At 68.5% G+C, this 223,975-nt stretch carries 211 protein-coding genes, 1 tRNA gene, 1 other RNA gene and 4 pseudogenes (2 of these 217 running past the window's edge); 102 read left to right on the top strand and 115 right to left on the bottom strand.

Annotated features, from left to right (window positions below; translation table 11 throughout):
- From AC07NI_RS12915 to rdgB, 6 genes are all read right to left on the bottom strand, one after another.
- Positions 1–176, bottom strand: the beginning of a protein-coding gene (locus AC07NI_RS12915) for a methyl-accepting chemotaxis protein (RefSeq protein ID WP_494619520.1). Its footprint begins 1,642 nt before the window's first position; the window shows 176 of its 1,818 coding nt (coding positions 1–176); it begins with the start codon at positions 174–176; its stop codon lies beyond the left edge, outside the window.
- A 465-nt stretch (positions 177–641) separates the two neighbouring features.
- Entirely contained in the window at positions 642–1,457 is an 816-nt protein-coding gene (locus AC07NI_RS12910; RefSeq protein WP_494619517.1) for a SirB1 family protein, read from the bottom strand.
- A gap of 1 nt (position 1,458) precedes the next feature.
- The gene (locus AC07NI_RS12905) at positions 1,459–1,836 is read right to left on the bottom strand and encodes a YraN family protein (protein WP_494619514.1); all 378 of its coding nucleotides are present in this window, start codon (positions 1,834–1,836) and stop codon (positions 1,459–1,461) included.
- On the bottom strand, positions 1,836–2,708 hold the full coding sequence (gene rsmI, locus AC07NI_RS12900) for a 16S rRNA (cytidine(1402)-2'-O)-methyltransferase (RefSeq protein WP_494619512.1): 873 nt from the start codon (positions 2,706–2,708) through the stop codon (positions 1,836–1,838). Before rsmI ends, AC07NI_RS12905 begins: the two co-directional genes overlap by 1 nt.
- 37 nt (positions 2,709–2,745) lie before the next feature.
- On the bottom strand, positions 2,746–3,888 hold the full coding sequence (gene hemW / locus AC07NI_RS12895; RefSeq protein WP_494619510.1) for a radical SAM family heme chaperone HemW: 1,143 nt from the start codon (positions 3,886–3,888) through the stop codon (positions 2,746–2,748).
- Positions 3,881–4,483 carry an RdgB/HAM1 family non-canonical purine NTP pyrophosphatase gene (rdgB, locus tag AC07NI_RS12890; protein WP_494619508.1) on the bottom strand — a complete coding sequence of 201 codons (603 nt, stop codon included), beginning with the start codon at positions 4,481–4,483 and terminating at the stop codon, positions 3,881–3,883. Before rdgB ends, hemW begins: the two co-directional genes overlap by 8 nt.
- Positions 4,484–4,509: 26 nt before the next feature.
- Here rdgB and AC07NI_RS12885 point away from each other — a divergent pair, with 26 nt between their 5' ends.
- The 5 genes from AC07NI_RS12885 to AC07NI_RS12865 all read left to right on the top strand — a co-directional run bounded on the left by AC07NI_RS12885 (position 4,510) and on the right by AC07NI_RS12865 (position 6,684).
- On the top strand, positions 4,510–5,115 hold the full coding sequence (locus AC07NI_RS12885; RefSeq protein WP_494619506.1) for a glutathione S-transferase N-terminal domain-containing protein: 606 nt from the start codon (positions 4,510–4,512) through the stop codon (positions 5,113–5,115).
- A 158-nt stretch (positions 5,116–5,273) separates the two neighbouring features.
- Positions 5,274–5,390 (top strand): hypothetical protein, encoded by a 117-nt coding sequence (locus AC07NI_RS12880; protein ID WP_492859241.1) that lies wholly within the window; start codon positions 5,274–5,276, stop codon positions 5,388–5,390.
- 95 nt (positions 5,391–5,485) lie between these two features.
- On the top strand, positions 5,486–6,019 hold the full coding sequence (locus AC07NI_RS12875; protein ID WP_494619504.1) for a DUF2975 domain-containing protein: 534 nt from the start codon (positions 5,486–5,488) through the stop codon (positions 6,017–6,019).
- A 17-nt stretch (positions 6,020–6,036) separates the two neighbouring features.
- On the top strand, positions 6,037–6,276 hold the full coding sequence (locus AC07NI_RS12870) for a helix-turn-helix domain-containing protein (RefSeq protein ID WP_494619502.1): 240 nt from the start codon (positions 6,037–6,039) through the stop codon (positions 6,274–6,276).
- An 84-nt stretch (positions 6,277–6,360) separates the two neighbouring features.
- A complete protein-coding gene (locus tag AC07NI_RS12865; RefSeq protein ID WP_494619500.1) occupies positions 6,361–6,684 on the top strand; it encodes a hypothetical protein in 324 nt (107 codons plus the stop codon).
- Between the two features lie 19 nt (positions 6,685–6,703).
- On the opposite strand, the gene AC07NI_RS12860 is transcribed toward AC07NI_RS12865, so the two are convergent.
- The 3 genes from AC07NI_RS12860 to rph form a co-directional block, all read right to left on the bottom strand.
- Positions 6,704–7,486: a retropepsin-like aspartic protease family protein gene (locus AC07NI_RS12860; protein WP_494619498.1), complete on the bottom strand. Its 783-nt coding sequence runs from the start codon at positions 7,484–7,486 to the stop codon at positions 6,704–6,706.
- Positions 7,486–8,463 (bottom strand): S1C family serine protease, encoded by a 978-nt coding sequence (locus AC07NI_RS12855; RefSeq protein WP_494619496.1) that lies wholly within the window; start codon positions 8,461–8,463, stop codon positions 7,486–7,488. Before AC07NI_RS12855 ends, AC07NI_RS12860 begins: the two co-directional genes overlap by 1 nt.
- Positions 8,464–8,530: 67 nt before the next feature.
- Positions 8,531–9,247 carry a ribonuclease PH gene (gene rph / locus AC07NI_RS12850; RefSeq protein WP_494619494.1) on the bottom strand — a complete coding sequence of 239 codons (717 nt, stop codon included), beginning with the start codon at positions 9,245–9,247 and terminating at the stop codon, positions 8,531–8,533.
- Between the two features lie 135 nt (positions 9,248–9,382).
- On the opposite strand from rph, the gene hrcA reads away from it, so the two are divergent.
- The 12 genes and pseudogenes from hrcA to AC07NI_RS12790 all read left to right on the top strand — a co-directional run bounded on the left by hrcA (position 9,383) and on the right by AC07NI_RS12790 (position 26,108).
- Positions 9,383–10,459, top strand: a complete 1,077-nt coding sequence (hrcA, locus tag AC07NI_RS12845) for a heat-inducible transcriptional repressor HrcA (protein ID WP_494619492.1) — start codon at positions 9,383–9,385, stop codon at positions 10,457–10,459.
- A gap of 12 nt (positions 10,460–10,471) precedes the next feature.
- Positions 10,472–11,095 (top strand): nucleotide exchange factor GrpE, encoded by a 624-nt coding sequence (gene grpE / locus AC07NI_RS12840; RefSeq protein ID WP_494619490.1) that lies wholly within the window; start codon positions 10,472–10,474, stop codon positions 11,093–11,095.
- A gap of 153 nt (positions 11,096–11,248) precedes the next feature.
- Complete coding sequence (gene dnaN, locus AC07NI_RS12835; protein WP_494619488.1) at positions 11,249–12,367, top strand: DNA polymerase III subunit beta; 1,119 nt, start codon at positions 11,249–11,251, stop codon at positions 12,365–12,367.
- Between the two features lie 148 nt (positions 12,368–12,515).
- Complete coding sequence (gene ggt / locus AC07NI_RS12830) at positions 12,516–14,288, top strand: gamma-glutamyltransferase (RefSeq protein ID WP_494619486.1); 1,773 nt, start codon at positions 12,516–12,518, stop codon at positions 14,286–14,288.
- 42 nt (positions 14,289–14,330) lie between these two features.
- Positions 14,331–14,702, top strand: coding sequence for a VOC family protein (locus tag AC07NI_RS12825; protein ID WP_494619484.1), 372 nt, complete (start codon positions 14,331–14,333; stop codon positions 14,700–14,702).
- A 36-nt stretch (positions 14,703–14,738) separates the two neighbouring features.
- Entirely contained in the window at positions 14,739–15,902 is a 1,164-nt protein-coding gene (recF, locus tag AC07NI_RS12820) for a DNA replication/repair protein RecF (protein ID WP_494619481.1), read from the top strand.
- Positions 15,899–18,361: a DNA topoisomerase (ATP-hydrolyzing) subunit B gene (gene gyrB / locus AC07NI_RS12815; protein ID WP_494619479.1), complete on the top strand. Its 2,463-nt coding sequence runs from the start codon at positions 15,899–15,901 to the stop codon at positions 18,359–18,361. The genes recF and gyrB overlap by 4 nt, the downstream gene beginning before the upstream one ends.
- Positions 18,362–18,496: 135 nt before the next feature.
- Positions 18,497–19,619: pseudogene (locus AC07NI_RS12810) on the top strand (methyl-accepting chemotaxis protein).
- Positions 19,620–19,977: 358 nt separating this feature from the next.
- Positions 19,978–20,553, top strand: coding sequence for a hypothetical protein (locus tag AC07NI_RS12805; RefSeq protein WP_494619475.1), 576 nt, complete (start codon positions 19,978–19,980; stop codon positions 20,551–20,553).
- A 67-nt stretch (positions 20,554–20,620) separates the two neighbouring features.
- Positions 20,621–21,886, top strand: coding sequence for an outer membrane beta-barrel protein (locus tag AC07NI_RS12800; protein ID WP_494619473.1), 1,266 nt, complete (start codon positions 20,621–20,623; stop codon positions 21,884–21,886).
- Between the two features lie 45 nt (positions 21,887–21,931).
- The gene (locus AC07NI_RS12795; RefSeq protein ID WP_494619470.1) at positions 21,932–24,157 is read left to right on the top strand and encodes a GumC family protein; all 2,226 of its coding nucleotides are present in this window, start codon (positions 21,932–21,934) and stop codon (positions 24,155–24,157) included.
- Entirely contained in the window at positions 24,147–26,108 is a 1,962-nt protein-coding gene (locus tag AC07NI_RS12790; RefSeq protein WP_494619468.1) for an O-antigen ligase family protein, read from the top strand. Before AC07NI_RS12795 ends, AC07NI_RS12790 begins: the two co-directional genes overlap by 11 nt.
- Here AC07NI_RS12790 and AC07NI_RS12785 read toward each other — a convergent pair.
- Positions 26,102–26,755, bottom strand: coding sequence for an exopolysaccharide biosynthesis polyprenyl glycosylphosphotransferase (locus AC07NI_RS12785; RefSeq protein WP_494619466.1), 654 nt, complete (start codon positions 26,753–26,755; stop codon positions 26,102–26,104). The genes AC07NI_RS12790 and AC07NI_RS12785 overlap by 7 nt on opposite strands.
- 198 nt (positions 26,756–26,953) lie before the next feature.
- Here AC07NI_RS12785 and AC07NI_RS12780 point away from each other — a divergent pair, with 198 nt between their 5' ends.
- Positions 26,954–27,106, top strand: coding sequence for a hypothetical protein (locus tag AC07NI_RS12780; RefSeq protein ID WP_494619463.1), 153 nt, complete (start codon positions 26,954–26,956; stop codon positions 27,104–27,106).
- Between the two features lie 137 nt (positions 27,107–27,243).
- Here the strand turns inward: AC07NI_RS12780 and AC07NI_RS12775 are convergent, their stop codons facing one another.
- Positions 27,244–28,032, bottom strand: coding sequence for a transglutaminase-like cysteine peptidase (locus AC07NI_RS12775; protein ID WP_494619459.1), 789 nt, complete (start codon positions 28,030–28,032; stop codon positions 27,244–27,246).
- Between the two features lie 308 nt (positions 28,033–28,340).
- On the opposite strand from AC07NI_RS12775, the gene AC07NI_RS12770 reads away from it, so the two are divergent.
- Together AC07NI_RS12770 and AC07NI_RS12765 are read left to right on the top strand one after the other, a co-directional pair.
- Positions 28,341–29,129 carry a metallophosphoesterase family protein gene (locus tag AC07NI_RS12770; RefSeq protein ID WP_494619456.1) on the top strand — a complete coding sequence of 263 codons (789 nt, stop codon included), beginning with the start codon at positions 28,341–28,343 and terminating at the stop codon, positions 29,127–29,129.
- A gap of 103 nt (positions 29,130–29,232) precedes the next feature.
- Complete coding sequence (locus AC07NI_RS12765; protein ID WP_494619451.1) at positions 29,233–29,829, top strand: polysaccharide biosynthesis/export family protein; 597 nt, start codon at positions 29,233–29,235, stop codon at positions 29,827–29,829.
- 79 nt (positions 29,830–29,908) lie between these two features.
- Here the strand turns inward: AC07NI_RS12765 and AC07NI_RS12760 are convergent, their stop codons facing one another.
- Positions 29,909–30,559: a response regulator transcription factor gene (locus AC07NI_RS12760; protein WP_494619445.1), complete on the bottom strand. Its 651-nt coding sequence runs from the start codon at positions 30,557–30,559 to the stop codon at positions 29,909–29,911.
- Positions 30,560–30,957: 398 nt separating this feature from the next.
- Here AC07NI_RS12760 and AC07NI_RS12755 point away from each other — a divergent pair, with 398 nt between their 5' ends.
- The 5 genes from AC07NI_RS12755 (at position 30,958) to AC07NI_RS12735 (ending at position 39,298) form a co-directional block, all read left to right on the top strand.
- Positions 30,958–32,067 (top strand): hypothetical protein, encoded by a 1,110-nt coding sequence (locus tag AC07NI_RS12755; protein WP_494619440.1) that lies wholly within the window; start codon positions 30,958–30,960, stop codon positions 32,065–32,067.
- Entirely contained in the window at positions 32,064–32,555 is a 492-nt protein-coding gene (locus tag AC07NI_RS12750) for a hypothetical protein (RefSeq protein WP_494619434.1), read from the top strand. Before AC07NI_RS12755 ends, AC07NI_RS12750 begins: the two co-directional genes overlap by 4 nt.
- A 38-nt stretch (positions 32,556–32,593) precedes the next feature.
- Positions 32,594–33,661 (top strand): hypothetical protein, encoded by a 1,068-nt coding sequence (locus AC07NI_RS12745; RefSeq protein WP_494619429.1) that lies wholly within the window; start codon positions 32,594–32,596, stop codon positions 33,659–33,661.
- 92 nt (positions 33,662–33,753) lie between these two features.
- On the top strand, positions 33,754–38,775 hold the full coding sequence (locus tag AC07NI_RS12740; RefSeq protein ID WP_494620528.1) for a hypothetical protein: 5,022 nt from the start codon (positions 33,754–33,756) through the stop codon (positions 38,773–38,775).
- A 28-nt stretch (positions 38,776–38,803) separates the two neighbouring features.
- Positions 38,804–39,298 carry a GAF domain-containing protein gene (locus tag AC07NI_RS12735; protein WP_494619424.1) on the top strand — a complete coding sequence of 165 codons (495 nt, stop codon included), beginning with the start codon at positions 38,804–38,806 and terminating at the stop codon, positions 39,296–39,298.
- A gap of 1 nt (position 39,299) precedes the next feature.
- Here the strand turns inward: AC07NI_RS12735 and AC07NI_RS12730 are convergent, their stop codons facing one another.
- The 5 genes from AC07NI_RS12730 to AC07NI_RS12710 all read right to left on the bottom strand — a co-directional run bounded on the left by AC07NI_RS12730 (position 39,300) and on the right by AC07NI_RS12710 (position 42,648).
- Positions 39,300–39,536 carry a hypothetical protein gene (locus AC07NI_RS12730; RefSeq protein WP_494619419.1) on the bottom strand — a complete coding sequence of 79 codons (237 nt, stop codon included), beginning with the start codon at positions 39,534–39,536 and terminating at the stop codon, positions 39,300–39,302.
- 178 nt (positions 39,537–39,714) lie between these two features.
- Positions 39,715–39,791, bottom strand: a tRNA-Arg gene (locus AC07NI_RS12725).
- Positions 39,792–39,856: 65 nt separating this feature from the next.
- Entirely contained in the window at positions 39,857–41,179 is a 1,323-nt protein-coding gene (locus tag AC07NI_RS12720; RefSeq protein WP_494619417.1) for an NCS2 family permease, read from the bottom strand.
- A 70-nt stretch (positions 41,180–41,249) separates the two neighbouring features.
- Entirely contained in the window at positions 41,250–41,681 is a 432-nt protein-coding gene (locus AC07NI_RS12715; protein WP_494619414.1) for a hypothetical protein, read from the bottom strand.
- 4 nt (positions 41,682–41,685) lie between these two features.
- Positions 41,686–42,648, bottom strand: coding sequence for an ABC transporter ATP-binding protein (locus tag AC07NI_RS12710; RefSeq protein ID WP_494619411.1), 963 nt, complete (start codon positions 42,646–42,648; stop codon positions 41,686–41,688).
- A 141-nt stretch (positions 42,649–42,789) separates the two neighbouring features.
- Here AC07NI_RS12710 and AC07NI_RS12705 point away from each other — a divergent pair, with 141 nt between their 5' ends.
- Positions 42,790–43,056 (top strand): zinc-finger domain-containing protein, encoded by a 267-nt coding sequence (locus tag AC07NI_RS12705; protein ID WP_494619408.1) that lies wholly within the window; start codon positions 42,790–42,792, stop codon positions 43,054–43,056.
- 9 nt (positions 43,057–43,065) lie between these two features.
- Entirely contained in the window at positions 43,066–43,500 is a 435-nt protein-coding gene (locus AC07NI_RS12700; RefSeq protein WP_494619405.1) for an acyl-CoA thioesterase, read from the top strand.
- A gap of 107 nt (positions 43,501–43,607) precedes the next feature.
- Here AC07NI_RS12700 and AC07NI_RS12695 read toward each other — a convergent pair whose 3' ends face one another.
- Positions 43,608–43,790, bottom strand: a complete 183-nt coding sequence (locus AC07NI_RS12695; RefSeq protein ID WP_494619403.1) for a DUF5808 domain-containing protein — start codon at positions 43,788–43,790, stop codon at positions 43,608–43,610.
- 72 nt (positions 43,791–43,862) lie between these two features.
- Positions 43,863–44,756 (bottom strand): LysR family transcriptional regulator, encoded by an 894-nt coding sequence (locus tag AC07NI_RS12690; RefSeq protein ID WP_494619400.1) that lies wholly within the window; start codon positions 44,754–44,756, stop codon positions 43,863–43,865.
- A gap of 95 nt (positions 44,757–44,851) precedes the next feature.
- Here AC07NI_RS12690 and AC07NI_RS12685 point away from each other — a divergent pair, with 95 nt between their 5' ends.
- From AC07NI_RS12685 to AC07NI_RS12670, 4 genes are read left to right on the top strand one after another with little or no spacing between them, the layout of a single operon-like run.
- Complete coding sequence (locus AC07NI_RS12685; protein WP_494619395.1) at positions 44,852–45,850, top strand: aldo/keto reductase; 999 nt, start codon at positions 44,852–44,854, stop codon at positions 45,848–45,850.
- Between the two features lie 40 nt (positions 45,851–45,890).
- Entirely contained in the window at positions 45,891–46,286 is a 396-nt protein-coding gene (locus AC07NI_RS12680) for a PaaI family thioesterase (RefSeq protein ID WP_494619393.1), read from the top strand.
- 4 nt (positions 46,287–46,290) lie between these two features.
- Positions 46,291–46,686: an SRPBCC family protein gene (locus AC07NI_RS12675; protein ID WP_494619390.1), complete on the top strand. Its 396-nt coding sequence runs from the start codon at positions 46,291–46,293 to the stop codon at positions 46,684–46,686.
- Between the two features lie 2 nt (positions 46,687–46,688).
- Positions 46,689–47,162 carry a GNAT family N-acetyltransferase gene (locus tag AC07NI_RS12670; RefSeq protein WP_494619387.1) on the top strand — a complete coding sequence of 158 codons (474 nt, stop codon included), beginning with the start codon at positions 46,689–46,691 and terminating at the stop codon, positions 47,160–47,162.
- 3 nt (positions 47,163–47,165) lie between these two features.
- Here the strand turns inward: AC07NI_RS12670 and AC07NI_RS12665 are convergent, their stop codons facing one another.
- The 9 genes from AC07NI_RS12665 to AC07NI_RS12625 form a co-directional block, all read right to left on the bottom strand.
- Complete coding sequence (locus AC07NI_RS12665) at positions 47,166–48,752, bottom strand: long-chain fatty acid--CoA ligase (protein WP_494619385.1); 1,587 nt, start codon at positions 48,750–48,752, stop codon at positions 47,166–47,168.
- A 65-nt stretch (positions 48,753–48,817) separates the two neighbouring features.
- The gene (locus AC07NI_RS12660) at positions 48,818–50,623 is read right to left on the bottom strand and encodes a methyl-accepting chemotaxis protein (protein ID WP_494619383.1); all 1,806 of its coding nucleotides are present in this window, start codon (positions 50,621–50,623) and stop codon (positions 48,818–48,820) included.
- Positions 50,624–50,717: 94 nt separating this feature from the next.
- A complete protein-coding gene (gene leuB, locus AC07NI_RS12655) occupies positions 50,718–51,776 on the bottom strand; it encodes a 3-isopropylmalate dehydrogenase (protein WP_494619381.1) in 1,059 nt (352 codons plus the stop codon).
- Positions 51,777–51,788: 12 nt separating this feature from the next.
- Positions 51,789–52,091, bottom strand: a complete 303-nt coding sequence (locus tag AC07NI_RS12650) for a putative quinol monooxygenase (protein ID WP_494619379.1) — start codon at positions 52,089–52,091, stop codon at positions 51,789–51,791.
- Between the two features lie 13 nt (positions 52,092–52,104).
- The gene (leuD, locus tag AC07NI_RS12645; protein ID WP_494619377.1) at positions 52,105–52,713 is read right to left on the bottom strand and encodes a 3-isopropylmalate dehydratase small subunit; all 609 of its coding nucleotides are present in this window, start codon (positions 52,711–52,713) and stop codon (positions 52,105–52,107) included.
- Positions 52,713–54,155, bottom strand: a complete 1,443-nt coding sequence (gene leuC / locus AC07NI_RS12640) for a 3-isopropylmalate dehydratase large subunit (RefSeq protein ID WP_494619375.1) — start codon at positions 54,153–54,155, stop codon at positions 52,713–52,715. The genes leuD and leuC overlap by 1 nt, the downstream gene beginning before the upstream one ends.
- A 157-nt stretch (positions 54,156–54,312) precedes the next feature.
- The gene (locus AC07NI_RS12635; RefSeq protein ID WP_494619373.1) at positions 54,313–54,780 is read right to left on the bottom strand and encodes a hypothetical protein; all 468 of its coding nucleotides are present in this window, start codon (positions 54,778–54,780) and stop codon (positions 54,313–54,315) included.
- A 284-nt stretch (positions 54,781–55,064) separates the two neighbouring features.
- Positions 55,065–56,024: a LysR substrate-binding domain-containing protein gene (locus AC07NI_RS12630; RefSeq protein ID WP_494619370.1), complete on the bottom strand. Its 960-nt coding sequence runs from the start codon at positions 56,022–56,024 to the stop codon at positions 55,065–55,067.
- A gap of 231 nt (positions 56,025–56,255) precedes the next feature.
- A complete protein-coding gene (locus AC07NI_RS12625) occupies positions 56,256–57,158 on the bottom strand; it encodes an AraC family transcriptional regulator (protein ID WP_494619368.1) in 903 nt (300 codons plus the stop codon).
- A gap of 137 nt (positions 57,159–57,295) precedes the next feature.
- Here AC07NI_RS12625 and AC07NI_RS12620 point away from each other — a divergent pair, with 137 nt between their 5' ends.
- Positions 57,296–58,063, top strand: coding sequence for an SDR family NAD(P)-dependent oxidoreductase (locus AC07NI_RS12620; RefSeq protein WP_494619366.1), 768 nt, complete (start codon positions 57,296–57,298; stop codon positions 58,061–58,063).
- Between the two features lie 79 nt (positions 58,064–58,142).
- On the opposite strand, the gene rplS is transcribed toward AC07NI_RS12620, so the two are convergent.
- Positions 58,143–58,538 (bottom strand): 50S ribosomal protein L19, encoded by a 396-nt coding sequence (rplS, locus tag AC07NI_RS12615; RefSeq protein WP_454761749.1) that lies wholly within the window; start codon positions 58,536–58,538, stop codon positions 58,143–58,145.
- Between the two features lie 3 nt (positions 58,539–58,541).
- The gene (gene trmD / locus AC07NI_RS12610) at positions 58,542–59,279 is read right to left on the bottom strand and encodes a tRNA (guanosine(37)-N1)-methyltransferase TrmD (RefSeq protein ID WP_494619362.1); all 738 of its coding nucleotides are present in this window, start codon (positions 59,277–59,279) and stop codon (positions 58,542–58,544) included.
- Between the two features lie 132 nt (positions 59,280–59,411).
- Here trmD and AC07NI_RS12605 point away from each other — a divergent pair, with 132 nt between their 5' ends.
- Positions 59,412–61,016 (top strand): ubiquitin-activating E1 FCCH domain-containing protein, encoded by a 1,605-nt coding sequence (locus AC07NI_RS12605; protein WP_494619360.1) that lies wholly within the window; start codon positions 59,412–59,414, stop codon positions 61,014–61,016.
- Positions 61,017–61,152: 136 nt separating this feature from the next.
- Here AC07NI_RS12605 and AC07NI_RS12600 read toward each other — a convergent pair whose 3' ends face one another.
- Entirely contained in the window at positions 61,153–62,088 is a 936-nt protein-coding gene (locus tag AC07NI_RS12600; RefSeq protein WP_494619358.1) for an isopenicillin N synthase family dioxygenase, read from the bottom strand.
- 163 nt (positions 62,089–62,251) lie between these two features.
- Between AC07NI_RS12600 and AC07NI_RS12595 the strand changes: the two genes are divergently transcribed.
- The 3 genes from AC07NI_RS12595 to AC07NI_RS12585 all read left to right on the top strand — a co-directional run bounded on the left by AC07NI_RS12595 (position 62,252) and on the right by AC07NI_RS12585 (position 65,140).
- Positions 62,252–62,923 (top strand): YiaD family glycine zipper/OmpA-like lipoprotein, encoded by a 672-nt coding sequence (locus AC07NI_RS12595; protein ID WP_494619356.1) that lies wholly within the window; start codon positions 62,252–62,254, stop codon positions 62,921–62,923.
- A 111-nt stretch (positions 62,924–63,034) separates the two neighbouring features.
- Positions 63,035–64,078 (top strand): ceramide hydroxylase CerH, encoded by a 1,044-nt coding sequence (gene cerH / locus AC07NI_RS12590; RefSeq protein ID WP_494620526.1) that lies wholly within the window; start codon positions 63,035–63,037, stop codon positions 64,076–64,078.
- 54 nt (positions 64,079–64,132) lie between these two features.
- Entirely contained in the window at positions 64,133–65,140 is a 1,008-nt protein-coding gene (locus tag AC07NI_RS12585) for a sterol desaturase family protein (RefSeq protein WP_494619354.1), read from the top strand.
- A 4-nt stretch (positions 65,141–65,144) separates the two neighbouring features.
- Here AC07NI_RS12585 and AC07NI_RS12580 read toward each other — a convergent pair whose 3' ends face one another.
- The 3 genes and pseudogenes from AC07NI_RS12580 to AC07NI_RS12570 all read right to left on the bottom strand — a co-directional run bounded on the left by AC07NI_RS12580 (position 65,145) and on the right by AC07NI_RS12570 (position 67,850).
- Positions 65,145–67,046, bottom strand: a complete 1,902-nt coding sequence (locus AC07NI_RS12580) for a monovalent cation:proton antiporter-2 (CPA2) family protein (RefSeq protein WP_494619352.1) — start codon at positions 67,044–67,046, stop codon at positions 65,145–65,147.
- Between the two features lie 5 nt (positions 67,047–67,051).
- A complete protein-coding gene (gene kefF, locus AC07NI_RS12575; RefSeq protein WP_494619350.1) occupies positions 67,052–67,645 on the bottom strand; it encodes a glutathione-regulated potassium-efflux system oxidoreductase KefF in 594 nt (197 codons plus the stop codon).
- A pseudogene (locus AC07NI_RS12570) lies at positions 67,645–67,850 on the bottom strand (hypothetical protein). Before AC07NI_RS12570 ends, kefF begins: the two are co-directional and overlap by 1 nt.
- On the opposite strand from AC07NI_RS12570, the gene AC07NI_RS12565 reads away from it, so the two are divergent.
- A complete protein-coding gene (locus AC07NI_RS12565; protein WP_494619348.1) occupies positions 67,753–68,463 on the top strand; it encodes a CoA transferase subunit A in 711 nt (236 codons plus the stop codon). The pseudogene AC07NI_RS12570 and the gene AC07NI_RS12565 sit on opposite strands and share 98 nt — an antisense overlap.
- Positions 68,463–69,104: a 3-oxoacid CoA-transferase subunit B gene (locus tag AC07NI_RS12560; RefSeq protein ID WP_494619346.1), complete on the top strand. Its 642-nt coding sequence runs from the start codon at positions 68,463–68,465 to the stop codon at positions 69,102–69,104. Before AC07NI_RS12565 ends, AC07NI_RS12560 begins: the two co-directional genes overlap by 1 nt.
- On the opposite strand, the gene AC07NI_RS12555 is transcribed toward AC07NI_RS12560, so the two are convergent.
- Positions 69,101–70,090 (bottom strand): DJ-1/PfpI family protein, encoded by a 990-nt coding sequence (locus AC07NI_RS12555; RefSeq protein WP_494619344.1) that lies wholly within the window; start codon positions 70,088–70,090, stop codon positions 69,101–69,103. The genes AC07NI_RS12560 and AC07NI_RS12555 overlap by 4 nt on opposite strands.
- 77 nt (positions 70,091–70,167) lie before the next feature.
- Complete coding sequence (locus AC07NI_RS12550) at positions 70,168–71,739, bottom strand: ArnT family glycosyltransferase (protein WP_494619342.1); 1,572 nt, start codon at positions 71,737–71,739, stop codon at positions 70,168–70,170.
- A 187-nt stretch (positions 71,740–71,926) separates the two neighbouring features.
- Here AC07NI_RS12550 and AC07NI_RS12545 point away from each other — a divergent pair, with 187 nt between their 5' ends.
- The 4 genes from AC07NI_RS12545 (at position 71,927) to AC07NI_RS12530 (ending at position 76,906) form a co-directional block, all read left to right on the top strand.
- Positions 71,927–74,341, top strand: a complete 2,415-nt coding sequence (locus tag AC07NI_RS12545; protein ID WP_494619340.1) for a TonB-dependent receptor — start codon at positions 71,927–71,929, stop codon at positions 74,339–74,341.
- Between the two features lie 161 nt (positions 74,342–74,502).
- Positions 74,503–75,504, top strand: a complete 1,002-nt coding sequence (locus AC07NI_RS12540) for an agmatine deiminase family protein (protein WP_494619335.1) — start codon at positions 74,503–74,505, stop codon at positions 75,502–75,504.
- Entirely contained in the window at positions 75,504–76,382 is an 879-nt protein-coding gene (gene aguB, locus AC07NI_RS12535) for an N-carbamoylputrescine amidase (protein ID WP_494619333.1), read from the top strand. The genes AC07NI_RS12540 and aguB overlap by 1 nt, the downstream gene beginning before the upstream one ends.
- The gene (locus AC07NI_RS12530) at positions 76,379–76,906 is read left to right on the top strand and encodes a GNAT family N-acetyltransferase (protein WP_494619331.1); all 528 of its coding nucleotides are present in this window, start codon (positions 76,379–76,381) and stop codon (positions 76,904–76,906) included. Before aguB ends, AC07NI_RS12530 begins: the two co-directional genes overlap by 4 nt.
- Here AC07NI_RS12530 and AC07NI_RS12525 read toward each other — a convergent pair.
- Positions 76,903–77,727 carry an acid phosphatase gene (locus tag AC07NI_RS12525; protein WP_494619327.1) on the bottom strand — a complete coding sequence of 275 codons (825 nt, stop codon included), beginning with the start codon at positions 77,725–77,727 and terminating at the stop codon, positions 76,903–76,905. The two genes, AC07NI_RS12530 and AC07NI_RS12525, sit on opposite strands and share 4 nt — an antisense overlap.
- Positions 77,728–77,871: 144 nt before the next feature.
- On the opposite strand from AC07NI_RS12525, the gene AC07NI_RS12520 reads away from it, so the two are divergent.
- Together AC07NI_RS12520 and AC07NI_RS12515 are read left to right on the top strand one after the other, a co-directional pair.
- The gene (locus AC07NI_RS12520) at positions 77,872–79,911 is read left to right on the top strand and encodes a TonB-dependent receptor (protein WP_494619325.1); all 2,040 of its coding nucleotides are present in this window, start codon (positions 77,872–77,874) and stop codon (positions 79,909–79,911) included.
- Between the two features lie 275 nt (positions 79,912–80,186).
- Positions 80,187–80,987, top strand: a complete 801-nt coding sequence (locus tag AC07NI_RS12515) for a SapC family protein (protein ID WP_494619322.1) — start codon at positions 80,187–80,189, stop codon at positions 80,985–80,987.
- Between the two features lie 68 nt (positions 80,988–81,055).
- Here the strand turns inward: AC07NI_RS12515 and AC07NI_RS12510 are convergent, their stop codons facing one another.
- Positions 81,056–81,448 (bottom strand): hotdog family protein, encoded by a 393-nt coding sequence (locus tag AC07NI_RS12510; RefSeq protein WP_494619320.1) that lies wholly within the window; start codon positions 81,446–81,448, stop codon positions 81,056–81,058.
- Positions 81,449–81,561: 113 nt separating this feature from the next.
- On the opposite strand from AC07NI_RS12510, the gene AC07NI_RS12505 reads away from it, so the two are divergent.
- Positions 81,562–83,709: a protein-disulfide reductase DsbD family protein gene (locus tag AC07NI_RS12505; protein WP_494619314.1), complete on the top strand. Its 2,148-nt coding sequence runs from the start codon at positions 81,562–81,564 to the stop codon at positions 83,707–83,709.
- An 8-nt stretch (positions 83,710–83,717) separates the two neighbouring features.
- On the opposite strand, the gene AC07NI_RS12500 is transcribed toward AC07NI_RS12505, so the two are convergent.
- Complete coding sequence (locus AC07NI_RS12500; RefSeq protein WP_494619312.1) at positions 83,718–84,449, bottom strand: DUF1353 domain-containing protein; 732 nt, start codon at positions 84,447–84,449, stop codon at positions 83,718–83,720.
- 172 nt (positions 84,450–84,621) lie between these two features.
- On the opposite strand from AC07NI_RS12500, the gene AC07NI_RS12495 reads away from it, so the two are divergent.
- Complete coding sequence (locus AC07NI_RS12495; RefSeq protein ID WP_494619309.1) at positions 84,622–85,236, top strand: thioredoxin family protein; 615 nt, start codon at positions 84,622–84,624, stop codon at positions 85,234–85,236.
- On the opposite strand, the gene AC07NI_RS12490 is transcribed toward AC07NI_RS12495, so the two are convergent.
- Positions 85,233–85,727, bottom strand: coding sequence for a hypothetical protein (locus AC07NI_RS12490; RefSeq protein WP_494619304.1), 495 nt, complete (start codon positions 85,725–85,727; stop codon positions 85,233–85,235). The genes AC07NI_RS12495 and AC07NI_RS12490 overlap by 4 nt on opposite strands.
- Before the next feature lie 106 nt (positions 85,728–85,833).
- Between AC07NI_RS12490 and pgi the strand changes: the two genes are divergently transcribed.
- The gene (pgi, locus tag AC07NI_RS12485; protein ID WP_494619302.1) at positions 85,834–87,453 is read left to right on the top strand and encodes a glucose-6-phosphate isomerase; all 1,620 of its coding nucleotides are present in this window, start codon (positions 85,834–85,836) and stop codon (positions 87,451–87,453) included.
- Between the two features lie 16 nt (positions 87,454–87,469).
- Here pgi and AC07NI_RS12480 read toward each other — a convergent pair whose 3' ends face one another.
- The 3 genes from AC07NI_RS12480 to AC07NI_RS12470 form a co-directional block, all read right to left on the bottom strand.
- A complete protein-coding gene (locus AC07NI_RS12480) occupies positions 87,470–89,575 on the bottom strand; it encodes a TonB-dependent receptor plug domain-containing protein (protein ID WP_494619298.1) in 2,106 nt (701 codons plus the stop codon).
- A gap of 204 nt (positions 89,576–89,779) precedes the next feature.
- The gene (locus tag AC07NI_RS12475; RefSeq protein WP_494619294.1) at positions 89,780–90,064 is read right to left on the bottom strand and encodes a hypothetical protein; all 285 of its coding nucleotides are present in this window, start codon (positions 90,062–90,064) and stop codon (positions 89,780–89,782) included.
- 1,259 nt (positions 90,065–91,323) lie between these two features.
- Positions 91,324–93,138, bottom strand: a complete 1,815-nt coding sequence (locus AC07NI_RS12470) for an ATP-dependent nuclease (RefSeq protein ID WP_494619289.1) — start codon at positions 93,136–93,138, stop codon at positions 91,324–91,326.
- A 372-nt stretch (positions 93,139–93,510) separates the two neighbouring features.
- Between AC07NI_RS12470 and hisS the strand changes: the two genes are divergently transcribed.
- The 4 genes from hisS (at position 93,511) to AC07NI_RS12450 (ending at position 98,033) form a co-directional block, all read left to right on the top strand.
- Entirely contained in the window at positions 93,511–94,998 is a 1,488-nt protein-coding gene (gene hisS, locus AC07NI_RS12465) for a histidine--tRNA ligase (RefSeq protein WP_494619286.1), read from the top strand.
- Positions 94,999–95,001: 3 nt separating this feature from the next.
- Complete coding sequence (locus tag AC07NI_RS12460) at positions 95,002–96,132, top strand: ATP phosphoribosyltransferase regulatory subunit (RefSeq protein ID WP_494619282.1); 1,131 nt, start codon at positions 95,002–95,004, stop codon at positions 96,130–96,132.
- Positions 96,129–97,091 (top strand): ATP phosphoribosyltransferase, encoded by a 963-nt coding sequence (gene hisG, locus AC07NI_RS12455; RefSeq protein WP_494619279.1) that lies wholly within the window; start codon positions 96,129–96,131, stop codon positions 97,089–97,091. Before AC07NI_RS12460 ends, hisG begins: the two co-directional genes overlap by 4 nt.
- Positions 97,092–97,667: 576 nt before the next feature.
- A complete protein-coding gene (locus tag AC07NI_RS12450) occupies positions 97,668–98,033 on the top strand; it encodes a hypothetical protein (RefSeq protein WP_494619277.1) in 366 nt (121 codons plus the stop codon).
- A 27-nt stretch (positions 98,034–98,060) separates the two neighbouring features.
- Here AC07NI_RS12450 and AC07NI_RS12445 read toward each other — a convergent pair whose 3' ends face one another.
- Complete coding sequence (locus tag AC07NI_RS12445) at positions 98,061–98,456, bottom strand: MerC domain-containing protein (protein WP_494619275.1); 396 nt, start codon at positions 98,454–98,456, stop codon at positions 98,061–98,063.
- Between the two features lie 216 nt (positions 98,457–98,672).
- On the opposite strand from AC07NI_RS12445, the gene AC07NI_RS12440 reads away from it, so the two are divergent.
- Genes AC07NI_RS12440 through AC07NI_RS12430 form a run of 3 tightly spaced genes read left to right on the top strand, consistent with a single transcriptional unit; the run spans position 98,673 to position 100,443 of the window.
- On the top strand, positions 98,673–99,278 hold the full coding sequence (locus AC07NI_RS12440; RefSeq protein ID WP_494619272.1) for a DUF2975 domain-containing protein: 606 nt from the start codon (positions 98,673–98,675) through the stop codon (positions 99,276–99,278).
- Complete coding sequence (locus tag AC07NI_RS12435; RefSeq protein WP_494619268.1) at positions 99,278–99,526, top strand: helix-turn-helix domain-containing protein; 249 nt, start codon at positions 99,278–99,280, stop codon at positions 99,524–99,526. Before AC07NI_RS12440 ends, AC07NI_RS12435 begins: the two co-directional genes overlap by 1 nt.
- Positions 99,527–99,552: 26 nt before the next feature.
- On the top strand, positions 99,553–100,443 hold the full coding sequence (locus AC07NI_RS12430; protein WP_494619266.1) for an alpha/beta fold hydrolase: 891 nt from the start codon (positions 99,553–99,555) through the stop codon (positions 100,441–100,443).
- Positions 100,444–100,567: 124 nt separating this feature from the next.
- Here the strand turns inward: AC07NI_RS12430 and AC07NI_RS12425 are convergent, their stop codons facing one another.
- Positions 100,568–101,065: an SRPBCC domain-containing protein gene (locus AC07NI_RS12425; protein ID WP_494619264.1), complete on the bottom strand. Its 498-nt coding sequence runs from the start codon at positions 101,063–101,065 to the stop codon at positions 100,568–100,570.
- Positions 101,058–101,408 carry an ArsR/SmtB family transcription factor gene (locus tag AC07NI_RS12420; RefSeq protein ID WP_494619262.1) on the bottom strand — a complete coding sequence of 117 codons (351 nt, stop codon included), beginning with the start codon at positions 101,406–101,408 and terminating at the stop codon, positions 101,058–101,060. The genes AC07NI_RS12425 and AC07NI_RS12420 overlap by 8 nt, the downstream gene beginning before the upstream one ends.
- A 104-nt stretch (positions 101,409–101,512) precedes the next feature.
- Between AC07NI_RS12420 and map the strand changes: the two genes are divergently transcribed.
- Positions 101,513–102,259: a type I methionyl aminopeptidase gene (gene map, locus AC07NI_RS12415; RefSeq protein WP_494619259.1), complete on the top strand. Its 747-nt coding sequence runs from the start codon at positions 101,513–101,515 to the stop codon at positions 102,257–102,259.
- A 1-nt stretch (position 102,260) separates the two neighbouring features.
- Here map and AC07NI_RS12410 read toward each other — a convergent pair whose 3' ends face one another.
- The 9 genes from AC07NI_RS12410 to AC07NI_RS12370 all read right to left on the bottom strand — a co-directional run bounded on the left by AC07NI_RS12410 (position 102,261) and on the right by AC07NI_RS12370 (position 110,590).
- Positions 102,261–103,712: a glycosyltransferase family protein gene (locus AC07NI_RS12410; protein ID WP_494619254.1), complete on the bottom strand. Its 1,452-nt coding sequence runs from the start codon at positions 103,710–103,712 to the stop codon at positions 102,261–102,263.
- Positions 103,712–104,728, bottom strand: coding sequence for an aromatic ring-hydroxylating oxygenase subunit alpha (locus tag AC07NI_RS12405; RefSeq protein ID WP_494619252.1), 1,017 nt, complete (start codon positions 104,726–104,728; stop codon positions 103,712–103,714). Before AC07NI_RS12405 ends, AC07NI_RS12410 begins: the two co-directional genes overlap by 1 nt.
- Positions 104,725–105,345, bottom strand: a complete 621-nt coding sequence (locus AC07NI_RS12400; protein WP_494619248.1) for an LbetaH domain-containing protein — start codon at positions 105,343–105,345, stop codon at positions 104,725–104,727. Before AC07NI_RS12400 ends, AC07NI_RS12405 begins: the two co-directional genes overlap by 4 nt.
- 11 nt (positions 105,346–105,356) lie before the next feature.
- Positions 105,357–106,118 carry an SDR family NAD(P)-dependent oxidoreductase gene (locus AC07NI_RS12395; RefSeq protein WP_494619246.1) on the bottom strand — a complete coding sequence of 254 codons (762 nt, stop codon included), beginning with the start codon at positions 106,116–106,118 and terminating at the stop codon, positions 105,357–105,359.
- The gene (locus tag AC07NI_RS12390; protein ID WP_494619244.1) at positions 106,115–107,188 is read right to left on the bottom strand and encodes a 3-oxoacyl-ACP synthase III family protein; all 1,074 of its coding nucleotides are present in this window, start codon (positions 107,186–107,188) and stop codon (positions 106,115–106,117) included. Before AC07NI_RS12390 ends, AC07NI_RS12395 begins: the two co-directional genes overlap by 4 nt.
- Positions 107,189–107,190: 2 nt before the next feature.
- Positions 107,191–107,415 carry a phosphopantetheine-binding protein gene (locus AC07NI_RS12385; RefSeq protein WP_494619242.1) on the bottom strand — a complete coding sequence of 75 codons (225 nt, stop codon included), beginning with the start codon at positions 107,413–107,415 and terminating at the stop codon, positions 107,191–107,193.
- A 10-nt stretch (positions 107,416–107,425) separates the two neighbouring features.
- On the bottom strand, positions 107,426–108,436 hold the full coding sequence (locus tag AC07NI_RS12380) for a ketoacyl-ACP synthase III (RefSeq protein ID WP_494619239.1): 1,011 nt from the start codon (positions 108,434–108,436) through the stop codon (positions 107,426–107,428).
- Between the two features lie 105 nt (positions 108,437–108,541).
- A complete protein-coding gene (locus AC07NI_RS12375; RefSeq protein ID WP_494619236.1) occupies positions 108,542–109,675 on the bottom strand; it encodes a DegT/DnrJ/EryC1/StrS family aminotransferase in 1,134 nt (377 codons plus the stop codon).
- A 258-nt stretch (positions 109,676–109,933) separates the two neighbouring features.
- Complete coding sequence (locus AC07NI_RS12370) at positions 109,934–110,590, bottom strand: phytanoyl-CoA dioxygenase family protein (protein ID WP_494619232.1); 657 nt, start codon at positions 110,588–110,590, stop codon at positions 109,934–109,936.
- A 114-nt stretch (positions 110,591–110,704) separates the two neighbouring features.
- Between AC07NI_RS12370 and AC07NI_RS12365 the strand changes: the two genes are divergently transcribed.
- Positions 110,705–112,012, top strand: a complete 1,308-nt coding sequence (locus tag AC07NI_RS12365; RefSeq protein ID WP_494619230.1) for a glycoside hydrolase family 1 protein — start codon at positions 110,705–110,707, stop codon at positions 112,010–112,012.
- A gap of 3 nt (positions 112,013–112,015) precedes the next feature.
- Here AC07NI_RS12365 and AC07NI_RS12360 read toward each other — a convergent pair whose 3' ends face one another.
- Positions 112,016–113,026 carry an AraC-like ligand-binding domain-containing protein gene (locus AC07NI_RS12360; protein WP_494619228.1) on the bottom strand — a complete coding sequence of 337 codons (1,011 nt, stop codon included), beginning with the start codon at positions 113,024–113,026 and terminating at the stop codon, positions 112,016–112,018.
- Positions 113,027–113,613: 587 nt separating this feature from the next.
- Here AC07NI_RS12360 and AC07NI_RS12355 point away from each other — a divergent pair.
- Both AC07NI_RS12355 and AC07NI_RS12350 read left to right on the top strand, forming a co-directional pair.
- On the top strand, positions 113,614–122,274 hold the full coding sequence (locus AC07NI_RS12355; RefSeq protein WP_494619226.1) for a hemolysin-type calcium-binding protein: 8,661 nt from the start codon (positions 113,614–113,616) through the stop codon (positions 122,272–122,274).
- Positions 122,275–122,583: 309 nt separating this feature from the next.
- A complete protein-coding gene (locus AC07NI_RS12350) occupies positions 122,584–123,687 on the top strand; it encodes an alpha/beta hydrolase (protein ID WP_494619224.1) in 1,104 nt (367 codons plus the stop codon).
- Between the two features lie 114 nt (positions 123,688–123,801).
- Here the strand turns inward: AC07NI_RS12350 and AC07NI_RS12345 are convergent, their stop codons facing one another.
- From AC07NI_RS12345 to AC07NI_RS12320, 6 genes are all read right to left on the bottom strand, one after another.
- A complete protein-coding gene (locus tag AC07NI_RS12345) occupies positions 123,802–125,922 on the bottom strand; it encodes a M13 family metallopeptidase (RefSeq protein WP_494619222.1) in 2,121 nt (706 codons plus the stop codon).
- A gap of 97 nt (positions 125,923–126,019) precedes the next feature.
- The gene (locus AC07NI_RS12340; RefSeq protein WP_494619220.1) at positions 126,020–126,505 is read right to left on the bottom strand and encodes a copper chaperone PCu(A)C; all 486 of its coding nucleotides are present in this window, start codon (positions 126,503–126,505) and stop codon (positions 126,020–126,022) included.
- A 12-nt stretch (positions 126,506–126,517) separates the two neighbouring features.
- The gene (locus AC07NI_RS12335; protein ID WP_494619218.1) at positions 126,518–127,015 is read right to left on the bottom strand and encodes a YcnI family protein; all 498 of its coding nucleotides are present in this window, start codon (positions 127,013–127,015) and stop codon (positions 126,518–126,520) included.
- An 11-nt stretch (positions 127,016–127,026) separates the two neighbouring features.
- Positions 127,027–129,072, bottom strand: coding sequence for a TonB-dependent receptor family protein (locus AC07NI_RS12330; RefSeq protein WP_494619216.1), 2,046 nt, complete (start codon positions 129,070–129,072; stop codon positions 127,027–127,029).
- 67 nt (positions 129,073–129,139) lie between these two features.
- Positions 129,140–129,514 (bottom strand): DUF2946 family protein, encoded by a 375-nt coding sequence (locus AC07NI_RS12325; protein ID WP_494619214.1) that lies wholly within the window; start codon positions 129,512–129,514, stop codon positions 129,140–129,142.
- A gap of 112 nt (positions 129,515–129,626) precedes the next feature.
- Positions 129,627–130,526 (bottom strand): LysR family transcriptional regulator, encoded by a 900-nt coding sequence (locus tag AC07NI_RS12320; RefSeq protein WP_494619212.1) that lies wholly within the window; start codon positions 130,524–130,526, stop codon positions 129,627–129,629.
- 105 nt (positions 130,527–130,631) lie between these two features.
- On the opposite strand from AC07NI_RS12320, the gene AC07NI_RS12315 reads away from it, so the two are divergent.
- Positions 130,632–131,354, top strand: coding sequence for an SDR family oxidoreductase (locus AC07NI_RS12315; RefSeq protein WP_494619210.1), 723 nt, complete (start codon positions 130,632–130,634; stop codon positions 131,352–131,354).
- Here the strand turns inward: AC07NI_RS12315 and AC07NI_RS12310 are convergent, their stop codons facing one another.
- Positions 131,355–131,645 carry a putative quinol monooxygenase gene (locus tag AC07NI_RS12310; protein WP_494619208.1) on the bottom strand — a complete coding sequence of 97 codons (291 nt, stop codon included), beginning with the start codon at positions 131,643–131,645 and terminating at the stop codon, positions 131,355–131,357. It abuts the gene before it with no gap.
- 77 nt (positions 131,646–131,722) lie between these two features.
- Positions 131,723–132,517 (bottom strand): type 1 glutamine amidotransferase domain-containing protein, encoded by a 795-nt coding sequence (locus AC07NI_RS12305; protein WP_494619206.1) that lies wholly within the window; start codon positions 132,515–132,517, stop codon positions 131,723–131,725.
- A gap of 117 nt (positions 132,518–132,634) precedes the next feature.
- Here AC07NI_RS12305 and AC07NI_RS12300 point away from each other — a divergent pair, with 117 nt between their 5' ends.
- From AC07NI_RS12300 to AC07NI_RS12285, 4 genes are all read left to right on the top strand, one after another.
- On the top strand, positions 132,635–133,534 hold the full coding sequence (locus AC07NI_RS12300; RefSeq protein ID WP_494619204.1) for a LysR family transcriptional regulator: 900 nt from the start codon (positions 132,635–132,637) through the stop codon (positions 133,532–133,534).
- 117 nt (positions 133,535–133,651) lie between these two features.
- Entirely contained in the window at positions 133,652–133,900 is a 249-nt protein-coding gene (locus AC07NI_RS12295; protein WP_494619202.1) for a helix-turn-helix transcriptional regulator, read from the top strand.
- A gap of 24 nt (positions 133,901–133,924) precedes the next feature.
- A complete protein-coding gene (locus tag AC07NI_RS12290; protein WP_494619200.1) occupies positions 133,925–135,712 on the top strand; it encodes a cation:proton antiporter domain-containing protein in 1,788 nt (595 codons plus the stop codon).
- A 10-nt stretch (positions 135,713–135,722) separates the two neighbouring features.
- Entirely contained in the window at positions 135,723–136,073 is a 351-nt protein-coding gene (locus tag AC07NI_RS12285) for a RidA family protein (RefSeq protein ID WP_494619198.1), read from the top strand.
- On the opposite strand, the gene AC07NI_RS12280 is transcribed toward AC07NI_RS12285, so the two are convergent.
- Positions 136,070–136,504: a MarR family winged helix-turn-helix transcriptional regulator gene (locus AC07NI_RS12280; protein ID WP_494619196.1), complete on the bottom strand. Its 435-nt coding sequence runs from the start codon at positions 136,502–136,504 to the stop codon at positions 136,070–136,072. The two genes, AC07NI_RS12285 and AC07NI_RS12280, sit on opposite strands and share 4 nt — an antisense overlap.
- 72 nt (positions 136,505–136,576) lie before the next feature.
- Here AC07NI_RS12280 and AC07NI_RS12275 point away from each other — a divergent pair, with 72 nt between their 5' ends.
- On the top strand, positions 136,577–136,948 hold the full coding sequence (locus tag AC07NI_RS12275; RefSeq protein ID WP_494619194.1) for a nuclear transport factor 2 family protein: 372 nt from the start codon (positions 136,577–136,579) through the stop codon (positions 136,946–136,948).
- A 6-nt stretch (positions 136,949–136,954) separates the two neighbouring features.
- Here the strand turns inward: AC07NI_RS12275 and AC07NI_RS12270 are convergent, their stop codons facing one another.
- Positions 136,955–137,362, bottom strand: a complete 408-nt coding sequence (locus AC07NI_RS12270; protein ID WP_494619192.1) for a helix-turn-helix domain-containing protein — start codon at positions 137,360–137,362, stop codon at positions 136,955–136,957.
- Between the two features lie 73 nt (positions 137,363–137,435).
- On the opposite strand from AC07NI_RS12270, the gene AC07NI_RS12265 reads away from it, so the two are divergent.
- The 9 genes from AC07NI_RS12265 to AC07NI_RS12225 all read left to right on the top strand — a co-directional run bounded on the left by AC07NI_RS12265 (position 137,436) and on the right by AC07NI_RS12225 (position 147,545).
- A complete protein-coding gene (locus tag AC07NI_RS12265) occupies positions 137,436–138,260 on the top strand; it encodes a class I SAM-dependent methyltransferase (RefSeq protein WP_494619189.1) in 825 nt (274 codons plus the stop codon).
- A gap of 70 nt (positions 138,261–138,330) precedes the next feature.
- Positions 138,331–138,972 carry a TetR/AcrR family transcriptional regulator gene (locus AC07NI_RS12260; protein WP_494619187.1) on the top strand — a complete coding sequence of 214 codons (642 nt, stop codon included), beginning with the start codon at positions 138,331–138,333 and terminating at the stop codon, positions 138,970–138,972.
- Positions 138,969–139,952 carry an HlyD family secretion protein gene (locus AC07NI_RS12255; RefSeq protein WP_494619185.1) on the top strand — a complete coding sequence of 328 codons (984 nt, stop codon included), beginning with the start codon at positions 138,969–138,971 and terminating at the stop codon, positions 139,950–139,952. The genes AC07NI_RS12260 and AC07NI_RS12255 overlap by 4 nt, the downstream gene beginning before the upstream one ends.
- The gene (locus AC07NI_RS12250) at positions 139,949–140,869 is read left to right on the top strand and encodes an ABC transporter ATP-binding protein (protein WP_494619183.1); all 921 of its coding nucleotides are present in this window, start codon (positions 139,949–139,951) and stop codon (positions 140,867–140,869) included. Before AC07NI_RS12255 ends, AC07NI_RS12250 begins: the two co-directional genes overlap by 4 nt.
- Positions 140,866–141,999 (top strand): ABC transporter permease, encoded by a 1,134-nt coding sequence (locus tag AC07NI_RS12245; RefSeq protein WP_494619181.1) that lies wholly within the window; start codon positions 140,866–140,868, stop codon positions 141,997–141,999. Before AC07NI_RS12250 ends, AC07NI_RS12245 begins: the two co-directional genes overlap by 4 nt.
- A 336-nt stretch (positions 142,000–142,335) precedes the next feature.
- Positions 142,336–143,541 (top strand): OmpA family protein, encoded by a 1,206-nt coding sequence (locus tag AC07NI_RS12240; RefSeq protein WP_494619179.1) that lies wholly within the window; start codon positions 142,336–142,338, stop codon positions 143,539–143,541.
- A gap of 499 nt (positions 143,542–144,040) precedes the next feature.
- Entirely contained in the window at positions 144,041–145,924 is a 1,884-nt protein-coding gene (locus AC07NI_RS12235; protein WP_494620524.1) for a ribonucleoside-diphosphate reductase subunit alpha, read from the top strand.
- 315 nt (positions 145,925–146,239) lie between these two features.
- A complete protein-coding gene (locus AC07NI_RS12230; RefSeq protein ID WP_494619177.1) occupies positions 146,240–147,094 on the top strand; it encodes a lipid A-modifier LpxR family protein in 855 nt (284 codons plus the stop codon).
- Positions 147,095–147,191: 97 nt separating this feature from the next.
- On the top strand, positions 147,192–147,545 hold the full coding sequence (locus AC07NI_RS12225) for a hypothetical protein (protein ID WP_494619175.1): 354 nt from the start codon (positions 147,192–147,194) through the stop codon (positions 147,543–147,545).
- Here AC07NI_RS12225 and AC07NI_RS12220 read toward each other — a convergent pair.
- From AC07NI_RS12220 to AC07NI_RS12185, 8 genes are all read right to left on the bottom strand, one after another.
- Entirely contained in the window at positions 147,542–148,177 is a 636-nt protein-coding gene (locus AC07NI_RS12220) for a glutathione S-transferase family protein (RefSeq protein ID WP_494619173.1), read from the bottom strand. The two genes, AC07NI_RS12225 and AC07NI_RS12220, sit on opposite strands and share 4 nt — an antisense overlap.
- An 8-nt stretch (positions 148,178–148,185) precedes the next feature.
- Positions 148,186–149,757, bottom strand: a complete 1,572-nt coding sequence (locus AC07NI_RS12215) for a tryptophan halogenase family protein (protein WP_494619171.1) — start codon at positions 149,755–149,757, stop codon at positions 148,186–148,188.
- A 33-nt stretch (positions 149,758–149,790) separates the two neighbouring features.
- Positions 149,791–150,288 (bottom strand): flavin reductase family protein, encoded by a 498-nt coding sequence (locus AC07NI_RS12210; RefSeq protein WP_494619169.1) that lies wholly within the window; start codon positions 150,286–150,288, stop codon positions 149,791–149,793.
- Positions 150,285–151,571 (bottom strand): cation:proton antiporter, encoded by a 1,287-nt coding sequence (locus tag AC07NI_RS12205; RefSeq protein ID WP_494619167.1) that lies wholly within the window; start codon positions 151,569–151,571, stop codon positions 150,285–150,287. Before AC07NI_RS12205 ends, AC07NI_RS12210 begins: the two co-directional genes overlap by 4 nt.
- 208 nt (positions 151,572–151,779) lie before the next feature.
- Positions 151,780–152,190, bottom strand: coding sequence for an NAD(+)--rifampin ADP-ribosyltransferase (arr, locus tag AC07NI_RS12200; RefSeq protein WP_494619165.1), 411 nt, complete (start codon positions 152,188–152,190; stop codon positions 151,780–151,782).
- A gap of 113 nt (positions 152,191–152,303) precedes the next feature.
- Positions 152,304–153,575, bottom strand: a complete 1,272-nt coding sequence (locus AC07NI_RS12195) for a patatin-like phospholipase family protein (protein ID WP_494619162.1) — start codon at positions 153,573–153,575, stop codon at positions 152,304–152,306.
- 12 nt (positions 153,576–153,587) lie between these two features.
- The gene (gene trhA, locus AC07NI_RS12190) at positions 153,588–154,271 is read right to left on the bottom strand and encodes a PAQR family membrane homeostasis protein TrhA (protein ID WP_494619158.1); all 684 of its coding nucleotides are present in this window, start codon (positions 154,269–154,271) and stop codon (positions 153,588–153,590) included.
- A gap of 119 nt (positions 154,272–154,390) precedes the next feature.
- Positions 154,391–155,161 carry a sulfite exporter TauE/SafE family protein gene (locus AC07NI_RS12185; RefSeq protein ID WP_494619152.1) on the bottom strand — a complete coding sequence of 257 codons (771 nt, stop codon included), beginning with the start codon at positions 155,159–155,161 and terminating at the stop codon, positions 154,391–154,393.
- Between the two features lie 132 nt (positions 155,162–155,293).
- Here AC07NI_RS12185 and AC07NI_RS12180 point away from each other — a divergent pair, with 132 nt between their 5' ends.
- Positions 155,294–156,310, top strand: coding sequence for a cupin-like domain-containing protein (locus AC07NI_RS12180; protein WP_494619147.1), 1,017 nt, complete (start codon positions 155,294–155,296; stop codon positions 156,308–156,310).
- On the opposite strand, the gene AC07NI_RS12175 is transcribed toward AC07NI_RS12180, so the two are convergent.
- Positions 156,307–157,473 carry an MFS transporter gene (locus tag AC07NI_RS12175; protein ID WP_494619141.1) on the bottom strand — a complete coding sequence of 389 codons (1,167 nt, stop codon included), beginning with the start codon at positions 157,471–157,473 and terminating at the stop codon, positions 156,307–156,309. The two genes, AC07NI_RS12180 and AC07NI_RS12175, sit on opposite strands and share 4 nt — an antisense overlap.
- 94 nt (positions 157,474–157,567) lie before the next feature.
- On the opposite strand from AC07NI_RS12175, the gene AC07NI_RS12170 reads away from it, so the two are divergent.
- The gene (locus tag AC07NI_RS12170) at positions 157,568–158,500 is read left to right on the top strand and encodes a LysR family transcriptional regulator (RefSeq protein WP_494619136.1); all 933 of its coding nucleotides are present in this window, start codon (positions 157,568–157,570) and stop codon (positions 158,498–158,500) included.
- A pseudogene (locus AC07NI_RS12165) lies at positions 158,497–158,604 on the top strand (hypothetical protein); the annotation flags it as partial. The gene AC07NI_RS12170 and the pseudogene AC07NI_RS12165, both read left to right, overlap by 4 nt.
- A gap of 14 nt (positions 158,605–158,618) precedes the next feature.
- Here AC07NI_RS12165 and AC07NI_RS12160 read toward each other — a convergent pair.
- The 3 genes from AC07NI_RS12160 to AC07NI_RS12150 form a co-directional block, all read right to left on the bottom strand.
- Complete coding sequence (locus AC07NI_RS12160) at positions 158,619–159,665, bottom strand: aspartate-semialdehyde dehydrogenase (RefSeq protein WP_494619132.1); 1,047 nt, start codon at positions 159,663–159,665, stop codon at positions 158,619–158,621.
- A 98-nt stretch (positions 159,666–159,763) separates the two neighbouring features.
- Positions 159,764–159,841, bottom strand: coding sequence for a hypothetical protein (locus tag AC07NI_RS12155; protein WP_487292010.1), 78 nt, complete (start codon positions 159,839–159,841; stop codon positions 159,764–159,766).
- Between the two features lie 44 nt (positions 159,842–159,885).
- Positions 159,886–160,527 carry a TetR/AcrR family transcriptional regulator gene (locus AC07NI_RS12150; protein WP_494619129.1) on the bottom strand — a complete coding sequence of 214 codons (642 nt, stop codon included), beginning with the start codon at positions 160,525–160,527 and terminating at the stop codon, positions 159,886–159,888.
- A gap of 80 nt (positions 160,528–160,607) precedes the next feature.
- Here AC07NI_RS12150 and AC07NI_RS12145 point away from each other — a divergent pair, with 80 nt between their 5' ends.
- Complete coding sequence (locus tag AC07NI_RS12145; protein WP_494619127.1) at positions 160,608–161,348, top strand: SDR family NAD(P)-dependent oxidoreductase; 741 nt, start codon at positions 160,608–160,610, stop codon at positions 161,346–161,348.
- 18 nt (positions 161,349–161,366) lie between these two features.
- Here the strand turns inward: AC07NI_RS12145 and AC07NI_RS12140 are convergent, their stop codons facing one another.
- Both AC07NI_RS12140 and AC07NI_RS12135 read right to left on the bottom strand, forming a co-directional pair.
- On the bottom strand, positions 161,367–162,071 hold the full coding sequence (locus AC07NI_RS12140) for a CPBP family intramembrane glutamic endopeptidase, BDIM_20840 family (protein ID WP_494619125.1): 705 nt from the start codon (positions 162,069–162,071) through the stop codon (positions 161,367–161,369).
- A 43-nt stretch (positions 162,072–162,114) separates the two neighbouring features.
- The gene (locus AC07NI_RS12135) at positions 162,115–163,167 is read right to left on the bottom strand and encodes an AraC family transcriptional regulator (RefSeq protein ID WP_494619121.1); all 1,053 of its coding nucleotides are present in this window, start codon (positions 163,165–163,167) and stop codon (positions 162,115–162,117) included.
- Between the two features lie 201 nt (positions 163,168–163,368).
- Here AC07NI_RS12135 and AC07NI_RS12130 point away from each other — a divergent pair, with 201 nt between their 5' ends.
- Positions 163,369–164,118: a hypothetical protein gene (locus AC07NI_RS12130; protein WP_494619114.1), complete on the top strand. Its 750-nt coding sequence runs from the start codon at positions 163,369–163,371 to the stop codon at positions 164,116–164,118.
- A gap of 17 nt (positions 164,119–164,135) precedes the next feature.
- Here the strand turns inward: AC07NI_RS12130 and AC07NI_RS12125 are convergent, their stop codons facing one another.
- Complete coding sequence (locus AC07NI_RS12125; protein WP_494619112.1) at positions 164,136–164,807, bottom strand: glutathione S-transferase family protein; 672 nt, start codon at positions 164,805–164,807, stop codon at positions 164,136–164,138.
- Positions 164,808–164,950: 143 nt separating this feature from the next.
- Between AC07NI_RS12125 and AC07NI_RS12120 the strand changes: the two genes are divergently transcribed.
- Both AC07NI_RS12120 and AC07NI_RS12115 read left to right on the top strand, forming a co-directional pair.
- On the top strand, positions 164,951–165,988 hold the full coding sequence (locus AC07NI_RS12120) for a ribonucleotide-diphosphate reductase subunit beta (protein WP_494619108.1): 1,038 nt from the start codon (positions 164,951–164,953) through the stop codon (positions 165,986–165,988).
- 144 nt (positions 165,989–166,132) lie between these two features.
- Positions 166,133–167,005, top strand: a complete 873-nt coding sequence (locus AC07NI_RS12115) for a 2-dehydropantoate 2-reductase (RefSeq protein WP_494619106.1) — start codon at positions 166,133–166,135, stop codon at positions 167,003–167,005.
- Here AC07NI_RS12115 and AC07NI_RS12110 read toward each other — a convergent pair whose 3' ends face one another.
- Entirely contained in the window at positions 167,006–167,428 is a 423-nt protein-coding gene (locus AC07NI_RS12110) for a DUF6491 family protein (RefSeq protein WP_494619103.1), read from the bottom strand.
- A 151-nt stretch (positions 167,429–167,579) separates the two neighbouring features.
- Positions 167,580–168,833 carry a dicarboxylate/amino acid:cation symporter gene (locus AC07NI_RS12105; RefSeq protein WP_494619099.1) on the bottom strand — a complete coding sequence of 418 codons (1,254 nt, stop codon included), beginning with the start codon at positions 168,831–168,833 and terminating at the stop codon, positions 167,580–167,582.
- Between the two features lie 333 nt (positions 168,834–169,166).
- Here AC07NI_RS12105 and AC07NI_RS12100 point away from each other — a divergent pair, with 333 nt between their 5' ends.
- Entirely contained in the window at positions 169,167–170,621 is a 1,455-nt protein-coding gene (locus AC07NI_RS12100) for an AMP nucleosidase (RefSeq protein ID WP_494619094.1), read from the top strand.
- A gap of 136 nt (positions 170,622–170,757) precedes the next feature.
- Here AC07NI_RS12100 and AC07NI_RS12095 read toward each other — a convergent pair whose 3' ends face one another.
- Both AC07NI_RS12095 and nudC read right to left on the bottom strand, forming a co-directional pair.
- Positions 170,758–171,996 carry an acetyl-CoA C-acetyltransferase gene (locus AC07NI_RS12095; RefSeq protein WP_494619091.1) on the bottom strand — a complete coding sequence of 413 codons (1,239 nt, stop codon included), beginning with the start codon at positions 171,994–171,996 and terminating at the stop codon, positions 170,758–170,760.
- 65 nt (positions 171,997–172,061) lie between these two features.
- Positions 172,062–173,003 (bottom strand): NAD(+) diphosphatase, encoded by a 942-nt coding sequence (nudC, locus tag AC07NI_RS12090; RefSeq protein WP_494619088.1) that lies wholly within the window; start codon positions 173,001–173,003, stop codon positions 172,062–172,064.
- Between the two features lie 94 nt (positions 173,004–173,097).
- Here nudC and ffs point away from each other — a divergent pair.
- The 4 genes from ffs (at position 173,098) to recR (ending at position 176,089) form a co-directional block, all read left to right on the top strand.
- Positions 173,098–173,195, top strand: an RNA gene (ffs, locus tag AC07NI_RS12085) — signal recognition particle sRNA small type.
- 88 nt (positions 173,196–173,283) lie between these two features.
- Positions 173,284–175,122 carry a DNA polymerase III subunit gamma/tau gene (locus AC07NI_RS12080; RefSeq protein WP_494619086.1) on the top strand — a complete coding sequence of 613 codons (1,839 nt, stop codon included), beginning with the start codon at positions 173,284–173,286 and terminating at the stop codon, positions 175,120–175,122.
- Between the two features lie 30 nt (positions 175,123–175,152).
- The gene (locus tag AC07NI_RS12075) at positions 175,153–175,482 is read left to right on the top strand and encodes a YbaB/EbfC family nucleoid-associated protein (RefSeq protein ID WP_494619084.1); all 330 of its coding nucleotides are present in this window, start codon (positions 175,153–175,155) and stop codon (positions 175,480–175,482) included.
- Between the two features lie 4 nt (positions 175,483–175,486).
- Entirely contained in the window at positions 175,487–176,089 is a 603-nt protein-coding gene (gene recR / locus AC07NI_RS12070; RefSeq protein ID WP_494619080.1) for a recombination mediator RecR, read from the top strand.
- Here recR and AC07NI_RS12065 read toward each other — a convergent pair.
- Positions 176,066–176,968 carry a Rossmann-like and DUF2520 domain-containing protein gene (locus AC07NI_RS12065; protein WP_494619078.1) on the bottom strand — a complete coding sequence of 301 codons (903 nt, stop codon included), beginning with the start codon at positions 176,966–176,968 and terminating at the stop codon, positions 176,066–176,068. The two genes, recR and AC07NI_RS12065, sit on opposite strands and share 24 nt — an antisense overlap.
- 119 nt (positions 176,969–177,087) lie before the next feature.
- Here AC07NI_RS12065 and AC07NI_RS12060 point away from each other — a divergent pair, with 119 nt between their 5' ends.
- The 4 genes from AC07NI_RS12060 to AC07NI_RS12045 all read left to right on the top strand — a co-directional run bounded on the left by AC07NI_RS12060 (position 177,088) and on the right by AC07NI_RS12045 (position 180,286).
- A complete protein-coding gene (locus AC07NI_RS12060; protein ID WP_454718194.1) occupies positions 177,088–177,240 on the top strand; it encodes a hypothetical protein in 153 nt (50 codons plus the stop codon).
- Positions 177,241–177,309: 69 nt separating this feature from the next.
- Positions 177,310–178,596, top strand: coding sequence for a DNA recombination protein RmuC (locus AC07NI_RS12055; RefSeq protein ID WP_494619075.1), 1,287 nt, complete (start codon positions 177,310–177,312; stop codon positions 178,594–178,596).
- A gap of 8 nt (positions 178,597–178,604) precedes the next feature.
- Positions 178,605–179,126, top strand: a complete 522-nt coding sequence (def, locus tag AC07NI_RS12050; RefSeq protein WP_494619073.1) for a peptide deformylase — start codon at positions 178,605–178,607, stop codon at positions 179,124–179,126.
- Positions 179,126–180,286, top strand: a complete 1,161-nt coding sequence (locus tag AC07NI_RS12045) for a sialidase family protein (RefSeq protein ID WP_494619070.1) — start codon at positions 179,126–179,128, stop codon at positions 180,284–180,286. Before def ends, AC07NI_RS12045 begins: the two co-directional genes overlap by 1 nt.
- Here the strand turns inward: AC07NI_RS12045 and AC07NI_RS12040 are convergent.
- Together AC07NI_RS12040 and AC07NI_RS12035 are read right to left on the bottom strand one after the other, a co-directional pair.
- Positions 180,283–180,894: a hypothetical protein gene (locus tag AC07NI_RS12040; protein WP_494619068.1), complete on the bottom strand. Its 612-nt coding sequence runs from the start codon at positions 180,892–180,894 to the stop codon at positions 180,283–180,285. The genes AC07NI_RS12045 and AC07NI_RS12040 overlap by 4 nt on opposite strands.
- A 48-nt stretch (positions 180,895–180,942) precedes the next feature.
- Positions 180,943–181,422, bottom strand: coding sequence for a cupin domain-containing protein (locus AC07NI_RS12035; protein ID WP_494619066.1), 480 nt, complete (start codon positions 181,420–181,422; stop codon positions 180,943–180,945).
- A gap of 52 nt (positions 181,423–181,474) precedes the next feature.
- Between AC07NI_RS12035 and dapE the strand changes: the two genes are divergently transcribed.
- Both dapE and AC07NI_RS12025 read left to right on the top strand, forming a co-directional pair.
- Positions 181,475–182,635, top strand: a complete 1,161-nt coding sequence (gene dapE / locus AC07NI_RS12030) for a succinyl-diaminopimelate desuccinylase (RefSeq protein WP_494619063.1) — start codon at positions 181,475–181,477, stop codon at positions 182,633–182,635.
- Positions 182,636–182,652: 17 nt separating this feature from the next.
- Positions 182,653–183,573, top strand: a complete 921-nt coding sequence (locus AC07NI_RS12025) for a glutaminase (protein ID WP_494619061.1) — start codon at positions 182,653–182,655, stop codon at positions 183,571–183,573.
- On the opposite strand, the gene truA is transcribed toward AC07NI_RS12025, so the two are convergent.
- Both truA and fmt read right to left on the bottom strand, forming a co-directional pair.
- Positions 183,570–184,313, bottom strand: coding sequence for a tRNA pseudouridine(38-40) synthase TruA (truA, locus tag AC07NI_RS12020; protein ID WP_494619058.1), 744 nt, complete (start codon positions 184,311–184,313; stop codon positions 183,570–183,572). The two genes, AC07NI_RS12025 and truA, sit on opposite strands and share 4 nt — an antisense overlap.
- Positions 184,313–185,239, bottom strand: coding sequence for a methionyl-tRNA formyltransferase (fmt, locus tag AC07NI_RS12015; protein ID WP_494619055.1), 927 nt, complete (start codon positions 185,237–185,239; stop codon positions 184,313–184,315). The genes truA and fmt overlap by 1 nt, the downstream gene beginning before the upstream one ends.
- 97 nt (positions 185,240–185,336) lie before the next feature.
- On the opposite strand from fmt, the gene AC07NI_RS12010 reads away from it, so the two are divergent.
- On the top strand, positions 185,337–185,696 hold the full coding sequence (locus AC07NI_RS12010; protein WP_494619053.1) for a cell surface protein: 360 nt from the start codon (positions 185,337–185,339) through the stop codon (positions 185,694–185,696).
- 39 nt (positions 185,697–185,735) lie between these two features.
- On the opposite strand, the gene dapD is transcribed toward AC07NI_RS12010, so the two are convergent.
- The 9 genes and pseudogenes from dapD to AC07NI_RS11965 all read right to left on the bottom strand — a co-directional run bounded on the left by dapD (position 185,736) and on the right by AC07NI_RS11965 (position 196,021).
- Entirely contained in the window at positions 185,736–186,584 is an 849-nt protein-coding gene (gene dapD, locus AC07NI_RS12005) for a 2,3,4,5-tetrahydropyridine-2,6-dicarboxylate N-succinyltransferase (protein WP_494619051.1), read from the bottom strand.
- Positions 186,581–187,246 (bottom strand): pyrimidine 5'-nucleotidase, encoded by a 666-nt coding sequence (locus AC07NI_RS12000; protein WP_494619048.1) that lies wholly within the window; start codon positions 187,244–187,246, stop codon positions 186,581–186,583. Before AC07NI_RS12000 ends, dapD begins: the two co-directional genes overlap by 4 nt.
- Entirely contained in the window at positions 187,243–188,157 is a 915-nt protein-coding gene (argB, locus tag AC07NI_RS11995) for an acetylglutamate kinase (RefSeq protein ID WP_494619045.1), read from the bottom strand. Before argB ends, AC07NI_RS12000 begins: the two co-directional genes overlap by 4 nt.
- Before the next feature lie 75 nt (positions 188,158–188,232).
- Entirely contained in the window at positions 188,233–188,502 is a 270-nt protein-coding gene (locus AC07NI_RS11990; protein WP_494619040.1) for a SemiSWEET family sugar transporter, read from the bottom strand.
- Positions 188,502–188,969, bottom strand: coding sequence for a response regulator (locus AC07NI_RS11985; protein WP_494619039.1), 468 nt, complete (start codon positions 188,967–188,969; stop codon positions 188,502–188,504). Before AC07NI_RS11985 ends, AC07NI_RS11990 begins: the two co-directional genes overlap by 1 nt.
- A gap of 16 nt (positions 188,970–188,985) precedes the next feature.
- A pseudogene (gene lovK, locus AC07NI_RS11980) lies at positions 188,986–189,627 on the bottom strand (photosensory histidine protein kinase LovK); the annotation flags it as partial.
- A gap of 283 nt (positions 189,628–189,910) precedes the next feature.
- The gene (locus tag AC07NI_RS11975; RefSeq protein ID WP_494619036.1) at positions 189,911–190,948 is read right to left on the bottom strand and encodes a sulfate ABC transporter substrate-binding protein; all 1,038 of its coding nucleotides are present in this window, start codon (positions 190,946–190,948) and stop codon (positions 189,911–189,913) included.
- An 86-nt stretch (positions 190,949–191,034) separates the two neighbouring features.
- Entirely contained in the window at positions 191,035–192,498 is a 1,464-nt protein-coding gene (locus tag AC07NI_RS11970; protein ID WP_494619034.1) for an OprO/OprP family phosphate-selective porin, read from the bottom strand.
- Positions 192,499–192,763: 265 nt separating this feature from the next.
- The gene (locus tag AC07NI_RS11965) at positions 192,764–196,021 is read right to left on the bottom strand and encodes an autotransporter outer membrane beta-barrel domain-containing protein (protein WP_494619032.1); all 3,258 of its coding nucleotides are present in this window, start codon (positions 196,019–196,021) and stop codon (positions 192,764–192,766) included.
- Positions 196,022–196,182: 161 nt separating this feature from the next.
- Here AC07NI_RS11965 and AC07NI_RS11960 point away from each other — a divergent pair, with 161 nt between their 5' ends.
- Positions 196,183–197,595: a sensor histidine kinase gene (locus AC07NI_RS11960; RefSeq protein ID WP_494619030.1), complete on the top strand. Its 1,413-nt coding sequence runs from the start codon at positions 196,183–196,185 to the stop codon at positions 197,593–197,595.
- Here the strand turns inward: AC07NI_RS11960 and AC07NI_RS11955 are convergent.
- On the bottom strand, positions 197,592–199,283 hold the full coding sequence (locus AC07NI_RS11955; RefSeq protein WP_494619026.1) for a methyl-accepting chemotaxis protein: 1,692 nt from the start codon (positions 199,281–199,283) through the stop codon (positions 197,592–197,594). The genes AC07NI_RS11960 and AC07NI_RS11955 overlap by 4 nt on opposite strands.
- A 388-nt stretch (positions 199,284–199,671) precedes the next feature.
- Between AC07NI_RS11955 and pstC the strand changes: the two genes are divergently transcribed.
- The 5 genes from pstC to phoB are packed head-to-tail and all read left to right on the top strand — an operon-like array spanning position 199,672 to position 204,722.
- On the top strand, positions 199,672–201,105 hold the full coding sequence (pstC, locus tag AC07NI_RS11950) for a phosphate ABC transporter permease subunit PstC (RefSeq protein WP_494619024.1): 1,434 nt from the start codon (positions 199,672–199,674) through the stop codon (positions 201,103–201,105).
- A complete protein-coding gene (gene pstA / locus AC07NI_RS11945; RefSeq protein ID WP_494619023.1) occupies positions 201,098–202,396 on the top strand; it encodes a phosphate ABC transporter permease PstA in 1,299 nt (432 codons plus the stop codon). The genes pstC and pstA overlap by 8 nt, the downstream gene beginning before the upstream one ends.
- A 58-nt stretch (positions 202,397–202,454) precedes the next feature.
- Complete coding sequence (gene pstB / locus AC07NI_RS11940; RefSeq protein ID WP_494619021.1) at positions 202,455–203,300, top strand: phosphate ABC transporter ATP-binding protein PstB; 846 nt, start codon at positions 202,455–202,457, stop codon at positions 203,298–203,300.
- A gap of 16 nt (positions 203,301–203,316) precedes the next feature.
- Positions 203,317–204,009, top strand: coding sequence for a phosphate signaling complex protein PhoU (gene phoU, locus AC07NI_RS11935; protein ID WP_494619019.1), 693 nt, complete (start codon positions 203,317–203,319; stop codon positions 204,007–204,009).
- A gap of 20 nt (positions 204,010–204,029) precedes the next feature.
- A complete protein-coding gene (gene phoB / locus AC07NI_RS11930; RefSeq protein WP_492102126.1) occupies positions 204,030–204,722 on the top strand; it encodes a phosphate regulon transcriptional regulator PhoB in 693 nt (230 codons plus the stop codon).
- On the opposite strand, the gene AC07NI_RS11925 is transcribed toward phoB, so the two are convergent.
- The 3 genes from AC07NI_RS11925 to AC07NI_RS11915 all read right to left on the bottom strand — a co-directional run bounded on the left by AC07NI_RS11925 (position 204,719) and on the right by AC07NI_RS11915 (position 207,973).
- A complete protein-coding gene (locus AC07NI_RS11925) occupies positions 204,719–206,353 on the bottom strand; it encodes an ATP-binding protein (protein ID WP_494619016.1) in 1,635 nt (544 codons plus the stop codon). The genes phoB and AC07NI_RS11925 overlap by 4 nt on opposite strands.
- 112 nt (positions 206,354–206,465) lie before the next feature.
- A complete protein-coding gene (locus AC07NI_RS11920) occupies positions 206,466–207,266 on the bottom strand; it encodes a LytTR family DNA-binding domain-containing protein (RefSeq protein WP_494619013.1) in 801 nt (266 codons plus the stop codon).
- Positions 207,267–207,289: 23 nt separating this feature from the next.
- Positions 207,290–207,973 (bottom strand): DUF2306 domain-containing protein, encoded by a 684-nt coding sequence (locus AC07NI_RS11915; protein ID WP_494619011.1) that lies wholly within the window; start codon positions 207,971–207,973, stop codon positions 207,290–207,292.
- Between the two features lie 112 nt (positions 207,974–208,085).
- Between AC07NI_RS11915 and purD the strand changes: the two genes are divergently transcribed.
- The 3 genes from purD to AC07NI_RS11900 all read left to right on the top strand — a co-directional run bounded on the left by purD (position 208,086) and on the right by AC07NI_RS11900 (position 211,806).
- Positions 208,086–209,369 (top strand): phosphoribosylamine--glycine ligase, encoded by a 1,284-nt coding sequence (purD, locus tag AC07NI_RS11910; protein WP_494619010.1) that lies wholly within the window; start codon positions 208,086–208,088, stop codon positions 209,367–209,369.
- 62 nt (positions 209,370–209,431) lie between these two features.
- Positions 209,432–210,514, top strand: a complete 1,083-nt coding sequence (locus tag AC07NI_RS11905) for a phosphotransferase (protein ID WP_494619009.1) — start codon at positions 209,432–209,434, stop codon at positions 210,512–210,514.
- A gap of 5 nt (positions 210,515–210,519) precedes the next feature.
- Complete coding sequence (locus AC07NI_RS11900; protein WP_494619008.1) at positions 210,520–211,806, top strand: metal-dependent hydrolase family protein; 1,287 nt, start codon at positions 210,520–210,522, stop codon at positions 211,804–211,806.
- 1 nt (position 211,807) lies between these two features.
- On the opposite strand, the gene lpxK is transcribed toward AC07NI_RS11900, so the two are convergent.
- From lpxK to AC07NI_RS11875, 5 genes are read right to left on the bottom strand one after another with little or no spacing between them, the layout of a single operon-like run.
- The gene (gene lpxK / locus AC07NI_RS11895; protein ID WP_494619007.1) at positions 211,808–212,815 is read right to left on the bottom strand and encodes a tetraacyldisaccharide 4'-kinase; all 1,008 of its coding nucleotides are present in this window, start codon (positions 212,813–212,815) and stop codon (positions 211,808–211,810) included.
- Positions 212,812–214,068, bottom strand: a complete 1,257-nt coding sequence (locus tag AC07NI_RS11890) for a 3-deoxy-D-manno-octulosonic acid transferase (protein ID WP_494620522.1) — start codon at positions 214,066–214,068, stop codon at positions 212,812–212,814. The genes lpxK and AC07NI_RS11890 overlap by 4 nt, the downstream gene beginning before the upstream one ends.
- A complete protein-coding gene (locus AC07NI_RS11885) occupies positions 214,038–215,036 on the bottom strand; it encodes a cation diffusion facilitator family transporter (protein ID WP_494619006.1) in 999 nt (332 codons plus the stop codon). Before AC07NI_RS11885 ends, AC07NI_RS11890 begins: the two co-directional genes overlap by 31 nt.
- Before the next feature lie 32 nt (positions 215,037–215,068).
- The gene (locus tag AC07NI_RS11880) at positions 215,069–215,767 is read right to left on the bottom strand and encodes a lysophospholipid acyltransferase family protein (RefSeq protein ID WP_494619005.1); all 699 of its coding nucleotides are present in this window, start codon (positions 215,765–215,767) and stop codon (positions 215,069–215,071) included.
- Positions 215,764–217,569: an ABC transporter ATP-binding protein gene (locus tag AC07NI_RS11875; protein WP_494619004.1), complete on the bottom strand. Its 1,806-nt coding sequence runs from the start codon at positions 217,567–217,569 to the stop codon at positions 215,764–215,766. Before AC07NI_RS11875 ends, AC07NI_RS11880 begins: the two co-directional genes overlap by 4 nt.
- Positions 217,570–217,713: 144 nt before the next feature.
- Between AC07NI_RS11875 and AC07NI_RS11870 the strand changes: the two genes are divergently transcribed.
- Positions 217,714–218,379: a fused DSP-PTPase phosphatase/NAD kinase-like protein gene (locus tag AC07NI_RS11870; protein WP_494619003.1), complete on the top strand. Its 666-nt coding sequence runs from the start codon at positions 217,714–217,716 to the stop codon at positions 218,377–218,379.
- Positions 218,380–218,515: 136 nt separating this feature from the next.
- Here the strand turns inward: AC07NI_RS11870 and AC07NI_RS11865 are convergent, their stop codons facing one another.
- The 7 genes from AC07NI_RS11865 to AC07NI_RS11835 all read right to left on the bottom strand — a co-directional run.
- Complete coding sequence (locus AC07NI_RS11865) at positions 218,516–218,752, bottom strand: DUF4170 domain-containing protein (RefSeq protein WP_494619002.1); 237 nt, start codon at positions 218,750–218,752, stop codon at positions 218,516–218,518.
- Positions 218,753–218,772: 20 nt separating this feature from the next.
- Positions 218,773–219,552, bottom strand: a complete 780-nt coding sequence (locus tag AC07NI_RS11860) for a 3'(2'),5'-bisphosphate nucleotidase CysQ (RefSeq protein WP_494619001.1) — start codon at positions 219,550–219,552, stop codon at positions 218,773–218,775.
- A complete protein-coding gene (locus AC07NI_RS11855; protein WP_494619000.1) occupies positions 219,549–220,880 on the bottom strand; it encodes a TldD/PmbA family protein in 1,332 nt (443 codons plus the stop codon). Before AC07NI_RS11855 ends, AC07NI_RS11860 begins: the two co-directional genes overlap by 4 nt.
- Positions 220,881–220,918: 38 nt before the next feature.
- Positions 220,919–221,320 (bottom strand): MAPEG family protein, encoded by a 402-nt coding sequence (locus AC07NI_RS11850; RefSeq protein ID WP_492836449.1) that lies wholly within the window; start codon positions 221,318–221,320, stop codon positions 220,919–220,921.
- An 89-nt stretch (positions 221,321–221,409) separates the two neighbouring features.
- Positions 221,410–223,170 (bottom strand): M14 family metallopeptidase, encoded by a 1,761-nt coding sequence (locus AC07NI_RS11845; protein ID WP_494618999.1) that lies wholly within the window; start codon positions 223,168–223,170, stop codon positions 221,410–221,412.
- A gap of 59 nt (positions 223,171–223,229) precedes the next feature.
- Positions 223,230–223,796, bottom strand: a complete 567-nt coding sequence (locus AC07NI_RS11840) for a hypothetical protein (protein WP_494618998.1) — start codon at positions 223,794–223,796, stop codon at positions 223,230–223,232.
- A 28-nt stretch (positions 223,797–223,824) separates the two neighbouring features.
- Positions 223,825–223,975 carry the final stretch of a UbiD family decarboxylase gene (locus tag AC07NI_RS11835; protein ID WP_494618997.1) on the bottom strand. The gene runs 1,379 nt beyond the window's last position, so the window shows 151 of its 1,530 coding nt (coding positions 1,380–1,530); its start codon lies beyond the right edge, outside the window; the stop codon is at positions 223,825–223,827.

Below are 223,975 nucleotides of genomic sequence, written 5' to 3'. Positions count from 1 at the left end.
ATCAGGGTCTCGGTGTGGGCCGCGTACTTGGCCAGCTTGAAGCTGCGCTCGACCGCGACCGCGTTCTCGCGGATCACGCCCAGGCTGACGAACACGATGGTGCTGGCGACGAAGAAGGCCCCGATCAGGGCGACGAACGCCAGGACGATCTTCCCAGTGATTTTGACGCGAAGCATGACGCCCCCAACAGCGCGGCCCGACCACCGGCCGAGTCCTTACATTGAGGTTTCGTCTAAACTGTACCTATTACTCTTTGGTTACCGGCAGAGTTGTCAAAAAGTATTCACAAGTCATACTGAAATATCGGTATGTAGGTACGACAATTTTCTCCCAAGCATAAGCTTGTGAGTAATGGGTCTATATTTCCTATTGGTTGAATCGCCGATTCTGTTCGTCGACCGCTGGGCGGTTCGTGTCGGCGTCGCGGCCAATCGAGCACGGACATGCCAAATCGCAAACGCTGAGGCGGAAAAACGCCCAGGGTTTTGTTTTTGCTTGGAAAGTTCGGATTTCACCCGCGCCGGGCGGTCGGATTTCGCGCGGCGGTTCGCCACCCAAAGGGGGTGTTTTGCGCGGAAAACCGCTCAAGCTTGGCTGGAAAGCCGTTGAGGAGATTCGATCTGCGGCTCAGGAACCGTTGATCAGTTGAGCCTCAACCGCACCCGTTCGCGCTGAGCGCGGGCGGCGATGGCCGCGCCGCCGTCCAGGGTCTGGGCGCGGGACAGGGCCTGCAACGCGCCGGCCAGGGCGCCTTGGCCTTCGCGGGCGGCGGCGACGTCCAGCCAGGGGCGGTGGTCGTTCGGGTTCAGCAGGGCGCGGCGCAGGGCCGAGCGCTCGGCGCGGACCCAGTCCTTGGCCTGCTGGGCGCGGGCGAAGATGTTGTTCTGCAGGCGGATCAGCACGGCGCGGTCCGAGATCGGCGCCATCAACAGTTCCAGCCGCGAGGCGACGTCGGGCATCAGGCCGGTGCGCAGGGCGCGGCGCGACAGCTCGGACGGCAGCACCACCCGGCCTTCGCTGAACGGGTCCAGCGCCAGCGGACCTTCCTCGGTCTCGATGCGCAGCAGGAAGTGGCCGGGGAAGTCGACGCCGTAGAGGTCCAGGCCCACCTGGCGAGCGGCGTGCAGATAGAAGACGCCCAGCGCCACCGGCAGGCCCTTGCGACGCTCTGCTATGGCGATGACGTCGGCGTTGTCGGGGTGGTCGTAGGTCAGGACGTCGCCGGTCAGGCGCAGGTCGCCGGCCAGGGTCTCGGCCACGGCCTCCTCGGGCGACTCGGCCTCGGCCCGGCGGCGCAGGCGCTCGGCGGCGTCCTTGGCCAGATCGAGGGCCGGCTTGGTGTCGCGGCTGGGGTCGTCATGGACGGCGCAGGCCAGGGCGGCCTCGAACAGCGGGAAGCTCTCGTCGGGGCCTTCCCCGGCCTTGGTCAGGACTTCTTCGGCCTCGTCGCGGGTCATGTCAGGCCCCCGCCCAGGCGTCGGTGAGGTGGCGGGGCGCGCGGCCGGGCGCCAGGGCCAGCAGGTCGAGGCGCACGGAGAGGTCGCGCAGCGCCATGCGGTGCGCGCTGACATGGGCGGCGGCGCGGCGCAGGCGCTCGCGCTGGGTCGGCGTCACGGCGTCCAGGGCGTCCTCGATCGTCGTCCTCTGCTTGACCTCCACAACGGCCAGCACCTTGCCGCGTTGCGCCAGCAGGTCGATTTCGCCCAGCGGCGTCGCCAGGCGGAAGCCCAGGATGCGATAGCCCTTGGCCATCAGCCACAGGGCCGCGACCACCTCGGCCCGCCGGCCGAGCTTGCGCGCCGCCGCGCCCCGGGCTTGGCGGGCGCCGGCGACCATCAGGCCTGCTCCTTCAACGCCAGGGCCTGGCGGTAGAGGTCCTTGCGGGACAGGCCCAGCGCCTTGGCGACTTCCGACGCGGCCTCGCCCAGCGGCAGGCGGGCCATGGCTTCGCGCAAGGCGGCCTCGGCGTCGTCGGCGGTGGCGACCTTCTCCGAGCCCGGACCGACCAGGATGACGATCTCACCCTTGGGGGCCTCGAAGCGCGGGTCGGCGGCCAGGTCGGCCAGCGTGCCGCGGATGCAGGTCTCATAGAGCTTGGTCAGTTCACGGCACACCGCCGCCTGGCGGGTCCCGCCGAACACGACGGCCATGTCGGCCAGGCAGTCGTCCACTCGCGAGGCGCCTTCGTAGAAGATCAGGGTGGCGCGGGTGTTGGCGAATTCCTCGAGGAAGGTCCGGCGGGCGGCGCTCTTGGGCGGCGGGAAGCCGGCGAACAGGAAGCGGTCGGTCGGCAGGCCGGCCAGGGTCAGCGCCGCGAGGGCGGCGGAAGCGCCGGGGATCGGGATCACCGGATGGCCGGCGGCGATCGCCTCCTTGGCCAAGCGGTAGCCGGGGTCGGAGACCATCGGCGTGCCGGCGTCCGAAACGAGGGCCACGCGCTCGCCGGCTTCCAAGCGCTCCAGAATGCGGGGGATGGCCCGCTCGGCCACGTGTTCGTCGTGGCGTTCCAGCTTGGTCTTGATGCTGTAGGCCGACAGCAGCTTGCCGGTGACGCGGGTGTCCTCGGCCAGCAGCACGTCGCAGGCGGCCAGGACGTCCAGGGCCCGCAGGGTGATGTCCCGCAGATTGCCGATCGGCGTCGCCACCAGATAGAGGCCGGGCGCCAGGGGCGCGTCGGACAGGGCTGGCGGGGGAAGCAATCGGCTCAACGTGCGGGTGTCCTTAGGTTGTTCCGAGTCAGGTCTATCAGGTCGCGAGCGCGCCTGTCAGCCGGTCCAGCACCAGGCGGCCGGCGCGGGTGGCGCGCAATCGGTTGCGATCGTCCGCCAGCAAGCCGGTTTCCACGAGGTCGCGGACTTTCGACGTGTCGGGGGTCAGGCCTAGCGGGGCCATCTCCGCGAAACCGACGCCGTCGTCGATCCGTAGGCCGAGCACCAGGCGCTCCTCGGCGGCTTCCTCAGGCGTCAGGATCTCGCGCTCGAAGCCGACGCCGGTCGTGGCGACGGCGGCGACATAGTCCTTGATGGCGCGGTGGGCGACTGTAGCGGCGCGGCCTTCGGGCAAGGCCAGGCGTCCGTGCGCGCCGGGGCCGACGCCGACATAGTCGACGCCCCGCCAGTAGACGAGGTTGTGCCGCGAGCGGGCCGCTCCGCCCTTGGCGTGGTTGGAGACCTCGTAGGCGTCGAAGCCGGCGGCCTCCAGCAGCTCCTGCGTGGTCTCGAACAGGGTGGCGGCCAGGTCCTCGTCGGGCACGACCAGGGTCCCGCGCCCGACCGCGCGATCGAAGGCCGTGCCGTGCTCGATGGTCAGCTGGTAGGGCGAGACGTGTTCGGGGCCGAGCGCGATGGCTTCGGCGAGTTCGGCCCGCCAGGCGGCGTCGGTCTGGCTGGGGCGGGCGTAGATCAGGTCGATGGACAGGCGCGGGAAGGCCTTGGTCGCCGCCGCGATCGCCCGCCGCGCCGCGCCGGCGTCGTGGTTGCGGCCCAGGGCCTTCAGGGACGCGTCGTCCAGCGCCTGGACGCCCAGCGACAGCCGCTGCACCCCGGCGTCGGCCAGGGCGGCGAAGCGGTCGGCTTCCGCGTCGGTCGGATTGGCCTCGAGGCTGATCTCCAGGTCGGCGACCGGTGACCACAGGCGCTTGGCCGTGTCGATCACCCGCGCGACCTGGGCGGGATCCATCAGCGAGGGGGTGCCGCCGCCGAAGAAGATCGAGAGCAGCTCACGCTCGCCGGTCAGCTCGCGCTGGGCGATCAGGTCGGCGACGATGGCGTCGGCCAGGTCCGCCTGCTCCTGCGTCTTGCCCCGATCGCGGACGACGTTGAAGTCGCAATAGGGGCAGATGCGCGAACAGTACGGCCAGTGGACGTAGACGCCGACTGGATCAGTCAAACAGCGCCGCCTTCAGCTTGGCGAAGGCGCGGGCGCGGTGGCTCATGGCGTCCTTGGCGGTAGGTTCCATTTCTCCGAATGTCAGGCTCTCGCCTGCGGGCACGAAGATCGGGTCGTAGCCGAAGCCGCGCGTTCCGCGACCGGGGAACACCAGGGTCCCGTCGATGCGACCCTCGACCACCACGGCCGGACCGTTGGGCCAAGCGACCGCCAGCGCCGAGGTGAACCAGGCCGAGCGGTCGCCGGAGGCCGTCGCCTCCAGCCGCTCCTCGACCTTGCCCATGGCCATGGCGAAGTCCTTGGTCGGCCCCGCCCAGCGCGCCGAGAAGATGCCCGGCGCGCCGTCCAGCGCCTTGACCGACAGGCCGCTGTCGTCGGCGATGGCCGGCAGGCCCGAGAGGTCGGCGGCGTGACGGGCCTTCAAGAGGGCGTTGCCGACGAAGGTGCTCTCGGTCTCGTCCGGCTCGGGCAAGCCGAGCTGGCCGGCGGTGACGATCTCGAAGCGGCCGTCCAGCAGGGCGGCGATCTCGGGGACCTTGCCGGGATTGTGGGTGGCGGCCACGAGCTTCGATCCCATTTCAAGCTTCAACGCCATGTCACGACTCCGGGGGAAATCACCTGATGCGGCTTCTTTACGCTGCTATTTCGCCGTTTGCGCGCAAGGTTCGCGTGCTGGCGCTGGAAAAAGGCCTGAACGACGTCTTCACGCTGGAGCTCGTCGCGCCGTTCCAGGACGAGGGGCTGCGCGCCCAGAACCCGCTCTGCAAGGTGCCGGCCCTGATCCTCGATGATGGGGAGACGGTCTTCGATTCCAGCGTCATCGCCGACTATGTCGACGGCCTGGCCGAGCCTTGCCTGATCCCGGACGCCCAGCCGGCCCGCCGCCGCGCCCTGACCCTGGAGGCCGCCGCCGACGGCATGGGCGACGCCTCGGTGCTGATCGTCCGCGAGCGGATGCGCCCCGAGGCCGAGCACCGCCAGGACCTGTTCGAGCGCCAGCTGCGCGCCGTCAACGCCGCCCTCGATCTCTTCGAGACGGCGGTGGTCGAGGGGGAGCTCTCAGACGTGCATTTCGGGATCGGCGAGATCGCCGTGGCGGTGCAGCTGGCCTATCAGGACGTGCGCCAGGTCAGCGCCTGGCGCGCCGGCCGGCCGGTGCTCGCGGCCTGGTACGAGCGGGTCGCCCAGCGTCCGTCGATGGTCGCCACCCACGCCACTGTGACCTAACGGCAACTGTTCCGGGCGAGCTTGCATCGTTACAAGAGTTTAATATCGTTTCTCGATAAACAAGATTGGCGGAACCGGAATCGGGGCCTATCTGTTGAGCCTGTGGATAGAGGCCGAATGGCTCGACCCCGTCCACGTCTCTCAAACTGGAAAACACGATGTCCGCCGCCCGCCTGTTCCGCCTCGCCGACAAGGTTCTCATGACCGTCATCACCGCCGCGCTCATCGTGGCCGTGCCGGTGTCGGCCGTGGCCTTCGTGGTGCAGACGCTCTAGGCGACGTAACGGTTTTCCAGGCCAGAGGCTGGATTTTTGACGCCCGCCGCGACGCGGGGCAATTTGCTTAGCGTCGCTGTCGGGGGGATGCAGCCATGCGCGCCTTGGGCCCAGGCTCAGTTTCGAGTTTCCTGAAGATCATCCTCGACGTCATCTACGTCGGCCTGTGGATCTTCGTCAGTCTTTTGTCGCTGTTCACGCTGGTCGCCCTGCTGTTCAGCTTCAATCCCGAATTGCTCGCCTCGCTGTTGCCGATCAGTGACGCCGTCGAGGCCATCAGCCGCGATGGGCCGCTGTTCGCCGGCGCCCTGGCGGCCTGGGCGCTGCTGCTGGGCGGTTGGATGGTCATCGTCGAGCGCCTGCGCAAGATCTTCGCCACCCTGACCGCCGGCGACCCCTTCCATCCCGACAATGTCGTGCGCCTGCGCCTGATCGGCCTCGTCTTGGCCGGCCTGGAAGTCGGACGCTACGTGTTCTCAGGCATGGCCCGCTGGCTGGCCCCCAAGGCCAAGGTCATCGACGACAGCTTCACCCTGACCGCCTGGTTCTCGGTGCTGGTGGTCTTCGTCCTGGCCGAAGTGTTCCGCGAGGGCGCCCGCCTTCGCCGTGAAGCCGAACTCACGATCTGATCCGGAGCGATCCCCGCATGCCCGTCCGCGTGAACCTCGACCGCGTGCTGCTCGACCGCCGAATGTCGCTGACCGAGCTCTCCGACCGCGTGGGGGTGACGATCGCCAACCTGTCGATCCTCAAGACCGGCAAGGCCCGGGCGGTGCGGTTCTCGACCCTCGACGCCCTGTGCCGCGAGCTGCAATGCCAGCCCGGCGACCTGCTGACCTTCGAATACGGCCCGGCCGACAGCCACGACGAGGACGAAGAGGCCTAAACCTTGGCCGCGTCACGAAACCGCCAGGGAATCACGGCGTTTCCAACGGTGAGGCGGGGGCCTCGCCATCTTAGGAAACACCATTTGTCCGTCACTCGCGCACTCTTCGCCTCTGCCCTGACGCTCGCCGCCCTGGCGGCCGCGGCGTCCGCCCAAGCCTCCAGCCCAGGCGCCTGGGCCGAGTTCAATCAGCGGGTCACCCGCAGCTGCGTCGCCGCCGCCGGCTACCGCAACGCCCGGCCGTCGCCGATCATCGGCTTCGACGACCGGGTCGGTAAGGTCGCGGTGCTGGTCTCCGATAAGTCGCGCGGCTCCAACAACGCCAAGCTCTGCCTGTACGACAAGGCCAGCCGTAAGGCCTATATCGACAACGCCGATGGCTGGGTCGCCCCGCCGCAGCCGCGCTAAACGCGCGGGGAGGGGCCGCCTAGATGGCGCGCCCCTTCTCGTCCTCGCGCCACTTCAGGATCATCTGGCGGTCGCGGAATTCGAACGCGTCCAGGCGCTTGAGGAAACTCATTCCCAGCAGCGAGCCGCTCATCGGCGCCTGATTGACCATCACCCGGAAGCCCTCGAGCTTGATCGAGCCGATCTCCAGGGTGCTGGCGTCGTAGGCGGCGCTGTAGCCCTTGCCGTTGGCCGTCTCGGTCTCATAACCGTAGTTCAGGGTGTCGACCGGGACGCCGATGCGCTGGGCGTCGGCCGGGCTGAGCACGGTCTCGGTGGCCCCGGTGTCGACCATGAACCGCACGCGTTGGCCGTTGACCAGGCCATCGACGACATAGTGGCCGTCCTCGCCCTGCGGCACCACCAGCGTGCGCTCGCCGACCTGCACGGGCGTGCCGACATTGAAGGCCATCTGCACGCGGCGCGGGACCTCTGACAGCTCGGCGCGATAGGCGTAGCCGAGGGCCAGGACCGCGATGATCCCGCTCCAGATGGCGGCATATTTCAGGTGCTGGCCGATCGAGCCCTGCAGGCCGCGCAGCAGCGCCGTCGAGACAAGAACGATCACGCCGATCTGGTAGACGAGGTCGGCCTTGTCGTCGCCGGTCTGGATCGCCTCGGGGAAGGCGCGGTTCAGCGCGAAGGCCAAGGCGCCGAGGCCGGCCAGCAGGCCCAGCCACAGCAGCAGCCGATGACGCGGAACCGCCGGCCGCGCGGGACGGGCGGGCGGCGGCGCTTCGGGCTGCTCCCAGGGACCAGCCATTAGTTCAGGCGTCGCTTCTTCAGCAGGCTGGCGCGGTCCATCGAGCGGACCTCGACCTCGAAGACGTCGCCCTCGCGGCGGATCTTCAGCGGCACGCTGACGCCGGCGTCGCCCAGGCTCCACATCGACTCGTAGAACTCGGCCAGGGTCGAGACCGGCATGCCGTCGACGGCCAGGATGAGGTCGCCGGCGGCCAGCTCGGCGCGGGCGGCCGGGCCCTTGGGCGAGATGCCGACGATGATGACGTGGTTCTCGGTCTCCTGGGCGAAGACGCCCAGCCACGGCCGGGGCGGATGCGGGCTCTTGCCACGGGCCAGCTCGTCGAGCACGGGCGGCAGCAGCTCGGCGGGCACGAACATGTTGATCGGCCGGGCCTGACCTTCGTTGTCGCGGCCTTCCAGGGTCAGGGAGCCGAGACCTACCAGATCGCCCTTAGGACCGATCAGGGCCGCGCCGCTCCAGTGCGGGTGGGCCGGGCCGGTGATGATGGCGTCGTCCAGCAGGTATTCCCAGTAGCCGGCGAACGGCATGCGGGCCAGGACCTTGCCGGCCACGGCGTGGGCGCGGCCGCCCGCGCCGGCGGCGATTATCGCGTCGCCGGCGTCCAGGTCGCGGGCCGAGCCGATGGTCATGACGGGCAGGTCCAGCGGCTCCAGCGCCTGCACCAGACCCAGGCCCGAGCGGACGTCCAGGCCCAGCACGTGGGCCGGCACGCGGCGGCCGTCATTGCGGGTGAGGATGACCTCCTCCGCCTCGGTGATCAGATAGGCCATGGTCAGCACGAGGCCGCCGGGGCCGACAACCACGCCGTTGCCGACGCGCTCGGTGCCCAGGATGCCGGCCGTATAGGCGTCGGGCGGCACGGTGGCTTCCAGGGCGACCATCGAGGCCAGCGCCTGGTCCAGGTCGAAGCGATAGGCCTCCGCCGACGGGCGCAGGCGGGCTTCGACTTCATGGCCTTCGAACGGGGTGGGCACGCGGAACTCCTAATCCTTAAGACTGGAATCTGGGACCGACACCCCGTTCAGGCAAGTGCGGCGTTGCCTAGCCGCCGATCGCCGCGCGCTGGATGGCGAACAGCTCGTTGATGCCTTTTTCGGCCAGGCCGAACAGCGTCTCGAACTCGGCGCGGGTAAAGCCGCGCTTTTCGCCGGTGGCCTGGATCTCGACGATGTCGCCGCCGCCGGTCAGGACGAAGTTGCTGTCGGCCTCGGCGTTGCTGTCTTCCTCGTAGTCGAGGTCCAGCACCGGGACATTGTTGAACACGCCGCACGAGACGGCCGCCACCTGGCCCACGATCGGGTCGGTCTTCAGCACGCCTTCTTCCAGCAGGTAGTTGACCGCCAGGCGCAGGGCGACCCAGGCGCCGGTGATGGCGGCGGTGCGGGTGCCGCCGTCGGCCTGGATGACGTCGCAGTCGAGGCTGATCTGGCGCTCGCCCAGGGCCTTGAGATCGACGACGGCGCGCAAGGACCGGCCGATCAGGCGCTGGATTTCCTGCGTGCGGCCGGTCTGCTTGCCGGCGGCGGCCTCGCGGCGGCCGCGGGTGTGGGTGGCGCGGGGCAGCATGCCGTACTCGGCGGTGACCCAGCCGGCGCCCTTGTTGCGCATCCAGCCCGGGACGTTTTCTTCCACCGTGGCGGTGACCAGCACCTTGGTGTGGCCGAACGAGATGAGGCACGAGCCTTCGGCGTAGCGGTTGACGCCGGTTTCCAGCGTGACGGCGCGCAGCTGGTCGGGGGCGCGTTCGGACGGACGCATGGGAAACTCCTGATCTCAGGGCTATTTGAATGTCTGTGGGTGGCGCTTATCCTATTGCGAGCGGACCTTGAAAGAGGCCGACTCCTTTTGTCCGCCGACCGGGACCCAAACGACACGCCCCATGGCATCTAGAGCATGACGCATCTCTTCCCTGGTCCGATCGTCCCCGCGCCGGGCCTCGGCGAGATGGACAGCCGCGCCCGCGACATCTTCCGCCGGGTCGTGGAGTCGTATCTGGAGACCGGCGAGCCCGTCGGCTCGCGCACCATTTCCCGGGGCGGCCTGGCTTTGTCGCCGGCCTCGATCCGCAACACCATGCAGGACCTGGCGCAGCTGGGCCTGCTGGACGCCCCCCACACCAGCGCCGGCCGGATGCCGACCCATGCGGGCCTGCGGATGTTCGTCGACGGTTTCCTGGAAGTCGGCGACATCGGCGAAGAGGAAAAGCGCGCCATCGAGGCGCGGTTGGCCGTCAAGGGCCGCTCGTTCGAGGAGGCCCTGGCCGAGGCCAGCTCGGTGCTGTCGGGCCTGGCCGGCGGCGCGGGCATCGTCGTCACCCCGGTCCGCGAGGGCGGGGTCAAGCACGTGGAGTTCGTGCCGCTGGGCGGAGGCCAGGTGCTGGCGGTCATGGTGTTCGAGGACGGCCAGGTCGAAAACCGGCTGATGCGCCAGGCTCCGGGCGTCACGCCTTCGGCCCTGCAGGAGGCCTCCAACTTCCTCAACGCCCGCCTGCGCGGCCGCACCCTGTCCGAGGCGCGCACCGAGATGGGCGGCGAGCTGGACATCGCCCGCCGCCAGCTCAACGAGACCGCCGCCCGCCTGGTCGAGGACGGCCTGGCCGCCTGGAGCGGCGGCGAGGGCGACGCGCGCTCGCTGATCGTGCGCGGGCAGGCGAACCTCCTGGCCGACGCCCGGGCCCGCGAGGACATCGACCGCGTCCGCCAGCTGTTCGACGACCTGGAGCAGAAGGGCCAGCTGATCGGCCTGCTGGACGACGTCCGTGACGCCGAGGGCGTGCGCATCTATATCGGTGCCGAAACGCGCCTGTTTTCGCTTTCGGGTTCCTCGGTGATCGCGGCGCCCTATATGACGGGCCGACAGAAGGTGCTGGGCGCGATCGGCGTGATCGGGCCGGCCCGATTGAACTACGCCCGAGTCATTCCGTTGGTGGACTATACCGCCCGGGTGCTCGGACGGATGATGGATGGATAAGGACTGTACGAGATGACCGACGAGCAAACGCCGGCTGAAGACGTCGCCTTCGAGGCCGACGACGCGTCGCAAGAGATCGAGGCGCTGAAGCTGGAAGTGGCCGCTCTGAAGGAGCAGGCCCTGCGCTACGCCGCTGAGGCCGAGAACACCAAGCGCCGCGCCGAGCGCGAGATGAACGACGCGCGCGCCTATGCGATCCAGAAGTTCGGCCGCGACCTGCTGGGCGTCGCCGACAACCTGTCGCGCGCCACGGCTCACAGCCCAAAGGACTCGACCGACGCGGCGGTGAAGAACTTCATCATCGGCATCGAGATGACCGAGAAGGAGCTGCACGGCGCCTTCGAGCGCAATGGCCTCAAGCAGATCGCCCCGGCCAAGGGCGAGAAGTTCGATCCCCACCTGCACCAGGCGGTGATGGAGCAGCCGGCGACCGACGTCGCCGCCGGCGGCGTGATTAGCCTGCTGCAGGCCGGCTACGAGCTGATGGGCCGTCTGGTCCGTCCGGCCATGGTCGCCGTGGCGGCCAAGGGCTCGACGGGGCCCTCGACTGGTGAGCCGTCGGCGAGCGCCAATCCCTATGCCGGCGCGGGCTCGGACGGCGACAACTCGGGTGGTTCGTTCGACCAGAAGGCCTGACGAGAGCGAAAGCTTCGTTTTTCGCAACTCGGGGCGCGCGAATGACGGGCGCGCCCCCTTCCCCCCTTCGCGCTTTGCGATAATGTCGGCGGTCCATTCTCAACGGGGGTAGCGGTCGATTCCATCGACCCGACCGCGCGATCTGGACCGACTATGAAGCTTACCATCGAACGGGCGGCGCTCCTGAAGGCGCTGAGTCACGTGCAGAGCGTCGTCGAACGCCGCAACACCATCCCGATTCTGTCGAATATCCTGCTGTCGGCCGAGGGCGATCGCCTGTCCTTCTCGGCCACCGACCTGGACATGGAGATCATCGACGAGGGCTTCGCCCAGATCGACGTCCCTGGCCAGATCACGGCCCCGGCCCACACCCTCTACGAAATCGTCCGCAAGCTGCCCGACGGCGCCGACGTCTCGCTGAGCTTCAGCGGCGATGATCCGCGCCTGGTGATCCAGGCCGGCCGCTCGCGCTTCAACCTGCCGGTGCTGCCGGCCGGCGATTTCCCGGTGATGAGCAGCGATGGCCTGTCCAGCCGCGTCCCGGTCGACACCAACGAGCTGATCCGCCTGATCGACAAGACCCGTTTCGCGATCTCGACCGAAGAGACCCGCTATTATCTGAACGGTCTCTACGTCCACACGGTCAACGAGGGCGGCGAGGTCAAGCTGCGCGCCGTGGCCACCGACGGCCACCGCCTGGCCTTGGCCGAGATGCCGGCGCCGGAAGGCGCGGCCGGCCTGCCGGGCGTGATCATCCCGCGCAAGACCATCGCCGAAGCCCGCCGCCTGATGGAATCGGCTGGCGAGACGGTCGACCTGCAGCTGTCGCCCCAGAAGGTCCGCTTCGAATTCGGCGCGGCCGCCCTGACGTCCAAGGTCATCGACGGCGCCTTCCCGGACTATCTGCGCGTCATCCCGCGCGACAACGCCAAGATCCTGACCCTGGACAACGACCTGTTCGCCAAGGCCGTCGACCGCGTCGCCACCATCTCGGCCGAGAAGAGCCGCTCGGTGAAGCTGGCCATCGAGCCGGGCCGCATCACCCTGACGGTCCGCAACATGGAAGCCGGCCAGGCCGTCGAAGAGGTCGAGGTCGATTACGACGGCGAGCCCTTCGAGATCGGCTTCAACGCCCGCTACCTGCTGGACGTCTGCGGCCAGATCGCGGGCCCGCAGGCCGAGTTCCGCTTCGCCGACCCGGCTTCGCCCACCCTGGTGGTCGATCCGGTCGATCCGGGCGTGAAGTACGTGCTGATGCCGCTGCGGGTCTGATCCGCGGGCTTTGAATAAGAGACGGGCGCCCCAGAGCGCGCGATAGCGCGCTCTGAATCCTTGAAGATAGAGCCTGTTCATCTGGCTCGGATGTTCCATCCAAACCAGACAGGCTCTACGCGCCCGTTTTGCTTTTGGGGGTTCTGTCATGCGTCGTCGCACCTTCCTCGCCGCCTTGCCGGCCGCCGCTTTCGCGGGACAGGCCGCCGCCCAGTCGCAACTGCTGACGGGTCCCAATCCCAACCTGAAGCGACCCGACGTCCACGGCGGCGACCGGGTGGACGGCGCGACCTGGGCCTCGCGCTCGGCGGCCTGGGGCGTCCACGGCGCGGCCGCCACGGCCCATCCGCTGGCCACCCAGGCGGCGATCGACATGCTGCGCAAGGGCGGTTCGGCCGCCGACGCCGCCATCGCCGCCAATGCGGTGCTGGGCCTGGTCGAGCCGGTCTCGTGCGGGGTCGGCGGCGACTGCTACGTGATGCTGTGGGACCCCAAGACCAAGCAGGTCATGGGCCTGAACGGCTCGGGCCGCTCGCCCAAGGCCCTGACCCTGGAGACGGTCAGGGCACGGGCCAAGAACGGCAAGATTCCGTCCTTCGGCGCGGTCAGCGTCAGCGTGCCCGGCGCGGTCGACGCCTGGCGCGAGATGCACGAACGCTACGGCAAGCTGAAGTGGGCCGACCTTTTCGCGCCCGCCATTGGCCACGCCGAGGAAGGCCATCCGGTCACCCAGAACGTCGCCTACTACCTGGCGGGCAGCTATCGCCGCTTCACCAACCCGACCTCGGGCATTGAGGAGGTCGAGAACTTCAAGGCCGTCTGGGCTCCGAACGGCAAGACTCCGGTCGAGGGCGAGGTGTTCAAGAACCCGCGCCTGGCCAAGACCTACCGGATGATCGCGCAGGGCGGCGGCCGGGCCTTCTACGAGGGCGAGATCGCCGCGACCATCGAGGCCTATTTCAAGCGCATCGGCGGCTGGATGACCAAGGCCGACCTCGCCGCCAACCGCGCCGTCTGGACCAAGGTCCACAAGAGCCCCTATCGCGGGGTCGAGGTCTGCGCCCTGGGCGACAACACCCAGGGTCTTGCGACCCTGCAGCTGCTGAACATCCTCGAGCGCTTCGACGTCAAGGGCATGGGCTTCCAGTCGGCCCAGGCTATCCACCACGCCGTCGAGGCCAAGCGTCTGGCCTATGAGGACCGCGCTCGCTTCTATGCCGACCAGGACTTCTACAAGTCGCCGATCGACTGGCTGATCTCCAAGGACTACGCGGCCGAGCGCGCCAAGCTGATCCGGCCCGACAAGATCCTGACCCCCGCCTATCCGGGCCAGGCGCCCAGCAAGGGCGACACCACCTATTTCACCACGGCCGACAAGGACGGGATGATGGTGTCGATCATCCAGTCGAACTATCGCGGCATGGGTTCGGGCCTGTCGCCGGACGGCCTGGGCTTCATGTTCCAGGATCGGGGCGAGCTGTTCGCCCTGACCGACGGCCACCCCAATATCTTCGCGCCGGGCAAGCGGCCATTCCAGACGATCATCCCGGGCTTCGCCCTGCGAGAAGGCCAGCCGTGGCTGTCGTTCGGCGTGATGGGCGGCGACATGCAGCCCCAGGGCCAGGCCCAGATCATCAGCAACATGGTCGACTTCGGCCTGGGCGTTCAGGAGGCCGGCGACGCCCCGCGCTGGCACCATGGCGGCTCGCCCGAGCCGACGGGGATCGCGGCCGAGGACATCACCGTGCTCGACCTGGAGAGCGGCGTGCCGGCCGAGACCCGCAAGGCGCTGGAGACGATCGGCTGGACCCTGAAGACGGAAGCAGGCGGCTATGGCGGTTACCAGGCCATCGAGCGCTGGCCGGGTCGTTACGCCGCCGCCACCGAGATGCGCAAGGACGGGGTGGCGCTGGGCTACTGAGCCGTGCCAACGTCCGTTTCATAAGAAAACGGGAGGTGGCCGATGGCCAAGCTGAACTACGTGACGGTCGGTTCGAACGACCTGGAGAAGGCCAAGGCCTTCTATGACGGCCTGCTGGGATCGATCGGCATGAAGCCGTTGTACGAGCATCCGTCGGGCGGGCGTCTCTATCGGGGTGACGGCTGCATGTTCGGGGTGCTGGGACCGTACGACGGCAATCCGGCCTGCATCGGCAACGGCATGATGGGCGGCTTCGCCTTCGACACCGTCGAGGAGGTCGACGCCTTCCACGCCAAGGCCCTGGAGCTGGGCGCCACGGACGAGGGCGCGCCGGGCGCGCGGATGCCCAAGGTCTATTTCGCCTATTTCCGCGACCTGGATGGCAACAAGCTCTGCGGCTACAAGATGGGCTGAGTAGCGTCGGCCGGCGACACCGCTTAAGAACGCGCCATGGCGTCGGCCGCACTGCTTTCCCTGACCCTGACGGACTTCCGCTCGTACGAGCGCGCCCGCCTCGATACCGAGGGGCGCAGCGTCTACCTGTTCGGGGCCAACGGGGCCGGCAAGACCAATCTCCTTGAAGCGATCAGCCTGCTGACCCCCGGCAAGGGCCTGCGCGGCTCCAGCATGGCCGAGGTCGGTCGCCGGATGCCTGGCGAGACCGTCGGGCGGGCCTGGGCCGTGGCCGCCGAGGTCGAGAGCGGCCAGGACGCGCCGGTCCGCATAGGCACCGGCGTCGAGCAAGGCGGCGCCGCCCGTCGCACCGTCCGCATCGAGGGCGAGACCGTGCCGCCCGGCCGCCTGGCCGACCACGTCCGACCGATCTGGCTGACCCCGGCCCAGGACCGCCTGTTCCTGGAAGCCGCCTCCGAGCGCCGCCGGTTCTTCGACCGCCTGGTCTTCGCCGGCGAGCCCAGCCACGCCAGTCACGCCAACGCCTATGACAAGGCGCAGCGCGAGCGGATGCGGTTGCTGACCGACGCCGCCGACGCTGGCGCGGCGCCCGACGCCACCTGGCTGAACGCCCTGGAGGCCCGACTGGCGGAGTCCGGGGCCCTGCTGTCCCAGGCCCGCGCCCGCACGCTGCTGGCGCTGCAGAACGAGATCGACGGACGCGGCGACCGACCCTTCCCGCAGGCTCGCTTGACCCTGACCGGCGAGTGGGAGAAGCTGGCGCTGGACGGCGTCCCGTTCGCCCAGATCGAGGAGAAACTGGCCGCCGCCCTGGCCGCCGCGCGTCCCCGCGACGGGGCCGCTGGACGGGCCCTGACGGGTCCTCACCGAGGCGATCTGGCCATCTTCCACGTCGAGAAGGACCGTCCGGCGGCGGAATGCTCCACCGGCGAGCAAAAAGCCCTGATTCTGAACCTGGTTTTGGCCCAGGCGGCGCGACTTTCGCGTGCGGAATCCGCGCCGAATCCTGTAATATTGCTCGACGAAGTCGCCGCGCATCTCGACCTCACCAGGCGAGCTGCATTGGCCGACGAACTCACGGCGCTCAAGCTCCAGGCCTTCCTCACCGGCACGGACGAGTCGCTGTTCGACCATCTCAAGGGTCGGGCGCTAGGCGTTCGCGTGGGCGACGCCGGCCTGGCCACCCTGGAAGACGAATGACCGAGAACACCGAAGACCAAGTTCCCGAAGTGGCCCCCGAAATGACCACCGAGGAAGCCGCCGCCCAGTACGGCGCGGACTCGATCAAGGTGCTGAAGGGCCTGGACGCCGTCCGCAAGCGCCCAGGCATGTATATCGGCGACACCGACGACGGTTCGGGTCTGCACCACATGGTCTACGAGGTGGTCGACAACGCCATCGACGAGGCCCTGGCCGGTCACGCCACCAAGGTCCAGGTGATCCTGAACGCCGACGGCTCGGTGACGGTCACCGACGACGGGCGCGGCATCCCCACCGACATCCACGAGGGCGAAGGCGTCTCGGCGGCCGAGGTCATCATGACCCAGCTGCACGCCGGCGGTAAGTTCGACCAGAACAGCTACAAGGTCTCGGGCGGTCTGCACGGCGTCGGCGTCTCGGTCGTCAACGCGCTGTCAGACTGGCTAGAGCTGCTGATCCACCGTGGCGGCAAGGTCCACCAGATGCGCTTCGAGCGCGGCGACGCGGTGACCTCGCTGAAGGTCACGGGCGACTCGCCGATGCGCGAGGACGGCCCCAAGGCCGGCGAGCTACTGTCGGGCACGGAAGTGACCTTCTTCCCGTCACGCGAGACCTTCGCGTTCATCGAATTCGACCGGAAGACCCTGGAGCACCGCCTGCGCGAGCTGGCGTTCCTGAACTCGGGCGTGACGATCTATTTCCGCGACCTGCGCGACGCCGAGCCGTGGGAAGAGAAGCTGCACTATGACGGCGGCATCGAGGCCTTCGTCCGCCACCTGGACAAGGTCAAGACGCCGCTGCTGAAGACCCCGATCGTCGTGCGCGGCGTCAAGGACAAGGTCGAGGTCGATCTCGCCCTGTGGTGGAACGACAGCTATCACGAGCAGATGCTGTGCTTCACCAACAACATCCCGCAGCGGGATGGCGGCACGCACTTGTCGGCCTTCCGCGCCGCCCTGACCCGGATCATCACCGGCTACGCCGAGAGCTCGGGCATCACCAAGAAGGAAAAGGTCAGCGTCGGCGGCGAAGACGCCCGCGAAGGCCTGACCTGCGTGCTGTCGGTCAAGGTGCCGGACCCCAAGTTCAGCTCGCAGACCAAGGACAAGCTGGTCTCGTCCGAAGTGCGCCCGGCTGTCGAAGGCCTGGTGCAGGAAGGCCTGGCGACCTGGTTCGAGGAGCACCCGAACGAGGCCAAGGCCATCGTCTCCAAGATCGCCGAGGCCGCCGCGGCCCGTGAAGCCGCCCGCAAGGCGCGCGAACTGACCCGTCGCAAGAGCGCGCTCGACATCACCTCGCTGCCCGGCAAGCTGGCCGACTGCTCGGAACGGGATCCGGCCAAGTCCGAAATCTTCATCGTCGAGGGTGACTCGGCCGGTGGTTCCGCCAAGCAGGCCCGCAACCGCGACAACCAGGCGGTCCTGCCGCTGCGCGGCAAGATCCTGAACGTCGAGCGGGCGCGCTTCGACAAGATGCTGTCGTCCGACCAGATCGGCACGCTGATCACGGCGCTGGGCGCCGGCATCGGCCGCGACGACTTCAACCCGGACAAGGTGCGCTACCACAAGATCGTGCTGATGACCGACGCCGACGTCGACGGCGCCCACATCCGCACCCTGCTGCTGACCTTCTTCTACCGGCAGATGCCGGAGCTGATCGAGCGCGGCTACATCTACATCGCCCAGCCGCCGCTCTACAAAGCCGCCAAGGGCAAGTCCTCGCGCTATCTGAAGGACGACAGCGAGATGGACGCCTTCCTGATCGACGAAGGCGTCGACGGGGCCGAGCTGGACCTGCCGTCGGGCGAGCGCCGCACGGGCCAGGACCTGCTGGCCCTGGTGCAGCTGTGCCGTCAGGCCAAGGGCAATATCGACCGCCTGGCCGCCCGGGCGCCGTCGTTCGCCATCGAGCAGTCGGCCCTGGCCGGCCTGCTGGGCGAGAAGCCGGACGTCGCCGCAGCCTCGGCGCGCCTGGACCTCTATGCCGAAGAAGGCGACGGTCCGTGGACCGGCGAGCGCAACGAGACGGCCTATGTCTTCAAGCGCGTGCGTCGCGGCGTCACCGAGAGCGTGGTGCTGGACGATGGCCTGCTGCACGCCGCCGACGCCCGTCGTCTGGCCGAGCGGGCCGGGGCCCTGGCCGAGATCTTCTCGGGCCGGGCCGTGTTCCGCCGCAAGGACAAGTCCACGACCGTGCGCGGACCGATGGACCTGATCGCCGCGGTGATGGACGCCGGCCGCAAGGGTCTCTCCATCCAGCGCTACAAGGGTCTGGGCGAGATGAACCCCGACCAGCTGTGGGAGACCACGCTGGATGTCGAGGCCCGCACCCTGCTGCAGGTGCGCGTCAACCATGCCGACGACGCCGACGAGATGTTCAGTCGCCTGATGGGCGATCTGGTCGAGCCGCGCCGTGAATTCATTCAGGAAAACGCGCTCGACGCCGAGGTCGACGTCTAAGTCACTGTCGCAAACGATGTCTTTCTAAGCGCCGGGCGCCCAAATCGAGGGCGTTCCGGCGTTTTTTCGTTAACGAAGCCGCTCTCGGTTTGGGTGTGACCAACGGTGTCATCGCGCCGAGATGACGAGGGCGTCATCTTGCGTAAAGTGAGTCGATTGGACGGAAGTTTTGCGTGGGGACCTGCCGGTGATGGAACAAGACGCCAGTCTTCGTCCTGAACGGATCCTGGATTTGTCGGAGCGACTGTCCAGCGTCGCGGGCGAGAAGATCGGCGAGATCGCCCGGGTCAACCGGGCGGCCAAAATGCTGTCGATCAACGCCCTGATCGTGGCCGCTCGCGCGGGCGAGGCCGGCAAGGGCTTCGCCATCGTCGCCGAGGAATTCAAGAAGATCTCGACCGAGATCGACGCGGTGGCCGCCGCCCTGGACAGCCAGGTGCGCGCCGACCTCGACGAGCTGTCGGCCATCGGCGGGGCGATCCTGGGCCACATGCGCGGCCAGCGCCTGGCGGATTTGGCGCTCAACGCCATCGAGATCGTCGATCGCAACCTCTATGAGCGCACCTGCGACGTCCGCTGGTGGGCTACGGACTCCGCCGTGGTCGCCTGCCTGGCCGATGACGGGGACGCCGCCCGTCGCTACGCCAGCGAGCGCATGGGCGTGATCCTCGACGCCTATACGGTCTATCTCGACCTCTGGATCTGCGACACGAAGGGGCGGGTCGTGGCCAATGGCCGGCCCGGCAAGTATCCGGGCGTGGTTGGTCAGTCGGTCGCCGACGCCAAGTGGTTCCGGGATGGCATGCGCACGGCCACCGGCGACGACTTCGTGGCCTGCGACATCGAGAAGGCCCGCGCCCTGGGCGATGCGCCCGTCGCCACCTACGCCACGGCCATCCGCGAGGGCGGCCAGGCCAAGGGCAAGATCCTGGGCGTGATGGGCGTTCACTTCGACTGGCGGCCCCAGGCCCAGGCGGTCGTGGATGGCGTGCGTCTGACGCCGGAGGAGCGTGAACGCTCCCGCGTCATGCTGCTGGACCAGAAGGGCCGCGTCCTGGCCTCGTCCGACAACCAGGGCGTCCTCACCGAGGTCTTCCCGCTGGATGTCTCGGGCGGCGCGATGGGCAGCTATGCCGACGGCGACATCACGGTCGGCTACGCCCTGACGCCGGGCTACGAGACCTATGAGGGTCTGGGCTGGTACGGATGCTTGGTCCAGCGCCGGCAAGTTCCGGCCGTGACTGTGGCGGCCGCCTAGTCCTTAGCCGGATTAACTGCGAAATATTCGAACGACTTGATCGCCCAAGACGCGAAAGCGACCAGATTCTCGGCACTATCGATAGATTCTTGCAGCGCAGCATTGCCATGCGCGACCGCACATGGTTTTTTAAACGTAACCACAACCCAAACAGGATATCTGTGCATCTGTTGGGCGAAGGCACGCACGTCATATTCCTAGTCTAGATCGTCGTTAAGATTCTCTTTCGCGCGTAGATTGCATTGTAGGTGTGATCTTCGGGGAACGGTATCCCTAGGAAACGACGAAACCGCGTAATCCAGCTAGAGCATTCGTTTCTGGTGTCCTAAAGGGACGCCGTTCAATTGAGAGAGCAATCATGGCCTCCAACCGCACTCGCGCCCTGGCCCTAGGTGCAATCCTAGCGATCGCCCCGCTCGCCCTGGGCCCGGCTACCGTCCTGTCCGTCGCGAGCGCCGCGACCACGACGAAGAAGGATCAGGCGCTCGCGCTGATCAACAACGCCGTCAAGAACACCACCGCATCGGCGGCGTTCAAGGCCGCGGCGGCGAAGGGCGCGGCCGCTCAGGCCGTCCTGGATAACCCGAACGCCTCGGAAGCCGACAAGGCCCAGGCCAAGACCGATCTCGCCGACGCCCAGAAGGCTCAGGCGGATCTCCTGGCCGCCGCCGTCGCCGGCGCGATGCAGGCCGCGATCGCGGCCGGCGTGTCGCCGGGCGAAGTCTCGGCCGCGCTCGCTCAAGCCTCGGCGTCTGGCGTCGTTCCCGCGAACGTGGCGCTCGCCGCCGCTTCGCAGGCGGGGGCGACCTCGGCGACGACCGGGACCGGCGCTCCCAGCGCGGTGAACCCGGCGGGTCCGGCGGGTGGCGCGACGAACGCCCCGACGGCGCCGTTCGACCCGTGCGCCGGCGTGATCGCCGCCTACTGCGGCTAGGATTTAATGTTCAGGCGGATTGGCGCGCCACGACGTGCGCCGACCGCCTCTTGGTGGGGATTAAGCTATGCGACTTCTAACGTGTTCGGCCATTGCGGCCTGCATCGCGTTGACCGCGCCGCAAATCGCCCAGGCGCAAGACCTGGGTTCGCAATTCAAGCGCGATAAAAACGTCTCTGTTCGTCAGCGTCCGCGTCCGGACTATGAAGCGGTGGGCCAGAAGGCCGGCGGCTTCACGGTCTATCCGCGCGTGACCGTCGATCTCGAGCACAACGACAACATCTACGCCGTCGCGGCGGGCAAGACCGACGACAACATCTGGCGCGTGAAGCCGGAAGTGGCCGTCCGTTCGGATTGGTCGCGCAATGCTCTCGGCTTCTTCGCCGGCGGCAACGTGATCCGCTATGGCGACGAGAAGACCGAGAACGCCGAGGAATACACGGTGTCGGCCAACGGTCGCCTCGACGTGGCGCGCGGCTCGAACATCTCGGGCTCGGCCCAGTTCCAGCACCTGATCGAGCCCCGCACGGCCATCACCGCCGGTACGCCGGCCGGCGCCACGCCCAAGCCGGTGGAATACGACCTCACCAGCACCAACCTGACCGCGGTGAAGGAATTCAATCGTCTGCGCCTGACCGGCCGCCTGGACGACAAGGATTATAACTTCAAGGACCAGGGCGCGGCGTTCAACCAGAACCAGCGCGACCGCAACGAACTGTTCTACGGCGCCAAGGCCGAGTACGCGGTCAGCCCGGATACGGCCATCTATGCGACGGCCACCGGCAACAAGAAGAGCTACGACCTGGGCGGCGCGTCCGACCGGTCGTCGGACGGCTATGTCGTCGGGGTCGGCGCCAACGTCGAACTCTCGGATCTGGTGCGCGGCGACCTGCAGGTCGGCTACATGAAGCAGTCGTACGACCTGGCGGCGTTCAGCAGCATCAGCGGCTTCAACACCGTCGGCCGCCTCGAGTGGTTCCCGACCCAGCTGACGACGGTCGGCCTGAACGGCTCGCGCACGATCGAGGAATCGACGGCGCCGGGCTCGGCGGGCTTCATCTCCAACAACATCGGCGCGTCGATCGACCACGAACTGTTGCGGAACGTCCTGTTGTCGGCCGCCTTCACGCACGGCAAGGACAACTACAAGGGCATCAATCGCGACGACAAGCGCGACAACTTCTCGACGACGGCGACCTATCTGCTGAATCGCCGTGTGGCCTTGTTCCTGACCTATAATTACCTCAAGCAAAAATCCGAAGGCGACCCGGCGCAGCGGGGCTCGTCGTTCAAGGACAACAAGCTTATCGCTTCCGTGGCGTTGCAGTTCTAAGAACGTCCACAAAACGGCAAGGTTTGCCGATTACTGAGAGTAGTTATGGACGGCTCCGGTTTTGAATCCTCGAACGCTCCGGTGAATGACACCGGAGCGTTGTCTTTTGATCTGAACATCCTGATCGCGACGTTCAGGCGACGCTTCAGGCTTTTCGCGGCCGTGGCCGTGGTCGTGTTCGCGGCGGTGGTGCTGTTCACCCTGCAGCAGACGCCGCGCTACACCGCCACCGCGCAGGTGATGCTGGACGTCCGCAAGGAACAGGTCACCGACATGAGCGCCGTGCTCTCGGGCCTGCCCGCGGACACCGCCGTCGTCGACACCGAGGTCGAGGTGCTGCGGTCGCGCTCCCTGGCGGCGCGGGTCGTCAAGGACCTGAAGCTCGAGGAAGACCCGTACTTCAACCCCAGCCTGGCCAAGGCCAAGGGCGCGCGGGCCTGGCTGTCCTCGCTGAAGAAAGCGGCGGCGCCGACCACCAGCGTCACGAACGATCCGGTCGAGCTGCAGCGCCGTCGCGAGCATATCGTCGACAGCCTGCTGGGCGGCCTCAACGTCCGCCGCGCGGGCCTGACCTATCTGATCTCGATCGAGTACACCCACACCGATCCCAAGCGCGCGGCCGAACTGGCCAATGCGTTCGCCGATCTCTACCTGACCGAACAGCTCGAAGCGAAGTTCAACGCGACCGAGAAGGCCAACGAGTGGCTGGACACCCGCGTCGGCGAACTGCGCGACCAGGTCCAGCAGGCCGACGCGGCCGTGCAGCAGTACAAGATCGCGCACAACCTGCTGAGCGCCGAGGGCGCGACCCTCACCGAGCAGGAGATCTCGGGTCTTAACCAGCAGCTGGCGCTCAGCCGCGCCTCGCAGGCCGAGACCGACGCCCGCCTGAACATCGCCCGCCAGCAACTGGCCAAGGGCAGCACCGGCGAAGACGTCGGCGAGTCGCTGAACTCGCCCGTCGTCCAGCAGCTGCGCAAGCAGCGCGCCGAGAAGAGCGCCCAGGTGGCCGATCTCGGCGGCCGCTACGGCGATCGTCACCCCGACCTGCTGAAGGCCAAGCGCGAGCTGGCCGACATCGACACCCAGATCCAGGCCGAAATCCGCCGGATCATCTCGAACCTCGAAGCCCAGGCCCAGGTCGCGCGCCAGCGCACCGGATCGGTGGCGTCGAGCGTCTCGGTGTCGAAGGGCACGCTGGCGGGCAACAACCGCGCCAGCATCGGCCTGTCCGAGCTGGAGCGTAAGGCCCAGTCGGTCAAGACGCTGTACGAGAGCCTGCTGGGCCGCTTCAAGCAGACCACGACGTCGGAAGGCATCGAGCAGGCCGACGCCCGCGTGGTGTCGCCGGCCAAGATCCCGACCGGCCCCAGCTATCCCAAGCCTTCGCTGAACCTGGCGCTGGGCCTGATCCTGGCCGTGGGCGCCGGCATCGCCGCGATCGTCCTGGCCGAGATCCTGATGGCCGGCCTGTTCACCGAAGACGAGGTCGAGCGTCGCCTGGGCCTGCCGTATCTCGGCGCGGTCCCGACCCTGGGCACCACGGTCGACGACGCGAAGGTCCTGAAGGGCATGACGCCGCCGGACTACCTGCTGGCCAAGCCGCTCTCCAGCTTCGCCGAAAGCCTGCGCAAGCTGCGCGCCTCGATCCTGTTCTCCAAGGTCGGCGAGACCGTGAAGGTCATCGCGGTCACCTCGTCCCTGCCGGGCGAAGGCAAGACCACGACGACCTTCTCGCTGGCCCGCACCCTGGCCAGCTCGGGCGCCAAGGTGGTGGTGGTCGACTGCGACCTGCGCCAGAGCGCGATCAGCCAGTTCCTCAAGGAGCCGGCCTCGGTCGGCCTGCTGGAGGTCCTGAACGGCGTCGCCACCATCGAACAGGCCGTGGTCACCGACGAGAGCGGCGCGCACATCCTGCCGCTGGCAAAGTCGGCCTACACGCCGCGTGACGTGCTGGGCTCGTCGGCCATGCACAAGCTGCTGCAGGACCTGCGCGCGCGCTACGAGATCGTGCTGCTGGACACCGCGCCGCTGCTGGCCATCGCCGACACCCGCATCCTGGCGCCGCACGCCGACGCCGTGGTGATGCTGGTGCGCTGGAAGAAGACGCCGGTGAAGGCCGTGCAGTCGGCGCTGGCCCTGCTGCAAGGCACCCGCGCGTTCATCGCCGGCGTGGCCCTGACCCAGATGGATCTGAAGGCCCAGTCCCGCTACGGCTACGGCGACAGCTACTATTACTACGCCAACTACCGAAAGTACTATGCGGACTAGGACACGCACGGGCGGGGGCGCGTCCTCGCCCGGTGCGGCCCGGGCGCGAAAACTGCAAGTCTCCGAGGGCGTCGCGATCGGCGCCCTCGTCGCTTTCGTCCTGGCCGAGATCATCGCGTTCGGGGCCAGCGACGTGATGGTGGCCGCCGTGTTCGGCGCGCTGCAGGCCGCCTTTCTCCTGATCCTGCTCACGACCTGCAGCTGGGCCCGCAAGGTCCCCAGCGTCCTGACCGCGCCGTGGCCCGGCCTGCTGTTCGTCGCCTTGCTGGTCGCCGCGGCCTGGCCGCTGACCGCGTTCGGACCCGGTGGGGCGCATCCCGTCTGGAGCTATCTGGGCGCCGGCGGCGGATCGATCACCGTCGACCGCTCGACGTTGATCCTCAACCTGCTGCGGCTGGCGGGCCTGGCCTGCCTGTTCCTGGCGGCGCAGATCATCGGCGTGTCCGAGACCCGCCGGCGGGCGCTGGTCTGGTGGTTGCTGCTGGCCCTGGCGGCGTTCGCGGCCCTGGCGATCCTCAACCATGTCAGCCTGCGGGCCGGTCGGCGCCTGGACGCGACCCTGTTCAGCCCCAATACCGCCGCCACCCTGATGGGCGTGGGCGCGGTCTTCGCGGTGATGTTCTTCTCGCAGGCCATCCAACGCGCCGGCGGCGCCTTGCGCCTGGACCGGCTGAACCTGGACGCCAGCCTGAGCCTGGCCGCGTCGGCGGTGTTCATGGTCGCCCTGGCGCTGACGGCTTCGCGCGGCGGGATCTTCGCCACCGTGATCGGCCTGGCGGTGCTGCTGACCTGGCAGGTGCTGGCGCAAGGCAAGCGGGTGCGGGCGATCGCGATCCTGGGCGGAGCGGCGGCCTTGCTGGTGGTCGTGGGCGTGGCCATGCGCAGCGCCGACCTGACGGCCGCGCGTCTGGAGCATCTGGACGGTGACGTCGCCACCCGCAAGGCGATCTTCGACGCCCACTGGCAGGCCTTCCAGACCTCGCCGTGGTTCGGCTTCGGGCTGGGCTCGTTCCCGATCGTCAACCAGCTGATCACCACCACCGAGACCCTGCAGGTCCTGTACGACGTCCGCGCCACGCACAATCTCTATCTCCAGTGGCTGGAGGAGGCCGGCGTCGTCGGCGCCGGGGTCATGCTGGCCTGGCTGCTGGGCGCGCTCTGGCGCGTGGGCAAGGAGTCGACCAAGCCCGGCACGATCGGGGCCCTGGCGCGCGCGACGATCGCCGCCACGGTGCTCGTCCTGCTGCACGGCCTTTCGGACTTCGCCGTCCAGACGCCGGCCCTGCAGGCCCTGTTCGCCGTCGGCCTGGGCGCGATGACCGCGACCTCGGCCCCGCGCCGTCCGCGCGCCGAGCGCAAGGCCGACTGGACGACGACCATCTTCGCCGGCGTGGTCCTGGCGATCTCCCTGCTGTTCGCCTTGCCCCTGGTCGCCTCGCGGTTCGGCGGTGACCTTTCCGGCCTGCCGACGGCCTCGGCCGAGGTGCTGGCGACGCGCATCGAGGCGGGTCTGGCCCAGCCCAAGACCGACGCCGCCGAGCAGGCGCGCCTGGCGGCCCTGAGCCGCCGCGAGGTCGCCTTGCGGCCCGGCGCGGGCAGCGCCTGGCTGCGCAAGGCGGCGGTCGATTTCCAGCGTGGCGACCTGCCCGCCGCCAACCTGGCGCTGGCGCACTCGCTGGCCGTGGCGCCCTTGCAGACCAGCCTGTTCATCAGCCGCACGCGGCTGGCCTATGAGCACTGGTACGACCTGACCCCCGCCATCCGTGAGCAGGTCAATTACCAGGCGCATGTGGAGTTCGGCCGCTGGGGCGGCGAGGAGCGGCTGACGACGCTGGCCAACAGCGTCCAGAGCCCGACGGCCCGGATCGGCCTGGTGTTCCTGATCATGACCGAGCGGGGCGTGCGCGCCCAGGCCGAGGCGCAAGCCAAAGCGCAGGCCCAGCCTCAGTAGGCGTTCTCGGCGACCAGCAGGCTGGGGATGGTCAGGAGGACGATCTGGGCGTCCTTCAGGATCGACCAGGTCTGGATATAGACGATATCGGCCTCGACCCGCCTGCGCATGGCCTCGACCGTCTCCGTGCCGCCGCGCAGGCCCTTGACCTGGGCCCAGCCTGTCAGGCCCGGCCGCGCCTGATAGCGGGCGTAGTAGTCGGGGATCTGGGCCGCGTAGTAGTCGTCATGCGCCGCGGCGTGGGGTCGGGGGCCGACCAGGGACATGTCGCCGCGCAGGACGTTCAACAGCTGTGGCAGCTCGTCGATGCTGCTGGCGCGCAGGAACTGACCGACACGGGTGATGCGGTTGTCGCCGCGCTGAGCCTGGGTCAGGTCGGGGCCGTCTTCGCGGCAATGCATGGTGCGCAGCTTGAGGATCTGGAACCGCGAACCGCCGAGGCCGCCTCGGGTCTGCCGGAACAGGGCGGGGCCGGGAGATTCAAGCTTGATCAGCAGGGCCGCCAGCAGCAGCAGCGGCGCGAACAGCAGCAGAAGCAGGGCTGAAGCGACGATGTCGAGCGCCCGCTTATAGGGGTCTGATGCAACCCTTGGGAGCGGCTCGCGCAATCTTGGCGAGAGAAGCCCGGTATACGATCCCCCGTCCACCAGATAACCCTCTAACTTCCCCACCGCGTCGCGGACTGGTGACCAGTTCCTGCATCCTTAAACTAGCGCAAACCATTCACAGCGTCGCCGGGAAAAATACACGAGGCGCGCCAGATATGTTTAATGCACGTAGACTCTGTTCATTCACGGGCGATTAGCCGAGCCAGGATTACAGTCCTCACATCAGGAGTGTGATCGATGCTTGAAGCCAAGATCTCGTTTGTCCAAGTCGAAGCCACCGCGCCGGTGCGCGCCAAGCGCTTGCCGCCGCTGCTGGGGCTGGGCATGGGCGCTGTCATCTCGGCGGGCCTGTGGGGCGCGCTGGTCCTGGCCGTCTCGCACATCCTCTAAGCCTTCACCGTCGGTTCAAGACCGGCCTTAACGCCCGCTCATGACCTGAGCGGGCGCTTTCGTGTCTGCTGTTTCGCGTAACGAAAAAGCCCCGGACCTGCTGGTCCGGGGCTTTTGCCTTCAGGCCTGATGTCGGATCAGGCGATGGTGGTCCATTGCGACGTGCCGGGCACCTGGCGCTCGACCCAGTGGTAGTTCAGGTCACCCCAGGGCGTCGCCCACGGGGTCAGGTTGTCCAGCACCCAGTCGCCGCTCTCCAGCGAGACCATCAGCACGGCGTGGCTTTCGCCGCGGTTGGTGAAGGCGACGGCCATGGACAGGGCGGTCTCGGGCACGCCGGCCTCGATCAGCTGGCGGCGCTTCTCCAGCGCGTAGTCCTCGCAGTCGCCATACAGCTTGCCCTTCACCAGGCGCGGCAGCGCCCAGTATTCGACCTGGCCGTAGAGATCGATGTCGGTGGCCTTCTTGACCGTGCGATTGACCAGCTGGTTGACCTGGTTCAGCAGCTTCATCTGGTCGCGCTCGGGGCGCGTGGTCCAGGCGAGGGTGGTCAGGACGGGGGCGGGGGCTTGGGCGGCGGGCGCTGCGACGGCCTTGACCAGGCGCGGCTGGCCGGCGGCGACGAAGTCCTCGACCGTGGCCGGCGTCCAGGCCTGGACGACCTCGACCGTGATCAGGCGGACGGCGTCTTCGGCCTCCTGGGCGTTCGTCGCGGCGGTGTCGAAGTGGCGCGGGGCGATCGGGCCGACCGACGAGGTCGGGGCCAGGCCGGGGACGGCGCCCAGCATGGCCAGCTGGCTGGCGGGCGAACCGCAAGCGCTGGCGTCACGACGGCACAGCTCGGCGAAGCCCAGCGGGGCGCCGACATCCTGGCCGCGCGGCATGAACGGCGCCGAGCCGGCTTGAGCGCTGGCGCCGGACATCATCGCGATAGCGCTAACCAGACCCAGAACAATGTTACGTGTGTTGAACATGCTGACCCCGCTGTGTTCGTGGGGTCAGTATTCATTCGGGCCGCAAATTTGAGCTGAATTTAGATGGTATAATCTGGATGTTTAACTGTGGTAATTCTGAAATTAACTACAATGAAAGAGAAATATACTTGGTAAATTGAATAGCAATGATCATGATAAATTGCGAGTAAACGTCCCATGGCGCCGTTGAACTACGCTGCTGGCTGGGGCAAAATCGGCGATTATGGCTCCGGCGTTCGCTCGGCGCCTTGGCGAGTTCAATGTTCAAGTCCCTCTTCCGGCCCAAGTCCCAGCCGCGCAAAGCCTCGTCCACGGACGGTCGAATGGTTTATGCGGTGGGCGACATCCACGGACGTCTGGACCTGCTGGACGGCCTGATCGGGGCCGTGACCGAGGACTACCGCGCCACCGGGCGCGAGGATCCGCCGGTGCTGGTCATGCTGGGCGACTATGTCGATCGCGGCGCCCAATCCCGCGCGGTGATCGACCGGCTGATCCTGCTGAAGGGGCAGGCCGACGGCGGGCGGTTCGAGTTCCGCGCCCTGATGGGCAATCACGAAGAGACGCTGCTGCATTTCCTGGACGACCCGATGGCCGGGCCGTCGTGGGTCGAATACGGCGGCGGCGAGACCCTGGCCTCGTACGGCGTGCACCGCCCTGTGGGCCGCGCCGAGCCCGAGGCCTGGGAGCAGGCCCGCCAGGCCTTCCGCGCGGCCTTCCCGGCGGCCCACGAGGCCTTCCTGCGCCAGCTGGAGCTGGTGGTGGTCTATGGCGATTACGTCTTCGTCCACGCGGGCGTGCGCCCCGGTCTGCCGCTGGAGCGGCAGGTGGCCGCCGACCTGCTGTGGATCCGCAACGAGTTCCTCGACAATCCCCATGGCCTGAAGGCCACGGTCGTCCACGGCCACACGCCGGTCGAGGAGGCTTTCGTCGGACGCCAGCGGATAAATGTCGACACCGGCGCCTATGCGACCGGCGTCCTGACCGCCGTTAGACTTGATGGCGGTGAACCCAAGATCATCCAGTTCAGTAAAGCGCGTGCGGCCTAAGGCTCGATCTTGTTCATGTCACGGTCACGTGCGATGTGGCATTTCGATTTCCAAGTCTGATTAAGTCCCCAAGTTTCAAACGTCCAAGGTGAGACGCTTCGCGATGATCGGTGTTTCGAAACTCTCGCGCCTCTTTTCGATGCTGGCGCTGGTCGTCTGCATCGCCGCCGGCGCCTGGGGCGGCGCGGCGCGGGCCCAGGCGCCCGTGATCAGCGACACGCCCGTTCCGGCGGCGCAGTCGATGGACTACCTGCTGGGCGCCGGCGACAAGGTCCGCGTGACCGTCTATGGCGAGCCCACCCTGTCGGGCGAGTTCTTCGTCACCGGCAGCGGCCTGATGTCCCTGCCGCTGATCGGCGAGATCAAGGCGGGCGGCCTGACCGTCGGCCAGTTCCAGGACACCGTGCAGAAATCGCTCAGCGACGGCTATCTGAAGGAGCCGCGCGTCAGCGCCGAGGTGCTGACCTTCCGCCCGTTCTACATCCTGGGCGAGGTCGAGAAGCCCGGCACCTATCCCTACACCGCGGGCCTGACCGTGCTGAACGCGGTGGCCACGGCCAGCGGCTTCACCTACCGGGCCGACAAGAAGAACGTCTACATCAAGCACAACGGCGAGACGACCGAGGTGAAGGGCGCGCTGACGCCGTCGACCCAGGTCGCCCCGGGCGACACCATCCGCATCGGCGAACGCTTCTTCTGATCCCTGGAAGACAGCCCGACATGAACAAGGCCCGGCGGACAACCGCCGGGCCTTCGTCGTTCTGGGGCTGTGCGGCGGCCTAGACGGCGATCGCGCTCGAATTGGACTCCAGGATGGGGCGCATGGTCAGCAGGGCCTGGGCGCGGTTCTGGACGCCCAGCTTGCGGAAGATCACGGTCAGGTGGGCCTTGATCGCCGCCTCGGTGACGTGGAGGTCGGCGGCGACCTGCTTGTTCAGGCGGCCGTCGGCGATGTTCATCAGGACCTTCATCTGGGTGGCCGTCAGGCCGTCCAGGCGGCGGTTCAGCGCCGTCAGCTCCTGGCTGGCCGAGACCGCGCCGGTAAGAGCGGGGAACGGGCGCGCGCCCTCGAGCACGCTGCGCAGGGCGTGGGCGATCTCATCGATCTCGGCGGACTTGTGCAGGAAGCCCGCCGCGCCCAGCGCCTTGCACGAGCCGACCATCTGGTCGTCGCTTCGCGAGGAGAAGACGACGGTCGGGGTGTTGGGCAGGCGCTGATGGACCATGACCAGCACCGACAGGCCGCTGCAGCCCGCCAGGGCCGGATCCATCACCACCAGGTCGATCGTCGCGCCGAACCGACAGCCGTTGTCCATGGCGGCGAGATCGCCGACCTCGATGGTATGCGCCTTCGGCCAGACCGACAGGACGACGGTTCGGATGGCTTCGCGCATCAACGGATGGCTGTCGATGATCAGGACGCGTTTCACGGCGGAGGCTCTCGGTGGGCAACTGTTGCGAGCATGAAATGCCGAGACACATTCGTCGCCGCGCCAAGTGTCGCATCTCGGCTATGTCAGTTCGTCGACTTTCGTTCGTCGAGTGTCGCTCAAACCCTTATGGCGCTTGGGATGTCGATACTATGCAAACGTTTTTATCAATGACTTAGCTTCGCGCAAACGCTTGCGACAGGGTGACGCACGGGTTGTGCCTCATTTCTGGATCGCCTGTCGCGGTACGCATCTTAGGGCGAGTGCAAAGCGCATCTTCTCACTAGACGTTAGTCTACATATTCCCTTTTTGTTCTATTCTGGTAAGGTCCGGTTAGCTGTGATCGCTCGCTTCATGGGGCTCGATTTTTCGCCTCAGGAAGTTTCGCGCTCCACTCATGACCCATCCGGGCCCTCACAAGACCAGCAAGATCGCCGCCTCGCGCGGCGTATCGGCCTGCGCCCTGATCGGGGTCGCGGCGCTGGTCTGTGCGCCGGGTCTGGCGCGGGCGCAGTCGCAAAATCCGGCGGCCATGACGCCCGCCGCGACCATGATCGACAACGTCGCGAGCCTGTCCGTGACGACCGGCGACACGATCGCTTCGGTGAAGTCGAACGTCGTGTCGCTGCAGGTGCAGGAGATCCTCGACGTGCGCGTCGACGTCCTGACGCCCGAGGTCAATGTCGAGGCCAACAGCCACGACCAGCGCCTGGGCTTCCGGATCACCAACCTGGGTAACGGCTGGCAGGCCTTCGACCTGTCGATCTCGATCCTGGACGGCGACTTCGATCCGCACTCGTGCGTGATCTGGGTCGACTGGGATGGCGACGGCCAACTGGACACGACGCGCGATCGCCAGTCGACGGTCACCCCGGTCCTGGCGCCGGGCGCCTCGGTCGTCGCCTGGGTCTCGTGCAGCATCCCGACCAACGCCGTCCACGGCTCGCTGGGCCGCCTGCTGCTGCGCGCCTATCCGGCGGTGCTGCGGGGCGGCGCGACGCCGGGGACCATGGCGACCGCCGGCAATGGCGGCACCTTCGTCGTCCTGGGCAAGACCCTGCGTCCGCGCGTGCTCACCGGCGGCGGTACGGGCGGCGGCGGTACGGGTGGTGGAACTGGCGGCGGAACCGACGGCAGCACCAGCCCGCCGGCCACCTTCTATGTCGGCCGCGCCAACGCCCAACTGATCAAGACCCAGACCGTCACCGACGCCGCTGGCGGCGCGCGCGCCATGCCGGGCGCGATCGTCACCTACAGCCTGGAAGCCCGCTTCGGCGCCGGCATCGCCCTGCTTCAGGCCATGGTCTCCGATCCCATTCCCGCCGGCGCGACCTATGTCGCCGGCTCTCTCACCCTGGACGGTTCGTCGCTCAGCGACGCGGCCGACGGCGACGCCGGCGGCTTCGCCGACGGGGCCATCGCCGTCGGACTGGGGGACATCGCCGTCCCGACCGTCCGCACCGTCACCTTCAAGGTTCGCATCAACCCCCTCGGGAGCGCCTCATGACCAAGTCCCTTCTGCTGGCCGCCGTGGCGTCCGGCCTGTTCCTCTCCAACCTGGCCGGCGCCGCCGCCAACGCCCGGGTCGCCGAGCACGACGCCACCTTGACCTCCGCGGTCTTCAAGGAAGTCGAGACGCCGGGTCCCAAGGGCGCGGTGATGAGCCGCAAGCCCGCCGCCCGCATCACGCCCGGCGAGCAGGTCGTCTATGTGCTGACCTATCGAAACGGCGGCACGCGCCCGGCCGACGGCGTCGTCATCACCAATCCGCTGGCCCAGGACCTGGTCTATGCCGGTCCGGCCGACACCCGTCCGCCGATGGTCTCCATCGACGGCCAGACCTTCGGTCCGCTGACTTCGCTCAGCAAGGCCGCGGCCGGCGGCGCTTCCGCCCCGGCCACCGCCGCCGACGTCAAAGCCATCCGCTGGACCCTCGACCAACCCGTTCCGGCGGGCGGCGAGATCCAGCTGTCGTTCCGCGCCCGTCTGAAGTGACGCGCGCCTCCACCCAATCAAACAAAGCGGGGTCCATCATGAAGAACTCATTCCGTAGAGCAGCACTGGCGGGGGTCTCCGCCCTCGCCGTGGCGATGTGGGGGCCGATGGCCTCCGCCGCGACCGGCACCCAGGCCGGTACGAACATCAACAACACCGCCTCGGTATCGTACTCGGTCGGCGGCGTCAGCCAGACGCCGGTCGCCTCGAACATCGCCACCTTCGTCGTCGACCGGAAGGCCAATGTCATGGTCGCCGAAGTCGGCGGCGCGGCGACGGCGGTGTCCTTCGGCCAGACCGACCAGGTGACGACCTTCACCGTCACCAACACCACCAACTCGACCCAGGACTTCCGCCTGTTCGCGACCAATATCGGCCTGGGCCTGACGACCCAGCTGGGTCACACCGACAACTTCACCGTGACCAACATCCGGGTGTTCGTCGATTCCAACGGCAACGGCACTTATGACGCGGGCGTCGACACGGCGACCTTCATCGACGAGCTGGCCCCGGATCAGACCAAGACCGTGTTCGTCGTCGCCGATATCCCGGCTTCGGGCCCGGCCAGCGGCATTTCGGGCGTGCAGCTGACGGCCGTCGTCGCCACCGGCGGCGGCGCTGGACTGGGCGCCGACCTGACCCAGAGCCTGCTGGACGATCCGGCCCAGATCGACACCGTCTTCGCCGACGCGGCCGGCTATGTCGACGCCCTGCGCGACGCCCGCTTCAGCGCCGGCGACGAGTACAATATCGCCGCCCCGACCGCCCAGGTCACCAAGACCGCCGTGGTCATCAGCGATCCGCTGAACGGCGTGGTGACGCCCAAGGCCATCCCGGGCGCGGTCGTCGAATACTGCATCCAGGTCAAGAACATCGGCTCGCAGGCCCTGACCGGCGTCGGCGTCACCGACAACATCCCGGCCAACACGACCTATCTGCCGAACAGCACCTATGTCGGCGGCACGGTCCTGCTGGCCGCCTGCGTCTTCGACGGGGCCCAGGCCACCGACGGCAACGTGTTCAACGGCACGCGCATCGCGACGTCCATCGCCAACATCGCTGTTGGCGCGACGACCACGACGCGCTTCCGCGTGACGCTGAACTAGTCGCTTTCCAAGAAGGACGAAGGTTTCCCCCGGGCGGCTCCGCGCCGCCCGGCACGGGGCCGCATGCCAGAATGACATCCCTTTTGTCCCGCATGAAATTGGCGCTGACAGGCCTGGCGATCGCCGCCGGGCTCTGCACGCCCGTCCATGCGCGACAGACGACCCTGACCAATACGGCGCGACTGTCCTTTGTGACCGCGACGGGGGCCAGCGGCGTCAATTCCAACACCACTTCGCTGACCGTCACGCCGGGCAGAGCCCCCACGATCCGCCTGCTGCGCCTCGCGATCGGGGCCGAGGGCACGTCGCGAGACGTCAGCACCACGCAATGCCTGGTCGACGGCAAGGGCTACGGCCCGCCCAACCTCAACGGCGGCAACGAATTCGATCCGACATCGGTCAAGCTACGGCCGGCCACGTCGTTCCACGCCGGCGAGCCGGTGTTCATCGCCATCGACTCTCCGGACAACAATGTCGACGCGACCGCGCGCGACGTGATGACCATCACCATCAAGACCTCGCTGGGCGACAAGGAAACCCTGAAGGTCTCGGAGACCGGGGCCAATACCGGCAAGTTCCTGGGTTATATTCCGGCGACGGACGTTGAGCCTGCTCCGTTCGACTGCCAAATCTCGGGTCCGCGGGGCGGCGCCCTCGATGTCACCGTGGCCGATCTCTACGACGGCACCTCGGCGACGGCTTCCGCCCTGATCGACCCTTACGGCTACGTCTTCGATTCCCGCACCGGCAAGGCCATCGACGGCGCTCGCGTGACCCTGGTCGATCAGGAGACCGGCCAGCCGGCCACGGTGTTCGGCGACGATGGCGTCAGCGCCTATCCGTCCACCGTGATCAGCGGCGACAACGTCACCGACGCCGGCGGCGCGATCTATCAGTTCGCGCCCGGCCAATACCGCTTCCCGCTGGTGGCCTCGGGCCGCTACAGCCTGTTCATCGAGCCGCCGACCGGCTACGCCGCGCCGTCCACGGCCACCGAGGCGGCCCTGGCCAAGCTGGCCGCGCCCGATGGCGGCGCCTTCAAGATCCTGCCGGCCTCGTGGGGCGCGGCGTTCGACCTCGTCCAGACCGATCCGCTGCAGGTCGACATCCCGCTGGACAGCGGCAAGCGGCCGATCGTGATGCGCAATTTCATCAGCGGCCTGTCGCTGGAAAAGTCGGCCTCGACGACCAAGGCCGCGTTCGGCGACTTCATCCGCTACAGCCTGACGATCCGCAATCTGGGCGCCGGGCGCACCATCAACACGGTCCAGGTCAGCGACGTTCTGCCGCGCGGCTTCCGCTATGTGCGCGGCTCCTCGCGCCGCGACGATGGGTCGCTGGCCGACCCGCAGATCAGCGCCGACGGCCGCACCCTGACCTATGCGCTCGGCACGTTCGGTCCGCTGCAGGCCAGCAAAATCAATTACTTGGTCACGGTCGGTCCCGATGCGCCGACGGGCTGGGCGATCAATCGCGCCATCGCCACGGGGGCGCTGGGCGCCTCCAGCGGCGAGGCCCAGGCGCGCGTTCGTGTCGCGGCCCCGCCGCTGATGACCGACGCCGGCACCATCATCGGCCGGGTCACCGAAGGCGCCTGCGCCACCCGTCGCGAGGACGGTCGGGTCGGCGTGCCCGGAGTCCGTCTGGTCATGGAGGACGGCACCTTCGTGGTCTCCGATCGCGACGGTCTGTTCCACTTCGAGGGCGTGCGGCCCGGCATCCACGTGGTGCAGATGGACGCCGCCGCCCTGCCGGCCGGCTACGAGGCCGTGGCCTGTGGTCGCGACACCCGCATCGCCGGCCGCGCCTGGTCGCAGTTCGTCGAGATCGGCGGCGGCGGCCTGCAGAGAGTCGAATTCCGTCTCCGTCGCACCGCCTCGGCGCCCGGAGTCGCGCCGAAGACCGCGCCGATCGCCATCGACGAGGCCGCGCCGGGGACCATCGACTGGTTCGCCGGCCAGGAGCCGGGCGCGGACTTCGTGTTCCCCGCCAAGGACCACAACCCCGCCGTCCCGGCCATCCGCGTGGCCGTCAAGCATTCGCCGGGCCACCAGGTCAGCCTGACCCTCAATGGCGCGCCGGTCGATCCGCTGGCCCGCGACGGCGTCGAGACCAGCGCCGATGGGACCATGGCGGTCTCGCTGTGGCGCGGCGTGCCCCTGACCGAGGGGACCAACATCCTGGTCGCCAAGGTGGTCAACGCCATGGGCCAGACCATCGCCGAGCTGAAGCGCGAAGTCGCCTACGCCAACACTCCGGCCCGCGCTGAACTCGTCTCGGAAGCCTCCAGCCTGACCGCGGACGGCCTGTCGGCCCCGGTCATCGCCGTGCGCTTCACCGACCGCTTCGGCCATCCCGTCCGTCCCGGGACGATGGGGACCTTCGACGTCGCCGAGCCCTACGCCATCGCCGCCGATCCGAACTCCGACCAGCGCATGGCCGGCGAGGGTGCCCGCGCCGCCACCTGGCGCGTGCTGGGCGAGGACGGCGTGGCCCGTATCGCCCTGGCCCCCACCAGCCAGGCCGGCTCGGCCGTGCTGCGCTTCAAGCTGCCGGGCCTGGCCGACAACGCCGCCCCGACCGAGGTTCGCGCGTGGCTCAGCGCCGCCCGCCAGGACTGGATCGTCGTCGGCTTCGCGGCCGGCACGGCGGGCTACAACACCCTGTCGCGCCACGCCTCGCCCCTGGCCCGCAAGGACCGCGGCAAGACCATGGTCGACGGCCAGCTGGCCTTCTACGCCAAGGGCCGCGTCCGGGGTTCGTGGCTGCTGACCCTGGCCTATGACAACAAGCGCGCCAAGGACGACGAGCGCGGCCTGACCTCGACCATCGATCCGGACCGCTACTACACGGTCTATGGCGACGGCTCGGGTCAGGCCTATGACGCCGCCAGCCAGCGCAAGCTGTACATCCGCGTCGAGCGCAAGGCGTTCTACGCCCTGTTCGGCGACTTCCAGACCGGCTTCGACTCCACCCGCCTGGGTCACTTCGACCGTACGCTGAACGGCCTGAAGTTCGAGCGTCAGGGCAAGGTCATCAACGTCGCCGGCTTCGCCGCCGAGACCACCCAGGACCACGTCCGCGACGAGCTGCCGGGCTCGGGCCTGGCCGGCCTCTACCAGCTGTCGCACCGCGAGATCGTTCCGAATACGGACACGGTCACCATCGAGACCCGCGACCGCCTGCGCGCCGAGCGGATCCTGGCCAGCAAGACCCTGGTCCGCGACATCGACTACGACATCGACTACGCAACCGGCGCCCTGACCTTCCGCGATCCGATCCCGACCCGCGACGCCGACCTGAACCCCAATGTCGTAGTCGCCAACTACGAGATCGACGGCGCTGGCGAGCGCACCACCGAGATGGGCTTGCGCGTCTCCGCCGACCTGCTGAAGGGCAAGGCCACGGTCGGCGCCACCTATCTGCACGGCCGCCCGGGCGAGGCCCGCGCCGAGGCCGACCTGGTCGCCGCCGACCTGGTCGTCCGCCCCCGCGCCGACACCGCCATTCGCCTGGAAGCGGCCACCAGCCAGTCGGTCTCGACCGAGCGCCAGACCGCCTGGGTGGCCGAGGTCGAGCATCACTCGGCGCGCCTGGACGTGCTGGGCTACGCCCGCCAGGCCGACAAGGCCTTCGGCCTGAACCAGCAGAACCTGGCCGAGCTGGGCGCCCGCAAGGTCGGCGTCGACGGCAAGGCCCGCCTGACCCAGCGCCTGTCGCTGACTGTGGCCGCCTATCACGAGGACTATCTGGACAGCGGCGACCAGCGCGACGTCGTCGACGCCAAGGTCGATTACCTGGCCCCCGGCGGCCTGCGCCTGGGCGCCGGCGTCAAGGCCGCCCACGACACGCCGGAGACCGGCGAGGCCGTGCGCTCGGACCTGCTGACCCTGTCGGCCAGCCGCGACTTCCTGAACCGCCGCCTGCAGCTGACCGCCGCCTCGGACTTCGCCCTGGGCGACGCCGAGAGCCTGGACTTCCCGGTCCGTCGCCGGATCGGCGCGACCTTCGAGGTCCGCGAGGGCGTGCGCCTGCTGGCCAGCCGCGAGACGGTCGAGGGCGTCGGCTACAAGGCCGCCGTCATCGGCGGCGGCCTGGAGATCTCGCCGTGGAAGGGCGCGCGTCTGACCAGCGCCCTGAACCGCCAGGACCTGTCGGCCTTCGGTCCGCGCACCTATGCCCGCCTGGGCCTGGCCCAGAGCATCCAACTGAAGGGCGGCTGGAGCGTCGACGCCTCGATCGACTCCGCCAACACCGTGTCCGGCCGCGCGCCGGTCCCGAACACGATCAGCGACAAGGCCACGGGCGCGGGTCTGGCCACCGAGGACTTCACCGCCGTCAGCCTGGGCGCGGCCTTCCGCGCCGAGCGCTGGAGCTGGAACGGCCGGGTGGAAGCCCGCCGCGGCGACGTCGCCGACAGCTGGGCCGTCCGCACCGCCTATCTGCGCCAGCTGCGCGAGGGCGTCACCGCCGCCCTGACCGTCCGCGCCGACCAGACCAAGACGGCGACCGGCGCGATCTCGAAGGGCGCCGAAGTGGCCGGCTCGATCGCCTGGCGTCCGCTGGACAGCAAGTGGTCGGTTCTCGACAAGCTGGAGGTCCGCCGCGAGGAAGCCCGTGGGATCACGCAAGGCGCCGCCGCCGCCGGCTACGGCCCGACCGCCCGCGCCGACGGGATCTCGTCGAAGCTGATCAACAACCTGGCCGTCAATTTCGACAGCGACCGTGGCGATCACGAGCGCTGGGCGGTGCAGGCCAGCCTCTATCACGGCGCCAAGCTGGTGCGCGGACGCTTCGACGGCGAGGCCCGCACGAACCTGGTGCAGGTGATCGGCGCCGAGGCCCGCATCGACCTGAGCCGCAAGATCGATCTGGGCGTGAACCTGTCGCTGCGCCATGCCGGCAAGGACGGCGGCACGGCCTACGCCATCGGCCCGTCGGTCGGGGTCTCGATGGCCGAGAACACCTGGATCAGCGTCGGCTACAACGTCGTCGGCTATCACGATCCCGACTTCGAGGCCGCCGGCTACAGCCGCAAGGGCTTCTACATCACCGCCCGGGTGAAGTTCGACCAGAACACCTTCGCCGGCCTGCTGGGCGGGACGCGCCGATAATCGAAAGCCTTAGAAGGAGGAAACGCCCATGCGCATGCTGACCAGTCACGATCACGAGGAGCTGCTGCGCCTGGCCGCGCTGGTGCGCTCCAACATCCTGTCGGTGTCGCGCGATCCGGCCCTGGACCGCGTCGCGGAAGCCGCCAAGACCCTGTTCGGAGCGCTGGCCGGCATGGTCACCTTCGTCAGCGTCGACCGCCAGTTCTACAAGGGCCGGGCCGGCGTCGACATCGCCGACACCCCGCGCGACGTCTCGTTCTGCAGCCACTGCATCGAGTATCGAAACCTGCTGTGGATCGAGGACACGCTGGAGGACCCGCGCGTGGCCGACAATCCGTTCGTGGTGGGTGCGCCCAACGTGCGCTTCTACGCCGGGGCGCCGGTCCGTGACAGCGACGGCTGGCTGCTGGGCACAGTGTGCGTGGTCGACCTGGCCCCGCGCAAGTTCGACGCGGTGCTGTCGGAAGCCCTGATCGCGCTGGCGGCGGTGGTCTCCGAGCACCTGGCCGTCCACGGCGAATAGACTAGCCCGGGCCGTCGCCGCGCGGCTTGCGCGGCGCGGTCTTGATCATCTGCCGCACCAGGCTCTCGCGCCGGGCGGCCGGGGCCAACCGCGACAGGATCGCCCGGGCCTCGCGGGCCGCGTGCGGCGTCGGCATGCTGATGATCTCGACAGTTTCGGCCTGCGTCTGCTGATCGCGCCAGGTCAGGCGCAGCAAGGCGTCGTCATCCCCGGTCTCGATGCTGACGAGCCACTTCATCGGGCGGCCGAGGGCTGAATGTGTAAATTCACCCGATGACGATAAAGCGGCATGGAAAGCGCCGCAACCTTTGCGGGTGAGAATGCCGCACGGGCCGTCCCCGAAATGGTTCAGGTTGTGTAAGATTCCCGACGTAGCGCCGCGATGGGCGACTTCAGGTCTTCGATTTCAGGAGAAATGGCGCACCCGACACGATTCGAACGTGTGACCTTTGCCTTCGGAGGGCAACGCTCTATCCAGCTGAGCTACGGGTGCATCGCGCCCAAGCAGACCGGGCGGGACGGCGTCTTAGCCGAAAGGCGGCTGGAGGGCAAACGCGATCACGCCGCCCCCATGTAGATGAACCGGAGCACGAACAGCGCCGCCAGCACGAACAGCAGCCAGTCGCTGGGCTTGGCCTGGCCGCGCACCAGTTTCAGGATGGCGAAGGCGGTGATGCCGAACGCCAGGCCGTTGGCGATCGAGAAGGTCAGCGGGATGGCGATCACCGTCAGGAAGGCGGGGATGGCCACGCCCGGATCGTCCCAATCGATGTCGGCCAGGGCGCCGACCATCATCGAGCCGACGATGATCAGGGCCGGCGCCGTGGCCGCCGCCGGGATCGCCTGGACCCACGGCGCGAAGAACAGGGTGGCCAGGAACAGCAGGCCAACCACGATCGCCGTCAGGCCCGTGCGGCCGCCGGCGGCCACGCCCGAGGCGCTCTCGATATAGCTGACCACGGTCGAGGTGCCGGCCAGCGAGCCGCCGATGGTGGCGATGCTGTCGGCGGTGAGGATGCGGTTCAGGCGCGGGATCGTGCCGTCGGGCTGCACCAGGCCGGCCTTTTTGGTCACCGCGACCAGGGTGCCGACATTGTCGAACAGGTCGACGAACAGGAAGACGAAGATCACCTCCGCGATCGCCATGCCGGCCCCGCCGTTCAGGTGCAGGGCGGCGGGGATATCCAGCTTCAGGGCCGTGGCGGTCAGGGCCGCCAGGCCGTACTCGCCGGGGACGATCTTGGCCAACCCTAAGGCCCAGGCGGCGCCGGCGGCGACCAGGATGCCGATCAGGATCGCGCCCTTCACCCGCCAGACCATCAGCCCGCCGATGATGGCGAGGCCGAGGATGGTGATGATCGCCGTCGGCTGGGTCAGGTCGCCCAGCGCCACCGTGGTGGCCGGATTGGCGACGATGATCCCGGCCTCCTTCAGGCCGATGAAGGCGATGAACAGGCCGATGCCCGCCGCGATGGCCGAGAACAGCGGGCGCGGGATCGCCCCGACGATCAGCTGCCGGATGCCCGCCACGGTCAGCACCAGGAAGGCGATGCCCGACAGGAAGACGCAGCCCAGGGCGGTCTCCCACGGCAGGCCCATGCCCTTGACGACGGTGAAGGTGAAATAGGCGTTGAGGCCCATGCCCGGGGCCAGGGCGATCGGATAGTTGGCGATCAGCCCCATCAGGATGGAGCCCAGCCCCGCCGCCAGGCAGGTGGCGGCGGCGACGCCGGCGATCGGCATGCCGGCCTGGCCCAGGATCGCCGGATTGACGATCACGATATAGGCCATGGTCAGGAAGGTGGTGAAGCCGGCCAGCACCTCGGTGCGCACCGAGGCGCCCTGGGCGCTCAGCCCGAACTGCTTCTCCAGGAAACTCATCGCCTGCCCCTATCCCCGCTGCGAAGCGGGAGTGTTGGCGGGCGGGTCCTGGAAGGCAAGCCCCAGGCGCCTAGCGCTTGCGGAAACGCTTGGCCTCGGCCTCGAGCTTGGACATCCACTCTTCCGGCTCGGTGCTTTCCGGCTGGAAGGGCAGGGTTCCAGCCACGCCGCGCACCGCCAGCGCCAACGGCGCGGAGAAGTGGCCCAGGACGCGCAGCGGCCGGCGCTTGTCGTCGGTGACGTCCCAGCCTTCGGCTTCGAACGCGGCGACCTGCGCGGCGGGCGGCCTGGTCTCGATATCGTCCCAGTCCGCTGGCCGCTCCACCGCCTCGGCCGCGTCGGTGGTCAGGCCGAACAGGGCCAGCACGCAGGCGTCGATCTCCGGATATTCGGCCCGGGCCTCGGGTTCGGCGAAGTCGCGCTTGAGCAGGGCCCGGTATTCCAGGTCGTTGACGCCAGGAAGGTCGATCAGGCGCCGCAGCGCGTCGGGCTTGCTGGTCATGCGCTTAGTCCCTAGTCGGATCGGCGGCGTTCGGGTCGCCATAGGTCAGGGCCAGGAAGACGTCTTCCAGGTCCGGGTCTTCCGTGGCGATGTCCTTGATCTTCAGGCCGTTGGCGCGCACGGCGGCCAGCACCTGCTCGACGCTGGACTGGCCGGTGCGATAGCTGACCTGGAAGGCGCCATTGGCCCGCAGCTTGGTGTCGAAGCCGGCCAGGGTCGGCGCGGCCAGCACCGGCTCCTCCGGCGTCACCACGACGTTGCGGCTGTCCATGCGGCGCAGCAGCGTCGAGGTCGGCTCGCAGGCCACCACCTCGCCGCGGTTGACGATGGCGATCTCGTCGCACAGCTCCTGGGCCTCTTCCAGGTAGTGGGTGGTCAGCACGATGGTGACGCCCAGCTCGTTGAGGCCCGTGACGTAGTGCCAGAGCTGGCGGCGCAGCTCGACATCGACGCCGGCGGTCGGCTCGTCGAGGATCAGCACCGGCGGCTGGTGGACCATGGCCTTCGCCACCATCAGGCGTCGCTTCATGCCGCCCGACAGCTGGCGGACATAGGCGTTGGCCTTGTCGCCCAGGCCGAGCGCGTTCAGCAGCTCGTCGGTGCGGCGCTCGTTCTTGGGCACGCCGTAGAAGCCAGCCTGCACCTCCAGCGACTCGCGCGGGGTGAAGAACACGTCGGCGGCCAGCTCTTGCGGCACCACGCCGATCGCGGCGCGGGCGTCGCGCGGCCGCTGGTCGATGTCGCGGCCCCAGATCTTCACCGTGCCCGAGCTCTTGCGCACCAGGCCGGCCAGGATGTTGATGAAGGTCGACTTGCCCGCGCCGTTGGGACCCAGCAGGCCGAAGATCGAGCCGCGCGGGATCTTCAGGTCGATGCCGTTCAGCGCCTTCTTTTCCGGCGAGGTCTTGGTGCCGGCATAGGTCTTGTACAGGCCTTCGGCTTCGATGGCGTAGGCGGGCAGGTCCATGGAGCGTCCAGATCGGGGGCGGAAGGGCCGGGAAACGTCGTTTGAGGCGCCCGTCGATTGACGGCGCCTTTGAGCGTCGCATAGGTATGCCTCGTTCGCCGCCGCGCCAAGGCCGCGTTCAGATTTCTCAAGGACGCCGATATGGCCAACGCCCCCACCGCTCCGACCGCCATGGATGTCGACGCGATCGCCGGCCCCGCGCCGGAGACGATCTCGGTCCGCTCGCACCGCATCGCCTGCGACGGCGTCGGCGGGGCCCTGGGCCACCCGCGCGTGTGGCTGGAGATGGGCGCGGCCGGCTTCGTCGACTGCTCCTATTGCGACCGCCGCTTTGTGGCCTCGACGGCCGTGGGCGACGAGGACGAGCTCCTGGCCCCGGGCGTCTACGAAGGCGCCGGCGGGCACTAGGCCCTCGCCATGGCTGACGACATCGCCCAATCGAACCGCGCCGAGACCCTGGCCAAGGCCTGGGAGGCGCTGGAATGGCCGCATGAGGCGCCGGTGCTGCGCGCCATCGCCATGCCCTCCGACACCAATCCCGAGGGCGACATCTTCGGCGGCTGGCTATTGTCGCAGATGGACCTGGCGGCCGCCTCGGTGGCCTTCCACCGCGCCGCCGGCCGCTGCGCCACCATCGCCGTCGACGGCATGACCTTCATCAGCCCGGTGTTCGTCGGCGACGAGGTCAGCCTGTTCGGCCGCATCGTCCACACCGGCCGCACCTCGTTGAAAGTCCAGGTCGAAGCCTGGCGCCGCCGCCGCGACGGCGAGCAGGCGCATAAGGTGACCGAGGGCGTGTTCACATTCGTGGCCATTGGCGACGACCGCAAGCCGAGGCCGCTGCCGGTTTAGAAGCGGCGGCGGGCATAAGCTGGGCTTATCCGATGCTAGTCACCCTCTCCCATAGAGAGAGGGGGTTACACCCTATCCGCCCAAGACGCTTTCCGACCCGAGCGGACTTAGGCGAAAGTCTTCGCCAAGATCGCCGCTACGATCAGGCCGCCGAACACGAGCGGGACCATAGGCGCACGAGGGTGCGACACGTTGATTGTCCACCCCATCACGGGAATACGCTTCGGCACGAAAAGCCGTGGGTCATCTGGCCCGTGGTAAAATCCGAAACCGTCGTATCGACCGTTCATCTCGACATCTCCGAATATCCAAAGTCTGCCAGAACAAACGGTGGCTTTGCACCCCATAGCGGACACGATTCCCTACCCCCGCTCCGCCTTCACGAAATCCACGAACGCCCTTAGCGGCGCCGGCATGTGCCTTCTGCTCGGATAGTACAGATACGGCCCTGAAAACGGCGGCAGCCAGTCGTCCAGCACCGTCTCCAGCCGGCCGGCGGCGATGGACGGCGCCAGAACGTCTTCGAAAATGGTCATCAGGCCCAGGCCGGCCTCGCAGGCGGCCAGTTCCAGGTCGACGCTGCTGCTGATCAGGCGGCCGGGCGGGTCGATGCGGATGACCTGGCCGTCCTTCTCGTATTCCCAGGGATAGGACACGCCGCTGGCGAAGCGGTGGCGGATGCAGGCGTGGTCGAGGACTTCGCGGGGATGGGTGGGGCGGCCATGAGCGGCGAAGTACGCAGGCGAGCCGGCGGTGACGAACCGCTGGGGGCCCGACAGCGGCACGGCGATCATGTCCTTTTCCAGCCGCTCGTCGTAGCGCACGCCGGCGTCGAAGCCCGCCGCCAGCACGTCGATGAAGCTGTCGTCGGCCATGATCTCGACCGACACGCCGGGGTGGGCGGCCAGGAAGCGCGGCAGGAATTTCGGCAGCACGTAGCGGGCGACGACGGTGGCCACGTTCAGGCGCAGCGTACCGGTCGGGCTGTCGCGGAAGGCGTTGACCTCGTCCAGGGCCAGGGCGACGTCGGCCAGGGCGGGGGAGAGGCGCTCCAGCAGCTTCTGGCCGGCCTCGGTGGGGGTGACGCTGCGGGTGGTGCGGTTGAGCAGGCGCACGCCCAGCCGGGTCTCCAGCCGCCGCACGGCCTCGCTCAGCGAAGAGGCCGAGACGTTGCGCACCGTCGCGGCGGCGCGGAAGCCGCGGGCCTGGGCCACGGCGGTGAAGGCGTCGAGATCGGCGAAGTCGGCGTGCTGCATTGTGCGAAATCCAGAACAGCCCGTACGGACTTGCTTGGATTATCGCACGACCTGTTCGGGCGCATAACCCCGGTCACTCATTCGGAGAGATCGCCATGAAGACCCGCCAACTCGGCAAGACCGGCCCTATCGTTTCCGCCTTCGGCCTGGGTGCCATGGGCATGTCGGACATGTACGGTCCCAGCGACCGGGCCGAGAGCCTGGCCACCTTCGACGCCGCCGTCGAGGCCGGGATCACCCTGGTCGACACCGGCGACTTCTATGGCATGGGCCACAACGAGATGCTGATCGGCGAGGCGCTGAAGAACCACAAGCGCGACCAGATCGTGATCAGCGTCAAGACCGCCGCCCTGCGCGACCCGGCCGGCGGTTTCCTGGGCTATGACGGCCGGCCCAAGGCGATCAAGAACTTCCTGGCCTACAGCCTCAAGCGCCTGGGCACGGACCATATCGACATTTACCGCCCCGCCCGCCTGGATCCGGACGTGCCGATCGAGGACACGGTCGGGGCCATCGCCGAGATGGTCCAGGCCGGCTATGTCCGCCACATCGGCCTGTCGGAAATGGGCGCGGAGACCATCCGCAAGGCCGCCAAGGTCGCGCCGATCGTCGACCTGCAGATCGAATATTCGCTGGTCTCGCGCGGCGTCGAGAAGGACATCCTGCCGACCTTGCGCGAACTGGGCATCGGCATGACGGCCTATGGCGTGCTGTCGCGCGGCCTGATCAGCGGCCACTGGAGCAAGGCGCGCAGTGAGGGCGTCGGCCGCGATTTCCGCGCCATGAGCCCGCGCTTCCAGGGCGACAATCTCGACGCCAACCTGAAGCTGGCCGAGGCTCTGCGCGCGGTGGCGGAGGCCAAGGGCGTGACCACGGCCCAGGCCGCTATCGCCTGGGTCGCTTCGCGCGGCGACGACATCGTGCCGCTGATCGGCGCCCGTCGCCGTGACCGGCTGAGTGAGGCGCTGGGCGCGCTGGACGTCGATCTGACGGCGGATGACCTGGCCGCCATCGAGGCCGCCGTGCCGGCCGAGGCGGTGGCGGGCACGCGCTACGCCGAGGCTATGATGAGCCATCTCGACAGCGAACGCTGACCTCTTGCATGACGGTGGGGGACGGGCGTCAGATGCTTGCATGAGCACGCCCGTCTTCGACCTCGACCTGCTGCCGTTCGCCGCCCTGATGGGGGTGAGCATCACCCATGCCGCCCCCGACCGCGTCGAGGGGCGGCTCGTTGTTCGGCCCGACCTGTGCACGGCTGGCGGCATCCTGCACGGCGGCGCGGCCATGGCCCTGGCCGACACGCTGGGGGCCATCGGCGCCTTCCTGTCGACGCCCGAGGGCAAGCGCACCACGACGCTGGAGAGCAAGACCAACTTCATCGGCTCGGCCAAGGTCGGGACGACCGTCGTGGCGGTTGCGACACCGCTCCATATCGGCAAGCGTTCCAGCGTGTGGACCACCCGCATCGAGGGCGACGAAGGACGCCTGGTGGCGGTGGTCACCCAGACCCAGATGACCGTGGAGTAGGCCCATGTTCGAGTCGCGCTACATCAGCATCCGCATCCACAAGCCGGCGGAGGCGGTCTATGCCTTCACCAAGGATCCGCAGAGCTTCACGAAATGGGCGGCGGGCCTGGCTTCGGGCCTGACGCCGGATGGCGACCAGTGGGTGGCTCACGGGCCGGGCGGTGACGTCCACGTGCGGTTCTCGCCGGAGAACCCCTATGGCGTGCTCGACCACTGGGTGACCCTGCCCGACGGGACCGAGCTCTACATGCCGCTGCGCGTGGTCGCCAACGGCGAGGGGGCCGAGGTCGGCATGACGCTCTATCGCCCGGCCAAGATGTTCGACGACGCCGCCTATGACCGCGACGCGGCGGCGGTGGCCCGCGATCTGGCCAAGCTGAAGGCCCTCGTCGAAGGATGAGCGTGGTCCTGCGCCCGCCCGCGCCGGGGGACCTCGGCTGGATCGTCCAGCGCCATGGCGCGCTCTACGCCGCCGAGGAGGGCTGGGACCATCGCTTCGAGGGCGTCGTGGCCGGCGTGGTGTCCGACTACGTCAAGACCTACGACCCTGCCCGTGAGGCCTGCTGGATCGCCGAGCACGACGGCCGGAACGTCGGCTCGATCATGCTGGCCAAGGAGAGCGACACGGTCGGCCGCCTGCGCCTGCTGCTGGTCGAGCCCACGGCGCGCGGCCTGGGCGTCGGCGAGTCCCTGATCGCCGCCTGCATCGCCAGAGCGCGCGAGGCCGGCTATGCCGAGATGGTGCTGTGGACCCAGAGCAACCTGCTGCCGGCCCGGCGCCTCTATACGCGCTTCGGGTTCGAACTGGAGACAAGCTGGCCTTATGACGGCTTCGGCGAGGACCTGGTGTCGGAGAGCTGGCGGCTCAAGCTTTAGGCGCTAGTTCGTGAGGTGGCCCTTCCAGGCTTCACGCAAGACCTTCTTATCGATCTTGCCCGTGGCGGTCAGCGGCACGGCCGCGAACACCACGTCGTCCGGCGTCCACCACTTGACGATCCTGGGCGCCAGATAGTCCAGCACGTCGGCCTTGCAGACCGCCGCGCCATCGTGGGCCTCGATGACCAGCAGGGGACGTTCCTCCCACTTGGGATGCGGCACGCCGACGACGGCGGCGATCTTCACGCCGGGACAGCCGACGGCGACGTTCTCCAGGTCGATCGAGCTGATCCACTCGCCGCCGGACTTGATGACGTCTTTCTGGCGGTCGGTGATGCGCATGAAGCCGTGCGCATCGAGCGTGGCGATGTCGCCGGTGTCGAACCAGCCATCCTCGCGGGCGGCGTCGGCCTCCTTGCGGAAGTAGCGGCGCACAGTCCAGGGGCCGCGCACCAGCAGGGCGCCGGAGGTTTCGCCGTCGTGCGGGGCTTCGCTGCCGTCGTCCAGTTCGACCCGCAGCTCGATGCCGAATTGCAGTCGGCCCTGGCGGGTCCAGATGGCCTCGTCCATGGCCTCTTCGCCCAGGGCCGCGAGGGCCGGGGTGGGGGTGGCGACGACGCCGATCGGGCAGGTCTCGGTCATGCCCCAGATCTGCAGGGTCTGGACGCCATAGAGCCGCTTGAACGCCTCGGCCATGGCGCGCGGCACGGCGCTGCCGCCGATGACGACGCGCTTCAGCGTGGTCGGCGAGGCGTCGTTCTTCTCCAGCCAGTCGAGATACATCGTCCAGATGGTCGGCACGCCGCCGGTGAAGGTGACGCCCTCGCCCTCGATCAGCGCGTGCAAGCTGGCGCCGTCCATCTTGTCGGCGGGCAGGACCAGCTTGGCCCCGCACAGCGGCGCGCTGAACGGCAAACCCCAGGCGGTGGCGTGGTAGAGGCTGGAGCAGGGCATGACCACGTCGAACGCCGTGAAGCCGAACGCGCTGTTCAGGCCTCCAGCCATGGCGTGCAGCACCACGGCCCGGTGCGAATAGAGCACCCCCTTGGGATCGCCCGTCGTGCCCGAGGTGTAGCAGAGGAAGGCCCCGGCGTTCTCGTCGAAGACCGGCCAGGGATAAGTCTCGGCCTCGCCGGCGATCAAGGTCTCGTAGTCGTCGGCCGACAGCAGGACGAAGGTCTTCACCGTGGTCAGCTGCGGCCGGATCCGCTCGACCAGGGCGGCGAAGCTGCGGTCGTAGAACAGCACCCCGCTTTCGGCATGATTGATCGTGTAGACGATCTGCTCGTCGAACAGGCGCGGATTGGCCGTGTGCAGCACCGCGCCGATCCCGGGGACGGCGTAGAACAGTTCCAGGTGCCGGTGGGTGTTCCAGGCCAGCGAGGTGACGCGGTCGCCTGCTCCTACGCCCAGGCGTTTGAGGGCATGGGCCAGCTGGGCGCTGCGTCGGCCAAGGCCGGCATAGTCGTAGCGCCATAGCGGCTCGTCGATCAGCTTGGAGACGATCTCCCGCGCCCCGTGGGCCTGGGCGGCATAGGTGAGGATGCCGCTGATCATCAGTGGCGTCGTCTGCATCAGGCCCGCGATCATCGGTCCCTCCCAACTCTTATTGTTGGGAGGACCCTAGAACGTGAACGCTGTTCAGTGGAAGGCGTCTAGGCCGCGCGTCGGCGGCTTTGCGTCGCCGTGTGGCCCACCTGGAAGCGACCGACCAGCACCGACAGCTCGCTGGCCTCGCCCTTCAGCGAGTGGCTGGCGGCGGTGGCTTCCTCGACCATGGCGGCGTTCTGCTGGACGACCTGGTCCATCTGGTTCACCGCCACATTGACCTGGTGCAGGCCGGTGGACTGCTCCTGGGCCGAGGCGGCGATCTCGCGGACCAGGGCGTCGATCGAGGCGACCTGACCGACGATGGCGCGCAGGGACTCGCCCGTCTGGGCGACGAGATCCACACCCGCGCCGACCTGCTGCGACGAGGTCGAGATCAGCGTCTTGATCTCCTTGGCCGCGTCCGCCGAGCGCTGGGCGAGCGCGCGGACTTCCTGAGCGACGACCGCGAAGCCACGGCCGGCTTCTCCCGCGCGAGCGGCCTCGACCCCGGCGTTGAGCGCCAGGAGGTTGGTCTGGAAGGCGATCTCGTCGATCACGCTGATGATCTGGTTGACCTGGGCCGACGAGCTTTCGATCTGGCTCATGGCGCTGACCGCCTGGTCGACGATCTGGCCCGAGCGCTCGGCGCCGGTGCGGGCCTGGGCGACCAGGGCCGAGGCCTCCTTGGCGCCGTCGGCGGTCTTGCGGACCGTGGCGGTGATCTCGTCCAGGGCGGCGGCGGTTTCTTCCAGGCTGGCGGCCTGTTGCTCGGTGCGGCGCGAGAGGTTGTCCGAGGCGTCGGCGATCTCGTCGGCGCCGCTGTTGACGCCGCCGGTCGCGGCGTTGATCGCCTGCAGGGCCTGCTGGATCCGCTCGGCGGCGGCGTTGAAATTGGTCTTCAGGCTCTCGGCCTTGGGCGAGAACGGGATGGTGATCCGATGGGTCAGGTCGCCGGCCGCCAGGCGGTCGAGGGCCTCGGTCAGCGCCTTGATGTTGACCGCGTCGCTGCGGGCGATCTCGGCCTTCTCGGCCTCGTTGGCGGCGCGCTCGTTGTCGACGGCGACGCGCTGGGCGCCGGCCTCGCTCTCGATCCGCAGCTTCTCAAGCGCGGCGTCCTTGAAGTGGGACACGGCGTCGGCCATCTGGCCGACCTCGTCCTTGCGGCCGACGGCAGGAACTTCGATGTCGAGCTCCCCGGCTGAAAGCCGGCGCATGGCCGCGGTCATGGCGGCGACGGGGGCGGCGACGCCGGTCGACAGCAGCCAGCCCATCAGGCCGGCGATGACGAGGGCGGCCGCGCCGCCGATCAGCAGGGCGGTGTTGGCCAGGTCCTGATTGGCCTTGGCCTCCTGCATGCGCACGGTCACGCGGCCCTTGGCGGCTTCCAGCAGTTCCTGCTGCACCGCGCGGATCTCGGTCAGGCTCTTCTTGCCCAGCAGTTGGCCGGCCTGCTCGCGACCGGCGACCGGGTCGGCCATCGCCGCCAGCGAGGGATCGGCGATGTCATGGCGCCAGGCGGTCATGGCCGTGCGCAGGCGCTGGATACGCTCTTTCTGGGCCGGAACCGTGGTCTTGGCCTCGAAGGCGTCGAGACGGGTGTCGAACTTGTCCTTGGCCACGCCGTAGGTCTTGGCGAAGGCCGGGTCGCCCATCAGGGCGTAGCCGCGCAGGGCGTTCTGCTGCTCCAGCACCAGCGCCATGATCTCCTCGGCCTGGGCGGCCAGGGACATGCTGCGCTGGCTGGAGATCGAGGCCTCGTCGATGCGCTTGAGGCTGGCGAACACGACCGCCGATGAGATTGCAGAAACGACGATCAGCGTACAGAACGCCACGCCGAGTTTGGCAGGTATATTCAGGTCCTTGAAAGACATATCGCCGAATCCCCGAAACACACATGAAGTGGTTCAGGAAATCGGCGATTATCCTTAAGGACTCATTGCAAATTTTGCAAAGAACAAGGTTCTATTAATTGTGAATATTCGCAATAACAGCGTCGCCCATTTGAGCAGTGTTCAGAGCGCCGCCCAGGTCTCGAGTCTTCGCGCCTTGGTCGAGTGTCTTCTTCACCGCCGCAAGAAGAGCATCGGCGGCTTCGACCTGCTTCAGTGACCAGCGCAGGGCCATCTCGAACGACAGGATGGCGGCTAGCGGATTGGCCAGGCCCTTGCCGGCGATGTCGGGGGCCGAGCCGTGGATCGGCTCGTACAGGCCCGGCTTGTTGGGATCGCCGATGGCGGCCGAGGGCAGCATGCCCAGCGAGCCGGTCAGCATGGCCGCCGCGTCCGACAGGATGTCGCCGAACAGGTTGTCGGTGACGATGACGTCGAACTGCTTGGGCGCGCGGACCAGCTGCATGGCGCAGTTGTCGGCCAGGATGTGCTCAAGCTGGACGTCCGGATACTCACGCGCGTGCAGCTCGGTGATCACCTGCTTCCACAACAGGCCCGACTCCATGACGTTCGACTTCTCGGCCGAGTGGACCTTGTTGGTCCGGCCCCGGGCCAGTTCGAAGGCCACGCGGCCGACGCGCTCGATTTCGCTGGTGGTGTAGACGGCGGTGTCGAAGCCCTTCTTCTGGCCGTCGGCCAGGGTCTCGATGCCGCGCGGCTCGCCGAAATAGACGCCGCCGACCAGCTCGCGCACGAACATGATGTCCAGGCCCGAGACCAGCTCGGTCTTCAGGCTGGAGGCACCGGCCAGGGCCTCGAAGCAGTAGGCGGGACGCAGGTTGGCATAGACGTTCATCGCCTTGCGCAGGCCCAGCAGGCCGGCCTCGGGGCGCAGGTGGCGCGGGGCGTTGGCCCATTGCGGACCGCCGACGGCGCCCATCAACACCGCGTCGCTGGCGATGGCCTGGTCGCGGACCTCGTCTAGCAGCGGCGTGCCGTGGGCGTCATAGCTGGAGCCGCCGTAGGGCGCTTCCGACACCTGGAGGTCCGGGGTGATGGCGGCCGCCACGCGGCGCACTTGCGCGCAGACTTCCGGGCCGATGCCGTCGCCGGGCAGGAGGAGCAGGGTGGACATGGGAGGCTCTCTCTAGATCTTGCGGTAGTCGGAAATATCGAAGGACGACAGGTCGCGGCCGTGCACGCCCAGCTCGGCGCAGGCGGCGCGCCAGGCGGCCATGTGCGGGGTCGCGCGGTGGAATTCCAAGGCCGCCTCGCTCTCGAAGTGCTCGTAGACCCGGATCAGGCCCGGGTCGAGCGGGTCCTCGGTCAGGGCGTAGTCCAGGCAGCCCGGCTCGGCGCGGGTGCCTTCGACCTGGGCGCGGAGGTGCGGGCGCAGGTCCGCGAGGCGTTCGGGCGCGATGCGGATCGTGCCGGCGAGGATGAGGGTCATGAACCCGCCGGGATCAGGCTTCCAGCCAGGGCTGGCTGAGCGCGCGCTTGCTCTCGTAGACGTCGATGTCGCCGCCGTGCATCAGGGTCTCGCCGATGGCGTCCAGGCCCTTGAGCATCTTCTCTTTCCGCACCGGATCGATGTCGAACGCGATCACCTTGCCCGACGGCGAGATCACGGTCTGGGCTTCCAGGTCGACGCTGACCATGTGGTTGCCGCCCTTGGCCTCGTCCATCAGGAGCGACAGCTCGTCGGGCGTCACCACCACCGGCAGCAGGCCGTTGTTGAAGCAGTTGTTGTTGAAGATGTCGGCGAAGCTGGTCGAGATCACGCACATGATCCCGAAGTCCATCAGCGCCCACGGGGCGTGCTCGCGCGAGCTGCCGCAGCCGAAATTGTCGCCGGCGATCAGCACGCTGGCGTTCTTGTACTCCGGCCGATTGAGCACGAAGTCGCTGATCTCGTTGCCGTCGCCATCGACGCGGAAGTCGTAGAATAGGCCCTTGGCCAGACCCTCGCGCTCCACGGTCTTGAGGAACTGCTTGGGGATGATCTGGTCGGTGTCGATATTGGCCAGCTCCAGCGGAGCCGCGCGGCCGTCGAGGCGGGTGAAGGCGCGCATCAGGCGGTCTCCTCCAGGAAGGTGCGCATGTCGGTCAGGTGGCCCGCGATCGCCGCCGCCGCCGCCATGGCGGGGGAGACGAGGTGGGTGCGGCCGGCGCGGCCCTGGCGGCCTTCGAAGTTGCGGTTGCTGGTTGAGGCGCAGCGCTCCTGCGGGGCCAGCTTGTCGGGGTTCATGGCCAGGCACATCGAGCAGCCGGGCTCGCGCCAGTCGAAGCCGGCGGCCTTGAAGATGGCGTCCAGGCCCTCGGCCTCGGCCTGTTCCTTCACCAGGCCCGAGCCTGGAACGACCATGGCCTTGACGTGCGGCGCCACGAGGCGGCCGTGCAGGAAGGCTTCCTGCACCACGGCGGCGGCGGCGCGCATGTCCTCGATCCGGCTGTTGGTGCACGAGCCGATGAAGACGCGGTCGATGCGGGCCGCCGAGATCGGCTGGCCGGCGGTCAGGCCCATATAGTCCAGGGCCCGGTGAGCGGCCGCGCGCTTGTCGGGCGTGGCGAAGCTTTCCGGATCCGGGACGTTGCCGGTGACCGGCACGACGTCCTCAGGGCTGGTGCCCCAGGTGACCATCGGCACCAGCGCCGCGCCGTCGATGACCACGGTGCGGTCGTAGACGGCGTCCTCGTCGGTGAAGAAGGTCTTCCAGTGGCTCTGGGCCATGTCCCAGGCCGCGCCCTTGGGAGCGGCGGGCTTGCCCTGGATATAGGCGAAGGTCTTCTCATCCGGCGCGATCAGGCCGGCCTTGGCGCCGCCCTCGATGGTCAGGTTGCAGAGGGTCATGCGGCCCTCCATCGACAGCTCGCGCACGGCCTGGCCGGCGAACTCGATGACGTAGCCGGTGCCGCCAGCGGTGCCGATCTCGCCGATCACGGCCAGGGCGATGTCCTTGCCCGTGACGCCGGGGCCGAGGCTCCCGTCGACGCGGACCAGCATGTTCTTGGCCTTCTTCTGGCGCAGGGTCTGGGTGGCCAGGACGTGCTCGACCTCGGACGTGCCGATGCCGTGGGCCAGGGCCCCGAAGGCGCCGTGGGTCGAGGTGTGGCTGTCGCCGCAGACGATGGTCATGCCCGGCTGGGTGCGGCCCTGCTCGGGACCGACCACGTGGACGATGCCGTTGCGGATGTCGCCCATCGGGAAGAATTCGATGCCGTTGTCCGCCACGTTGCGGGCAAGGGTCTTGAGCTGCAGACGCGCTTCCTCGTCCGTCACCGCATCGACGCCCAGGGCCTGGCCCTCGGTCGGGATGTTGTGGTCCGCCACGGCGAGCGTGCGGTCGGGACGGCGCACCTTGCGACCGGCCGCGCGAAGGCCGGCGAAGGCCTGCGGGGTGGTCACCTCGTGGATCAGGTGCAGGTCGATATAGAGGATGGCCTCGCCGTCGGTTTCGCTGACGACGTGGGCGTCCCAGATCTTGTCGTAGAGGGTTTTGGCTGAGCGGGTCATAGCGCCTCGCATCTAGGCCTTCGCGGCGGGCGCGTAAAGCGAGGAAGCGCCCAGAATCCTTGGTTCGACCGCCGTATGGCGATGGTTCGTGCCCCTTCGGCCACGCTGGGGGCTGGCGCCGCGCACGTTTATTTCACCGGCGCGGCGAACTCGCCGCCTACTTCGCCGCCTGCATGGCCTTCAGCTTGGCGTCGAACTCCTCGCCGGCCTTGTTGTAGTCCTGGACGGCGGCGTTGTACTGCTCCCTGCCGCCCGGCTTGTCGTTCATCATCAACGGCAGGGAGGCGTCCTGGCGCTTGGAGGCGTCGTCCTGCTTGAGGTCCCGCTCGGCTTCCAGGGCGATGACCTTGCGGGTCAGGGTGAGGGCTTCGCCGACCGTCGCGGGATCCTTGCCGCCCGGCGCCAGGATCAGGATGGCGTGCGCGCCCATCGGCGAGGCGGCCGCCGCGCGCGACAGCAGGTAGCGCGCGAAGACGGGGCGCTCGCCCGGCTCGAGGCGGTCCGAGACGGACTGGACCTTGGCCGGATCGCCGAGCAGCTCCGGGGTGATCTTGATGTCGTGGGGTTTGGGCGAGCACGCCGCCAGAGCCAGCCCGCAAACGGCGGCGATCACAAAACGCTTCATCGACTTCCCCCGAGAGGTTCGGCTCGCTGGCCAAACAGGTCGGCGCGACCCTATCGCGTCGGTGGTGGAGCGCAATCTCGGATGGATCAAAACGACATAGGGCGCGCCAGTGGTTTCGGCGCGCCCTAGCATCATTCTTTGCTTCCGGGGGCCGATGGCTCCGCCCGGAAAGGGCCGTCCACTAGAAAGGAGACGGTCTGGAAGCCCGGCCTGGGCCGGGGGTGAAGCCACCATCTCACGTACCGCAGTTTTGTCAATAAGGGTGCGATCGCACCTAAGCTTGGCTATTGTGGCCGGCTGAACGGCGAGGCGTCGTCCGTCGCCGTGGGCTCCATCGCCGCGTAGTGGGCGATCAGCGGGTCGGCGGCGGCCTGGGCCAGCACCCAGTCACGGAAGGCGGCGATCTTGCGCACCCGGGCGCGGTCGCTGGGATAGGCCAGCCAGTAGCCGCCGGTGTATCGGGCCACCGTCTCGAACGGCTGCACCAGCCGCTTCTCGGCCAGCTCGCGGGCGAAGAAGATCGGCGAGCCCAGGGCCACGCCGTGGTGGGCCAGGGCGCTGGCCACCTCAAGGGCTTGCGCGTCGGAGGCCAGGCGCGGGGCGGCGCGATCGCTGGCGGAGACCCCGGCGGCCTGGAACCACTCGGCCCACTCGCGGGCGACGCCGATGCGGGGCAGGTCCATAAGGTCGTCTGGCCACTCGACCCCGCCGACCCGGGCCAGGAACTCAGGCGTGCAAAGAGGCGTCTGCACGGCCGGTATAAGGAAATGTGATGTCGTGCCCGGCCAGCGGCCTTGGCCGCCGCGCAGCGCCATGTCGATGCCTTCGCGCGCGAGATCGGCGACGCGGCTGGAGGCTTCCAGCCGCACGGCGATGCGCGGATGGGCGATCTGGAAGCCGCCCAGGCGCGGAGCCAGCCACTGGCCGCCCAGGCTCTGGACCGTGGTGATCGACAGCACGCCTTCCTCGGTCTCGACCAGGTCCGACACCGCCGAGCGCAACAGGGACAGGGCCTCGGTGGCCACGCGCGACAAGCGTTCGCCCGGCGGGGTCAGGGTCACCTCGCGCGGCAGGCGGTTGAACAGCGGCTGGTCCAGCTGCTGCTCCAGGGCCTTCACCTGCCAGCTGACGGCGGCCTGGGTGACGCCCAGCTCCTCGGCCGCGCGGGTGAAGCTCTTCAGGCGCGCGGCCGCCTCGAACACGCGAATGGCGCTGAGCGGCAGGCGGGCGAGGATATCAGCCATAAGCAGGCCTTATGGGCAGCCAAGGAGGCCGCGTTTGTTCTTCGTCAGCATAACGCCGATCTTCGGTTGTGTCGAAGAGCCAAAGGAGCGGCGACGATGATGGACGAAGCCCTCAAGACCCATAGGGAAATGACGTTCGGCTGGGTGCTGGCCCTGCAAAGCGCGTGGAGCGCCCTGCGGTCGCCGGCGTCTCGTCCGAGCCGACGCTATCTGACCCTGCGATAAGCGAGACTAGGCCGCGTCGCGCTCAGGCGCGGCCGCCAGGCGCTGGACGTCCCGCTTGGGCGGCGCGCCGAACAGGCGGGCATATTCCCGGCTGAACTGCGAGGGGCTCTCGTAGCCGACCTCGAAGGCGGCGGCCTCGACGTTGAAGGCGTGGGCGACCATCAGCCGGCGGGCCTCCAGCAGCCGCAGGTGCTTCTGGTACTGCAGCGGCGTGTATGAGGTGAGCGCCTTGAACTGGCGATGGAAGGCCGAGACGCTCAGGTGGGCGACCTGCGCCAGGTCCTCGACCCGGACGGCCTCACGGAAGCGGTCGCGCAAGGCCCTCAGGGCGTCGGTGACGTGGCGCGATGGGCCGGTCTTCAGGGCCAGGCGGGCGACGTCGCCGCCGTGCGGGCCGACCAGCAGCCAGTAGCAGATTTCGCGCATGACGCCGGGATAGAGCGCCGGGACCGCCTGGGGCGTCTCCAGCAGGCGAACAAGGCGCAGGGCGCAGTCGGCCAGCGGGCCGTCGAAATCGGTCACGAACACGCCCCGTCGCGGCGGGCCGCTGACGTCGGGCAGGGTTTCCAGGGTCTCGGCCACCTCGCGCAGGATCGTGAGGTCGAGGGCGAACATCAGCACCAGGCAAGGCGCGCCAGGGCGGGCCTCGAACACCCGGCCGATCGAGGGCGTCTCGACGCCGATCACCAGGGCTTGGCCGGCGTGGTATTCCAGCTGCTGGCCGCCGAAATTGCCCCACTTGGCGCCCTGGGCCACCAGGCACACCGCCGGCCCCGACAGGATGTGGCTGGGCGGTTTGGGCTGGTCCGAGCGCATCACCGCCACGCCAGGGATCGCCGTGAAGAACGGGCTCTCTCCGGTCTGGCGCTCGGTGTAGCGCAGCAGGGCTTCGGCCAGCGGGCTCGGCATGGACGGCTCCGGTCTCAGGGCCTCTGCAATGTAGGGCGCGGGCAGGAATAGGCAAGAAATCGAAAAGTCCCGGCATCCCCTCCGCGCGGGACGAGGCGCAGGATGGGCTCATCGATCCAACCCGGAGTCTCCCCCCCATGTCGCCTCACCCCATGTCCAAGATCGCGATCATCACCGGCGGCAGCCGCGGCATCGGCCGTGACACAGTCCTGCGCCTGGCCGAACGCGGCGTGCGCTCGATCATCACCTACAAGTCCAATCAGGCCGAGGCCGACGCCGTCGTCGCGCTGGTGGAGAAGGCCGGCGCCAAGGCGGTCGCCCTCCAGCTCGACGTCGGCGACGCGGCCTCGTTCCCGGCCTTTGCCGAGCAAGTCCGGACGGCCCTGGCCACCCTGGGCGCCGAGCGCTTCGACTATCTGGTCAACAACGCCGGCACGTCCTCGGCCGCCTCGCTGACCACGATCACGCAGGCCGAGATGGACGGTCTCTACGCCGTGCACCTGAAGGGGCCGCTGTTCCTGACCCAGGCGCTGCTGCCGCTGATCAATGACGGCGGGCGGATCGTGAACATCTCCTCGGGGCTGGCGCGCTTCGCCATGCCGGGCCGGGTCGGCTATGGCCCGATCAAGGCCGCCGTCGAGGCCCTGACCCGCTACATGGCCGTCGAGCTGGGCCCGCGCCGGATCACCGCCAATGTCGTGGCCCCCGGGGCCATCGCCACTGACTTCAGTGGCGGCATGGTCCGCGACAATCCGCAGGTCGCCAAGGCCGTGGCCGACAACACCGCCCTGGGCCGGCATGGCGTCCCCGAGGATGTCGGGCCGGTGATCGCGGGCCTGCTGTCGGACGAGTTCGGCTGGGTCAACGCCCAGCGGATCGAGGTCTCGGGCGGCACGCACATCTGACGCGCTCCCTCTCGCGCGGACAAAGAAAAAGGCCCCGGCGTTTCCGCCGGGGCCTCGTTCGTATCCGTGGACCGGAAGCTTAGGCTTCGGTCGAGGCCGAAGCCTTCGGGCCGCCCGAACGCTCGGCGATACGGGCCGACTTACCGCGACGGTCGCGCAGGTAGTACAGCTTGGCGCGACGGACGACGCCGCGACGCTTGACTTCGATGCTTTCGATGCTCGGCGAGAGCAGCGGGAACAGACGTTCCACGCCTTCGCCGAACGAGATCTTGCGGACCGTGAAGCTCTCGTGGACGCCGGCGCCGGCGCGGGCGATGCAGACGCCTTCATAGGCCTGAACGCGCTCGCGCTCGCCTTCCTTGATCTTCACGTTGACGCGCAGGGTGTCGCCGGGACGGAATTCCGGGATCGCGCGGACGGCCAGCAGACGGGCCGCTTCTTCTTGCTCGAGCTGAGCGACGATGTTGATCGCCATGGTCTATTCTCCTTTAGGCTTACCCGTTTTCGGGTCGCCTTTTGCCTGTTGATTGGCGAGATGCGCTTCCCAGAGATCTGGACGCCGCTCGCGGGTCGTTTCTTCACGCATATGCTTGCGCCATTGGTCGATCCGCTTGTGATCGCCCGACAGCAGCACCTCGGGGATATCCAGTCCTTCGAACGTCCGCGGTCGCGTGTACTGCGGATGCTCCAGGAGGCCGTCCTCGAAGCTTTCTTCCAGCGTGCTCTCGATGTTCCCCAGAACACCCGGGGCAAGTCGAACGCACGCCTCGATCACGACCATCGCCGCTGTTTCTCCTCCTGCGAGGACAGCGTCTCCGACCGAGATCTCCTCGAACCCTCGGGCGTCGAGCACCCGTTGATCCACCCCCTCGAAGCGGCCGCACAACACCACGATACCGGGCGCCTTGGACCACTCTCTTACGCGCGCCTGGGTCAGGGGCCTGCCCCGGGCGCTCATGTACAAAAGCGGCCGACCATTCAGCTCCACACTATCGAGCGCAGAGGCGATGACGTCCGCTTTGAGCACGGCTCCCGCGCCGCCACCCGCGGGGGTGTCGTCGAGGAAGCCGCGCTTATCCTTGGAAAAGGCCCGAATGTCCAGCGTTTCCAGACGCCACAGGTCCTGCTCGGTCCAGGCGGTCCCGATCATCGAAACGCCGAGCGGGCCTGGGAAGGCCTCGGGGAACATGGTCAGGACGGTGGCGGTGAACGGCATGGGCGCTCTTTAGCCGCACCCGCGCCGAGAGTCGAAGGGGGTGTCGGGGGCCGCGTTCACCAACGGCGTTTTCGGCTTATTCACCCTCATGGGCGAAGGTCACGGCGAAAAATCACGCCCGGGACCCGATTTATGTCGACGCAGAGCCGCTTCCTCCGACGCCTGAGCGAAGGCTTCACCGCCTTCATCGGCCGTCTGCGGCGCGACGAGCGCGGCGCCATCGCCGTGCAGTTCGCCCTGCTGGCCCTGCCGCTGGCGGTGCTGGTGTTCGGGCTGGTGGACATGAGCCGCGTCAGCCTGCAGCGCCGGCAGATGCAGGACGCCCTGGACGCGGCCACCCTGATCGCCGCCCGCTCGACCGCGACCACCGACGCCCAGCTGGACGCGATCGGCGACCCGGCCTTCATCGCCGAGATCGACGGCCTGAACCTGGGCCTGACCGGCGCCAACTCGACCTTCAAGGCCGGGGCCGACAACCACATCCTGGGCACGGCGACCGGCACCTTGTCGCCGATCATCGCCAACCTGTGGACCAAGAACAACGTCACCATCACGGCGACGTCCGACGTGGTGCGCGCGTCCAAGAACCTGGAAGTCGCGATCGTGCTGGACATCACCGGTTCGATGCTGGGCACCCGCCTGTCCGACCTGAAGACCGGCGCTTCGGACCTGATCGATATCGTCGTCAAGGACGTGCAGTCGCCCTTCTATTCGAAGGTGGCGATCGTGCCCTATTCGGTCGGGGTCAATGTCGGCTCGTACGCCGACGCCATCCGCGGGCCGATCAACGCCTACACCGTCACGGGCGTCAGCAAGGCCAACAACGCCGTCGTCACCTCGAACGGCCACGGCCTGATCAACGGCGACAAGGTCACGTTCAGCGGCGTCAACGGCATGACCATGCTGAACGGCAACACCTACACGGTCAGCAACGCGGCCGCGAACACGTTCACGATCAATGCCAACACGTCGAACACCAACAGCTATTCGTCGGGCGGCACGGCCACCTGCGACACCAGCACCAACCCCGGCTGCAAGAACTACACCTTCACCAGCGCCGCCGGCAGCAGCCAGACGCTGGGCATCGGCACCTGCGTCAGCGAGCGGGTCGGGTCGAACGTCTATACCGACGCCGCGCCCAGCACGACCTATGTCGGCCGCAACTACGACAGCGACAACAACCCGTGCCCCAGCGCCACGATCACGCCGCTGTCCAGCGACCGCACGGCCCTGAAGGCGACGATCAACGGCCTGGCGGCCGGCGGTTCGACGGCCGGCCAGATCGGCTTCGCCTGGGGCTGGTACATGATCGCGCCGAACTTCGGCTATCTGTGGCCCAACGCCGCCCAGCGCCCGGCCGCCTACAAGGCCAAGGACCTGATGAAGGTCGTGGTGCTGATGACCGACGGTGACTTCAACACGCCCTACTGCAAGGGCGTCATCGCCAAGGACGCTGATTCCGGCAGCGGCAACGCCAGCGACCACAACAGCTGCAACGCCACCAACGGCGACCCCTTCGTGCAGACCAAGGCCATGTGCGACGCCATGAAGAACTCGGCCTACGCCATCACCATCTACACGGTGGGCTTCACGGTCACGAGCACCGAGGCCAAGGACATGCTGAAGTACTGCGCCAGCGACTCCGAGAAGGCCTATTTCCCGGCGACCGGCTCGGACCTCAAGGCGTCGTTCAAGTCGATCGCCCAGGGCATCTCGAACCTGCGGATCGCGAAGTAGCGAACCTTAGATCCTCCCCCGCGATGCGGGGGAGGTGGCCCAGAGGGCCGGAGGGGGCCAGTGCGGCTTACGTCCAGCTCGCCCCCTCAGTCACTTCGTGACAGCTCCCCCGCATCGCGGGGGAGCATCTAGCCGCCTAGGCCAGCTTGATCTCGCGCAGGCGCTGCTGGAGGAACTCGTCGGCCGTGATCGATTCCGGATAGCGGTCCGGATTCTCTGGCGTGACGCAGTTGGGCAGGGTCTTGATCTCGTAGTCCGACGCGAAGTGCAGGAAGAACGGCGTCGAGTAGCGCGGGATGTGGCGGCGCTCGGGCGGCGGGTTCTGCACGCGGTGGATGGTCGAGGGCAGGACGTGGTTGGTCAGACGCTCCAGCATGTCGCCGATATTGATGACGATGCAGCCCGGGGGCGGGTTGATCGGCAGCCAGTCGCCGTTGCGATCCTGCAGTTCCAGGCCGCCTTCCTCGGCGCCCATCAGCAGGGTGATGGTGTTGATGTCGCCGTGAGCGCCGGCGCGCACGCCGGTGACGTCCAGCGGGACCGGCGGATAGTGCAGCAGGCGCAGCACCGAGTTGCCGTTCTCGACGGTCGGCTTGAAGAAGTCGCGGTCCAGTTTCAGGTAGGTGGCGATCGCCTCCAGCACCTTGCCGCCCATGGTGTCGAGCGCGTTGTAGAACCAGCTGACGTCGTGCTTGAAGGCCGGGATCTCGGCCGGCCAGACGTTGTCGGCCATGGTGGCGCGGAAGCGGTGGCCGGGCGGCAGGTCGCGGCCCATGTGCCAGAATTCCTTCAGGTCGTGGTGCGTGGCGCCCTTGGCGGTCTCGACCCCGAACGGGATGTAGCCGCGCGCGCCGCCCTTGACCCCGGCATATTGCTTCTTGGTCTCTTCCGGCAGGGCGAAGAAGGCCTTGGTGTCGGCGATGGCCGCGTCGATGCGGTCCTGCGGGATGTCGTACTCCGACAGCACGGCGAAGCCGTAGCGCTCGAACGACGCGCCAAGCTCCTGGGCGAAGCGCGGGAAGTCCTTGCTGTAGAGGGAGAACGAGATCGGTTCGATGGCGGAGGTAGACACTTCTTCGAGCCTTGAGATGAGTAAGTTCCTTCTTACTACACCGAGGTCGGGACGAAACGAAGGCCGTTCATCCTGGCTTCAGGCACGGTATTGGAACTTGACCATAGGAAGGGCGTTTGCCCGTTTGACGTTGATCTACAACAAAGCCGTGAGGGTTGCGAGAATGCGCAAGTTTGCCTTGGCCGCCGTGCTGATGGGCGCCACCGCTCTGGTCGCCTGCACCACCACCGATCCCTATACGGGCATGCCCGTGCGCAACAACACCGGGACCGGCGTGCTGGCCGGGGCCGCCGGCGGCGCGCTGCTGGGCTACCTGACCAACACCAACAAGGGCGAGCAGGGCCGCAAGAACGCGCTGATCGGCGCGGGCATCGGCGCCTTGGCCGGCGGCGCGGTCGGCAACTACATGGACCGCCAGCAGGCCGACCTGCGTCGCAGCCTCGAGACCTCGGGCGTCATGATCCGCCGCAACGGCGACCAGATCGTGCTGGTCATGCCCAGCGACGTGACCTTCGCCGTCGACAAGTCGGACGTGCAGCCGCAGTTCACCCGCGTGCTGGACGACGTGGCCCGCACGCTGAACGCCTATCCGCAGACGACGATCGACGTGGTGGGCCACGCCGACAGCAGCGGCGGCGCCGACTACAACCAGGGCCTCTCGGAGCGCCGCGCCAGCGCTGTGGCCGACTATCTGACCCGCCAGGGTCGGGTGCTGACGGACCGCGTCTTCGTGGCCGGCATGGGCTCGCGCCAGCCGATCGCCGACAACGCCACGGCCGCCGGCCGCGCCCAGAACCGCCGGGTCGAGATCATCCTGCGGCCCCTGACCCAGTGACGCTTAAGGGCGCGGAATTGTCGCGCCTTTGATCCAGACGGTTGCTTTTCCTCGCGTCGTCGCCAATTCGTCACTCTGAGTTAGAGGCGACGCGAGGTCGAAGTGAACAAGATGGCGAGCCAGGGCGTCGGTCTGACCAAGCAGGCCTTTGGCCTGGTCGATGACCTGATGACGCCGAACGCGGCGATCTACTGGATCGACACCATCGTCTCGGTCGTCCTGATGTGGGGTGGCCTCTATATCGCCGCGACCACCGGAAACCTGGCGATCGGCCTGATCGCGGGCCTGATCAGCGTGCTGGCCCTCTATCGCGCCCTGTCGTTCATCCACGAGCTGACCCACATCCGCGACGACGAGGCCCCGGGTTACCGCGTCGGCTGGAACATCCTGGTCGGCATCCCGCTGATGACCCCGTCGCTGATGTACGAGGGGGTGCACAACATCCACCACATCAAGGACCGCTTCGGCACGGCGCTGGACCCGGAATACCTGCCGCTGTCGCGCTTCACGCCGCTGGGCCTGGCCGGCTTCCTGTTCGTGGCGCTGCTGGCCCCGCTGGGCGTGATCCTGCGCTCGGTGGTGCTGATCCCGCTGTCGTTCGTAGTCCCGCCGCTGCGTCGCTACCTGAAGACCAAGCTGTCGGCCCTGATCATCAATCCCGACTTCGTGCGCGAGGATCTCAACCGCTGGCGCACCGCCTGGGTGCTGCAGGACATCGGCTGCTGGCTGTGGTCGTGGGCGGTGATCGCCGCCACGGTCGCGGGCGTGCTGCCGCTGCGCGCCCTGCTGACGGGCCTGGCGATCTTCGCCGTCGCCACCTTCGTCAACCAGGCCCGCACCCTGGTCGCCCACCTCTGGGACAACGAGGGCGACAAGATGAGCCTGGACGAGCAGTTCCTGGACTCGGTCAACGTGCCGCCGCCGAACCTGGCCTCGGAACTGTGGGCCCCGGTCGGCCTGCGCTACCACGCCCTGCACCACCTGTTGCCGCGCCTGCCGTACCACAATCTCGGCAAGGCCCATGCCCGTCTGGCGCAAGCGCTGGGCGCGGACTCGCCCTATCACCACGCCTCCGCCAAGGGCCTGTTCGAGGCCCTGGCCGATCTCTTCAAGCGCGTGGGCCAGAAGAACGCGGCCAAGCAGGCGGTGCATTAAGCGGCGGTTGAGGCCTCCGGGCTTAAGAAGGGCGCCTGTTCCACGGGGCCCGTCATGCCGGCTGATCTGGCGTCTCTGATCGATCTGCCCGGGGCCGGTGCTCGGCTGGCCGAGCCGGTGCTCAAGCTGCTGCTGCCGCTGGGCTCGACCTTCTCGATCCTGTCGCTGAGCTGCGCCCTGCTGATCGCCGCCGCCCATCTGGTGCTGAGCCGCCGGGCGCGGGGCCGCAAGACCTCGCCGCGCCTGCTGCTGCGAGCGATGTTCCCGCGCAAGGTCTGGCTGTCCAAGTCGACCCGCGCCGACCTGATCTTCTTCGCCCTCAACATCTGGGTCACAGGCCTGATGGTGGGGGCGGCCCTGTTGACCAGCGGTGTCGTGGCCAAGGCCGTCGGCGGCTGGCTGGGCGAGACGCTTGGCTCCGGCCCGCTCCCACACGCGCCCTGGCCGCTCGTGGCGGTGGTCGGCACGGTGCTGGGCTTCCTGGCCTATGAGCTGGGCTACTGGTTCGATCACTGGCTCAGCCACAAGGTCCCGTTCCTCTGGGCCTTCCACAAGACCCACCACACGGCCGAGGTGCTGACGCCGCTGACCAACTTCCGGGTCCATCCGATGGAGACCCTGAAGTTCGCCAACATCCTGGCCCTGACCACCGGCGGCGTCGGCGGCCTGCTGGCCTGGACCTTCGGACCGGCCTGGCATCCGCCTCTGGTCATGGGCCAGAACGCGCTCTTCATGGTGTTCGTCCTGACGGTGCTGCACCTGCAGCACTCGCACGCCTGGATCACCTTCGGGCCGCTCGGCCGCTGGCTGATGAGCCCCGCCCATCACCAGATCCACCACTCGGCCGACCCCGCCCATTTCGGCAAGAACCTGGGCAGCGTCCTGGCCGTCTGGGACCGCCTGTTCGGCACGCTCTATGTGCCCGGCGAGCGACCCAAGACCCTGACCTTCGGCGCGGTCGCCACCGACCCGCACAGCCTGACCGGCGGCTTCGCGATCCCGTTCGTCGAGGCGTTCACGGGCGAGCGGGCGCCCGACCCCGTGGCTATTCCGGCGGAGTAGGGGCCTACTCCGCGCCCTCCTGCTCGGCCCGTTCGCGCAGTTCCTCGTCCAGGCTCGCCGTGTCCCAGGCCCCGCCGGCGTCGCCGGGGCGCATGCGGTGGAGGTCAGCGTTCAGCAGGCGGTCCATGGTCTGGGCCGCGTCGCGCGAGGCCAGGATATAGGCCTCCTCCTGACCCCACATCGGCCGCAGCTCCTCGAACATCCGCCGGTCGTGGCGGCGGAAGAAGGCGGCGGCGCGGTGGGCGCGGTGGGCGCGGAAGCCCAGCTTCTGCAAAGCCGAGGTCCCGAGCGCCAGGGCCGACTCGAAGGTCTCTCGCTCGACCGCGTCGGCGCCGTTGGCCAGGAGGTCGTAGGCGTGGCGGCGATCCCAGGCCCGGGCGAGGATGGTCAGGTTCGGGAAGGCCTTGCGGGCGGTCTCGACCAGTTCGACGGTCTTCTCGCGGTCGTCCACGGCGACGATCAGCATCCGGGCCCGCTCGGCGCCGGCGGCGCGCAGCAGGTCCAGGCGCGTGGCGTCGCCATAGTGCACCCGCCGCCCGAAGCGCTGCAGCAGCTCGATCTGTTCGATGTCGCTGTCCAGAACGGTCGACTTGAAGCCGTTGGCCTGCAGCAGGCGTCCGGTGATCTGACCAAAGCGCCCGAAGCCGGCGATGATGATGTCCGGTTCGCCCTCGTCGAAGTCGCCGGTGTCGGGCGTGACGTCGGGAATGGCCGCGTCCATCAGGGCGGCGACCCGCTCGTACAGGATCATGGCCACCGGCGTCAGGGCCATCGAGACGGCGATGGCGGCGGTCAGCAGGGCCGCCAGCTGGGCGCCGATCACGCCCGCCCCGACGGTGAAGCTGAGCAGCACGAAGGCGAACTCACCGCCCTGCGCCAAGGCCGTGGCCACCGCCATCGCCCCGCGCTTGGGGGCGCCGAACAGGCGGGCGATGCCGTACATGACCAGGAACTTCAGGCTCATCAGACCGATGACCAGGCCCGCCAGCACCAGCGGCTGGCGCGCCACCAGCGGCAGGTCGACGCCCGCGCCGACGGTCATGAAGAACAGGCCCAGCAGCAGGCCCCGGAAGGGCTCGATGTCGGTCTCCAGCTCGCGGCGGAACTCGCTTTCGGCCAGCACGACGCCGGCCAGGAAGGCGCCGAGGGCGGGCGAGAGGCCGACGATCTGCATCAGGCTGGCCACGGCCACGACGATCAGCAGGGCCGAGGCGGTGAAGATCTCGCGCAGGCGGGCCCGGGCGATGAAGCGGAACAGCGGCTTGACCAGGTAGCGGCCGCCGCCGATCACCCCGGCCACGGCGGCGAACACCGACAGGGTCTGGGCCCAGATCGGCAGGTGGGCCACCAGGCTCCCGTCGCCATGACCGCCGCCCGTGGCGTGGGCGGGCGCGCCGGTGGCCAGCAGGGGCAGCAGGGCGAACATCGGGATCACCGCCAGGTCCTGCAGCAGCAGCACCCCGAAGGCGGCGCGGCCGACGGGGCCTTGCCTCAGCCCCTTCTCGTCCAGGGTCTGGAGCACGATGGCGGTGGACGACATGGCCAGCACCAGGCCCACGGCCAGGGCCGTCTGCCAGGGCAGGCCCAGCGCCAGCGAGGCGGCGGCGATGGCCAGGGCCGTGCCCAGCACCTGCGCTCCCCCTAAGCCGAAGATGGCCTTGCGCATGTCCCACAGCATCGAGGGCTGCACCTCGAGGCCGATCAGGAACAGCAGGATGACGACGCCGAACTCGGCGAACTTCATGACGTCGGCCTGGGCGCCGATCAGGCCCAGGGCGAACGGGCCGATGATGACGCCGGCGATCAGGTAGCCCAGCACCGAGCCGAGCCCCAGCCGCTTGGCGATCGGCACCGAGACGACGGCCGCGCCCAGATAGACCAGGGTCTGGGTGAGGAAGTTCTCCATGCCGTCTACGCCTCCACGCTCTTGGGCAACAACGAGGCCACGCGCGCCTTGTAGCGCTCAGCCTCGGCCTTCAGGGCCGCGTCGTCTTTTACGGAAGCGCCGTGCACGACGAACGGGGTCTCCCATTCCATGCCGCACAGGTGGGCGGTCTGCTCCAGCGGCCGCAGGAACTCGTCCATGGAAAACCGGTTGTAGCCGTGCATGTGATAGGCCTTGGCGCTGGCCCCCGTGGAGCAGGCCACGAACATGCGCTTGCCCTTCAGGGCCTCGCCGCCCTCGCCATAGGCGAAGCCGTGCAGCCAGACGAGATCCAGCCACTCCTTCATCAGGGCCGGCGTCGAGTACCAGTAGAGCGGAAATTGCAGGGCGATGACGTCGTGCTTCAGCAGGGCTTCCTGCTCGGTCTCGATGTCGACCACGAAGTCCGGATAGGTCTCGTACAGGTCCTTGAAGGTGACGCCCGACAGGCCCTTGGCCGCCTTGGCCAGGGCGCGATTGGCGCGGGACCGTTCAAGCGCGGGGTGGGCCAGCACCAGGAGCACGCCAGGAGCGGCCCTTGGGGTGGCGGGCGTCACGGAGCCGGTGCTAGCGTCGGTCATCAGGCGACCCTTCGGTAAAATAATTCATCAAGGGTTGAATTTCTTCGCGGCTCGGGCGACACGGTTCGCCAAGCACTGAACTAGCAAGTTCGGGATAGGGAGACACCATGGTCGACAAGGTGAAGACAGACGCCGTCGAGGCCCTGGCCGGGCTGTTGTTCGACGGCATGACCATCATGGCGGGCGGTTTCGGCCTCTGCGGCATTCCGGAGAACCTGATCGCGGCGATCCGCGAGGCGGGGACGAAGGACCTCACGGTCATCTCCAACAATTGCGGCGTCGACGGCTTCGGCCTGGGGATCCTGCTGGAGAACCGTCAGATCAAGAAGATGGTCTCGTCCTATGTGGGTGAGAACAAGCTGTTCGAACAGCTTTACCTCAGCGGCGAGCTGGAATTGGAGTTCAATCCGCAAGGCACGCTGGCCGAACGCATCCGTGCGGGCGGGGCGGGCATCCCGGCCTTCTTCACGCGCACCGGCTACGGCACCTTGGTGGCCGAAGGCAAGGAAACCCGCGAGTTCGACGGCGAGATGTACGTGATGGAGCGCGGCCTGACCGCCGACCTCGCGATCGTGAAAGCCTGGAAGGGCGACGCCGAGGGCAACCTGATCTATCGGAAGACCGCCCGGAACTTCAATCCGATGATGGCCACGGCCGGCAAGAAGACCGTCGTCGAGATCGAGCAACTGGTCGAGATCGGCGCGCTGGACAAGGACGCCATCCACACGCCCGGCATCTATGTCGACAACATCGTCAAGGGCGCGAAGTTCGAGAAGCGCATCGAGCGCGTGACGACCCGCGCGAAGGAGCAAGCGTAATGGCCTGGACCCGCGATGAGATGGCGGCCCGCGCCGCCAAGGAGCTGCAGGACGGCTTCTACGTGAACCTCGGCATCGGCATCCCGACCCTGGTGGCCAACTACATCCCCGAGGGCATGTCCGTGACCTTGCAGAGCGAGAACGGCATGCTGGGCATGGGTCCCTTCCCCTATGAGGGCGAAGAGGACGCCGACCTGATCAACGCCGGCAAGCAGACGATCACCGAGCTCGACTCCAGCTCGTACTTCTCGTCGGCCGACAGCTTCGCGATGATCCGCGGCGGCCACATCGCCCTGTCGATCCTGGGCGGCATGCAGGTCTCCGAGACCGGCGACCTCGCCAACTGGATGGTGCCCGGCAAGATGGTCAAGGGCATGGGCGGAGCCATGGACCTGGTCGCCGGCGTCAAGCGTGTGGTGGTGGTCATGGACCACTGCGAGAAGTCCGGCGCGCCCAAGCTGCTAAAGCAATGCTCGCTGCCGCTGACCGGCGCGGGCGTCGTGGACCTGCTGATCACCGAACTGGGCGTCTTCGAGATCAACCGCGGCAAGTCGCCGGTGAAGCTGATCGAACTGGCCCCGGGCGTGACGGTGGGCGAAGTGAAGTCCAAGACCGAGGCGGCGTTCGAGGCCTCGCTCTAGGGCTTCAGCCAGTACGGGTGCTCCAGCGTGAGCGCCACATAACGCGCCGTCGCCTTGCCATAGGCGGCGGCGATGTTGTTCAGGGCGGTGGTCGGATCGCCCGCGTCCGCCTCGATCGTCCGCCGGGCGCGCGGAAGCTTCGCCGGCGCGATCACCGCCAAGCCGTGCTTCGACACCGCGTCCCGGCTGGCGAAGGCTTCCGAGCGGTTGGTCCGCGACCAGGCGTCCAGCGTCGTCGCGAAGGCCAGCTCGTCGAAGCCGCCCTCGATCCGCACCGCCACCTTCTCGCCACGCCACGCATTGGCCCAGCCCGCGAGGCCGGTCATGGCCGCATCCGTCCCCACCTTGAACGCCGCGCCATCGTGGGCCTGGACGGGCAGGGGGACCTTCAGCCGCGCCGCCGTCGCCTTCATCACCTCGTCGCCCGACAGGTCCCGCAGCAGCGCCAGACTGGCCGGGATCGAGGCGGTCACCCCGGCGGTGGTGGTTACGCCGCCGTCGACGATCCAGCGGCGATCCTTGCGCCAGCGGACCTTGGGATAGGCCCTGGCCAGGCGGTTCATCTCGTACCAGTGGGTCGTCGCCTCGCGGCCGTCCAGCAGGCCGGCATGGGCCAGGGTCTCGGCCCCCGCGCAGATCGAGACGATGCGCACGCCGGCCTTGGCCTGCTCGCGCAGCCAGGCGTCGCGGGCCGGATCAACGGCCGGCATCATGAACGGCACGACGATGACGTCCGGCCGCTGGCTCAGGGTCGCATAGGTCGTCTGCGGACGGATCCAGGCCAGGCCCGGCATCAGTCGCACCGGCGTCAGGCTTGGCGCGATCACGCGGACCTCCACCGATCCGGACTCGGCCAGCACCGCATAGGGCGCGATCAGGTCCGTGGTCTCGGTCCCGCGCGGCTCGGCCAGGATCACGACCAGCGGTTTGGCCAAGGCCGGCGCGGCCGTCAGCAGCGCCAGCAGGAAGACGAACAGACGCAGCATGAAGAACCTCCCGAAACACGCGGGAAGTCTCGACGACGGCGGCGCTTACGAAAGGACGGTGATCCCTCGAAACCTGCCTAGGGCTTCTTCGGGGCTGGCGGCAGGCCCGTCACCCGATCGCGAGGCAGCGGCGCGAAGCCCTGGGCGATGAACAAGTCGATCCGCCGCGAGCGCTTCTTGTCGAGGCGCACGCGGGCGATCTGCATGTCGGAGGTCGTCTTGAAGTCCTGCTGGATCTCGGGGCGATAGCCGCCCTCCAGGCTGACGATCAGGGCGCGGCGGCCGTAGTCGGCGTCCATCGGCGTCTCGGTCTCGGCCTGGTTCTGCGGATGGGCCTCGTGCACCCACATGCGCAGCGGCGGCGCGCCCGGCTGGCCGAAATAGTCGCGGCCATAGTAGGCGGCGGCGTTGTAGACGAAGCGGTCGTCCATCGCGACGGCGCTCAAGGGGCCGCGCAGGGCCTGCTCCTCGCGCGAGCGCTCGATGATCGCCTGGACGGTCTGGTCCCAGCCGCGCACCCGCTTGAAGCCGTTCGAAAGGCCCACCGCGTCGGCGGCCTTCGGGTTGACCATGCAGACCACGAAGAACAGGGCGAACAGGGCCTCGAACCCCAGGCCCGCGATCAGCCAGCGGCGGGCGTTCCAGCGCAGCAGCCAGCCGGCCGACAGCACCGCGCCCGAGACGAAGGCCGCTCCGGCCCAGTTGGCGTTGGCGCGCGAGACGAAGGCCTCGCCGGCCACGATGATCAGCGGCGGCGCGCAGAAGCAGAGCAGCAGGAGGTCCGGCGACTGCAGCTTCTTCTTCACGCCCAGCCACACCGCCCCGCCCAGCAGCACGGCGAACGGCACGGGGCCGAACACGCCGAACTGCGAGGCGACGAATTCGATCAGCTCACGGAAGTTGAACAGCTGGTGCGAACCCCAGTTGGCGTTCGAGGCCGTGTGCTTGACCGTCGCGAAGGCGTGGTTGGCGTTCCAGGCCAGGTTGGGGGCCAGGGTCAGGACGAAGAACGTCACGAACAGCACAGCCGCGGCCACGCACCAGCGCTCGCGGGCCGGCTTGGAGATGGCGTAGTGGATGACGATGCTGCCCAGGGCGTAGACGGCGGCGTATTTCGACAGGAAGGCCAGGCCCAGCGCCACGCCCATGCCGGCGGCGACGAAGTAGCGGCGCGGGGCGGTCTCCTCGGCCAGGGCGACATAGGCCCAGATGGTCAGCGACAGGAAGAACAAGAGCGGGGCGTCGGTGGCCATCAGGCCCGACGACAGGACGACGCCCGGCATCAGGCTGTAGATCGCCGCGGCGACCAGACCCGTCCAGCCGCCGTAGAGCTTGCGGGCGATGCGGTGCACCACCAGGGCGGTCAGGCCGTGCAGGAGTGGGGCGGAAAGTCGCACCCAGGCCTCGGCGTCGCCGCCGACGTGGGTCGTGGCCCAGATCAGCCAGGCGATCATCGGCGGCTTGGAGAAGTATCCGAAGGCCAGTTCACGAGACCAGAGCCAGTACTGAGCTTCGTCCGGGTACAGCTCAAGAGGCGTTGCGAACAAGGCGATGAGCCGCACCAGCGTCAGCACGGCGACCCCGATGAGGGTCATCCGCCAAGCGCGGGATTCGATCGAAATTTCCGAAGATTCGTGTGCGGTTACCATGACGCCTAATTAGCCAAGTAAGAAAAATCTGACCATTTCTTCCGCGTTATCCGCCGTTTATGACAGTTTGGGGGAAGGCGTGGCCTTTCCGTCACCAAACCTTCTAAAACTTTCGCTAAACGGCCCCAACGACGCTCATCCATGCCGGTCACGGCGGGCGTGTCGAATAATGAGGGGATCCTTCAAGATGAACATGAGAAATTTCGCCCTGGCGACGACCGCGCTGGTCGGCAGCCTGGTCGCCGGCGGCGTCGCCATGGCCCAATCGACGGGTACGGACGCTGTTGAACAAGTCGTCGTCACCGCGTCGACCCTGAAGAACCAAAACGGCGCCATCGTGTCGCAGACGGTTCCGAAGTCGCGCTCGACCATCACCCAAGAATTCATCGCCCGCCAAGTGCCGGGTCAGACGGTCCTGGACTCGCTGAACCTGCTGCCGGGCGTCAACTTCACCAACAACGACGCCTACGGCTCGGCCGGCGGCGACATCACCATCCGCGGCTTCGACAGCCAGCGCGTCGCGCTGCTGCAAGACGGCATCCCGCTGAACGACAGCGGCAACTACGCCATCTACCCGAACCAGCAGATGGACTCGGAACTGATCTCGAAGGTTGACGTCAACCTCGGCACGACCGACGTCGACAGCCCGACGGCCGCGGCCGCCGGCGGCACCATCAACTACGTGACCCGCAAGCCGAAGGACGAATTCGGCGGCGTCGTGGAAGCCCAAGTCGGCGACGGCAACTTCCGCCGCTTCTTCGCCGTGATCGACACCGGTAAGGTCGGTCCGTGGGGCACCAGCGCCTGGTTCAGCGCCGCTGACGCCACCAACGACGTCTTCAACGGCCCGGGCAAGATCCACAAGCAACAGTACAACGCGCGCATCTATCAGCCGCTGGGCGACAACGGCGACTTCGTCAGCCTGATCGCCAACTACAACAAGAACCGCAACAACTTCATCAACCGCATGTCGCTGGCCCAATTCCAGGCCGGCACCGGCATCGGCTACAGCCGCGCTACCTGCGCCCGTCCGACCCCGGTGGCCGGCACGGCCCAGATCGATACGAACGCGGGCACCTGCTACAAGTACAACATCAACCCGTCGAACACGGGCAACATCCGCGGTCAGTCGCTGTTCCACATCGGTGAACAGTTCATCCTGACCGCCGACCCCTACTTCCAGTACACGCTGGCCAACGGCGGCGGTCGCGGCCTGTTCAACGAAAGCGGCAACGGCACGGGCAGCGGCCTGATCCGCGGTTCGTCGCTGACGGGCGGCCAAGACCTGAACGGCGACGGCGACCTGCTCGACACCGTCCTGCTGTACTCGCCGAACACGACGAACACCCGCCGCTACGGCGTCACCTCGTCGCTGATCTGGAAGTTCTCGGACAACCAGAGCTTCCGCGCCGCGTACACCTACGACGAAGCCCACCACCGTCAGACCGGCGAGTACACGACCTTCGCCAGCGACACGACGCCGGACAGCGTCTTCGGCGGCAAGGACGGCTACGGCACGCCGATCAAGCTCGCGGACGGCAGCATCCTGCGCAAGCGTGACCGCGTCTCGGTCGCCACCCTGAACCAGTTCTCGGTCGAGTACCGCGGCAAGTTCATGGACGACAACCTGCTGGTCAACGCCGGCCTGCGCGCGCCGTTCTTCAAGCGTGAACTGAACAACTTCTGCTACCAAGCCGACACCTTCACCGCCTACTGCACCAACCAGGCGCCGACGGCGATTGCTGGTACGGATGACGGCAACGGCCAGACCCTGGTCACCCTGCCGGGCCAAGGCACGACCCAATACGGTCGTCCGCGCCAGTTCACCCGCAAGTACGACAAGGTCCTGCCGAACGTCGGCGCTAGCTACCAAGTGGCCGACCACCAGTCGGTCTACATCAGCTACGCCGAGACCCTGTCGGCTCCGCGTACGGACGACCTGTACGACAAGAAGCTGACGAAGCCGGATCCGGAAATCTCGCACGTCCTGGACGCCGGCTACCGCTTCCAGTCGCCCACGGTCCTGTTCGCCGCCTCGGTGTGGTTCAACAACTTCACCAACCGCATCGAACGCGCCTTCAACGAGCAGGACAACATCGCCTTCTCGGTCAACGTCGGCGACGTGAAGCAAAAGGGCTTCGACGCTCAACTGGGCTTCAAGCCGGAAGACTACATCAGCTTCTACGCCTCGTTCTCGTACCAGGACTCGGAACTGCAATCGGACATCCCGGGCACCGCCCTGGGTTCGGTTCTGGCCACCAAGGGTCGTGAGCTGTACGAAGCGCCGAAGTACCAAGGCGGCGTCCGCGTCGACTGGGACATCACCGACGCTCTGAGCCTCGGCGTGCAAGCCAAGTACACCGGCGAGCGCTGGACCAACCTGACGAACACCGAAAAGGCCCCGCACTACGCCCTGCTCGACATGGACGTGCGTTACGCTCTGGACGGTTTCGGCCTGAAGGACACCTACTTCCAGGTCAACGTGAAGAACCTGACCAACGAAAAGTACCTGGGCGACCTGGCGGTGAACCCGTCGGGCACGGGTCTGGGCCAACCGGGCGCTCCGCGCACGATCAGCGCCACGATCCACGCCGCTTTCTAAGCGACGCGCTTCAGAGCTCTAAGGACGAGGGCGACCCGGCTTCCGGGTCGCCCTTTTTCTTTGTCATGTGGATTTGCTAGTGAAGGGCCGCTTGACCCCGGCTCCTTGAGGGGCCATCTGCGCTCCCCTTCGTTTTTCTCCCCTTCACTGGGTTCCCTGAAATGACCGTCACCGTTCCCGCCGAGTGGGCTCCGCACCGCGCCATGTGGGTGGGTTTCCCCAGCCACGCCGACCTCTGGCAGGAGGATCTGGAACAGGCGCAACAGGAAGTCGCCGATCTGGCCCGCGCCCTGGCCGGTCCGGGCGGGGAGCGCGTGCGCCTGATGGTCGTCGGCGACGAGGCGGAGGCCGCCGCCCGCGCGCTGCTGGGCGACACCACGGTCGAGATCGTCCGCGGCCAGTTCGGCGACATCTGGCTGCGCGACACCGGCCCGATCTTCGTCGACCGCAATGGCGCGGCCAGCGCGGCCGGCTTCCAGTTCAACGGCTGGGGCGGCAAGTACAGCCTGGAGGGCGACGACATCGTCGCCGAGCAGATCGCCGCCGCCTCGGGCGCGCCGCTGGTCCGCAACACCTTCATCCTGGAGGGCGGCGCCCTGGATCACGACGGCAACGGCACGATCCTGACCACCCGCCAGTGCCTGCTGAACGACAACCGCAACGCCGGCTGGGACGAGGCCTCGGCCACGTCCGCGCTCGCCGACGCCCTGGGCGCCAAGAAGGTGCTGTGGCTGGGCGATGGCCTGCTGAACGACCACACCGACGGCCACGTCGACAACCTGGCCCGCTTCGTCGCGCCGGGCGTGGTGGCCTGCCCGATGGGCTTCGGCGCCGACGACCCGAACGCCGAGGTCTATGCCGAGACCGCCCGCCTGTTGGCCGGCATGACCGACAGCCGCGGCTCGCCGCTGCAGGTCGCCCGCATCCCCTCGCCGGGCCTGATCCTGGACGAGGATGGCGAGCCGATCCCGGCCTCGCACATGAACTTCCTGATCGCCAACGAGGCGGTCATCGTGCCGATCTACGCCGAGGAGTCGGGCGCCTTCGCCGTCGAGGTGATCAAGGGCCTGTTCCCCGAACGCCAGGTCATCGGCCTGCCGTCCACCGCCATCCTGACCGGCGGCGGTTCGTTCCACTGCATCAGCCAGCAGGAGCCCGTCTAATGGCGCGCACCCTCAGCGTCGCCGCGATCCAGACCTCGTACGGCATGGATCTGCAGGCCAACATCAAGAAGACCGAACACTTCATCCGTGAAGCCGCAGCCAAGGGCGCGCAGGTCATCCTGCCGTCGGAGCTGTTCCAGGGCCCGTACTTCTGTGTCGCCCAGGAAGAGCGCTGGTTCGCCGAGGCCCATCCGTGGCGCGAGCATCCGGTGGTCAAGGCCATCGCGCCGCTGGCCGGCGAGCTGGGCGTGGTGATCCCGATCTCGATCTACGAGCGCGAGGGCCCGCACTACTTCAACAGCCTGGTCATGGCCGACGCCGACGGCTCGCTGCTGGGCGTCTATCGCAAGAGCCATATCCCGGACGGTCCGGGCTATATGGAGAAGTACTATTTCCGGCCCGGCGACACCGGCTTCAAGGTCTGGGACACGCGCTTCGGCCGCCTGGGCGTCGGCATCTGCTGGGACCAGTGGTACCCGGAAGCCGCCCGCGCCATGGCCCTGATGGGCGCCGAGGCCCTGTTCTACCCGACCGCCATCGGCAGCGAGCCGCACGACCCCAGCCTGGACACCGCCCTGCCGTGGCGTCGGGCCATGCAGGGTCACGCCGTCTCGAACGTCATCCCGGTGATCGGCGCCAACCGCATCGGCTTCGAGCCGTGGGACGGCTATCCGAACGGCGGCCAGACCTTCTACGGCTCCAGCTTCATCGCCGACCATCGCGGTGACCTGGTCAGCGAGCTGGGCCGCGCCGACGAGGGCCTGGTCAACGCCACCTTCGACCTGGACTTCCTGACGACGCACCGCGCCGCCTGGGGCTTCTTCCGCGATCGCCGGCCGGAGTTCTACACGTCCTTGGCCACCGGCCGCCCCGCGTGATCAGCACCGACCGCCTGGTCCTGCGCCCGGCGGTCGACGCCGACCGCGACGCCATCGCCACCCTGAACGGCGACGCGCGGGTCGGCGCCTGGCTGGGCGGCGTGCGCAGCCGCGCCGAGAGCGACGCCTTCGTCGACCGGGTTCAGGCCCACGAGGCCGAGCACGGCTTCGGCTTCTGGGTGGTCGAGCGCCAGGCGGATACGCGCCTGGTCGGCATGACCGGCGTCTGGTGGGTGCCGCCCGAGATGGCGATGCCCAAGACCGTCGAGATCGGCTGGCGCTTCCATCCCGAGGCCTGGGGCCAGGGCTACGCCACCGAGGCGGCCAAGGCGGCGCTGGCCTATGGGTTCGAGACCTTGCGCCTGCCCGAGATCATCGCCTTCACGGCCCGCACGAACCTGGCCTCGCAGAGCGTCATGCGCCGGATCGGCATGAGCCACGACCCGGCGCGGGACTTCGACCATCCGGGTTTGGCGGAGGATGATCCCCTCCGCGCCCACGTGATCTACGTAGCGCGCTCTTAGGCGTCGCAGTCCGTCGGCGGGCCCTTGGCCTTCGAAGCCGCCACCTCTTCGCGCGCCTTGGCCAGGTCGGCCATGAAGCCCGGATCGTCGTGCAGGCGCGTGACCAGCGCCGAGCCCAGATAGCGCCCGGCCTCGACATCGCTCTGGAAGTGGACGCCGCAGATGATGCGGCTGTCGCCGAACGCCTTGCCGCGCGCCAGGATCGGCGACGCCTTCTCCGGGACCAGCTCGGCGATCACCGAGGCCCAGGCCCAGCCGATCAGGCCGTGGCCGGACGGATAGGAGCCGTCGGTGTTGATCCAGTCCTCGCGCGGCACGCAGATCGGCGCCGTGTTGCCGACCGGCGGGCGCGGACGCTGATAGACCGACTTGGCCGGCTGGTAGATCTTGGCCGCGTCGTCGGTGAGGCGCAGCAGCAGGTTGGCCAGGGTCGGGGTCGCCTCGGCGCTGAGCGTGACGCCCGCCGCGCACGAGAAGCTCTTCATGCCGTTCTTGCCCGACAGGTCGGCGTCGGCGATCGCCCGGCTCCAGGCGTCGGTGTTCACCAGCTTGCGGGTCTCGTCGAACTGGGCGCGCTCGGCCTTGCCGCGCGGGCTGTCGGGCGTGGGCGGCGGGCCGATGATGGTCGCCGCGTCGATCCCGCCATTGCCGGCGAGGTACCCCGGCGGCGGCTTTACCCAGCCGGCCGAGGGCGGGGTGGTGGCCACTTGCGCGGCCGGGGCGGCGCCGTGCGCGAACGGATTGGGCAAGCCGTCGATGGCCGAACAGCCGGCCAGGACCAGGCCCGAGGCGACGGCGGCGATGAACGCGAAACGGGACATCGGATGCTTCCGTGAGGTCATTCGCCCACAGAGCGGCGGGAAAGTCGTGCGTCAAGCGAAAGCGGATTGACGAAGAGATATGTTATTTCATAACACTCATCGCGGCCGCTCCTCCGGCCAAGTTTCAGTCGTTCAGGACCGTCCATGCTCCGTCGCGTCGCCTTCTCCGCAGCGAGCCTCATCGCGCTTACCGTCGCCGTTTCCGCCCATGCCGCCGAGCCCGCCGCGCCCGCGTCCGCCGAAGACCAGGCTAACGCGGTCGACAAGGTCGTCATCACCGCCGCCCCCTACGCGGTGTCGCTGGATACGGTGACCAGCAGCGTCAACGTCATCACGCGCGACAAGCTGGACGTCCTGCCGCCCGCCGGCCTGGGCGACATGCTGAACGGCCAGCCGGGCCTGCGCTCGACCTTCTACGGCCCCGGCGCCAGCCGTCCGGTGATCCGCGGCCTGTCGGGCCCGCGGGTGATGGTGCTGCAGAACGGCGTCGGCCAGGTCGACGCCTCGTCGCTGTCGCCCGACCACGCGGTGGCCTCCGATCCGGGCGAAGCCTCGCGGGTGGAAGTGCTGCGCGGCCCCTCGACCCTGGCCTATGGCGGCTCGGGCATCGGCGGCGTGGTCAATGTCATCGACGACCGCGTGCCCTCGTCGGCCCCGGCCAACGGCTTCGAAGGCCGCCTGGCCGGCTCGGTCTCGTCGGTGGACGACGGCAAGTCGATCAATGGCTCGGCCAAGTTCGGCAAGGGCCCGCTGGTGTTCGCCATCGACGCCGATCACCGCAAGAGCGGCAACTATGACGTCCCGAGCTCGCCGGTCTCGGCCCGCCTGGCCGCCTCCGAGGGCCTGACCGTCGATCCCGACAAGACCGTCAAGAACGCCGACGTCGAGGTCGACGCCTATGGCGCCGGCGTGTCGTACGTGCACGACAGCGGCTTCTTCGGGGTCTCGATCAAGAAGATCGATACGACCTACGGCGTGCCCTACGAGCAGATCCTGGCCCCGATCGATCCGGCCGCCGAAGGCCCGGTCGAGATCCACCTGCAGCAGACCCGCTACGACCTGCGCGGCGAGCAGGACGTCGACCTTGGTCCGTTCGACAAGGTCCGCCTGTCGGTCGGCCACGCCAAGTACGAGCATGCCGAGATCGGCGTCGACAGCGGCGAGGTCGGCACCCGCTTCCTGTCGGACGGCACCGAGGGCCGCCTCGAGCTGGTCCAGAAGGAGCGTGACGGCTGGCAGGGCGCGGTGGGCTTCCAGGCCCTGAAGCGCCACTTCGAGGCCATCGGCGACGAGGCCTTCGTGCCCTCGACCGACATCACCGAATACGGCGTCTTCACCCTGCAGCGCCTGGACAAGGGGAACTGGGGCGTCGACGCGGGCCTGCGCTTCGACAGCCGCGAGCTGAAGACCAGCTTCGCCGACAAGACCTTCAACAACGTCTCGGGCTCGCTGGGTCTGTTCTACAAGCCGGCCGAGCACCAGTTCGTGGCCCTGACGGTGTCGCGCAACGGCCGCGCCCCGACCGAGGCCGAGCTGTTCGCCGACGGTCCGCACCCGGGCACCGGCGGCTTCGAGGTCGGCGACGCCGACCTGAAGTCGGAGAAGGTGGTCTCGGTCGAGGCGACCTACCGCTACACCGGCGATCGCCTGCGCGCCGAGGCCCACCTGTGGGGCGCCCAGTACAACGGCTTCATCGAGGAGGCCCGCACGGGCGCCGAGGAAGACGGCCTGCCGGTGTTCCAGTACAGCCAGACCGACGCCAAGTTCCACGGCGCCGAGGTCGAGACCTCGTACGTCGCCTGGCGCGAGGGCGAGCGCTCGCTGAAGCTGGAAGGCAGCTACGACTGGGTGCGCGGCTCGACCGACCTGGGCATCCCGGCCCGCGTGCCGCCGTGGGCCGTGACCGGCCGCGCCATCTGGAGCACCTCGCGCCTGGAAGTGCAGGGCGAGGTCCGCCACGTGGCCAGCCAGAACCGCGTCTCGGCCTTCGAACTGCCGACCGACGCCTATACCGCGGTCAACGCCATGGTGACCTACAAGCCGATCGCCGACTCCGGCCTGCGCCTGTTCATCGACGGCCGCAACCTGACCAACGAGACCATCCGCGAGCACGTCTCGTTCCTGAAGGACTTCGCGCCTTCGCCGGGCCGTTCGGTCCGCGCCGGTTTCGCCTGGCGCTTCTAAGCCCGGGCGAAGAGCGGGCCTCTCGACCAGCCCCAGAGAGAGGTCCCGCCGCGCGCCGGAGCCTGGCCCCTGCCGCCGGGCTCCGGACTGCGGTTCGCCCCACGGGGCGGATATCAAGCTTAACGGCTCGCGCGGCCGGTGAATAACGGTCGTCGAGTCTTGCTATGACAGCGGCCTAGATTGCCGGTTCCCGTTGGATCGGCTAGAACGCCGAGCCTTTGCGGTCGTCTTGAAGCGTTCGAGCGTCCGTTTCCTATTCTGTCGTAGAGCTGTTCATGACCACGACCCAGTCCACCGGCGAAATCTCCGGCAACGTCCTGTTCTACAATTCGCCGGAGCCGCTGAACCGCGAGCAACACGCCAAGCTGGCCCTGGTCCACAAGGAAAACCCGTACGGCTTCGCCGCCGCCGGCACCGCCGTGCCGCTGACCGTCTCGGAATTCGGTCCGGCCGCCCTGACCTTCCCGGTGATCTTCGCCGGCGAAGACCGCGTGCCGCTGGCCGTCATGGGCCTGAACAACGCCGAGAACCTGTTCATCAGCCCCGAGGGCGCCGTCGAGCCGAACGTCTACATCCCGGCCTATATCCGCCGCTATCCGTTCGTGCTGGCCAATGACGACACGCAAGACCGCCTGATCGTCTGCATCGACCGCGGTTCGGACCTGCTGTCGGAAAAGGGCGACACCCCGCTGTTCGACGCCAAGGGCGAGCCGACCGAGTACACCCAGAACTGCATCAAGTTCTGCGACGACTTCGAGCTGGAGCGCCGCCGCACCGACAACTTCATCTCGCTGCTGAAGGAGCTGGACCTGTTCGAGCTGAAGAAGGCCACCTTCCAGCCGCAGGACGAAACCGGCGCCGCCTCGGGCGACCTCGTCACGGTCGCCGAATACTACGGCGTCTCGGAAGAGAAGCTGAACGCCCTGCCGGCCGCCAAGCTGAAGGAACTGCAGGAAAACGGCGCCCTGGCCCAGATCTACGCGCACCTGGTGTCGCTGCTGGGTTGGGACCGTCTGGTCAACAAGACCGTGATGCGTCAGGCCGAAGCCCAAGCCGCCGCCACGAGCCTGAACTAAGGCTCGGCGACAGCTGAAGACGAGAGGCGGCGGGGCTTAGGCTCCGCCGCCTTTTTCTTTGGTCGATGCTACCGCGCGAAGATGCTGCGGGTCAGGCACGAGAAGACCAGGCGGCCGGCCTCGTCGAGGAGGTCGTGCTGGGCGATGACGATGCCCTTGCCCTCGCCGACCGGGTCCTTGCCCATCACGGTCATGCGGCCGCGCAGCAACTCGCCGACGGGCGGGTTGCGCATCCAGCGCAGGGCGTCGACGCCCAGGCGCTTGGTCTGCGGCCAGGCGGCGCTGGCCTCGCCGTCGAGGCGGGTCCAGATGGCGAAGACCATGCCGTCGGGGGCGCCGTTCTCGATCGGCCAGCCGGGGGTGAAGGCGGCGATGAACGCGTCCAGGGCCTTCCCGTCCACGGCCCGCGAGCCCAGGTTCACGACCTGGCCGATCTCGATGTCGTCGAAGGCGGCAGGCATGGGCGGCTCCGTTTGATTCCCTAATCGACTGTCGGCCGCGTCTTGGCCATTGTCGAGCCAACTTGGCCGGGCCATGTGTTCGTCCGCCGTCGTTTGTTCCCCCGGATCCGCGCATGTTCCTCAAGAGAGCCGTCCTCGCCCTGCAAGCCTTGCTGGCCGCGAGTTTCCTGGCCGGCGCAGCGCTGGCCGGGCCGGTGGTCAATTCCGGACATATCGAGTCCGAACTGGTGTCCCAGGAGACCGGCATCGCGCCCGGCGGCACGGTCTATGTGGCCCTGCGCCAGAAGATCATCCCCGAGTGGCACACCTATTGGCGCAATCCGGGCGATGCGGGCGAGGCGACCAAGATCACCTGGACCCTGCCGGCCGGCTGGAAGGCCGGCGACATGGTCTGGCCGACGCCCCAGGTCGCCAAGCTGGGCCCGCTGCTGGACTACGCCTACGAGGGCGAGGTGCTGATCCCCGTGCCGATCACGGCGGCGGCCGATGCTCAGGTCGGGACCACGATCAGCCTGTCCGCCGACGTCTTCTATCTCGTCTGCAAGGACGTCTGTGTGCCGGAGGAGGCCAAGCTCTCCCTGCTGCTGCCGGTCGTGGCCGCGCCGGCCGCCGACGCCAAGTGGGGCGCGGTTGTCGGCGACGTCCTGGCCAAGGCGCCCAAGCCGGCCGGGCTGAAGGCGGTGTTCAAGCTCGATGGCCAGACCCTGAAGCTGGCCGTCACCGGCGGCCCGCTGAAGGGCGCCGACATGGCCGGGGCCTATTTCTTCCCCTATTCGCCCAAGGCCATCGAGCACGCCGCCGACCAGGTGGTCGATCGCGGCCACGAGGGCCTGACCCTGTCGCTGAAGCCGGGCTACGATTTCGTCGGCGGCGGGACGCCTCCGACCGAGGTGGCCGGCGTGATCTCGACCAAGGCCGGGGCCTGGGAGGTCACCGCGACGCCGGGCGAGCCGCCGGCGACCGCCGCCGGCATGGGGCCGCCGCCGGCCGAGACCAAATCGGGCGAAGCCTCGGGCGGTCTGGTCGGCGCCCTGCTGTTCGCCTTCGTCGGCGGGCTGATCCTGAACCTGATGCCGTGCGTGTTCCCCGTGTTGTCGATGAAGGCCGCCAGCCTGGCCGGCCACGCCCACGACGCCGGCAAGACCCGCCTGCAGGGCCTGGTGTTCCTGCTGGGCGTCGTGGCGACCTTCCTGGCCCTGGCCGGTCTGCTGCTGGTCGTGCGGGCCGGTGGCGCGGCGGTGGGCTGGGGCTTCCAGTTGCAGTCGCCGCTGGTCATCGCGGGCCTGGGCCTGCTGATGCTGCTGGTCGCCCTGAACATGTCGGGCGTGTTCGAGATCGGGACCTCGGTGCAGAACGTCGGCTCGGGCGCCTCGTCCCAGGGCGGCGCGACCGGGGCCTTCTTCACCGGGGCTCTCGCCGTCGTCGTGGCCGCACCGTGCACCGCGCCGTTCATGGCCGGGGCCCTGGGCTATGCCCTGACCCAGCCGCCGGTCATCTCGCTGGCGGTGTTCCTGGCCCTGGCCCTGGGCTTCGCCGCCCCGTTCGTGGCCGTGGCCTTCATCCCGGGCCTGCTGAAGCTGCTGCCGCGTCCCGGCGCCTGGATGGACGTGCTGAAGAAGGGCCTGGCCTTCCCGATGTACGGCGCGGCCTTGTGGCTGGCCTGGGTGTTCGCCCAGCAGTCGGGCCCGATCGCCCTGGGCCAACTGTTGGCCGCCGGCGTGCTGGCCGCGTTCGGGGCCTGGCTCTACGGCGTGGCCCAGAACCGTCGCGCGGCGGGCAAGGGCGGGGTGGTCTCGACCGTGATCGCCCTGCTGGCGCTGGTTGGCGCCATCGCGCTGGGCGCCTCCGCCGCTTTGGCCGCCAAGCCGCCGACCGCCGCCGTCGCGGGTGAAGCCGCGCCGTCGGGCCCGGGTCTGGCCGCCGAGGCCTGGTCGCCGGAGAAGGTGAAAGAACTCCAAGCCGCCGGTCGTCCGATCCTGGTCGACTTCACCGCCGCCTGGTGCGTGACCTGCCAGGTCAATGAGAAGGTCGCGCTGTCGGGCGCGAAGGTCGCCGAGACCTTCAAGGCCAAGAACGCGGTCTATCTGAAGGCCGACTGGACCAATCGTGATCCGGCCATCGCCAAGGCCCTGGCCGAGTTCGACCGCGTCGGCGTGCCGCTGTACGTGGTCTATCCGAAGAGCGGCGGCGCGCCGGTCATCCTGCCTCAGCTGCTGACCGAGGGCCTGGTGATCGAGGCGATCGAGAAGGCGGGGGCCTAAGGCTCCCGCTACTTCTTCTTCTCGTTCCCGAACGGCAGCTTGTCCTTGACCTTGTCCAGCGGGGTCTTGGTCACGACCAGCGGCGGCGGGATCACCGGGGCGGCGGTCTTGACCGGATAGGCGCGCCAGCCGGTCTGGATCAGCGCGCCGAAGCCCTGGCACTTGGGCAGGTAGCGGACCATGCCGGTGCGCGGCTTGGCGAACGGCGCGGGCTGCACGAGGTCCTGGCGCTTGGGGTCGACGAAGCGCCAGTCGGTCGGCAGGCCGTAGCCCTTCTCGCCGCCCAGCCGCACGGCCTGATAGGCCAGGTTGGCCTGGAACGGCGTCACGCCGTATTTCAGCATCGCCCGCAGGAAGATCTGGTCGGCCTCTTCGCGCTTGCCCGGCTCGCCCAGAGTGTAGAGCCAGTCGTGGACGATGGCGGCGCGGGCGGTCGGGCCCTGCGGGTCGACGAAGCCCTGGCCGTACCAGGGCACGCTGGCGAAGTCGGTGACGTACCAGCGCGGCACCACGATCACCTTGCCCGTCTCGACGTCGCAATAGGGGAACTCGGCGTCCAGGGTGAACAGCTTGCGGCCGTCCTTGGTCTGGTTGAACAGCATGATCGGCTGCGGCGTCAGCGAGCTGGGAAGCACGGGCGCGACGACCGGCACGAAGACGGTGGTGTTCGTCTCGCTGGCGCAGGCGGCGAGGAGCAGGCCGGAGCCGATGACGGCGGCGAGGGTCTTGGTGCGGGACATCGAGCCGAGAGAGCAGGGGAGGACTGGGCGATCTTCTGAGCGCCGGAGCCCATTGGATCAAGCAAGAATGGCGGAGTTTCGACAGTCGTCAGGATAGATCCTGCGACCGTTTCGCAAACCGACGATCCGTGAGAAGGTCCCGGCGGGGGAGTTCTGGAGCTGGAGAACCGACATGTCGATCACACGCCGTCTCGTCGCCGCCGCCCTGCCGCTGGCCGCGCTCGTCCCGACCATCGCTCCCAGTATTGCTTGGGCCAAGCCCGCGCCCGACTTCACCGCCGTCGACGCCGACGGCAAGACCCGTTCGCTATCGGAGTTCCGCGGCAAGACGGTGGTGCTGGAGTGGGTCAACGAAGGCTGCCCCTATGTCCGCAAGCACTATTCGGGGAACATGCAGGGCCTGCAGCAGGCCGCTCGCGCCGATGGCGTGGTGTGGCTGACCATTGCTTCGTCCGCCCCCGGGAAGCAGGGCTATTTCGACGGGCCCGCCGCCAAGACCTGGATGGAGGCCAAGGGGGCCAAGCCGACGGCGCTGCTGCTGGACGGCGATAACAAGGTCGCCACGGCCTACAAGGCCAAGACCACGCCGCACATGTTCGTCATCGATAAGACCGGCGCCGTCGTCTACGAGGGCGCGATCGACGACATCCCGACGGCCAAGGTCGAGGACCTGGGCAAGGCCAAGAACCTGGTCGCCGCGGCGCTCGCCGATGTGAAGGCCGGCCGTAAGGTCGCCACGCCGTTCGCGACGCCCTACGGCTGCTCGGTGAAATACAAGGACGCTTAGGCCGCCGGTTGGGGCGGCGCGGTGATCACTTCGACATTGTCGTTCAGCAGATAGACCATGTCGCGCAGGGCCAGGTCCTGGGCCTTGATCGTCGTGGCCGCCGTGACCGCCGTGAGCTTCTCGGGCAGGTCCTGGCTGATGCCGCGCAGGATGCACTTGAGGTCGTCGACCGCGCCGCGCTCCTTCAGGGTCACGTGGCCCTTCATGTCCAGCGCTGACAGGTCGCCGATCTTGGCGGAGAAGGCGTCGAAGTTCTTCAGCTTGGTCGCCGCGGCCGCCGGGTCGGCCTTGGCCAGGCCCTGGCGGTAGGCTTCGGCCTCGGCCTTCAGCTGCTTGGCGCGCTTGACGATGTCCTGGAACAGGGGCTCGCCGGCGACCGATTGCGGCAGCACCGGCTGCTGGGCAACCGCCGGCGCGGGGCCAGCGGCCTGCCCCGGATTGAACGAAGCCATCCAAAGCATGGCGGAAAAGGCGACGGCGTCACAGGACATCTGGTACTCCCGCAAAAAACGTCATTGGTCTGCCATGACGTGGCGGCAGCCGTTTGATAAGCCCCGTTCCGTAAACAGCGATTTACCAAATTTCAGAGGACTGCTCATGGCCGATCTCGACGCCGCCTGGACCCGCCTGGAAACCGCCGCCAAGGCCGCGGGCGAACAGCGCATCGTCGACTTCTTCGCGGCCGAGCCGGAACGGCTGGAGCTGCTGACCCTGGACGTCGCCGGCCTGCATCTCGACCTGTCCAAGCAGGCCTGGGACGAGGCCGGCCTGGAAGCCGCCCTCGACCTGGCCCACGCGGCCGATGTCGAAGGCGCCCGCGCCCGGATGTTCGGCGGCGAGGCGATCAATTCGTCCGAGGGCCGCGCGGTGCTGCACACGGCGCTGCGCGCTGCGGCCGACGCCGATTTCAAGGTCGGTGGCCAGTCGGTCATGGCCGATGTCGAAGGCGTCCGCGTCCGGATGAAGGCCTTCGCCGAGGCCGTCCGGTCGGGCGCGATCAAGGGCGCGACCGGCAAGCCGTTCAAGGCGATCCTGCACATCGGCATCGGTGGTTCGGACCTGGGTCCGCGCCTGCTGTGGGATGCCCTGCGCCCGGTGAAGACCCAGATCGACCTGCGTTTCATCGCCAATGTCGACGGCGCCGAGTTCGCCCTGACGACGGCGGACATGGACCCGGAAGAGACCCTGGTCATCGTCGTCTCCAAGACCTTCACGACGCAGGAGACCCTGGCCAATGCCGGCGCCGCCCGCGCCTGGCTGGTCGAGGCCCTGGGCGAGGCCGGCGCGAACCAGCACCTGGCCGCCATCTCGACCGCGCTGGACAAGACCGCCGCGTTCGGCGTGCCCGACGACCGCGTGTTCGGCTTCTGGGACTGGGTCGGCGGCCGCTATTCGCTGTGGTCGTCGGTGAGCCTGTCGGTCGCCGTCGCGGCCGGCTGGGACGCTTTCCAGGGCTTCCTGGACGGCGGCGCGGCCATGGATGAGCACTTCCGCAGCGCGCCGCTGGTGAAGAACGCGCCGGTGCTGGTGGCCCTGGCCCAGATCTTCAACCGCAATGGCCTGGACCGTCGCGCCCGCTCGGTCGTTCCGTATTCGCACCGCCTGCGCCGCCTGGCGTCGTTCCTCCAGCAGCTGGAGATGGAGAGCAACGGCAAGTCGGTCGGTCCGAACGGTCAGCCGGCCCAGCGCGGCACGGCGACCGTGGTGTTCGGCGACGAGGGCACCAATGTCCAGCACGCCTATTTCCAGTGCATGCACCAGGGCACGGACATCACGCCCATGGAGCTGATCGGCGTCGCCAAGTCGGACGAAGGTCCGGCCGGCATGCACGAGAAGCTGCTGTCGAACCTGCTGGCCCAGGCCGAGGCCTTCATGGTCGGCCGCTCGACCGAGGACGTGGTCGCCGAGCTGCAAGGCAAGGGCGTCTCCGAAGCCGAGATCGCGACCCTGGCCCCGCAGCGGACCTTCGCCGGCAACCGGCCCTCGACCCTGGTGGTGCTGGAGCGCCTGACGCCCCAGACCTTCGGCGCCCTGATCGCGCTCTACGAGCACAAGACCTTCGTCGAAGGCGTGATCTGGGGGATCAACAGCTTCGACCAGTGGGGCGTCGAGCTGGGCAAGGTGATGGCCAACCGCATCCTGCCCGAACTGGAAAGCGGCGCGACGGGCCAGCATGACCCGTCGACCACGGCGCTGATCGAGCGGCTACGCAAGTAGCCGCCCGACCGGGCGCTTAGAACGTCTTCCGCACCCGGATCGACACGAAGGTCCGCGGGTTGATCGCGCGGTCCTCGACATAGGCCACGGCCCGCTCCGGCGCGCGGTTCGAGAAGACCGTGCGGCGGATGGTGTAGTCGTCCCAGATGTTCAGCTGGGTGCGGATCGCCAGGGTCGTGGTCGGCTTGTACTCGACGAAGGCCTCGTAATAGTTCGAGCCGCGCCAGACATTGGTCTGGTCGACGTCATAGGTGCCCTGGCCCAGCAGCGGCAGCCAGTTGATGCCCCACTGGGTCTTCCAGGTGACGATGTCCTGCTGGAAGCCGATATTGGCCTGGGTCGGACGCACCTGGGTGATCGGACGATCCTTGCCGGTCGTCGGATCCTTCACGTGGGTCTCGTTCCAGTCGTTCTTGAACGTGAACCGGCCGCCCTTGATGCCCAGCTTGTCGGTGGGGATCACGATGTTCAGAGACAGGCGGTCCAGCGTGCCGTCGCCGATATTGCCCGTCGCCGACAGGTTGTTGGGCAGCGGCAGGCGGTCGATCACGCCGATGATCTCGTCGTGGCGATAGGCGATCGAGACGATGCCCTGGCCCCAGAAGCGGCGCTCGTAGCTGATCTCGTTGATCCAGCGCTGCTCGGGCTTGAGGTCGACATTGCCGCCATAGACGGTCTGGTCCTCCAGGTCCGACGAGGCGGCGAAGTCCTCGAAGTCCAGCTGGCCCAGCTCGCGCTCGAAGCGGTAGCGGAACTGGTTGTCGGCCATCGGCGTCCACGTCGCCATGAACCGGGGCTTGGGGTAGAAGAAGCTCTTCTCGTTCTCGGCGTCGCCCGACTGCTTGATCGTCGACTTCTCCAGGCGCAGGCCGCCCTCGATCGTCAGCTTGGGGTTCACGCGCCAGGTGGCCTTGGTGAAGGCCTCGCCGCGCAGCTCCTCGACCTTGACCGAGGCGCTGGGCAGGGCCACGCCCACGCCGCCGACGCTGTAGGCCTGCTTCACGTCCAGCATGTTGTAGGCCACTTCGCCGCCCGCCTCGAGGGTCAGGGACTTGGAGAAGTCGTGGCGCACCAGGCCGCGCAGGATCGATTCCGAGCTGTCGCCGTCGGCGGTGAAGCGCTGCTGCGGGCTCTTGGTCCCGCTCAGGGTCTCGTCGCTGGTCGAGGCGTTGTCGAAGTTCTCGCCCGTGAACATGGCCCGCGTCTCGAGGTTCCATTTCGGCGCCAGCGGGCGGGTATAGGTCAGGCCCAGCTCGGTGGTGTGGCTCTCCTCGGCATAGTCGCTGCGGCGCAGGGCCGTGGGCGAGGTCAGCTGCTGCCACTGCTGCCAGTCGTTGACGCCGTAGCGCGCGGTGCCTTCCAGCTTGCCGCCCTTGAACGGGGTCGAGAAGTTGCCGCGGACGCCGCGCCCGCCGCCGTAGCCGTCGTTGATGAACTTCTCGTCGCGGATCAGCTTGCCGGTCCCGTCGTGGCGCACGTTGGTGCCCGGGCCGTTGCTGTCACTGCTGCCCATGCCGTCGCTGAGCGTGACGCTCCAGGTCTTGTCGCCGTTGGTGTTGTTGAACTGGTAGCTGCCGCCGTAGATGTCGTGGCCGCCGTCGAAGATCATGGCGTTCCAGGTCAGGATCGACTGCTTGCTGGCGCCCTTCTTCAGGATCACGTTCACGATCACCGAATAGCCCTGCATGTCGATGCCGGGGGCGCCGCCGCGGATCAGCTCGATGCGCTCGACCCGGTCGGCCGGGGTGCGGCCCATGACGTTCGAGCCGGTGTCGTTCTTCGACGCCGGGCGGTCGCCGTTGATCAGGATGTTGCCGACCGCGCCCTCGAAGCCGCGCGTGCCCGCGCCGTCGTTGATGATGAAGCCCGGCACGCGCTGGACCATGTCCAGGGCGGTGTTGGGACGTTGGGCCGCGAAGAACTCCGGCTGGAACACCAGCACCCCGCGCTGGCTGGAATCGTCCAGCGGCGCCTTGTCGGTCGGGCCGGTCGGAACCGGCGTCTGGGCGGCTTCCTGGCCGGCGGGCGCGGGGGCCGTGGTCGGCTTGTCCGCTTCGCCGGCGTGAGCCGCACTGGCGATGCAGAACATGGCCGCGGTGGCCATCAGCATGGTCTTGGTCATCAACGTTCCCCTCTGTGGGGGAAGCAGTGCCGGGCTAGGGTGTTCATCTCAAGTTACAAGACCGAAATGTGCATTACTTCTAGGTTATATTACAGGGCGTTCATGTTTCTATACCGAGCGCCCATGTGGATAAGTCTGGCCCCGATCCGGGTTTGACTTAAGAAAGCATTTACAGACCAAGGAAAGATCGCGTCTGAACAGTGGTTACTTGGCGCGCTTCCGCGCCTCGGTCGCCAGGCGGTCCAGCACCGGGGTGCGGCTGGGCGCCAGCAGGTCAGCCCGGCCCTCGGCGAAGATCCGCCGGTTCTCGGCGCAGGTCGCCCGCATGATCGCCAGCTCCTCGGCCGGGACCTTGCTGGCCAGCGCTTCAGTCTCGCGCTCGGCCTTGGCGGTGAGGCGCTCCAGGTCGTCGTAGAAGTCGAGCAACGAGCGGGTGCGGGAGGCGACGTGGCGCGGACGCTTGCGGCGCGGGGGCTTGGACTTGGGCATGGGGGGGGCTCCTGTCTCCTGTTGATCCTCCCCCGCGTTGCGGGGGAGGTGGCCCGAAGGGCCGGAGGGGGCGAACTGGGCATAGGCCGTGCTGGCCCCCTCAGTCGCTCCGCGACAACTCCCCCGTGACACGGGGGAGCATCTTCACGCGGCGCAGCCGCTGAAGGTGTGTGGGGAGGCGACGGAGCGGCCGGGCGAACCCGGAGACCGTGATGGTTTGTGTGTTTCGGCTCGGACGACCGCTCCGCCAGGCTGTTCTTGCCCGTGAGGATGGGAGGCGTGAGCGTATTTCAGCTCGGGTCCCCACTAGCCCCCGGACGGGCGCGGACCAAGTCGATCGGCTACATCCGTCTCGACCCCGACGATCCACGATAGGCGGCTTATACGATCACCGCCCTGTCGCTCCGCTCGCGGCCTTGATCCCGGAAGCTGCCCGTTCGCCAGCCGATCTGCCTGAAGAGTACAGATGCGACGGCCTTCGAGCCTCCAGGAACCGCCAGCGGCCCCGCTCAACCTACCCCCGCCGCCGTCTTGGGCCGGATCCAAACGCCCTCCCCCGCGACGGGGATGGCTATGAGTATGGGGGCGGTTCTGAGCGCGGATCATTCAGCGGTGCGTAAAATCGACAAGCGCTTGATTTTGTGAGGTTCGATCTTGCGAATGCCGAGGATACAGCGCCCCCAATCCCCTCTCTCTTAGAGAGAGGGAGGGGCCCAGCGAAGCTTGGGAGGGTGAGTGGTTACACCGCTAGCCGGCGTGCCGGCACGGACTCCGCAACAGCGCCAAGGTCGTCCACGGGCTTCGCCTACCCACTCACCCTCCCACGCCTACGGCGCGGGCCCCGCCCTCTCTCCATGAGAGAGGGGTTCCGTCAGGCGCCGCGCCCAACCCCAAAACCACCGTCATTCCCGCCCTTGTGGCGGGAACCCCTCTGTCCGCCGCAAGGGCAGCGGTGTGGCGGACCAGCCCGCCAAGTCGCCTCACGTGCCCACTGAACCAGGGGTTCCCGCCACAAGGGCGGGAATGACGGAAGAATAGGAAAGGGCGGAGCAAGTCCCCTACCGCCGCCCGACCTCCCCGAGGTCGGCGCGCCCCTTACATCTCTTGGAGGCTGCAGCGTGCAGGGCTGATCAGGTCAGTCAAGGACGACGCTCTGCGTCGCCGCGCGGCGGCCGCCCGGAGGGCGGTCCTTGAGTGACCTGATCAGCCCTGCGATCGTCTCGCCGTGAGATTTAAGGAGGGCGCTGCCCCGTGGAGGGTTACGGAGAGGTAGCCTCCACCAGATCGTTCACGTAAGCACCCAGTAACGCAAGGTTATCCGGATAGTTATCAAGGACATAGCGCACCAAAAACAGGGAATCGTCCTTCTTGTTGAAGGTCACCCTACTGTCCGAGATTTTTGCGCATACGGCATCGATCAGATTTGCAGCGTCCACAGTCGCGAGCCAGTTCGGATCGTGTATGTCTCCCTTCCAGTCGGAGGTAGAAAAGGGGCGCTCGCTTGCCGCCAAAGCGATTTCCGCCTCGACCACCTCGGCGCTCGTCGGGCTAGGCGAGGCCGAATCTTTACTATTGATGAGTTCGGCGATAGCGCCTGGGTCAATCAGGTAACATTCGAAGTGTCGTCGAGGCAGGAAGTGCAGAAGCCCTTTTGAGTTGCGCTGCATTTCCGCCATCTCCGCCTCCTTCAGCTTTTCGGTGTCAAAGCTGAAGGCGACCGCTACGACGAGTGTGGCTGCAGCGGCGCTGAGCCGTTGGTAGACCTCGTAGACGATCTCTCGATCGCGGCGGCGCGCGTTGAAGTCACCGGTTGCCACCACCGAGGTTATGATGGTTCCTTTGGGCATCGGGCCGCGTAGGCGTTGATATATATAGGGGAAGCACAGCTCTTCGGTTGGTCCTTCCACCCATATGACGCGGTCGGCAGCAAATACATCCGCCATGGATACGCCTAGGTGCTCTGCGATTTCTCGGAATTTTCCTACCTCTGCCAGATCAAGTTTTTCGATCGTCGACTCATAGCCGCTACGTTTCGCTAGATGCAGTGTTTTTGGATTGCTGAATCCTATGACTTCTGGCGCATGTGTGGAGATGATGTACTGGTGGTGATTGTATCGAGATTGTAGAATTCTGAGCAGGCTTTTAACTGCCGCAGGGTGAAGGAAGCTGTTAATTTCGTCGATTATAAAGACGGCCTGATCTAGAGTCATGATCGCAGTTAGCAGTGCGATGACCTGAGAGACGCCCGTTCCGCTAGAGTTCAAGGGGAAGCTAAGCTCTACTCTCGCCATGGCTTCTGTTGGCCAAACCCTAACCTCTAAAGCGTTGTTTTCCGGTTTAGTTCGAACGCTTAAGTTGCCGACCGTTGAGAATATTTCTCTAAGATGATCGACTAGGCGTGCGAATATATCCCCCCGCTCATTTGCTAAGCTGTGAAGTACATTGGGTAGGTTGGAGGCGTTTTGAGTTAGTCTATTAGCGTAGCCGGCTGGGGCCTCGCCAATTGTCATGCGTTCCGCCGCGAAATGGAACATGTCCCGATTCCATCCTTCCCAAACGAGATTGGGGAGGGTGTCGGCGCTGGTTGCTTGTGGGCTCGCGGGGCCAATTTCTCCGTTTGTAGCGGTGATCAGGGCGCAATAAGCCGTGCCGCCGGGTGGAATTGTAAAAAGTTGGTGCGAGGGGTGTTCGGATCTAAATGGGGTTGCTGGAGATCTTTGAACATTAAATATAATTGATTTAATTGAGAAGAAATCTTTATGAAATGTTTCGATATTGTTAGTGTTAATTATCGGTATGTAATGATTACTGTTTGATTGAAGCGCCCATCCTTCTAGTTCTTTTCCTGAAGTTTCGATTTCAAAGCTTACGAGAACTCCCGGTAGCCGATAGTTTTCCCATCTATCGGGGGTTCGGTGTCTATCATCGGGCAGGCTTGGTAGTAATGCTCTGAGGAAAGCGCTTTTCCCAGCATTGTTCTGGCCAATGATCAGATTGACGCCATCTGAAAAGGCGATGGTGCCGGAGTCTTTGAACGACTGAAAGCCTTGAACCCGTGCACTGATCAGACGCATCTGTCCCCCTGCTATCTACGACGAGAAGGCGCGCTTATGTCTCGCCGATTTAGCCTCGCATGCTAGGTGCGCTGATAGCTCGGCGCTACAATGTCGTGTATCTTAGGGGGCGGTCTTGGATTGAGTTCGGTGAAGGGTGAGCATGCTCTCTTCTCACCCCTTCCCCCCACGCCCCTCATCCGCTAAACCCCCACCCGCAATGACCCGCCTGCCGCACCATCACGGCTGCCACCACCATCCGACCTCGCCTCGCGGGATCGGCCGGGTCCGCGCGCTCTAAAGCCGAGCGACCCAGCCAGAGCCCCGCCTAGCGGATGGGGCTTGGCATAAGCGCCATCCGTCGAAGCCTTGAAGATCTAAGGACCGACGCCGATGACCGACGACACTTCCAACGACACGACCCAGGACTTCCGCCCCGAGGCGCGCGCCCCGCGCGGCTTCGCCGACAAGCGCGCCCGCGACCTGCGGGCCGAGCGGGCGATCCTGGAGGCGGTGTCGGCGGTCTATGAGCGCTACGGCTTCGAGGCGCTGGACACCGGGGCGTTCGAATATGCCGACGCGCTGGGCAAGTTCCTGCCCGACAGCGACCGGCCCAATGAGGGCGTGTTCGCGCTGCAGGACGATGACGACCAGTGGATGGCGCTGCGCTACGACCTGACCGCGCCGCTGGCCCGGTTCGCGGCGCAGAACTGGGAGACCCTGCCCAAGCCGTTCCGCCGCTACGCCTTCGGGCCGGTGTGGCGCAACGAGAAGCCGGGGCCGGGGCGCTTCCGCCAGTTCATCCAGTGCGACGCCGACACGGTGGGCTCGGCCCGTCCGGAGGCCGACGCCGAGATCATCGCCATGGCGGTCGAGGGGCTGGAGGCGGCCGGCCTGCCGCGCGGCGCAGCGGTGCTGAAGATCAACAATCGCAAGCTGCTGAACGGCCTGCTGACCTCGGCGGGCGCGGAGAGCGCCGGCCAGAAGCTGGCCGTGCTGCGCGCGGTCGACAAGCTGGACCGCCTCGGCGTTGATGGGGTCCGGCTGCTGCTGGGCGAAGGGCGCCTGGACGAGAGCGGCGACTTCACCAAGGGCGCGGGCCTGAAGGGCAAGGCGATCGACTCGGTGCTGGACTTCGTGTCGGCCGGAGCCGGTGGCCGCGCCGCGACGCTGGACAACATCGCCAAGGTGATCGGCGGCTCGGCCGAGGGCGACGAGGGCCTGCTGGAGCTGTCGCGGATCGACGCGGCGCTGACCAGCCTGGGCATCGCCGACGACCAGGCCTTCATCGATCCGTCGATCGTCCGGGGGCTGGAATACTATACCGGCGCGGTGTTCGAGGCCGAGCTGCTGCTGTCGACCACGGACGAGAAAGGGAACAAGGTCTCGTTCGGCTCGATCGGCGGCGGCGGGCGCTATGACGACCTGGTGGCGCGGTTCACCGGCACGGCGACGCCGGCCACCGGCTTCTCGTTCGGCGTCACGCGCCTGGCGGCGGCGCTGCGGGCGGCCGGGCGCGAGCCGGGCGGCGCGGCGCGCGGGCCGGTGGTGGTGATCACCTTCGACCAGGCGCACATGGGCGAGTACTTCTCCGTGGTCGGACAATTGCGCGCGGCGGGCATCCCGGCCGAGGTCTATCTGGGCACGTCGGGCATGAAGCCGCAGATGAAATATGCCGATCGCCGGGGCGCGCCGGCCGTCGTCATGCTGGGCGGGGACGAGATCGCCGCCGGCACGGTGACCATCAAGGACCTCGACGCCGGCCGCATGGCCGCCGAGGGCGTGACCGACAACGCCGCCTGGAAGGCCGAGCGGCCGGGCCAGCAGACCATCCCGCGCGACCAGCTGGTCGCGGCGGTCCAGAAGATCATCGGGGGCTAAGACGTGAGGCTCGAGCGTTCCATTCCGGCGGAGGCGCTCGACGCCATCCGCGCTCCCCTGCTGGCGGCCGATGCGGCCCTGACCGACGCGCCGGTGCTGCAGCCCTTGGGCCTGCTGCTGGACCTGACCGGCGAGGCCATGCGCTCGCGGCTGTTCGTCGTCTCCGGCGACGGCGGCGAGGAGGCCTGCTTGCGGCCCGACTTCACGGTCGCCGTGGCCCGGCAGCACTTCGAGAACGGCGCTCAGCCCGCGCGTCGCCGCTACGAGGGCAAGGCCTTCCGCGTGGCCCCGCGCGGCGCGGACCGGGCCGAGGAGTTCCTGCAGATCGGCGTCGAGGCCTTCGAGGCCGGCGACCCCGTCGCTGCCGACGCCGAGATCGCCGCCCTGGCCTGGGCCTCGGCCGCCGCCGGCGGGCGCTCTGACCTCAGCTTGATCCTCGGCGACGTCTCGCTGTTCGCCGCCTTCGTCGACAGCCTGGAGCTGGCGCCGCCCCTGGCCGCCCGGCTCAAGCGCGCCTTCGCCAAGCCGCGCCAGCTGAAGGCCGAGCTGGACGGTGAGGCCGCCGCGCCCACCGCCGAGCAATCGCGCATCGCGTCGCTGCTGGCCGGCCTGCCCGAAACAGAAGCCGCGCAGGTGCTGCAGGAGCTGTGGTCCCTGGCCGGCATCGAGCCCGTCGGCGGCCGCCGCCCGGCCGAGATCGCCCACCGCCTGGTCGAACGCGCCGAGGCCGCCAAGGCCGGCCGTCTGGACCCGGAACAGGCCGACAAGGTCCGCGCCTTCCTCGCCGTCTCCGATCGTCCGGACGCGGCGCTGGACGCCATCGCCGCCCTCGCGGGTCCGAACGATGCGAGCCTGAAAGCCGCCATCGCCGGCTGGCGTTCGCGCCTCGAAGGCATGGCCGCACGCGGCGTGCCGCTGGAGCGCGCCACCCTCGCCGCCGCCTTCGGCCGGGCCTTCGGCTACTACGACGGCTACCTGTTCGAGGTGCACTCGGCAGCCCTGGGCGCCGAGCGCCCCGTCGCCGCCGGCGGCCGCTACGACGGACTCCCGGCCAAGCTGGGCGTCTCCACCAACACCGGCGCGGTGGGCTGCATGGTCCGTCCGGCGCGCGCCTATGCGGGAGGCGGCGAATGAGCGGCCCCATGATCTTTGCGATCCCTTCCAAGGGCCGCCTGAAGGACCAGGTCGAGGCCTGGCTGGCCGACTGCGGCTTCAAGCTGGAGATGACCGGTGGCGCGCGCGGCTATTCGGCCGAGCTGGCCGGTCTGCCCGGGGTCTCGGTGCGGCTGCTGTCGGCGGGCGACATCGCGGCCGGCCTCGACAGCGGCGACCTGCACCTCGGCGTCACTGGCGAGGACCTGCTGCGCGAGCGCGGCGACGACATGGACAGCCGGGTCATGCTGCTGCGGGCCCTGGGCTTCGGCCGCGCCGACCTGGTGGTGACCGCGCCCAAGAACTGGCTGGACGTGGACACCATGGCCGATGTCGACGAGGTCGGGCACCTGCACCTGGCCAAGACCGGCCGCCGCCTGCGGGTGGCGACCAAGTACGTCACCCAGACCCGCGCCTTCTTCGCCCGCCACGGCGTCGCCGACTACCGGATCGTCGAGAGCAGCGGCGCCACCGAGGGGGCCCCGGCCGCCGGCGCCGCCGAGCTGGTCGTCGACATCACCACCACCGGCGCGACCCTGGCCGCCAACGGCCTGAAGATCCTGTCGGACGGCGTGATCCTGAAGAGCCAGGCGCAACTGACGGCCTCGCTGATCGCGGCCTGGTCGCCGGAGCAACTGGAGAGCCTCAAGCGCCTGCTGGCGGTCGTCGAGGCCAAGGGCCGGGCCGGCAAGCTGGCCACGCTCGTCTGGCCGGCCGAGCAGGACGTCGCCGGGCAGGCGGCCGTCGCCGATTTCGTCGCCAAAGGCGGCTCGCGCCGGGCCAACGGCGCCTTGCTGGCCACCGGTGACCTGTTCGACGCCGCCGCCGCCCTCGCCGCCGCCGGGGTCGAGCCCGTCACCGTGTCGCGTCCGGACTATGTGTTCGAGTCGCGCTCGGCCGTTCTGGACCGCTTCGCTGACGTACTCAAAAGTCAGTTTTGACGTAACTGTCAAATCTGAGCATCGATTCACGAGGTAAAATCGACTTTTCGGTCCAAACAACGTCGGTCGCGTCAAAATTTCGGCCAAACCTTTGCGAAAAAGGGATTTGCCGCGTTGACACCGTCATGAATTTGACGTTTCTAGACGATGCAAGGACGAAACGAGCCCATAGAGAGCTCCCGTTCTTCGGCGTTTCGGGGAGGAAACGCCCGCCTAGATCGAATGATCGAGAAAATAGCCAGCCCGTCGCGATTATCCCCCGCGGCGGGTTTGGTGTATCTGGGCTACAGCTCAGTTTTTTGACGATTGAGTCAAAATAGGTTCCGTGGCTTGAGAGCGCTTCCAATGCTCCGGCGCGCGGCGCCGGCCAAGTGCTCGCCAAACCCATTCATCCGTTCTTTCCGCCCTGACCGACGTGGTCGGGTTGCGAGCGAGACAGGCGCCCGCGGCTAAGACACCCGATCGATCCCGCGAAGCCTTCTGTCGCGCAACGGACAGGCGGGGGATCGACGCTTGCGACCGACCCCTCCGGGTGCGAAGGGTCAGCGCCTTTCGCCCACTGTAGTGTGAGGGAAGATGTACTCGATTTTTGCTGGCGACGTGCTCATTGGCCGTTCGGCGCTCGAGACGGGTGACCCGCCGATGGGCGTGGCCAGCGGAGCGTGCCTGCCCATGTCCGCTTTCTTCGACCTGCGCGCGAAGGGCGTTCCAGCGCTCGACGGCGCGGGCCAACCGATCGCCGACATGCTGATCTGGACGGGATTATCCGCGCGGACTCCGGCCGGCGCGGAACTTGAGTGCCAAGGGGGCGTGTCCATCACGGGCTACTGCCCGGCGTCCTCGCCGTGGGAACTGGAAGTGTCCTGCCTTGGAATTCCCTACCCGCTCTACGAAGAAGCTTTTCCGGAGCACGTGAAGGCCTATCGGAGCGCGTTCTCCTAGATCCGGTGGGATGAGGCCGCGCCAGCCTCAATCACACGCCGCGCAAGCCGCGCCGCTATGCCGGTGACGCCAGTTGGCCAGGTGCGCGCCGGCCAGCAGCAGGCCGCCGACCACCGTCAGCACGCGCTCATAGGCCGGGGCCGGGAAGCCCAGCGCGCCAGCGATCATCAGGCCAAGGCCGACAAGCGCCGCCGCCGTCATCGGCCAGGAGCGCGGCCGCAGCCGGGGCAGGTCGACGAACGACAGCACCGCCACCGGCGCGGCGATCAGCACGAACGCCACGTGCACCCACTCGGCCTGCGCCCAGAACCCCAGCACCGGCAACAGCAGGGCCAGCGCCGGCAAGGCCAGGCAGTGGACCAGGCACAAAGCGGACAGCCCGACGGCGGACGCGTCGAGGGCCTTGGCGAGGGCGGGGGTCATCAAAGCGCTCCTACTGTACGCGTCCGGGGCGCTTGGAGACGCGGCGTCCGAGGGCGCCGATCCCGGTCCTGCCTGATCGGTCCTCTATCTAGTAGTGATATAATATAACACAAGAGGGCGCGGCGACGTGCGTTGCGCTTGGTCGCGGCGGGCGTTTCGACATTATCGATTGACAGAAAGTTTTTTAGGATCGAATTTGCCGCCATGGAGGATGCCATGGCCACGGTTCTGCATCTGAAGCCGCTCTACCGCGCTCCGCCCGCGCCGCCGCCCGAGAGCGTGGCCCAGCGCCGCGTGCGCCTGGGCAGCCGTGCGGCCGTGTGGCTGTTCACCGGCCTCTTCGCCCTGGCGGCGGCCGTGCTCGTGGCGGCGATCGTGACCATGCTGTTCTACAAGGGCGAGCTGGTCCGGATCGGGCCCGACAACTGCTATATCGGCGAAGGCCCGCCCAACTCGGTGGCGTTCGGTTCGCTGCCGCTGGTCCATCGCCTCGTCTATGTCGGCGTGGGCGTCGTGCGGGCCACGCCGATCCTGATGATCTTCTGGAGCCTTCGGGCCCTGTTCGGCGGCTACGCCCGGGGCGAGGTGTTCTCCGGCGAGGCCGCCCGCCGCTTCGGCCGGGTCGGGGCCTGGCTGTGCGCCTACGCCGTCTCGCCATTCCTCTGCCACCTGGCCTTGTCGGCCACCGGCTACGAGATCGACAAGAACTGGGCCCACATGGCCAGCCTGCAGGCCTTCATCCTGGGGCTGCTGGTCTTCGTGGTCGGCCAGGTCATGCAGGTCGGCCGCGAGATCGAACAGGACCGGGAGGCCTTCGTCTGATGCCGATCGTCCTGCGCCTCGACGTGATGCTGGCCAAGCGCAAGGTGCGCTCCAACGTGCTGGCCCGCGCCATCGGCATCACAGACGCCAACCTGTCCCTGCTCAAGTCCGGCAAGGTGAAGGGGGTCAAGCTCGAGACCCTGGAAGCCATCTGCGGTTTCCTCGAGTGCCAGCCGGGCGACATCCTCGAATACCAGCCCGAGCAGCCGCCCGACATCGTGGGCCAGAGCGGCCAACGCGCCGGCTGACGGCGCCCTTTTCACGGAGACACGCCATGAGACTTTCAACGCCCGTCCGGGCGATCGCGGCCGGCTGCCTGCTGTTCTGGGCGGGGTTCGCGCCCAATTCTTCTGGCGCCCAGACCTTCGCCGAGGCCGAGGGCGGCAAGATCGCCTACGAGACCTGCGGATCCGGCGACAAGGCCATCGTGCTGCTGCATGACGGCATCCTCCATTCGGCCGCCTATGACGATGTCTGGCCGCTGCTGTGCCAGCGGTTCAAGGTCGTGCGCTACGATCGGCGCGGCTATGGCGCGACGCCGGCGGCCACGACGCCGTTCGCCTCGGTCGACGACCTGGCGGCGGTGATGAAGGCGGCGGGGATCGCGCACGCCACCCTGGTCGGCTCCTCGGCCGGCGGCGGCATCGCGGTGGACTTCGCTTTGGCCCATCCGGAGGCCGTCGACGGCCTGGTTCTGGCCGGCCCATGGATCAGCGGCTTCAAGCCCTCGGCTGGCTTCATCGCCCGGGGGCTCAAGCTGGCCGTCCTGATCAAGGCCGGCAATATCGAGGGCGCGGTCAAGGACCCCTACATCCTGACCAAGTCCGCCGACGCCGAGCGGGCCAAGGTCGTGGCCCTGCTGAAGGCCAACCCGCAGAACCTGAACAACCCCAGCGGCAAGGTCGAACGCGCCGGACCCGATGCCCGGCCGCATCTTGCCGAGATCCGTGTCCCGACCCTGGTGCTGGTCGGCGAGGTCGACATCAAGGACGTCTTCGACCAGGCCCAGGCGGTGGCCGCCGCCACGCCCGGCGCCAAGCTGGAGACCGTCCCGGCGACCGGACACTTCATGTACCTGGAAAAGCCGCAGGATTTCGCCGAGCGGGTGGAGCGTTTCGTGGAGCAGCAGGGCGCCCGCGATCGGATGGGGCGGGGGTCCGACTAAGGCGGTTGGCGGACCCGCCGTGCGTCCTTCGAGGCCCGCTGCGCGAGCGCCTCAGGATGAGGAATTCAGAGAGTCCCTCATCCTGAGGTGCGCGCCTGAGCGCGCCTCGAAGGACGCAGTGCGCTCACTCCGCCTTCAGCGTCACCAGCAACCCGTCCAGCTGACCGAACTGCTCGGGCATGGCGTCCTCCATGCCGACGAAGGACTCATCGAGGGCTTCCTTGGTCGGGTAGAGCTCGCTCAAGGTCAGCAGGGTCTTGCCGTCGTCCTCGTCCTCGAAGGTGACGGTGGTGACGGCGCCCTGTTCCTCGCCGGCTTCGTCATTGGTCCAGACAAGGCGCTCGCCCGGAACGACCTCCAGGTACTTGCCGAAGAAGCTCATGGTGTTGGCCGCGTCGCGCTGGAACGTGATGCGATAACCGCCGCCGGTGCGGACATCCATCTCGCAGCCGACCATCGGCACGCCGCTGGACTTCGGGGCCCACCACAGCTGGAAAAGCTCGGCCTTGGTCCAGGCGTCGTAGACCAGCCGGACCGGGCCGTCGAAGACCCGGGTCGCCACCAGTTCGCGGTCGGATTTGCGCTCGACCGTCGTGCGGCCGTCGCTCACGCGTTCACCCATCTCTCTGTTCCTTCCGTTTCAAGGCCGCGATGACCTCGTCCAGCGCGTCGAAGCGCGCGCTCCAGATCCTGTGGCGTTCCTCGATCCAGGCGATCTCGTCCTCGAGACCGCGCTGGCCGAGCCGGCAGGTCCGCACGCGGCCGACCTTTTCCGTGGTGACCAGGCCCGCCCGCTCCAGCACGCCGACATGCTTCTTCATGCCCGTCAGGGTCATGTGGAAGGTCTCGGCCAGCTCGGTGATCGAGGCTTCCGACCGGCCAAGCTGCTCCAGCACGCCGCGTCGGGTGGCGTCCGACAGCGCGGCGAAGGAGGCGTCGAGGCGTTTTGTCGAATGCTGAACCATTGGGTTCAGTATTGGCATGCGGATCGACCGCCCGCAAGGGGGCGCCCATTGCTCCCCACCGGCAAACCCGCCACCTTGCGCGCGTCGCTTACAGGAGACCCGCCATGACCATCGAGAACGAGGACCAGCTGGAGAAGCTGCGCACCGTCGGCAACCTGGTGGCGCGGACCCTGGCGGCGATGGGCGAGGCGCTGGAGCCGGGCATGACCACCCGCGAACTGGACAACCTGGGCCGCGCTCTGCTGGAGAAGGAAGGCGCGCGCTCGGCGCCGGAGCTCACCTACAACTTCCCGGGCGCGACCTGCATCTCGGTGGGGCCGGACTGCGCCCACGGCATCCCGAACGACACGGTGGTGAAGGCCGGCGACCTGATCAATATCGACGTCTCGGCCGAGCTGGACGGCTATTACGGCGACACGGGGGCCAGTTTCGCGGTGCCGCCGGTGACCAAGCGCGTGGAGCGCCTGTGCCGCGACGGCCGGCGGGCGATGTGGGCCGGCATCCGCTCGGTCAAGCCGGGCGGGCGGCTGAACGAGGTCGGCCGCTCGATCGAGAGCTTCGCCCAGAAGAACGGCTACAGCCTGGTGCGCAACCTCGCCAGCCACGGGGTCGGGCGCTCGCTGCACGACGACCCGCGCGAGATTCCGACCTGGTACGAGCCGCGCGACCGCCGAACCATCCCCGAGGGCCTGGTCTTCACGATCGAGCCCTTCCTGTCGCTGGGCGCGGACTGGGTCGAGGAGCTGGACGACGGCTGGACCCTGCGCCCGCCGCAGCGCCAGGCCACGGTGCAGTACGAGCACACCCTGGTGGCGACGCGGAACGGGCCGCTGGTCCTGACGCTGGTCTAGGTCAGCCCTCTTCCACCACCGAGGTCAGGGTGCGGCCCTGGCGGGCTTCGAAGCGTTCGTGGGCCAGGTCGATCATCGCCTTCAGGGCGCTGAGGAAATAGGTCTGGTCGTTCATCAGCACGCGGCGTTCCTGCTGCGGGCCGCGCCAGGCGTCGATCAGGCCGGGCTCGTCGATCAGGGCCGTCAGGCGGGCGAAGTAGTCGTCGGCGTCCTTGGCGCGGTGCTCGGGCGGGACCATCGAGGCCACGTCGCCGTCGTGGGTGGTCAGCACCACGGCGTTGGCCGTCAGGGCGAACATGGCGCTGTTGCCGCCGCCCTGGCGGAACGGGTTGGCGAACACGTCGACCGTGGTCATCAGCCGGGCCAGCTCCATGTCGTGGACCAGGTAGCGGAACTGGTCGCCGAGGATCGCCCGGCAGGCGTCGAGCAGATGGTCGGGCAGGCCGCCGACCACCAGCCAGATGGCCTTGGGGTGGTTGCGCAGGACCAGCTCCATGCCGGTGACGAAGGCCTCGTCCAGATCGACGGTCAGGCGGTTGCCGACCGTGGTGATGACGAAGGCGTCTTGCGGCAGATGGACCTCGGCGCGGGTGCGCGGGGCGGGCGGACCCTGGTCGTTGAACGGCCCCGACAGGCTCTGGACGTAGTTGCGGGTGTAGGTGGGCGGCGCGCCGCGGCGCTTCCAGATCGGCGCGATATACTCGGGCTCGTGGAAGTACCAGAAGACGTCGGCGTACTGGGGCGGGGGTTCGTCGCCGCAGGTGAACATCACCGTCGGGCCCAGGCGGCTGGCGATGGTGATGTGCGGGGCCATGATCGGCTCGCACCAGAAGTGATAGGTGCACGGGCCCTTGCGGATGGCGTCGACCAGATAGTCGGGGGTCTTGACCGTCGAGATCAGCCGGACGCCCCGCTCGGCCGGGAGGTCGCCCAGACGCTCGTCGATATAGGCCTGCATCGTGTCGGAGAGCGGCGCCTCGTTGCCGTAGTGCACGTCGATGCGCTCGATCGTCGGGTCCATGGCCAGGGTGGCGACATAGTCGATCGCGCCGCGCGAGGGCGAGTGGAAGGGCCCCATCAGGTCGCCGGCGAAGATGACATGGGCCCGCTGGGCGGCGCTCAAGGGCACGTCGCGCGGCGGGAGGGTCAGGGAGTCGGCGCCGTGCAGGTGCAGGCGGCGGGCCAGGGCCGCGACGCGTCCGGCGTCGACGTCGCCGATGTGCGGGCCGCGCCACCACGAGATCGAGCCGAGATCCGAGATCACCTGCACGACGAAGTCGCCGGGGTATTTCCCGCTTTCCAGCAGGGTCAGCACCCGGTCGACGAAGGTGTAGTCATTGACGCCGTCCAGGGCGTCCTCGCCCAGTATGACGTCCCAGCGTCCGGCGATGATGACGAGCGACGAGACGTACCGTTCCTGGGCGCCTTCGAGCAGGAAATCGACGAGGGCCATCAGGGCAGGTCCTTGTTCTGGGCCATCGCGGTGAGGACGGCGTGCAGGCGTGCGACACGGTCTTCCGTCGGGGAGAAGACGCGGTCGGGGGAGGTCAGGTCGTAGAAGGGGCTGACGCGGGCGCAGATCGCGTGATCCTCGTCGAAGATCTGGCGATTGACCCGGGCGCTGGAGTCGAGGAACGCCTCGACGGCGGCCTCGTAGCCGGGCTTCACCCGGCCGGCCAATTGGCGGCTGCAGAAGTGGGCGCGGTTCGGCGTCGCCGACGGCAGGAAGGTCTGCAGCGAATAGGAATAGCCGAAGGTCGAGGAGACCATGGCGAACGGGAAGACGTAGATCGTCCAGTAGCCCGGATAGGCCCCGTCGACCTCGAAGAACCGGCTCATCGTCTTCAGGCCGCGCAGGGTGCGGCTGTCGGTGATGTGGGCGGTGTAGGTGGTGTTGGCGCCGTCGAAGACGGTGGCGTCATCCTGCAGGCCCAGCGGCGCCAGGGTCTGCGGATGGATCGGATTGACGTGGTCGCTCTCCAGGGCGTTCTCGACGGCGACCCGCCAGTCGGACTGGAACTCGAAGGCGTTGAAGTCCCGGCGGCCGGCGATCCGGGCCGAGGCCTGCGCCAGCGGCGCGAAGGCGCCGGCCAGCTGGGCCTCCAGGCTCTGGGCCGGCGCGATCCCGACGAAGAGAAAGTCGCCGCACCAGGCGGTCTGGAAGCGGCGCAGGCCGACCTTGTCCAGGGCGCCGGGCGGCCAGGTCTTGGCCAGCGGCACGCGCACCTGGCCGCCACGATAGCTCCAGCCGTGATAGGGGCAGATGGCGCGGCGGGCGCCGTGGTCCTCGACGAACAGGCGCGCGCCGCGATGCGGGCAGACATTGTCGAAGGCGATGACCTCGCCCTCGTCATTGTGCAGCACGAGGTCGCCCAGGGCCCAGTCCAGGCGCAGGAAGGCGCCCGGCTCGGCCAGCTCGCTACGATGGGCGACGAGGTGCCAGAAGGTGGTCAGCAGGGTGGGGCTCAAAGCCGCCTCGCCGGCGCCGCGTAGAGGGTCACCCCGTCCCCGGCGCCGCGCACCACGACCGCGCCGGCCCCGACCATGCAGTCCGAACCGATCTTGAGGCGCGGCAGGACCCGCGAGCCCGAGCCGAAGAAGCTGCGGTCGCCGACGGTGACGCCGCCGGTCAGATCGACATAGCCGCTGAGGGTGACGAAATTGCCGACGGCGACATCGTGGCCCAGGCTGGAATAGGCGTTGAGGGTCAAGAGGTCGCCGGCCTTGCTGTCGGCCGAGACGTCCGTGAACGGACCGACCACGGCGCCGTGGCCCAGCCTGGCCGAGGCCGAGACCCAGGCGCGGGGGTGGATCAGCGTGGCGAAGGCCTCGGGACCGCCCAGCCGTCCGGCCAGGGCGACCTTGCCCTTCGGATCGCCGACGGCCATCACCAGCTTCTGGTTGGGCGCGAGCGCATAGGCGTTGGTGTCGCCCAGCTGGGGCAGATCACGGCCAAACGGGGCCATCGGCTGGTCGCCGTCGTCCAGATAGCCGACGAAGCGGTCGCCGCCCGTCAGACCCGGCGCGAACCAGTCATGGATCTCGCGGGCGAAGGCCCCGCCGCCGACCAGCACATAGTCCGTCATGACCCGTTCCCTCAGCTGGCCAGATAGCCGCCGTCGACGGCCCACACCGCGCCGGTCACCCAGCGGGCGCCGGGCGACAGCAGGAACACGGCCGCCTGGGCGACGTCGTCGGGTTGGCCAAAGCCCAGCGGGTGCTGGGCCTGGTAGGCGTCCATGCCGGCGTCGGAGAGGCCCCTCGCCAGGCGCGCGTGCATCTCGGTCTCGACCCCGCCGGCGGCGATGGCGTTGACGCGGATTTCCTTGGGGGCCAGCTCGCAGGCCAGCGAGCGGGTCAGGCCCTCGATCGCGGCCTTGGCGGCGGAATAGGCCATCATGCCGGCGCGACCGCGCTGGGCCGAGGCCGAGGACATCAGCACGATCGACGCGCCGGGCTTCATCACATTGGCCTTGCCGGCCGCGCGGCCCAGGCCCAGCGCGCCATGCACCGCCGCGCCGAACACGCCGTCGATCTGCTTGGACTTGGTCAGGCGGGCCGGCAGGATCAGCTCGCTGCCCGCCGAGTGGAAGGCGCCGTCCAGGCCGCCAGCTTCCGTGGCGACGGCGCTGATGCGGTCGGCTACGGCGTCGGCCTCATTGAGCTCGGCGGCGAAGGCGGTGTGGCCCTCGCCCTCCAGGCTCTCGATGGTGGCGGCCAGGCGCGCCTCGTCGCGGCCGGTGGCGATCACCCGGCCGCCGCATCGGGCGATCAGGGTGGCGGCAGCGCGGCCCAGGCCCGAGGAGGCGCCGGTGACCAGGATCGTCCGGCCTTCGAGAGCGGTCGGCGAGAAGGTCATGCGCGGATCACTTCGGCGCAGGCCAGGGGCCCGAGTTCGGCCAGCACCGCGCCCCAGGAGAGGCCGACGCCGAAGCCGACCAGCATCAGCTTTTGCGAGCCCGTGGTCAGGCGCTGGGCCATGTCGTCGGCCAGCAGCAGCGGGATGGTCGCCGAGCTGGTGTTGCCATAGCGCTCGATATTGATCGGCAGACGCTCGGTGTCGGTGGCCCCGATCTTCTTGCCGATGTGGCGCAGCATGAAGCGGTTGGCCTGGTGCAGCAGATAGGCGTCGACCGTGTCGCCGGCCACGCCCGCATCGGCCAGGGTGTCGGCCACCAGCTTGGGCACTTCGCGCAGGGTGAAGGTGAAGACCTCGCCGCCGTCCATGTGCAGGCGGGTCGGATCCAGGGTGAAGGCGCGGTCGGGATCGATGGGACGGAAGCCGCCCTGCGGCACCATCAGCGCGCCGGCGCCGGCCCCGTCGGTGCCCATGCGGAAGCGCATGGTCGGGGCGGAGGGGTCATGCTCGATCGCCGAGGCCGAGCCGGCGTCGCCGAACAGCACGGCCGTGCCGCGATCGGTGGGATCGACCAAGCGACTGCTGGTCTCGCCGGCCAGCAGCAGCACGCGCTTGCAGCCCGACTGGATCAGGCTGCCCGCCAGCCACATCCCGTAGACATAGCCCGAGCAGCCCAGATTGACGTCGAAGGCCTGGCAGTCGGTGGCCAGCTTCAGCCGGCCGTGCAGCAGGCAGGCGCTGGCCGGCAGCGGATGGTCGGGGGTCTGGGTGACGAAGATCAGGGCGTCGACGCTGTCGGGCTCCCACCCCAGCGTCTCCAGCAGCCGCTCGGCGGCCGCGGCGCAGAGGTCGGCGCTGGTCTGGTCGGGCGCGGCCCAGTGGCGGGTCTCGACCCCGACCATCTTGACGACGTCGGCGACGGCTTGGTCGCCCAGGGTCTCGGCTATGACCGCGTTGGGCACGGGTTCGCCGGGCACGGCGCAGACCACGCCGCGCAGGGCGACGCCGGACAGGGCGTAGCCGCCCCGACGGCGGCCTTCAACGGGCGCGGCTTGTGCCGTGGACGTCATGATCAGGCCGCCTTGGCCTGCGGGATCAGGGCGGCGATGTCGCTGACCGTCACGCAGTTGGCCAGGGCCGCGCCGTCCAGCAGCTCGCCGCAGATCTCGTCGACCAGGGCGATGGTCGAGACGATGGCCAGCGAGTCCCAGTTGTGGTTGGCCAGGACGGTGTCGGCGTTCACTTCGGCGGTGTCGATCTCGAAGATCTCGGCCAGGCCGGCGTACAGGTTCTGCATCACGATACTCCTAGAGAAGGGCCTGGGCGGCGGCCCAGGAATAGCCGACGCCGAAGCCGACCAGCAGGACGCGGCGCGGACGCCCGTCCCTGACCAGCGGCTCCAGCGCCATGGGAATGGTGGAGGAAACGGTGTTGCCCCAGTCGCGCAGGGCTACCACGAACTTGTCCTCGGGCACGGCCAGCTTGCGGCGCAGGCGGTCGAGGATGAAGGCGCTGGCCTGGTGCAGGACCACGGCGTCGTAGTCGTCCAGCTTGGCGCCGGCGCGGGTCAGCAGCTGCTCGATCGCCGCCGGGACCGCGCCCAGGGTGAAGGTCATGATCGCCGCGCCGTTCATGAACAGATGATCGGCCGAGCGCAGGTTGCCCGAGGCGTCCTCGGTGACGACGGCGGTCTCTTCGGAGCGCGGTTGGCGGAAGCCGCCGGCCGGGACGATCAGGTTCTCGGCCCCCGCGCCGTCCGTGCCGAACACGAACGGGCCGAGCGCCGGGGCGTCGGTCTCGACGGCCTCGATCAGAGTGGCGGCCGCGCCGTCGCCGAACAGGCTGCGCACGCCGCGGTCCATCGGGTGGATCAGCTTGGAATAGGTGTCGGCCGTCAGCAGCAGCACGCGCCGCGCCTGGCCGCTGGCGATCAGGGCCTGGGCCATGGAGAGGCCATAGACGAAGCCCGAGCAGCCGAGGTTGAAATCCAGCGCGCCGATGTCGGTGCGCAGGCCCAGGCGTTGTTGGAGAATGCAGGCCGAGGTCGGCAGGATGTGGTCGGGCGCCTGGGTGCAGAACAGCAGGTAGTCGATGTCGGCCGGCGCCACGCGGCCTTGCGCGAACAGCGCCTTGGCGGCCGCTTCGGCGAGATCGACGGCGGTCTCGCCCGGCGCGGCGATGCGGCGGGTCTGGATCCCGGTCTTGTCCAGGATCTTGTCGGCCGGCCAGCTGGGATAGATTGCGGCGAGGTCGTCGTTGCTCAGCACCTGCTCGGGCAGGTGGCTCGCGATCGCGACGATTTTACCGCTCGTGCCCACGGGACGCAGACGCTCCTCAACCGACGGCTGAAGCGTAGGGTTTGAAGTTCTAAAGTCCGGTTAACCATAAGGCCGGGCCGATGCGGCGCGGCGTCGCAGTGGATGTCAGGCCAGAGCTTCGGCCAGCGCCAGGGCGACGCGGTTGACCTGGTCCAGGTCCATGTCGGCGAAATAGGGCAGGCCCAGGGTCGAGGCGGCGAAGCGTTCGGTCGCCGGCAGGGCGTCGGCCGGGCAATGGGCGAAGGCCGGGGCGCGGTGGCAGCCGTTGCCCCACCAGCGGCGGCTGTCGACGCCTTGGGCCTTCAGGGCCGTTTCGACGGCGGCGGTCGCGCCCTCGGGCAGCTCGACCACGCAGGTGCTGGACACCCAGTCCAGGCCCCAGCCGGGTTGGAAGACGACCGACGGCGTGTGCAGCAGGGCCACCCGCAGGCGCTGGGCGGTGGCGGCGTAGAGCGTGCGGGTCGAGGTCCACTGGTCCAGGGCGGCCAGGCCGACCGCGCAGGTATATTCGCTGAGCTTGGCGTTGTTGGCCGCGAAGCGCGCCTCGCGGTCGCCCATGAAGCCGAAGCTGGTCAGGGCGCGGAAGCGGTCGATGAAGGCCTGGTCTTCGGAAGCGATGAAGCCGCCTTCGCCGACGCCCAGCGACTTGGTGGCGTGCAGGCTGACCATGGTCGGGACCGGGGCGGCGCCGACGCTGTCGAACGAGGCGGCCGCGTCGATGACCACCGGCAGGCCGGTGTCTTCGTGAAGCTTGGCCCAGGGCGCGGGATCCAGCGGCTTGCCGAAGGCGGCCACGGGGATCACCGCCGAGACCGGGCCGGGCGCATGGGCCAGGCGCTCGCGGACATGGTCGGCGTCCAGCACGCCGGTCACCGGATCGACGTCGACGAACCAGGGAACCAGGCCCGCCTGGATCGCGGCGTGGGCGGTGGCGACGAAGGTCCAGGACGGCATGACGCACAGGCCGCCCGGCTTGGCGTCCAGCGCCATCAGGGCCAGGGTCAGGGCCTGGGTGCCGTTGGCGGCGGTGCAGGTCAGGGTCGGGCGGGCGAACCGTGCGGCGAGGCGAGCCTCGAGCTCGACCAGCAGCGGGCCGAAATTGGAGTACCAGCGCTTGGCGTCAATCCGCTCCAGATAGGGCAGGATCGTCTCGGCCGCCGGCATGAACGGCCGGGCCACCGGGACCGGAGAGTCCGAGGGCTGCGGGACGGGCGCCGAGAGGAGAGCGGACGAGTGCACGAAAGCGGATCGCTCGAGGTTGCCGGAAAGTCCGAGTAAGCGCCACGATGGTTAATCGAGGGTTGCGCGAGGTGGTTCGCGGGTGCGGCGGACTGACGCTGCGGGGTCTCGGACGCCCTTAGCGCCCCCTCCGTCACGTCGCCTATCGGCGCCGCGCCACCTCCCCCGCAAGCGGGGCAGGAAGGAATGTCTTCTCCTCCCCTGCGAAGCGGGGGAGGTGGATCGCTGCGGATACGCAGCGAGACGGAGGGGGCGCTCCTACAGCGCGAACACTTCCGTCGTGTCCATGCGCACGCAGCGCAGGGCGCGGGTGGTCTCGTCGGTGGCGCGGTCGGTTTCCGGGCGGAAGCTCAGCAGCAGGGCCCTACGCCGCGCGCCGACGTGGTTGAGGGTGGCGCCGTGCAGCAGGTCGGCGTCGAACACCAGGATGTCGCCCGCCTCGCCCGTGATCGTCAGGGCCAGGGTCTCGTCCGGCTGACCGGGGTCGAGATGGCGCGGGATCACCCGGGTGGCGCCGTTGTCGGGGCCGTAGGGGTCGAGGAAGATCAGGGCGGCGACGCAGTTCGCGCCCAGGCCGTCGCGGTGCAGCGGCTGATGGCCGGCGCCGGGCCGGGGCTCGCGGCCCTCGACCTGGCTGAAGAAGAAGGGCTGGCCGATCAGCCGGCCGGCGGCCGCCAGCAGTTCCGGGACGTGGCAGGCCCGCTGCACGGTCGGATCCAGATCGACCAGGGCGTGGAGCCAGCCCGCTCCCCGGGGCGCGGGCCACTGGACGTTCGTCCCGACGTCGAAGGCGACCCGCAGGGCCTCGCGCCAGGCCTCGGGCACGGCCCCGCGCAGCAGCAGGTAACCGTCGCGGTCGAGGGCGGCGGCCTGCTCGGCGTTCAGCGGTTCGACCTGGGTGAGGGTGTCGGTCATCGGCGCGGACTGTGCCGCTCGCGGCGACGACGCGCAACGTCGCTAAAATCCTCACTGACGAGTGAGTAAATATATGATCCAGTCCGCTCCAACGATAAAACGAGGGAGGAGCGCATGCTCGAGAACATCAGCCGTCGCGCCGTGATCGCGGCCGCAGCCATGGCCGCGCCGACGGTCAGTCTGGCGGCGACGCCGAAGCCCAAACCGCTGCCCAAGGGCTTCCTGTGGGGCACGGCGATCTCGGGCCACCAGAGCGAGGGCAACAACGTCAACGCCGATACTTGGCTGCTCGAGAACCTGACCCCCACCGTCTACAAGGACCGCTCCGGCGACGCCTGCGACAGCTATCACCGCTACGCCGAGGACATCGCCCTGAACGCGGCCCTGGGCTTCAACACCTATCGCTTCGGCATCGAGTGGAGCCGGATCGAGCCCAGCGAGGGCCAGTTCTCCAACGCCGAGCTGGACCACTATGTCCGGGTGCTGGAGGCTTGCCACGCCAAGGGTCAGACGCCGATCGTCACCTTCAACCACTTCTCGGCCCCGCTGTGGTTCTCGATGCGCGGCGGCTGGGAGCGGCCGGACGCCGCCGACCTGTTCGCCCGCTACTGCCAGGTGGTGACCAAGCGCTTCGGCGATCTGATGGGCCGCTGCACCACCTTCAACGAGGCCAATGTCCAGCTGCTGGTCCAGGTGATGGGCGCGATGGCCCCGCCCAATCCGACCCGCGCCAAGATGCTGGACGCCGCGCGCAAGGCGACGGGTTCGGAGCGGTTCATGGCCATGGCCTATTCCAACCCCGAGATCAGCCAGCCGATCATGCTGGAGGCCCACCGCAAGGGCTATCAGGCGATCAAGGCCGAGCGCGGCGCCATCCAGGTCGGGGTCAGCCTGACGACCCAGGAGGTGGCGGCCGTCGGCGAGAACTCGATCGCGCCCCGGATGGAGAAGGCCCTCTACGGCGGCTGGGCCGACGTGGCCCGCACCCACAGCGACTTCACGGGCGTGCAGACCTACACGCGGCTGCTCTATGACGACAAAGGCCTCGTCCCTTGGCCCAAGGGCACGGAGATGACCGCCGCCGGCTACGAGTTCCGGCCCGAGGCGCTGGCGGCGACCATCCGCTGGGCGCACCGAACGATCGGCAAGCCGATCTATGTCACCGAGAGCGGCATCGGCACCGACGACGACGCGCGCCGGATCGTCTTCATCGACCGGGCTCTCGCCGGCGTGCGCCAGTGCCTGGACGAGGGCATCGCGGTGCACGGCTATCTCTACTGGTCGCTGCTGGACAATTTCGAGTGGACGTCCGGCTTCGACAAGCATTTCGGCCTGGTGGCCGTGGACCTGAAGACCTTCAAGCGCACGCCCAAGCCCAGTGCTTACCACCTGGGCCGCATCGCCAAGGGGAACCGGATCTAGCCGCTACAGCCCGCGCAGCCAGGTCAGCAGCTTGCCGGCGTCGGCCGGGTTGCTGTCGGACGATACGGCCTCGACCGGCCGGCGACCCTCCTGGCCGAAGCTGCGCGCCTCGCCGGGCCGCAGGTCGAAGCGGGCGCGGAAGGCGCGGCTGAAATGGGCCTCGGACTGGAAGCCGTGGGCGTAGGCGATCTCGGCCAGCGAGGCCTGCGGCCCGGCGTGCTGGGCGATGACGTTGAAGGCGCGGTCCAGCCGGCGCTGCTGGATGTAGCCCGCCACCCCGTGCTTGCCGTCGAACAGGCGGTAGAGCGTCCGGCGCGAGACGCCCAGATGCGCGCCGACCGAGGCCGGGGTCAGCTCGCGGCTGTCCAGCTGGGAGTCGATATAGCGCCGGGCGATGGCGAACAGCCGGCCTTCGACGGCGCTGGCGTGGGGGGCGTCGGCGTCCGTCCGGCTGCTGATCAGGCCCGCGACCAGGGCGCAAGCGGCCTCGGCGCTGGCCGCGGCCTCGGCCGGGGCCAGGTCGGGCGCGGCCTGGGCCAGACCCTCCAGGTGGGCGACCAGCAGGCGCAGCATGGCGCCGGGCTCGGAGAACACCAGGCCGTGGGCGTCACGGTTGGCGGTCGCGGCCTCCAGCCGCTCGCGCGGCAGGCTGAGCGTGATGGTCTCGAAGTCGCTTTCGCTGACCGTGAACGGCCGGGCCATGTCCAGCACCCGGATCGATCCGGGGCCGCCGCGCGCCTCGCGCCCGTCATAGTCGCCCTGGAAGGTCCCGGAGACCTGCAGGATCACGTGCAGGGCGTCGACGCCGTCCAGCCGGGCCAGGGCGCGCGAGCGCACCAGGGTCCGCGCCGACGACCGGACGCGGGTGATCATGGCCGAGCCCAGATGATAGCCCCGCAGGTCGTCGCGGAATTGCGCCGTGTCCGGAAGAACCACGTCGAACAGCGAGGAGACGCTGGTTCGATAGTGTTCCGCGGCCTCGGCGCCGGCCAGGGTCCAGACGATGCGCTGCACGTAGCTCTCGGAAAGCGTCGCCGTTTTGGGGCGCGCGGTGGGCTTTGAAGGCCCCTGTATAGCGTTACCCGCCATAGTTGTCATCTTTGCGTCGTCCAACCGACAGTTTGGCACGCTGGTGCAAGATTCGTGGCACGTTCAGTCAAAGACGTCGATGTGTTTTACCGGCCAAAATGACGATGGCTGGGCTAAAGTCTCAGACGTGCTTTGACTCCGGTAAGAACATACCGCGCGCAACGACGAGAAATCGAGCGCTTGGCTGTATCGCCGGATGTCGAGGGTGCGACACATGGGTGGGAAGAGCTAGGAAGCTGCGAGACGTCGAATAACAAATACGTGGTCTAGATGATCTCAGCGCTGAATATTCGCCGATTAAGTGTGGTGAATGTCTTGCGTTACGAAGGTTGCGAGTAGCAGTAACCCAAGGTTGAGTAGTTGATTTCCGCGTATATTCGACGCATCGAGCGAACATTGTTCTGTGGGTGAGCGCGTCTAGTCAGCCCCCGCGGAATCTTCGCCATTCAGGACAGCCCGATAGTTTTCAAGGCGCGGAGACTCGCGCCTATTCAAATACTTGGGGTTGATCCATGGCGCTGCTCTATACCAATGGCGACAATGAAACCGATGGTGGCTCGCTGGAGCTGGACGGCGCGTCCGTCATCACCTCGGCGGATGTTGGCGGGACAACCTACGTGTTCGTCGGCGGGGCCGTGGACAACGGCGTCAGCGTCTTCTCGCTCAGCCGGGCCGGCGTTCTGACGAACGTCTACAACGTCACCGACAGCGGTTCGCTGAACCTGGTGGGCGTGACCGGCCTCACCACCGTGATGTCCGGCGGGGCCACCTACCTGGTCGCCGCGGGGACCGGCGACAACGGCCTCAGCGTCTTCCGGGTGGGAACGAACGGCGCCCTGACCAGCGTCTACGACCTGGCGGACAACGGCTCGACCTATCTGAACGGCGTGGCGCGGATGGCCTCGGCCACCGTCGGCGGCTTTGCCTATGTGTTCGCCGCCGGGACGAACGAGGATGGCATCAGCGCGTTCCGCGTCGAGGCCAACGGCGTCCTGACCTCGGTCTCCAACACCCTCGACGGCGGCACGCTGGAGCTGGATGGCGTCCGGGGCCTGACGACGGCGACGATCGGCGCCAACACCTTCCTGTTCGCGGCCGGCAGCGTCGACGACGGCGTCAGCGTCCTGCAGATCAACGCCAACGGCACGCTGACCGAGACGAACTCGGTCACCGACAACGGCACGTTCCGGCTGGACGGCGCCAGCGACGTGGCCACCGCGGTGGTCGGCGGCACGACCTATCTGTTCGTCACCGGTTCGGTCGATGGCGGCGTCAGCGTCTTCTCGGTCAACAGCAGCGGCGTGCTGACCAATGTCGACAATGTCGGCGACACGGCCGGTCTGCGCCTGGCCGGCGCGAACAGCGTGACCGCCACGGCCTTCGGCGGGTCCACCTATCTGACGGTGGGTGGCACCGAGAGCGGCGTCTCGCTGTTCAAGGTCAATAGCGGCGGCACGCTGACCTTCGTGCAGAACGTCGACGACGGCGGCTCGCTGGAGCTGTCCGGCACGACCGCCGTGCACACCGCCTCGGTGGGCGGCGTGAACTACCTGCTGGCCGCCGGCGGCACGGACGACGGCGTCTCGGTGCTGGGCCTGAAGCACAGCGGCCAGCTGTGGGCCCTGACCGACGGCGCGGGATCGCCCGGCGCCGGCGTCGACACCCGCGTGTTCACGATCAACGGCGACGGCTCGAACCAGACGACCGTGGTCGACAACAGCAGCGGGACCAAGTTCGCGCGCGACTATGTGACCGACCTGGGCGTCGACACGGCGGCGGGCTTCTACTTCGCCATCGTCAACAGCGACGACAACGACACCGCTCAACTGGTGCGCGGCCAGATCGGCAGCTCGGCGGCCCCGACGGTCCTGACCAGCTGGGATCCCAAGTTCATCGTCAACTCGCTGCAGGTCGACGCGATCAACCACAAGATCTACGTCGCCTATTTCGACGGCCAGGACGCCAACGGCGCCATCAGCGGCATCAAGGTGTTCACCTACACCTCGGCCGGCGCGGTCACCGACACGGGCTTCCTGACGACCGGCACCACCGACGACCGGCCGCAGCTGGGCGGCTTCGACGTGCTGGATCCGCTGGATTTCGCGCTCGACACCACCAACAACCGGTTGTTCTACAGCGAGCGCGTGGACTGGCTGACGACGGGCCTCTACCGGATCGACCTAGCCAGCCCCAATAGCGCCACGCGCTTGGTCGCCGGCCAGTTCGGCGAGCCTGACGGCAGCGGCAATCCGCCCAACGGCTTCATCGGCGACGTCGAGGTCGATACGGCCAATGGCCGGCTCTATTTCACGACCTCCTCGCAGAATCCGTCCGGCACCGGCAACTATGTCGCCGGTCAGAACGCGCTGTGGATGATCAGCGAGACCGCCAACTCCGCCGCCAGCGCCACCCAGGTGACGCTGTCGGGCCTGCCGGGCGGCAACAAGTTCTATCCGGGCGACATGACGTTCGATCCGGTCACCCGCCAGCTCTATATCGAGAGCGAGGAGACCGACGCCACCGAAGCCGATGACGTCATCTACGTCTTCCAGCTGGACGGGGCCGGCACGACCGCCACCCTGATCAACACCATCGCGCCGAACCCGGCGCTCAGCCACGCCGGCGGCAATATCGAGGGCCTGGCCTTCGCCTCGTTGCCGGTGCTGAGCGTCAGCGGCACGTCCACGGCGGCGGTGGAGCAAGGCAGCGCGGTCACCCTGCTGACCGGCGCCCCGACCATCACCGACAGCGACGGCGGCTATCTGACCGGCGCCACGGTGGCGATCACCGGCGGCAAGTTCACGTCCAACGAAGCCAGCACGGCGGACGACCATCTGGGCATCAGCGGAAACGCCTCGGGCACGATCGGCGCCATCAGCTACAGCTGGAACGCCGCGACCGAGACCCTGACCCTGACCGGCTACGACACCATCGCCAACTACAAGGCGGTGCTGGCCCAGATCAGCTACTGGACCACGGGCGACAACCCGACCAACTACGGCCTCAACACCAACCGGACCATCACCTGGACGGTCAATGACGGCACCGACGCGCCCGGCGGGTCGGTCAACAGCGCCACGACGACCCTGACCATCACCGGCGGCAACGACGCGCCGGTCAACACCGCGCCCGCCGCCATCTCGGCCGCCGAGAACGGCAGCATCGCCGTCACCGGCCTGCAGGTCGCCGACGTCGACACCGCGCCGGGGTCGCAGAACGTGACGGTCACCGTCTCGGCGGGCCACGGCACGGTCACGCTGCTGACCAATGTCGCCAATGGCCTGACCTCGGGCGAGATTTCGGGCAACGGCACGGGCACGGTCACGATCACCGGCACGCTGAACGAGATCAACGCCACCCTGGCGGCGACCAATGGCCTGACCTACACCAACACCGCCTACAACGGCGGTACGGACACCCTGACGGTCGTGACCAACGACGGCGGGGCCAGCGACACCGACAACTACGGCATCACCGTCACCGCCTCGAACGACGCGCCGATCGTGCCGCCCACGGCCACCACGGTGGGCACCACCGAACAGACCCCGGCGATCCTGCTGGGCTCGGTGACGGTCAGCGACGCCGACCTCGACGCCCGCAACGGCAATGCCGGCGACTATGCCGGCGCCAGCTTCACGGTGCAGCGCGCCTCGCCCAACGCGGCCGACACCTTCAGCTTCAACACCAGCGGCGCCCTGTTCACCGTCAGCGGCGGGAACCTGCAGGTCGGCGGCCTGACCGTCGCGACGTTCACCAGCAGCGGCGGCGTCCTGACGATCAACTTCACCAGCTCGGGGACCGCGGCGACCACGGCCCTGGTCAACGACATCATCGACCACATCACCTACACCAACACCAGCGACGCCCCGCCCGCGTCGGTGTCGCTGAACTATGTGCTGAACGACGGCGGCGGCCAGGGGGCCGGCGGCATCCTCACCGACAGCGGCTCGGTGACGGTCAACATCACCGCCACGAACGACAACCATACCGGCGGCGCGTCGATCACCGGCGCGGCGGCGGAGGACCAGGTCCTGACGGCGGTCTCGACCATCGCCGACGTCGATGGCCTGGGTACGCTGCACTACCAGTGGCAGCACGACGTGGGCGGCGGCTACGTCAATGTCGGCGCCGATCAGGCGACCTACACCCTGGGCGACGGCGACATCGGCGGCGTGGTCCGCGTGGTGATCTACTACACCGACGCCGGCGGTACGGTCGAAAGCGCCACCAGCGCGGCCACCGCGGCGGTTTCGGCCACCAACGACGCCCCGACGGGCGGCGTGTCGATCACCGGCACGACCAGCGAGGACCAGGTCGTGACGGCCGACACCTCGACCCTGGCCGATTCCGACGGCCTGGGCACGCTGCACTACGACTGGCAGCGCAATACAGGCTCGGGCTACGTCACCATCGGTGCGGCCGACCAGGCGACCTACACCCTGGGCGACGCCGATGTGGGCGCTCTGATCCGCGTGGTGGTCAGCTACACCGACGGCCAAGGCTTCGCCAACAATGTGACCAGCGCGGGCACCGCGGCTATCGGCGGGGTAAACGACCCGCACACGGGCGGCGCGTCGATCACCGGCACGGCGACCGAGAACCAGGTGCTGACGGCGGTCTCGACCCTGGCCGACGTCGATGGCATCGGGACGCTGCACTACGACTGGCAGCGCGACACCGGGTCTGGCTATGTCAGCACCGGCGCGGCCGACCAGGCGACCTACACCCTGGGTGACGCCGACGTGGGCGGCACGGTCCGGGTGATCATCAGCTACACCGACGCCCAGGGCTTCTCGGAGTCGGCCACGGCGGCCGCGACCGCGGCGGTCGCCGGCGTCGACGACGCCCCGACGGGCGGCGTGTCGCTGACCGGCACGGCGACCGAGAACCAGGTCCTGACGGCCAACACCGCGACCCTGGCCGACGCCGATGGCCTGGGCACGCTGCACTACGACTGGCAGCGCGACTCCGGTTCGGGCTTCGTCACCATCGGCGCGGCCGATCAGGCGACCTACACCCTGGGCGACGCCGACGTCGGCAAGGCCCTGCGCGTGGTGGTCAGCTACACCGACGGCCAGGGCTTCTCCAACAGCGTCAACAGCGCGGGCACGGCGGCGGTCGCCGCGGTCAACGACCCGCACACCGGCGGTTCGTCGATCACCGGCACGGCGACCGAGGACCAGGTGCTGACGGCGGTCTCGACCCTGGCCGACGTCGATGGCCTGGGCACGCTGCACTACCAGTGGCAGCACGATGTCGGCGGCGGCTACGTCAATGTCGGGACCGACTCGGCGAACTACACCCTGGGCGACGCTGACGTGGGCGGCCTGGTCCGCGTCGTGATCAGCTACACCGACGGCCAAGGCTTCTCGGAATCCGCCACCAGCGCCAGCACCGCGGCGATCGCCGGCGTCAACGACGCCCCGACCGGCGGCGCGTCGATCACCGGCACGGTGAGCGAGACCTCGGTGCTGACAGCCGACACCTCGACCCTGGCCGACGCCGATGGCCTGGGCACGCTGCACTACGACTGGCAGCGCGACTCCGGTTCGGGCTTCGTCAGCATCGGCGCGGCCGATCAGGCGACCTACACCCTGGGCAACACCGACGTCGGCAAGACGGTGCGCGTGGTGGTCAGCTATACCGACGCCCAGGGCTTCGCCGACAGCGTCACCAGCGCGGTCACCGCGACCGTGAGCGCGTACAACGATCCGCCGACGGGCGCGGTGTCGATCACCGGCACGACGACCGAGGATCAGGTCCTGACGGCCGACGCCTCGACCGTGGCCGACACCGACGGCCTGGGCACGCTGCACTACGACTGGCAGCGCAACACGGGCTCGGGCTATGTCAGCATCGGCGCGGCCGACCTGGCGACCTACACCCTGGGTGACGCCGACGTGGGCGGCCTGATCCGGGTGGTGGTCAGCTACACCGACGGCCAAGGCTTCGCCAACAGCATCAACAGCGCGGGCACGGCGGCGATCGCCGGGGTCAACGACGCCCATACGGGCGGCGCGTCGATCACCGGCACGGCGACCGAAGACCAGGTCCTGACGGCGGTCTCGACCCTGGCCGATGTCGATGGCCTGGGCACGCTGCACTACCAGTGGCAGCGCGACGTGGGCGCCGGCTTCGTCAATGTCGGGACCGACCAGGCGACCTACACCCTGGGTGACTCCGACGTGGGCGGCGTGGTCCGGGTGGTGGTCAGCTACACCGACGGCCAAGGCTTCACGGAGTCGGCCACGACGGCCGCGACGTCGGCGGTCACGGCCACCAACGACGCCCCGACCGGCGGCGTGTCGATCACCGGCACGGCGACCGAGGATCAGGTGCTGACGGCGGTCTCGACCCTGGTCGATGTCGATGGTCTTGGCACGCTGCACTACGATTGGCAGCGCAACACCGGCTCGGGCTATGTCAGCATCGGCGCCGCCGACCAGGCGACCTACACCTTGGGCGACGCCGACGTGGCGGGCCTGATCCGCGTGGTGGTCAGCTACACCGACGGCCAGGGTTTCGCCAACAACGCCACGAGCTCGGGCACGGCGGCCATCGCCGGGGTCAATGACGGGCACACCGGCGGCGCGTCGGTCACCGGCACGGCGACCGAGAATCAGGTCCTGACCGCGGTCTCGACCCTGGCCGATGTCGATGGCCTGGGCACGCTGCACTACACCTGGCAGCGCGACACGGGGTCGGGCTTCGTCAACACCGGCGCGGCCGACCAGGCCACCTACACCCTGGGCGACGCCGACGTCGGCGGCGTGGTCCGCGTGGTGATCAGCTACACCGACGGCCAGGGCTTCTCGGAATCGGCCACCAGCGCCAGCACCGCGGCGGTGGCGGCGGTCAACGACGTCCCGACCGGCGGCGCGACGATCACCGGCACGGCGACCGAGAACCAGGTCCTGACGGCCAACACCTCGACCCTGGCCGACGCCGATGGCCTGGGCACGCTGCACTACGACTGGCAGCGCGACACTGGGGCTGGCTATGTCAGCATCGGCGCGGCCGACCAGGCGACCTACACCCTGGGCGACGCCGACGTGACGAGCCTGATCCGGGTGGTGGTCAGCTACACCGACGGTCAGGGCTTCTCCAACAGCGTCACCAGCGCGGGCACGGCGGCGGTCGCCGCGGTCAACGACCCGCACACGGGCGGCGTGTCGATCACCGGCACGGCGACCGAGGACCAGGTGCTGACGGCGGTCTCGACCCTGGCCGACGTCGATGGCCTGGGCACGTTGCACTACCAGTGGCAACGCGACACCGGGTCAGGCTTCGTCGCCACCGGCGCGGCCGACCAGGCGACCTATACCCTGGGTGACGCCGACGTCGGCGGCGTGGTCCGGGTGGTGGTCAGCTACACCGACGGCCAGGGCTTCTCGGAATCGGCCACCAGCGCGGCCACCGCGGCGATCGTCAACGTCAACGACGCGCCGACCGGGACCGTGTCGATCAGCGGCTCGGCGACGCCCGGCCAGACCCTGACGGCCGGCAACAGCCTGGTCGACAACGATGGTCTCGGGACCATCAGCTATCAGTGGAAGTCGAACGGGACCAACATCGGCGGCGCCACGGGTTCGACCCTGGTCCTGGCGGCAAGCGACCTCGGCGCGTCGATCAGCGTGGTGGCCAGCTATACCGACGGGCACGGCACGGCCGAGAGCGTCGCCTCCACGACGGTCACCGTCTCCCCGGACACGCCGCCGCCGACCACCACGACGACCATCATCGATGGCGCGCCCGTGGAGACCATCAAGACCACCAATCCGGACGGGTCGGTCACCCAGACCACGACCATCTCGCCGGTGACGCCGGCGGCGACCGAACAGACCGCCGACATCCCGCTGTTCACCCAGAACGGCGAGTCGCTGCTGTCGGTGTCGGCCCCGATCGGCTTCAGCATGACCATCTCCGGCAACGCCGCGCCGGAGGCGCCCGGCAGCGTGCTCGACGACCTGGTCACGGCGATCCGCGGCGCGGGCGGCGACACCAGCCAGACCGGCGCGGGCGGCGACTTCCTCAACACCCTGACCCCGGACTCGCGCGTCCTGGTGCAGACGATCGTCCCGACCGTCTCGTCCAGCGCCGGGACCAATATCCCGCTGACCTTCGAAGGCAGCCCGCCCACCAACGGCGTCTTCACCGCCCTGGTGCTGGACGTCAGCAACCTGCCGTCCGGGACGATCATCAACCTCAACAACATCGACTTCGTCACCATCATCGGCGCCACCCAGGTCGGCGGCGGCGAGGGCTCGCAGGTCGTGTTCGGCGACAACGAGGACCAGTACATCGTGCTGGGCGCCGACGATGACGTCCTGCACGGCGGCGGCGGCAGGGACACCGTCGGGTCGAAGGGCGGCAACGACAAGATCTACGGTGACGCCGGCGACGACACGCTGTTCGGCGGCGAGGGCAACGACTTGATGGACGGCGGCACGGGCAACGACACCGTGCTGATGGGCGGTAACCTGAAGGACTACATCTTCTACCACACCGGCGCCGGCCTGCAGTCCGCCAGCTTCGAAGGCGACGACACCATGATCAACGTCGAGACGTTGAAGATGGTGGACGGCACGGCGATCACCGACCTCAATAAGCTCGTCCAGGGCACCACGTCGGTGGCGGTGATGACCTACGAGTTCTTCACCGGCAAGACGCCGACGGCGGCGGGCCTGGAGTACCTCCTGCACGCCCCGAACACGGTCAACGCCAACGACCTGAGCGACCCCTATTATACGAAGTTCAACGTCGACAACCGCTACATCAACTTCGCGATCAACCTGGCTTCACCCCAGGGCCAGGCCCACACCTGGTTCGAGGCCAACTACGGGGCGCTGAACTTCGAGCAGACGATCACCAAGGCCTACAAGGAGATCTTCGGGGTCACCCTGGCCAACGACAAGATGCAGCACCTGCTCTACGATCAGGTCGGCGGCAACATGACCCGCCTGCACTACTTCGAGCTGTTCGCGGGCTCGGCGGAAGGCGCCAAGGCCGGGATCATCGGCTGGCTGCTGGCCGCGGCGGTGCTGGAGAACACCGGCCGTTACGCGGCGGCCAACACCGCCTTCCTCAACGACTTCGCCGACGGCAACGCTCAGCTGAACGTCGATCTGGTGGGCGTCTATGGCGACGGCCACGCCTGGGGGACGCTGAACTAGGAGGGGCCCCCGCCCTCGTGGCGGGAACTCTTTGGTTCGGCTGATGGGTGAGGCGCAGGCGGACCGCCCGGCGGTCCGCCCCTACCGCTTCCGTGGCGGAGGGGGACGGGCTTCCGAGCGCCTTGTCCCCCGCGCGAGAAGGGTATCCGCGCGGGGTGGTTGGAGGACATCAAACCGCCACCCAAAAACCGGACAGCGATTGCCTATCGAGAGGCCCGCAACGCGCGGTTGACATTGAATTACGCATGTAATTTACATTGCGTATTGTCGGCCAGCCCAAGGGTAGAAATGAGCATTCGAAACGGCCTCATGGCTCTGGCCGCCCTTGCGCTCGCCTTCCCGGCCTTCGCGGCATCACCCACGCTCAGGGTTGTTTCCGAAGGTCCCGCGCCGCAGAGGCGCGCGGTGCAGTTGATCGTGCATTCCGAGCGGGCGGGCCGCGATTTCCAGGTCCAGATTACCGCGCCCGGCACGCCGCCTATCCTGCCGGGCCAGACCGCTCCGGCGATATACGTGCTGGACGGCGGATACGACATCGCCGGGCCTACGGGCTGGCTGTTGGGCGGCGCCGGCGCGATGGCTCCGGCCTATGTGATTACGATCGGCTATCCGCCCGGCGGTCCGTCCACCCGCGAGCATGACCTGCTGTTCGCGCCCGGAACCCGCCCCGACGGCACGGTGGCCAAGGGCGGCGGAGGGGCGGGGTTTCGAGCCTTCCTCCTGGAAGAACTCAAACCTCTCATGGAGGCCCGCTATCCGCTCGATTCCAAATTCGCGGTGCTATTTGGTCATTCGCTGTCGGGAATCTTCACGGCGAACATGCTGGCCGATAGCCCCGAGGCCTTTTCCGGCTACCTGATCGCCAGTCCTTCCCTTTGGGCGGACCCGAGCGTGATCGATCGCCTGAAGACCGCCGCCGCCCGCGCGCCAGGCCGGAAGGTGTTCGTCGCCTGGGGCGCCAAGGAAGAGGCCTACATGGTCGACGGCGGGGAGAAGATTTCGGCCGCCCTGGCGAGCGCGCCCGAGCGCCTGATCCTGAAGACCAGGGCCTTCGAAGGCGAGACCCATATCTCGTACTATCCGCTCGTGATGCCGGCGGCCCTTCCGTTCCTGCTTCCGCGCGCACAGCCCATCAGACATCCTTCGCCGATCAACCTGACGCGCGAGCAAACCCAACGCTACTTCGGGATCTATGTCCTGTCGGATGGCCGCGAGGTCACCATCGGCGAAGACGAGGACGGCGTGCTGCTGGAGGTCGATGGCGCTCCGCCCGCCAATATCCACGCTGAGGCCTTGGACCGCTTCTACATCCATGGCGTCGATGCGCGGATCACCTTCGACGCGGGACCAGGGCCAGCCAGGGCGATGATCTTCTATGTCAACGGAACCGAGGCGCGCGCGGTGCGGAAGTAGCGCGTAAGCGGTCGGAAGCAGGTCCGCCCTGGGTCGATCGCCGCCCCCATCCGCCCAACGAAAAAGGGCCGGCGTCGCCGCCAGCCCTTTCCCAACTCTGATCCGTAGTCGCGACTACCAGATCTTCACCCGGTCGGCCGGGGCGACGTACAGCTTGTCGCCCGGCTTGATGTCGAAGGCGCTGTACCAGCCCGGCTGGTTCCGGACGGTGCCGTTGACGCGGTAGACGGCCGGCGAGTGCGGGTCGCTGGCGATCTGCTGCTTCAGGGCGTCGTCGCGCGACTTCTGGCGCCACACCTGGGCCCAGCCCAGATAGACGCGCTGGTCGCCGGTGAAGCCGTCCAGGACCGGCGAGGGCTTGCCCTGCAGCGACACGTGGTAGGCGTCCAGGCCAAAGCCCAGGCCGCTCAGGTCGCCGATGTTCTCGCCCATGGTCAGGTCGCCGTTGACGTGCATGCCCGGGAAGGGCTCGAACGCCGAGTACTGGGCGCCCAGCTTGTTCTTCTGGACCTCGAACTTGGCGGCGTCTTCCGCCGTCCACCAGTCGCGCAGCACGCCGTCGCCGTCGGACTTGCGGCCCTGGTCGTCGAAGCCGTGGCCGATCTCGTGGCCGATCACGCCGCCGATGCCGCCGTAGTTGACGGCCGGGTCCGCGTCCGGATGGAAGAACGGCGCCTGCAGGATGGCGGCCGGGAACACGATCTCGTTGTTGACCGAGTTGTAGTAGGCGTTGACCGTCTGCGGGGTCATGCCCCACTCGGACTTGTCGACCGGCTGGTTCAGGCGCTCGACGTCGTGACGGTAGTCCCAGGCGGACTCGCGCAGGGCGTTGCCATAGGCGTCGCCGTCCTTGATCTCCAGCTTGGAATAGTCACGCCACTTGTCGGGATAGCCGATCTTGACGGTGAACTTGTTCAGCTTGTCCTGGGCCCGGGCCTTGGTCTCCGGACCCATCCAGTCCGACGCCTCGATGCGGGTCTTCAGGACGGTGCGGATGTCGCCGACCAGGGCGACCATCTTGGCCTTGGAGGCCGGCGGGAAGTAGGCGGCGACATATTCCTTGCCGACCGCTTCGCCCAGCATGCCGTTGACCTGGGCGACGCCGCGCTTCCAGCGGGGCTTCTGCTCGGGCTGGCCGGCCAGGGCCTTGTTGCGGAACTCGTAGTTGGCGTCGGCGAAGCGCTTGGACAGCATCGGCGAGGCGCCGTCGATCACCTTGAACGCCTGCCAGGCCTTCAGGGTCTCGATCGGGGTGTCGGCATAGATCTTGGCGTACTTCGGGAACGAGGTGTTGGTCGTCACGATGAAGCGGTTGACCTTCGGCAGCTCGGTGCCGACCAGGTACTTGTTCCAGTCATAACCCGGAGTCTGGGCCTGCAGCTCGGCCAGGGTGGCCGGGTTGTAGGTCTTGTCGCGGTCGCGGCGCTCGACGCGGCTCCACGAGGCTTCGGCCAGCTTGGTCTCGAAGTCGACCACGGCCTTGGCGTTCTCGGCCGGCTTCTCCCAGCCGCCCAGGGTCAGCATCTTCTCGACATAGGCGAGGTACGCCGTCTTCTTGTCGGCGAACTTGGGGCTCAGATAGTAGTCGCGGTCGGGCAGGGACAGGCCGCCGGTCGAGGCGTAGACGGCGTAGGCCTGCGGGTTCTTGGCGTCGGTCGAGATGCCGAGGCCAATCAGCGCCGAATAGGGCGTGGTCGAGCTCTTGCCCATCAGGGCGGTGAACTCGTCCTTGGTCTTGATCTTCTGCACGCCGGCCAGCCACGGCTTGATCGGGGCGGCGTCCAGCTTCTCGATGGCGGCCTCGTCCATGAAGGCGCGATAGGCGGCGCCGATCTTGGCCTTCTCACCGGTGGCGGTCTTGTCGTTGGCCGTGGCCTCGATCAGCGCCTTGGTGCGGGCTTCCGACAGCTCCGACAGCTTGTCGAAATTGCCGTAGCGGGTGCGGTCCGACGGGATCACCGTCTTGGCGTCCCAGGCGCCGTTGGCGAACTTGTAGAAGTCGTCGCCCGGCTTCACCGAGGTGTCCATGCCCGAGATGTCGAAGCCCCAGGTCCCGTAGCGCGGGGATTCCAGCGAGGTGACGTCGCCCGAGGCGGCGCCTTCCGCCAGCGCCGGCAGCAGCGATTGGATCGTGCAGGCGTCGTTGACGCAGGGGTGTTCTTCGTGGGCCTGGGCCCCGAAGGCCGACAGGGACAGCGCGGCCATCGCCGCGGCGCCGAACCAAACTCGTTTCATGGAAGTCGCATCCGTTGGTGTGAGCTGGCGGCAATCTGCACGGACGCGGAATATTTGCTCCCTTAATAAAAGTTCATGTAGCCCATTTTTTGACTCTTCAGTGACGGTGCTCGGGCATCGCCGGAGCCGGCCCGCCGGACGGCGGCGTCAGTTGCACGGTCAGGTCGACCTGGACCTTGCGACCGTTGTCGAAGACCAAGGTTACGGGAACTTTTTGCCCCACCTTCTGCTCGGCCTTCAGGGACAGGATCATGAAGTGGTAGCCGCCGGGGGCGAAGACGATCTGGCCGCCGGCCGGGATCACCACGCCCTTGTCCAGCTCGCGCATGGTCATGACGCCGCCGGCCATGGCCGACTGGTGGATCTCGACCGAGGCGGCGGCCGGGGTCTCCATGCGCTTGAGCGTCACCGGGGTCTTGCCGGCGTTGGCGATGGTCATGAAGCCAACCCCGTTCATGCCTGCCTGGGCCGGACGGCTCCAGGGCTGGTGGATGGTCAGGGCGCCGAGCTTGTAGTCGGCGGCGTGCGCCGCAGAAGCGGCGGCCAGGATGGCGGTCAGGGCGATGGCGAACGGACGCGACATGTGGGGCGCTCCTTAGTGATGGTGGGCGGCGGGGGCGGCCGCGTCGATGGGGATCAGGGTGACGACCGGGGCGGGCCGGCTCAGCTTCTCGTCGGGCTTGGCCGGATCGGCGACCTCGGTCCACTGGCTCTCGCCCTTCTCGCAGGTCTGGACGACCGGGAAGACCAGGCGGTCGCCTGTGGCGGGGAGCTTCATCAGCACGGCGAAGTCGTCGAAGGCCTCGTCGGGCAGGCGGCCGGCATAGGTGATCGCCGTCGGCGCGGCCTTCGGATCGGCGGGCCGCTCGAGGCTGTAGGTCCAGCCGGGCTTCACCTGCGGCCGGGCCGAGGCGACGCCGGCGGGGATCTCGATCCGGACCTTCAGGGTGGCGTCGCCGGCCGCGCAGGCATGGCCGACGCGGAAGGCGATGGCGGTGTAGGAGCCGGCCTTGGCGGTGTCCTGCACGGCCACGACGTGCGCCGCCGCCGGGGTGGCGGCCAGCAGGGCGAGGATGATCAGTGGGGTCTTCATCTGCATTCTCCTCAGAAGTTCACGGTGACGCCGCCGAACACGGAACGTCCATCGCCGGGCCAGATCGTGGCGGTCGCGGCGGTCCAGGCGACGGCGGCCTGGGTGTTGGAGACATAGGCCTTGTCGGTCAGGTTCCGCGCGTCGACGAACAGCGACACGGCGGGCGTGACCTTCCAGCCGGCGTTGAGGTTGACGATGGCATAGCTGGGCGTGGTCTTGGTGTTCTTGTAGTCGATCCATGCGTCGCTGGCCGACCACTCCACCGACGGGGCCAGGAACCAGCCGCGCGGGTCGTCGTAGCGGACCTCCGAGCGGTAGAAATTCTTGGGCACGATCGGCAGGCGGTTGTCGCCGAACTGGACGTCGTCCTTGAAGCGGAAGTCCGACAGGGTCCAGGTCTGGCGCAGGCGCCAGCGCGGAGCCACGGCCCAGTCCAGCGCCGCCTCGATCCCCTGGTGCACCGTCTTGTCGGCGTTGAAGGTCGAGGCCGGGATCGACGAGGTCACCGCATACTGCAGCAGCTCGTGCTTCAGGTCGGCGCGATAGAGCGTGACGTCGTAGGTGAACGGCCCGCGATGGCCGCGCGCCCCGATCTCGCCGGTCCAGGCGTCCTGCGCCTTGACGGGGGTGAAGCCGGTGTTGGTCGGGCTCATCGAGGAGAGGTTCGGCGGCTCGACCGAGCGGGTCAGGTTGGCGAACACCTGGTCGCCGGTCTCGTTCTGCCAGAGCAGGCCGATGCGGGGCGAGATCCAGTTGTAGGTCTTGTCGGCCTTCAGGTCGAAGGTGTTGGTCGTCCCCGGGACCTTGAAGCTGGTGTAGTCGCGGCCGGCCTGGCCCCAGGTGGCGCCGGCCACGACGGCCACGTGGTCGGTCACGAACAGGCGGCCCTCGCCGAACACGTCGATCGCGTCGGCGTTCTGCAGCGTCCGCGAGGTCGGCGCGCCCCGGGCGCCGCGCTTGTTCTCATAGAAGTTGGAGTCGAGATCGCCCGTCCGGTACCAGGCGCCGAAGAAGGCGTCGGCCCGCTTGCCGGCGATCTGGCCGTCCCAGTCGAACCGACCGAAGGCGCCGTAGTTGCGGCTCTGCTGGTCGATGACCTGGAAGATCGGGTGGTCCAGGTCCTTCCACACCGCGTAGACCGCGCCCTGGAACACCAGTTGGTCGTTTAGCCGCCAGGTCGTGCGCAGCGAGCCGCGCAGGCCGCGTTGGTTGCGGCCCTGGTCGCCCGACAGGTTGCCCGCCGCCGACTGGTGTGGGTCGGCCTGGAACTGGGCCAGGGTCAGGGACCCCGGGATCTCCTGGTTGATGTTCGAGCCGTTGACGATGAAGCGGACCTCGCGGTCCTGGCCGAAGCTGCGGCCGATGTTCAGCGAGCCGAACTGGATGTTTTGCTGGCTCTGCGAGCGCCAGCCCTGGCCGGTCTGGTTGGTGGCGGCGGCGTAGATGTCCCAGTCGCCGATCTCGCGGGCGATGGCGACGCGCTCGCGCAGCAGTCCGAACGACCCGCCATCGATGCGGACCTGGTTGGCGAAGCCCGCGTCCTTGCCCGTCGGCGTGACCATGTTGATCGCCCCGCCCAACAGCGCCCCGCCGAAGCGCAGGGCGTTGCCGCCGCGATAGACCTCGGCGTAGCGGGTGTTCAGCGGGTCGGCGATCTGGCTGTCGCCATAGCCGTCGGCCTCGTTTAGCGGCACGCCGTCCTGGGCCAGCAGCAGGCCCCGATTGTGGTTGGCGTTGCCGATGCCCGAGCCCCGGATCGAGATGCGGACATCGCCGCCCCACTTGCGCTGGGCATAGACGCCGGGGGCGTCGCGCAGCATGTCGTCCAGCGCCAGGGCCTGGCGGGCCAGGTAGCTCTCCTGCGAGATCACCGACACCGCGCCGGGCGTCTCCGACAGCCGCCGGCGGGCGTCGGCGACGACGGGCGGGTCCTCGGGGTTCGGGCGGGCGGTGACGATGACCGAGGAGACGGCCTGGTCTTCAGTGGCGGCGTAGGCGGCGGGTGCCAGGACGGCGAGCGCGGCGGCGCCCATGAGGGCGCGGCGGAAGGTCGACATGGAAATAGGTATCCCGAAGGCGTGACGAGGCGCGCGGCGTTTTTAGGCGCGGCGCGGCGGCGTAAGGTCAGGCGTTCAGGAAGGCGGGCGGGCCCTGGCTGGGCGGGCGCGGGGGCGCGCGGGCATGGCCGCGAACGCCCAGGACGCGCGCGACCGGCGTCTCGACGAACTCGGCATATTGGACAGGCGCGATGGCCGGGGCGGGCGCGTCGACCGTGACCGCCAGGGTCGGGCCGACGCAGTTGGAGCACTTCAGCCCCATGAAGCCCTTGGCGGGCTCCGTGCGGACCGTGCCGTCCTTCTCGAGGATGACGACCTTGGAGCCCTCGGCCGAGCAAATGACGATGGCCGACCCGCTCTCGCGCAGATCATGCGCCATCGCCGCGGCCGGCGTCAGCGCCTGGACAAACACGGCCAGCATCGCCGCGAACGCGGCGAGCAAGGCTCGGAGGTGTCCTAGACGGGCGGTCATGTTCGCTGAGTAGGGCGCGGCGATGAGGCGGTCAATCGCGGGCGGGTGAGGCGGATGGAAGCGCGAACGCTTAAGGGACGTCTCAGGCCTGTCGACGCGTGATCTTCACGTGATCGATCAGCGCGCGCAGCTTGGGCGCCAGGTTCCGGCGGGTGGGGAAGTAGAGGAAGAAGCCCGGGAAGACCGGCGAGAAGGGCTCCAGGACCGGGACCAGTTCGCCGCGCGTGATCCACGACTGGAAGGTTTCCAGCATGCCGAAGGTCAGGCCGCCGCCGGCGCAGGCCGTGCGGATCATCAGCAGCATGTCGTTGGTGGTGATCTCGGGATCGACCGCCACGTCGAACTCGCGGCCGTCTTCCTCGAACTCCCAACGATAGGGCGCGACGTCGGGAGCCGGCCGCCAGCCGATGCACCGATGACCGGTCAGATCGCGCGGATGGGCGGGGGCGCCGTGGCGCTCTAGATAGGCGGGCGCGGCGACGACCACCTGCCGCTGCGGGCCCGACACCGGCACGGCCACCATGTCCTGCTCGATCACCTCGCCCAGCCGCACCCCGGCGTCATAGCCGCGCTCGACGATGTCGAAGGGCTCATCGGTGACCAGGATGTCCAGGCGTACGTCCGGATGGGCCTCGCGGAAGCTGGCCAGCAGCGGGCCGGAGATGAAACGCTCGGCGATCGAGGAGACGGCCAGCCGCAGCAGGCCCGCCGGTCGGGCCTCGCTGTCGGTGATCGCGGCGGCGGCGGCTCGCATCTCGGCCAGGGCCGGGGCGACGCTGGCCAGCAGCCGCTCTCCGGCTTCGGTCATGTGGACACTGCGGGTCGTGCGGTGCAGCAGGGCCGCGCCCAGGTCCTGCTCCAGCCTGCGGATCGCCTGGCTGACGGCCGAGCGCGTCACGCCCAGCCGCTCGGCCGCCGCGCGGAAACTGCGGGCCTCGGCGACGGCGGCGAAGGTCGCCAGGGCGTTGAGATCGAAGGACATTGGTAAGTGATACTTACCAGATCATGCATATTTGAGCCAATAGCCGCGCCAATCGCGGGCGACTACCTCCTGGGCTCGGGCGATCGGCCCGCTCAGGAGACAGACATGGATAAGGTTGTTCTCATCACCGGCGCGTCTAGCGGCATCGGCGAAGGCATCGCGCGGGAGCTGGCGGCGGCCGGCGCCAAGGTCATGCTGGGCGCGCGGCGCACCGACCGCCTCGACGCCCTCGTCGCGGAACTGGTCGCGGCGGGCGGCGTCGCTCAGGCGCAGGCCCTGGACGTCACCGACCGCGCCAGCGTCGAGGCCTTCGCTCAGGCGGCGCGGGAGACCTGGGGACGGGTCGACGTCATCGTCAACAACGCCGGCGTCATGCCGCTGTCGCTGATGGCCTCGCTGAAGGTCGAGGAGTGGGATCGGATGGTCGACGTCAACATCAAGGGCGTGCTGTACGGCGTCGCCGCGGTGCTGCCGGAGATGACCGCGCGCGGCTCGGGGCAGATCGTCAATATCGCCTCGATCGGCGCGCTGTCGGTGGTGCCGACCGCCGCCGTCTACTGCGCCACGAAATATGCGGTGCGCGCCATCTCGGACGGTCTTCGCCAGGAAAACGCGGCGCTGCGCGTGACCTGTGTCATGCCGGGCGTGGTCGAGAGCGAACTGGCCTCGACCATCACCGACCCGGTCGCGATCGAAGCCATGGCCGCCTATCGCGCCGTCGCCCTGAAGCCCGAAGCCATCGCTCGCGCGGTGCGCTACGCGATCGAGCAACCCGACGGTGTGGACGTCAACGAGATCGTCGTCCGTCCGACCGCGTCGGTGGGCTAGTCACCCAACCGACATCGCGTCCAGCACCAGCGCCGTGCGCTCGGCCAGGTCGTTGATCACGGCCAGATAGGCCTTGAAGTGCGGCGTCTCGCGGTGGGCGGCGACGTCGGTGGCTTCGATGTAGAGCTCGTCCAGCACCAGGCGTTCGGGATTGGCCTGGTCGCGCCAGATGTCCCAGCGCAGGTTGCCGGGCTCGGCGCGGCTGGCGGTCTGCAGGGTGTGGAGCAGGGCCTCCAGCTCGGCGAGCTTGCCGGGGCGGGCGGTCAGCAGGGCGATGATCTTCACGGACATCGGGGTGTTCCTTCGAAGAGAGCCGGTCTCCGGCGGCGCATACCGCCGGAGACCTGAAGAGGCTAGGTCCCAAAACTTCAGGCTTGGGCGCGGTCCAGGGCGGCCACGAACTTGGCGGCCAGCGGGTGGTCGGACTTGGGGTTCTGGCCGGTGATCAGCTCGCGGTCCTCGATCACGTTGGGGGTGAAGTTCACCTCCGTGGTGATCACCTCGCCGCCGGCGATGGTCAGGGCGTCGGCGACGGTGAAGTAGAGCTTGGAGCCCAGGACCTTGTCCTCGACGACCTTCTCCTCGCTGTTGGAGAAGACGGTCATCTTGTAGCCGGCATATTGCCAGTCCTTGGCCCACTCGGCGGCCTTGGCCTCGTCGCCGGCGATCAGGGCGGCGCGGAACTCGCGGGCGTGGGGCAGGGCGGCGGCGACGGCGATCGGGCCGTGGCACAGCAGGGCGGTGGGCTTCGAGCGCGCATGGAAGTGGCGCAGGATCATGCCCAGTTCGGCGTCCTGCATCAGGTCCACGCCCGGCGCCTGGCCGCCCGGCACGAAGACGCCGGCGTAGTTGTCCAGGCCTTCCTCGATCACCGAGGTCAGGGTGCGGACGTTGGTCATGGCCGGGTCGGTGTCGAAATAGGCGCGGGCCTTCTCGTAGGCCGCCTGGTCGCCGCCGAAGTGGCCGGCGCTGTCGGAGTGCGGGTCGATGTGCGGCTGCTGCCCGTTCGGGGTGGCCAGCACCACCTCGTAGCCGGCCGCGACCACGGCCAGGGCGGGGATGACGGTTTCGTTGAGATATTGGCCGGTGGCGCCGAAGCCGCCGCCCTGGATTTCGATCCGGGTGGCGTTGGAACCGATGACGAGAACTTTGCCCTTCGACATGACTGCCTCCGTTTGGCTGGGTGGGTTGTCCCTTTCGGACAGGCTGACCATGCTCCCGTGAGAGATATTCCAGAACTTTATTGATATGATTGTAGATATTCGTATCAATGATGTCTGATGCGATACGACCTCAATCTCCTGCCGGTCTTCGTGGCGCTGATGGAAGAGCGCAGCGTCACCCGCGCGGCCCAGCGGCTGGGCATCACCCAGCCGGCCCTGTCCAATTCGCTGGCCCGCTTGCGCGTCATGCTGCGCGACCCGTTGTTCGTGCGCGAGCGCTATGGCCTGCGTCCCACCGAGAAGGCTGAGGAAATGGCGCCGGGCATCGCCGAGGCGCTGGCCAGGATCGACGCGGTGGTGTTGGGCCAGCAGGACTTCGATCCGGCCCTCGCCGAGCATGCCTTCGTCGTCGCGCCCAACAGCTATGTCGAGTTCGTGCTGGGGCCGACCATCGTCTCGCGGCTGGCCAAGCAGGCGCCGGGCATCAAGCTGCGGCTGACCCCGTTCGGCAACGACCTGGCCGAGACCGGGGTGATGTCGGGCACGACGGCCATGGTGCTGGGCCGCATCGTTGATCCGCCGGACAACCTGGTGGTCCAGCACCTGATGGACGAGGGCCTGGCCTGCGTGGTGCGGGCGGACCATCCGGAGGTCGGCGATGTCCTGACCCGCGAGCAGTACGAGCGCCTCAAGCACGTCAATGTCCTGCCGCCGGGCCGCATGCGCGTGGGGCTGTTCCAGGCGCTGGACCAGCAGGGCCTGCGCCGCGAGGTCGCCGTCTCGGTCACCCACTTCCTGGCCGTGCCGGAGATGGTCGCCGCCACCGACTACTGCGCCACCTTGCCCAAGCTGATCTGCAAGCGGCTGTCGGCCGATCCGCGCCTGAAGGTGGTGGCCGCGCCGGTCGATCTGGGGACCTTCCCGGTGCAGATGGGCTGGCACGTGCGCTACCGGAACGACCCGGCCCACCGCTGGCTACGCGGGCTGATCAGCGAGGCGGCGGCCAGCCTGGCCTGAGGCCTTTTCTTCGCGCGCCGGGCGACTTTCCGCGACTCATTCGCGGCTCGACCCTTGACATTTCAGCCTTTCGGGCTACATTCAACCAATCTGGTTGACTTAGCATGGATGCGCGGCATGCCGCACGCCAAGATCATGTCGCCCGCGCAATGTCGCGGGGCGCGCGGCCTTCTGAACTGGTCGCAAGGCGAACTGGCCGACAAGGCTGGGGTGTCGCGGAGCACGGTCAAGGACTTCGAGACCGAGCGCCACGCGCTGCATCATAGCACCGAACGGCTTCTGATCGACGCGATCGAGGCCGGCGGGGTCATTCTGATCGCTTCGGCTGAATTCGGAGCGGGCGTTCGGCTGCGACTGGCCGGGTAGGAGCAAACAAGACAAGGAGGGCGCGTGGCGCACGAGGTTTCCCCCGGGGACTACAAGGATGTGGTCCTGTTCTTGGCGACCGCTGGCGTCGCCGCGCCGCTCTTCAAGCGCCTGAAGATCAATCCGATCCTCGGCTTCCTCCTGGCCGGGGTGATCCTGGGGCCGTTCGGCCTGGGTCGCTTCATTCCCCAAGTGCCCTGGCTCAATCACGTCACCGTCGACAACCCGGCCGAGATCGCCCAGATCGCCGAGTTCGGGGTGGTCTTCCTGCTGTTCATGATCGGCCTGGAACTGTCGTGGGAACGCCTGCGGCTGATGCGCCGGCTGGTGTTCGGCCTGGGCGCGATCCAGGTGATCGGCTCCTCGGTCGTCATCGGCGTGGCGGCCATGCTGCTGGGTCAGCCGCCGGTCGCGGCCATGGCCATCGGCGCGGCCCTGGCCCTGTCGTCCACCGCCATCGCCATCCCCGTCTTGTCCGAGACTCGGCGTCTCCACTCCGAAGGCGGCCGCGCCACCTTCTCGGTGCTGCTGTTCCAGGACCTGGCCGTCGCGCCGATCCTGATCACCCTGGCCATCCTGGGTCGCGGCGACGGCTCGTTCGCGATGAAGGACCTGCTGGCCCTCGGCCCGGCGGTGCTGGGCCTGGGCGCCATCGTGCTGTTCGGCCGTCTGGCCCTGCGCCCGATGATGAAGTCCGTCGCCAAGGCCAAGAGCGAAGAGATGTTCATGGCCGCCTGCCTGCTGGTCATCCTCGGCGCGGGCTTGGTGGCGGCGATCTCGGGGCTGTCGATGGGCCTGGGCGCCTTCGTGGCCGGCGTGCTGCTGGCCGAGACCGAGTATCGCCATGAGGTCGAGGTCAAGATCGAGCCCTTCAAGGGCCTGCTGCTTTCCCTGTTCTTCGTCTCGCTGGGCATTCGCCTGGACCTGTCGCTGATCGTGGCCCAGCCGATGATGGTGCTGGGTTCGGCCCTGGGCCTGCTGGCCGCCAAGCTGATCATCGTGTTCGGCGCCGCGCGCCTGCTGGGCGTGGGGACCAAGCCCTCGCTCGAGTCGGCCCTGGCCCTGGCGGCCGGCGGTGAGTTCGCCTTCGTCATCCTGGACAACGCCATGGGCGCCGGCGTCGTGCCGCGTCCGGTCGGCCAGGCGGTGCTGGTCGGCGCGACCCTGACCATGTTCCTGATCCCGGCCCTGACCAGCCTGGGCGCGCGCCTGGCCCGCAGCAAGACCGCTCCGACCACCGAGGCGCCGCCCGCGGCGGCCGCGCATGGCGGGGAAGAAGGCGCCGATCAGGTGCTGGTTGTCGGCTACGGCCGGGTCGGCAAGTTGGTCGGCGACATGCTGAACCGCCACGAGCTGCCCTGGCTGTCGGTCGAGCGCGACGCGCGTCTGGTCGAGCAGGGCCGCCGCGAGGGCTTGCAGATCTACTACGGCGACGCCTCGCGGCTGGAGCTGCTGGAGCGCTGCGGCCTCGCGACCGCCAAGGCGGTGGTCATCACCATGGACTCGCCGGAAGCCGCCGAGGCGGTGGTCGCCGCCGCGCGCGGGGCCCGGCCGGATGTGCCGATCGTGGTCCGCGCCCGCGACGCCCGCCACGCCGCGCGGCTCTACGAGCTGGGCGCCACGGACGCGGTGCCGGAGACCATCGAGGCCTCGCTGCAACTGTCCGAAGCGGTGCTGGTCGATATCGGCGTGCCGATGGGCCTGGTCATCGCCTCGATCCACGAGCGCCGCGACGAATACCGCAAGGTGCTGAACCGTCCCGACGCCCTGGGCGGCAAGCGCCGCCGCCTGCGCGACGCCACGCTGCGGTAGGAGCTTCCGGATGACGATCGAACGCATCGGCAAGGCGGCGCGCTGGAGCGACGCCGTCGCCGCCCACGGCCTGGTGTTCCTGTCGGGCCACGTGGCCGAGGAAACGGCCGGCCAGTCCGTGCTCGACCAGACCCGCGAGGTCCTGGCCCAGATCGACGACACCCTGGCCCAGGCCGGGGTGACCAAGGCCGCGCTGGTCAATGTCACGATCTACCTCGCCGACATCGGCCAGATCGACGCGATGAACCAGGCCTGGGATGCGTGGGTCGACACCGACAACCCGCCGGCCCGCGCCACGGTCGAGGCCCGCTTGGCCCGCCCCGACTGGGCGGTCGAGATGACGGCGGTCGCGGCGCGCTAAGCGCTGGCGATCTTGTCCAGGTTGGCGATCACGCGCTGAAGCAGGCCGGCCAGCTGGTCGGCCTCGGCGTCGGTGAAGCCTTCCAGCACCTCGCGGTTGCCCTGGAGCAGGACGTCGATGGCGTCCGGCAGGCGCGCCTCCGCGCTCGGCGTCAGGGCGATGCGGCTGCTGCGGCCGTCGGTCGGGTCGGGGGTGCGGGCGATCAGGCCGTCGCGCTCCATGCGGGCCAGCATCTGGGCCATCGGCGGCTGCTCGACCTTGGCGAAACGGGCGAGGTCCCGCTGGGTGCTGGCCTGACCGTCGCGCAACGCGACCAGCACCGGCAGGTGTCCGACGCCGAAGCCCAGCGGCTTCAGCCGCGCCTCGCTGAGCCGGGCGAAGCCGCGCGCGGCCAGGCTGATCAGGTGGCCCGGCGTCGTCAGCACATCCATCGGCGTCTCCTCTTGCGCCAAGATATATACGTGCATATGTATCTTGGCGCAACAGCACCAAGGGAGCGGTCCATGGACCCCGAGATCGACGTCATCAAAGGCCTCTATGACCGCTTCAACGCCCGCGATCTGGAGGGCGTGCTGGTCTTCCTGGCCGGCGACGTCGCCTGGGCCAACGGCATGGACGGCGGCCACGTCCACGGCCACGACGGCGTCCGCGAATACTGGACGCGGCAATGGGCGATGATCAGCCCGCACGTCGAGCCGGTCGGCTTCAGCCGTACGGCGGACGGCGCGATCGTCGCCGAGGTGATCCAGACCATCCGCGACCTGGACGGCAACCCGCTGGAAGGCCAGACGCACGGCCTGACGGACAAGACGGTCGGCCATGTCTTCCATCTGCGCGACGGCAAGGTCGCGCGCTTCGACATCCAAGACGCTTAAGGGGGCCTAGAGCGCCTCGGCCCGATACCGCCGCCGCGCGCCGGCGACCTTCACGATGCGCAGGAAGTGCGGGCAGTCCATCAGCTGCGGGACCTTGCAGTCGGCGGCGTGGGTCAGGCCGTCGCGCATGCGGGTCAGGGTCTCGATCTTGCGGTCCAGCACGGCGGCCTTGGCGCGCAGGGTCTGCCGGTCGATATCGGGGCCGCCCAGCATCCCGGCGATCTCGTCCAGCGTGAAGCCCGAGGCGCGGCCCAGGGCGATCAGGGCCAGCCGCTCGGTCGTATCCAGCGCGAACAGCCGCTTAAGGCCCCGCCGGCCGGTCGAGGCGATCAGCCCCTTCTCCTCGTAGAACCGCAAGGTCGAGGCCCGCACCCCGGAGCGCCTGGCGAGTTCCGATATGTCGATGTCGAACATCGCTTGACCTCAAGTGCGCTTGAACTTGCAGGATGGGCGACGACGAAGACGATCGCAATCCAAGGAGTCGGTGATGAGTGAGCAGGACATGTCGGCCTACTGGGACCGCGCCGGGAAGGTCTGGGTCGAGCAGCAGGGCCTGCTGGACCGGATGTACCGGCCGTTCGCCCAGGCGGTGGTCGAGGCCGCCGATCTCCGCGCCGGCGAGGCGGTGCTGGACATCGGCTGCGGCTCGGGCGCGACGACCTTCGAGGCGGCCTGGCAAGTGGGGCCGCGGGGCCGCGCGGTTGGGGTCGACATCTCGCCGGCCTTGCTGGAACTGGCGCGGCGCCGGGCGGGCGAGGACGGGCTGGAGAGCGTGGAGTTCCTGCAGGCCGACGCCCAGACCCATGCCTTCACATCCGAGTTCGACGCCATCGTCTCGCGGTTCGGGGTGATGTTCTTCCCCGACCCAGTGGCCGCCTTCGCCAACCTGCGCACGGCGCTGAAGCCCGGCGGTCGGTTGGCCTTCGCCTGCTGGCGGGGTCCCGAGGACAATGCGATCTCGACGCTTCCGCTGGAGGCCGCCGCGCCGTTTCTGCCCAGCGTCCCGAGGTTCGAGAAGGATGCGCCGGGCCGCTTCGGTTTCGCCGATCCCGACCGCGTGCGGGCGATCCTGGCGGAGAGCGGCTGGCGCGACGTCGCCATCACGCCGCTCGACGACCCGACGCCGGTCAGCGCCGAGGAGTTGCTGACCATGAGCCTACGGGTGGGTCCGCTGAACCCGATCCTGGCCCACGCGGACGACGCGGTGCGCGAGAAGGTCCGCGCGGCGGTGACGGCGGCGTTGGAGCCGTACGTGAAGGATGGCGTCGCGCAGATGAGCTCGGCCTGCTGGCTGGTGACGGCGCGAGCTTGATCGGGTCTGCTTGAGTTTTCCGTAAGTCCACTATATATCCGACTGGTCAGTTATATAGTGGATCGCGAAAATGCAGGCCGGTTCCCCGAAATGGCGGCGGCGCAGCGAGGCGCGGCCGGGCGAGATCGTCCAGGCGGCGCTCGAGGTGTTCGCCGAGAAAGGCTTCGCCGCCGCGAAGCTGGACGAGATCGCCGCAAAGGCCGGCATCTCCAAGGGCGCGCTCTATCTCTATTTCGAGACCAAGGAGGACATCTTCCGAGCGGTGGTCCGCGAGGCGGTGGCGCCGAACCTGGACCTCGTCGAAGCGATGCTGGCCCAGGCGACGATTCCGTTCCCGGACCTCTTGCGGCTGGCGGTCGGCCGCATCGTCACGGTGATCGGGGCCTCGCGCATCGGCGCGGTGGCCAAGCTGGTGGTCGGCGAGTCGCGCAACTTCCCGGAGCTGGCCAAGGTCTGGCACGACGAGGTGGTCAGCCGGGCGCTCGGGGCGATGACCGGGGCGCTGGCCAGGGCCCAGGAGCGGGGCGAGATCCGTCCGGGTGACCCGCGCCTTCAGGCCTTCAGCATCGTCGGCCCGGTCCTGATGGGGGTGATCTGGCAGGAGACCTTCTCGCCTGTCGGTGCGCCGCCCGTCGATCTTGAGGCCCTGGCGTTGCAGCACTGCGAGACCGTCCTGACGGGCCTGGCCTCCCGCGTGGTCATGCTGCCATGAAGCCGGCCGCTCGCATCGTCGCCGTCGTGGCGGGCGTCGGCCTGGCCGGTTTCCTCGGCTGGAGGCTGCTCGGTCCCGACGCCCATCGGCCGCATCGACTGTCCGGCTATGTCGAGGGCGAGACGCTCTATGTCGGGGCCTCGAACGCGGGCCTCGTGTCCACCATGGCCGTCCAGCGCGGCGACCGCGTGAAGGCCGGTCAGCCGCTGTTCGCGCTGGACGCCGCCCAGCTGACCGCCGCCCGCGATCAGGCCGCCGCCCAGGTGGCGATCGCGGAGGCCCAGCTGCGCGACGCCGAGAAGGGCCAGCGGCCGCAGGAGCTGGCCGTCTATGACGCCGAGCGCGCGGCCGCCGAGGCCCAGGTCCGTCAGGCGCAGTCGGACTACAACCGCATCGCGCCGCTGGTGGCCAAGGGCATCTACGCCCCCGCCCGTCTCGACCAGGTCAAGGCCGCGCTGGACACCGCCCGCGCCAACGCCGCCGCCGTGGCGCGGCGCAAGAACGTCGGCGAGCTGGGCGCGCGGCCGGACGCGGTCAATGCGGCCCAATCCGCCGTGGCCTCGGCCCGCGAGACCCTGACCGCCGCCCAGTCGCGGCTGGACCAGATCAGCCCCAAGGCCCCGGCGGCCGCGCGGGTGCAGGACGTCTTCTACCAGCCCGGCGAATGGGCGGCCGCCAACCAGCCGGTCGTCGCCCTGCTGTCCGACGACCGGGTGCGCCTGCGGTTCTTCGTGCCCGAGGGCGAGGTGGCGCGGTACCGGGCCGGGGCGACTGTCCGCTTCACCTGCGACGGCTGCGGCCCAGAGCGCGCGGCGCGGATCAACTATGTCAGTCCCCGGTCGGAGTTCACCCCGCCGGTGATCTACAGCCGCGAGGCCCGCCAGCGGCTGGTGTTCCTGGTCGAGGCTCGGCCGGAGGGCGGCGCGCCGCTCGCGCCCGGCCAGCCGGTCGACATCGTCCCGCTGGAGAGCGATCGGTGAGCGACCTGGCCGTCGACGTCCGGGGGCTGAACAAGTCGTTCGGTCCGCGCCACGTGGTGCAGGACGTCTCGATCCAGGTCGAGAAGGGCCGCATCACCGGCTTCCTGGGCCCCAACGGCTCGGGCAAGACCACCACCCTGCGGATGCTGTGCGGCCTGCTGACCCCCGACAGCGGCGAGGGCGAGGTGCTGGGCCTGGACTTCCGCAAGGACGCCGAGGCGGTCAAGCGCCAGACCGGCTACATGACCCAGAAGTTCTCGCTCTACGAGGACCTGTCGATCGAGGAGAACCTCGACTTCGTCGCCCGCGTCCACGAGCTGGATCGCCGCCGCGAGCGGGTGAAGGAGAGCCTGGATCGCCTGGGCCTGACCGCGCGCAAGAAGCAGCTGGCCGGCAGCCTGTCGGGCGGCTGGAAGCAGCGCCTGGCCCTGGCCGCCAGCGTCATGCACGGACCCAAGCTCCTGCTGCTCGACGAGCCCACCGCCGGAGTCGATCCCAAGGCGCGGCGCGAGTTCTGGGACGAGATCCACGCCCTGTCGGCCGAGGGCCTGACCGTCATGGTCTCGACCCACTACATGGACGAGGCCGAGCGCTGCCACGACATCGCCTATGTCGCCTATGGCCGGCTGATGGCGCGCGGCACGGCGGACGAGGTGATCGCCGACAGCGGCCTCGTCACCTTCCGCGCCGAGGGGCAGGGCGCCGACCGCCTGGCCCGCGAGCTGGCCGGCCAGCCGGGCGTCCTGATGGCCGCTCCGTTCGGCGCGGCCCTGCACGTCAGCGGGACCGACCGCGCGGCGCTGGAGGCGGCCATCGCCCCCTACCGCAAGCCGCCCTTCGCATGGGCCGAGGTCCAGCCGACGCTGGAGGACGTGTTCATCCGCCTGATGGATCAGTCCTCGGACAATTTCCAATGAGCACGAAGGGATTGTCCGGCGCCCGCATCCTGGCGGTGCTGATCAAGGAGTTCATCCAGCTCACGCGGGACCGGCTGACCTACGCCATGATCCTGGTCATGCCGATCGTGCAGCTGCTGCTGTTCGGCTACGCCATCAACAACGACCCGCGCGACCTGCCGACGGCGGTGCTGGTGCAGGACCAGGGGCCGATGGCGCGCTCGACCCTCTCGGCCCTAGTCAACAGCGGCTATTTCGAGATCGTCCGCACCGCGACCTCGCCGAAGGAGCTCGACGACGCGGTGGCGCGCGGCGAGGTGCAGTTCGCCCTGACCATCCCCGCCGACTTCACCCGCCGCGTGGTGCGCGGCGACGCCGCCCAGATCCTGGTCGAGGCCGACGCCTCCGACCCCGCGGCCACCGGCGGGGCGATCGCGGCCCTGGCCAATCTTCCGCGTACGGCGCTGAGCCGGGACCTCGTCGGCGCGGTGGCGAAACCGGGCGGCGATCCGTTCGAGGTGGTGATCCACCGCCGCTACAATCCGGAAGCCATCACCTCGTACAACATCGTGCCGGGCCTGCTGGGCGTGATCCTGTCCATGACCCTGGTGATGATGACCTCGCTGGGCGTCACCCGCGAGTACGAGCGCGGCACCATGGAGAGCCTGCTGGCGACGCCGGCCCGGCCGATCGAGGTGATGATCGGCAAGCTGACGCCCTATGTGGCCGTCGGCGTGATCCAGACGGTGGTGATCCTGGTGCTGGCCAAGGCCTTGTTCGCCGTGCCGATGGCCGGGGGCTGGATCGCCCTCATTCTGGGTGTGCTGCTGTTCATCGTCGGATCGCTGGCCCTGGGCTTCCTGATCTCGACCGTCGCGCGGACCCAGCTGCAGGCGATGCAGATGTCGTTCTTCTACATCATGCCCTCGATCCTGCTGTCGGGCTTCATGTTCCCGTTCCGGGGCATGCCGTCCTGGGCGCAGGCTTTAGGCAGCGTGATACCGGTGACACACTTCCTCAGAGTGGTGCGCGGCGCCTTGCTCAAGGGATTGGACGCGACGGCGCTGTGGCCAAGTCTTTCCGCGCTCGGACTGTTCGTGATCGTGATCTCGGGTCTGGCCATGGCGCGCTACCGCACCACCCTGGACTAGAGCAGAGTCCGTCGATGACCTGACGTAGCTGGCGAGAATGTGCGCTTTTTAGGCGACGATCTGCGAATGCTTGACTGTTTCCTGCCTCCAAGCCCTTGCGCGCAAACGGTTCACGTGCGAACCCAGCGGAGCTGACGCTTATTTTCTGCGGACGTTGGTGGGCACGCTCGGAAGTTGATCCTGAGGGGCGGTCATGTTTAGCTTTCCTGAGCATAGGGCAGGGGGGCGAAACCTGACGAGTGTGTCTTTGCTGACACTGTCCCGTGGCGTTCGCCTTGGTATAACAGTGCTCGGTCGGTATCCGGCCTGGGCAGGGCAATAGAGGGCTCTTCAACGATGAAACTCAACCTCCTGGCGGGAGCTGCTCTGGTCGCGGTGTTCGCCGCGTCGGGCGTTTCGGCCCAAGAGACCGGCTGGTATGGCGCGGTCGACCTCGGTTATCACTGGCCTGAGTCCATCGGGACCCAGTCGAACCAGACCACCCCGGATGGCGAGTACGCCCACTGGTCGTGGAAGGCCGAGAAGGATTGGACGGGCTTCGTCCGCCTGGGCTACCAGTTCAACCCGCACGTCCGCGCTGAAGTCGAAGGCGGCTATCGCCCCGGCGACCTGAAGGGCGTTCGTGGCTCGTCGGCGCGCTCGCCGATCGGCCTCTGCACCCCCGGCGTGACCCGCACCGTCGCGGCTCCGGCCTGCGGCGCTCCGAGCGGCTCGATCGACGCCTGGACCCTGATGGCGAACGTCATTTATGACTTCGCTCCGGACGCCTGGCTGAACCCGTTCGTCGGCGTCGGCGTCGGCATCAACCGCCTGGACGTCAAGGCCCTCGGCCAATACAGCAACATCCCGGGCGCGATCACCGCGGCGAACCCGTCGGTGCAAACCCTGACGGCTGACGATGACGACATCGCCATCGCCTACCAGGCTCTGGCCGGCGCCTCGATCAAGGCCACGGACAAGCTGAAGATCGACTTCACCTATCGTTGGGCGACCGCTCAGGAACACACCTGGCAGACGACCAGCTCGGGTCCGGTGCAACCGGGCGCGTTCAAGGGCCAGTACAAGGACCAGTCGGTGACCGTGGGTCTCCGCTACTCGTTCGCGTCGCCGCCGCCCCCGCCGCCCCCGCCGCCGCCGCCCCCGCCGCCGCCGCCTCCGCCCCCGCCGCCTCCCCCGCCGCCGCCGCCTCCGCCGCCGCCGCAGTATGAGGCCCGCGAGTTCATCGTGTACTTCCCGTTCGACCAATCGGTCCTGACGACGGAAGCGCAATCGGTGGTCACGGAAGCCGCGAAGTACTCGAACGACGGTCACGCGACGAAGATCGTCGTCGTCGGCCACACCGACACGTCGGGTTCGCCGAAGTACAACGCCAAGCTCTCGGAACGCCGCGCCAAGGCCGTCGCTGACGCCCTGGTCTCGCAAGGTGTCCCGGCTGCCGTCCTCGGCGTCGACTGGAAGGGTGAAAGCGCTCCGGCCGTCGCTACCGGCGACGGTGTGAAGGAACCGCTGAACCGCCGTTCCACGATCTCGATCAACTTCTAAGATCGAATCGACTGAAGACTTGGGAGGGCCCGGCGGCGACGCCGGGCCCTTTCTCTATGTCGGGACCTCCGGGACTCGAATCCGGCCCCTGGCAGCGCTTGGTCATGGGGGCCGCCTACCCCACATGTCGTCCAAGAGCCCGGCCTGCGGGGCTTTCGCCGAGATCGCCTGAGAGGCGACCTGGCGAGCGCCGTCCACCGCCGACCACTATCCCTTGTGGCTGGCCTGTTAACGAACGACGTTGTCCGGGGGCGGATGTCTGAGGGCCCCTTGCGGCGTCCTGTCGCGGCTGAAAAAAGTTCGCTCAGGCAACCCCTTGTCCCGCCTAGGCAAGTTCGGGCCGTTCACAGGTTGTTAACGAAAAACTCAGGGGTGAGCCGTTGACGAGTCATTCACCACTGTGGCCCCATATGTGGGTTGAGGGGGCTCCTCAGCCACAAGATATAGCGGCTGGCGGGGGCATATCCCTTCACCGGAACACGCTGATTGAGCAATGGAATTGGTCATGAACGGCAGTGAAGCGGCGAAGACGAGCGTTCGGAACGAAGCCCGACTGGCGGCCATCAAGCCCGCCAAGCGCCCGCAGCTGGCGCTGGTGCAGAAGGTGCAGGTGGATCGCTCGCGCGACGCCCTGCTGACCGACTTCGGCAAGACCACCCTGGAAGACCGCTACCTGCTGCCGGGCGAGTCCTATCAGGACATGTTCGCCCGCGTGTCGACGGCCTTCGCCGACGACGCCGAGCACGCCCAGCGCGTCTACGACTATATGAGCCGCCTGTGGTTCATGCCGGCCACCCCGGTGCTGTCGAACGGCGGCGCGGATCGCGGCCTGCCGATCAGCTGCTTCCTCAACGCCGTCAACGACAGCCTGGACGGCATCCTCAGCGTCTGGAACGAGAACGTCTGGCTGGCGGCCAATGGCGGCGGCATCGGCACCTACTGGGGCGGCGTCCGCTCCATCGGTGAGAAGGTCAAGGGCCAGGGCCAGACCTCGGGCATCATCCCCTTCATCCGCGTGATGGACTCGCTGACCCTCGCGATCTCGCAGGGCTCGCTGCGTCGCGGCTCGGCCGCCGTCTATCTCGACATCCACCACCCGGAAATCGAGGAGTTCCTCGAGATCCGCAAGCCGTCGGGCGACTTCAACCGCAAGTCCCTGAACCTGCACCACGGCTTGTCGATCACCGACGAGTTCATGCACGCGGTGCGTGATGGCGCGAAGTTTGGCCTGCGCTCGCCCAAGACCAACGAGGTCCTGCGCGAAGTCGACGCTCGCGCCCTGTGGCAGAAGGTCCTGGAGCTGCGCCTGCAGACCGGCGAGCCCTACCTGATCTTCTCCGACACCGTGAACAAGGCCATGCCGTCGTTCCAGCGCGAGCTGGGCCTGAAGGTCCGCCAGTCGAACCTGTGCAGCGAGATCATGCTGCACACCGGCACCGACCACCTGGGCCAGGAGCGCACCGCCGTCTGCTGCCTGTCGTCGGTCAACGCCGAGACCTATCTGGAGTGGCGCGACCACCCGACGTTCATCGAGGACGTCATGCGCTTCCTCGACAACGTCCTGCAGGACTTCATCGACCGCGCCCCGGACGCGGCCTCGACCGCCGCCTACGCCGCCATGCGCGAGCGTTCGGTGGGCCTGGGCCTGATGGGCTTCCATAGCTTCCTGCAGAGCCAGAACGTGCCGTTCGAGAGCGCCCTGGCCAAGAGCTGGAACATGCGGATGTTCAAGCACCTGCGCCGCGAAGCCGACAAGGCCTCGATCGCGCTGGGCGAAGAGAAGGGCCCGTGCCCGGACGCCGCCGATCGCGGCTCCAAGGAGCGCTTCTCGCACAAGCTGGCCATCGCCCCGACCGCCTCGATCTCGATCATCTGCGGCGGCACCTCGGCGGGCATCGAGCCGATCCCAGCCAACATCTACACCCACAAGACCCTGTCGGGCTCGTTCGCGGTGAAGAACCCCTACCTGGAGAAGCTGCTCGACGAGAAGGGCCACAACACCGACGCGGTGTGGGGTTCGATCCTGGAGCACGAGGGCTCGGTCCAGCACCTGGACTTCCTCAGCCAGGACGACAAGGACGTCTTCAAGACCGCCTTCGAACTGGATCAGCGCTGGGTGGTCGAACTGGCCGCCGACCGCACGCCGGAAATCTGCCAGAGCCAGTCGGTCAACATCTTCCTGCCGGGCGATGTCGACAAGTGGGATCTGCACATGCTGCACTGGCAGGCCTGGGAACGCGGCGTGAAAAGCCTCTACTACCTGCGCTCCAAGTCGGTGCAGCGCGCGGCCTATGCCGGCGCCGAGGACAAGGCCGAGGTCGCTCCGGGCAGCTTCGACGTCGCGGAAAAGACCGACTACGACGAATGCCTCGCCTGCCAATAAGGCTGGGTGCTGACAATCCGAACAAAGTGACGGCGGCGCGGGAAATCGCGCCGCCGTTTCACGTTCCGGGAACCCTATTGCGCCACGATCGGTTCAGCCCCTGTGCGCTTTCGTCACGATGGACACGTGACCGAACACGCGTAGGCTGGGCACTGAGTTAGGATTGGGGAATCCGTGATGCGGGTCGCTGGGGAGCGTACCGTTTTTTGCCTGATGGCCGCGATCGCGGCCTTGGCGAGCGGCCATGCCGCCTGCGCGGCCCAAAAGGCTGGCAAGGCGCCGAAGGCCGATAGCGCTCCCGCGCCGGCCAAGCCCGTGACCCCCATCTCTTTCCAAGTGAAACCCGAGAGCTTGCGTCCGCTGGATCCGCAAAGCGCCACTGGCTTCGCTACGTACGACGTCGGTGCGCCCGAGGGCGAGGTCGAGGGTGGTTTCGCCCTGTCGCCCGCCGCTGGCCTCGCCGGTGACGCCCGCATCCTCGACGCCGACCGCTACTATGACGGCGCGGGTCCCGTGACCTGGCGCTCCAACGCCTTCACCCGCCAGGCCCAGGCCGGCGGCCCGATCGACTCGGTGCGCGTCTCCATGGCTGGGACCGCTCCAACCGCCGCCTACGCCCCGCTGACCCTGGCCCGCCCCGACAGCGAGGACGGCTACGCCCTGCGCGAGGTCGACGTCACCGTCACCCGCGGCTGGCCCTCGGCCCTGGCGCTGAAGGGCCGCAAGTTCGCCCTCGACGTCACCCCGCACGCCGGCGTCGGCTATGGCGGGGCCGGCGGCTCGGCCGAGGCCGGGGCCACCGTGCGCCTGGGCCGCAAGAAGAACATGGGCTCGCGGGTCAATGACGCCCTGGGCGTCCAGGACGGTAACAGCACCTTCGGCGATCGCGGGCGCTGGTACATCTTCGCCGCCGCCAGCGGCCGGGCCGTGGGCCTGAACATGCTGCGCGGCCAGAACGGCGACTGGAGCCGCGCGGGGCTGACCCAGGACACCACCAGCAAGCTGATCGGCGACAGCCAGGCCGGCGTCGCCTGGCGCCGGGGTCCGATGCAGGCCTCGCTGGGCTACATCCACCGCGAGATCAAGGCGCGGGGCGAGGGCATCATGGGCCTCGCCACCCAGAAGGACGACGTGGTGGCCCTGTCGTTCAGCCTGAAACCCCAGTGGTAAGCAGGTGGTAGACGGGCCAAAGCCCTATTAAGCTTGTGTTCCCGGCCGCTTTCATGCAGCTAGCGCCGGTCCCGTCCACAAGCCATCCAGCGAGATCATGAGCGAGAGCGAGCCCCCGCGCCGCAAGACCCTGAGCCTCAAGAGCGCGGTCGCCGCGCCTGGCGGTCCGCCGCCGCTCGAGCGCATGGTCAAGCCGTCGGCACGCACCACCGTGTTCTCGCCCCAGGCCGCGCCGCCGCCGCCCCCTCCGCCGCCGGCCCCGACCGGCGACTGGAAGTGCAAGCCGTGTGGCTCGCGCTTCGACCCGCCGGCCGAGCTGGCCGACGAGGACTCGGTCCGCTGCCCCTCGTGCAACGCCCGCCTGGGCCTGGCCTCCGACTTCCGTAGCGACCCGCCGAACGTGGCCAAGCTGCGCGCGCGCTGGCTGAAGAAGGCCGATCCGGCGGCTTAGTCGACCGGCGCCAGAAGGCGCATGCCTTCTTCCATCTCCGCGATCACGCGCGCCACGTGCGGGTCCAGCCGTGAGGCCTCGGCATAGGCCTCGGTGATCGAGCCTGGCTCGATCAGCTCCATCCCGAGCCGTTCGGCCGTCACCCCCAAGGCGAAGAGCGCTGGCGCCAGGGCGCAGTCGGCGATCGTCAGCCGCTCGCCCAGGGCGTAGCGAGCGCCTTGCAGCAGCCCGTCCAGCATGCCGACCCCGTTCAGCAGCTCCTCGACCGCCCGGCGCGCGCCGGCGGCGTCGGTGCGCGGCTGGGCCAGGGCGACCATCGACGGCATCAGGTAGAGATCGACGTGCCGCACCAGCAGCCGCGCCATAGCCCGGTCGAAGACGTCGATCGGCATCAGGGGCGGCGCGTCCGGAAACCGCTCCTCCAGATACTCCAGCAGGACCGCCGACTCCCAGATCGGTCCCTGCTCATCGAGCAACACCGGGATCCGGCCGGTCGGGGACAGGTCCTGGAAATGGCGACTGTCCCGCCAGCCCGAGGGCGGCGGGACCGGCTCGACCGGCAGGCCCTTGGCGTAGATCGCGATGCGGACGCGCGCCGCGAAGGGCGAGGCGGGAAGGCTGATCAGCTCCATGCCTGAACCTAGCTCAGCGGCGCGGCCTCGGCGACCTTCGGTCGCCGGTGCTCGGGCGGCGGGGGCGGCGGCGGGGCTGGGCACTGGGTCTTCAGGAACTCCCCATGCCCGGGCAGCTTAGCGGCCTGCTCCTTCACCTTCGGCGCCGAGGCGTCCAGGGTCTGGCGGATGATGTCGTAGGGCGCGGTGTCGACCAACTGCTGGTAGCGCTTTGGGCGCACACCCATGCCCTCCATCACCGACTGCCAGGACGGGGCGCGGAACATGTCGTCGACGCCGTCGCGCAGGGTCCCGGTCTCGCGGAACAGCTCCAGGCGTTCCTTCAGGCTCTGGGGCAGCTGGACCTGCTGATATTCGCGCCAGAACGGCGTGTCGTCGCGCTGGGTGGTCTGGTAGTGCAGCACGATGAAGTCGCGGATCTCCTCGTAGTCCGCGGCCATGCGGCGGTTGTATTCGGCCTGCAGCGACGGGGCCAGATCGCGGTCGGGGAAGAACCGCAGCAGATAGTCCATGCCGCGATAGATCAGGTGCAGGGCCGTCGACTCCAGCGGCTCGATGAAGCCGCCGGCCAGGCCGATGGCCACGCAGTTCTTGTTCCACAGCTTGCTGCGCATGCCGGTCTTGAACGGCACCAGCCAGGTGTCGGTGATCGGCGTCCCCTCGACCTGGCTGAGCAGCACGTGGCGGGCCTCGTCGTCGCTGATGTACTTGGAGCAGAACACGTAGCCGTTGCCCGCCCGGTGCTGCAGCGGGATGCGCCAGCGCCAGCCGAAGTCCTGGGCGGCGGCCAGGGTGTAGGGGTGCGGCTCGCGGATGTTGTCGGTCTGCACGGTGATGGCGCGGTCGTTCAGCAGCACGTCCGACCAGTCCAGGAACGGGGTCTGCATCGCCTGGCCGTTCAGGATCGAGCGGAAGCCCGAGCAGTCGATGAAGAGGTCGCCCGAGGCCTCGTGGCCGTTCTGCAGGACCACCTTCTCGATCGAGCCGTCGTTGCGGGTGACCACCTGGTCGACGATGCCCTCGACGCGTGTGACGCCCCGGTCCTCGGCGAACTTGCGCAGGAACTTGGCCACCAGGTTGGCGTCGATGTGCAGGGCGTAGCTGGCGCTGGAGAGGAGGGAGCCTTGCAGGTTGCCCGGCAGCATGAACTTCCAGCCGTCGGCCATGGCGGTGGCGGGGGCGAAGTCCTGCAAGGCCGAGGGATGGCCAGCGGCCTTGGCGCGCAGCCAGCACTGGTAGAACTCGTGCGGGCCGATCGGGCCGCCGATCTGGCCGAACGGGTGGTAGTAGACCTCGTCCTTCTTGCGCCAGTTCTCGAAGCGGATGGCCAGCTTGAAGCTGCCCTGCGTGGCCTGGATGAATTCGCGCTCGTCGATCCCCAGGCTGGCGATCAGTTGCAGGAACGGCGGGATGGTCGACTCGCCGACCCCGACGGTGCCGATCTGCTCGCTCTCGATCAACTCGATCGCCACGCCCGTCTTGTGGAAGAAGTGCGACAGCATCGCCGCCGAGATCCAGCCGGCCGAGCCGCCGCCGACGATGACGATCTTGCGGATGGCGTTCGGGTTACGGTCGGTCATTCGGATACTCCCCAGAAGTCTTGTTGTTGTTTTTCAGTCGACCGCGATCAGGGCGCGGTTCCAGGCGATCAGCGGGGCGGCCGGATCCAGCCGGTGCCGCGTGGCCGTGACGATGAAGATCGAGTGGGTCTGAGCCTCGACCACCTCGTCGATCTCGCAGGCGGCGCTGGCCAGCCCGTGGCGGTAGGTCGGCGGCGCGTCGGGATCGAGGTCCCAGCGGTCGGCCTCGAACCGCTCGTGGGCCAGGGCCGGACCGCCGAAGCGGACGGCCTCGTCCTTGTCGGCCGCGCCCAGCAGGGCGATCGACAGCGATGGCCGGCGCGCCAGGATGTCGTGGCAGCCGGCTTCCTTGCGCACGCAGAACAGGAAGCGCGGGGGATCAACGGACAGGCCGGTGATCGAACTGACCAGCAGGCCGCGCGGGATGTCGCCATCCCAGCAGGAGACGATGGCGACGCCGCTGGCCAGATGCGCCAGTACATCCTTGAAGCTGCTGGATATCGCCGGCGACACGGCCGGGGCGGCCATCATGCCTTGGCGCCGGCCGGGATGAGGTCTTCGTCCTCGTCGGCGTTCAGCGCGCCCAGCTCGCCGCGCGCCCGGGCCTGCTTGCCATAGACCTGCTCGAACAGCGGCGAGGTCATCAGGGTGGTGACCAGGGCCATCACGACCAGCATCGAGAACAGCGCCGGGCCGATGATGCCCTTCTGCAGGCCGATATTGATGATGATCAGCTCCATCAGGCCCCGGGCGTTCATCAGGGCGCCGATGCCCATCGCCGTGGCGTTGTCCTGGCCCGTCAGGCGGGCGGCGGCCCAGCAGGCCCCGCCCTTGGCCAGGATCGAGCCGGCAAGGATGACCAAGGCCACGGCGACCAGCGACCAGCTGCTCAGCAGGTTCATCTGGGTGTTGAGGCCGGAGAAGGTGAAGAACATCGGCACCAGCAGGGCCACGGTGAACGGCTCCAGCGACTTCTTCAGCTCGCGGGTCAGCAGGCCGCGCGGCATGGCGGTCCCGAGCAGAAAGCCGCCGAACACCGAGTGCAGGCCGGCCGCGTCCATGGCCCAGGCGCTGAGCATGAACAGCATGATCACCACGCCCAGCAGGGTGGGCGTGAGCTTGCCCTCGCGCTCGGCCCATCGCCCCAGCGGGGCGAGCAGCCTGGGACCAATGGTCAGCATGAAGAGGGCGAAGGCCCCGCCGCCGATCGCTGCCTTCAGGGCCACGGCCGGGCCGCCGCCGAAGCTGGCCAGCACGATGGCCAGCACCGTCCAGGCGCCGGCGTCGTCGATCGCGCCAGACGACAGGGCCAGCGAGCCCAGCGGCGTCTTGGTCAGGCCGCGCTCCTGGATGATCCGGGCCAGCACCGGGAAGGCGGTGATCGAGATCGCCACGCCCATGAACAGCATGGCCTGGAATGGGTTCACGCCCTTACCGAACAGGTTGAGGCTCATCAGCCAGGGCGTCAGGGCGATGGCGACCAGGAACGGCGCGGCCATGCCCGACAACGAGACCGTGACCGCGCTCCTGGCGTTGGTCTTGAAGTGGTCGGCGCGGAAACCGATCCCGACCAGGAACATGTAGAGGCCCACGCCCAGCTGGGCGCCGACGAAGAGGACCGACTTGGTCTCCTTGGGGAACAGGTGGTGCTGCAGGTCGGGGGCCAGCAGGCCCAGCAGCGACGGGCCCAGGATGATGCCGGCGATCATCTCGCCGATGACCTGGGGCTGGTCGAAGAAGCGCTTCAGCACCCAGCCCGTCGCGCGGCACGCGGCCACGATCACGGCCATCTGCAGGAAAAAGGCTACGCTCAATTCAGCCGGCGTCACGGCGTCCCCCTGTATCGTGCGCCACCTTGAGGCGGTCGCGTTTCATCCCTGGGAGGACGCTAACAGCGCGGAAAATCGCCTGGCAATGGCAATTCAGACAACGTTGTCATTTTAATTTTCGAGCCTACGTACCTACATTTCGCGGGTCAAATGTAGGTACGTGGCTACGTTTGGAGCACTCCCGGCGACGTACTCAGTCCTCGATCGCCTCGATTCCCTGGGCTTCCAGACGGGCCAGGTGGTCGTGCATCACCTTCAACTGCTCGGGCGTGTGGCCTGTCCACTGGGTGACCTCGCCGACGATCCGCAACGGATCGCGGGTGCGGTAGGACTTGGTCGGATTGCCGGGGAACTTCTTGTCGGTGAGGTTGGGATCGTCCTCGAACGCTCCCGTCGGCTCGACGATGTAGATCCGCTCGCGCCCCTCGCCCCGGGCCAGTTCCGCGCCCCAGGTGGCGGCCTCGAGCGTGGCGCTGAAATAGACGAACAGCGCCGGCTTGCGCTTGCCGTAGTTCGAGGCGAAGCCGGGCGAGATCAGGTCGCCGGTCTTCAGGTCCGACTTGGCGCCGTGGAAGAACGGTCCGGCGTTCGGCGTGGCGGTCATGGTTGGATGGCCCTTCGCGATGTCCCAAGGGCGCTACAAACTGCGCATAAATCGCCGTTCGCCAATGCTTGAACTGAAGTTTTTCGACCCCAGTTCTCTAGGAGACGGGGAGCCTAAGGCTCCAGCGGCGCCTCGATGCCGACCGGGCCGGGCTGGTCGCGGATGATGACCCCGGTCCCCGCCGAGTGCGGCGGGACCTGCCTCTTGAAGAGCCCGCGCCACAGGCTCTGCTCCTCGACCGCGCTGGTCCACACCGTGCCTTCCAGCGCCTGCTCGTGCCCGGAGTCGTAGATCCGCTTCATCAGGTCGGTCTCGAACTTCAGCAGGTTGGTGCCCTCGAAGCTGTTGGGGATCGAGGCCACGCTGAGCGGCAGGTTGTGGCGCGAGCAGAAGCCGGCGGCCAGGCTCAGGGCCTGGCGGTACGAGAACCGCAGCATGGTGTCGAAGCTGCGGGCCATGATCGAGGCCACGCCCGGCGGGGTCGACTGGGTCGAGGGATCCAGCACCGTATTGACGATCACGTGCACCCGGCCGCGCCGGAAGCGGGGGCCGAGGTTACGCCAGTGCAGCAGGGCGTCTGGCATCAGGAACAGCGGCGCGGCCACCCCGCCGTCGACGTGCATCTCCTGGTGATGCTGGCCATCGACGTCCACGTCGATCAGCTTGGGCGGGAAGATGCCCGGCACCGAGGACGAGGCCACGAGGAGCGTGCGGAACAGCTTCAGCGCCTCGTCGCCGCCGTGATGGGCGATGGCGCCCATGTCCCAGACGACCGCGCGCTGGCTGTCGAGATTGGTGGTGGCGATCAGCAGGCGCCGGCCCTTCAGGTGCTCGGCGGCGATGGCGTCGACCATCTCCTGGTCGACGAAGGCCTCGACCAGTGAGTCCAGGCTCTCGCCCTTGAAGATGCTGGGGCCGAGCGCCGCGCCCAGGCGACGGAAGCTGAGCAGCTCGGCAGCGTGGCCGCCGACATAGGCGTCGGTCAGCCGGTCGTCCCAGGTGGAGCCGAGGAAGGCCAGCGGCGCGATCAGGGCCCCGGTGCTGACGCCGGTGACGATGGCGAAGTCCGGGCGGCGACCGGCCTTGGTCAGGCCCGTCAGCACGCCCGCGCCATAGGCGCCGCCGGACGCGCCGCCGGACAAGGCAAGAATGTTGAACTCGTCGCGGCCGATCAGCGAACGCAACGGGGCGAGGCGGTCGGCGGCGCTCTTGAGGGCGTCGTCGGCCTGATCGACCGACAGGCGCACGCCCGGAAAGCCCAGGGCCTCGACATGGCGATCGGAGGTCGGCGCGGTCAGGCGCTTGCCGCGCAGCGGATCGGCCGTCGTCTTCCAGTCCTTGAAGAAGCCTTGGAGGCTGATCTTGCCGTTAGGATCCTTATCCAAGGAAGGTCGCCTCTAGTGGGAGCTGGCCAGCACCACGCCCACCAGGACGGCCGCATAGTGCAGGCCCGCGCCGCCGATCACGTGGCCGTGCCAGATGGCGCGGCGGAACTTCAGGCGTCGCATCAGGTAGAAGATGGTTCCGGTGGAATAGACGATGCCGCCGATGGCCAGCAGCAGCAGGGCCACCCACGACAGGCCGTCGATCATCGGCTTGATGGCCACCAGGACCAGCCAGCCGAGGGCGAGGTACAGACCGACCCAGAAGCGCTTGTCCAGGCCCGGCAGGAACAGCTTGGCCAGCACGCCGATCGTGGCGACGGTCCACACCGCCGTGGTCATGCCGATGGCCCACCAGCCGTGCAGGTTCTGGGTGGTGAAGGGCGTGTACGAGGCGGCGATCATCACGAAGATGCCGGCGTGGTCGAAGCGGCGCAGCAGCGGCCGCCAGCGGGCCTTGGCAAAGTTGTAGGCGGTCGACAGCGACAGCATCAGGATCAGGCCGACGGTGTAGACGCTGACCGCCGCCACCTGCTGCAGGTTGCCGGCCCCGAAGGCCAGGCCCAGCAGGATGCCGCCGCCCAGCAGGGCGCAGGCGAGACCGGCCAGGTGCACGATCAGGTCGGCGCACTTGGCGGCCGGCGTCGGATAGTGCGTCGCGACCTCGGGAGCGCTGATGTCGGTCGTCGTGGTCGTCATGGCCCCGCCCAATGCGAAATGCAGTACGTCCAAACGGTAGGATCGTTCCGTGACATATAAGCGTCGATCTTCGTGGCCGCGAAAGGGCGTGCGCGACACGATTGCCTCGAAAAGCGACTCTAGAAGAACAGCCCGCGCGCGCCGTCGAACACCAGCTTGCCGCCGACCGCGATCAGCAGGACGTAGATGACCTTGTAGAAGCCCTCGGCCGGCACCTTGCGCACCACCCAGACCCCGCCCCAGGTCGAGGCGATGGCCAGCGGCAGCAGCACGCCGGCGGTGGCCAGCACCTTGGGCGTGAACTGGCCGAGCGCGACATAGGCCGGCACCTTCATCCAGTTCACGACCGCGAAGAAGATCGCGCTGGTGCCGATGAAGGCGTCGCGCGGCAGGCGGCGGGGCAGGACGTAGATCTGGAACGGCGGGCCGCCGGCGTGGGCGATCTGGCTGGTGAAGCCGGCCGCCGCGCCGCAGATCGCGCCCAGCCACGGCCGGCCTGGCGTCGCCTCGACCTGGGCGGCGGCCTTGACCGCGCGCTCGGCCCACAGCCGCTGCAAGGCGAAGACCACCGAGATCGCGCCGACCGCCAGCTCGACGGCGGCTTCCTTGACAAAGGCCGCCAGGGCCCAGCCCAGGAAGATCCCCACAGCCGCGGCCGGCAGCATCAGGATCAGCAGGCCCTTGTCCCAGCTCTTCCGGAACGCCCAGACGCTGACCACGTCCTGGACCAGCAGGATCGGCAGGGTGATCGAGGCGGCCATGACCGGCGAGATGGCCAGGGCCATCAGCGGCACCGCCACCACGCCGATCCCGGCGAACCCGCCCTTGGCCAGGCCCAGCAGGATCACGGCGGGGATCGCCACCGCGTAGAAGAACGGATCGGTCAGCATGAAGCGCTGCTTAGCAGCTTCCCGCCGATTGGGTAGCGCGCCGTCTGTTCGTTTCAGGCCTGCAATGTTCCGCAACGCAATCGGAGGTTTCGGCGCCTAGCGTCGCGAGGCTCACCCTCCGAAGCCTGCTCAATGTCCCCCTCGCGTCGCCTGACCGAAATCGTCGAGATCGACGCCGCCCGCTTCGCCCGTGACCTGACCCCGCTCTATCAGCCCGCCGTGCTGCGCGGCGTGGCGCGGGACTGGCCGGCGGTGAGGGCGGCGCGGACCTCGTCCCATGCCCTGGCCGACTACATCGCCCGCTTTGATCGCGGTGTGATCGTCGAGGCCATGGTCGGACCGCCAGAGATCGCCGGCCGGTTCTTCTATGACGAGACCGGCGCGGGCATGAATTTCGAGCGCCGCCGCGCGCCGCTGCAGGCGGCCCTGGCCGAACTCATCCGCCAGGCCGACCATGCCGATCCGCAGTCGATCTATGTCGGCTCGACCCCGATCGCGCCGGTGCTGCCGGGCTTCGAGAAGGCCAACCGGCTGGACCTGCTGAACGAGGACATCCAGCCGCGCCTGTGGATCGGCAACGCCTCGACCGTCCAGACCCATCACGACATGTCCGACAACATCGCCGTGGTGGTCGGCGGCAAGCGGCGCTTCACGTTGTTCCCGCCCGACCAGGTCGGCAACCTCTATGTCGGGCCGCTGGACTTCACCCCGGCCGGGCGGCCGATCAGCCTGGTGTCGCTGGACGAGCCGGACCTGGAGCGCTTCCCGAAGTTCGCCGAGGCCCTTGAGAGCGCCCAGTCGGCCGAGCTGGAGCCGGGTGACGCCATCTACATCCCGGCCCTGTGGTGGCATCACGTGCAGTCGTTCGGGCCGCTGAACATGCTGGTGAACTACTGGTGGAGCCCCGCCGACATGCCCGCCGGCTCGCCGTTCGACGCCTTCGTCCACGCCCTGCGCAATGTCCGCCGGCTGCCGGCCCAGCGCCGCAACGCCTGGCGGGCCTTCTTCGAGCACTACATCTTCCACGCCAATGGCGACCCGGCCGAGCATATCCCGGCGGGCCGCCGTGGGGTGCTGGAGGACGAGCCCAGCGCCGCTTCCGACGCCGAGCTCGCGGCCTTTCTCAAGAAGGCGCTGGACGAGAACTAGGCCACGGCCAGCTTGGTCTTGCGCTCCAGGCTCAGGCTGAAGGCGGCCAGCGCCAGGGCCGACAGCGGCACCACGGCGGCGACCAGGGGCACGGCCGACAGGCCCGGGCCGTGGTCGATCACCGCTCCGCCCAGCCAGGCCCCGAAGGCGTTGCCCAGGTTGAAGGCGGCGATGTTCAGGCTGGACGCCAAGCCCTGGCCCGCGCCGCCGGCCTGGCTCAGCACCCGCATCTGCAACGGCGCCACGGTGGCGAAGGCGGCCGCGCCCAGCAGGAAGGCGGCGATCACCGCGCCCACCTGGCTGTGGAAGGCGAAGGCCGAGCCCAGCATCACCACGGTCAGGGCGATCAACGTGCCGGCCAGAGCCGTGTTCAGGCTCTTGTCGGCCCAGCGGCCGCCAGCGAGGTTGCCGGCCACCAGGCCCGCGCCGAACACCAGCAGGATCGGCGACACGGCGGCCTGCGAGAAGCCGGCCAGCTGGGTCAGGATCGGCTGGATGTAGGTGAAGACCGCGAACACGCCGCCGAAGCCCAGCACCGTCATCGCCAGGCCCAGCTGCACCTGCGGACGGGCCAGGACGGCGAATTCCTCACGCAGCGGAGCCGGTTCGACCTTGTCCGTCGCGCTGGGCACCAGGGCGGCCAGGACCACGAAGGCCACGGCGCCGACGCCGGCCACGGCCCAGAAGGCCATCCGCCAGCCGAACGACAGGCCCAGCCACGCGCCGAACGGCACGCCCAGCAGGGTGGCGATGGTCAGGCCGGTGAACATGATCGAGATCGCCGAGGCCTTGCGCTCGGGCGCCACCAGTGAGACGGCGACCAGCGAGCCGACGCCGAAGAAGGTGCCGTGGGCCAGGGCGGTCACGAGGCGCGCGGCCATCAGGATCCCGTAGGTCGGGGCGATGGCGGCGAGCGCATTGCCCAGGGTGAAGATCGCCATCAGCACCAGCAGGGTGGTCTTCTTGGGCAGGCGGCGGGTGAGCAGGGTCAGGATCGGCGCGCCGACGAAGACGCCCAGGGCGTAGCCGGTCATCAGCAGGCCGGCGGTGGGGATCGAGACGCCGAGATCGGCGGAGACCTGCATCAGCAGGCCCATGATGATGAACTCGGTGACGCCGATACCGAAGGCGCCGACCGTCAGGGCGTAGAGGGCTAGGGGCATGGTCGCCTCCGTGGATGTCGACCCGTCAGATAGCCTCCCGGCGTTCGTTGAATTAGATTGCGCGTCGGAACTTCACTTGTGCCCCGAAGGACATATGGCCCGATCCGAGATCAACCGTTCGGGCGAGATGGAGGTCTTCGTCCGCGTCGTCGAGCAGGGCGGCTTCACCGCCGCGGCCAAGGCGCTGAGCATGACCCCGTCGGCGGTCAGCAAGCTGGTGGCGCGGTTGGAGGCCCGCCTGGGCTCGCGGCTGATCAACCGCTCGACCCGCAAGCTGCAACTGACCGCCGAGGGGCTGAGCTTCCACGAGCGCGCCCTGCGGGTGCTGGCCGACCTGGACGAGGCCGAGCGTTCGGTCAGCGCCTGCGCCGTGCCGCGCGGCCGGCTGCGGGTCAATTCCAGCGTGCCGTTCGGCGTGCATCACCTGCTGCCGCTGGTCCCGAAATTCACCGCCCTGCATCCCGAGGTGCAGCTGGACGTCACCATCACCGACCAGGTCATCGACCTGATGGACGAGCGGGCCGAGGTGGCGATCCGCATCGGCCCCTTACGCTCTTCGCAGCTGATGGCCCGGAAGCTGGGCCGCAGTCGGATGGTGGTGGTGGCCTCGCCCGACTACCTGGCCCGGCGCGGGACGCCCGAGCGACCGGAGGACCTGGCCGGCCACGACCTGATCACCTTCAATTTCGCCCGCCACATCAACACCTGGCCGTTTGAGGTCGATGGCCAGGCGGTTCAGTTCCCGGCCCAGGGCCGCGTGACGGTCGGCGACGGCGAGAGCGCGGCGATCCTGGCATTGGCCGGCCAGGGCCTGACGCGGCTGTCGATCTTCCACATCGCGCAGGACGTCAGGGCGGGCCGGCTGGTCCCGGTGCTGGAGGCGTTCAATCCCGGCGACGCGGAGGATGTCAGCGCGGTCTATGTCGGGCACGCCGGGCCGTTGCCGGCGCGGGTGCGGGCGTTCATCGACTTCCTGGTGGCGGAGGTGGATGTGGATCATCCGCCGCTGGAGCGCGGAACCAAATAGCTTGTCATCCCGGCCGCAGCGAAGCGGAGAGCCGGGACCCAGGGGCCACTGCAGTGCGCCGACCCCTGGGTCCCGGACAAGCGCTACGCGCTTTCCGGGATGACGAGAATTGGGAGATTTACGCCCCCAGCATCACCTCCGCGATCTGCACCGCGTTCAGCGCCGCGCCCTTGCGGAGGTTATCCCCCACGACGAACAGCGCCAGCCCATGGGCCACGGTCGGGTCCGGACGGATGCGGCCCACGAAAACCGGATCCTGGCCGGTCGCCGCCAGCGGGTTGGGGACCTCCTCCAGCACCACGCCCGGCGCGCTCGCCAGCAGCGCGGTCGCCTCGGCCGCCGACAGCGGATGCTCGAACTCGGCGTTGATCGACAGCGAGTGGCCGGTGAACACCGGCACGCGCACGCAGGTGCCGCTGACCGGCAGGCCGGGGATCTCGAGGATCTTGCGGCTCTCGTCGCGCAGCTTCAGCTCTTCCTCGGTGTAGCCGTCCTCGCCCACCACGTAGTTCAGCGGCACGACATTGTAGGCCAGCGGCACGGCCCACTTGCGGGCGTCCGGCAGCGGGGCGGCGTCGGGCGACATCGCCAGGCCGTCCAGGTCGCCCGCCGCGCCCGCGCGCAGCTGCTCGGACAGCACCTGGATGCCCTCGACCCCGCCGCCCGAGGCGGCCTGGTAGGTGCTGACGGTCAGGCGCTTCAGGACCGCCTTGTCATGCAGGGGCTTGAGCACAGGCATGGCGGCCATGGTGGTGCAGTTGGGGTTGGCGACGATGCCCTTCTTGATGTTGTTCAGCGCGTGCGGATTGACCTCGGCCACCACCAGCGGGACGTCCGGGTCCGAGCGCCAGGCCGACGAGTTGTCGATCACCACGGCGCCGGCCGCGGCGGCCTTCGGGGCCAGCTCGCGCGACGTGCTGCCGCCGGCCGAGAAGAACACGATGTCCAGACCAGCGAAGTCGGCGGTCGAGGCGTCCTCGACCACGACCTCGGTCCCCTTGAAGTCGATCTTGGTCCCCGCCGAACGGGCCGAGGCGAACAGGCGCAGCTGCGCCAGCGGGAAGTCCCGCTCGGCCAGCAGCTCGCGCATCATGCCGCCCACCAGACCGGTGGCGCCGACGACGCCGACGCGCGGCGGATTGGATCGGGAAAACTTGAAGCTCATGGGTCTGCGTCTCCTGGTGTGGGGAGCGCGGGGAGCTGTCAGGTCTCAGGTAGAGAGCCGCCCCGCGCCGTTCGGCGGGGCTGGTTCGAGGATGCCGCTTAGATCGCGCGCATACCCGCCGCCCCACCGAAGCGGGTCGTTTTGCGGGTAATAATTTTGGTCGCGGCGAAATGCATCGAGGGCGCTTCTAGCGGCGAAGCTCGCCTTCGTAAAGAGCGGCTCAGCCGCCGGCCTGGGCCACGCGGGCGTCCCAGGCCGCCATCGACACCCGGGCCACGTCTTCCAGTTCCTCGCGGCAGACGCCGTCGCGGGCCAGCAGCGACATGCCGTTCTGGACCGTCTGGGCGAAGCGGGCCAGGGCGCGGACGTCGATCGCGGCGGGCAACTCGCCCTCGGCGATGGCGCGGACCAGCCGGGCCTCCAGGCGCTCCAGCGTGACGGCGCGGGCCGAGCGCACCAGCTCGCCCAGCTCGTGGTGGACCTGCCCGTCGATCACCGAGAGCGTCACCATGCAGCCGGTCGGCATCTCGACCAGCGACCCGGTCAGGGCGGCCGCCGAGTCCATCAGCAGCGCCTCGACTGCCTGGCGCGCCGTGGCGGCGGCCTTGAAATTGGCCCAGACGAAGGCCTCGAAGTTGACGCGGTAGTGACCCAGCGCCTCGACATACAGCGCCTCCTTCGGACCAAAGGCCGCGTACAGGCTGGGCGCGCCGATGCCCAGCTCGGCCGTGAGGTCGGAGATCGCCGTCGACTCATAGCCCTTGAGCCAGAACAGCCGCATGGCCTTGTCCAGCGCGGCCTCGCGGTCGAAGGCGCGAGGGCGGCCGCGACCGCGCGGGCTGGTCTCGTCTGAATTCTGCATCGATCGATCTATAAATCCCTTGACCGGCCTTCGCAATGCTCATAGCCATTTATGTAGTGATCGATATATAAAGGTGATCGATGAGTGATCTGGCAGGCAAGCGCGCCCTGGTGACGGGCGCATCGCGGGGCATCGGCGCGGGCATCGCCCGGGCGCTGGCGGAAAGAGGGGCGGACGTCGCCATCACCTACGAGCGCTCGGCGGACAAGGCGGCGCAGGTGGTCAAGGAGATCGAGGCCCACGGCCGGCGCGGTTTCGCCATCCAGGCCGACAGCGCCGATCCGGCGGCCGTGAAGCGCTCGGTCGAAGAGGCCGTCCAGGCGCTGGGCGGGCTGGACATCCTGGTCAACAACGCCGGCATCGCGCCGGGCGGCGGCGTGGCCGACATCGCCCTGGCCGACATCGACGCGCTGCTGAACGTCAATGTCCGCGCGCCGGTGCTGGCCGCTCAAGCCGCCATCCCGCACCTGAAGGCCGGCGGCCGGATCATCTCGATCGGCTCGTGCCTGGCCGAACGCGTGCCGTTCGTCGGCCCGACGGTCTATTCGATGACCAAGTCGGCGCTGCTGGCCTTCACGCGCGGCCTCGCCCGCGAGCTAGGGTCGAAGGACATCACCGTCAACTTGGTGCAGCCGGGTCCGATCGACACCGACATGAACCCGGCCGACGGCGAGCATTCCGAGGGCATCCGCGTGCACACCGCGCTGGGCCGCTATGGCGAGGCCGCCGACATCGCCCACGCCGTGGCCTTCCTGGCCAGCCCCGGGGCCAAGTACATGACCGGCTCCATCGTCACGGTGGACGGCGGCATCAACGCCTAAGGCTAAGGCGCGGCGTCGCTACAGGAACAGCGACGCCGCGTTGCCGACATTGTGCATCAGCACCGGCAGCAGGATGCTGCCCGTCCGCAGCCGCACCCAGACGCCGATGAACGACGGGCCGGCGGTCAGGGCGAAGTAGAGCGGGTCGAACGTGACCTGGCCGTGCGAGACGCCGAAGGCGTGGACGAGGCCGAACAGGGCGCACGACAGCACAGCGCCCCAGCCCCAGTCGACGCCCAGGACCCTTACCCGGCCGGTGAAGGCGCGGTCCAGGACCAGCAGCAGGACGCCACGATAGAAGGCCTCCTCCTCCAGGCCGGGCATGGAGAGCTGGAAGGCCATGGTCTCGGCGGTGTTGGGCTCGTTCGGGAAGGCCAGGGCCAGGCCGACGAACAGCAGGCCATAGAGGCCGGCGACGATCAGCGGGGCCTTCAGGTCGTTCTGGCGCAAGGTCAGGCCGCTGCGGGTCCAGCCGATCGCCGGCAGCGACACGACGGCCAGGGTGGCCAGCAGGGCCAGGATCTTGCCCTCCCAGTTCCACTGGCCGGGGATCAGGTCGGGCAGGCGGCCGTAAAACCGCGTCAGCAGCAGGTCGTTCAGCAGGACGAGGCCGGCGGCGGCCAGCAGCCAGCGCGGCGAGACGCCCTTGCCCACGAGCCCGACTGCGCCGCCCGCCGCCAGCAGCATCGCCAGCACCAGGCCGATCCCCAATAGTCCGTCCATGAAACCCCTCCGAAGTTGACGAGGGGCGTCTACGGCGGGCGGTTCAGGCGGGCTCCTCAGAAGGCGGCGGATCGTTTCTCAGAACCCGGAAAGCGCTGGGCGGCTGGCCCTCGACGGCCTGGAAGGCGCGGTTGAACGAGGCCAGGGACGCAAAGCCGCTGTCCAGCGCGATGGTGATCAGCTTGTCGCCGGCATGGGCTGGATCGGCCAGGCGGCGGCGGGCCTCGGCGACGCGATGGGCGTTGAGGAAGGCGCGGAAGTGGTCGTGGCCCAGGCGGTGGTTGATGAACCCGCGCACCGTCTTCTCCGGCGCGCCCATGCGGCGGGCGAAGTCGGCGAAGGTCAGGTCGGGTTCCAGCGGAGCCCGCTCGACCTCGACCAAGATGCGGAGCCGCTCGGCGAGGCGCGCCTCGTCACCGGCGGTGGGCAGGGCGGCCGGGGCCGGCGCGGCGCGCGGCGGCGAGACCGGCAGCAGGCGCAGGGCCAGCCAGGCGGTAAAGGCCAGAAAGACGGCGTTCTGGGCGATCGTGAAGGCCGGCGGCCCCCACTCCAGTCCCATGACCAGGTCCACGAGAAAGTCGGCCAGCAGTTGTCCGGCGAGCAGCACGACGACCAGCACCCGCGCCCGGCGGCTCTCCTCCACCAGATCGCCGGCGCGGTCGCGGACCAGCCGCCAGGCTAGGTAGCCGATCATCGACAAGCCCAGCGCGATCAGCAGCCACGACAGGCCCTTGCCCTCGACCGCTGGGCCAAGCAGCCCGCGATCGGCGCTGGCGATCGCGATCCAGGCCAGACCCGCCGCCAGCACTCCGCCGCGCGGTCGGAAGGTCTCGTCGAACGACGCCAGGCAGAACCACCACATGTAGACGGCCGCATAGCCCGCGATCAGCGCTGCGACCGACCCTAGCGGTCCGCCCAGCCGCAGCGCCGGGTCCGGCGTGTTGCCGGCCAGGAAGCCCGCCAGGCACACCGCCATCGGCGCGAAATACACCGCCAGCCGCCGCGTGCGCGGCTCCCGCGCCAACAGCGCCGCCAGGAACAGCAGCAGGGTCGCCCCGGCGACGCGGACGACGACGTCCAGCTGGTGAAGGTCCATGGGCTCCGTCTGGTATGTAGGGCGGGTGTCTATTGGAGAGCTTCTTCTCCCAGAGAAAGAAGCCATCCTCGCATCAACGGTAGGACGAAGCGTTGGCCAAGTGGGCCGCTCAGCGGCACGAGCGTTCGAGCTACTTCGCTGTTTGAAAGAACGTTTGAACGCGCGAAGAAGGGAGTTCGAAGGGGCGGCTGGGGGTTCTTGATGTCTGCGGAAGAGGGTGATGAGTTCGACCAGCTAATTACTAAGCTGGCGGCCGAGCTCGCAGAAGCTGAAAATATCTACGACGGGCAAATCAGATTCTCGGAGAGCAAAGACCCCGGCATCCAGTATTTTCAGCGCGATGCGGCAAAGGCCCGAATTCCGAGACTGCGCGAGAAGATGCTGGATTTAAGGCAGCAGATCGAGGGCACGAAACGAGACGCCCATGAAACCCGCTCCCGGCGTTTGGCCAAGGAGGCGGAGGCGAGGCGGGATGCGCAGGTCGCGGAAGGTGAGCGTCGTCGGGACGAAGAAGTTCGCGTTAGCCTGGAGCATGCAGCCAGGAAGGACGCCGCTGATGACGCCAACTACTGGCTGCGGCGCCTAATGTTGCAGCCGCAGCTTGGCAACGGTGCGGCCTTCCTCGCAATTGCCGGTGGTGTGCTTCAGGCAGACAACATTGCTGCGGCCGCCGAGCTGGCGAAGGAGCCGTTCTCTTGGTTCGCCACAGGGCTAGCCGTTTCAGGCATCCCGCCCTTCTTCTTGTGGGGCAGCAGGCTTGAGCCCAGGCGCGTGAAGGTCTTCGAACGACTCGCCCTTTATTTCACGCTGCTGTCTGGCTTCCTCTTCTTCGTCGGCCTGTGGGATGGCGTGATGGTTATGCGCCACGCTAAGCAAGCCCTTTCAGAGCAAAGGGCAATCGGATCGTCGCCTGCCTCAACCAACGCCCTGACAGAATTGAGGAGGGGCTGAGGTGCGTCCGTTGCCCATCACCCCATCTGCTGCCCAAGCCGCTCCCAGCCGTCGAAGAACGGGAAGCGCTTGGCCCAGAAGTCCGCCAGCCTCGGATCAGCATCCACCCGCCGGACAACCTCCGCCATCCTCGGCGCCGCCTCGTAGAACCGCACCCGCCGGGGCCCCCAGCGGCTCACCACCGTGACGTAGAGGTCCAGCACCGTCAGCTCGTCGCCCAGCAGGTACCGTCCCGGCGTGATCTGGCTCTCCATCATCGCCCAGCAGTCGAGGATGCGCTCGGCCGTCGCGGCCTTGATCCGCGCGCCGACGTCCGGGTCATCCCCGCCCAGCCGAGACGGATCATCCCGCACCCAGAACAGCGAATAGATCGAGGCCGGGATGAAGGTCATCCAGCGCAGGAACTGGGCGCGTGCCGGGTCGTCAATCGCCGGGCCAAGCCGCGCTTCTGGAAACCGATCCGCCAGCCAGATCAGGATCGCCGCGCTCTCGGTGATCGTCTCGCCGTCGGGGGTGACCAAGGCCGGGATCTGCTTCAGCGGGTTCACCGCAGCGACCTTGGCCTGCTCGGCGGCGCCTTCCCAGGTCGGGGCCTCGACGATCTCGTAGGGCAGGCCGATCAAGGACATAGCGGCCTCCACAGGCACGCCGCCGGAGCCCAGGGCGCTGAAAATCCGGTAGGTTTCCATGGTCAAGCTCCGTGACTTATCCACACGCCGCTCACAACATCTTGTGTGGCTGCGACATCAGAACCACTAGATGAACGAGAGGGCTTTGGTAGGGTGGGATCATCTTATCGTCCCTCCACGATTCTAGCCTCCCAGGGTTCGCCATGTCCGCTTCCTCGCTCATCCTGCCCGGCCTGATGACCCCCTCGGGCGGCTACAAGCCGTTCCGCTATCCGTGGGCCTACGACTTCTGGAAGAAGCAGCAGCAGGTCCACTGGATGCCGGAAGAGGTGCCGCTGGGCGAGGACCTCAAGGACTGGGCCGTCAAGCTGAACGACAAGGAACGGAACCTGCTGACGCAGATCTTCCGCTTCTTCACGCAGTCCGACGTCGAGGTGCAGGACAACTACATGGAGCGCTACGGCCGGGTGTTCAAACCGACCGAAGTGAAGATGATGCTGGCCTCGTTCGCGAACATGGAGACGATCCATATCGCGGCCTACGCTCTGCTCCTCGAGACCATCGGCATGCCCGAGACCGAGTTCTCGGCGTTCATGGAATACGAGGCCATGAAGGCCAAACACGACTACATGCAGACGTTCGGCGTCGACTCGAACGCCGACATCTGCCGCACCCTGGCGATGTTCGGCGGCTTCACCGAAGGCCTGCAGCTGTTCGCCTCGTTCGCGATGCTGATGAACTTCCCGCGCTTCAACAAGATGAAGGGTATGGGCCAGATCGTCTCGTGGTCGATCCGCGACGAGAGCCTGCACTGCGACGGCATCATCAAGCTGTACCACGCCTTCAACAAGGAAACCGGCGCGGTGACCAAGTCGGTGGCCGACGACATCATCGACTGCTGCAAGACCGTGGTCGGGATGGAGGACAACTTCATCGACCTGGCCTTCGAGGCCGGCGACATCCAGGGCATGACCCCGGACGACATCAAGGCCTATATCCGCTTCATCGCCGACTGGCGCCTGCGCCAGCTGCAGCTGCCGGAAGTGTACGGCGTGAAGGAAAACCCGCTGCCCTGGCTGCAGTCGCTGCTGTCGGGCGTCGAGCACGCCAACTTCTTCGAGGCCCGGGCGACCGAGTACTCGAAGGCCGCGACCAAGGGTCAGTGGCACGGTTCGGACGGCGTCTGGACCAGCTTCGACGAGATGATGCAGAAACGCTCGGACCTGACGCCGGCGCAGTGATCGCTTCAAGCGGGGCGTAGGAGCAGGGCGGGTCCGCGAGGTCCCGCCCTTCTTCGTTTTGGCCTCCCGAGACGGAATGAGAAGTGCGTGACCCCGTCGTGATCGCGGTCTAGGACGGGCGCGATTTCAGTCGGAGTGCTCCCCATGACCACCATCGCCCTGATCGGACCCGGCGCCATCGGCGGGACCCTGGCCACGTGGCTGGGGCAGCGGGAGGACCTGGACCTGACGGTCTGCGTGCGCACGCCGGTCGAGCGGCTGGTGCTGGAGACGCCGGATGGCGAGGTGACCGCTACGCCGCGCTTCGCGACGTCGCCGGAAGGTCTATCGCCGGTCGACTGGGTGCTGGTGGCGACCAAGGCCTATGACGATGTGGCTGCGGCGCCGTGGCTGCAGGCCCTGGTGGGCCCGAGCACCCGGGTGGCGGTGATCCGCAACGGCGTCGAGCATCGCGAGGCCTTCGCCGGGCGCGTGGCCGACGAGAACCTCGTGCCCGTCATCGTCGACTTCCCGGCCGAGCGGCCGGCGGCGGGGCATTTCCGCCAGCGGCGTTACGGCTGGATCCGGGTGGAGGAAGGCGCGGCCGGCGAGGCGTTCGCGGCGCTGTTCGCCCACACGCCGATCGACGTGGCGACGACGGACGATTTCGTCTCGGTGGCCTGGCGCAAGCTGGCCTTGAACGCGGCCGGGGCGGTCAACGCCATGACCCTGAAGCCGTCGGGCGTGGCCCATGATCCGGGCGCGGCGGCGGTGATGAAGGCGCTGGTCGCCGAGTGCGTGGCGGTGGGCCGGGCCCAGGGCGCGACACTGTCCGACGAGTTGGGCGATCAGGTCGTCGAGGGCTACCGCCAGGGGCCGCCGGACATGGTCAACTCGCTGCTGGCCGATCGCCAGGCGGGCCGGCCGATGGAGCTGGACGCCCGCAACGGCGTCATCGTCCGCCGGGGCGCGGCGCGGGGCATCCCCACGCCGGCCAACAGCATGATCGTGGCCTTGCTGAACGCGGCCGCCGGCTAGTTACGGCTGGTACTTCTTCGGCAGCGCCTTGATCTCTTCCGGCGTCAGCTTGGTGATAGTCTTGGCGCGGATCGGGATGGGCATGCCCAGGCCGTCGCCGACGCGCAGGTCCAGATCTAGCGGACCGCAGACGCTGTCAGGGCCGCGCACCACCGAGACCAGGTGCGTGCCCGGCCAGGTCAGCTGGCTGGAGCCATAGGCCAGGTCGACGCGATAGACGTCGCGGCCACGGACCTTCATGTACAGGGTGTTCTTGTCCGGCGCGGTCCAGCCGCGCCAGTCGGACAGGTAGAAGCACTGGCGGGCGGGCTTCACGGCCTTTGCGGGGGCATCGCCTTGCGCCGCCGAAGCGGCCGAGGCGCCCATGCTGGCGAGGGCGAGCCCGATCAGCGCCGAGCGCGCGATATCGGTGATCTTGCTCATGACGTCATCGTCCTAAAAAGCCCCTCGTCTCAAGAGATTGGACCTCGCCGGGGCCTTGTCAAGTTTTTACTGTACATTTGAAACTGTACACGAAAAAGCCCGCCTCCGAGGGGGAGGCGGGCTCTCGTCGAAGCCTTGTGGGCTAAGGGGTCTAGGCCTTGGCGGGCTCGGTGTCCGGCTGAACCTCGTCCAGCTCGCCTTCCCACTTGGCGACCACGGCGGCGGCGACGCTGTTGCCGACAACGTTGGTGGCCGAGCGGCCCATGTCCAGCAGGTGGTCGACGCCGAGGACCAGCGCGATCCAGGCTTCCGGCAGGCCGAAATAGGTGAGGGTGGCCATGATCACCACCAGCGAGGCGCGCGGCACGCCGGCGATGCCCTTGGAGGTCACCATCAGCAGCAGCAGCATGAAGATCTGCTGCTGGACGCTCAGGTGCACGCCGTGGGCCTGCATGATGAACATGGTGGCGAAGGTGCAGTAGAGCATCGAGCCGTCGAGGTTGAACGAATAGCCCAGCGGCAGGACGAACGAGACGATGCGGCGGCGCACGCCCACGCGGGGCAGGCCGTCCAGGATGCGCGGATAGGCGGCTTCCGACGAGGCGGTCGAGAAGGCCAGCAGGGCCGGGTCGCGGATGACGCCGAACAGCGGGATGACCCGCTTGCCCAGCACCAGCGCGCCGGCCAGGAACAGCAGGATCCAGAGCACGCCCATGGTGGCGTAGAAGCCCAGAACGAACTTGCCGTAGACGGCCAGCATCGACACGCCCTGGGTGGCGATGGTCGAGGCCAGGGCCGCGAAGATCGCCAGCGGGGCCAGCTTCATGACGAAGTTGGTGACCTTCAGCATGACCTGGGCGGCCTGCTCGGCCAGTTCCAGGACCTGCGGGGCCTTGTTGTCCAGCGAGGCGACGGCGGTGCCGACGAACAGGGCGAAGACGACGATCTGCAGGATCTCGTTCTTGGCCATGGCGTCGAAGATCGACACCGGCACCAGGTGGGTCAGGAAGCCCTTCAGGGTGAAGGCGTCCGTCGTGGCGGCCGGGGCGGCCGAGGCCTGCATCTCGGTCAGGTTCAGGCCGTGGCCCGGGTTCAGCAGGTGGACCATCAGCAGGCCCAGCAGCAGCGAGACCGCCGAGGCGCTGATGAACCAGGCCATGGTCTTGGCGCCGATGCGGCCGACAGCGGCGGCGTCTTCCATGTGGGCGATGCCGGCGATCAGGGTCGTCAGCACCAGCGGCGCGATGATCATCTTGATCAGGCGCAGGAAGATGTCGGTGATCAGCGAGAGGCTGCTGGCGGCGGCCTTGGCTTGGGTCGGGTCCATCGTCTGGTTGATGAACCAGCCGACCGCGACGCCCAGCACCATGGCCGCGACGATCAGAATGGCGAAGCGTTTGTTCATGAATCCCCCTGGCGCCCCCCACCAAGGTCATTGGCGGACGTCGACGGCATGTTCTGGTTTCCGAAAGGAACGACGCACGAGAACGCCCGCGCCGCCATTCGCTCCTTCCTTGAGCATTTCAGCCCTTGTGGCCGACCTGCGCGAGTTCGTCCATGCCCTTGAAGTGGTCCAGCCTGGCTTCCCGCGCGCCACGCCGAAGATACGGGCTCATCCTGTAGACGGACGCCCGCGCGGCTTCCTCACCTGCGGTCTCATCTTTGCTAAGTAATAAATCATTCCCATTCGGCCGGCCCGACGTCTCGCCAACGTCGCAAAACGTCGCTATAAGGCGCCATGTCAAACCAAGAAAAAGCAATCGCCGTCGTCGAACGGCTCAATGACGAATACGAACGCGCCGTCGACGCTCTCCGGACCGCCCTGCGCGCCTATCTCGAAAATGGAACCCGCCCGGACCCGCAGACGCGGTTCGACGGCTCGTTCGCCTATCCCGAGCTGCGCCTGACCTACGATCCGGAGGCCCTGCCGCCCAAGCTGGCCCGTTCGTACGCTCGCGTCAGCCGCCCCGGCGTCTATTCGACGACCGTGACCAAGCCGGCCCAGTTCAAGGATTATCTGGTCGAGCAGCTGAGCCTGCTGATGGACGACTTCGACGTCGATATCGAGGTCGACCGCTCCCGCCAGGAGATCCCCTATCCCTACGTGCTGGACGCCACCATCGACCTGAACCAGGCCGATGTCCGCTCAGAGGACATCGCCCGCTTCTTCCCGACCACGGACCTGGCCTTCATCGGCGACGAGATCGCTGACGGGGTCTGGAACCCGGCGCTGGAGGAGACGCGTCCGCTGTCGCTGTTCGACGGCCTGCGCACCGACTTCTCGCTGGCGCGCCTCAAGCACTACACCGGCACGCCGGCCGAGGACGTGCAGCAGTTCATCCTGTTCACGAACTACAACCGCTATGTCGACGAGTTCGTGCGCTGGAGCATCGAGCAGCTGCAGCAGCCCGACAGCCCCTATACGGCCCTGTCGTGCGCGGGCGGCCTGACCATCACCGCCAACACGGCCAATCCTGAGCTGGCGGTGGCGGAGTCGACCTGGCGCAAGCACCAGATGCCGGCCTACCACCTGATGGCTCCGGGCGGCGCTGGTGTGACCCTGCTGAACATCGGCGTCGGCCCGTCCAACGCCAAGACGATCTGCGATCACCTGGCGGTGCTGCGTCCGCAAGCCTGGCTGATGATCGGCCACTGCGGCGGCCTGCGCGACACCCAGACCATCGGCGACTACGTCCTGGCCCACGCCTATCTGCGCGACGACCACGTGCTGGACGACGTGCTGCCGCCGGAAATCCCGGTGCCCTCGATCGCCGAGGTGCAGCGCGCCCTCTACGACGCGGCCAAGGCGATCAGCGGCGACAGCGGCGACCAGTTGAAGAAGCGCCTGCGCACGGGCACCGTGGTCACCACCGACGATCGCAACTGGGAACTGCGCCACAGCCTCTCGGCCCTGCGCTTCAACCAGAGCCGGGCCGTGGCCATCGACATGGAGTCGGCGACCATCTCGGCCCAGGGCTATCGCTTCCGGGTGCCGTACGGGACGCTGCTGTGCGTGTCGGACAAGCCGCTGCACGGCGAGATCAAGCTGCCGGGGCAGGCGAATGCCTTCTACGAGCGGGCGATCAGCCAGCACCTGCAGATCGGGATCTTGACCTGCAAGCTGCTGCACGCCGAAGGGCCGAACCTGCACTCGCGGAAGCTCCGCGCGTTCGACGAACCGCCGTTCCGGTGATCTGAACTAGATCCTCCCCCGCGATGCGGGGGAGGTGGCCCGGAGGGCCGGAGGGGGCTAACGCGGCGTTCGCCCAGCCCGCCCCCTCAGTCACTTCGTGACAGCTCCCCCGCATCGCGGGGGAGCATCTATTTTCTCAGAGCCGCTCGACAATAATCGCCGGCGCCATCCCGCCCGCCGCGCACATCGTCACCAGGCCGCGCTTCAGGTCCCGCCGCTCCAGCTCGTCCAGGATCGTGCCGATCAGGATCGAGCCCGTGGCCCCGATCGGGTGGCCCAGCGCCATCGCCCCGCCGTTCACATTGACCTTGTCGCGGTCCAGCTTCAGGTCGCGGATGAACTTCTCGGCCACGACGGCGAAGGCCTCGTTGATTTCCCACAGATCGATGTCGTCCGGCGTCAGCCCGGCCTTGGCCAGGGCCTTGCGCGCCGCCGGGACCGGGGCGTTCAGCATCAGGGTCGGGCTGTCGCCGACATTGGCCATGGCCAGCACGCGGGCGCGGGGCTTGAGGCCGTTCTTCCGCGCATAGTCCGGCGAGGCCAGCAGCACCGCCGCCGCCCCGTCCACCACGCCTGACGAATTGCCGGCGTGGTGCATGTGGTCGATCTTCAGGTCCGGATAGACCTGCCGGATCAGCCCCGCATAGGTATTGCCAGCCTCATCGACCGGGATTTCAGCCAGGGCCGCGAACGAGGCCTTCAGGCCGGCCAGCCCTTCGGCGGTGGTCTGCGGACGTGGGAACTCTTCGTGCGCCAGCGCCACCGAGCCGTCGTCGCGCAGCACCGGGATCAGGCTGCGATCGAAGTGGCCGCCCTTGATGGCCAGATCCGCGCGGCGCTGGCTCTCCAGCGCTAGGGCGTCGACATCGGCCCGGGTGATGCCTTCCAGCGTGGCGATGGCGTCGGCGCAGACGCCCTGGTGCGACTGCGGATGGCGGGCGCGCAGGCGCAGGTTGCCGCTGTCCAGCATCGGCGGCGAGGTCGGATTGGCCGTGGCCGAGGTGTAGGACATCATCTCGGTGCCGCCGGCGATCACCAGGTCCTCCATGCCGGACATGATGGTGGCCGCCGCCAGGTTCACCGTGGTGATGCCCGAGCCGCAGAAGCGGTCCAGGGTCACACCACTCGCCCGGGTGTCATAGCCGGCGTCCAGCGCGGCCATGCGGCCCAGGTCCCCGCCTTGCGACCCGCGCTGGCTGGAGGTGCCCCAGATGATGTCGTCGACCTCGGCGGTGTTGAGCTGGTTGCGCTCGGCCAGGGCCTTCAGGACCGTGGCGCCCAGGTGCTGGGGATGGAAGTCGGCAAGGGCGCCCTTGCCGACCTTGCCGATGCCGCGCGGCGTGCGGCAGGCGTCGATGATCCAGGCTTCGCCCATGATCCAGTTCCTCCTCTTGTTGCGAGGAGTGAACCGAAGGCGCCGCTAGGGTAGTCCAGAGCCTTTTACGCCTCTTCGGCCCAGGCCTTGATCAGCTGATGGGCGATGGCCAGGGCCGGCGGGCAGAAGGCGCCCTCCATCTCGCCCTTGATCAGCAGGTGGGCCTCTTCCTTGCTGAACCAGCGGACCTCTTCCAGCTCGGTCTGGTCGGGGGCGGCGTCGCTGCTGTCGACCTCGGCGATCAGGCCCATCATCAGCGAGCCCGGCCACGGCCAGGGCTGGCTGGAGTGGTAGCGGACGGCGGTGGCGGTCAGGCCGGCCTCTTCCTTCAGCTCGCGGGCGCAGGCCTCCTCGATGGTCTCGCCGGGCTCCAGGAAGCCGGCCAGGGCCGAGAACATGCCGGCCGGCCAGGCGGCCTGGCGGCCCAGCAGGCACTTGCCGTCGTGCACGGCCAGCATGATCGCCACCGGGTCGGTGCGCGGGAAGTGCTCGGTGCCGCACGACGGGCAGATGCGCTTCCAGCCGCCGTCGGCGACGTTGGAGGGCTGGCCGCAGGCGCTGCACCAGCGGTGGCGGCGGCGCCATTCGAACATGGACTTGGCGGTGGCCAGGATGCCGGCGTCGGCCGGCGGCAGGGTCGCGGCGGCGGCGCGCAGTTCCTCGAACCGGCCCAGGCCCTGCAGCGGGCCCTCGGCGGGATCGGTGGCGGTGTCGATATCGACGGCGAAGACCGCGATGTCCTTCCACAGGCCCAGATACAGCAGCTTCTCGTTGCCGCCCGCCAGGTCCTGGGCCAGGTCGGCGCGCAGATAGGCGATCTGGACGCCCGTCGACTTGCCGTCGTCGTCCAGCAGGTCCTCGACCAGCGGCTTGCCGTTCCACAGCGCCACGGCCAGGGATTCGGCGTCCGCCAGCTTTTCGGCCAGCCAGGCTTCGTCCCCCCGGCGCTCGCTGTCGCGGTTCAGGGGGTTGCCGGCGAAGGTGTTGGTGATGATCGAGAGAGGCATGTGCGAACCTCTAGCGCGAGTACGAACGCTCGTCACGACGTCGCAGATGCGTCATGCGGCTTGCATCCGTCGCGATGAGTCGCGATATAGGCCTTGGAGATCGGCGCGGACGGAAGCCTCGCCAACCTGGTCAGGGCCGAGAGGCAGCAGCCACAACGAGATCACCTCTGGGTCGCTGTCCGGTCTCCACCTTCCTCTTCCCCTAAAATCTGTCAGCAGATCGTCGCGCCGTTGAGCGCGAGGCTTTTGCTGCGCCCTTCGCACCACTACACTCAGCGCCATGGCCGACCTCGACGACCTCTCGCCTGATTCCGCGCCGCCTTGGGACGAAGCGCCCGCAGAGCGGGACGAGAACACCGCCGACATCTTCGGCGATGCTCCCGCCCCTGCGCCCGCGCCGGTCGTGGAAGCGCGTCCCGTCGTCGAATCCCCGCCCGAGAACGAGAAGGGCGACGCCTATACGGTGCTGGCGCGGAAATACCGCCCGCGCACCTTCGAGGACCTGATCGGCCAGGAGGCCATGGTCCGCACCCTGGCCAACGCCTTCTCGACAGGCCGTATCGCCCACGCCTTCATGCTCACCGGCGTCCGGGGCGTCGGCAAGACCACGACCGCGCGCCTGCTGGCCCGCGCCCTGAACTACGAGACCGACACCGTCAAAGGTCCGTCCGTCGACCTGACCGTCGAGGGCTATCACTGCCGCTCGATCATCGAGGGCCGGCACATGGACGTGCTGGAACTCGACGCCGCCTCGCGCACCAAGGTCGACGAGATGCGCGAGCTGCTGGACGGGGTGCGTTACGCCCCGGTCGAGGCGCGCTACAAGGTCTACATCATCGACGAAGTGCACATGCTGTCGACGGCGGCGTTCAACGCGCTGCTGAAGACGCTGGAAGAGCCGCCGCCGCACGCCAAGTTCATCTTCGCCACCACCGAGATTCGCAAGGTGCCGGTGACGATCCTGTCGCGCACCCAACGCTTCGACCTGCGCCGGGTCGAGCCGGACGTGCTGGTCAAGCACTTCGACAAGATCTCGGCCAAGGAAGGCGCGCGGATCGAGATGGACGCCCTGGCCCTGATCGCCCGCGCGGCGGAAGGCTCGGTGCGTGACGGCCTGTCGCTGCTGGACCAGGCCATCGTCCAGACCGATCGCGGGGCCACGGTCACCGCCACGGTCGTGCGCGACATGCTGGGCCTGGCCGATCGCGGCCAGACCATCGCCCTGTTCGAAAACGTCATGGCCGGCAAGACCAAGGACGCGCTGGAGGGCTTCCGCGCCCTCTGGGGCTTCGGGGCCGATCCGGCGGTGGTGATGCTCGATGTGCTGGACCATTGCCACGGTTCGGCGGTGTCCAAGGCCCTGGGCCCCGACGCCCTGTCGATGCCCAAGGAACAGGCCGCGCGCTTGGCCGCCATCGGGGCCCACACCTCGGCCGGCACGCTGTCGCGCCTGTGGCAGATGCTGCTGAAGGCCCACGAGGAAGTGCGCCGCGCGCCCGACGCCATGGCCGCGGCCGAGATGGCCTTGATCCGCCTGTGCTACGCGGCCGACCTGCCCGGTCCGGAGGAAGCCCTCAAGGCCCTGCGCGACGGGACGCCGATCGGCGGCGGTGGTCCGGGTGGCGGCGTCGCCATTGGTGGCGGCTCGGCCGGCGGCGCGACCTCGGCCGCCCAGGCGCCGATGACCATGGCCGCGCCGGGCCAGCAGGCCATGCCGGTCGTGGCCTCGTTCGAGGACGTCATGGCCCTGATCGCCGCCAAGCGCGACATCGGCCTGCGGCTGGACGTCGAGCAATATGTCCGCCCGATCAATTTCCGGGCCGGGGCCATCACCTTCGAGGCCGCGCCCGGCGCGCCTGGCAACCTGGCCGGCCGCCTGGTCCGCTTCCTGAAGGAGCATACCGGCCAGCCCTGGCTGGTCGCGGCCGAGGGCGGCGGCGGGGCCGAGAGCCTGATGGAGCGCCAGAAGCGCGAGGAACGCGAGGCGCTGGCCGAGATCAAGAAGGATCCCTTCGTCGCCTCGGTGCTGTCGGCCTTCCCCGGCGCCGAGATCGTCGAGATCCGCAAGCTCCTCACCCCGGAGGCCCCGCCTCTGGAGCCGGACGAGGAAGAGGGCTGAGCGGCCCGCGTTTGAACTGGAGTATTTGAGATGAAAGACCTCGGCGGCCTGATGAAGCAGGCCCAGGCCATGCAACAGAAACTGGCCGACGCCCAGGCGCGCCTGGCCGAGAGCACCGTCGAGGGGACCTCGGGCGGCGGCATGGTCACCGTCACCCTGAAGGGCACGGGCGAACTGGCCAAGGTGGTGCTGGACGAGAGCCTGATCGAGCCGGGCGAGGGCGAGGTCATCGCCGACCTCATCGTCGCCGCCCACGCCGACGCCAAGAAGAAGCTGGACGCCAAGCAGGCCCAGATGATGCAGGACGCCGCCGGCCCGATGGCGGGCCTGATGGGCGGCATGCCCGGGATGAAGTTCTAGAAGCTTGGCAGCCTCCGCCGGACCCGAGATCGAGCGCCTCATCGCCCTGCTGTCCAAGCTGCCGGGCCTGGGTCCGCGTTCGGGCCGGCGGGCGGCTCTGGCTTTGCTGAAGAAGCGCGACACCCTGCTGGCGCCGCTGGCCCTGGCCATGGCGGAAGCCCAAGCCAAGGTCCGCACCTGCTCGACCTGCGGCTCGCTGGACGTCACCGATCCCTGCTCGATCTGCGCCGACCGCACGCGCGATGTGCGCCTGCTGTGCGTGGTCGAGGAGGTCGGCTCGGTCTGGGCCATGGAGCGCGGCGGCTCGTTCAAGGGCCGCTACCACGTGCTGGGCGGACTGCTGTCGGCGCTGGACGGCGTCGGCCCCGAGGCCCTGCGGATCGGCGAACTGGCGGCCCGCGTGGCCGACGGCGAGGTGGCCGAGGTGATCCTGGCCCTGCCGGCCACGGTCGATGGCCAGACGACCGCCCACTACATCGCCGACCGCCTGGCCCGCACCAATGTGCCGGTGACCATGCTGGCGCGCGGCGTGCCGGTCGGCGGCGACCTCGACTGGCTGGACGACGGCACCATCGCCCAGGCGTTACGAGCGCGGCGTCCGGCCTAGCAGTTCGGCGAGGGCCGTCAGGTCCAGGTCGGGCGACTTGCGCCGCGACAGGTCCAAGGTCCGGCGGCCCAATTCCTTATAGAGATCGGCCAAGGCCGGATCGTGGGCGGCGATGGCTTCGGCCTGCGCCTCGACGGTCACGGCGTCGCCGCGCGCGATGGGGCCGGTCAGGGCCTGGACCGGTCCACGCTCCAGGATCGCACCGAGCGCATCCCAAAGGATCGGCGAGAGGATGCGAAGACTGTCGGCCCGCTCGATCCCCGCCGCCGCGTGGCTGTCCAGCGCCGCCTGCACCAAGGTCGCCAGGTAGTTCGACGCGAACACCGCCCCTGCATGATAGAGCCGCCGGTCGACGGTCTCAGCCAGGATCACGGGATCGCCGCCGATCGCCGTCACCGCCGGGGCCAGCTTGGCGATGGCCTTCGCGTCGCCCTGCAGCGTGCAGGCCACGCAGGCGAAGGTCAGGATCTCGCGCGCCGGATCGGCGAACGCCTTGACCGGATGCAGGCTCGCCACGGCCGCGCCGCCTTGGCGCGGGGGCTCCAGCGGCGCCAGGTCGCGCGCGCCGCTGCAATGGAACACTGTCAGCCCGGCCGGGCTCGTCAGCCGTTCCACAGCCGCCTCAAGCGCGCCGTCGCTGACGGAGAGCATGACTACGTCGCCCGGCTGGACGGGGATCACGTCGTCGAAGCTCATGACGTCGCCCGCGCCGACAAAATCCCGCGCAGCCGCCGTGCGCTCGCGGTCACGCCCGACGATCCCGGCGATCTCATAGGCGCCATGGTCGTGGAACAGCCGCCCCAGGGTCCTGCCGACCGCGCCCGGTCCGATGATCCAAAGCCGGGCCATGCTGGCGCTCCTTGCGACGACGTCGAGCATCTAGACCGTCCGCGCCCGGATATCGAGGGCGCCCCCGCTGACAGCGCCGCTTGGCCGTGCCAAGCTCCGCATAGTCGCGTTCGGCCGATTACCGACGCGCCAGTGGAGGGACTGATTACATGAGCACGCCCGAAGACAAGGCTCCGGAAGCCGAAACCGAAGCTCCGCACCCGGCCAAGGTCGGCGTGGTCGACAAAGGCCACAACGTCACCGGTTTCGCCGGTGAGCCGATCAACGGCATGATCGCCGACCTCGCCGACGGCGACGACTGATCAAGGCGGCGGCCGGGCGGTAGGCTCGGCCGCCTTCCGTTCGGGTACGACTCCGGCTAAGAACGGAGCATGAACTTCTCCAATCCGTTCCTGATCCTCACGATCGTCTTCGCCCTGGCCGCGCTGGCCTGCGCCCTGTGGGCCGTCGCCGCCCAGCGCCGGGCCGCCAAGGCCGAGGCCCAGGCCTGGATGCTGAACGAGAAGGTCGCCCAGGCCGACGAGCGCCACCGCCTCCTCGAAGACCAGAACGCCACCCAGATCGAGCTGATCCGCGCCCAGGCCGCTCAGAGCGCCAACGCCATCGCCGAGCAGCTGATCAAGCGCGCCGACGAGAACGCCAAGAGTCGCGAACGCCTGGCCGAAGCCCGCCTGGAGGCCCAGCTGAAGCCGGTCGCCGAGACCCTGGCCAAGTTCGAGGCCCAGGTCACCGCCGTCGAGAAGACCCGCGCCGAGGAGACCGGCGGCCTGAAAGCCCAGATCGCCGCCCTGCTGGAGGCCTCGACCGCCACCCAGACCGAAGCCCGCAAGCTGTCGGCCGCCCTGCGCCGCGGGGCCGGCGTCCAGGGCCGCTGGGGCGAACAGACTCTAAGAAACGTCCTTGAGGCCGCTGGCCTCAACAGCCGCTTCGATTTCCAGGAGCAGTTCAGCGTCGACACCGAGGAAGGCCGCCGCCGACCCGACGTCAAGGTCACCCTGCCGGGCGGCGGGGTGTTCGTGATCGACGCCAAGTGCTCGCTGAACGCCTTCCTGGAATCGCAGGAGGCCACCGACGAGACCCTGCGCGAGGCCGCCATGGTCCGCCACGCCGCCAGCGTCCGCAGCCATATGCAGAGCCTGTCGTCCAAGACCTATTGGGATCAGTTCGCCGGTGAGGGCTCGCCCGACTTCGTGGCCATGTTCGTGCCCGGCGACGGCTTCCTGGCCGCCGCCCTCGACCGCCTGCCCGAACTGATGGCCGAGGCCATGGATCGCCGGGTGGTGCTGGTCACACCGACCACCCTGTTCGCCCTCTGCAAGGCTGTCGCCTATGGCTGGCGGGCCGAGGACCAGGCCAAGAACGCCGCTCGTATCGTCGAGGTCGGCCGCGAGCTCTACAAGCGCGTCTCGGTCATGGGCGCCCACGCCGGGGCCATGGGCAAGGCGCTGGAGAGCGCGGTGGGCAAGTACAACCAGTTCGTCGGCTCGCTGGAGAGCCAGGTCCTGACCCAGGCCCGCCGCTTCGAGGAGCTGTCGGTCGACCACGAGGGCAAGGAAATCGCCGAACCGGCGCTGGTGGAGCAGGGTGTTCGCCCCCTCACCAAGCTCGCGGTGGGGCAATCTCCCACCTTGACGCTCGGAAATGACCCCACTACCTGAGTGAGATCATGGCTATCCGTCGCATCCTCACCGTCGATAACGCCGCCGATCTGGCGACGCTTAAGAAGATCTCCACCCCGGTGGAGACCGTCACCGACGAGCTGCGCGCGCTGATGGATGACATGCTGGAGACCATGTACGACGCCCCGGGCATCGGCCTGGCCGCCGTGCAGATCGGCGAGCCGATCCGGGTGATCACCATGGACCTGGCCCGCGAGGGCGAGGAGCCGGCCCCGCGCTACTTCGTCAATCCCGAGATCCTGTCGAGCTCGGAAGACGTCCTCGGCTACGAGGAAGGCTGCCTGTCGGTGCCGGAATATTTCGACGAGGTCGAGCGCCCGGCCAAGGTCACCATCCGCTACATGAACTACCAGGGCGAGACGGTCGTCGAGGAGGCTGAAGGCCTGTTCGCCGTCTGCATCCAGCACGAGATGGACCACCTGGAAGGCGTGCTCTTCATCGACCACCTGTCGCGTCTGCGCCGCGACCGCGCCATCACCAAGGTCAAGAAGGCCCGCCGCGCGGCCTGATGATCAAGGTCGCGCTGGCCAGTCTGGCGCTCCTGACGTCCGCTCTCTATGCCGTTGCGCCGGGCTTGTTCCAGCCGGGACAGCCTGATCTCGGCCTGCGCGCCGCGTCGGGTACGGAAACCTTCACCGTCTTCGCGCCGACCGAGCGGACCGACCGCTTCAGCAACGGCGTGGTGCTGATCCCGTTCAAGGGGCGCCTCTACGCCCAGTGGCAGAGCTCGGCCCGCGACGAGGACGCCGCCGACACCTGGGTCGCCTGGAGCGTCAGCGCCGACGGCAAGACCTGGAGCCCGCCCAAGGCCCTGGCCCGCGCCGGCGACAACGGCCTGATGCGCTCCAGCGGCGGCTGGATCACCGACGGCAAGACCCTGGTCGCCTATGCCAATGTCTGGCCCGAGGGCTTCCAGTCCGGGGCCGGCGGCTATGCCGAATATCGCACCAGCACCGACGGCATGACCTGGAGCGAACCGCGCCGGGTGATGGGCAAGGACGGCCGGCCGGTCGAGGGCGTGATCGAGCAGGACCCGCACCGCATCGACGGCCGGGTCATCGGGGCCTTCCACCTGCGCCCCGGCATGATCGCCAAGCCGTTCTTCACCGACGACCCTCTGGGCCTGACCGGCTGGACCCAAGGCAGGATGGAGAACCTGCCGCGCGACGCTTCGGCCGCCACGGCCGCCCACGAGAAGAAACTCAGCCGCGAGATCGAGCCCAGCCTGTTCCGCCGCGCCGACGGTTGCGTGGTCATGGTGTTCCGCGACGAGGAGCTGAGCTTCCGCCAGCTGGCGTCCGAAAGCTGCGATCGCGGCGTCACCTGGACGACCCCGGCCCTGACCGACATGCCCGACGCCCGCGCCAAGCAGAGCGCCGGCAACCTGCCGGGCGGCTCGGCCTACCTGGTCAACGCGCCCAACAGCGACAAGCCGCGCATCCCGCTGGCGGTGACGGTCAGCCGCGACGGCCGCGTCTTCGACCGCAGCTGGCGCCTGCGCGGTCAGGCCGACCTGCAGCCCCTGCGCTTCGAGGGCCAGTACAAGCGCCCCGGCTACCACTATCCCAAGAGCGTCGTCTGGAACGGCTACCTCTATGTCGGCTACGCGGCCAACAAGGAGGACGTCCAGGTCACCCGCGTCCCGCTGAAGGCGCTGGAGCGGCGCTAGCGGCCGGGACCCGTCACCTCGACCTCGTCCTGGGCCGAGCTCAGCCTGGACCGCAGGTCGTAGGCGCCGGGTATGTGGGGCATGGTCGGTCGCCAGCAGCTTTCGAGGGCCTTCGACGCCTCCCGCCACCAGCCTGAGACGGGGCCCAGGGTGTCGCGTCGCAGCACAAAGTCGCCGTCGTCACGCGCCGCCGGGCCCATCAGGGTCACCTCGGAAGCATCGCTGACCACGACGCTAGAGCGGGTGTCGAGGCCGGCCATGGCGATCGGCGGCAGCCGGCCGATCTTGGCGATCGTCTCTTCCAGCGCCGGGCACGTGCGTCCGTCGATCCAGTCCGCGCGTGTGGTGACCACGCCCATCTTCTGGTCGCGCCGCCGACGCTCCAGCACCCAGATGCGGCTCGGTGGGTCGCCCACCTCGTAGAACACCGCCGCCTCGTCGACGAAGATTCCCAGTCCCCCGCCCGCCTGCTTGACCCGGTAGGAGGTCCGCACCGGAACGGACGGCGCGTTCGGGACGTCGACCTGCGGCGGCGCGGCTTTCGCCGGCTCCGGCGGGGCCGAGCAGGCCGAGACGGCCAGGAGGATGACGAGGGCGAGGAAGCGCATGGCGTCAACCTAGGCGGTCGGCGCGCCGAAACCAAACCGGTTTGGCGCCTATCGCTTGCGGCCTTGATCGGTGTCGTACGGCGTCCCGTCGCGGTGGCGATAGACGCCTTCGCCGTCGCGGAGCACCAGGTCGATGTCCGGATAGTCGCAACCGTCCTGGTCCGGCCGGCGCGAGCCGATCTCCAGCAGCAGGACGTCCTTGTCCGAGCGGTTCTGGAAGTGGTGGCCGTTCTCGACACCGGCCTTGAAGCCCGCGCAGTCGCCGGCGCGCAGCACCGTCTCGCCGTCGTTCTCCACGAGGACGACCTCGCCCTCGACCACCCAGGTGAACTCGTCCTCGGCCGTGTGCCAGTGGCGCTGGCTGGACCAGACGCCGGGCTCTAGGCGCAGCAGGTTGACGCCGAACTGGTCGAGCCCGACGGCGTCGCCCAGCTTGGTGCGGTGGCGGCGCAGGCAGGGTTCGTTGAACGGCGCGGGATAGGCCGTGCCGACGCGGGTCGGGGCAGTGGATATATCGATCTTGGGCATGTCGGCCTGACTGGATTTGCGTCTCGCGGGAGGGAAGCCTAAAGCCAGGATCATGACCAGCCCCGCGCCCGCTTCCGTCAGCATCGACCCCGTCGAACTCGCCCAGGCCCTGATCCGGCGTCCCTCGGTGACCCCGGCCGATGCCGGCGCGATGGACACGCTGCAACGGCAGCTGGAGGCCCTGGGCTTCAACTGCCGTCGCATGAAGTTCGGCGAGATCGAGAACCTCTACGCCCGGCGCGGGACGGCGCGGCCGAACCTCTGCTTCGCGGGTCACACCGACGTGGTGCCGGTCGGCGACGACGCGGCCTGGACCGCCGGGCCGTTCGAGGCCGAGATCAAGGACGGGGTCCTGTACGGCCGCGGCGCGGTCGACATGAAGTCGGCCATCGCCGCCTTCGTCGCCGCTGTCGGCAAGGTTCCCGAGCATGCCGGCTCGATCAGCTTCCTGATCACCGGCGACGAGGAGGGCGTGGCCGAGGACGGCACCGTCAAGGTCGTCGAGGCCCTGGCCGCCGAGGGCGAGATCATCGACCACTGCATCGTCGGCGAGCCGACCTCGGCCAACCTGCTGGGCGACATGGTCAAGATCGGCCGGCGCGGCAGCATCAACGCCTGGATCGCGGTCGACGGCAAGCAGGGCCACGTGGCCTATCCGCACCGGGCCGCCAACCCGATCCCGGTGATGGTCGACATCCTCTCGCGCCTGCAGAGCCGGGTGCTGGACGACGGCTATACCGGCTTCCAGCCGTCGAACCTGGAGGTGACCACGGTCGATGTCGGCAACCCCGCCACCAACGTTATCCCGGCCAGCGCCAAGGCGCGGGTGAACATCCGCTTCAACCCGGCTCACAAGGGCCAGGAGCTGGCGAGCTGGATCGAGAGCGAGTGCCGCGACGCCGCCGAGGGCTTCTCGGGCCGCGTCGAGGTGCTGTGCAAGATCAGCGGCGAGGCCTTCCTGACCGAGCCGGGGGCCTTCACCGACGTGATCGTGGCCGCCGTCGGCGACGCCACCGGCCGCGTACCGGAGCTCTCCACGACAGGCGGCACCAGCGACGCCCGCTTCATCCGCGCCCTGTGCCCGGTGGTCGAGTTCGGCCTGGTCGGCTCGACCATGCATCAGGTCGACGAGCGCGTGCCGGTCGAGGAGATCCGCTATCTCGCCGACGCCTATGAGGCGCTGATCAACCGCTACTTCGCGGCGTTCGCTTAGCGGCCGGAGCGTCGGGCATGAAGGCGCTCTCGATCCCCGACGTGCTGGCCGAGGTGGCGGTGCTGGTGAAGCCGCACTTCGGCAAGGGCCGCACCGCCGACTACATCCCGCAGCTGGCGGGCGTGCCGGGCGGCAAGTTCGGCATGGCCGTGCGCACCGTCGCCGGCGACGAGCACGTGATCGGCGACGCCGACGAGGGTTTCTCGGTCCAGAGCATCACCAAGGTCTTCGCCCTGGGGCTGGCGTTGAACCGCCTGGGCGACGAGACCTGGACGCGGGTCGGCAAGGAGCCGTCGGGTACGCCGTTCAACCATCTGTCGCTGCTGGAAGCCGAGCAGGGCGTGCCGCGCAATCCGTTCATCAACGCCGGCGCGCTGGCCGTCACCGACATCCTGATGGACGTCACCAAGGACCCGGCCGCCCTGGTCCGCGACTTCGCCGGCTTCCTCTGCGATGAGCGGCTGGAGATCGATCCGACGGTGGCGGCGTCCGAGTTGGCCAACGCCTGGCAGAACCGCGCCATCGCCAGCCTGATGCGCGGCAAGGGCACCCTGACCCACGACCCCGAGAGCGTGGTGGCCGCCTATTGCCGCCAATGCGCCCTGACCATGAGCTGCCGCCAGCTGGCGCGGGCCTTCCTGCCCCTGGCGGCGGGCGGTTTCTCGCCGGTGGCGCAGGAGACGGTGTTCCCCGAGCGCCTGACCCGGCGACTGAATGCCCTGCTGCTGACCTGCGGCATCTATGACAGCGTCGGCAACTTCGCCTACCGCGTGGGCTTGCCCAGCAAGAGTGGCGTCGGCGGCGGCATCGTCTCGGTGATCCCCGGCAAGGCGACGATCGCGGTCTGGTCGCCGGAACTGGACCGCTTCGGCACCAGCGTGGTCGGCACGGCGGCGCTGGAGGCGTTCAGCCAGATCACCAACTGCTCGGTGCTCTAGGCGCCGTAGCCCACGCCGACCAGATACAGGCCATCCGCCGGGGCCACGGGCCCGCACTCGCGCCGATCCTTGGCCTCCAGCGCCGCCTTGACGTCGTCCGGCGTCCAGCGGCCGGCGCCGACCTCGGCCAGGGTGCCGGTCATCGAGCGGACTTGGCGGTGCAGGAAGGACCGCGCCTCGAAGTCGAGGTGGATTTCCTCGCCGACCCGACGCACGCGGGCGACGTCCAGGGTCTTCAACGGGCTCTTGGCCTGGCAGTGCATGTCCCGGAAGGTCGTGAAGTCGTGCAGGCCGATCAGATGCTGCGCGGCCGCGTGCATGGCCTCGGCGTCCAGCTCCTTCTTCACGTGCCAGACCTTGCCCTTGTCCAGGGCCGGCGGGGCGCGGCGGTTGAGGATGCGGTAGAGGTAGCGGCGCTCATTGGCCGAGAACCGCGCGTGCCAGTCGCCCTCGGCGACTTCGGCCGAGAGGATCGACACCGCCTCGCGCATCAGGTGGGCGTTGAGGGCGTTGAGCACGGTCTGGGCGGGCCAGTCCTTCTCGAGATCGACATGCACGACCTGGCCGGTGGCGTGGACGCCGGTGTCGGTGCGGCCGGCGGCGGCGATGCGCACGGTCTCGCCGCTGAAGGCCGTCACCGCCGTCTCGATCGCGCCCTGCACCGACGGCAGCACGGCCTGGGCCTGGAAGCCCGAATAGGGCCGGCCGTCATACTCGACGAGGAGGCGGTAGCGGGGCATCAGGCCAGGATGGTCCCGGCCGCGACTGGGAAGCCGCGCGTGAAGGTCTCGGCGTCCTGGACGCCCTTGCCTTCGCGCTGGGCCTTGAGCAGGCGGACGGAGCCTTCGCCGCAGGCGATGAGCAGGCTGTCATCCAGCGCCGCGCCGGCAGCGCCCGAGGCGGTCTCGACGCGCGACAGCAGGGCCTTCACGCGGACGGGGCCCTTCTCGGACGGCGCCTCGAACCACGCGCCGGGGAAGGGCGAGAGGCCGCGGATGTGGGCGTCGACTTCGGCGGCCGGGCGGGTCCAGTCGATGCGGGCCTCGGCCGACTTGATCTTCTTGGCGTAGGTGACGCCCTCTTCGGACTGCGGCGTCTCGCGGGCCCCGCCGCGCTCGATGGCGGCCAGGGCGACGGGCAGCAGGCGCGCGCCGACCTCGGCCAGCTTGTCGTGCAGGGTGGCGACGGTGTCGTCGGCGGCGATGACAACTTGCTCGGACATCAGGATCGGGCCCTCGTCCAGACCCTCGCTCATCCGCATGACCTGGACGCCGGTGACCGGGTCGCCGGCCATGATCGCCCGCTGGATCGGAGCCGCGCCGCGCCAGCGGGGCAGCAAGCTGGCGTGCAGGTTGAAGCAGCCGTGAACGGGGGCGTCGAGCACGGCCTGGACCAGGATCTGGCCGAACGCGACCACGACGGCGGCGTCCAGTTCCAGCGCCTGGAAGGCCTCGATCTCCTCGGCGGTCTTCATCGAGACCGGCGTGCGGACCGGCAGGCCCAGGCCCTCGGCGAAGGCGTGGACCGGCGAGGGCTTCAGTTCCTGGCCGCGCCCGCGCGGGGCCGGCGGCTGGGAATAGACGGCGACGATCTCGTGGCCCGAGGCGACGAGTTCGGCGAGGCAGGTCACGGCGAAGTCCGGAGTGCCGAGGAAGGCGATGCGCATGGCGGGGGTTTAGACGGCCCGGCGCTCGGACGCAAAGAGGAGTCGGAACCTAGGCCGTGGCCCTCCGTTATCCAGCCGACTCAAGAGGAGCCAAACCATGCGTTCCAAGCTGATGCTGATCGCCGCCGCCGGCGCGGCCCTGACCCTTGCCGCCTGCTCGCAGGAACACGCCACCGAGGTGAAGGAGGGCGCGAAAGCCGCCGCCTCCGACATCAAGGACGCCGCCCACAACATCGCCAACGACCCGGACGTCAAGGAAGCCGGCACGGCGATCAAGGAAAGCACCAAGGAAACCGCCGCCGACCTCAAGGAAGCCGCCGGCGAGGCCACCGACAAGGCGCAAGCGCTGGGCGAAAAGGCCGGCGACAAGGCCAAGGAAGCGGGCAGCGACCTGAAGCAGGACGTCAAGGAAGGCGCGGCGGACAGCAAGCGCCAGGTCCACGAAGCGACGAAGTAGAACGGAAAAGGCCTCCCCAAAGGGGAGGCCTTTTGAATTCTAGTCCCGCAGCAGGTCGTTGATGCTGGTCTTCGACCGCGTCTGCGCGTCGACCGTCTTGACGATCACGGCGCAGTAGAGGCCCAAGCCGCTCTTCGGGTCGGGGCGGTTACCCGGGACCACGACGCTGTAGGGCGGAACCTTGCCGATGTGGACTTGGCCGGTCGCGCGGTCGATGATCTGGGTCGAGGCGCTGATGAACACGCCCATCGAGAGCACGCTGCCTTCACCCACGACCACGCCCTCGACGACTTCCGAGCGGGCGCCGATGAAGCAGTTGTCCTCGATGATGGTCGGGTTGGCCTGCAGGGGCTCCAGCACGCCGCCGATGCCGACGCCGCCCGACAGGTGGACGTTCTTGCCGATCTGGGCGCACGAGCCGACGGTCACCCAGGTGTCGACCATGGCGCCTTCGTCGACATAGCCGCCGATGTTCACGAACGACGGCATCAGGATGACGTTCTTGCCGATGTGGGCGCCGCGACGGACGATCGCGCCCGGGACCGCGCGGAAGCCGCCGGCCTCGAACTGCGGGGCGTCCCAGCCGTCGAACTTGTTGGCCACCTTGTCCCACCACGGACCGACGCCGCCGCCCAGCGTGCCGGCGCGCATGACGGTGTTGGGGTTCAGGCGGAACGACAGCAGCACGGCCTTCTTCAGCCACTGGTGGGTGATCCACTCGCCGTCGACCTTCTCCGAGACGCGGGCCTTGCCGCTGTCGAGCAGCAGCAGGGCTTCGTCGACGGCGGTGCGGACGGGGCCGGTGGTGGCGGCCGAGACGTCGGCGCGGGCTTCCCAGGCGGCTTCGATCTCGGTTTGCAGATCGGCGAGGCTCACGGAGGCGGTCATTGCGGGCTTCCTTGCAGGCGGGCCGAGTTCAGGAACTCAGGCAGGTCGTTAGTGCGGAAATGGACGTGTTCGGAGGTCGAGTCCTTGGCGTGGGCCCCGACCAGGATGGTGGTCATGCCCATGCGGGCGGCCGGGACCAGGTTCTTTTCGCTGTCCTCGAAGAAGGCGGTCATCGGCGGATCGATGGCGTGCAGCTTGCTGATCTTGTCGAAGGTGCTCAGCGAGGGCTTGGGGATGTAGTCCGCCGTCTCGATGGCGAAGACCTCGGAGAACAGGTCGCGCAGGTTCAGGTGAGCCAGCACCCGCTCGGCGTGGCCGACCGAGCCGTTGGTGAAGATGATCCGCCGGCCGGGCAGGCGGGCGATGGCCGCCCGCAGCTCAGGGCTGGGGATCAGCTTGTCCATCGAGACGTCGTGCACCTCGTCCAGGAACGCTTTCGGCTCCATGCCGTGGTGCTGCATCAGCCCCGACAGCGTGGTGCCGTGCTCGGTGAAGTACTTCTTCTGCAACGCCTTGGCTTCCTCGCGCGGGAGGCCGGTCATGCGCTCGACGAAGTCGGTCATCTTGACCTCGATCAGCCCCATGAACTCGCTTTCCAGCGGGTACAGGGTGTTGTCGAGGTCGAACAGCCAGGTGTCGACGTGGGTGAGGTCAGCGCTCATCGCGAGATGAGCGTGCCCGCGCCGTGTTCGCTGAACAGCTCGACCAGCATGGCGTGGGGACGGCGACCGTCCAGGATGACCACGGCTTCGACGCCGGACTCGATGGCGTGGATGGCGTTTTCCAGCTTGGGGATCATGCCGCCGTTGGCCACGCCGCTCTCGATCAGGCCGCGCGCGTCTTCGATGGTCATCTGGCGGATCAGTTCGCCGTTGCCGTCCAGCACGCCCTTGATGTCGGTCAGCATTAGCATCCGCTTGGCCTTCAGGGCGCCCGCGAGCGCGCCGGCCACGGTGTCGGCGTTGATGTTGAAGGTCTCGCCGCCGGCCGAGACGCCGATCGGCGCGATCACCGGGATGTAGTCGGTTTCCGACGCCAGCAGCGTCTGGATGATGTGCGGATCGACCTTGGTCGGCTCGCCCACGAAGCCCAGGTCGACGACCTGTTCGATATTGCTGTCCGGATCCTTGCGGGTGCGGGTCACCTTCTCGGCGGTGATCATCCGGGCGTCCTTGCCCGACAGGCCCACGCCGCGCACGTCGGCCTCGGCGCCGGCCAGGGTGATCCAGTTGGCGATTTCCTTGTTGATCGCGCCCGACAGGACCATCTCGGCGACTTCCATGGTCGCCTCATCCGTGACGCGCAGGCCGTCCACGAAGGTCGACTTGACGCCGGCCTTGTCCAGCATGCGGCTGATCTGCGGACCGCCGCCGTGCACCACCACCGGATGGACGCCCAGGAGCTTCAGCAGCACCGCGTCGGCGGCGAAGACCTTGGCCACGTCTTCCTGGCCCATGGCGTGGCCGCCGTATTTGATCACGACCGTTTCGCGGTCGTAGATCTGGATGTAGGGCAGGGCCTCGGCCAGGGTCTTGGCGGTGGCCCAGCCGGCTTCCTCGGCGGCGTCGTTCAAGGCGAAGTCCTCGAAGGGGGAGAATAACGGCGCCTCGATAGCGGACCCCGTCCCCCCTGTCATCCGAAAGGGACCCTAGGCCGCTTTGTCGAAGCGCCATTTCATCGCCAGCACCGCCCCCGACATCAGCAGGCAGGCGGTGTTGGAGGCGATGACCGGCCAAGCCTTGATCAGGAACCCGTAGCCGATCCAGCACGCAAAGCCCGTCACCGTGACGATGTAGGTGCGCAGCGAGACGGACGAGGCGTCCTTCTCCTTCCAGATCTTGAGGATCTGCGGGGCGAAGCTGGTGATCGACAGCAGGGCGGCGACCGTGCCGACCACGGCGACGGCCGGGCTCGCCACTAGGCGATCTTCGGCATGACGTCGATCAGACCCCAGAGCTCGGCATAGGCCGGCGCCAGGGTCAGGCCCACCGGCACGGGACCGGGCACGTGGCCCTCGGTCAGGCAGTAGGCCAGGTACGACAGGGCCGTGCGGACGCCGTGCTCGGAATAGGGCTTGCCGATCACGCCGCAGGCCCCGGCATAGTCGTCGGGCAGGCGCTTGACGTTGGCGGTCATGAACAGGGCCACGCCGCCGCAGTCGCTGGAAATCTTGCGGGCCACCTCGACCCCGGTCGGGCCGTCGCTGAGGTGGACGTCCACCAGGGCCAGGTCCGGATGCAGCTTCTCGGCCAGGTCGACGGCTTCACCCGAACTCATGGCGCAGCCGAGCGAGTGGCAACCCACCTCCTCGACAAGATGTTCGAGTTCGATCGCGAGGAGCATCTCGTCCTCCACGATCAACACGTCGAGCGCACGCCCGGTCATACTGAAACCTGTCCTTTTAGTGCGCCCCGTTCACGGGCAGCAGAACGACTATTCGCGTGCCAGGTTCCGCGTCGGTGGTCTCACTCTTGGCCTTAAGCTGCTGACAAAGCAGCTGAACAATGGTGAGGCCGAAGCCGGATGGCCTGGCGTCCTTGTCGAGTCCAACGCCGTCGTCGGCGATTTCGATCCGGAATTCGCCTTCCTGGCGACGAACGCCGACGAAGATCCGCCCGCCGCGACCTTCCGGGAAGCCGTGCCGTAGGGCGTTGGTCAGCAGCTCGTTGACCACCAGGGCGAACGGCGCGGCCTTGGCGGCGGGGATCTCGACCCGCTCCAGGTCCAGCTCGATGCGGACGTCGTCGCGCTGGGCCGAGCCCATCAGGTCGGCGACCATGTCGCGGATGAAGGCCGAGACATCGAAGCGCTCGACATCCTCGCTCTGGAACAGGCGGCGGTGGACGGTGGCGATGGCGTTGACCCGGCCCAGCATGCCGCGCAGCGAGGCCTTCAGCGCCGGATCGGTGACCCGGCGGTTCTGCAGCAGCAGCAGGCTGGAGATGAGCTGGAGGTTGTTCTTGACCCGGTGATCCACCTCGTGGAGCAGGGCGGTCTTCTGCTCCAGGGCCTCGGTCAGGGCGCGGGTGCGTTCCTCGATGATCGCCTCGAGGTCCTCGGGGCTACGGGCCGTAGCCTGCCCGACGTCGTGCGCCGTTTCCGAAATGTCGTCCATGCTTATGGCCAAGCTCCCACCACCCCGTGGACGCTCAACGTACCTGATCGTGTCGAGTTCCCAACACAAGCTGCGCCGGAAAAGCAAAACGGCGGAGACCCGATCGATGGGTCTCCGCCGTCGAGCGCGGCGCATAGGGGAGGAATCCTCGCCGCGCGGTTCCGGATTACCCGTCCGTGCTTCCCGGTACGGACGGGCCTTCTGGAGCCGACTACTTGGGTTGGTAGATGCGGTCGAACACGCCGCCGTCGTTGAAGTGCGTGGCCTGGGCCTTCTTCCAGCCGCCGAAGGTGTCGTCGATCGTCACCAGCGGGATCTTCTTGAAGCGGGCCGCGTACTTGGCCGCCACGTCGGCGTTGCGCGGGCGGTAGTAGTTCTTGGCGATCAGCTCCTGGGCCAGCGGGCTGTACAGGAAGTTCAGATAGCCCTCGGCGATGATGCGGGTCTTGTGGCGGTCGACGTTCTTGTCGACCACGGCGACCGGCGGCTCGGCCAGGATCGAGAGCGACGGATAGACGATGTCGAACTTGCCGGGCAGCTCGTCCTGGGCGAGGTAGGCCTCGTTCTCCCAGGCCAGCAGAACGTCGCCCAGGCCACGCTGGGTGAAGCTGGTGGTGGCGCCGCGGGCGCCGGTGTCCAGCACGGGCACGTGCTCGAACAGGGTCTTCACGAAGGCCTCGGCCTTGGCGGGGTTGCCGCCCGGCTGCTTCAGGGCCCAGGCCCAGGCGGCCAGATAGTTCCAGCGCGCGCCGCCAGAGGTCTTCGGGTTGGGCGTGATCACGTCGATGCCCGGCTTCACCAGGTCGCCCCAGTCCTTGATCTTCCAGGGGTTACCCTTGCGGACCAGGAACACGATGGTCGAGGTGTAGGGGGTCGAGTTCTGCGGCAGGCGCGACTGCCAGTTGGCCGGCAGCAGCTTGGCCTTGGCGGCGATTTCGTCGATGTCGTAGGCGAGGGCGAGCGTGACGACGTCGGCCTGCAGGCCGTCGATCACCGAGCGGGCCTGCTTGCCCGAACCGCCGTGGCTCTGGTTGATCACCAGGTCCTGGCCGACCTTGCCCTTCCAGTACTTGGCGTAGGCGGCGTTGATGTCCTTGTAGAGCTCGCGCGTCGGATCGTAGCTGACGTTGAGCAGGGTGACGGGCTTGCCTTGCGCGAAGGCTTGGCCGCCCGCCATCAGGGCCGCGGCGCCCGCGCCGGCGCCGGCCAGCAGGCCTCGGCGGGTCGGAGCTTGGGTGAAGTCGCTCATGGAGACGGTCCTTTCTGGAGGTCTTTTGGCCCTGATCATAAGGAACCGGCGCGACGGTTCTGATCGCCGCGCCGGCGGGTTCGAAATCAGAACGCGTACTGGCTGCGGAAGTTGATGACCTGGTAGTCCTGGCTGAGCGGGACAACGCCGCCGGCCGGATCCAGGCGATCGATCGAGACGTCGTAGTAGCTCAGCGAGAACTTGGTCACCGGGTTGGGGAACCAGTTGATGCCGACGGTGGCGATCTTCTGGTCGCCGCCCCGGACGCGGTCGGCGGCCAGGGTCGCGGTCTCGTGGTAGTTCAGGTCCGAGACCGAATAGCGCGCGGCCAGTTCCCAGGCGCCCCACTGACCCTTCTTCAGGTCGAAGGGGTTGGTGATCGCCGGGGCGTCGAACGCGAAGTTGTTGACGTTGTAGCGGCGGGCCTCGCCGGTCAGCACCCACGAGCCTTCGACGTACCAGGCCTTGAACTTCGGATTGGTGACGCCGGCGGCCGCGTTGCGGCGGTCGATGGCGATGTCGAAATACTCGCCCTGGATCAGGAAGTTGCTCTTCTGGGCGGCGGCCTCGAAGCCGAAGTGACGGGCGCTGGCCGCGTCGATCGCGCCGGTGGTGATCAGCTGTGTGCCGTCGACGCGCAGTTCGGCGCGGTCGCTGACGGTGACGCCATAGGCGCCGCCGACGGCCGTCTGGGCCGGGGTGACCACCTTGCTGGCGTTGGCGCCGACATGGACTAGCCAGTCATAGCCCTTGAGCGGCACGAAGGCGACGCGGCCGAGGTAGGCCAGTTGCTCGTCGAAGGTCTGGCCGTCGCCGGCTTTGGCGCCGGTGATCGCGCCCGAGACCAGCCAGCGCTCGCCCAGGGCCTGGCCCTGCACGGCGATGCGCTTGTCGGCGCCGGCCAGGCCACGGGCCAGTTCCGAACCCGACGGGCGCTCGGCGAACAGCGAGCCGTTGGTCGAGGCCGCGTCTTCCAGGCCCAGGTTCGGGGCGAAGGCGCCGACGCGGACCTTGAACGGGGCGTAGTTGTACTGGACCCACAGCTCCTGCAGCGTGCCCTGGCCATCGGTGCCGGCGCCGCCGAAGTCGAGCAGGACGTTGTATTCGAAATTCCGGTAGAACTTGCCGTCGATGCCGATGCGGGCGCGGCGGAAGTTGGTGCCGCTGTTCAGGTCGCGGGCGTTGCCCAGCACGGCCGGAAGGCCCTTGTCCTGATAGTACTGCGCGGCGTCCAGCTGCATCACGGCGTGGAGCGTGGCGCTGAAGGCCCCATCGCCCGAGGCGATGGTCGGCTTGCCGGCGGCGATGCTGACGGTGTTGGCGCTCTGGGCGGCGCGGACGTCCTTGAGGCTGGCGGCGGTCGCGGCCTTCAGGTCGGCGACCTGCTGGGCCAGGGTCGCCAGTTGGGCTTCCAGGGCGGCGATACGGGCTTCGGCCTCTTCGGGCGAACGCGGTGCGGCGTCCTGGGCGGAAGCGGCGCCGGCCGTAGCCAGCAGGGACGCGCCGGCGATCAACGCGACGCGGAACGCGGAACGGGTCTTGCTCATCATGTGTAGTCCCCTCTCGGCGCCGCATAACGGGCCGACCTGCCTGCAGAGCCAGGGAAGACGAATATCCCTAGCTCCGGAATCGAGATTTAGGAAAACCGGCCGTGAGTTTTTCTGGAGGCGCGGCAAAGTGTCGCGAAATACGCTGCGAATCTTCAGCGTAATCAGAAGCTTAAGCGGTAAACATTCCGTTCACGGAAAAAGCCGCCCTGGTTTCCCAGGACGGCTTTTAGAGGGTTTCGGACGATTTTGAGGGGGCGCTGAGCCCTTAGAACATCGCCCGGCCGGCGAGGCGCAGGTTGTAGCGCTTCTGCTTCTTGGTGGCTTCGACGCCGCCTTCGATGCCCAGATACGACATCGGCGTGCCGGCGCGCAGGGCGAAGCCGGCGGTCACCGCGCCGTCCTTGTCGTTCAGCGCCGCCAGGGTGAAGGGGTTGCCGCCCTTGAAGGCCGCGACCGTGTCGCCGACCGAGCCGGCCAGGGTCTGGCGGTAGCCGACCCGCACTTCAGGACGCCACCAGACGTTCTTGCCGAAGTCGGCGCCGAGCACGACGCCCACTTCGCCCGACAGGTTGCTGGAGGTGCGCTTGTTGACGGTCAGGTCGAAGCCGTCGCCGCCGCCGGTCTCGGCGCGCTTGCCTTCACGCAGCCAGACATAGTCCACGCGGCCTTCCGGACGGGCGAAGAAGCGGCCGAACTTCTGCTCGTAGGCCACGCCCGCGAAGGCGTTGGCCGTCAGGCCCTTCCAGTCGGCGTTGTTCTTCAGGATCAGGTCGGCCAGGCCGTCGGCGTTGTCGTCCGGCGAGATGAAGCGGCGATCGCCCTTGAAGAAGCCATAGCCCAGGCCGCCGCCGGCGTTCATGCGCAGGCCGCCGATCGAACGACGCCAGTAGGCGCCGGTCTGGATGAACGAGGCCGTGGTCTGCTCGCCGACCTTGGCGACGGTGTCGTGTTCCTCGACGCTGGTATAGGCCAGGGTCAGGCCCAGCGCGCCGCCGGCGTCGCCCATGGCTTCATAGCCGGCGACGAAGCCGAACGCCTGGGTGTCCGAACCCAGGGTCTGGCCGGTGTCGCGGCGGGTCAGCGAGGTGATTTCCTGCACCCAGATGCTGTCGGGGCCATAGCGGTCGCCCGGATCGGGGCGGAACATGGTGGCGGCCGAGATCTGCTGGTTGACCGATTGCAGGGCCGCGAACATGCCCTCGCCCTGGTCGGGCAGCATCTGGTCGTAGAGGTCGCGATAGGCGTCGCGCGTGGTCTGGTTCAGGAACGTGCCGGCCAGGGCCGAGTCCTTGCCCAGCGCCTGGTAGACCGCGTCATAGGCCGAGGTCTCGGCGCGGTTCAGGCCGATCTCGGCGGCGGTCTTCTGGCGTACGTCGATATAGACGTTGTTGGCGTCGGCGCGGCTGGTGGCCGCGTACATGAACGGCGCCTGGGCCAGCAGGCCCGAGCCGATCGTGCCGACATTGATGTTGTTGCCCTGGATCACCGTGAAGGTGGTGGGCTGCTTGACCAGGTTGGCCAGGCGGATGCCCAGCTCGGCGCCGGTGGCGATGTTGGTGGCGCCCGAGACGACCAGCTTGGTGTTCACGCCGGCGGCCGGGTCGGCCGAGAACAGGATCTTGCCCTTGTCGCCGACCGTCAGGCTGGTGACGTTGATGGTGTCGGTGTTGACGATGCCCAGGCTGCCGTTGGCGACGGCGATGTCCAGCTTGCCGTCGCTGTCGGTCAGCTTGCCCAGGGCCACGGCGCCGCCGTCGATCGACAGGCGGTCCTGGCCCGCGCCGAACGACATGGCGCCCACCAGGGTGCCGCTCCACAGGTTCAGCGTGTCGTTGCCGCCACCGAACAGCACGTCGCCGACCGTGACCGGCGCGACGGTGGTGGTCGTGGTGTCGGCGCTGGTGACCGTGTCGGTGCTGGGGAAGGTCGTGGTCGAGGTGTAGTCGGTCGGACCCTTCTGGGTGAAGGTCACGCCCGAATTGTTGGCCCGCAGGTCCAGGGCGATCGCCTGGCCGGTGGCGGTGGTCGTCGCCGTGGTGCCGTCGGCCTTGAAGCCGGGCGCCGTCAGCGTGGCGCGGATCGAGCCAGTGTTGGTGATGGTCTTCAGCGTGCCGGCCTGGTCGAGGATGACCACGGCGTCGCCGGTCTCGCCGGTGCGCGTGGCGACCAGGGCGCCGCTGTTGGTGATCGCGGTCGTGGTCGAGCCCGCGCCCAGCACCAGGGCCCGCGCGGTGGCGGTGACGCCCGAACTGGCGAACGAGGCCGCGCTGGCCGAGATCGAGCCGCGGTTCAGGATTTCGCCCACGCTGGCGCCGGCGTTCAGGATCAGGCCCGTGGAGTCGGCTTCGTAGGTGGTGACCGCGACCGTGCCGTCGTTGCGGACGCCGCCGACGATGGTGGTGGTCTTGCCGCCGCCCGCGCCGATCGAGACGCCGGTGGCGGTGACGCCGTTATAGACGCCGGCCGCCGCGATCGCGCCCTTGGCCACCAGGCCATAGGCCAGGTCGCCGGCGCCGACCGCGCCCAGGGTGACGTTCTGCGTCGCCGAGCCGATCTGCAGCGCCGGGGCCGAGCCGAAGACGCTGATGCTGGACGAGCCGGTGTTGCTGGAGGTGATCGTCGTGTTGACGGTGGTGCCGTCCGTGCCGACCTTGCTCGAATAGTTCGTGCCTTGCATCAGCACGCCGCCGGTCACGTCGCCGGCGATGCGGACGGCCGGGCCGCCCTGCAGCAGGTCGTCGGCGTCCAGCTTGCCCAGCGCGTCGACCGTGGTCGGGCGCGAGGTGTAGCGATAGCCGGTGGCGGTGGCGCTGCCTTGCAGGACCAGGGCGCCGTTGATGTTGGCGTCGATGGCCTGGGCGACCGAGCCCGCGCCCTGCACCGTGGTCGAGCCGCCCAGCGTCACCTTGCCGGTGACCGGGGCGGCGATGCGCACGCCGTAGCCGTTGTCGCCGGTGACGTTGATCGCGCCCAGGTGGGTGACGTTGCCGACCACCGGGCCTTCCAGCAGGATGCCGGCCGAGTTGTTGCCCTCGATCGTGATCGTGCCGGTGCCGTCGTTGATGATGTCGCCGGTGAAGGCGCCGGCGTTGGTCAGCCGGATGCCGTAGCGGTTGGACCCTTGGGCGAACGCGCCGTCCAGGTCGCCGTCCGAATCGGTGTCGGTCGGCGTGTAGTCCTCGTCCAGCGTGATCGCGAGCGAGTTGGTCAGCGAGCCCGTCTTGCCGCCGATGACCAGCACGCCGACGCTGTTGCTCTGGCCCGTGGCCTGCAGGGTGCCGGCGTTGACCACCTTGTTGTTGCTGTCCAGCGTGACGATCGCGCCCGGGGCGCCCGGCTTGATCGAGCCGTCGGCGGTGATCCGGACGTCATCGGCCGCCGAGCCCGTAGCCGTGCTGGTGGCGATCGGCGTCGTCCGCGCGGTGGTCACCGTGGTTTCCGCCGACACGGCGAAACCCATGGCCAGAAGAGGAGCGGCCGCGACCGTCGCGACCAGGACCTTGCGCTGCATTACGAACGACACCCCATAGAAACCGGCGCATTAATTCGAGTCACGATGCGGCGAAATTGCGGTGAGTCCCGCTCGTGACACGTACTAAGGCGCCAACCGTCTATCGCATGGCATGGCGGGGCGCCATATCTGGATCGACGAATCGCCTCTCGCTTGAATCGAAGAGTCTTCCCATGCCGCTGGCTCAGACGCCCCCGGACAGACATGACAGCGTCTCGCTACGCGTCTTCTGGCCCGTAATCGTGGGGCCAGCGGCCATATTGGGCCTGGCCGCCACCGGCGCGGCGGAGCTGGGTCCGGCCCTGCTGGCCGGCTTGGTCGCGGCCCTGGCCGGGTTCATGAGCCTGCGCCGGCTGGATCGGGCCATGACCTCGCCGATCTCGGGGACGGCCCAGGCCCTCGCCGCCGACGAGGACGCGCCGCCGTTCGCCGCGATCCTGGACCGCCTGCCCGATCCCTTGATGGTGATCGCGGCGGAAGAGGCCGACGACCTGACCGGCCGCCGCTTCCTGTTCGCCAACGCCGCCGCGCGCGAGCTGTTCAAGATCCAGGCCCAGGGCGGCCTGCTGGTCACCGCCGTGCGCAATCCGCGCGTGCTGGAGGCCGTGGACGAGGCCTTGTTCGGCGGCGTCCAAGGCGTGGCCGAGTTCGAGACCGGCGGGACGCAAGGCCGGGCCTGGCTGGCCTATGCCCGGCCGCTGCGCGAGACCGGCGGCCGTTCGCGCCTGGCCCTGCTGGCCCTGCGCGACGAGACCGACGCCCGCCGGAGCGAGCGCACCCGCGCCGACTTCCTGGCCAACGCCAGCCATGAGCTGCGTACGCCGCTGGCCTCGCTGTCGGGCTTCATCGAGACCCTGCGCGGCCACGCCAAGGACGATCCGGGCGCTCGCGACAAGTTCCTGGCCATCATGCTGGCCCAGGCCGAGCGGATGTCGCGCCTGATCGACGACCTGATGAGCCTGTCGCGGATCGAGCTGAACGAGCACATCGCGCCGCTGGGCCGGGTGGACCTGGCCATGGCCGCCGTCGACGTCATCGACGCCCTGGCCCCGCAGGCCCGCGAGAAGCAGGTGTCCTTCGACCCGGTCCTGCCGCCGCGCGGGGGCGCCGTGGTCGATGGCGACCGCGACCAGATCATCCAGGTGGTCCAGAACCTGATCGACAACGCCATCAAGTACACGCCCAAGGGCGGCACGGTGCGGATCGAGATCTTCCCCGGCCTGACCGCCGAGGCCGCCGCCGCCGCCCGCGATCCGGCCGCCTCGCGCATGTCGCTGCTGACCCCGGACCACGACACGGCCGAGCGCTACGCGGTGCTGCGGGTCACCGACCGGGGGCCGGGCCTGGCGCGCGAGCACCTGCCGCGCCTGACCGAACGCTTCTATCGCGTCGAGGGCCAGAAGAGCGGCGACCGCTCGGGCACGGGCCTGGGCCTGGCCATCGTCAAGCACATCATGAACCGCCACCGGGGCGGGCTGACGGTTGAGAGCGTCCAAGGCGAAGGCGCGACCTTCGGGGTCTACTTGCCGATGGCCAAGGCCGGGGCCGAAGTCGCTCCGGCCCCGCCCGTGGTCACGGAAGCCTAACCGGCCCGCCGCATCGGCGCCGCGCTCGCCGTGAAGCGTGCGTCGGTGGCGCTGGTCGAGAACCGCGAGACCAGCCGGGCCAGTTCGGCCGCCTCGGTCTGCAGGCTGGCGGAGGCCGCGTTGGCCTCCTCGACCATGGCGGCGTTGCGCTGGGTGACCTGATCCATCTGGTTGACCGCCGAATTGACCTCCGAGAGGCCTGTGGCCTGCTCGCGGGCCGACTGGGCGATCTCGGAGATCAGGCCGTCGATCTGGCCGACCCGGCCGACGATGGTCGACAGCGCCTCGCCGGTGTCGCCGACCAGCCGCACGCCGCGCGCCACCTGGGCGGTGCTGCTGGCGATCAGGGCCTTGATCTCCTTGGCCGCCTCGGCGGAGCGCTGGGCGAGAGCTCGCACTTCGGAGGCGACCACGGCGAAGCCGCGACCGGCCTCGCCCGCGCGGGCCGCCTCGACCCCGGCGTTCAGCGCCAGCAGGTTGGTCTGGAAGGCGATCTCGTCGATTACCCCGATGATGCTGGTGATCTTGGTCGAGCTGGCCTCGATCTCGCCCATGGCGGCCACGGCGTCGCTGACGATCTCGCCCGAGCGGGCGGCGTCGGCGCGGGCGGCGGTGGCGGTGGCCGAGGCCAGCTTGGCGCCCTCGGCGGCGCGGTTGACCGTGGCGGTGATCTCGTCGAGCGCCGCGGCGGTCTCTTCCAGGCTGGCGGCCTGCTGCTCGGTGCGGCGCGACAGGTCGTCGGAGGCCAGCGAGATCTCGTGGGCCCCGGCCCCGACGCCTTGCGTGGCGTGGGCCACGACGCCCAGCGCCTCGTCCAGCGACGCCATGGCGGTGTTGAAGTCGCCGCGCACCTTGTCGAACTGCGGGGCCACGGGGACGTCGATGCGATAGGTCAGGTCGTTGTTGGCCAGGTGCTCCAGGCCGGCGGCGATCTCACGCACGGCGTGGACGCGGCCGGTGACCACGGTGGCGAACTTCACGACCTTGGCGATGCGGCGCTTGTGGTCGAAGATCGGGTTGTACGAGGCCTGGATCCACACCTCGCGGCCGCCCTTGCCCATGCGCTTGAACTCGTCCGCCAGGAACTCGCCGCTGTTCAGGCGCTTCCAGAACTGCACGTAGTCGGGCGAGGCGGCATAGGTCGGCTCGACGAACATCCGGTGATGACGGCCCTGGATCTCGCTCAGCGAATAGCCGACGGCGGCCAGGAAGTTCTCGTTGGCGGTCAGGATCTCGCCGTCCGGCGTGAACTCGATCACGGCCTGGGCGCGGCTGATGGCTTCCATCTTGCCGTACTCTTCGGCCGCCTTGCGCTTCTGCTCGGTGATCACCGAGGCGACCTTGACGATGCGCACGACCTTGCCGCGCCCGTTGCGGATCGGGTTGTAGGAAGCCTGGATCCAGACCTCGGCCCCGCCGCGCCCCACGCGCAGATATTCCTTGGCGTCGAACTCGCCGCGACCGAGCTTGCGCCAGAAGGCGGCGTACTCCTCGCTGGCGGCGTAGGCCGGGTCGACGAACAGGCTGTGGTGCCGGCCGACGATCTCGTCGAGCCGATAGCCCATGGCGGCGCAGAAATTGGCGTTGGCCGAGAGGATCTTGCCGCTCGGGTCGAATTCGATCGTCGCCAACGACTTGTCGAGCGCGGCCAGGGTCTCCTGAGCGCGGGCTTGCGAACGCTTGAACATGACGCCGTCACGACTCCTTCTGAGTTGCGGTTGCGAGGCGGGACGACACTGACGGTTGCGGCCGTCAACAACTCCTGAACCGCCGGTATGCGGAATCCCCGGTCTGGGGGCGAGGGGCCGGAAGGCCTCGCACCGTTCGGGTCAAATATTTGAATGATCACGGGAAATGACTATTTCTGGTAGAGCTCGAAACCCGTGCGACATATCGTCCAGCAGGGTCCAGTGATCCTCGGTCGGACGCTCCGGTAGGGTTTGGGCCGGGCGCTGTCGTCAAACTGTCATATAACCGTCGCATAAGCACAGCGCCCGGCGGTCATAGATTTCCACGGGGGAAGGCGCGCGATCCTGCGGGGCCTTCGACACACTTGCCGCAAGATTAGCCTCACGCATGCTGACCTGGCTCTCGCTTATCGTCCTGGCGCTGTTTTCCGGCTTGGCTTTCGCCGCCGGACGCCGCCGCGCAGTGACCGCCGCCGGAGGCCGCGCCCGCGTCCTCCACTCCCTGCCGGACTACTACGGGACCTACGCGGCCCTGTGGGCCGGCATCCCCGCAGCGCTCCTGCTGCTGCTGGGCGCCGCGTTCGGCGGTCGCATCGAGGATGCGATGCTGCAGTCCACGCGTCCGGCGGCCATCCAGGTCCTGGACAAGGACCGGCAGAACGTCTTCTTCAGCGACGCCCACGCGATCGCGGCCAAGCAGGCGCCGTCGGAAGTCACCTACGAAGGTGACCTGAAGGTCGCCCTGGACGCCAAGGTCGCCGAGGCCCGGCGCATCGAGACGGTCCTGAACGTCGGCATGCTGGCCGGCGCCGGCGTGCTGGCCCTGGCCGGCTTCCTGCTGGCCTTCCCGCGCATCAGCGCCGACTTCCGCGCCCGCAACCGGGTCGAGGGCTGGACCAGCATCCTGCTGCTGGCCTGCTCGATCGCGGCGGTCCTGACCACCCTGGGCATCGTGCTCTCGCTGGTCTGGGAGAGCTGGCGCTTCTTCCAGAGCGTCAACCCGATCTCGTTCCTGTTCGGCACCGAGTGGAGCCCGCAGATCGCCATGCGCGCCGACCAGGTCGCCTCGGCGGGTGCGTTCGGGGCCGTGCCGCTATTCGCCGGCACCTTCCTGATCATGTTCCTGGCCATGCTGGTGGCGGCCCCGGTCGGCCTCTACTCGGCGATCTACCTGTCGGAATACGCCAGCCGCACCACGCGCGGCGTGGTCAAGCCGCTGCTGGAGATCCTGGCCGGCGTCCCGACCGTGGTCTACGGTTTCTTCGCCGCCCTGACGGTGGGCCCGCTGTTCCGCGCCGGCTTCAACGCCATCGGCGCGGCCCTGCCGGCCGGCCCGCTGGCCACCTACCTGATGGAAGTCCAGAACCAGATGGCCCTGGTGGCCGGGGTGGTGATGGGGATCATGCTGATCCCGTTCGTCTCCTCGCTGTCGGACGACATCATCAACTCGGTGCCGCAGTCCCTGCGCGACGGCAGCTACGCGATGGGCGCCACCAAGTCGGAGACGGTCAAGAAGGTCGTCCTGCCGGCCGCCCTGCCGGGCATCATGGCCGCCATGCTGCTGGCCGTGTCCCGCGCCGTCGGCGAGACCATGATCGTGACCATGGCGGCGGGCCTCCAGGCCAAGATGACCGTCAACCCGCTCGACACGGTGACGACCGTCACCGTCCAGATCGTCACCCTGCTCACCGGCGACCAGGAATTCGATAGCCCGAAAACGCTGTCGGCCTTCGGCCTGGGCCTCACCCTGTTCGTGGTGACCCTGTGCCTGAACATCATCGCCCTGCGCATCGTCCAGAAGTACCGGGAACAATATGACTGACGCGACCCTCGGCGCGGCCAACCCGCGCTCCGCCGCCTCGACAGCCATGGAAGCCCGGCTGAAGAAGCGCCATGCCGCAGAACGCACCTTCAAGGCCCAGGGTCTGGCCGCGATCATCGTCGCGCTGATCTTCCTGGTGGTGCTGGTCGGTCGTATCGTGGCCCAGGGCTACACGACCTTCGAAACCCACACGCTCAGCGTGCCGGTCTATCTGAACCCGGAGCGCATCGACCGCTCGGACCTCTCGGGCGTCAACTACGACTACATCGTCGCCGAGGCGATGATGAAGAAGCTGGGCGTCCAGGACGACGACCTGGGCACCACCTCGGGCAAGGTCCAGGACCTGTTGTCGCGCGACTTCGGCTTCCAGCTGCTGAACAAGCTGAAGGCCGACCAGTCGCTGATCGGCAAGACGGTCACCGTGACCGGCCCGCTGAAGGCCGACGCCGACCTCTACTTCAAGGGCGAGATCAAGCGCGCCACCGCCGAGGGCGACCGCAAGCTGGACAACCAGCAGCTGGACTGGCTGGACAAGCTCCAGAAGGACGGCTCGGTGAAGTCGGGCTTCAACTTCGCCTTCTTCACCAACTCCGACTCGACCGAGCCTGAACAGGCCGGCGTGCTGGGCGCGGTGGTCGGTTCGGCGATGATGCTGATCATCACCGCCATGATCGCGGTGCCGGTCGGCGTGATGGCCGCCACCTACCTGGAAGAGTTCGCCCCGAAGAACCGCTGGACGGACATCATCGAGGTCAACATCAACAACCTCGCCGCCGTGCCGTCGATCGTCTACGGCCTGCTGGGCCTGGCCCTGTTCATCAACTGGCTGCACGTGCCGCGCTCGTCGCCGCTGGTCGGCGGCCTGGTGCTGGCCCTGATGGCCCTGCCGACCGTGATCATCGCCACCCGCTCGGCGCTGAAGGCCGTGCCGCCCTCGATCCGCGAAGCCGCCCTCGGCGTCGGCGCGTCCAAGACCCAGACGGTCTTCCACCACGTGCTGCCGCTGGCCATGCCCGGCGTGATGACCGGCGCCATCCTGTCGCTGGCCCACGCCCTGGGCGAAACGGCGCCGCTGCTGATGATCGGCATGGTCTCGTTCGTGCCCGGCGTGCCGGAAGGCTTCACCGGCGCGGCCACCGTGCTGCCGGTCCAGGTGTTCATCTGGGAGAACGCTTCCGAGCGGGCCTTCCACGAACGCACGGCCGCCGCCATCATCGTCCTGCTCGTCTTCATGATCGTCATGAACGCCGCGGCCGTCATCCTGCGCCGCCGCTTCGAACGCCGCTGGTAGGTTTCACATGACCCAGATCCTGAACCCCAACGCTTCGCCCCTTCTTCGTGGACACGCCATGACCGTCCAAAGCCCCGACGACTCCGCCCACACGCCGGTGATCCACACCACCGTGCCGCACGCCCACGCCGCCGCCTCGGTCGGCGAGGCCAAGATCAAGGCGCGCGACGTCAAGGTCTTCTACGGCGAGAAGCAGGCGCTGTTCGACGTCAACATCGACATCCCGGCCAAGTCGGTCACCGCCTTCATCGGCCCGTCGGGCTGCGGCAAGTCGACGTTCCTGCGCTGCATCAACCGCATGAACGACACCATCCCCTCGGCCCGCGTCGAAGGCTCGATCGAGATCGACGGCAATGACGTCAATCTCAAGAGCGTCGACCCGGTGGTCCTGCGCTCGCGCGTCGGCATGGTGTTCCAGAAGCCGAACCCCTTCCCGAAGACCATCTTCGAGAACGTCGCCTACGGCCCGCGCATCCACGGCTTGGCCACCGGCGGCAAGGCCGAGCTGGAAGCCATCGTCGAGAGCAGCCTCAAGAAGGCCGGTCTCTGGAACGAAGTCGCCGACCGCCTGCATCAGCCGGGCACCGGCCTGTCGGGCGGCCAGCAGCAGCGCCTCGTGATCGCCCGCGCGATCGCCGTGTCGCCGGAAGTGATCCTGATGGACGAGCCCTGCTCGGCCCTCGACCCGATCGCCACCGCCAAGATCGAGGAGCTGATCGACGAGCTGCGCAGCCAGTTCTGCATCGTCATCGTCACCCACTCGATGGCCCAGGCGGCCCGCGTCTCGCAGCGCACGGCCTTCTTCCACCTCGGCAAGCTGGTCGAGAGCGGCCCGACCGAGGAGATGTTCACCAATCCTCGCGACAGCCGCACGCAAGACTACATCACCGGCCGCTTCGGCTAAGCGGAGGGATCACGAGATGACCGAACATACCGTCAAGTCGTACGGCGAAGAGCTGGCCCACCTCACGGCCGAGGTCACCCGCATGGGCGGCCTGGTCGAGAGCCAGGTGGCCGACTGCATCGTCGCCATCGCCCGCCGCGACGGCCCGCTGGCCCAGGCCGTGGTCGCCGGCGACGAGCGCCTGGACATCCTGCAGGCCGAGATCGAGCGCAAGGCCTTCAAACTCATCGCCCTGCGCCAGCCGATGGCCGTGGACCTGCGCCACTCGGTGGCCGCGCTGAAGATCTCGATGAGCCTCGAGCGCTGCGGCGACATGGCCAAGAACATCGCCAAGCGCGCGCTGATCCTGACCGAAGCCGACCCGATGACGGCCCTGACCCGCTCGATCGAGCGCATGGGCCGCCTGGTGCAAGGCCGCCTGAAGGACGTGCTGGACGCCTACACGACCTCGGACCTGCAACGCGCCATCGGCGTGTGGAGCCGCGACGAGGAAGTCGACGAGCACTACAACTCGATCTTCCGCGAACTGCTCACCTACATGATGGGCGACCCGCGCACGATCAACGCCTGCGCTCATCTGCTGTTCGTGGCCAAGAACCTCGAGCGCATCGGTGACCACGCCACCAACATCGCTGAAATCATCCACTTCGAGCTGACGGGCGACGAGCTGATCTCGCAGCGCCCGAAGCTGGACGTGCTCTCGCAGTAATCATCTAGAGGCAGCCTGAAGTGACTCCGTACGTTCTGGTGGTCGAGGACGAAGACGCCCTGGCCACCCTGCTGCACTACAACCTCGACAAGGAAGGCTATCGCGTTGGCGTGGCCGGAGATGGCGAGGAAGCCCTGATCATGGCCAACGAGCGGGCCCCGGACCTGGTCATCCTCGACTGGATGCTGCCGAAGGTCTCGGGCATCGAGGTCTGCCGCCGCCTGCGCGGTCGGTCGGAAACCCGCAACGTGCCGATCATCATGCTGACGGCCCGTGGTGAAGAGAGCGACCGCATCCGCGGCCTCGACACCGGCGCCGACGACTATGTGGTCAAGCCGTTCTCGATGGTCGAGCTGACGGCCCGCGTCCGCGCGGTGCTGCGTCGGATCCGCCCGGGCCTGGCCGACGACCGCATCACGGTCGGCGACATCATCATCGACCGGGTCGCCCACCGCGTGAAGCGGAACGGCAAGGAAATCCACCTCGGCCCGACCGAGTTCCGCCTGCTCGACTACCTGATGCAGCACCCGGGCCGGGTGTTCAGCCGCGAACAGCTGCTGGACGCCGTCTGGGGCTCGGACGTCTATGTCGAGGCCCGCACGGTCGACGTCCACATCGGCCGCCTGCGCAAGGCCCTGAACGGCACCTCGGACGGCGACCCCATCCGCACGGTCCGTTCGGCGGGCTACTCGCTGGACCTGGACGCGGCTTAAGGCCGGGCGGGCCGCTCCTCGTCCGCCTGGGCGGCGAGGTCTGCGGCCGCCGCGATGCTCTCGAACAGGCCGGTCACCGTGATCGGCTTGGCAAGGTGCAGGTCGGCGCCCGCCTCCAGGCAGGCCTCGACCTGATGCGGCATGGCGTTGGCGGTCAGCGAGATGATCGGGATGCGCCCGCCGCCAGCGGTCTGTTCGCGGGCCCGGATGGCGCGGATCGCCGTCAGCCCGTCCATGACCGGCATCTGGGTGTCCATCAGCACGATGTCGAACGGCTGGCTGTCGAACGCCTCCAGGGCGATCGCGCCGTTCTCGGCCACGACCAGGTCGGCGATCTCGCCCAGCATCAGCTCGACGACGCGCTGGTTGGTCGGGTGATCCTCGGCCAGCAACACGCGCAGACGCCCGGCCGACGGCGCGGGCGTGGGTCGGCGAATGGGCGCGGGCGCTTCGGCCTCCGCCTTCGCCAGGCGGGCGGTGAAGCGGAAGGTCGCGCCCTGGCCCGGCGTCGAGTCGCAGGTGATGTCGCCGTTCATCAGCTTGGCGAAGCGCAGGGCGATGTTCAGGCCCAGGCCCGAGCCGCCGAAGCGGCGGGTGATCGAGCCGTCGCCCTGGACGAAGCGTTCGAACAGGCTGTCGCGGACCTCGGGGGCGAAGCCCTCGCCGGAGTCCTGGACCTCGACCTCCAGCACGATCGCGCCGTCGTCGGTCTCACGCGTCGAGGCTCTTACCGCCACCGCGCCCTCGCAGGTGAACTTCACCGCGTTGCTGACCAGGTTGTTGACGATCTGGCCGATCTTCAGGGCGTCGCCGACCGCGCGGTCGTGGAAGCCCTCGGCGAAGTCCAGCGAGAAGGTCAGGCCCTTCTGGTGGGCCAGGCCCTCGAAGGTGGCGGCGGCGGCCGTCAGGTCCTCGCGCAGGCCGAACGGCGCGGTCTCCAGTTCGACCTCGCCGGCCTCGATCTTGGCGAGATCGAGAATGCCGCTGAGCAGGGCGTTGAGCGCCTGGCCCGAGCCCAGGATCACGTCCATCATCTCGCGCTGGCGGTCGGTCAGCTCGGTCTGGGCCAGGACCTGGGCCATGCCCAGCACGCCGTTCAGCGGCGTGCGGATCTCGTGGCTCATATTGGCCAGGAATTCGGACTTGGCGATGCTGGCGGCCTGGGCGCTCTGCAGCGCGGCCTCAAGGGCGGCGGCCGACTGCTTCCGCTCGGTGATGTCCTCGCTGATGATCAGCAGCAGCTTCTCGTCGCCCTCGCCGGGGATGGCGATCTTCTTGGTCTGCAGCCAGCGGTCGCCGTTGTGCGGGGTCTTCAGCGGCTCTTCGTCGATCACCCAGACGCGGTCGCTGTCCAGCACCTTGCGGTCCATCTCGGCGAAGAAGGCGGCCTGGTCGGCGGGGAAGAAGTCGGCGTCGTTGCGGCCCAGCAGGGCCTCGCGCGGCACGCCCAGCAGCTCCTCGCCGGCGCGGTTGACCAGCACGAAGCGGCCGTCCTTGCCGTTCTTGACCACCAGCATGGCCGGCACGCTCTCGACCACGGCGTCGAGGAAGGCGCGGGAATGCAGGGCCTTGGTCGGGTGCGAGGTGTCGGGGGCGGGCGTTTGGAGCGGGTGGTCGTGATCTGCGGCCATCTGCTCGTTAAAAGAGCAGCCGATAGCGCTGACAAGCTTGGCCACGGCCGATCCGGCCAAGCGGGACATTAGGCCGCATGGTTGCAAACGGTTGCTGACGGGACGGTTGAGGTCAGCGCCCCAGTCGCGCCAGCAGGTCGTCGCGATAGGTGCGGCTGGTCACCAGCTCGGCTCCGCTGTCCAGGGTCAGGCGCCAGGAGCCGTCCGACAGCGGCTGGGTCTCGCGCACCCGCGCCAGATTGACCAGGGTCGAGCGGTGGCAGCGGGCGAACACGCGCGGGTCCAGCCAGCCCTCCAGGCTCTGCAGGGTGGCGCGCAGCAGGCCCTCGCGGCCGGCCCAGTGGACGACGACATAGTTGTCGGCCGCGCCGAACCACTCGATCTCGTCCAGGGCCACCGGTACGCGGCGCGAACCGGCCATGACCATCAGCCGTCGGCCCGGACGCTCGGGCGCGGCCAGGGCGGCCTGCTCCAGGGCCTGGCGCGCCTCGCCGAGGGCGGTCTCCAGCGCGCGGGCGCGAGCCTTCTCCTCGCGCGCCCGCTGGTGATTGGCGGCGGCCAGGCCGATGGCGATGATGGCGGTGTAGAGCAGCAGGGCGATCGGCAGCTTGGACAGGGTCCGCACCGCCAGGTCGCCGCCCGACAGGAAGGCCATGTCGATCCCGCTGGAGATCAGGGCCTCCAGCGGCACGACCAGCACGCCGGCCTGATAGAGCGCCAGCAGGCCGATGGCTCCGGTGCCGTAGCGGCGCAGCAGCAGCCAGACGATCCCCGCCGCCGGCAGCCAGGCGGCATAGATCCCGCCCTGCCAGACCAGCGACTCGGGCACGCCGACGTCACTGGCGAACCGCCGGGCGAACCAGGCCGCGCAGACCGTGGTCATCGCCCAGGCATAGGCGGTGAACGCCCACATCCAGGCAGCCGTCGAGATCGCGCTCAGGCGGCGGCGAACGCGCGCTGGCGGCGGCGGTGGCGCAGGACCAGGACCGTGATCCAGATCGCGGCCATCGGCTGAAACAACAAGGTTGGCCAGAGCTGGCTCCATGGCGTGGGCAGGAAGGTCAGGAAGTTACCCGAGAAGGCGCTGATCACCGCACCATAGGCGCTCAACATCTTCACCAGGTGCTCATAGGTCCAGAGGTTGGCGGAAAAAGGCCAGGCCGTCGGACGGCTGAACCGCCACAGGTCCCAGCCGCCATAGGTGAAGGCCGCATAGACCAGGGCCGCGCTGACCGCCGCCTTGTTCCCGGTCTGGCCGGTGAGCACCAGGACCAGCACCCAGGCGCCGATCCCGACCAGGGCCAGGGTGACGGCCCAGTCCAGGGGCTTGGCCCGTTGGCGAGAATCCAGGTCCGGGCGCTTGCGCCCCAGCACCCGGACCCCGGAGAAGAGCGTGATCGTCGCCGTCGCCGACAGGGCCGCGAAATAGGCGTTGAAGTGCAGCGCCGTCATCACCCAGGCGGCGGCGAGCAACAGGCTCATCAGCCCGACGAAGGTCCGCCCCGACCAGCGATGCAGGCGCGAGCCCTTGCGGGTCAGGATCGGGATCAGGCCGATGGCGACAAGAGCGAAGCCGCAGGCGACGTGCAGGGCGAGAGCGGGGGAGAAGAGCGTGTCCATGGCGGCCATCAAGGCCGGCCGGCCGCCGCCGCGCCACCGGCTAGGGGCGAACGACGGCGCGGAGGGGTGAATGGCTTGACCCCGGCCCCCGCGCACGCCACACCCCGCGTTCATGGAAAAGCTGACTATCCTCCTCGTCGGGTCCGGCGGGCGCGAGCACGCCCTGGCCTGGAAGATCGCCCAGTCGCCGCTGTGCGGCCGCCTCGTCGCCGCCCCGGGCAATCCGGGCATCGAAGCTGTCGCCGAGCTGCGGGCGGTCAAGGTCACCGACGCCGACGGCCTGGTGGCCCTGGCCCAGGAGATCGGCGCGGACCTCGTCGTGGTCGGCCCGGAATCGGCGCTGGAGGTCGGTCTGGCCGACAAGCTGGCCGTCGCCGGCATTCCCTGCTTCGGTGGCTCGCAGCGCGCCGCGCAGCTGGAGACCTCCAAGGCCTTCACCAAGGACTTCTGCCAACGCCACGGCCTGCCGACGGCGGCCTATGGCGTGTTCGAGGACGCGGCTGCGGCCGGGGCCTTCCTCGACACCCTGGAAGCGCCGTTCGTGATCAAGGCCGACGGCCTGGCGGCCGGCAAGGGCGTGGTCATCGCCGCGACCCGCGCCGAGGCCGACGCCGCCGTGGTCGACATGCTGGGCGGCCGCTTCGGCTCGGCCGGCGCCCGGGTGGTGATCGAGGAGTTCATGCACGGCGAGGAGGCCTCGCTGTTCGCGCTCTCCGACGGCAAGACGGCCGTGCTGTTCGGCGCGGCTCAGGACCACAAGCGCGCCTATGACGGCGACGAAGGTCCCAATACCGGCGGCATGGGCACCTATTCGCCGCCGCCCGTCCTGACCGACGTCCTGATCGACCAGGCCTGGCGCGAGCTGATCGTGCCGACCGTCGAGGGCATGGCCGCCGAGGGCAATCCGTATGTCGGCGTGCTCTATGCCGGGCTGATGCTGACCCCGACCGGTCCGAAGCTGGTGGAATACAACGCCCGCTTCGGCGACCCCGAGTGCCAGACCCTGATGCTGCGCCTGGAGAGCGACATCGTCCCGATCCTGCTGGCGGCCGCCAAGGGCGAGCTGGCCTCGGCCGAGCCGCCCAAGTGGCGCGAGGAAGCCGCCATCTGCGTGGTCCTGGCCGCCGAAGGCTATCCCGACGCCCCCAAGACCGGCGGCCGGATCCAGGGCGCCGACGCCGACTTCGGCAACGAGGCCGTGGTCTTCCACGCCGGCACGGCGCGCGAGTTCGAGGGCCGTCTGGTGGCCTCGGGCGGCCGCGTGCTGAACGTCTGCGCCCTGGGCGCGACCCTGCACGAGGCCCGCGACGTGGCCTATGCCGCGCTGGGGACGATCAGCCTGGAAGGCGGCTTCTACCGCACCGACATCGGCTGGCGGGCGCTGTCGCAGCGGTAGGGTTGCGCCGCGCGCGTCTGCCTCTAAACTCCCCGTTCAAACAAGCGTTGGGGAGAAGCGCCATGGCCGAAGCCGCCGAACAGTCCGCCCAGGACCTGAACTCCGGCACCAAGCCCGTCGACCCGCGCCACGCGATCGACGAGGCCAAGCTGGCCGCCTGGCTGGAGGCCCATGTCGAGGGCTATGCCGGGCCGCTGGAGGTGCGCCAGTTCAAGGGCGGCCAGTCCAACCCGACCTACCAGCTGGTCACGCCGGCCAAGCGCTATGTCCTGCGCCGCAAGCCGCCGGGCAAGCTGCTGCCCAGCGCCCACGCCGTCGACCGCGAGTACAAGGTGATCTCGGGCCTGAACAAGGCCGACTTCCCCGTCGCCCAGGCCTATGCCCTGTGCATGGACGAGGACGTCATCGGCACGATCTTCTACGTGATGGAGAACGTCGAAGGCCGGATCCTGTGGGACGGCACCCTGCCGGACTACCAGCCCGCCGAGCGCCGGGCGATCTACGAGGCCCAGATCGACACCCTGGCGGCCCTGCATAACGTCGACTACGAGGCCGTGGGCCTGGGCGACTACGGCAAGCCCGGCAACTATTTCGCCCGCCAGATCGACCGCTGGACCAAGCAGTACAAGGCGTCCGAGACCACGACCATCGCCGAGATGGACCAGCTGATCGACTGGCTGCCCAAGAGCTGCCCGGTCGATGACAAGACCTCGATCGTCCACGGCGACTACCGTCTGGACAACATGATCCTGCACCCGACCGAGCCGCGCGTGATCGCCGTGCTGGACTGGGAGCTGTCGACTCTGGGCAATCCGCTGGCCGACTTCAGCTATTTCCTGATGAACTGGGTGATGCCGTCCGACCAGCGCGGCGGCCTGTCGGGCATCGACGACCTGGACAGCTACGGCGTGCCGACCATCCCCGAGGCGGTCGAACGCTACTGCAAGGCCACCGGCCGCGACGGCCTGCCCGAGCTGGACTGGTATTTCGCCTACAACCTCTTCAGACTGGCCGGCATCTGCCAGGGCATCGTCGGTCGCGTCCGTGACGGCACCGCCGCCAGCGCCCATGCGCAGCTGATGGAAGCGCGCGTGCCGATCCTGGCCAAGGGGGCCTGGTCGTTCGCGCAGAAGGCGGGGGCCTAGTCCGAATGAAGAAGCTGCTGACGGGCGTCTGCGCTCTGGCGATCGCCGGGGCGTTGTCCGGCGTCGCGTATGCCGAGACCGTGTTCGTACAAGCCGGCAAGCTGCTGGCCGATCCGGCCACCGGCAAGGTCGAGACGGCCAAGACCCTGGTGCTGGAGAACGGCAAGGTCACCAGGATCGTCGACGGCTATGTCGCCGAGCCGGGCGGCAAGGTGGTCGACCTGAAGGACAGCTTCGTCCTGCCGGGCCTGATCGACAGCCATGTGCACCTGACCCACGAGCAGAGCCCCAATTCGCGGCTCAACGCCGTCACGCGTGGCCCGGCCGATGAGGCCCTGGTCGGGGCCGGCTTCGCCCGCAAGACGCTGATGGCCGGCTTCACGACGGTCGCCGACCTCGGGGCCGACAACAAGGCGATCTTCGCCCTGCGTGATGGCATCAAGCGCGGCGACGTGCCTGGTCCCCGGATCATCGCCGCCGGCTCGGCTGTGTCGATCCACGGCGGCCACGCCGACGTCAACGGCTACGCCGAAGAGGTCATGCACGTGTTGCGGCCGACCTCGGTGTGTTCGGGCGCCGACGACTGCCGCCGGGCCACGCGCGAGCAGGTCTGGCTGGGCGCCGACATCATCAAGATCACCGCCACCGGCGGGGTGCTCTCCAACACCGCCGCGGGCCTGGGCCAGCAGTTCTCGGACGACGAGCTGAAGGCCATCGTCGACGCCGCCCACCGCATGGGCCGCAAGGTCACCGCCCACGCCCACGGGACCGACGGCATCAACAGCTTCCTGCGGGCCGGCGGCGACTCGATCGAGCACGGCACCTATCTCGACAACGACAGCATCGCCCTCTTCAAGAAGAGCGGCGCCTATCTGGTCCCGACCCTGATGGCCGGCGACTTCGTCTATCGCGTGGCCTCGGGGCCGAACAACTTCCTGACCCCCGCCCAGACGGCCAAGGCCCTGGAGGCCGGTCCGAAGATGATCGACATGGCCCGCCGCGCCCACCAGGGCGGGGTCAAGATCGCCTTCGGCACCGACACCGGCGTTTCGGCCCACGGCGACAACGCCGGCGAGTTCGCCCTGCTGGTCAAGGCGGGTCTGACGCCGCTGGAGGCGATCCAGACGGCGACGGTCAATGCGGCGGATCACTTCTCGCTGAGCAGCGAGATCGGCAGCCTGGCCCCCGGCAAGTCGGCGGACCTGATCGCGGTGAAGGGCGATCCCTTGAGCGACGTGACGGTGCTGCAGCACGTGACGTCGGTGATCAAGGGCGGGGTGGTCTACAAGTAGGCTACAGCCCCGCCTTCGCCAGCAGCTCTTCGACGGCGGCCATGTCGTCGAAGCGCGCGCGGACCGGCCAGGGCGTGACCTTCTCGCGCCACTTGGCCGGCAGGCGGACCCAGTCCTTCTCGGTCGTGACGAGACCCGCGCCATAGGCTTCGGCGCGGCTCTCCAGCATCTTCAGGGTGCTCTCGTCGTATTCCCCGTGATCGGGGAACGGGGCGAAGTCGACCAGCTGGCAGCCGGCGGCGGTCAGGGCCTTCTCGACCTTCCAGGGCTTGCCGATGCCGGCGAAGCCGACCTGCGGGCCTTTGGGCACGGGCGCGGCGGCCTCCAGGCGCGCGACCAGCACCGGCATGTCGCCGAACTCGACCAGCAGGTCGAAGTCGGGCTGGGGCATGTCGACCGGCAGCAGCACGATCACCGCGTCGGCGCGCGACAGCCCGACCTTCAGCGGTTCGCGCATCGGGCCGGCGGGGAAGACGCGGCCGTCGCCGAACGGCCACTCGCCGCCGCGCGTCTCGCCGTCGACCACGACCAGCGACAGGGCCTTGCGGACGCTGGGGTTCTGGTGGCCGTCGTCCATGACGATGGCCTGGGCGCCCCAGCTGGTCGCGGCCTTGGCCCCGGCGACGCGATCCACCGCCACCCACATCGGGAAGTCCTGGGCCAGCATCAGCGGCTCGTCGCCGACGTCCTTGGCCGTGTGGCGGGAGGTGTCGACCTGGGTCGGGCCCTTCAGCTTGCCGCCATAGCCGCGCGACAGGCCGTGGGCGTTGACGCCGCGCTGGGTCAGGGTCAGCAGCAGCTCGCGGACGATCGGGGTCTTGCCCGCCCCGCCCATGGTGACATTGCCGACGCAGATCACCGGCGCGCCGATGATGGCCGGCGTCGTGCGGGCGATGCGGCGGCGGGTGGCGTCGGCCCACAGCCACGACAGCGGAGTCAGCAGGGCGCGGGTCAGCGGGGCGGGGCCGCCGCTCTTCACGTACCACCAGCGGGGCGTGCCGAGTTTCATGGAACCAGCTCAAGGATGCGGGAGAGGCCAGCGCGGGCCTCGGCGTCACGGGTGTCGACATAGGCGCGGGCGCGGGCGGCGCGAGCCTTGGCGGCGGCGGGATCGGCGAGGTCGGCGGCGATCGCGTCACGGAGCTTGTCGGGCGTCGTCATGACCACGCCGTCGGCGGCTTCCAGGCCGGCGAAGGCCGAGGTCCAGTTCTCGACGAACGGGCCGCTGATCGCCGGGCAGTCCAGGCGCGCGGCCTCCAGTGGATTGTGGCCGCCGATGCCCTCGACAAGGCTGCCGGCGATGACCGAGGTCCCGGCCAGGCGGAACCACAGGCCCATCTCGCCCAGGGTGTCGGCGACCAGGATGTCGGCAGCCTGGTAGCGCACTTGACTGCGCAACGCGGCGGAGAGGCCTCGGGCCTTGGCCAGCGCGACGATGGCCGGGCCGCGCTCGACATGGCGCGGGGCCAGGATCACCGGCGGGCGATCGGGGAGGGCGGCGATGGCGTTTAGGGCGATCTCGTCCTCGCCCGGATGGGTGCTGGCGATCAGCAGCGGGGGGCGGTCGAAGCTGACGTCGCTAGCCGTGGTCGGCAACGGCGCGGCGCCGAACTTCAGGTCAGCCTCGCCGGCGACCTTGCCGCCCAGGGCCTCGAAGCGTTCGTGGGCCCGCGTGTCCTGGGTCAGGATCAGGTCGAAGCCCGACAGCAGCTTCCGCGCGGCGTCCGGGCGCTTCTTCCAGCTCGCGAAGCTACGATCCGACAGCTTGGCCGAGACCAGAGCCAGCCGCACACCAGCGGCTTTGGCTTCCAGCAGCAGGTTCGGCCACAGCTCGCTCTCGACGAAGACGGCGAGGGACGGCCTCCAGCGGGCGATGAACCGCCGCGCCGCGCCGGGGGCGTCGACCGGGACGTACTGGTGGATCGCGCCCGGCGGCAGGCGCTTGGCCAGCAGGGCGGCCGAGGTGGTGGTGCCGGAGGTGACCAGCACGGTGACCTCGGGGCGTTCAGCTCGCAGACGCTCGACCAGCGGCAGGATGGAGAGGCTCTCGCCGACGCTGGCGCCGTGCAGCCAGACCAGCGGGCCGTCGGGACGCACGACCTGCGCGCGGCCGAGACGCTCGGCGATCCGCGCGGGGTCCTCCTTGCCCTTGCGGGCGCGGCCGGCCAGCAGGCTGGGGACGAGGGGCTCCAGTAGGCCCGTGGCGGCCCGGTAGAGGCCCAGGGACAGGGTCACACCACGCCTTCGGGCGCCAGGGCGCAGCCGTGCGCGCCGTGGCTGGTCTCGACCTGGATGGTGACGTGGCCGATCTTGAACTTGGCGGCCAGCTCCGAGCACGCGTCATGCAGGAACTGGTCGTGGTCGTCGCCCAGCGGACGGACGACGTGGGCGGTCATGGCCGTTTCCGTCGTGCTCATCGCCCAGATGTGCAGGTCGTGGACCTCGCTGACGCCCGGACGCGCCGCCAACCACGCGCGGACCTTGCCGGTGTCGATGCCGCGCGGGGCGGCGTCCAGGGCCATGTCCAGCGAGTCGCGCAGCAGGCCCCAGGTGCCCAGCACGATCACGACGACAATGGCCAGGCTGACCACCGGGTCCAGCCACAGCCAGCCGGTGACGCCCATGGCGAAGGCGGCGACCACGACACCCGCCGAGACGCCGGCGTCGGCGGCCATGTGCAGGAAGGCCCCACGGACGTTCAGGTCGTCCTTGCTGCCCTTCATGAACATCAGGGCCGTGGCGGTGTTGATGACGATGCCGATGGCGGCGACGATCATCACCTCGCCGGTCTGGATCGGCTCGGGCGTGCTGAAGCGGCGGATGGCTTCCCAGGCGATGGCCCCGACCGCGACCAGCAGCAGGGCGGCGTTGCCCAGCGAGGCCAGGATGGTGCCCTTGCGCAGGCCATAGGTGCGGCGGGCGCTGGGGGCGCGCTTGGCCAGCACGGCCGCGCCCCAGGCCAGCAGCAGGCCCAGGACGTCCGACAGGTTGTGGCCGGCGTCGGCCAGCAGGGCCAGCGAGTGGGTCATCAGGCCGGCGCCGGCCTCGACCACGACGAAGCCCAGGTTCAGCGCCGTGCCGATCGCGAAGGCGCGGCCGAAGTCCTTCGGCGCGTGGCTGTGGCCATGGTGCCCGTGACCGTGGTGATGGCCATGGCCGTGCTCATGATCATGACCGTGGTGGTCATGGTCGTGGCTGTGATCGTGCGCATGGTCGTGATTGTGCGGCATGGGGCCCTACATCCCACCAAGGGCGGGTCGGATCAATCTTGCACCAGCTGTTCGGCGCGGCGGGTGACGGCCGAGAGGCGCGCGGCCCAGCTTTCGACCAGCTGGTCGGCGTCGTCGCCTCGTCCGGCGCCGGTCGGGCCGTCCCAGACCATGGCGGCCTTGGCGAAGGGCAGGGGGATCATCGTCTGGTCCCACGAACCTAGTCGGATGCAGGGCTTGGCGGCCAGGCCGACGAAGATCACCGGCGCGCCGGTGACGCGGGCCAGGGACGGGGTGCCCTTCTCCATGTGCTCGGCCGGGCCGCGCGGGCCGTCGGGGGTGATGGCGACGCCGCCGCCGTCCTTCACCCACCTGACCATGTCGCGGAAGGCTTCCTCGCCGTGCTTGTTCTTGGCCAGGTCCGTCTTCTTGGCCGACGAGCCGCGGATGGCCGGGAAGCCCAGCTTCTCCACCGTGCGGGCGATGAACTCGCCGTCGTTGGAGCGCGAGATCAGGGCGCGCATGTCCTGGCGCCCGGGATCCTGCGGCCAGCTGAGCGGCGACATCGGGATGCGCGAGTGCCAGAAGCACAGGATCGCCCCGACCCCGGTCTCGCGGCCCTGCTTCCAGACCTCTTCGGCCTGCTCGGCGCCCTCGACGGTCATGCGCAGGGTGCGGAACACCAGCTTGGAATAGCCGGCGAAGATCGAGGACAGCAGCCAGATCACGAACGGCGAACGCAGGGGCCTCAAGCTGACGCCTCCGGAACGTGGTCGAGGTCCTGGGCCTTGGCCAGGCGGGCGTAAAGGCCGCCGGCCCGGACCAGCTCGGCATGGGTCCCCGTCTCGACGACGCGGCCCTTGTCGATGACGTAGATGCGGTCGGCGTTCTTCACGGTCGACAGGCGGTGGGCGATCAGGATCGTGGTGCGACCGGCCATCAGCCGTTCCAGCGCCGCCTGGACCTGGGCCTCGCTCTCGGTGTCCAGGGCGCTGGTGGCCTCGTCCAGCAGCAGGATCGGGGCGTCCTTGAGGAAGGCGCGGGCGATGGCGATGCGCTGGCGCTGGCCGCCGGACAGACGCGCCCCGGCCTCGCCGACGGCTGTGTCGTAGCCTTCCGGCAGGTCCTGGATGAAGTCGTGGGCGGCGGCCTGGCGGGCGGCGGCCTCGATCTCCAGCTGGCTGGCGCCGGGGCGGGCATAGGCGATGTTGGCGCGGATGCTGTCGTCGAACAGGAACGGCTCCTGGGTGACCAAGGCGATCCGGTCGCGCAGGGAGGCGAGGGTCACCGACCGCACGTCATGGCCGTCGATCGTCACCGCGCCGCTCCTCACGTCGTAGAAGCGCGGGATCAGGTTCAGGATCGAGCTCTTGCCGCCGCCCGAGGGGCCGACCAGGGCGACGGTCTCGCCCTTGCTGGCGGTCAGCGAGACGTCCGACAGGGCCGGGGCGTCCTCGCCATAGGCGAAGCTGACCTGGTCGAAGGCGATGGCGCTGTCGCCGGCCGGCAGGGCCTTGGCGTCGGCGGGATCGACGATAGCGGGCGTGATGTCGAGCGCGGCGAACAAGCGGCGAGCGGCGGTCAGGCCCTCGCTGAACACGGTCTGCAGGTTGGCCACCTGGCGCAGCGACTGGGCGGCCATCAGCAGGCTGGTCATGAAGGCGAAGAACACCCCGGCCGTCAGCGGCGACAGGGTGAAGGGGCCCAGGCTCAGCACGCCGCTGGTCGCCCGCCAGCCGGCATAGGCGAAGACCACGGCGACGATGGCGGTGGTGAAGGTCTCGGTGGCCGGGGCGGCCATGGCGCGGGCGTTGCTGCCCTTGATCAGGTGGCGCTGGCGGCGCGCGACCACGGCGGCGACGCGGGCCTCCTCATAGGCCTCGCGGTTCTCCATCTTGACGATCTTGACCCCGTCCAGGCTCTCCATGATCGCCGTCGACAGGTTGGAGGTCTCGCCCATGGCGCCCTTGGCGGCCTTGGTGGTCTTCTTCGAGAAGCTGCGGATGATCAGGCTGGCCAGCGGCGCGATGACCAGCACGCCGGCCGCCAGCAGCGGGTCCAGGGTGAACATGGCCGCCAGCGCCCCGACCACGGTCAGGAACTCGCGGACATAGTTGACCACGCCCGTCGTCGCCGCTTCCCGGATCAGGCCGGCGTCGTAGAGCACCGAGGCCACGTACGATCCTGAGTGGGCGCCGCGCAGGCGCTGCAGGTCCGAGCGGACCAGGCGGCCGAACAGCCTCACCTGCATGTCGCCCACGACGCCGTTGCCGATGCGGTTGATGACCTGGGCCTGGATGACCTGGAAGACGCCGCGCGCGATGGCCAGGCCGGCGATGGTCAGCGGGATGGCCCAGATCGCGCCGGCGCGCGGATGGGTGATCAGCTGGTCGATGGCCGGCTCGATGATCTTGGCCAGCTTGATCGACAGGGCCGCGACGATGGCCGCGCTGACGATCGAGACCGCCAGGCCCTTCCAGCGGGGCTTGAGGAACTCGCGCCACATCCGGCCCATCAGGGCGCGGTTCGAGGGCTGAGCGTCCGTGTTCGTCATGTCGGAGGGGTCGGATTTCGCGCGAGGGCTGTCAAGGACGTGGCGGACGCACTCGCCTGTAAAAGCGACACCATGAGGGCGGCTTTTGCCTTTCGGGGCCGATGCCCCTACTTAGGCGGCGAAATCCCGAAGGAAAGCGCCGCCTTGGCCAAGTTCGACCTCGTCACGCCCTGGGGCCGGTTCAAGACCTATCTCCACTATCTGTGGAACGACCACGCCTATCTGCGCCTGGGCTTTTCGAACGCCCACTGGATCAGCCCCGAGATGGTCCGCGCCAACCAGCCCTGGCCGTTCCAGCTGGCCTGGTGGAAGAAGCGCGGCATCAAGACCATCGTGAACCTGCGCGGCGGCTTCGACGGCAGCTTCTACGCGCTGGAGAAGGACGCCTGCGAGCGTCTGGGCCTGAACTTCGTCGACTTCACCATCACCTCGCGCGAGGTGCCGATCCGCGAGCGGGTGCGGGGGGCGAAGGAACTGTTCGAGACGATCGAGTACCCGGCCCTGATGCACTGCAAGTCGGGCGCGGACCGGGCGGGGATCATGAGCGTGTTCTACGCCCACTACCGCCTGGGCCTGCCGATCCGCGAGGCGGTCGAGCAGCTGTCGCCGCGCTACCTGCACATCAAGCACGGCAACACCGGCGTGCTGGACTACGTGTTCGAGCAGTATCTGGAGGTCGGGGAGCCGAAGGGGCTGACGTTCAGCGAGTGGGTCGAGAGCGACGACTACGATCCCGTCGAGATGAAGAAGACCTTCCGCGCGAACATGCTCGGGAAGGTGCTGACGGATAAGATCCTGCGGCGGGAGTAGCGCCGACTAGATGCTCCCCCGTGATACGGGGGAGCTGTCGCGAAGCGACTGAGGGGGCGAGCTGGACGCATGCCGCGTTAGCCCCCTCCGGCCCTCCGGGCCACCTCCCCCGCATCGCGGGGGAGGATCTTCAGCCTTAGCCCTCGCTCGAGGGATCCAGCAGCTTGTGCGCGTGGATGATGAAGTAGCGCGCGTGCGCGTTGTCCACCGTCGCCTGGGCCTTGGCCTTCCAGGCCTTGTGGGCTTCGTCGTAGCTGGGATAGGCGCCGACGAACTCGACCTTGCTGAGATCGCGGAATTCGATACCCGCGACGTCCTTCAGTTCGCCACCGACCACGATATGAAGAAGCTGCTTATCGACCATTTGGAGCATGTTCCTGCGAGGAATTATGTTTATGGCAGCTCGATATGCCCGACGCGTGACAGGATCAATGGGGCGAGCGCCCGATTGGCGCAAACCAGGCTCGGAACCAGCGGAACGGGGCGATTATAGGCGAAATCGCGGCCTTTGTGGTCGGTCGCCCAGGCGCCGGCGCGGCGGCAGATGAGGTCGGCGGCGGCCAGGTCCCACTCGCTCTTGGGCGACAGGGCGATGGCGGCGTCGAACGCGCCCGAGGCCACCAGGCACATGCGGTAGGCGATAGAGTTGCGGCTCTCGATCCGCATGTCCGGCCACGGCTCGCGCCAGGCCGGGTGGGCGAACATCTTGGCGTCGCCCAGCATGGCCGAGCCTTCCAGGCGATCGGTGGCGCTGGGTTCAATGATCACGCCGTTCAGGGTCGCGGGACCGTCGATCGTGGCGGCGAAGGTCTCGTTCAGGGCCGGGGCGTGGACGACGCCGGCGATCGGCTGGCCGTTCTCGACCACGGCGATCGAGACCGCGAACCACGGCTTGCCCTTCATGAAGGCCACGGTGCCGTCGATCGGGTCGACGACGAACTGGCGCTGGGTGGTCAGGCGGGCCGGATCGTCGGCGGTCTCCTCCGACAGCCAGCCATAGGCGGGGCGTTCGGCGCCCAGCTCGGTCTTCAGCAGGGTGTCGACGGCCAGGTCGGCGTCGGTGACGGGCGAGCCGCCGTCCTTGGACCAGATCTTCAAGCCGCCCTCGCGGGCCGAGAGCGCCAGCTCGCCGGCCTCCTTGGCGGCTTGGAGGATCAGGTCCAGGTCGTTCATTTGCCCGCGATCGCCAGGGCGTCGACCAGGATCGACGGACTGTTGCTGGCGCCCCGGAACTGCAGGTCCGAGCCGGGGACGAGGCGGGCGTAGATGTCGATCAGGTTGCCGGCCACGGTGATCTCGGTGACCGGGCCGGTGCTCTCGCCGTTCTCGAACCAGACGCCCGAGCAGCCCACCGACCAGTCGCCGGTATTGCCGTTCAGCGAGGGGCCGAACATCGAGGTGACCAGCAGGCCTGTCCCGGCGTCCTTCATCAGGCCCTCCAGGTCCTGGGCGCCCGGCTGGAGCGTCAGGTTGTGGGTCGAGACGCTTGAGGGACCGGCGAGGCCGCGCGAGGCGTGGCCGGTGGTGGCCAGGCCCAGTTGCCGGGCCGATGACGTGTTCAGCAGCCAGGTGGTCAGCACGCCGTCGTCGATCAGGCTGCGCACCTGCGTGGCCACGCCCTCGTCGTCGAACGGGGCCGAGCCCAGGCCGCGCACCCGGTGCGGGTCCTCGGTCAGGTTGATCCCCTTGGCGAAGATCTGCTGGCCCAGCTTGTCCTTCAGGAACGAGGTGCCGCGGGCGATCGAGGGGCCCGAGATTGCGCCCAGCAGCGGGCCGATCAGGCTCATGGCCAGGCGGTTCTCGAAGATCACCGGGGCGGTGGTCGAGGCGATCTTGCGCGGGTTGAGGCGCGCCACCGCCTGGCGGCCGGCCTCCATGCCGATGTCGCCAGCGGCCGGCAGGTCGCCGAAGTGGCGGGTCGAGCGGCCTTCGCCGCCGCGTTCCATGCCCGCGCCTTCGCCCGCGATGGCCGAGGCCGAGACCGAGTGGCCGGTCGCGGCGTGCACGCCGTGGAAGCCTTCGCTGGTGACCAGCGCCCACCGGGACGAGGACCAGCTGCCCGAGCCGCCGTCGGAATTGGTCACGCCCTTGACCTCGCGGGCGTGGGCCTCGGCGATCCGCGCCTGGGTCTCCAGGGTCTCGGCCGTGGGCTCGTAGGCGTCGATCAGATCAAGGTCTGGGAACGGACCCTTGGCCAGGCGCTCGCTGGGCGCGAGGCTGGCATAGGGATCTTCCGGCGCCAGGCGGGCCATGGCCACGGCGCGCTCGACCAGCTTGGCGCGGGCGTCGGCCGAGACGTCGGAGCCGGAGACGGTGGCGCTGCGATTGCCGATGAAGACGCGCAGGCCCAGATCGCGGGCCTCCTCGCGCTCGACCTCTTCCAGCTCGCCCAGGCGGACAGAGACGGAGAGCGACTGGCGCTCGGCGAAGACGGCTTCGGCGGCGTCCGCCCCGGCCTTGCGCGCGGCGGCGACCACGTCATTCAGCAGATTATCGTCCATGCGGTCTTATGGACGAGCCTCCCCTAACGGGGCAAGCGCTACCCGATGGCCGACAGCAGCAGGGCCACGCCGGCGAAGATGTAGGCCAGCCAGGTGGCGACCATGCCGACCGAGCGGCCGATCGAGGCGCCGCCGTTGGTGGACAGGCCGAACGCGTGGATCGCGCGGCCGGCGAACAGGATGAAGCCCACGACGTGGATGGCCAGCGGCGAGGCGCCGGCCACGGCCAGCACGGCCAGGGCCGCGACGCCGGTCGGCACGTATTCCGTCGCGTTGCCGAAGGCGCGAATGGCGCGGGCCAGTTCCGGGATGCCCTCGTCGCCCAGCGCGACCTTGTGCTTCTGGCGCAGGCGCACGACCAGCAGCGACAGGATCAGCAGCAGGAAAAGGTGCAGGCCGGCCCACAGCGCGGCGGCGTGCCCGGAAGCGATCGTATCCATCGGTAATTCAAGCCCTAGTGACTAATCCCGCCCCCCGGCGAACGCTCATATGAAACGTTTGACCGGGGCTCGGCAACCCAACCCGCCTTTCAGGCGACTTGGCGCGCGATCGGATAGAGCAGGTAGTGGTCGTCGTAGAAGGGCGTGCGTTCGTAGAACCAGGCCAGGCGGGCGTCAGGATCGGCGGCGAACTTGGGCTCGGCGGCCAGCTTGGCCTCGAACTCGGCCTTGAGCTTCGGATCATCGGCCATCATCGCCTCGGCCAGCGGGGCGATGGCGTAGGACTCGATATATTCCACGCGGCTCAGCACCTCGGGGACCATGCCCCAGGCGAAGAAGCTCTCGCTGGACTGCGGCTCCAGCAGAAGCACGACGAGGTCGCCCAGCGGCTGGTCGGTCGGCACGCGGATCGAACCTTTCGGGAAGGTCCAGTCGCGGGTCTCCGTCGTCACGGTCTCGACGCTGATCTGGACGTGGCCCTCGTTGGCGCGGTCGGCCAGCTTGGGATCGACCAGGCGGATCATCTCGACGGTCACGACCGTGTCGGCCGCCAGGGTCTCCAGCGTCACGCCGTGCAGCTTCAGCCGCTCGATCAGGTCGGCGCGGTAGCTGGGCACGTAGTAGGCGACCGGGCGCTTGAGGCTCAGGCTCGAGTGCGAGCCGTAGAACGGCGCCGACCACAGCTCCGGATCGGCCTCGCCCAGCCAGCGGATCTCCTGCCGGCCCGAGGCGGGGCTGTCATAGGTCTCGTACTTGATGCCCTTGAAGTGGCGCATGTAGGCGGGCTTAGGATCGGAGACGAAGTTGGCTAGCACCTGCGCCGGTCGCAGGGCGCTGTCGGCGGCGATGGCCGTGCGCAGGTCGCCGCCCTTGTCGGCCAGCAGCTTCAGGGCCGTCTCGATGAAGACGTAGGTCCCGAGCACGCGCTGGACGTGGGGCTTGAGGCTATGGTTCTCGATCAGGATGGTCGGGACGTGGGCCGCCGCGCCCCAGCCGTTGGAGAAGCGCTCGCCGAGGCCGCCATCGTTGAAGCCGGCCTTGGGGTTCTGGTCGTCGATGCCGAACACCAGTTCGCCCGGGATGTGGCCCTCGGCCTCCAGGCTGGCGTTCATGGTCGGCTTCAGCACGTCATCGAGCCACTTGGCGATGGCCGGCGAACGGTTCCACACGCCGTTCTCGCCATTGAAGCCGTAGGTGACGTCGTACTGGTAGTCCAAGCCGTCGGTCACGTGGACGTCGACATAGAGATCGGCCCTGTACTTGGCCTGCAGGCGCTTGAGGGCCTGCATCTCCGGCTGGTCCAGCTTCATGAAGTCGCGGTTGAGGTTCTGGTTGGTCGCCGTGTTGCGCCAGCCCTGGATGCGCGGCCCGCGCTGGTTGGGGCGGGAGTAGGCCGAAGCCCGCTCATGGCCGTCGACCGACAGGATCGGGATCAGGACCAGGTTGACCGTGTCGAGCAGCCCGTCCTTGCCGTGGAACGCCATGTCCCGCAGCAGCATCATGCCGGCGTCCTTGCCGTCGATCTCGCCGGGGTGGATGCCGCACTGGACCAGCAGCAGCGGCTTCTTCGGGTCCAGCGTCTCGCCGTCCCTGGTGGCGACGACGGCGAAGATCGCGCGGCCCTGCGGCGAGACGCCGAAGTCCTCGACGCGGATCAGTTTCGACGCGCTATCCAGGCGATCGAACCAGGCGCGGGTGTCGACATAGTTCGGCGAGAAGTCGTGCTCGGGGTCGGCCTCGAAGGCGGTGATCCACGGATCGGACGCATCGCGGATCAAGCCCTGGCTGGCGCCCTGCCAATGCGGAGCCGGCGGCAGGAAGGGCTGATCCCAGGGGGCTTTCGTGGACATGCGAGGCTCCAGAGCAAACAGGCCGCTGTCGTCGCGCCTCAAAGCCTCTCTGGCAAGCCTTAGAAGGTGAACATCACCACCACGAAGATGGCGTTCAGCATGGCCAGCAGCACCAGGTTGGCCGCCCGGTTGCGGATCAGGAACAGCGCCGCGATCAGGCTGTAGAAGGCCAGCAGCAGGGTGGCGCGCAGGCCCATCCACCGCACCTGCACCGACTCGGCGAAGCCGCGCACCAGCAGCGAGGTGACCTCGAAGCCCAGCAGGCTGCCGACGATCATGCCGCCGACGATCAGGGACTTGTGCTTGTCGTAATAGGCGTCGAGGTCGGGCCAGGCGGTCAGGTCATCCGGCGCGACCAGGCTGGCGATCAGGAAGTAGCACCCGGCGGCCACGATGCCGTTGGTGACGACGCCCAGGCCCAGGTCCGCCAGGCCCATGATCTTCGAGGCGTTGGTGAGGAAGCTGCAGATTTCCAGCAGGAGCAGCAGCATCAGCAGCGGCGTGGCCCAGCCGATCCTGACCGTCTCCCGCGCGCGGATCAGGCGCGCGGCCGACGACAGCAGCCGGGCGACGGCCAGGGCCAGCAGCGCGCCATAGGCGGCGAAGAAGATCTCGATCGCGTCCATCAGGCCCCCACGGCGACTCGTGAGAACGCTACTTCCAGATCGGAGTCCCGTCTCCCGGCAAACCCAGGCGAGCCCACTTTTCCGTAACGGATTCAATCACCGATTGGTCCATGCGGATTTCCTCGCCCCATTCGCGCTTGGTCTCGGGCGGCCACTTGTCGGTGGCGTCCAGACCGATC

The organism is Caulobacter sp. GW821-FHT10E02, assembly GCF_059415225.1.
This window is presented reverse-complemented; position numbering and strand designations above follow the sequence as displayed.

Coding starts and splice junctions, on each gene's coding strand:
- gyrB (WP_494619479.1), top strand. CDS start 15,899: ATGACCGAGAACACCGAAGACCAAGTTCCCGAAGTGGCCCCCGAAATG.
- AC07NI_RS12300 (WP_494619204.1), top strand. CDS start 132,635: ATGCGATACGACCTCAATCTCCTGCCGGTCTTCGTGGCGCTGATGGAA.
- leuD (WP_494619377.1), bottom strand. CDS start 52,713: ATGCGCGCCTTCACCCGCCTCGACGGCCGCGCGGCTCCGCTGGAGCTG.
- AC07NI_RS12160 (WP_494619132.1), bottom strand. CDS start 159,665: ATGAGCTTCAAGTTTTCCCGATCCAATCCGCCGCGCGTCGGCGTCGTC.
- AC07NI_RS12110 (WP_494619103.1), bottom strand. CDS start 167,428: ATGAGCAAGATCACCGATATCGCGCGCTCGGCGCTGATCGGGCTCGCC.
- AC07NI_RS12240 (WP_494619179.1), top strand. CDS start 142,336: ATGAAACTCAACCTCCTGGCGGGAGCTGCTCTGGTCGCGGTGTTCGCC.
- hisS (WP_494619286.1), top strand. CDS start 93,511: ATGACCGACGACACTTCCAACGACACGACCCAGGACTTCCGCCCCGAG.
- AC07NI_RS12690 (WP_494619400.1), bottom strand. CDS start 44,756: ATGCAGCACGCCGACTTCGCCGATCTCGACGCCTTCACCGCCGTGGCC.
- AC07NI_RS12145 (WP_494619127.1), top strand. CDS start 160,608: ATGAGTGATCTGGCAGGCAAGCGCGCCCTGGTGACGGGCGCATCGCGG.
- AC07NI_RS11845 (WP_494618999.1), bottom strand. CDS start 223,170: ATGTCCACGAAAGCCCCCTGGGATCAGCCCTTCCTGCCGCCGGCTCCG.
- AC07NI_RS12275 (WP_494619194.1), top strand. CDS start 136,577: ATGGACCCCGAGATCGACGTCATCAAAGGCCTCTATGACCGCTTCAAC.
- AC07NI_RS11955 (WP_494619026.1), bottom strand. CDS start 199,283: ATGTTCAAGCGTTCGCAAGCCCGCGCTCAGGAGACCCTGGCCGCGCTC.
- AC07NI_RS12680 (WP_494619393.1), top strand. CDS start 45,891: ATGAGCACGCCCGTCTTCGACCTCGACCTGCTGCCGTTCGCCGCCCTG.
- leuB (WP_494619381.1), bottom strand. CDS start 51,776: ATGTCCACCCTGCTCCTCCTGCCCGGCGACGGCATCGGCCCGGAAGTC.
- AC07NI_RS12770 (WP_494619456.1), top strand. CDS start 28,341: ATGTTCAAGTCCCTCTTCCGGCCCAAGTCCCAGCCGCGCAAAGCCTCG.
- AC07NI_RS12395 (WP_494619246.1), bottom strand. CDS start 106,118: ATGACCTTCTCGCCGACCGCTCTCGAAGGCCGGACGATCCTGGTCACC.
- AC07NI_RS12260 (WP_494619187.1), top strand. CDS start 138,331: ATGCAGGCCGGTTCCCCGAAATGGCGGCGGCGCAGCGAGGCGCGGCCG.
- trhA (WP_494619158.1), bottom strand. CDS start 154,271: ATGACGACCACGACGACCGACATCAGCGCTCCCGAGGTCGCGACGCAC.
- AC07NI_RS12000 (WP_494619048.1), bottom strand. CDS start 187,246: ATGAGCGCTGACCTCACCCACGTCGACACCTGGCTGTTCGACCTCGAC.
- AC07NI_RS12475 (WP_494619294.1), bottom strand. CDS start 90,064: ATGCCCAAGTCCAAGCCCCCGCGCCGCAAGCGTCCGCGCCACGTCGCC.
- AC07NI_RS12545 (WP_494619340.1), top strand. CDS start 71,927: ATGAACATGAGAAATTTCGCCCTGGCGACGACCGCGCTGGTCGGCAGC.
- AC07NI_RS12065 (WP_494619078.1), bottom strand. CDS start 176,968: ATGCTCGACGTCGTCGCAAGGAGCGCCAGCATGGCCCGGCTTTGGATC.
- fmt (WP_494619055.1), bottom strand. CDS start 185,239: ATGCGCATCGCCTTCCTCGGCACTCCGGACTTCGCCGTGACCTGCCTC.
- AC07NI_RS12910 (WP_494619517.1), bottom strand. CDS start 1,457: ATGACCCGCGACGAGGCCGAAGAAGTCCTGACCAAGGCCGGGGAAGGC.
- AC07NI_RS12210 (WP_494619169.1), bottom strand. CDS start 150,288: ATGATGGCCGCCCCGGCCGTGTCGCCGGCGATATCCAGCAGCTTCAAG.
- leuC (WP_494619375.1), bottom strand. CDS start 54,155: ATGACCCGCTCAGCCAAAACCCTCTACGACAAGATCTGGGACGCCCAC.
- AC07NI_RS12280 (WP_494619196.1), bottom strand. CDS start 136,504: ATGGATGTGCTGACGACGCCGGGCCACCTGATCAGCCTGGCCGCGCGC.
- AC07NI_RS12135 (WP_494619121.1), bottom strand. CDS start 163,167: ATGGACCTTCACCAGCTGGACGTCGTCGTCCGCGTCGCCGGGGCGACC.
- AC07NI_RS12595 (WP_494619356.1), top strand. CDS start 62,252: ATGCGCAAGTTTGCCTTGGCCGCCGTGCTGATGGGCGCCACCGCTCTG.
- AC07NI_RS12080 (WP_494619086.1), top strand. CDS start 173,284: ATGGCCGACCTCGACGACCTCTCGCCTGATTCCGCGCCGCCTTGGGAC.
- AC07NI_RS12560 (WP_494619346.1), top strand. CDS start 68,463: ATGGCCTGGACCCGCGATGAGATGGCGGCCCGCGCCGCCAAGGAGCTG.
- AC07NI_RS12775 (WP_494619459.1), bottom strand. CDS start 28,032: ATGATGTCCGGCGCCAGCGCTCAAGCCGGCTCGGCGCCGTTCATGCCG.
- AC07NI_RS12700 (WP_494619405.1), top strand. CDS start 43,066: ATGGCTGACGACATCGCCCAATCGAACCGCGCCGAGACCCTGGCCAAG.
- AC07NI_RS12510 (WP_494619320.1), bottom strand. CDS start 81,448: ATGCCTGCCGCCTTCGACGACATCGAGATCGGCCAGGTCGTGAACCTG.
- AC07NI_RS12630 (WP_494619370.1), bottom strand. CDS start 56,024: ATGGCTGATATCCTCGCCCGCCTGCCGCTCAGCGCCATTCGCGTGTTC.
- rph (WP_494619494.1), bottom strand. CDS start 9,247: ATGCGTCCGTCCGAACGCGCCCCCGACCAGCTGCGCGCCGTCACGCTG.
- AC07NI_RS12885 (WP_494619506.1), top strand. CDS start 4,510: ATGCGGCTTCTTTACGCTGCTATTTCGCCGTTTGCGCGCAAGGTTCGC.
- trmD (WP_494619362.1), bottom strand. CDS start 59,279: ATGCCGTTCACCGCCACCGTCCTGACCATGTTCCCCGAGGCCTTCCCA.
- AC07NI_RS12265 (WP_494619189.1), top strand. CDS start 137,436: ATGAGTGAGCAGGACATGTCGGCCTACTGGGACCGCGCCGGGAAGGTC.
- pstB (WP_494619021.1), top strand. CDS start 202,455: ATGACCGTCCAAAGCCCCGACGACTCCGCCCACACGCCGGTGATCCAC.
- AC07NI_RS12720 (WP_494619417.1), bottom strand. CDS start 41,179: ATGAGTTTCCTGGAGAAGCAGTTCGGGCTGAGCGCCCAGGGCGCCTCG.
- AC07NI_RS11865 (WP_494619002.1), bottom strand. CDS start 218,752: ATGCTCCAAATGGTCGATAAGCAGCTTCTTCATATCGTGGTCGGTGGC.
- AC07NI_RS12425 (WP_494619264.1), bottom strand. CDS start 101,065: ATGGGTGAACGCGTGAGCGACGGCCGCACGACGGTCGAGCGCAAATCC.
- AC07NI_RS12500 (WP_494619312.1), bottom strand. CDS start 84,449: ATGTCCCGCACCAAGACCCTCGCCGCCGTCATCGGCTCCGGCCTGCTC.
- AC07NI_RS12330 (WP_494619216.1), bottom strand. CDS start 129,072: ATGTCGACCTTCCGCCGCGCCCTCATGGGCGCCGCCGCGCTCGCCGTC.
- recF (WP_494619481.1), top strand. CDS start 14,739: ATGGCGTCGGCCGCACTGCTTTCCCTGACCCTGACGGACTTCCGCTCG.
- grpE (WP_494619490.1), top strand. CDS start 10,472: ATGACCGACGAGCAAACGCCGGCTGAAGACGTCGCCTTCGAGGCCGAC.
- AC07NI_RS12710 (WP_494619411.1), bottom strand. CDS start 42,648: ATGGACCTGCCCGCCTACGCCATCGAAGCCGAAGGCCTGTACAAGACC.
- AC07NI_RS11905 (WP_494619009.1), top strand. CDS start 209,432: ATGGCCGAAGCCGCCGAACAGTCCGCCCAGGACCTGAACTCCGGCACC.
- AC07NI_RS12245 (WP_494619181.1), top strand. CDS start 140,866: ATGAGCACGAAGGGATTGTCCGGCGCCCGCATCCTGGCGGTGCTGATC.
- AC07NI_RS12495 (WP_494619309.1), top strand. CDS start 84,622: ATGTCGATCACACGCCGTCTCGTCGCCGCCGCCCTGCCGCTGGCCGCG.
- AC07NI_RS12765 (WP_494619451.1), top strand. CDS start 29,233: ATGATCGGTGTTTCGAAACTCTCGCGCCTCTTTTCGATGCTGGCGCTG.
- AC07NI_RS12695 (WP_494619403.1), bottom strand. CDS start 43,790: ATGAACGGTCGATACGACGGTTTCGGATTTTACCACGGGCCAGATGAC.
- AC07NI_RS12310 (WP_494619208.1), bottom strand. CDS start 131,645: ATGTCCGTGAAGATCATCGCCCTGCTGACCGCCCGCCCCGGCAAGCTC.
- AC07NI_RS12520 (WP_494619325.1), top strand. CDS start 77,872: ATGCTCCGTCGCGTCGCCTTCTCCGCAGCGAGCCTCATCGCGCTTACC.
- AC07NI_RS12060 (WP_454718194.1), top strand. CDS start 177,088: ATGAGCACGCCCGAAGACAAGGCTCCGGAAGCCGAAACCGAAGCTCCG.
- AC07NI_RS12870 (WP_494619502.1), top strand. CDS start 6,037: ATGCCCGTCCGCGTGAACCTCGACCGCGTGCTGCTCGACCGCCGAATG.
- AC07NI_RS11925 (WP_494619016.1), bottom strand. CDS start 206,353: ATGGCCGCAGATCACGACCACCCGCTCCAAACGCCCGCCCCCGACACC.
- AC07NI_RS12735 (WP_494619424.1), top strand. CDS start 38,804: ATGCGCATGCTGACCAGTCACGATCACGAGGAGCTGCTGCGCCTGGCC.
- AC07NI_RS12805 (WP_494619475.1), top strand. CDS start 19,978: ATGGCCTCCAACCGCACTCGCGCCCTGGCCCTAGGTGCAATCCTAGCG.
- AC07NI_RS12430 (WP_494619266.1), top strand. CDS start 99,553: ATGAGACTTTCAACGCCCGTCCGGGCGATCGCGGCCGGCTGCCTGCTG.
- phoU (WP_494619019.1), top strand. CDS start 203,317: ATGACCGAACATACCGTCAAGTCGTACGGCGAAGAGCTGGCCCACCTC.
- AC07NI_RS12420 (WP_494619262.1), bottom strand. CDS start 101,408: ATGGTTCAGCATTCGACAAAACGCCTCGACGCCTCCTTCGCCGCGCTG.
- AC07NI_RS12045 (WP_494619070.1), top strand. CDS start 179,126: ATGATCAAGGTCGCGCTGGCCAGTCTGGCGCTCCTGACGTCCGCTCTC.
- AC07NI_RS12490 (WP_494619304.1), bottom strand. CDS start 85,727: ATGTCCTGTGACGCCGTCGCCTTTTCCGCCATGCTTTGGATGGCTTCG.
- AC07NI_RS12580 (WP_494619352.1), bottom strand. CDS start 67,046: ATGGAGAACTTCCTCACCCAGACCCTGGTCTATCTGGGCGCGGCCGTC.
- AC07NI_RS11855 (WP_494619000.1), bottom strand. CDS start 220,880: ATGGACGATAATCTGCTGAATGACGTGGTCGCCGCCGCGCGCAAGGCC.
- AC07NI_RS12880 (WP_492859241.1), top strand. CDS start 5,274: ATGTCCGCCGCCCGCCTGTTCCGCCTCGCCGACAAGGTTCTCATGACC.
- AC07NI_RS12390 (WP_494619244.1), bottom strand. CDS start 107,188: ATGACGTCCACGGCACAAGCCGCGCCCGTTGAAGGCCGCCGTCGGGGC.
- AC07NI_RS12675 (WP_494619390.1), top strand. CDS start 46,291: ATGTTCGAGTCGCGCTACATCAGCATCCGCATCCACAAGCCGGCGGAG.
- AC07NI_RS12185 (WP_494619152.1), bottom strand. CDS start 155,161: ATGCTGACCGATCCGTTCTTCTACGCGGTGGCGATCCCCGCCGTGATC.
- AC07NI_RS12365 (WP_494619230.1), top strand. CDS start 110,705: ATGCTCGAGAACATCAGCCGTCGCGCCGTGATCGCGGCCGCAGCCATG.
- AC07NI_RS12255 (WP_494619185.1), top strand. CDS start 138,969: ATGAAGCCGGCCGCTCGCATCGTCGCCGTCGTGGCGGGCGTCGGCCTG.
- AC07NI_RS12875 (WP_494619504.1), top strand. CDS start 5,486: ATGCGCGCCTTGGGCCCAGGCTCAGTTTCGAGTTTCCTGAAGATCATC.
- cerH (WP_494620526.1), top strand. CDS start 63,035: ATGGCGAGCCAGGGCGTCGGTCTGACCAAGCAGGCCTTTGGCCTGGTC.
- AC07NI_RS12470 (WP_494619289.1), bottom strand. CDS start 93,138: ATGCGTCTGATCAGTGCACGGGTTCAAGGCTTTCAGTCGTTCAAAGAC.
- dapE (WP_494619063.1), top strand. CDS start 181,475: ATGACCAGCCCCGCGCCCGCTTCCGTCAGCATCGACCCCGTCGAACTC.
- AC07NI_RS11915 (WP_494619011.1), bottom strand. CDS start 207,973: ATGGACACGCTCTTCTCCCCCGCTCTCGCCCTGCACGTCGCCTGCGGC.
- AC07NI_RS11885 (WP_494619006.1), bottom strand. CDS start 215,036: ATGCCGCACAATCACGACCATGCGCACGATCACAGCCACGACCATGAC.
- AC07NI_RS12650 (WP_494619379.1), bottom strand. CDS start 52,091: ATGACCCTCATCCTCGCCGGCACGATCCGCATCGCGCCCGAACGCCTC.
- AC07NI_RS12075 (WP_494619084.1), top strand. CDS start 175,153: ATGAAAGACCTCGGCGGCCTGATGAAGCAGGCCCAGGCCATGCAACAG.
- AC07NI_RS12095 (WP_494619091.1), bottom strand. CDS start 171,996: ATGGGCGAAGCCTGGATCATCGACGCCTGCCGCACGCCGCGCGGCATC.
- rplS (WP_454761749.1), bottom strand. CDS start 58,538: ATGGCGATCAACATCGTCGCTCAGCTCGAGCAAGAAGAAGCGGCCCGT.
- AC07NI_RS12635 (WP_494619373.1), bottom strand. CDS start 54,780: ATGAAGCGTTTTGTGATCGCCGCCGTTTGCGGGCTGGCTCTGGCGGCG.
- AC07NI_RS12705 (WP_494619408.1), top strand. CDS start 42,790: ATGGCCAACGCCCCCACCGCTCCGACCGCCATGGATGTCGACGCGATC.
- dapD (WP_494619051.1), bottom strand. CDS start 186,584: ATGACCGCCTCCGTGAGCCTCGCCGATCTGCAAACCGAGATCGAAGCC.
- AC07NI_RS12370 (WP_494619232.1), bottom strand. CDS start 110,590: ATGACCGACACCCTCACCCAGGTCGAACCGCTGAACGCCGAGCAGGCC.
- AC07NI_RS12175 (WP_494619141.1), bottom strand. CDS start 157,473: ATGCCCCTAGCCCTCTACGCCCTGACGGTCGGCGCCTTCGGTATCGGC.
- AC07NI_RS12860 (WP_494619498.1), bottom strand. CDS start 7,486: ATGGCTGGTCCCTGGGAGCAGCCCGAAGCGCCGCCGCCCGCCCGTCCC.
- AC07NI_RS11985 (WP_494619039.1), bottom strand. CDS start 188,969: ATGACCGGGCGTGCGCTCGACGTGTTGATCGTGGAGGACGAGATGCTC.
- AC07NI_RS12660 (WP_494619383.1), bottom strand. CDS start 50,623: ATGTCTTTCAAGGACCTGAATATACCTGCCAAACTCGGCGTGGCGTTC.
- AC07NI_RS12800 (WP_494619473.1), top strand. CDS start 20,621: ATGCGACTTCTAACGTGTTCGGCCATTGCGGCCTGCATCGCGTTGACC.
- AC07NI_RS12525 (WP_494619327.1), bottom strand. CDS start 77,727: ATGTCCCGTTTCGCGTTCATCGCCGCCGTCGCCTCGGGCCTGGTCCTG.
- AC07NI_RS12035 (WP_494619066.1), bottom strand. CDS start 181,422: ATGCCCAAGATCGATATATCCACTGCCCCGACCCGCGTCGGCACGGCC.
- AC07NI_RS12715 (WP_494619414.1), bottom strand. CDS start 41,681: ATGACCAGCAAGCCCGACGCGCTGCGGCGCCTGATCGACCTTCCTGGC.
- AC07NI_RS12825 (WP_494619484.1), top strand. CDS start 14,331: ATGGCCAAGCTGAACTACGTGACGGTCGGTTCGAACGACCTGGAGAAG.
- AC07NI_RS12155 (WP_487292010.1), bottom strand. CDS start 159,841: ATGCATTTCGCCGCGACCAAAATTATTACCCGCAAAACGACCCGCTTC.
- arr (WP_494619165.1), bottom strand. CDS start 152,190: ATGACCGCCACGCCGAACGCCGGACCGTTCTTCCACGGCGCCAAGTCG.
- AC07NI_RS12350 (WP_494619224.1), top strand. CDS start 122,584: ATGGCTCTGGCCGCCCTTGCGCTCGCCTTCCCGGCCTTCGCGGCATCA.
- AC07NI_RS12100 (WP_494619094.1), top strand. CDS start 169,167: ATGTCAAACCAAGAAAAAGCAATCGCCGTCGTCGAACGGCTCAATGAC.
- AC07NI_RS11860 (WP_494619001.1), bottom strand. CDS start 219,552: ATGAACGACCTGGACCTGATCCTCCAAGCCGCCAAGGAGGCCGGCGAG.
- pgi (WP_494619302.1), top strand. CDS start 85,834: ATGGCCGATCTCGACGCCGCCTGGACCCGCCTGGAAACCGCCGCCAAG.
- AC07NI_RS12345 (WP_494619222.1), bottom strand. CDS start 125,922: ATGAAACGAGTTTGGTTCGGCGCCGCGGCGATGGCCGCGCTGTCCCTG.
- AC07NI_RS12550 (WP_494619342.1), bottom strand. CDS start 71,739: ATGGTAACCGCACACGAATCTTCGGAAATTTCGATCGAATCCCGCGCT.
- AC07NI_RS12505 (WP_494619314.1), top strand. CDS start 81,562: ATGTTCCTCAAGAGAGCCGTCCTCGCCCTGCAAGCCTTGCTGGCCGCG.
- map (WP_494619259.1), top strand. CDS start 101,513: ATGACCATCGAGAACGAGGACCAGCTGGAGAAGCTGCGCACCGTCGGC.
- pstC (WP_494619024.1), top strand. CDS start 199,672: ATGCTGACCTGGCTCTCGCTTATCGTCCTGGCGCTGTTTTCCGGCTTG.
- AC07NI_RS12055 (WP_494619075.1), top strand. CDS start 177,310: ATGAACTTCTCCAATCCGTTCCTGATCCTCACGATCGTCTTCGCCCTG.
- AC07NI_RS12435 (WP_494619268.1), top strand. CDS start 99,278: ATGCCGATCGTCCTGCGCCTCGACGTGATGCTGGCCAAGCGCAAGGTG.
- AC07NI_RS12150 (WP_494619129.1), bottom strand. CDS start 160,527: ATGCAGAATTCAGACGAGACCAGCCCGCGCGGTCGCGGCCGCCCTCGC.
- AC07NI_RS12445 (WP_494619275.1), bottom strand. CDS start 98,456: ATGACCCCCGCCCTCGCCAAGGCCCTCGACGCGTCCGCCGTCGGGCTG.
- AC07NI_RS12305 (WP_494619206.1), bottom strand. CDS start 132,517: ATGTCGAAGGGCAAAGTTCTCGTCATCGGTTCCAACGCCACCCGGATC.
- AC07NI_RS11975 (WP_494619036.1), bottom strand. CDS start 190,948: ATGAGCGACTTCACCCAAGCTCCGACCCGCCGAGGCCTGCTGGCCGGC.
- ggt (WP_494619486.1), top strand. CDS start 12,516: ATGCGTCGTCGCACCTTCCTCGCCGCCTTGCCGGCCGCCGCTTTCGCG.
- AC07NI_RS12745 (WP_494619429.1), top strand. CDS start 32,594: ATGAAGAACTCATTCCGTAGAGCAGCACTGGCGGGGGTCTCCGCCCTC.
- AC07NI_RS12130 (WP_494619114.1), top strand. CDS start 163,369: ATGTCTGCGGAAGAGGGTGATGAGTTCGACCAGCTAATTACTAAGCTG.
- AC07NI_RS12215 (WP_494619171.1), bottom strand. CDS start 149,757: ATGACCGACCGTAACCCGAACGCCATCCGCAAGATCGTCATCGTCGGC.
- AC07NI_RS12295 (WP_494619202.1), top strand. CDS start 133,652: ATGCCGCACGCCAAGATCATGTCGCCCGCGCAATGTCGCGGGGCGCGC.
- AC07NI_RS12040 (WP_494619068.1), bottom strand. CDS start 180,894: ATGCGCTTCCTCGCCCTCGTCATCCTCCTGGCCGTCTCGGCCTGCTCG.
- AC07NI_RS12180 (WP_494619147.1), top strand. CDS start 155,294: ATGTCCCCCTCGCGTCGCCTGACCGAAATCGTCGAGATCGACGCCGCC.
- AC07NI_RS12480 (WP_494619298.1), bottom strand. CDS start 89,575: ATGACCAAGACCATGCTGATGGCCACCGCGGCCATGTTCTGCATCGCC.
- AC07NI_RS12795 (WP_494619470.1), top strand. CDS start 21,932: ATGGACGGCTCCGGTTTTGAATCCTCGAACGCTCCGGTGAATGACACC.
- pstA (WP_494619023.1), top strand. CDS start 201,098: ATGACTGACGCGACCCTCGGCGCGGCCAACCCGCGCTCCGCCGCCTCG.
- AC07NI_RS12285 (WP_494619198.1), top strand. CDS start 135,723: ATGACGATCGAACGCATCGGCAAGGCGGCGCGCTGGAGCGACGCCGTC.
- truA (WP_494619058.1), bottom strand. CDS start 184,313: ATGCCCCGCTACCGCCTCCTCGTCGAGTATGACGGCCGGCCCTATTCG.
- AC07NI_RS12540 (WP_494619335.1), top strand. CDS start 74,503: ATGACCGTCACCGTTCCCGCCGAGTGGGCTCCGCACCGCGCCATGTGG.
- AC07NI_RS12605 (WP_494619360.1), top strand. CDS start 59,412: ATGTCGACGCAGAGCCGCTTCCTCCGACGCCTGAGCGAAGGCTTCACC.
- AC07NI_RS12565 (WP_494619348.1), top strand. CDS start 67,753: ATGGTCGACAAGGTGAAGACAGACGCCGTCGAGGCCCTGGCCGGGCTG.
- AC07NI_RS12400 (WP_494619248.1), bottom strand. CDS start 105,345: ATGACGGACTATGTGCTGGTCGGCGGCGGGGCCTTCGCCCGCGAGATC.
- kefF (WP_494619350.1), bottom strand. CDS start 67,645: ATGACCGACGCTAGCACCGGCTCCGTGACGCCCGCCACCCCAAGGGCC.
- lpxK (WP_494619007.1), bottom strand. CDS start 212,815: ATGAAACTCGGCACGCCCCGCTGGTGGTACGTGAAGAGCGGCGGCCCC.
- AC07NI_RS12790 (WP_494619468.1), top strand. CDS start 24,147: ATGCGGACTAGGACACGCACGGGCGGGGGCGCGTCCTCGCCCGGTGCG.
- AC07NI_RS12740 (WP_494620528.1), top strand. CDS start 33,754: ATGAAATTGGCGCTGACAGGCCTGGCGATCGCCGCCGGGCTCTGCACG.
- nudC (WP_494619088.1), bottom strand. CDS start 173,003: ATGCCTCTCTCGATCATCACCAACACCTTCGCCGGCAACCCCCTGAAC.
- aguB (WP_494619333.1), top strand. CDS start 75,504: ATGGCGCGCACCCTCAGCGTCGCCGCGATCCAGACCTCGTACGGCATG.
- AC07NI_RS12220 (WP_494619173.1), bottom strand. CDS start 148,177: ATGGAGCTGATCAGCCTTCCCGCCTCGCCCTTCGCGGCGCGCGTCCGC.
- AC07NI_RS12620 (WP_494619366.1), top strand. CDS start 57,296: ATGTCGCCTCACCCCATGTCCAAGATCGCGATCATCACCGGCGGCAGC.
- AC07NI_RS12755 (WP_494619440.1), top strand. CDS start 30,958: ATGACCCATCCGGGCCCTCACAAGACCAGCAAGATCGCCGCCTCGCGC.
- AC07NI_RS11840 (WP_494618998.1), bottom strand. CDS start 223,796: ATGGACGCGATCGAGATCTTCTTCGCCGCCTATGGCGCGCTGCTGGCC.
- AC07NI_RS12270 (WP_494619192.1), bottom strand. CDS start 137,362: ATGTTCGACATCGACATATCGGAACTCGCCAGGCGCTCCGGGGTGCGG.
- AC07NI_RS12685 (WP_494619395.1), top strand. CDS start 44,852: ATGAAGACCCGCCAACTCGGCAAGACCGGCCCTATCGTTTCCGCCTTC.
- AC07NI_RS12750 (WP_494619434.1), top strand. CDS start 32,064: ATGACCAAGTCCCTTCTGCTGGCCGCCGTGGCGTCCGGCCTGTTCCTC.
- AC07NI_RS11920 (WP_494619013.1), bottom strand. CDS start 207,266: ATGTGGGCGTTCACCGCCTATGCCTGGGCGATGACCACGGTCTGCGCG.
- AC07NI_RS12115 (WP_494619106.1), top strand. CDS start 166,133: ATGACCACCATCGCCCTGATCGGACCCGGCGCCATCGGCGGGACCCTG.
- AC07NI_RS12780 (WP_494619463.1), top strand. CDS start 26,954: ATGCTTGAAGCCAAGATCTCGTTTGTCCAAGTCGAAGCCACCGCGCCG.
- AC07NI_RS12625 (WP_494619368.1), bottom strand. CDS start 57,158: ATGCCGAGCCCGCTGGCCGAAGCCCTGCTGCGCTACACCGAGCGCCAG.
- AC07NI_RS12440 (WP_494619272.1), top strand. CDS start 98,673: ATGGCCACGGTTCTGCATCTGAAGCCGCTCTACCGCGCTCCGCCCGCG.
- dnaN (WP_494619488.1), top strand. CDS start 11,249: ATGAAGCTTACCATCGAACGGGCGGCGCTCCTGAAGGCGCTGAGTCAC.
- AC07NI_RS12010 (WP_494619053.1), top strand. CDS start 185,337: ATGCGTTCCAAGCTGATGCTGATCGCCGCCGCCGGCGCGGCCCTGACC.
- AC07NI_RS12105 (WP_494619099.1), bottom strand. CDS start 168,833: ATGAACAAACGCTTCGCCATTCTGATCGTCGCGGCCATGGTGCTGGGC.
- hrcA (WP_494619492.1), top strand. CDS start 9,383: ATGACGCATCTCTTCCCTGGTCCGATCGTCCCCGCGCCGGGCCTCGGC.
- AC07NI_RS12140 (WP_494619125.1), bottom strand. CDS start 162,071: ATGGACGGACTATTGGGGATCGGCCTGGTGCTGGCGATGCTGCTGGCG.
- AC07NI_RS12410 (WP_494619254.1), bottom strand. CDS start 103,712: ATGGCCCTCGTCGATTTCCTGCTCGAAGGCGCCCAGGAACGGTACGTC.
- AC07NI_RS12585 (WP_494619354.1), top strand. CDS start 64,133: ATGCCGGCTGATCTGGCGTCTCTGATCGATCTGCCCGGGGCCGGTGCT.
- AC07NI_RS11900 (WP_494619008.1), top strand. CDS start 210,520: ATGAAGAAGCTGCTGACGGGCGTCTGCGCTCTGGCGATCGCCGGGGCG.
- AC07NI_RS11875 (WP_494619004.1), bottom strand. CDS start 217,569: ATGACGAACACGGACGCTCAGCCCTCGAACCGCGCCCTGATGGGCCGG.
- AC07NI_RS12335 (WP_494619218.1), bottom strand. CDS start 127,015: ATGAAGACCCCACTGATCATCCTCGCCCTGCTGGCCGCCACCCCGGCG.
- AC07NI_RS12905 (WP_494619514.1), bottom strand. CDS start 1,836: ATGGTCGCCGGCGCCCGCCAAGCCCGGGGCGCGGCGGCGCGCAAGCTC.
- AC07NI_RS12320 (WP_494619212.1), bottom strand. CDS start 130,526: ATGTCCTTCGATCTCAACGCCCTGGCGACCTTCGCCGCCGTCGCCGAG.
- AC07NI_RS12120 (WP_494619108.1), top strand. CDS start 164,951: ATGTCCGCTTCCTCGCTCATCCTGCCCGGCCTGATGACCCCCTCGGGC.
- AC07NI_RS12515 (WP_494619322.1), top strand. CDS start 80,187: ATGACCACGACCCAGTCCACCGGCGAAATCTCCGGCAACGTCCTGTTC.
- def (WP_494619073.1), top strand. CDS start 178,605: ATGGCTATCCGTCGCATCCTCACCGTCGATAACGCCGCCGATCTGGCG.
- AC07NI_RS12125 (WP_494619112.1), bottom strand. CDS start 164,807: ATGGAAACCTACCGGATTTTCAGCGCCCTGGGCTCCGGCGGCGTGCCT.
- AC07NI_RS12315 (WP_494619210.1), top strand. CDS start 130,632: ATGGATAAGGTTGTTCTCATCACCGGCGCGTCTAGCGGCATCGGCGAA.
- AC07NI_RS11970 (WP_494619034.1), bottom strand. CDS start 192,498: ATGATGAGCAAGACCCGTTCCGCGTTCCGCGTCGCGTTGATCGCCGGC.
- AC07NI_RS12025 (WP_494619061.1), top strand. CDS start 182,653: ATGAAGGCGCTCTCGATCCCCGACGTGCTGGCCGAGGTGGCGGTGCTG.
- AC07NI_RS12450 (WP_494619277.1), top strand. CDS start 97,668: ATGTACTCGATTTTTGCTGGCGACGTGCTCATTGGCCGTTCGGCGCTC.
- AC07NI_RS12665 (WP_494619385.1), bottom strand. CDS start 48,752: ATGATCGCGGGCCTGATGCAGACGACGCCACTGATGATCAGCGGCATC.
- AC07NI_RS12340 (WP_494619220.1), bottom strand. CDS start 126,505: ATGTCGCGTCCGTTCGCCATCGCCCTGACCGCCATCCTGGCCGCCGCT.
- hisG (WP_494619279.1), top strand. CDS start 96,129: ATGAGCGGCCCCATGATCTTTGCGATCCCTTCCAAGGGCCGCCTGAAG.
- AC07NI_RS12355 (WP_494619226.1), top strand. CDS start 113,614: ATGGCGCTGCTCTATACCAATGGCGACAATGAAACCGATGGTGGCTCG.
- AC07NI_RS11850 (WP_492836449.1), bottom strand. CDS start 221,320: ATGGATACGATCGCTTCCGGGCACGCCGCCGCGCTGTGGGCCGGCCTG.
- AC07NI_RS11960 (WP_494619030.1), top strand. CDS start 196,183: ATGCCGCTGGCTCAGACGCCCCCGGACAGACATGACAGCGTCTCGCTA.
- purD (WP_494619010.1), top strand. CDS start 208,086: ATGGAAAAGCTGACTATCCTCCTCGTCGGGTCCGGCGGGCGCGAGCAC.
- AC07NI_RS12555 (WP_494619344.1), bottom strand. CDS start 70,090: ATGCTGCGTCTGTTCGTCTTCCTGCTGGCGCTGCTGACGGCCGCGCCG.
- rdgB (WP_494619508.1), bottom strand. CDS start 4,483: ATGGCGTTGAAGCTTGAAATGGGATCGAAGCTCGTGGCCGCCACCCAC.
- AC07NI_RS12730 (WP_494619419.1), bottom strand. CDS start 39,536: ATGAAGTGGCTCGTCAGCATCGAGACCGGGGATGACGACGCCTTGCTG.
- AC07NI_RS12170 (WP_494619136.1), top strand. CDS start 157,568: ATGGCCCGATCCGAGATCAACCGTTCGGGCGAGATGGAGGTCTTCGTC.
- AC07NI_RS12225 (WP_494619175.1), top strand. CDS start 147,192: ATGAGCGAGAGCGAGCCCCCGCGCCGCAAGACCCTGAGCCTCAAGAGC.
- AC07NI_RS12385 (WP_494619242.1), bottom strand. CDS start 107,415: ATGCAGAACCTGTACGCCGGCCTGGCCGAGATCTTCGAGATCGACACC.